219 protein-coding genes (1 of these 219 running past the window's edge) are annotated in these 229873 nt (G+C 62.6%); 86 read left to right on the forward strand and 133 right to left on the reverse strand.

Annotated features, from left to right (window positions below; translation table 11 throughout):
• The first annotated feature begins 12 nt into the window (after positions 1 to 12).
• The 6 genes from KCG44_RS01280 to KCG44_RS01305 all read left to right on the forward strand — a co-directional run bounded on the left by KCG44_RS01280 (position 13) and on the right by KCG44_RS01305 (position 5664).
• Positions 13 to 1542: an acyl-CoA carboxylase subunit beta gene (locus KCG44_RS01280; protein WP_218443713.1), complete on the forward strand. Its 1530-nt coding sequence runs from the start codon at positions 13 to 15 to the stop codon at positions 1540 to 1542.
• Between the two features lie 59 nt (positions 1543 to 1601).
• Positions 1602 to 1724 (forward strand): type II toxin-antitoxin system VapB family antitoxin, encoded by a 123-nt coding sequence (locus KCG44_RS14490; RefSeq protein WP_218443714.1) that lies wholly within the window; start codon positions 1602 to 1604, stop codon positions 1722 to 1724.
• Between the two features lie 237 nt (positions 1725 to 1961).
• The gene (locus KCG44_RS01290; protein ID WP_218443716.1) at positions 1962 to 2162 is read left to right on the forward strand and encodes a hypothetical protein; all 201 of its coding nucleotides are present in this window, start codon (positions 1962 to 1964) and stop codon (positions 2160 to 2162) included.
• A gap of 22 nt (positions 2163 to 2184) precedes the next feature.
• A complete protein-coding gene (locus KCG44_RS01295; RefSeq protein ID WP_218443717.1) occupies positions 2185 to 3123 on the forward strand; it encodes a DUF808 domain-containing protein in 939 nt (312 codons plus the stop codon).
• A 102-nt stretch (positions 3124 to 3225) separates the two neighbouring features.
• Positions 3226 to 4233, forward strand: a complete 1008-nt coding sequence (gene bioB, locus KCG44_RS01300; protein WP_218443718.1) for a biotin synthase BioB — start codon at positions 3226 to 3228, stop codon at positions 4231 to 4233.
• A gap of 45 nt (positions 4234 to 4278) precedes the next feature.
• The gene (locus tag KCG44_RS01305; RefSeq protein ID WP_218443720.1) at positions 4279 to 5664 is read left to right on the forward strand and encodes an MATE family efflux transporter; all 1386 of its coding nucleotides are present in this window, start codon (positions 4279 to 4281) and stop codon (positions 5662 to 5664) included.
• Between the two features lie 319 nt (positions 5665 to 5983).
• Here KCG44_RS01305 and KCG44_RS01310 read toward each other — a convergent pair whose 3' ends face one another.
• The 3 genes from KCG44_RS01310 to dnaK form a co-directional block, all read right to left on the reverse strand.
• Entirely contained in the window at positions 5984 to 6619 is a 636-nt protein-coding gene (locus KCG44_RS01310; protein ID WP_218443721.1) for a glutathione S-transferase family protein, read from the reverse strand.
• A gap of 37 nt (positions 6620 to 6656) precedes the next feature.
• Positions 6657 to 7805: a molecular chaperone DnaJ gene (dnaJ, locus tag KCG44_RS01315; protein WP_218444614.1), complete on the reverse strand. Its 1149-nt coding sequence runs from the start codon at positions 7803 to 7805 to the stop codon at positions 6657 to 6659.
• A gap of 183 nt (positions 7806 to 7988) precedes the next feature.
• On the reverse strand, positions 7989 to 9920 hold the full coding sequence (gene dnaK / locus KCG44_RS01320; RefSeq protein ID WP_218443722.1) for a molecular chaperone DnaK: 1932 nt from the start codon (positions 9918 to 9920) through the stop codon (positions 7989 to 7991).
• Positions 9921 to 10091: 171 nt separating this feature from the next.
• Between dnaK and KCG44_RS01325 the strand changes: the two genes are divergently transcribed.
• Together KCG44_RS01325 and KCG44_RS01330 are read left to right on the forward strand one after the other, a co-directional pair.
• A complete protein-coding gene (locus KCG44_RS01325; RefSeq protein WP_218443723.1) occupies positions 10092 to 10643 on the forward strand; it encodes a copper chaperone PCu(A)C in 552 nt (183 codons plus the stop codon).
• Positions 10612 to 11103 (forward strand): vgr related protein, encoded by a 492-nt coding sequence (locus tag KCG44_RS01330; RefSeq protein ID WP_255536251.1) that lies wholly within the window; start codon positions 10612 to 10614, stop codon positions 11101 to 11103. The genes KCG44_RS01325 and KCG44_RS01330 overlap by 32 nt, the downstream gene beginning before the upstream one ends.
• Positions 11104 to 11207: 104 nt before the next feature.
• Here KCG44_RS01330 and KCG44_RS01335 read toward each other — a convergent pair whose 3' ends face one another.
• From KCG44_RS01335 to hrcA, 3 genes are all read right to left on the reverse strand, one after another.
• Complete coding sequence (locus tag KCG44_RS01335) at positions 11208 to 11504, reverse strand: YMGG-like glycine zipper-containing protein (protein ID WP_218443725.1); 297 nt, start codon at positions 11502 to 11504, stop codon at positions 11208 to 11210.
• A 370-nt stretch (positions 11505 to 11874) separates the two neighbouring features.
• The gene (grpE, locus tag KCG44_RS01340) at positions 11875 to 12477 is read right to left on the reverse strand and encodes a nucleotide exchange factor GrpE (protein ID WP_218443726.1); all 603 of its coding nucleotides are present in this window, start codon (positions 12475 to 12477) and stop codon (positions 11875 to 11877) included.
• Positions 12474 to 13517 (reverse strand): heat-inducible transcriptional repressor HrcA, encoded by a 1044-nt coding sequence (gene hrcA / locus KCG44_RS01345; RefSeq protein ID WP_218443727.1) that lies wholly within the window; start codon positions 13515 to 13517, stop codon positions 12474 to 12476. Before hrcA ends, grpE begins: the two co-directional genes overlap by 4 nt.
• A 181-nt stretch (positions 13518 to 13698) precedes the next feature.
• On the opposite strand from hrcA, the gene rph reads away from it, so the two are divergent.
• From rph to KCG44_RS01375, 6 genes are all read left to right on the forward strand, one after another.
• Positions 13699 to 14412, forward strand: a complete 714-nt coding sequence (gene rph / locus KCG44_RS01350; protein ID WP_218443728.1) for a ribonuclease PH — start codon at positions 13699 to 13701, stop codon at positions 14410 to 14412.
• A 3-nt stretch (positions 14413 to 14415) separates the two neighbouring features.
• Positions 14416 to 15024, forward strand: coding sequence for an RdgB/HAM1 family non-canonical purine NTP pyrophosphatase (gene rdgB, locus KCG44_RS01355; RefSeq protein ID WP_218443730.1), 609 nt, complete (start codon positions 14416 to 14418; stop codon positions 15022 to 15024).
• Complete coding sequence (gene hemW, locus KCG44_RS01360; RefSeq protein ID WP_369411909.1) at positions 15021 to 16181, forward strand: radical SAM family heme chaperone HemW; 1161 nt, start codon at positions 15021 to 15023, stop codon at positions 16179 to 16181. The genes rdgB and hemW overlap by 4 nt, the downstream gene beginning before the upstream one ends.
• Before the next feature lie 108 nt (positions 16182 to 16289).
• Positions 16290 to 17846, forward strand: a complete 1557-nt coding sequence (locus KCG44_RS01365) for a toll/interleukin-1 receptor domain-containing protein (RefSeq protein WP_218443731.1) — start codon at positions 16290 to 16292, stop codon at positions 17844 to 17846.
• A gap of 144 nt (positions 17847 to 17990) precedes the next feature.
• A complete protein-coding gene (locus KCG44_RS01370; protein WP_218443732.1) occupies positions 17991 to 18467 on the forward strand; it encodes a nucleotide synthetase in 477 nt (158 codons plus the stop codon).
• A 57-nt stretch (positions 18468 to 18524) separates the two neighbouring features.
• A complete protein-coding gene (locus KCG44_RS01375) occupies positions 18525 to 20084 on the forward strand; it encodes a tetratricopeptide repeat-containing protein (protein WP_218443733.1) in 1560 nt (519 codons plus the stop codon).
• Between the two features lie 39 nt (positions 20085 to 20123).
• Here the strand turns inward: KCG44_RS01375 and der are convergent, their stop codons facing one another.
• From der to purT, 7 genes are all read right to left on the reverse strand, one after another.
• A complete protein-coding gene (gene der / locus KCG44_RS01380; protein WP_218443735.1) occupies positions 20124 to 21473 on the reverse strand; it encodes a ribosome biogenesis GTPase Der in 1350 nt (449 codons plus the stop codon).
• A complete protein-coding gene (locus tag KCG44_RS01385) occupies positions 21473 to 22792 on the reverse strand; it encodes an outer membrane protein assembly factor BamB family protein (protein ID WP_218443736.1) in 1320 nt (439 codons plus the stop codon). The genes der and KCG44_RS01385 overlap by 1 nt, the downstream gene beginning before the upstream one ends.
• On the reverse strand, positions 22789 to 23577 hold the full coding sequence (locus KCG44_RS01390; protein WP_218443737.1) for a tetratricopeptide repeat protein: 789 nt from the start codon (positions 23575 to 23577) through the stop codon (positions 22789 to 22791). Before KCG44_RS01390 ends, KCG44_RS01385 begins: the two co-directional genes overlap by 4 nt.
• Before the next feature lie 96 nt (positions 23578 to 23673).
• A complete protein-coding gene (gene panB / locus KCG44_RS01395) occupies positions 23674 to 24552 on the reverse strand; it encodes a 3-methyl-2-oxobutanoate hydroxymethyltransferase (protein ID WP_218443738.1) in 879 nt (292 codons plus the stop codon).
• 11 nt (positions 24553 to 24563) lie between these two features.
• Complete coding sequence (locus tag KCG44_RS14495; RefSeq protein ID WP_218443740.1) at positions 24564 to 25424, reverse strand: EamA family transporter; 861 nt, start codon at positions 25422 to 25424, stop codon at positions 24564 to 24566.
• A gap of 100 nt (positions 25425 to 25524) precedes the next feature.
• A complete protein-coding gene (locus KCG44_RS01405; RefSeq protein ID WP_218443741.1) occupies positions 25525 to 25875 on the reverse strand; it encodes an arsenate reductase in 351 nt (116 codons plus the stop codon).
• The gene (gene purT, locus KCG44_RS01410) at positions 25872 to 27047 is read right to left on the reverse strand and encodes a formate-dependent phosphoribosylglycinamide formyltransferase (RefSeq protein ID WP_218443742.1); all 1176 of its coding nucleotides are present in this window, start codon (positions 27045 to 27047) and stop codon (positions 25872 to 25874) included. Before purT ends, KCG44_RS01405 begins: the two co-directional genes overlap by 4 nt.
• A 59-nt stretch (positions 27048 to 27106) precedes the next feature.
• On the opposite strand from purT, the gene KCG44_RS01415 reads away from it, so the two are divergent.
• The gene (locus KCG44_RS01415; protein ID WP_218443743.1) at positions 27107 to 27472 is read left to right on the forward strand and encodes a 5-carboxymethyl-2-hydroxymuconate Delta-isomerase; all 366 of its coding nucleotides are present in this window, start codon (positions 27107 to 27109) and stop codon (positions 27470 to 27472) included.
• Here the strand turns inward: KCG44_RS01415 and KCG44_RS01420 are convergent.
• Positions 27469 to 28158, reverse strand: coding sequence for an endonuclease III domain-containing protein (locus KCG44_RS01420; RefSeq protein WP_218443745.1), 690 nt, complete (start codon positions 28156 to 28158; stop codon positions 27469 to 27471). The genes KCG44_RS01415 and KCG44_RS01420 overlap by 4 nt on opposite strands.
• Before the next feature lie 3 nt (positions 28159 to 28161).
• A complete protein-coding gene (locus KCG44_RS01425; RefSeq protein ID WP_218443746.1) occupies positions 28162 to 28887 on the reverse strand; it encodes an endonuclease III domain-containing protein in 726 nt (241 codons plus the stop codon).
• 260 nt (positions 28888 to 29147) lie between these two features.
• Here KCG44_RS01425 and bla point away from each other — a divergent pair, with 260 nt between their 5' ends.
• Positions 29148 to 30050 (forward strand): class A beta-lactamase, encoded by a 903-nt coding sequence (gene bla / locus KCG44_RS01430; RefSeq protein WP_218443747.1) that lies wholly within the window; start codon positions 29148 to 29150, stop codon positions 30048 to 30050.
• 6 nt (positions 30051 to 30056) lie between these two features.
• Here bla and guaA read toward each other — a convergent pair whose 3' ends face one another.
• From guaA to KCG44_RS01455, 5 genes are all read right to left on the reverse strand, one after another.
• Complete coding sequence (gene guaA, locus KCG44_RS01435; protein ID WP_218443749.1) at positions 30057 to 31616, reverse strand: glutamine-hydrolyzing GMP synthase; 1560 nt, start codon at positions 31614 to 31616, stop codon at positions 30057 to 30059.
• A 33-nt stretch (positions 31617 to 31649) separates the two neighbouring features.
• Entirely contained in the window at positions 31650 to 32183 is a 534-nt protein-coding gene (locus KCG44_RS01440; RefSeq protein ID WP_218443750.1) for a hypothetical protein, read from the reverse strand.
• A gap of 20 nt (positions 32184 to 32203) precedes the next feature.
• On the reverse strand, positions 32204 to 32779 hold the full coding sequence (locus KCG44_RS01445; RefSeq protein ID WP_218443751.1) for a hypothetical protein: 576 nt from the start codon (positions 32777 to 32779) through the stop codon (positions 32204 to 32206).
• Between the two features lie 68 nt (positions 32780 to 32847).
• A complete protein-coding gene (locus KCG44_RS01450) occupies positions 32848 to 33294 on the reverse strand; it encodes an acyl-CoA thioesterase (protein WP_218443753.1) in 447 nt (148 codons plus the stop codon).
• Positions 33291 to 34433: an iron-containing alcohol dehydrogenase gene (locus KCG44_RS01455; RefSeq protein WP_218443755.1), complete on the reverse strand. Its 1143-nt coding sequence runs from the start codon at positions 34431 to 34433 to the stop codon at positions 33291 to 33293. Before KCG44_RS01455 ends, KCG44_RS01450 begins: the two co-directional genes overlap by 4 nt.
• Positions 34434 to 34628: 195 nt before the next feature.
• On the opposite strand from KCG44_RS01455, the gene KCG44_RS01460 reads away from it, so the two are divergent.
• Positions 34629 to 35123: a hypothetical protein gene (locus KCG44_RS01460; protein WP_218443756.1), complete on the forward strand. Its 495-nt coding sequence runs from the start codon at positions 34629 to 34631 to the stop codon at positions 35121 to 35123.
• Between the two features lie 173 nt (positions 35124 to 35296).
• Here KCG44_RS01460 and rplQ read toward each other — a convergent pair whose 3' ends face one another.
• The 37 genes from rplQ to KCG44_RS01645 form a co-directional block, all read right to left on the reverse strand.
• Entirely contained in the window at positions 35297 to 35719 is a 423-nt protein-coding gene (gene rplQ, locus KCG44_RS01465) for a 50S ribosomal protein L17 (RefSeq protein ID WP_218443757.1), read from the reverse strand.
• Positions 35720 to 35831: 112 nt separating this feature from the next.
• Entirely contained in the window at positions 35832 to 36878 is a 1047-nt protein-coding gene (locus KCG44_RS01470; protein WP_218443759.1) for a DNA-directed RNA polymerase subunit alpha, read from the reverse strand.
• 100 nt (positions 36879 to 36978) lie between these two features.
• A complete protein-coding gene (rpsK, locus tag KCG44_RS01475) occupies positions 36979 to 37368 on the reverse strand; it encodes a 30S ribosomal protein S11 (protein WP_218443760.1) in 390 nt (129 codons plus the stop codon).
• A 12-nt stretch (positions 37369 to 37380) separates the two neighbouring features.
• Positions 37381 to 37749 carry a 30S ribosomal protein S13 gene (gene rpsM / locus KCG44_RS01480; RefSeq protein WP_218443761.1) on the reverse strand — a complete coding sequence of 123 codons (369 nt, stop codon included), beginning with the start codon at positions 37747 to 37749 and terminating at the stop codon, positions 37381 to 37383.
• Positions 37750 to 38056: 307 nt separating this feature from the next.
• Complete coding sequence (locus tag KCG44_RS01485; RefSeq protein ID WP_218443763.1) at positions 38057 to 38608, reverse strand: SRPBCC family protein; 552 nt, start codon at positions 38606 to 38608, stop codon at positions 38057 to 38059.
• Positions 38605 to 39390: a hypothetical protein gene (locus KCG44_RS01490; RefSeq protein ID WP_218443764.1), complete on the reverse strand. Its 786-nt coding sequence runs from the start codon at positions 39388 to 39390 to the stop codon at positions 38605 to 38607. Before KCG44_RS01490 ends, KCG44_RS01485 begins: the two co-directional genes overlap by 4 nt.
• Positions 39383 to 40030 (reverse strand): adenylate kinase, encoded by a 648-nt coding sequence (locus KCG44_RS01495; RefSeq protein WP_218443765.1) that lies wholly within the window; start codon positions 40028 to 40030, stop codon positions 39383 to 39385. Before KCG44_RS01495 ends, KCG44_RS01490 begins: the two co-directional genes overlap by 8 nt.
• 19 nt (positions 40031 to 40049) lie before the next feature.
• Positions 40050 to 41438, reverse strand: a complete 1389-nt coding sequence (secY, locus tag KCG44_RS01500) for a preprotein translocase subunit SecY (RefSeq protein ID WP_218443766.1) — start codon at positions 41436 to 41438, stop codon at positions 40050 to 40052.
• A gap of 198 nt (positions 41439 to 41636) precedes the next feature.
• Positions 41637 to 42128, reverse strand: coding sequence for a 50S ribosomal protein L15 (gene rplO, locus KCG44_RS01505; RefSeq protein ID WP_218443768.1), 492 nt, complete (start codon positions 42126 to 42128; stop codon positions 41637 to 41639).
• A gap of 82 nt (positions 42129 to 42210) precedes the next feature.
• Positions 42211 to 42399, reverse strand: a complete 189-nt coding sequence (gene rpmD, locus KCG44_RS01510) for a 50S ribosomal protein L30 (RefSeq protein WP_218443769.1) — start codon at positions 42397 to 42399, stop codon at positions 42211 to 42213.
• A 6-nt stretch (positions 42400 to 42405) separates the two neighbouring features.
• Positions 42406 to 43245 (reverse strand): 30S ribosomal protein S5, encoded by an 840-nt coding sequence (gene rpsE / locus KCG44_RS01515; RefSeq protein ID WP_255536252.1) that lies wholly within the window; start codon positions 43243 to 43245, stop codon positions 42406 to 42408.
• A 2-nt stretch (positions 43246 to 43247) separates the two neighbouring features.
• On the reverse strand, positions 43248 to 43604 hold the full coding sequence (rplR, locus tag KCG44_RS01520; protein WP_218443770.1) for a 50S ribosomal protein L18: 357 nt from the start codon (positions 43602 to 43604) through the stop codon (positions 43248 to 43250).
• 2 nt (positions 43605 to 43606) lie between these two features.
• The gene (gene rplF, locus KCG44_RS01525) at positions 43607 to 44134 is read right to left on the reverse strand and encodes a 50S ribosomal protein L6 (RefSeq protein WP_218443771.1); all 528 of its coding nucleotides are present in this window, start codon (positions 44132 to 44134) and stop codon (positions 43607 to 43609) included.
• A gap of 10 nt (positions 44135 to 44144) precedes the next feature.
• Positions 44145 to 44543: a 30S ribosomal protein S8 gene (rpsH, locus tag KCG44_RS01530; RefSeq protein ID WP_218443773.1), complete on the reverse strand. Its 399-nt coding sequence runs from the start codon at positions 44541 to 44543 to the stop codon at positions 44145 to 44147.
• 16 nt (positions 44544 to 44559) lie between these two features.
• A complete protein-coding gene (gene rpsN, locus KCG44_RS01535; RefSeq protein WP_218443774.1) occupies positions 44560 to 44865 on the reverse strand; it encodes a 30S ribosomal protein S14 in 306 nt (101 codons plus the stop codon).
• 32 nt (positions 44866 to 44897) lie between these two features.
• Positions 44898 to 45488: a 50S ribosomal protein L5 gene (rplE, locus tag KCG44_RS01540; RefSeq protein WP_218443775.1), complete on the reverse strand. Its 591-nt coding sequence runs from the start codon at positions 45486 to 45488 to the stop codon at positions 44898 to 44900.
• Complete coding sequence (gene rplX, locus KCG44_RS01545) at positions 45481 to 45801, reverse strand: 50S ribosomal protein L24 (RefSeq protein ID WP_218443776.1); 321 nt, start codon at positions 45799 to 45801, stop codon at positions 45481 to 45483. Before rplX ends, rplE begins: the two co-directional genes overlap by 8 nt.
• A gap of 1 nt (position 45802) precedes the next feature.
• Complete coding sequence (gene rplN, locus KCG44_RS01550; protein ID WP_218443778.1) at positions 45803 to 46171, reverse strand: 50S ribosomal protein L14; 369 nt, start codon at positions 46169 to 46171, stop codon at positions 45803 to 45805.
• 1 nt (position 46172) lies between these two features.
• The gene (rpsQ, locus tag KCG44_RS01555; protein ID WP_218443779.1) at positions 46173 to 46442 is read right to left on the reverse strand and encodes a 30S ribosomal protein S17; all 270 of its coding nucleotides are present in this window, start codon (positions 46440 to 46442) and stop codon (positions 46173 to 46175) included.
• A 4-nt stretch (positions 46443 to 46446) separates the two neighbouring features.
• On the reverse strand, positions 46447 to 46653 hold the full coding sequence (gene rpmC, locus KCG44_RS01560; protein WP_218443780.1) for a 50S ribosomal protein L29: 207 nt from the start codon (positions 46651 to 46653) through the stop codon (positions 46447 to 46449).
• Positions 46654 to 46655: 2 nt separating this feature from the next.
• On the reverse strand, positions 46656 to 47075 hold the full coding sequence (gene rplP / locus KCG44_RS01565; protein WP_218443781.1) for a 50S ribosomal protein L16: 420 nt from the start codon (positions 47073 to 47075) through the stop codon (positions 46656 to 46658).
• 68 nt (positions 47076 to 47143) lie between these two features.
• Positions 47144 to 47839 carry a 30S ribosomal protein S3 gene (rpsC, locus tag KCG44_RS01570; RefSeq protein ID WP_218443783.1) on the reverse strand — a complete coding sequence of 232 codons (696 nt, stop codon included), beginning with the start codon at positions 47837 to 47839 and terminating at the stop codon, positions 47144 to 47146.
• Positions 47839 to 48222, reverse strand: coding sequence for a 50S ribosomal protein L22 (gene rplV / locus KCG44_RS01575; protein WP_218443784.1), 384 nt, complete (start codon positions 48220 to 48222; stop codon positions 47839 to 47841). The genes rpsC and rplV overlap by 1 nt, the downstream gene beginning before the upstream one ends.
• Positions 48222 to 48497 (reverse strand): 30S ribosomal protein S19, encoded by a 276-nt coding sequence (gene rpsS / locus KCG44_RS01580; protein WP_218443785.1) that lies wholly within the window; start codon positions 48495 to 48497, stop codon positions 48222 to 48224. The genes rplV and rpsS overlap by 1 nt, the downstream gene beginning before the upstream one ends.
• Positions 48498 to 48499: 2 nt before the next feature.
• Positions 48500 to 49342, reverse strand: coding sequence for a 50S ribosomal protein L2 (gene rplB, locus KCG44_RS01585; protein ID WP_218443786.1), 843 nt, complete (start codon positions 49340 to 49342; stop codon positions 48500 to 48502).
• Positions 49342 to 49656, reverse strand: coding sequence for a 50S ribosomal protein L23 (locus tag KCG44_RS01590; RefSeq protein ID WP_218443787.1), 315 nt, complete (start codon positions 49654 to 49656; stop codon positions 49342 to 49344). The genes rplB and KCG44_RS01590 overlap by 1 nt, the downstream gene beginning before the upstream one ends.
• Complete coding sequence (gene rplD, locus KCG44_RS01595) at positions 49649 to 50281, reverse strand: 50S ribosomal protein L4 (RefSeq protein ID WP_218443788.1); 633 nt, start codon at positions 50279 to 50281, stop codon at positions 49649 to 49651. Before rplD ends, KCG44_RS01590 begins: the two co-directional genes overlap by 8 nt.
• Positions 50282 to 51028, reverse strand: coding sequence for a 50S ribosomal protein L3 (gene rplC / locus KCG44_RS01600; RefSeq protein ID WP_218443789.1), 747 nt, complete (start codon positions 51026 to 51028; stop codon positions 50282 to 50284).
• Positions 51029 to 51135: 107 nt separating this feature from the next.
• Positions 51136 to 51450 (reverse strand): 30S ribosomal protein S10, encoded by a 315-nt coding sequence (gene rpsJ / locus KCG44_RS01605; RefSeq protein ID WP_218443790.1) that lies wholly within the window; start codon positions 51448 to 51450, stop codon positions 51136 to 51138.
• Between the two features lie 82 nt (positions 51451 to 51532).
• Positions 51533 to 52723: an elongation factor Tu gene (gene tuf, locus KCG44_RS01610; RefSeq protein WP_218443791.1), complete on the reverse strand. Its 1191-nt coding sequence runs from the start codon at positions 52721 to 52723 to the stop codon at positions 51533 to 51535.
• 53 nt (positions 52724 to 52776) lie between these two features.
• On the reverse strand, positions 52777 to 54870 hold the full coding sequence (fusA, locus tag KCG44_RS01615) for an elongation factor G (RefSeq protein ID WP_218443792.1): 2094 nt from the start codon (positions 54868 to 54870) through the stop codon (positions 52777 to 52779).
• Between the two features lie 60 nt (positions 54871 to 54930).
• On the reverse strand, positions 54931 to 55401 hold the full coding sequence (rpsG, locus tag KCG44_RS01620) for a 30S ribosomal protein S7 (protein WP_218443793.1): 471 nt from the start codon (positions 55399 to 55401) through the stop codon (positions 54931 to 54933).
• 73 nt (positions 55402 to 55474) lie between these two features.
• A complete protein-coding gene (rpsL, locus tag KCG44_RS01625) occupies positions 55475 to 55846 on the reverse strand; it encodes a 30S ribosomal protein S12 (RefSeq protein ID WP_218443794.1) in 372 nt (123 codons plus the stop codon).
• Positions 55847 to 56121: 275 nt separating this feature from the next.
• Positions 56122 to 57339, reverse strand: a complete 1218-nt coding sequence (locus tag KCG44_RS01630; protein ID WP_305082482.1) for a Xaa-Pro dipeptidase — start codon at positions 57337 to 57339, stop codon at positions 56122 to 56124.
• Between the two features lie 58 nt (positions 57340 to 57397).
• Entirely contained in the window at positions 57398 to 57709 is a 312-nt protein-coding gene (locus KCG44_RS01635; protein ID WP_218443796.1) for a PilZ domain-containing protein, read from the reverse strand.
• A 102-nt stretch (positions 57710 to 57811) separates the two neighbouring features.
• Positions 57812 to 60502, reverse strand: coding sequence for a preprotein translocase subunit SecA (secA, locus tag KCG44_RS01640; RefSeq protein WP_218443797.1), 2691 nt, complete (start codon positions 60500 to 60502; stop codon positions 57812 to 57814).
• A 129-nt stretch (positions 60503 to 60631) separates the two neighbouring features.
• Complete coding sequence (locus KCG44_RS01645) at positions 60632 to 61522, reverse strand: diguanylate cyclase domain-containing protein (RefSeq protein ID WP_218443799.1); 891 nt, start codon at positions 61520 to 61522, stop codon at positions 60632 to 60634.
• A gap of 279 nt (positions 61523 to 61801) precedes the next feature.
• On the opposite strand from KCG44_RS01645, the gene argJ reads away from it, so the two are divergent.
• Positions 61802 to 63031, forward strand: a complete 1230-nt coding sequence (gene argJ / locus KCG44_RS01650) for a bifunctional glutamate N-acetyltransferase/amino-acid acetyltransferase ArgJ (protein ID WP_218443800.1) — start codon at positions 61802 to 61804, stop codon at positions 63029 to 63031.
• Between the two features lie 7 nt (positions 63032 to 63038).
• Positions 63039 to 63947: a glutathione S-transferase family protein gene (locus KCG44_RS01655; protein WP_218443802.1), complete on the forward strand. Its 909-nt coding sequence runs from the start codon at positions 63039 to 63041 to the stop codon at positions 63945 to 63947.
• Positions 63948 to 64016: 69 nt separating this feature from the next.
• On the opposite strand, the gene trxA is transcribed toward KCG44_RS01655, so the two are convergent.
• From trxA to KCG44_RS01695, 8 genes are all read right to left on the reverse strand, one after another.
• On the reverse strand, positions 64017 to 64337 hold the full coding sequence (trxA, locus tag KCG44_RS01660; protein WP_218443803.1) for a thioredoxin: 321 nt from the start codon (positions 64335 to 64337) through the stop codon (positions 64017 to 64019).
• A gap of 126 nt (positions 64338 to 64463) precedes the next feature.
• A complete protein-coding gene (gene addA, locus KCG44_RS01665; RefSeq protein ID WP_218443805.1) occupies positions 64464 to 67856 on the reverse strand; it encodes a double-strand break repair helicase AddA in 3393 nt (1130 codons plus the stop codon).
• Positions 67856 to 70765 (reverse strand): double-strand break repair protein AddB, encoded by a 2910-nt coding sequence (addB, locus tag KCG44_RS01670; RefSeq protein WP_218443806.1) that lies wholly within the window; start codon positions 70763 to 70765, stop codon positions 67856 to 67858. The genes addA and addB overlap by 1 nt, the downstream gene beginning before the upstream one ends.
• Before the next feature lie 12 nt (positions 70766 to 70777).
• The gene (locus KCG44_RS01675; RefSeq protein WP_218443807.1) at positions 70778 to 71536 is read right to left on the reverse strand and encodes a nucleotidyltransferase family protein; all 759 of its coding nucleotides are present in this window, start codon (positions 71534 to 71536) and stop codon (positions 70778 to 70780) included.
• The gene (locus KCG44_RS01680; protein ID WP_218443809.1) at positions 71533 to 72555 is read right to left on the reverse strand and encodes an aminoglycoside phosphotransferase family protein; all 1023 of its coding nucleotides are present in this window, start codon (positions 72553 to 72555) and stop codon (positions 71533 to 71535) included. Before KCG44_RS01680 ends, KCG44_RS01675 begins: the two co-directional genes overlap by 4 nt.
• Positions 72540 to 72983 carry a tRNA (adenosine(37)-N6)-threonylcarbamoyltransferase complex ATPase subunit type 1 TsaE gene (gene tsaE / locus KCG44_RS01685; RefSeq protein WP_218443811.1) on the reverse strand — a complete coding sequence of 148 codons (444 nt, stop codon included), beginning with the start codon at positions 72981 to 72983 and terminating at the stop codon, positions 72540 to 72542. Before tsaE ends, KCG44_RS01680 begins: the two co-directional genes overlap by 16 nt.
• The gene (locus KCG44_RS01690; RefSeq protein ID WP_218443813.1) at positions 72983 to 75490 is read right to left on the reverse strand and encodes a sensor histidine kinase; all 2508 of its coding nucleotides are present in this window, start codon (positions 75488 to 75490) and stop codon (positions 72983 to 72985) included. Before KCG44_RS01690 ends, tsaE begins: the two co-directional genes overlap by 1 nt.
• Positions 75491 to 75761: 271 nt before the next feature.
• Positions 75762 to 77333 (reverse strand): tetratricopeptide repeat-containing sulfotransferase family protein, encoded by a 1572-nt coding sequence (locus KCG44_RS01695; RefSeq protein WP_218443815.1) that lies wholly within the window; start codon positions 77331 to 77333, stop codon positions 75762 to 75764.
• 75 nt (positions 77334 to 77408) lie between these two features.
• On the opposite strand from KCG44_RS01695, the gene KCG44_RS01700 reads away from it, so the two are divergent.
• Positions 77409 to 79853 carry a TonB-dependent receptor gene (locus tag KCG44_RS01700; protein ID WP_218443817.1) on the forward strand — a complete coding sequence of 815 codons (2445 nt, stop codon included), beginning with the start codon at positions 77409 to 77411 and terminating at the stop codon, positions 79851 to 79853.
• 400 nt (positions 79854 to 80253) lie between these two features.
• Positions 80254 to 83112 (forward strand): TonB-dependent receptor plug domain-containing protein, encoded by a 2859-nt coding sequence (locus KCG44_RS01705; protein ID WP_218443818.1) that lies wholly within the window; start codon positions 80254 to 80256, stop codon positions 83110 to 83112.
• 185 nt (positions 83113 to 83297) lie between these two features.
• On the opposite strand, the gene ahcY is transcribed toward KCG44_RS01705, so the two are convergent.
• Positions 83298 to 84686: an adenosylhomocysteinase gene (ahcY, locus tag KCG44_RS01710; protein ID WP_218443820.1), complete on the reverse strand. Its 1389-nt coding sequence runs from the start codon at positions 84684 to 84686 to the stop codon at positions 83298 to 83300.
• A 107-nt stretch (positions 84687 to 84793) separates the two neighbouring features.
• Entirely contained in the window at positions 84794 to 85357 is a 564-nt protein-coding gene (locus KCG44_RS01715; protein WP_218443821.1) for a YqgE/AlgH family protein, read from the reverse strand.
• A 98-nt stretch (positions 85358 to 85455) separates the two neighbouring features.
• On the opposite strand from KCG44_RS01715, the gene KCG44_RS01720 reads away from it, so the two are divergent.
• Both KCG44_RS01720 and KCG44_RS01725 read left to right on the forward strand, forming a co-directional pair.
• Positions 85456 to 85938 (forward strand): peroxiredoxin, encoded by a 483-nt coding sequence (locus KCG44_RS01720; protein ID WP_218443822.1) that lies wholly within the window; start codon positions 85456 to 85458, stop codon positions 85936 to 85938.
• 3 nt (positions 85939 to 85941) lie between these two features.
• On the forward strand, positions 85942 to 87387 hold the full coding sequence (locus KCG44_RS01725; RefSeq protein WP_218443824.1) for an AMP nucleosidase: 1446 nt from the start codon (positions 85942 to 85944) through the stop codon (positions 87385 to 87387).
• A gap of 29 nt (positions 87388 to 87416) precedes the next feature.
• Here KCG44_RS01725 and KCG44_RS01730 read toward each other — a convergent pair whose 3' ends face one another.
• The 7 genes from KCG44_RS01730 to KCG44_RS01760 all read right to left on the reverse strand — a co-directional run bounded on the left by KCG44_RS01730 (position 87417) and on the right by KCG44_RS01760 (position 93480).
• A complete protein-coding gene (locus tag KCG44_RS01730; protein ID WP_218443826.1) occupies positions 87417 to 87818 on the reverse strand; it encodes a type II toxin-antitoxin system VapC family toxin in 402 nt (133 codons plus the stop codon).
• Positions 87815 to 88069, reverse strand: a complete 255-nt coding sequence (locus KCG44_RS01735; protein ID WP_218443827.1) for a type II toxin-antitoxin system VapB family antitoxin — start codon at positions 88067 to 88069, stop codon at positions 87815 to 87817. Before KCG44_RS01735 ends, KCG44_RS01730 begins: the two co-directional genes overlap by 4 nt.
• A gap of 70 nt (positions 88070 to 88139) precedes the next feature.
• Positions 88140 to 89978, reverse strand: coding sequence for a M2 family metallopeptidase (locus KCG44_RS01740; protein WP_218443828.1), 1839 nt, complete (start codon positions 89976 to 89978; stop codon positions 88140 to 88142).
• Between the two features lie 136 nt (positions 89979 to 90114).
• Positions 90115 to 90888, reverse strand: a complete 774-nt coding sequence (locus tag KCG44_RS01745) for an alpha/beta fold hydrolase (protein ID WP_218443830.1) — start codon at positions 90886 to 90888, stop codon at positions 90115 to 90117.
• Between the two features lie 181 nt (positions 90889 to 91069).
• A complete protein-coding gene (locus tag KCG44_RS01750; protein WP_218443831.1) occupies positions 91070 to 92251 on the reverse strand; it encodes a GGDEF domain-containing protein in 1182 nt (393 codons plus the stop codon).
• Between the two features lie 113 nt (positions 92252 to 92364).
• Positions 92365 to 92814 (reverse strand): GFA family protein, encoded by a 450-nt coding sequence (locus KCG44_RS01755; RefSeq protein ID WP_218443832.1) that lies wholly within the window; start codon positions 92812 to 92814, stop codon positions 92365 to 92367.
• Between the two features lie 9 nt (positions 92815 to 92823).
• Complete coding sequence (locus tag KCG44_RS01760) at positions 92824 to 93480, reverse strand: DsbA family protein (protein WP_218443834.1); 657 nt, start codon at positions 93478 to 93480, stop codon at positions 92824 to 92826.
• Positions 93481 to 93536: 56 nt separating this feature from the next.
• Here KCG44_RS01760 and KCG44_RS01765 point away from each other — a divergent pair, with 56 nt between their 5' ends.
• A complete protein-coding gene (locus KCG44_RS01765; RefSeq protein ID WP_218443836.1) occupies positions 93537 to 94460 on the forward strand; it encodes a glutaminase in 924 nt (307 codons plus the stop codon).
• Between the two features lie 122 nt (positions 94461 to 94582).
• Here KCG44_RS01765 and KCG44_RS01770 read toward each other — a convergent pair whose 3' ends face one another.
• Positions 94583 to 95788 (reverse strand): mechanosensitive ion channel, encoded by a 1206-nt coding sequence (locus tag KCG44_RS01770; protein WP_218444619.1) that lies wholly within the window; start codon positions 95786 to 95788, stop codon positions 94583 to 94585.
• Positions 95789 to 96115: 327 nt separating this feature from the next.
• On the opposite strand from KCG44_RS01770, the gene KCG44_RS01775 reads away from it, so the two are divergent.
• On the forward strand, positions 96116 to 96979 hold the full coding sequence (locus tag KCG44_RS01775; RefSeq protein WP_218443837.1) for a TauD/TfdA dioxygenase family protein: 864 nt from the start codon (positions 96116 to 96118) through the stop codon (positions 96977 to 96979).
• Positions 96980 to 97099: 120 nt separating this feature from the next.
• Here KCG44_RS01775 and KCG44_RS01780 read toward each other — a convergent pair whose 3' ends face one another.
• Positions 97100 to 98122 carry an aspartate-semialdehyde dehydrogenase gene (locus KCG44_RS01780; RefSeq protein ID WP_218443839.1) on the reverse strand — a complete coding sequence of 341 codons (1023 nt, stop codon included), beginning with the start codon at positions 98120 to 98122 and terminating at the stop codon, positions 97100 to 97102.
• A 134-nt stretch (positions 98123 to 98256) separates the two neighbouring features.
• Between KCG44_RS01780 and KCG44_RS01785 the strand changes: the two genes are divergently transcribed.
• The 3 genes from KCG44_RS01785 to leuC all read left to right on the forward strand — a co-directional run bounded on the left by KCG44_RS01785 (position 98257) and on the right by leuC (position 103396).
• Positions 98257 to 99525 carry a Glu/Leu/Phe/Val family dehydrogenase gene (locus KCG44_RS01785; protein ID WP_255536254.1) on the forward strand — a complete coding sequence of 423 codons (1269 nt, stop codon included), beginning with the start codon at positions 98257 to 98259 and terminating at the stop codon, positions 99523 to 99525.
• Between the two features lie 209 nt (positions 99526 to 99734).
• The gene (locus KCG44_RS01790; RefSeq protein WP_218443840.1) at positions 99735 to 101606 is read left to right on the forward strand and encodes a DUF4114 domain-containing protein; all 1872 of its coding nucleotides are present in this window, start codon (positions 99735 to 99737) and stop codon (positions 101604 to 101606) included.
• A gap of 374 nt (positions 101607 to 101980) precedes the next feature.
• Positions 101981 to 103396: a 3-isopropylmalate dehydratase large subunit gene (gene leuC, locus KCG44_RS01795; RefSeq protein WP_218443842.1), complete on the forward strand. Its 1416-nt coding sequence runs from the start codon at positions 101981 to 101983 to the stop codon at positions 103394 to 103396.
• Here leuC and KCG44_RS01800 read toward each other — a convergent pair.
• A complete protein-coding gene (locus KCG44_RS01800; RefSeq protein ID WP_218443843.1) occupies positions 103297 to 103698 on the reverse strand; it encodes a hypothetical protein in 402 nt (133 codons plus the stop codon). The two genes, leuC and KCG44_RS01800, sit on opposite strands and share 100 nt — an antisense overlap.
• A 74-nt stretch (positions 103699 to 103772) precedes the next feature.
• Here KCG44_RS01800 and leuD point away from each other — a divergent pair, with 74 nt between their 5' ends.
• Genes leuD through KCG44_RS01820 form a run of 4 tightly spaced genes read left to right on the forward strand, consistent with a single transcriptional unit; the run spans position 103773 to position 107003 of the window.
• Positions 103773 to 104378 (forward strand): 3-isopropylmalate dehydratase small subunit, encoded by a 606-nt coding sequence (leuD, locus tag KCG44_RS01805; protein WP_218443844.1) that lies wholly within the window; start codon positions 103773 to 103775, stop codon positions 104376 to 104378.
• Positions 104375 to 105217, forward strand: coding sequence for a metallophosphoesterase (locus KCG44_RS01810; protein ID WP_218443846.1), 843 nt, complete (start codon positions 104375 to 104377; stop codon positions 105215 to 105217). The genes leuD and KCG44_RS01810 overlap by 4 nt, the downstream gene beginning before the upstream one ends.
• A complete protein-coding gene (gene leuB, locus KCG44_RS01815) occupies positions 105214 to 106269 on the forward strand; it encodes a 3-isopropylmalate dehydrogenase (RefSeq protein WP_218443847.1) in 1056 nt (351 codons plus the stop codon). The genes KCG44_RS01810 and leuB overlap by 4 nt, the downstream gene beginning before the upstream one ends.
• 2 nt (positions 106270 to 106271) lie before the next feature.
• The gene (locus KCG44_RS01820; protein ID WP_218443848.1) at positions 106272 to 107003 is read left to right on the forward strand and encodes a DUF502 domain-containing protein; all 732 of its coding nucleotides are present in this window, start codon (positions 106272 to 106274) and stop codon (positions 107001 to 107003) included.
• Here the strand turns inward: KCG44_RS01820 and KCG44_RS01825 are convergent.
• Entirely contained in the window at positions 107000 to 107407 is a 408-nt protein-coding gene (locus KCG44_RS01825; RefSeq protein WP_218443850.1) for a hypothetical protein, read from the reverse strand. The two genes, KCG44_RS01820 and KCG44_RS01825, sit on opposite strands and share 4 nt — an antisense overlap.
• 198 nt (positions 107408 to 107605) lie before the next feature.
• On the opposite strand from KCG44_RS01825, the gene KCG44_RS01830 reads away from it, so the two are divergent.
• Together KCG44_RS01830 and KCG44_RS01835 are read left to right on the forward strand one after the other, a co-directional pair.
• Entirely contained in the window at positions 107606 to 109861 is a 2256-nt protein-coding gene (locus KCG44_RS01830; protein WP_218443851.1) for a TonB-dependent hemoglobin/transferrin/lactoferrin family receptor, read from the forward strand.
• Between the two features lie 17 nt (positions 109862 to 109878).
• A complete protein-coding gene (locus KCG44_RS01835) occupies positions 109879 to 110916 on the forward strand; it encodes a DUF6607 family protein (RefSeq protein ID WP_218443852.1) in 1038 nt (345 codons plus the stop codon).
• 4 nt (positions 110917 to 110920) lie between these two features.
• Here KCG44_RS01835 and KCG44_RS01840 read toward each other — a convergent pair whose 3' ends face one another.
• The gene (locus tag KCG44_RS01840) at positions 110921 to 111526 is read right to left on the reverse strand and encodes a DUF4136 domain-containing protein (RefSeq protein WP_218443853.1); all 606 of its coding nucleotides are present in this window, start codon (positions 111524 to 111526) and stop codon (positions 110921 to 110923) included.
• A gap of 109 nt (positions 111527 to 111635) precedes the next feature.
• On the opposite strand from KCG44_RS01840, the gene galE reads away from it, so the two are divergent.
• The gene (gene galE, locus KCG44_RS01845) at positions 111636 to 112637 is read left to right on the forward strand and encodes a UDP-glucose 4-epimerase GalE (protein WP_218443854.1); all 1002 of its coding nucleotides are present in this window, start codon (positions 111636 to 111638) and stop codon (positions 112635 to 112637) included.
• Between the two features lie 515 nt (positions 112638 to 113152).
• Here galE and KCG44_RS01850 read toward each other — a convergent pair.
• Positions 113153 to 113620, reverse strand: a complete 468-nt coding sequence (locus KCG44_RS01850) for a hypothetical protein (RefSeq protein ID WP_218443856.1) — start codon at positions 113618 to 113620, stop codon at positions 113153 to 113155.
• Positions 113617 to 113976 (reverse strand): beta-barrel domain-containing protein, encoded by a 360-nt coding sequence (locus KCG44_RS01855; protein WP_218443857.1) that lies wholly within the window; start codon positions 113974 to 113976, stop codon positions 113617 to 113619. The genes KCG44_RS01850 and KCG44_RS01855 overlap by 4 nt, the downstream gene beginning before the upstream one ends.
• A gap of 706 nt (positions 113977 to 114682) precedes the next feature.
• Between KCG44_RS01855 and KCG44_RS01860 the strand changes: the two genes are divergently transcribed.
• Positions 114683 to 115390 carry a hypothetical protein gene (locus KCG44_RS01860; RefSeq protein ID WP_218443858.1) on the forward strand — a complete coding sequence of 236 codons (708 nt, stop codon included), beginning with the start codon at positions 114683 to 114685 and terminating at the stop codon, positions 115388 to 115390.
• On the forward strand, positions 115387 to 115623 hold the full coding sequence (locus KCG44_RS01865) for a hypothetical protein (RefSeq protein WP_218443860.1): 237 nt from the start codon (positions 115387 to 115389) through the stop codon (positions 115621 to 115623). Before KCG44_RS01860 ends, KCG44_RS01865 begins: the two co-directional genes overlap by 4 nt.
• A gap of 391 nt (positions 115624 to 116014) precedes the next feature.
• Here the strand turns inward: KCG44_RS01865 and KCG44_RS01870 are convergent, their stop codons facing one another.
• The gene (locus tag KCG44_RS01870; protein WP_218443861.1) at positions 116015 to 116368 is read right to left on the reverse strand and encodes a hypothetical protein; all 354 of its coding nucleotides are present in this window, start codon (positions 116366 to 116368) and stop codon (positions 116015 to 116017) included.
• Between the two features lie 561 nt (positions 116369 to 116929).
• On the opposite strand from KCG44_RS01870, the gene KCG44_RS01875 reads away from it, so the two are divergent.
• Together KCG44_RS01875 and KCG44_RS01880 are read left to right on the forward strand one after the other, a co-directional pair.
• Positions 116930 to 118000 (forward strand): MBL fold metallo-hydrolase, encoded by a 1071-nt coding sequence (locus KCG44_RS01875; RefSeq protein WP_218443862.1) that lies wholly within the window; start codon positions 116930 to 116932, stop codon positions 117998 to 118000.
• A gap of 97 nt (positions 118001 to 118097) precedes the next feature.
• Positions 118098 to 119588: a replicative DNA helicase gene (locus tag KCG44_RS01880; protein ID WP_218443864.1), complete on the forward strand. Its 1491-nt coding sequence runs from the start codon at positions 118098 to 118100 to the stop codon at positions 119586 to 119588.
• Positions 119589 to 119956: 368 nt separating this feature from the next.
• On the opposite strand, the gene KCG44_RS01885 is transcribed toward KCG44_RS01880, so the two are convergent.
• The 6 genes from KCG44_RS01885 to KCG44_RS01910 all read right to left on the reverse strand — a co-directional run bounded on the left by KCG44_RS01885 (position 119957) and on the right by KCG44_RS01910 (position 125211).
• Complete coding sequence (locus tag KCG44_RS01885) at positions 119957 to 120763, reverse strand: DUF3298 and DUF4163 domain-containing protein (protein ID WP_218443866.1); 807 nt, start codon at positions 120761 to 120763, stop codon at positions 119957 to 119959.
• A 19-nt stretch (positions 120764 to 120782) separates the two neighbouring features.
• The gene (gene cysS, locus KCG44_RS01890) at positions 120783 to 122120 is read right to left on the reverse strand and encodes a cysteine--tRNA ligase (protein ID WP_218443867.1); all 1338 of its coding nucleotides are present in this window, start codon (positions 122118 to 122120) and stop codon (positions 120783 to 120785) included.
• Positions 122117 to 122707: a CvpA family protein gene (locus tag KCG44_RS01895; protein ID WP_218443869.1), complete on the reverse strand. Its 591-nt coding sequence runs from the start codon at positions 122705 to 122707 to the stop codon at positions 122117 to 122119. Before KCG44_RS01895 ends, cysS begins: the two co-directional genes overlap by 4 nt.
• A 249-nt stretch (positions 122708 to 122956) precedes the next feature.
• Entirely contained in the window at positions 122957 to 123697 is a 741-nt protein-coding gene (locus KCG44_RS01900) for an alpha/beta fold hydrolase (protein ID WP_218443870.1), read from the reverse strand.
• Positions 123698 to 123704: 7 nt separating this feature from the next.
• On the reverse strand, positions 123705 to 124571 hold the full coding sequence (gene galU, locus KCG44_RS01905; protein ID WP_255536255.1) for a UTP--glucose-1-phosphate uridylyltransferase GalU: 867 nt from the start codon (positions 124569 to 124571) through the stop codon (positions 123705 to 123707).
• A gap of 70 nt (positions 124572 to 124641) precedes the next feature.
• Positions 124642 to 125211, reverse strand: a complete 570-nt coding sequence (locus KCG44_RS01910; protein ID WP_218443872.1) for a TlpA family protein disulfide reductase — start codon at positions 125209 to 125211, stop codon at positions 124642 to 124644.
• Here KCG44_RS01910 and argH point away from each other — a divergent pair.
• From argH to KCG44_RS01960, 10 genes are all read left to right on the forward strand, one after another.
• The gene (gene argH, locus KCG44_RS01915) at positions 125210 to 126595 is read left to right on the forward strand and encodes an argininosuccinate lyase (protein WP_218443873.1); all 1386 of its coding nucleotides are present in this window, start codon (positions 125210 to 125212) and stop codon (positions 126593 to 126595) included. The two genes, KCG44_RS01910 and argH, sit on opposite strands and share 2 nt — an antisense overlap.
• A 20-nt stretch (positions 126596 to 126615) precedes the next feature.
• The gene (locus tag KCG44_RS01920; protein WP_218443875.1) at positions 126616 to 126861 is read left to right on the forward strand and encodes a hypothetical protein; all 246 of its coding nucleotides are present in this window, start codon (positions 126616 to 126618) and stop codon (positions 126859 to 126861) included.
• A gap of 12 nt (positions 126862 to 126873) precedes the next feature.
• On the forward strand, positions 126874 to 128160 hold the full coding sequence (gene lysA / locus KCG44_RS01925; RefSeq protein ID WP_218443876.1) for a diaminopimelate decarboxylase: 1287 nt from the start codon (positions 126874 to 126876) through the stop codon (positions 128158 to 128160).
• Between the two features lie 7 nt (positions 128161 to 128167).
• A complete protein-coding gene (locus KCG44_RS01930; RefSeq protein ID WP_218443877.1) occupies positions 128168 to 130543 on the forward strand; it encodes a DUF4175 family protein in 2376 nt (791 codons plus the stop codon).
• 479 nt (positions 130544 to 131022) lie between these two features.
• Positions 131023 to 132852 carry a ribonucleoside-diphosphate reductase subunit alpha gene (locus tag KCG44_RS01935; protein WP_255536325.1) on the forward strand — a complete coding sequence of 610 codons (1830 nt, stop codon included), beginning with the start codon at positions 131023 to 131025 and terminating at the stop codon, positions 132850 to 132852.
• Positions 132853 to 133209, forward strand: a complete 357-nt coding sequence (locus tag KCG44_RS01940; protein WP_218443880.1) for a hypothetical protein — start codon at positions 132853 to 132855, stop codon at positions 133207 to 133209.
• A 14-nt stretch (positions 133210 to 133223) separates the two neighbouring features.
• Entirely contained in the window at positions 133224 to 134261 is a 1038-nt protein-coding gene (locus KCG44_RS01945; RefSeq protein ID WP_218443881.1) for a ribonucleotide-diphosphate reductase subunit beta, read from the forward strand.
• 268 nt (positions 134262 to 134529) lie between these two features.
• Entirely contained in the window at positions 134530 to 135468 is a 939-nt protein-coding gene (locus tag KCG44_RS01950) for a toll/interleukin-1 receptor domain-containing protein (protein WP_218443882.1), read from the forward strand.
• Between the two features lie 371 nt (positions 135469 to 135839).
• Positions 135840 to 136202, forward strand: coding sequence for a DNA cytosine methyltransferase (locus KCG44_RS01955; protein WP_255536256.1), 363 nt, complete (start codon positions 135840 to 135842; stop codon positions 136200 to 136202).
• Between the two features lie 262 nt (positions 136203 to 136464).
• Positions 136465 to 138021 (forward strand): leucyl aminopeptidase family protein, encoded by a 1557-nt coding sequence (locus KCG44_RS01960; RefSeq protein WP_218443884.1) that lies wholly within the window; start codon positions 136465 to 136467, stop codon positions 138019 to 138021.
• A gap of 29 nt (positions 138022 to 138050) precedes the next feature.
• On the opposite strand, the gene KCG44_RS01965 is transcribed toward KCG44_RS01960, so the two are convergent.
• From KCG44_RS01965 to KCG44_RS01985, 5 genes are all read right to left on the reverse strand, one after another.
• Positions 138051 to 139382, reverse strand: coding sequence for a hypothetical protein (locus tag KCG44_RS01965; RefSeq protein WP_218443885.1), 1332 nt, complete (start codon positions 139380 to 139382; stop codon positions 138051 to 138053).
• Between the two features lie 221 nt (positions 139383 to 139603).
• Positions 139604 to 140284, reverse strand: a complete 681-nt coding sequence (locus tag KCG44_RS01970) for a PEP-CTERM sorting domain-containing protein (protein ID WP_218443886.1) — start codon at positions 140282 to 140284, stop codon at positions 139604 to 139606.
• A gap of 238 nt (positions 140285 to 140522) precedes the next feature.
• Positions 140523 to 141194 carry an HAD family hydrolase gene (locus KCG44_RS01975; RefSeq protein ID WP_218443887.1) on the reverse strand — a complete coding sequence of 224 codons (672 nt, stop codon included), beginning with the start codon at positions 141192 to 141194 and terminating at the stop codon, positions 140523 to 140525.
• A 15-nt stretch (positions 141195 to 141209) separates the two neighbouring features.
• Entirely contained in the window at positions 141210 to 142517 is a 1308-nt protein-coding gene (locus tag KCG44_RS01980) for a cystathionine gamma-synthase family protein (protein WP_218443889.1), read from the reverse strand.
• A gap of 105 nt (positions 142518 to 142622) precedes the next feature.
• Complete coding sequence (locus KCG44_RS01985) at positions 142623 to 145379, reverse strand: ribonuclease E/G (protein ID WP_255536257.1); 2757 nt, start codon at positions 145377 to 145379, stop codon at positions 142623 to 142625.
• 473 nt (positions 145380 to 145852) lie between these two features.
• Between KCG44_RS01985 and KCG44_RS01990 the strand changes: the two genes are divergently transcribed.
• The gene (locus tag KCG44_RS01990) at positions 145853 to 147193 is read left to right on the forward strand and encodes an N-acetylmuramoyl-L-alanine amidase (RefSeq protein ID WP_218443890.1); all 1341 of its coding nucleotides are present in this window, start codon (positions 145853 to 145855) and stop codon (positions 147191 to 147193) included.
• A gap of 70 nt (positions 147194 to 147263) precedes the next feature.
• Positions 147264 to 147557: a hypothetical protein gene (locus tag KCG44_RS01995; RefSeq protein WP_218443891.1), complete on the forward strand. Its 294-nt coding sequence runs from the start codon at positions 147264 to 147266 to the stop codon at positions 147555 to 147557.
• A gap of 172 nt (positions 147558 to 147729) precedes the next feature.
• On the opposite strand, the gene KCG44_RS02000 is transcribed toward KCG44_RS01995, so the two are convergent.
• The 3 genes from KCG44_RS02000 to KCG44_RS02010 form a co-directional block, all read right to left on the reverse strand.
• Positions 147730 to 149127, reverse strand: coding sequence for a protein adenylyltransferase SelO family protein (locus tag KCG44_RS02000; protein WP_255536258.1), 1398 nt, complete (start codon positions 149125 to 149127; stop codon positions 147730 to 147732).
• Entirely contained in the window at positions 149124 to 149798 is a 675-nt protein-coding gene (locus tag KCG44_RS02005) for a TetR/AcrR family transcriptional regulator (protein WP_218443893.1), read from the reverse strand. The genes KCG44_RS02000 and KCG44_RS02005 overlap by 4 nt, the downstream gene beginning before the upstream one ends.
• A gap of 112 nt (positions 149799 to 149910) precedes the next feature.
• Entirely contained in the window at positions 149911 to 151650 is a 1740-nt protein-coding gene (locus tag KCG44_RS02010; protein WP_218443894.1) for an adenine nucleotide alpha hydrolase family protein, read from the reverse strand.
• A 63-nt stretch (positions 151651 to 151713) separates the two neighbouring features.
• On the opposite strand from KCG44_RS02010, the gene KCG44_RS02015 reads away from it, so the two are divergent.
• From KCG44_RS02015 to KCG44_RS02025, 3 genes are read left to right on the forward strand one after another with little or no spacing between them, the layout of a single operon-like run.
• Positions 151714 to 152847, forward strand: coding sequence for a glycosyltransferase family 4 protein (locus KCG44_RS02015; protein ID WP_218443895.1), 1134 nt, complete (start codon positions 151714 to 151716; stop codon positions 152845 to 152847).
• Positions 152848 to 152872: 25 nt separating this feature from the next.
• A complete protein-coding gene (locus tag KCG44_RS02020) occupies positions 152873 to 153982 on the forward strand; it encodes a potassium channel family protein (RefSeq protein ID WP_255536259.1) in 1110 nt (369 codons plus the stop codon).
• 8 nt (positions 153983 to 153990) lie between these two features.
• Positions 153991 to 155280, forward strand: coding sequence for a DUF2254 domain-containing protein (locus KCG44_RS02025; RefSeq protein WP_218443896.1), 1290 nt, complete (start codon positions 153991 to 153993; stop codon positions 155278 to 155280).
• On the opposite strand, the gene KCG44_RS02030 is transcribed toward KCG44_RS02025, so the two are convergent.
• The 3 genes from KCG44_RS02030 to lgt are packed head-to-tail and all read right to left on the reverse strand — an operon-like array spanning position 155269 to position 157693.
• Positions 155269 to 155793, reverse strand: coding sequence for a GNAT family N-acetyltransferase (locus KCG44_RS02030; RefSeq protein ID WP_218443897.1), 525 nt, complete (start codon positions 155791 to 155793; stop codon positions 155269 to 155271). The two genes, KCG44_RS02025 and KCG44_RS02030, sit on opposite strands and share 12 nt — an antisense overlap.
• Complete coding sequence (locus KCG44_RS02035; protein WP_369411911.1) at positions 155790 to 156797, reverse strand: class I SAM-dependent methyltransferase; 1008 nt, start codon at positions 156795 to 156797, stop codon at positions 155790 to 155792. The genes KCG44_RS02030 and KCG44_RS02035 overlap by 4 nt, the downstream gene beginning before the upstream one ends.
• Positions 156794 to 157693 (reverse strand): prolipoprotein diacylglyceryl transferase, encoded by a 900-nt coding sequence (gene lgt / locus KCG44_RS02040; protein WP_218443899.1) that lies wholly within the window; start codon positions 157691 to 157693, stop codon positions 156794 to 156796. The genes KCG44_RS02035 and lgt overlap by 4 nt, the downstream gene beginning before the upstream one ends.
• Positions 157694 to 157785: 92 nt before the next feature.
• On the opposite strand from lgt, the gene KCG44_RS02045 reads away from it, so the two are divergent.
• Complete coding sequence (locus KCG44_RS02045; protein WP_218443900.1) at positions 157786 to 159495, forward strand: class I adenylate-forming enzyme family protein; 1710 nt, start codon at positions 157786 to 157788, stop codon at positions 159493 to 159495.
• A 146-nt stretch (positions 159496 to 159641) separates the two neighbouring features.
• Here the strand turns inward: KCG44_RS02045 and egtD are convergent, their stop codons facing one another.
• From egtD to gluQRS, 8 genes are all read right to left on the reverse strand, one after another.
• The gene (gene egtD / locus KCG44_RS02050) at positions 159642 to 160610 is read right to left on the reverse strand and encodes an L-histidine N(alpha)-methyltransferase (protein WP_369411912.1); all 969 of its coding nucleotides are present in this window, start codon (positions 160608 to 160610) and stop codon (positions 159642 to 159644) included.
• On the reverse strand, positions 160607 to 161782 hold the full coding sequence (gene egtB / locus KCG44_RS02055) for an ergothioneine biosynthesis protein EgtB (protein ID WP_218443901.1): 1176 nt from the start codon (positions 161780 to 161782) through the stop codon (positions 160607 to 160609). Before egtB ends, egtD begins: the two co-directional genes overlap by 4 nt.
• A gap of 4 nt (positions 161783 to 161786) precedes the next feature.
• Positions 161787 to 162347 carry a cob(I)yrinic acid a,c-diamide adenosyltransferase gene (locus tag KCG44_RS02060; RefSeq protein ID WP_218443903.1) on the reverse strand — a complete coding sequence of 187 codons (561 nt, stop codon included), beginning with the start codon at positions 162345 to 162347 and terminating at the stop codon, positions 161787 to 161789.
• On the reverse strand, positions 162340 to 162531 hold the full coding sequence (locus tag KCG44_RS02065; RefSeq protein WP_255536260.1) for an HIG1 domain-containing protein: 192 nt from the start codon (positions 162529 to 162531) through the stop codon (positions 162340 to 162342). The genes KCG44_RS02060 and KCG44_RS02065 overlap by 8 nt, the downstream gene beginning before the upstream one ends.
• A 287-nt stretch (positions 162532 to 162818) precedes the next feature.
• Positions 162819 to 163160, reverse strand: a complete 342-nt coding sequence (locus tag KCG44_RS02070) for a hypothetical protein (protein ID WP_218443905.1) — start codon at positions 163158 to 163160, stop codon at positions 162819 to 162821.
• Positions 163126 to 163566, reverse strand: a complete 441-nt coding sequence (locus KCG44_RS02075; protein WP_218443907.1) for a Panacea domain-containing protein — start codon at positions 163564 to 163566, stop codon at positions 163126 to 163128. Before KCG44_RS02075 ends, KCG44_RS02070 begins: the two co-directional genes overlap by 35 nt.
• 262 nt (positions 163567 to 163828) lie before the next feature.
• Positions 163829 to 164704 carry a DUF481 domain-containing protein gene (locus KCG44_RS02080; RefSeq protein ID WP_218443908.1) on the reverse strand — a complete coding sequence of 292 codons (876 nt, stop codon included), beginning with the start codon at positions 164702 to 164704 and terminating at the stop codon, positions 163829 to 163831.
• 63 nt (positions 164705 to 164767) lie between these two features.
• Positions 164768 to 165589 (reverse strand): tRNA glutamyl-Q(34) synthetase GluQRS, encoded by an 822-nt coding sequence (gluQRS, locus tag KCG44_RS02085; RefSeq protein WP_218444628.1) that lies wholly within the window; start codon positions 165587 to 165589, stop codon positions 164768 to 164770.
• A 222-nt stretch (positions 165590 to 165811) separates the two neighbouring features.
• Between gluQRS and KCG44_RS02090 the strand changes: the two genes are divergently transcribed.
• The 5 genes from KCG44_RS02090 to KCG44_RS02110 all read left to right on the forward strand — a co-directional run bounded on the left by KCG44_RS02090 (position 165812) and on the right by KCG44_RS02110 (position 169592).
• Positions 165812 to 166390, forward strand: a complete 579-nt coding sequence (locus tag KCG44_RS02090; protein WP_218443909.1) for an HNH endonuclease — start codon at positions 165812 to 165814, stop codon at positions 166388 to 166390.
• 110 nt (positions 166391 to 166500) lie between these two features.
• Entirely contained in the window at positions 166501 to 167568 is a 1068-nt protein-coding gene (locus KCG44_RS02095) for a type III polyketide synthase (protein ID WP_218443910.1), read from the forward strand.
• 5 nt (positions 167569 to 167573) lie between these two features.
• The gene (locus tag KCG44_RS02100; RefSeq protein ID WP_218443911.1) at positions 167574 to 168242 is read left to right on the forward strand and encodes a methyltransferase domain-containing protein; all 669 of its coding nucleotides are present in this window, start codon (positions 167574 to 167576) and stop codon (positions 168240 to 168242) included.
• Positions 168239 to 169333 (forward strand): NAD(P)/FAD-dependent oxidoreductase, encoded by a 1095-nt coding sequence (locus KCG44_RS02105; protein ID WP_218443912.1) that lies wholly within the window; start codon positions 168239 to 168241, stop codon positions 169331 to 169333. The genes KCG44_RS02100 and KCG44_RS02105 overlap by 4 nt, the downstream gene beginning before the upstream one ends.
• A 91-nt stretch (positions 169334 to 169424) precedes the next feature.
• Positions 169425 to 169592 carry a hypothetical protein gene (locus tag KCG44_RS02110; protein WP_218443914.1) on the forward strand — a complete coding sequence of 56 codons (168 nt, stop codon included), beginning with the start codon at positions 169425 to 169427 and terminating at the stop codon, positions 169590 to 169592.
• A gap of 1 nt (position 169593) precedes the next feature.
• Here the strand turns inward: KCG44_RS02110 and KCG44_RS02115 are convergent, their stop codons facing one another.
• Positions 169594 to 170115 (reverse strand): L,D-transpeptidase family protein, encoded by a 522-nt coding sequence (locus tag KCG44_RS02115; RefSeq protein ID WP_218443915.1) that lies wholly within the window; start codon positions 170113 to 170115, stop codon positions 169594 to 169596.
• Positions 170112 to 170675 (reverse strand): regulatory protein RecX, encoded by a 564-nt coding sequence (locus tag KCG44_RS02120; protein WP_218443916.1) that lies wholly within the window; start codon positions 170673 to 170675, stop codon positions 170112 to 170114. Before KCG44_RS02120 ends, KCG44_RS02115 begins: the two co-directional genes overlap by 4 nt.
• 188 nt (positions 170676 to 170863) lie before the next feature.
• Here KCG44_RS02120 and KCG44_RS02125 point away from each other — a divergent pair, with 188 nt between their 5' ends.
• The 4 genes from KCG44_RS02125 (at position 170864) to spt (ending at position 175194) form a co-directional block, all read left to right on the forward strand.
• Positions 170864 to 172624: a fatty acyl-AMP ligase gene (locus KCG44_RS02125; protein WP_218443917.1), complete on the forward strand. Its 1761-nt coding sequence runs from the start codon at positions 170864 to 170866 to the stop codon at positions 172622 to 172624.
• A gap of 137 nt (positions 172625 to 172761) precedes the next feature.
• Complete coding sequence (locus tag KCG44_RS02130) at positions 172762 to 173676, forward strand: NAD-dependent epimerase/dehydratase family protein (protein WP_218443919.1); 915 nt, start codon at positions 172762 to 172764, stop codon at positions 173674 to 173676.
• A gap of 74 nt (positions 173677 to 173750) precedes the next feature.
• Positions 173751 to 173996, forward strand: a complete 246-nt coding sequence (locus tag KCG44_RS02135) for an acyl carrier protein (protein ID WP_218443920.1) — start codon at positions 173751 to 173753, stop codon at positions 173994 to 173996.
• On the forward strand, positions 173989 to 175194 hold the full coding sequence (gene spt, locus KCG44_RS02140) for a serine palmitoyltransferase (RefSeq protein WP_218443921.1): 1206 nt from the start codon (positions 173989 to 173991) through the stop codon (positions 175192 to 175194). Before KCG44_RS02135 ends, spt begins: the two co-directional genes overlap by 8 nt.
• A 202-nt stretch (positions 175195 to 175396) precedes the next feature.
• On the opposite strand, the gene KCG44_RS02145 is transcribed toward spt, so the two are convergent.
• The 3 genes from KCG44_RS02145 to KCG44_RS02155 all read right to left on the reverse strand — a co-directional run bounded on the left by KCG44_RS02145 (position 175397) and on the right by KCG44_RS02155 (position 178143).
• Entirely contained in the window at positions 175397 to 176263 is an 867-nt protein-coding gene (locus KCG44_RS02145) for a universal stress protein (RefSeq protein WP_218443922.1), read from the reverse strand.
• Complete coding sequence (locus tag KCG44_RS02150; protein WP_218443924.1) at positions 176260 to 177744, reverse strand: SulP family inorganic anion transporter; 1485 nt, start codon at positions 177742 to 177744, stop codon at positions 176260 to 176262. Before KCG44_RS02150 ends, KCG44_RS02145 begins: the two co-directional genes overlap by 4 nt.
• A gap of 117 nt (positions 177745 to 177861) precedes the next feature.
• The gene (locus KCG44_RS02155) at positions 177862 to 178143 is read right to left on the reverse strand and encodes a 4a-hydroxytetrahydrobiopterin dehydratase (RefSeq protein ID WP_218443925.1); all 282 of its coding nucleotides are present in this window, start codon (positions 178141 to 178143) and stop codon (positions 177862 to 177864) included.
• Positions 178144 to 178182: 39 nt separating this feature from the next.
• Between KCG44_RS02155 and KCG44_RS02160 the strand changes: the two genes are divergently transcribed.
• A complete protein-coding gene (locus KCG44_RS02160) occupies positions 178183 to 178581 on the forward strand; it encodes a metallopeptidase family protein (protein ID WP_218443926.1) in 399 nt (132 codons plus the stop codon).
• 84 nt (positions 178582 to 178665) lie between these two features.
• Here the strand turns inward: KCG44_RS02160 and KCG44_RS02165 are convergent, their stop codons facing one another.
• Positions 178666 to 179991, reverse strand: coding sequence for a GntP family permease (locus KCG44_RS02165; RefSeq protein ID WP_255536261.1), 1326 nt, complete (start codon positions 179989 to 179991; stop codon positions 178666 to 178668).
• 164 nt (positions 179992 to 180155) lie between these two features.
• Between KCG44_RS02165 and mdh the strand changes: the two genes are divergently transcribed.
• Both mdh and KCG44_RS02175 read left to right on the forward strand, forming a co-directional pair.
• A complete protein-coding gene (mdh, locus tag KCG44_RS02170) occupies positions 180156 to 181118 on the forward strand; it encodes a malate dehydrogenase (RefSeq protein WP_218443927.1) in 963 nt (320 codons plus the stop codon).
• A 10-nt stretch (positions 181119 to 181128) separates the two neighbouring features.
• The gene (locus KCG44_RS02175) at positions 181129 to 181722 is read left to right on the forward strand and encodes a hypothetical protein (protein WP_218443928.1); all 594 of its coding nucleotides are present in this window, start codon (positions 181129 to 181131) and stop codon (positions 181720 to 181722) included.
• Positions 181723 to 182441: 719 nt separating this feature from the next.
• On the opposite strand, the gene purQ is transcribed toward KCG44_RS02175, so the two are convergent.
• Entirely contained in the window at positions 182442 to 183104 is a 663-nt protein-coding gene (gene purQ / locus KCG44_RS02180) for a phosphoribosylformylglycinamidine synthase subunit PurQ (RefSeq protein WP_218443929.1), read from the reverse strand.
• Between the two features lie 11 nt (positions 183105 to 183115).
• Positions 183116 to 183346 carry a phosphoribosylformylglycinamidine synthase subunit PurS gene (purS, locus tag KCG44_RS02185; RefSeq protein ID WP_218443930.1) on the reverse strand — a complete coding sequence of 77 codons (231 nt, stop codon included), beginning with the start codon at positions 183344 to 183346 and terminating at the stop codon, positions 183116 to 183118.
• Between the two features lie 109 nt (positions 183347 to 183455).
• On the opposite strand from purS, the gene KCG44_RS02190 reads away from it, so the two are divergent.
• From KCG44_RS02190 to KCG44_RS02200, 3 genes are all read left to right on the forward strand, one after another.
• Entirely contained in the window at positions 183456 to 183602 is a 147-nt protein-coding gene (locus tag KCG44_RS02190) for a hypothetical protein (protein WP_218443931.1), read from the forward strand.
• Positions 183603 to 183698: 96 nt separating this feature from the next.
• On the forward strand, positions 183699 to 184943 hold the full coding sequence (locus KCG44_RS02195; RefSeq protein WP_218443932.1) for an aspartate kinase: 1245 nt from the start codon (positions 183699 to 183701) through the stop codon (positions 184941 to 184943).
• Positions 184940 to 185941 carry an NAD(P)H-dependent flavin oxidoreductase gene (locus KCG44_RS02200; RefSeq protein ID WP_218443933.1) on the forward strand — a complete coding sequence of 334 codons (1002 nt, stop codon included), beginning with the start codon at positions 184940 to 184942 and terminating at the stop codon, positions 185939 to 185941. The genes KCG44_RS02195 and KCG44_RS02200 overlap by 4 nt, the downstream gene beginning before the upstream one ends.
• Here the strand turns inward: KCG44_RS02200 and KCG44_RS02205 are convergent.
• The 4 genes from KCG44_RS02205 to KCG44_RS02220 are packed head-to-tail and all read right to left on the reverse strand — an operon-like array spanning position 185927 to position 189901.
• Positions 185927 to 186907 carry an ATP-grasp domain-containing protein gene (locus tag KCG44_RS02205; RefSeq protein ID WP_218443934.1) on the reverse strand — a complete coding sequence of 327 codons (981 nt, stop codon included), beginning with the start codon at positions 186905 to 186907 and terminating at the stop codon, positions 185927 to 185929. The genes KCG44_RS02200 and KCG44_RS02205 overlap by 15 nt on opposite strands.
• On the reverse strand, positions 186904 to 187587 hold the full coding sequence (locus KCG44_RS02210) for a hypothetical protein (protein WP_218443935.1): 684 nt from the start codon (positions 187585 to 187587) through the stop codon (positions 186904 to 186906). Before KCG44_RS02210 ends, KCG44_RS02205 begins: the two co-directional genes overlap by 4 nt.
• A gap of 28 nt (positions 187588 to 187615) precedes the next feature.
• Positions 187616 to 189583, reverse strand: coding sequence for a S8 family peptidase (locus KCG44_RS02215; RefSeq protein WP_218443936.1), 1968 nt, complete (start codon positions 189581 to 189583; stop codon positions 187616 to 187618).
• 54 nt (positions 189584 to 189637) lie between these two features.
• A complete protein-coding gene (locus tag KCG44_RS02220) occupies positions 189638 to 189901 on the reverse strand; it encodes a hypothetical protein (protein WP_218443937.1) in 264 nt (87 codons plus the stop codon).
• Between the two features lie 309 nt (positions 189902 to 190210).
• On the opposite strand from KCG44_RS02220, the gene KCG44_RS02225 reads away from it, so the two are divergent.
• The 4 genes from KCG44_RS02225 to ptsP all read left to right on the forward strand — a co-directional run bounded on the left by KCG44_RS02225 (position 190211) and on the right by ptsP (position 197053).
• Positions 190211 to 191416, forward strand: a complete 1206-nt coding sequence (locus tag KCG44_RS02225; RefSeq protein ID WP_218443938.1) for a trypsin-like serine peptidase — start codon at positions 190211 to 190213, stop codon at positions 191414 to 191416.
• Between the two features lie 16 nt (positions 191417 to 191432).
• Positions 191433 to 193349 carry a di-heme-cytochrome C peroxidase gene (locus tag KCG44_RS02230; RefSeq protein ID WP_218443940.1) on the forward strand — a complete coding sequence of 639 codons (1917 nt, stop codon included), beginning with the start codon at positions 191433 to 191435 and terminating at the stop codon, positions 193347 to 193349.
• Between the two features lie 43 nt (positions 193350 to 193392).
• Positions 193393 to 194679: a patatin-like phospholipase family protein gene (locus tag KCG44_RS02235; RefSeq protein ID WP_218443941.1), complete on the forward strand. Its 1287-nt coding sequence runs from the start codon at positions 193393 to 193395 to the stop codon at positions 194677 to 194679.
• 97 nt (positions 194680 to 194776) lie between these two features.
• Entirely contained in the window at positions 194777 to 197053 is a 2277-nt protein-coding gene (gene ptsP, locus KCG44_RS02240; RefSeq protein ID WP_218443943.1) for a phosphoenolpyruvate--protein phosphotransferase, read from the forward strand.
• Between the two features lie 82 nt (positions 197054 to 197135).
• On the opposite strand, the gene KCG44_RS02245 is transcribed toward ptsP, so the two are convergent.
• Together KCG44_RS02245 and KCG44_RS02250 are read right to left on the reverse strand one after the other, a co-directional pair.
• Positions 197136 to 197903 (reverse strand): PEP-CTERM sorting domain-containing protein, encoded by a 768-nt coding sequence (locus tag KCG44_RS02245; protein WP_218443944.1) that lies wholly within the window; start codon positions 197901 to 197903, stop codon positions 197136 to 197138.
• A gap of 157 nt (positions 197904 to 198060) precedes the next feature.
• Positions 198061 to 199467: a cryptochrome/photolyase family protein gene (locus KCG44_RS02250; protein ID WP_218443945.1), complete on the reverse strand. Its 1407-nt coding sequence runs from the start codon at positions 199465 to 199467 to the stop codon at positions 198061 to 198063.
• Positions 199468 to 199513: 46 nt separating this feature from the next.
• Between KCG44_RS02250 and KCG44_RS02255 the strand changes: the two genes are divergently transcribed.
• The gene (locus KCG44_RS02255; RefSeq protein ID WP_218443946.1) at positions 199514 to 200383 is read left to right on the forward strand and encodes a D-amino-acid transaminase; all 870 of its coding nucleotides are present in this window, start codon (positions 199514 to 199516) and stop codon (positions 200381 to 200383) included.
• Between the two features lie 4 nt (positions 200384 to 200387).
• On the opposite strand, the gene KCG44_RS02260 is transcribed toward KCG44_RS02255, so the two are convergent.
• A complete protein-coding gene (locus tag KCG44_RS02260; RefSeq protein WP_218443947.1) occupies positions 200388 to 202568 on the reverse strand; it encodes a primosomal protein N' in 2181 nt (726 codons plus the stop codon).
• 299 nt (positions 202569 to 202867) lie between these two features.
• On the opposite strand from KCG44_RS02260, the gene fsa reads away from it, so the two are divergent.
• The 3 genes from fsa (at position 202868) to KCG44_RS02275 (ending at position 205082) form a co-directional block, all read left to right on the forward strand.
• On the forward strand, positions 202868 to 203521 hold the full coding sequence (gene fsa, locus KCG44_RS02265; RefSeq protein ID WP_218443949.1) for a fructose-6-phosphate aldolase: 654 nt from the start codon (positions 202868 to 202870) through the stop codon (positions 203519 to 203521).
• A gap of 86 nt (positions 203522 to 203607) precedes the next feature.
• Complete coding sequence (locus KCG44_RS02270) at positions 203608 to 204174, forward strand: GAF domain-containing protein (protein WP_218443950.1); 567 nt, start codon at positions 203608 to 203610, stop codon at positions 204172 to 204174.
• Positions 204153 to 205082: a tyrosine recombinase XerC gene (locus KCG44_RS02275; protein ID WP_218443951.1), complete on the forward strand. Its 930-nt coding sequence runs from the start codon at positions 204153 to 204155 to the stop codon at positions 205080 to 205082. Before KCG44_RS02270 ends, KCG44_RS02275 begins: the two co-directional genes overlap by 22 nt.
• A gap of 39 nt (positions 205083 to 205121) precedes the next feature.
• Here KCG44_RS02275 and KCG44_RS02280 read toward each other — a convergent pair whose 3' ends face one another.
• Positions 205122 to 205670: an SH3 domain-containing protein gene (locus KCG44_RS02280; protein WP_218443952.1), complete on the reverse strand. Its 549-nt coding sequence runs from the start codon at positions 205668 to 205670 to the stop codon at positions 205122 to 205124.
• Positions 205671 to 205758: 88 nt separating this feature from the next.
• On the opposite strand from KCG44_RS02280, the gene KCG44_RS02285 reads away from it, so the two are divergent.
• The 4 genes from KCG44_RS02285 (at position 205759) to KCG44_RS02300 (ending at position 209384) form a co-directional block, all read left to right on the forward strand.
• Positions 205759 to 206754, forward strand: coding sequence for a 2-hydroxyacid dehydrogenase (locus tag KCG44_RS02285; RefSeq protein ID WP_218443953.1), 996 nt, complete (start codon positions 205759 to 205761; stop codon positions 206752 to 206754).
• A gap of 35 nt (positions 206755 to 206789) precedes the next feature.
• Positions 206790 to 207647, forward strand: a complete 858-nt coding sequence (locus KCG44_RS02290) for a hypothetical protein (RefSeq protein WP_218443955.1) — start codon at positions 206790 to 206792, stop codon at positions 207645 to 207647.
• Between the two features lie 91 nt (positions 207648 to 207738).
• A complete protein-coding gene (locus tag KCG44_RS02295; protein WP_218443956.1) occupies positions 207739 to 208521 on the forward strand; it encodes an SDR family oxidoreductase in 783 nt (260 codons plus the stop codon).
• 56 nt (positions 208522 to 208577) lie between these two features.
• Entirely contained in the window at positions 208578 to 209384 is an 807-nt protein-coding gene (locus tag KCG44_RS02300) for an SDR family NAD(P)-dependent oxidoreductase (protein ID WP_218443957.1), read from the forward strand.
• Positions 209385 to 209419: 35 nt separating this feature from the next.
• Here the strand turns inward: KCG44_RS02300 and recJ are convergent, their stop codons facing one another.
• Entirely contained in the window at positions 209420 to 211195 is a 1776-nt protein-coding gene (gene recJ, locus KCG44_RS02305) for a single-stranded-DNA-specific exonuclease RecJ (RefSeq protein ID WP_218443958.1), read from the reverse strand.
• Between the two features lie 158 nt (positions 211196 to 211353).
• Positions 211354 to 212631 (reverse strand): N-succinylarginine dihydrolase, encoded by a 1278-nt coding sequence (locus KCG44_RS02310; protein WP_218443959.1) that lies wholly within the window; start codon positions 212629 to 212631, stop codon positions 211354 to 211356.
• A 155-nt stretch (positions 212632 to 212786) separates the two neighbouring features.
• Between KCG44_RS02310 and KCG44_RS02315 the strand changes: the two genes are divergently transcribed.
• Together KCG44_RS02315 and KCG44_RS02320 are read left to right on the forward strand one after the other, a co-directional pair.
• Positions 212787 to 214700 (forward strand): potassium transporter Kup, encoded by a 1914-nt coding sequence (locus KCG44_RS02315; protein ID WP_218443961.1) that lies wholly within the window; start codon positions 212787 to 212789, stop codon positions 214698 to 214700.
• A gap of 67 nt (positions 214701 to 214767) precedes the next feature.
• Entirely contained in the window at positions 214768 to 216015 is a 1248-nt protein-coding gene (locus KCG44_RS02320) for a dipeptidase (protein ID WP_218443962.1), read from the forward strand.
• Positions 216016 to 216029: 14 nt separating this feature from the next.
• On the opposite strand, the gene KCG44_RS02325 is transcribed toward KCG44_RS02320, so the two are convergent.
• The 5 genes from KCG44_RS02325 to KCG44_RS02345 all read right to left on the reverse strand — a co-directional run bounded on the left by KCG44_RS02325 (position 216030) and on the right by KCG44_RS02345 (position 222224).
• Positions 216030 to 217694 carry an ATP-binding protein gene (locus KCG44_RS02325; RefSeq protein WP_218443963.1) on the reverse strand — a complete coding sequence of 555 codons (1665 nt, stop codon included), beginning with the start codon at positions 217692 to 217694 and terminating at the stop codon, positions 216030 to 216032.
• Positions 217695 to 217793: 99 nt separating this feature from the next.
• Complete coding sequence (locus KCG44_RS02330; RefSeq protein ID WP_218443964.1) at positions 217794 to 218549, reverse strand: TIGR02186 family protein; 756 nt, start codon at positions 218547 to 218549, stop codon at positions 217794 to 217796.
• Positions 218546 to 219463 (reverse strand): sulfite exporter TauE/SafE family protein, encoded by a 918-nt coding sequence (locus KCG44_RS02335; protein ID WP_218443965.1) that lies wholly within the window; start codon positions 219461 to 219463, stop codon positions 218546 to 218548. The genes KCG44_RS02330 and KCG44_RS02335 overlap by 4 nt, the downstream gene beginning before the upstream one ends.
• Positions 219464 to 219531: 68 nt before the next feature.
• Positions 219532 to 220806: a hypothetical protein gene (locus tag KCG44_RS02340; RefSeq protein WP_218443967.1), complete on the reverse strand. Its 1275-nt coding sequence runs from the start codon at positions 220804 to 220806 to the stop codon at positions 219532 to 219534.
• Positions 220803 to 222224, reverse strand: a complete 1422-nt coding sequence (locus tag KCG44_RS02345) for a glycosyl transferase family protein (protein ID WP_218443968.1) — start codon at positions 222222 to 222224, stop codon at positions 220803 to 220805. Before KCG44_RS02345 ends, KCG44_RS02340 begins: the two co-directional genes overlap by 4 nt.
• Positions 222225 to 222428: 204 nt before the next feature.
• On the opposite strand from KCG44_RS02345, the gene KCG44_RS02350 reads away from it, so the two are divergent.
• Positions 222429 to 224333, forward strand: coding sequence for a sensor domain-containing diguanylate cyclase (locus tag KCG44_RS02350; protein ID WP_218443969.1), 1905 nt, complete (start codon positions 222429 to 222431; stop codon positions 224331 to 224333).
• On the opposite strand, the gene KCG44_RS02355 is transcribed toward KCG44_RS02350, so the two are convergent.
• The 3 genes from KCG44_RS02355 to KCG44_RS02365 are packed head-to-tail and all read right to left on the reverse strand — an operon-like array spanning position 224330 to position 229041.
• The gene (locus tag KCG44_RS02355; RefSeq protein ID WP_218443970.1) at positions 224330 to 227464 is read right to left on the reverse strand and encodes a TonB-dependent receptor domain-containing protein; all 3135 of its coding nucleotides are present in this window, start codon (positions 227462 to 227464) and stop codon (positions 224330 to 224332) included. The two genes, KCG44_RS02350 and KCG44_RS02355, sit on opposite strands and share 4 nt — an antisense overlap.
• Positions 227454 to 228449, reverse strand: coding sequence for a FecR family protein (locus tag KCG44_RS02360; RefSeq protein ID WP_218443972.1), 996 nt, complete (start codon positions 228447 to 228449; stop codon positions 227454 to 227456). The genes KCG44_RS02355 and KCG44_RS02360 overlap by 11 nt, the downstream gene beginning before the upstream one ends.
• Positions 228450 to 228480: 31 nt before the next feature.
• Positions 228481 to 229041 (reverse strand): RNA polymerase sigma factor, encoded by a 561-nt coding sequence (locus KCG44_RS02365; RefSeq protein WP_218443973.1) that lies wholly within the window; start codon positions 229039 to 229041, stop codon positions 228481 to 228483.
• Positions 229042 to 229531: 490 nt separating this feature from the next.
• On the opposite strand from KCG44_RS02365, the gene KCG44_RS02370 reads away from it, so the two are divergent.
• Positions 229532 to 229873, forward strand: partial view of a TonB-dependent receptor domain-containing protein gene (locus KCG44_RS02370; RefSeq protein WP_218443974.1) — the start only. Its footprint extends 2697 nt past the window's final position; only the first 342 of its 3039 coding nucleotides appear in the window; it begins with the start codon at positions 229532 to 229534; its stop codon lies beyond the right edge, outside the window.

Consider the following 229873-nt stretch of genomic DNA (forward strand, 5'->3'; position numbering starts at 1 on the left):
GTCGCCTCGATCATGCAGGAAGTTCTCAACCAGCTGGAAGAAAAGCGCGAGCAGGCCCGCCTTGGCGGCGGACAGCGCCGTATCGATGCGCAGCACGCCAAAGGCAAGCTGACAGCGCGGGAACGGCTCGACGTCCTTCTCGACCCCGGTTCATTCGAGGAAACCGGCATGTTCGTCGAGCATAATTGCATCGACTTCGGCATGGAGGACCAGATCATTCCAGGCGACGGCGTCGTCACGGGATCAGGCACGGTCAATGGCCGCCTCGTCTATGTATTCAGTCAGGATTTCACCGTCTTCGGCGGTGCGCTTTCGGAACGCCATGCCGAAAAGATCTGCAATGTGATGGACACCGCCATGAAAGTGGGCGCACCGGTCATCGGGCTGAACGATTCAGGCGGTGCCCGCATTCAGGAGGGCGTGGCGTCGCTCGGCGGTTATGCCGAGGTGTTCCAGCGCAATGTGCTGGCATCGGGCGTCGTGCCGCAGCTGAGCCTGATCATGGGGCCCTGCGCGGGCGGCGCCGTCTACTCGCCGGCAATGACCGACTTCATCATGATGGTGAAGGATTCCTCCTATATGTTCGTTACCGGCCCCGACGTCGTCAAAACGGTGACCAACGAAGTCGTGACGCAGGATGAGCTGGGCGGTGCGGTCACGCACACGACGAAATCAGGCGTTGCCGACCTGGCGCTGGAAAACGATATTGAGGCGCTGCTGCGGGCACGCGATCTGATTGATTTTCTGCCGCTGAGCAACCGCGAAGAGCCGCCGGTGATGCCGACCGTTGGCGATCTGGAGCCGGACGAAAGCCTGGACACGCTGATCCCCGACAGCGCCAACAAACCCTATGACATGCACGAGCTGATCCGAAAGATATGTGACGAACAGGACTTTTTCGAGCTGCAGCCCGCCCATGCCGCAAATATCATCATCGGTTTCGGCCGGGTCGAGGGTCACACGGTCGGCTTCGTCGCCAATCAGCCGATGGTGCAGGCCGGCGTGCTGGATATTAATTCCTCGAAAAAGGCGGGGCGCTTCGTGCGCTTCTGCGATGCCTTCAATATCCCGATCGTCACCTTCGTCGACGTGCCCGGCTTCCTGCCCGGCACGGCGCAGGAGCATAATGGCATCATCAAGCACGGCGCAAAGCTGCTATTCGCCTATGCCGAGGCGACCGTACCCAAAATCACCGTCATCACGCGCAAGGCCTATGGCGGCGCCTATGATGTCATGGCGTCGAAGCATCTGCGCGGTGACCTGAACTATGCCTGGCCCACCGCCGAAATCGCCGTCATGGGCGCGAAAGGCGCGGTGGAAATCATCTTTCGCAAGGATGCGGGCGATCCCGAAACGATCGCTGAAAAAACCAAGGAATATGAAGACCGCTTCGCCAACCCGTTCGTGGCGGCGGCGAAAGGCTTTATCGACGAAGTAATCATGCCGCATTCGACGCGCAGGCGAATTGCCATGGGTCTGCGCAGACTGCGCACGAAAGAACTGCAAAACCCATGGAAAAAGCACGATAACATACCGCTATAGGGCAATCGCATTAATTCCTGCATCAATGATGCGTATATTCGATGCACGGGGCTTGAGACATGCGCGCGACTGTTACGATTGACAATGACTTTATTGCCGATGCGAAAGAGTTGAGCGGCATCGAGACCACATCCGAGCTCTTACGTACGGCGCTGCGGGCACTGGTTGAGCGCCATGCTTAACGGCAACTTGCAAAGCTGGGGGGAGGCGCGTCCAATCTGAAAATGCCGGATCGCCGACCGACACCGGAATGATCCTTGCCGACATATCAGTCTGGGTGGATGATCTGAGAACAGGTGACGACCGACTGGAGAGAGCGCTTGAAGCGGAAAACGTCTATATGCACGTATTCGTACGCGGCGCACTTTCCATGGGGTCGTTGCCAAACCGGTCACACATGTTTGAAGATCACCCACAAGATGCCCCAGATAAAGGCGATATCGGACGAACACGTCGCCATGTTGATCGAAGAACGGCGGTTATTTTCACGCGGTGTGGACTATATCGATATTCATCTGCTTGCATCCTGCATGGCGGCATCCGATACACAGCCCTGGACCAGAGACCGGCACCTGGACATCATTGCGCGGGAACTTGGCGTCGGATCGCTCATTCACTGATACAGATATTGAAAGCTGAATCATGGCCACAGGATTAGTCGCTCTTCTTGATGACGTGGCCGCGATTGCGCGGGTTGCGGCGGCTTCGCTAGACGATGTCGCTGCGGCGGCGGGCAAGGCGGGCACGAAGGCGGCTGGTGTCGTGATCGACGATGCCGCGGTGGCACCGCAATATGTCACCGGTTTCACGCCAGACCGCGAACTGCCAATGATCGCGAAGATCGCCAAGGGATCGATCAAGAACAAGCTGATTTTCCTGCTGCCGGGTGCATTGCTGCTGGCGAGTTTCGCGCCGTGGCTGATCACGCCGATTCTAATGATGGGGGGCCTCTATCTCTGCTTCGAGGGGGCGGAGAAGGTTCTCGAAGTCTTCCACGTCGATGAAACAAATGTGCAGGAAGCGCCGGTCCTTCTTGATGCCACGGCGCGGGAGGATGAGATGGTGTCGGGCGCAATCCGCACCGACCTGATCCTCTCGGCGGAAATCATGGCGATCAGCCTGAACGAGGTCGCCGACCAGCCGCTATGGATGCAGGCCCTCGCCCTTATCCTGATCAGCTTCGTCATCACTGGCGGCGTTTACGGCGCGGTCGCGCTTATCGTGAAGATGGACGATGCCGGCCTCGCGCTGGCGAAGCGTCCCGGCGCGGCGATGCAGGCATTCGGCAGCTGGCTGGTGCGCGCGATGCCCGGGCTGCTGAAGGGCATTTCCATTATCGGCACGGCGGCGATGCTGTGGGTGGGCGGCCAGCTGATCCTGCATGGCCTCGCCGAATTCGGCTTCGACGCGCCCGAACATATTCTTCATGTCGGCGCCGCGGCGATTGGCGGCGTGCTCTCGGGTACGGCAGCGGCGATTGCCGAATGGATCGCCTTTGCCGTCGGGTCCGGCATTTTCGGACTTGTGCTGGGCGCGGTCATTGCGCTTGTCGTGCACAAGGTGAAAGGCCCGGCACACTAGGCCGCCTGCCTGCGCGCAGCAAAAGCATTTCCACCGGTTGACCTGATCGCGCCCGGGCCGCATGACGCGGCGACTTTACCATTTGCCGGGGCAGCGTACGCCATGAACATCCAGACGCCATTTCCATCGACAATCCGCACCGACTGGACACGCGAAGAGATCGCCGAGATTTACGAGCGCCCGCTGATGGACCTGCTATTGGAGGCACAGTCCGTACACCGCCGTCATTTCCGCGCCAATGCGGTACAGGCATGCCAGCTGCTGTCGATCAAGACGGGCGGCTGCCCGGAAGATTGCGGCTATTGCAGCCAGTCCGCCTTTGCCAAATCGGGCGTGAAGGCCGAGAAGCTGATGCGCGCGGATGCCGTCATCGAGGCGGCGAGGGCCGCGAAGGCAGGCGGTGCCAGCCGTTTCTGCATGGGCGCAGCCTGGCGCGATCTGAAGGACCGCGACACGGACGCCGTTTGCGAAATGGTCGCAGGCGTAAAGGCGCTTGGCCTCGAAACGTGCATGACGCTTGGCATGCTGTCGGGTGAACAGGCCGACAAGCTCGCCGGTGCAGGTCTCGATTATTATAATCACAACCTGGACACATCGCCCGAACATTATGCGGAGATCATCTCCACGCGCACCTATGACGACCGTTTGGAAACACTGGCGAAGGTGCGCGACGCGGGCATGCATGTCTGCTGCGGCGGCATTGTCGGCATGGGCGAGGAAAAGTCCGATCGCATCGGCCTGATCCACGCCCTTGCCACCCTGCCCGCGCATCCGAAAAGTGTCCCGGTAAACGCGCTCGTCCCCGTGACGGGCACGGTCCGCGGCGACGCGATGAAGGCGGGCGAATATGCCGAAATCGACGGCATCGAATTCGTGCGCGCGATTGCGACCTGCCGCCTGACCATGCCGGAATCCTATGTCCGCCTGTCCGCTGGCCGCGAAAGCATGTCGATCGAACTGCAGGCGCTCTGCTTCATGGGCGGCGCCAATTCGATTTTCACGGGCGACACGCTGCTGACCGCGCCGAATGCCGGCGAGGATAGCGATGCGTCAATGCTGCGAACGCTTGGCATGGAAGCGATGGAACCTGCGCTGGTCGAAGCCAGCTAAAGACCGCTCCCCGCGCGGGAGTGGTCACAATTTTCGGGTAAGATGATGACCACTCCTGCAATCACTGAGATTCCCACTGAACGGACCGGTCTGTCGGCGCTTCTGACGCTGGCTTGGCCCGTCATCCTGTCGCGCCTTGGCATCATGGCGATGGGCGTCACCGATGCCATCGTCGTGGGCCGCTATTCGGCCAAAGAGCTCGCATATCATTCGCTTGGCTGGGCACCGACGATGGTCGTCGTCACGACAGGCATTGGTTTGCTGCTGGGCGTACAGGTGCTGACCGCGCAGCTGATCGGCGAGGGTAAAGAGGGCGATGCCGGAGCCATCCTGCGGCGCGGCATAATATTTGCTCTCGGCGTCGGATTCATATCCGCGGCGGGCCTCTATGCGCTGTCCGATCCCTTAATGGCGGTCATGCAGCTGGAGGGGAAACTCGCCACCGAAAGCGCCGCGGCGATGCGGATATTCTCATTGTCCATGCCGACTTATCTGGTGGCTGTCGTCTGTCAGTTCTGGCTTGAGGCGCTGAAGCGGCCAATTCCCGCCATGTGGATCATGTGGGGCGCGAATGCGCTGAACATCTTTCTGGACGTCTGGATGGTCCCGGGATCATCACCCTTTGGCGTCGACGGCGCCGTTGCGGCAGGCTGGGCCACGGTCGGCTCACGCACAGCGCTGATGGCGGGCCTGATCATATATATTCTGGCATGGCCGGGATCGCGGCAATACGGTCTGTGGCTGAAGGTCGGGCAGCGCGAAGGTCGGCGCTACTGGCGCGAAATGGTGCGTATCGGCACGGCATCCGCAGGTTCGCTATTTGTGGAGACGGCGGGCTTTGCCGGTATGAATATCATGGCAGGGTGGATTGGCGGGCTGACTGTCGCCGGCTTTGCGATTCTTTTGAACGTGGCAGGCGTGGTCTTCATGATTCCGCTCGGCCTGGCCAGTGCCACGGCGGTGTTCGTCGGGAATGGCTTCGGCGCGCGCGATTTTAATAGGGTGCGCCGCTATGGCTGGCTGGGCATCGGCTTCACCGCCGCGGCCCTGTCAATCCTTGCCGTTTTCGTATGGTTCGGCGATGAGCTGGTCGTTTCCGCATATGCGAAGGAGGCGGACCTGATCGCCATCGCTGTTCCCGCCATTGCGCTGGCCGCATTGTTCTTCACCATGGACGGCATTCAGGTGGTGGCGGCAAATGCGCTGCGGGCGATGGACGATGTCTGGATCCCGACATTGACGCATACGATATCCTATGTCGGCGTCATGCTGCCGCTCGGCTGGTATCTGGCGATTCCGATGGAGATGGGCCTGCAGGGACTGGTGTGGGGCATTGTGATCGCGAGCATGCTTGCGGGCATGTTCCTGCTGGCCCGGTTCAAATGGTTGACACGGCCAGGCGCATCCCTTCGAGCGCGGCGCGCAGCTTAGCGGAAAGGGGCGCGCCGCCCGGCGCCGATTCGGCGCGGTTCACCATGACCGTTTCGGACAGGCCGATGCACGCCCCCGGCTGAAACAGCGCCTACCCAATGACATAGGACGAACCGCCAAGACGCACGACACCGCCCGCAATGGTCAGCGCGTCGGGCCAGCTCCCCCTCGGCAAGATAATTGATGTTGATGTTGGCCACGATCGGCCGGAGGCCAAGATCCATCTTGCCGGTCGCCCAGACGGGAAACGGCGTCTCAGTCATGTCGCAGAATTGGGGGCCCGGCCGGACATGCCAGACTGCGGATCAGAAGGGGACGCCTATGCCATCATCTTGCGTTCGGCGGCGATCATGTCTGCGTAGCTGGCGCGGGCATGGATGGACGCGATCCACGCCTTCGTGCGCGGATGTTCATCGCCAATGGCCGCGCCGGCATGCGCCAGATTCACGAACGGGCTGGCGACGGCGATATCGGCAAGCGTTATGGTTTCACCGATCAGAAAGGCATTCGCATCCGGCACGGCGCTTTCGAAAAAATCGAGGCGCGGCGCAATCTCTGCAAGCCCTTCGGCGATCACGGCCTCATCCGGGTCCTGCCGTAAAAATCTGGGTTTTATGATGCGATTGAAAAACACCTTCCCCGCCGCAGCGGTCAGGACGGTATCGGAAAACTTGTCCCAGAATATAGTCTGGCCGCGAGCCTCGGCTTCGTCGGGGATCAGACGGACCTCGGGGTATTTCGCGTCGAGATAGGTGCAGATCGCCGTCGAGTCGGCCAGCGTGAAATCGCCATCCCGAAAAGCCGGAACCTTCTTCAGCGGCGAGGCGGCAAGAAATTCCTGCGGCTGATCACCAATCGGAACGATCGGGTCATGATCGAAGGAAAGACCCTTTTCATTCAGGAAGGCGGCAACCTTGCGAACGAAGGGACTGAAGAGCGCTCCGTAAAGTTTCATGTTAAAGCTATCCTATCGTCATGGTGAGGGCGCACGCCTAGCTGGTAAGCTCGTCCCATTGCTCACGGATTTTCGAAAAGAAATTCGCCGACTTCGGGCTGGACCGGGTTTCGCCCTCCAGCTCGCGAAATTCCTGGAGCAATTCCTTCTGGCGTTTCGACATGCGTGTCGGGGTTTCCACTTCAATCTCAACGACCAGATCGCCGCGTCCGCCGCCATTGATACCGGGCATGCCGCGGCCACGTCGGCGCATCTCTCTGCCCGACTGCGTGCCCGCCGGAATCGCCAGCTCATCGCGTTCACCATCAATGGAGGGCACATCGATGGTCCCGCCAAGTGCCGCGTCCGTGAAGCACACGGGAACCGAAACGTGCAGATTTGTCCCCTGCCGCCGGAATACCTCGTGCGGGATCAGGTGGATGAAGATATACAGATCGCCCGCTGGGCCGCCGCGTGCACCGGCTTCGCCTTCCCCGGACAGGCGGATGCGCGTGCCGTCATCGACGCCTGCCGGAATTTTCACCTCCAGCGATTTTTCCTTGTCGAGACGGCCTGCACCTAGACAGTCGTCGCAGACCTTGGATGTGACCCGGCCAGCACCGTGGCACTGCGGACAGGCGCGTTCGATGACGAACATGCCCTGCTGCACCCTGACCTGGCCCATGCCCTGACAGGTGCCGCACGTCTCGACAACCGCGTCGGGCGCGGCACCGCTGCCGGAACAGCTGTCGCATGTCGCGGCGACGTCGATATCGATGTTCTTGGTGGTACCGGTAAAGGCCTCCTCCAGTGACAATTCCATGTCGAAACGCAAATCACCGCCACGTATGGCCTGGCTGCGCTGCTGACGGCCGCGTCCGCGCGGGCCGCCGCCCATGAATTCGGAAAAAATATTGTCGAATATATCGGAAAAATCGCCGCCACCGGCGCTGTTGAAGCCGCTGCGCCCGCCGCCACCATTTTCAAAGGCCGCTTTCCCGTGACGGTCATAGGCCGCGCGTTTTTGCGGATCCTTCAGGATTTCATAAGCTTCGGCGCACGCCTTGAACTTGCCCTCGGCAACAGCATCGCCCGGATTGCGATCCGGATGAAATTTCATCGCCTGCTTGCGATAGGCCGATTTCAGCGCGGACGCATCCACATCGCGCGAAACGCCGAGCAGCTGGTAATAATCGTCTTCGACCATGAGTTCAGAATATCCCACTCACTGTCATGCTGAACTTGTATCAGCATCCCTTCCTCTTCGGCACGCTTCCTTCTTGAAGCAATGAAGGGAATATGGCCCCTGAAACTGAATTCAGGGTGACGAAAAAGGGGCGGCTCAGTACGCGAAACGCGAAAGAACCGCCCCTGGATTTATGGGCCGGTCTTACGCGGCCTTGTTGCTCTCATCCTCATCATCGACTTCAGAGAATTCCGCGTCGACGACATCTTCGTCGGGCTTCGCGCCGGTTTCGGCGGTCGCCTCGGGATCAGGCGCATTGGCGGCCTGCTCAGCTTCGTAGATGGCCTTGCCAAGTTCCATCGCGGCTTCGGCAAGGGCGGTGGATTTCGCCGTCAGTGCGTCGGCTTCGGGTTCGTCCTTCGCCAATTCTGCCTTCAGTTCGCCAAGCTTGGCTTCGATCTCGGTTTTCACCGTTTCATCGACCTTGTCGCCATGTTCAGCGATCTGCTTTTCGGTCTGGTGAACAAGGCTGTCGGCCTGGTTGCGGGCCTCGGCCACGGCACGCCGCTTCTTATCATCGTCAGCGAACTTCTCCGCATCCTTGACCATCTGGTCGATCTCGCTGTCGCTGAGACCGCCGCTGGACTGGATACGGATCTGCTGCTCCTTACCCGTGCCCTTGTCCTTGGCAGACACGTTGACGATACCATTAGCGTCGATGTCGAAAGTGACCTCGATCTGCGGCACACCGCGCGGCGCAGGCGGGATGCCGACCAGATCGAACTGACCCAGCATCTTATTGTCGTTCGCCATCTCACGCTCACCCTGGAAGACGCGGATCGTGACGGCGTTCTGATTGTCGTCTGCCGTCGAGTAGGTCTGCGACTTCTTCGTCGGGATCGTCGTATTGCGGTCGATCATCTTGGTCATCACGCCGCCAAGTGTTTCGATCCCCAGCGACAAAGGCGTGACGTCGAGAAGGAGGACGTCCTTGACATCGCCCTGCAGAACGCCCGCCTGAATGGCCGCACCCATGGCGACCACTTCATCTGGATTCACGCCCGTGGAAGGCTCCTTGCCGAAGAACTTCTGAACCTTCTCACGCACCAGAGGCATACGCGTCATACCGCCGACAAGAAGAACCTCGTCGATCTCGTTCTTGGACACGCCCGCGTCCTGAATCGCCTTCTTGCACGGCTCCAGCGTTTTCTCGACGAGGTCGCCAACCAGTTTTTCAAGGTCGGCGCGCGACATGTTGAGCACAAGGTGCTTGGGACCGTTCTGATCGGCCGTGATGAACGGCAGGTTCACTTCGGTCGACTGCGCGGAACTGAGCTCGATCTTGGCCTTCTCGGCCGCTTCCTTCAGGCGCTGCAGCGCAAGGCGGTCCTTCGTCAGATCGATGCCCTCGTCCTTTTTGAACTTCTCGGCCAGATGCTCGACAATGCGGGCATCGAAATCTTCACCGCCAAGGAACGTGTCGCCGTTCGTCGACTTCACTTCGAATACGCCGTCGCCAAGCTCCAGCACGGATACGTCGAACGTTCCGCCGCCAAGGTCGTAGACCGCGATGGTCTTGTTCTCGTCCTTGTCGAGACCGTAAGCGAGGGCGGCGGCCGTCGGCTCGTTGATGATGCGCAGAACCTCAAGGCCGGCGATCTTGCCGGCGTCCTTCGTGGCCTGACGCTGGGCATCGTTGAAATAGGCGGGAACGGTAATGACGGCCTGTGTGACGGTTTCGCCCAGATAGCTCTCGGCGGTTTCCTTCATCTTTTGCAGAATGAAAGCGGAAACCTGCGATGGCGAATATTTTTCGCCGCCCGCTTCGACCCATGCGTCGCCATTATTGCCCTTGACGATGGCATAGGGGACGAGATCCTTGTCCTTCTGCGTCATCGGGTCCTCGAACTGACGGCCGATCAGACGCTTGATCGCAAACAGCGTGTTTTCCGGGTTCGTGACAGCCTGCCGCTTGGCGGGCTGGCCGACCAGGCGCTCGCCGTCCTTCGTGAATGCGACCTGAGAAGGCGTCGTGCGTGCGCCTTCGGAATTTTCGATGACCTTCGGCGTACTGCCGTCCATGACTGCGACGCAGCTGTTGGTGGTGCCGAGGTCGATACCGATAACCTTTGCCATGTGTTTCCTCTTTAACTTTCTCTAAGCAAAACAATGGGCCGGGAGGAAACGCGCTTCATTAAGCCACATGGCCCCCAGCAACGTTAGGCGATGTAGGTAGCGCGGTTTTGGCATACAAGGGCGCAGGCGCTAGATGAGGCGCGCGTTCAATCCACAGCGAAAGATGTTTCAATGCGCAGGAAAGCAATCGGATTCATGGGGCCAGCTGCCATCTTCACGGCAGTGACTCTGGCCATGACAGCGTGCGGGCAGCCCGCTGAAACCCCTGAATCGAATATAGAAGATGGCGTGCAGACGATTGCGGCCGTCACCGAGCCGGTGCTGTCGGAATTCACGCTGATCCTGCCCGCGGCAGAGGGGCGTCCCGCGGCGCTTTACGGCACCATTGGCGGCGGAACCACCGATGACAGCCTGACGGGGTTCGCGGTCGAAGGTGCGACGACCGAGCTGCATGAAACTGTCGATGAGGACGGCGTGATGCGCATGACGCAGCGGCCCGCCTTCGCCCTGCCCGCAGGCGGAAAGATCAGGCTGGAACAGGGCGGCAGGCACGGCATGATCTTCGGCCTGCCCGCCATGGATGCCGGCACTGAAGTTCCTGTCACCTTAAGCTTTGCGAAAGCCGGCGAGATCGTCGTGCTGGCGGCCACCCGCGCCCGTGGTACGATGGGCGATGTGAACGCAATGGATCATGGCGGGATGGACCATAGCCAGAGCCATTGAGCGCCGCGCACCCACGCCGGGTGAGCGCGACATGGCCGCGTCGGTCTTCGGCGCGGCCATCGACATGAACGCCATGCGCTTCTGTCACGGCAAATGGTGGTTCCTGCAGCCCGCCTGGATCACCATGGCGCCGGACGGCAATATCTGGCTGCATCCCAATAGCGGCCTGTGGCGCGACGATTATTCAACAGCGCCCTTATGGCTGCGCGGCCATATCATGCATGAACTGACCCATGTCTGGCAGCACCAGCAGGGGATTTTCCTGCCGCTGAAACGGCATCCCTTCTGCCGCTACGGCTATGACTATCAGCCAGGCCGGGAATTTGGCCGCTATGGCCTTGAGCAGCAGGCAGAAATCGTCCGCCACGCCTATATGCATCTTCAGGGGCATGAGACCGCGGGAAAACCTGACGCCCCCACCTATGCAGGCCTGCTGCCGTTCGGCGCCATGCGGGCCTGATCCCCATTCAGGAATTTACGGACCGTACAGACGGGCGGCCCATGGTGCCGGAAAGCGGGGAAGCGGGGGCGGACGCCGGTTTTGCATCCGCCCCGGCCGGATCGCTAGTTCGGACGGCGCCTCGGGTAACCGTCCCTACCATAGCAATCATCATCCAGACGGCCATTGTCGTAGCCGTCGCAGCGATCATTCTTATCGATAAAATATCCCGCCGCCGCACCGACAGCGGCACCGATTGCGGCGGCTGTGCCGGTATCGGTGTCGATAATGCCGACCTCGTCCGCCAGGACGCCCGCAGCGGCACCGGCGGCGGCACCTTCGACGGCGTAATTTTCCGCACAGGCCGTCGTCATTGAAAGTGCGCCTAGCGATGTGAGCACCGCGATCATGCGAATCTTCATGGTCAATCTCCTCGAGCTGCCCCTGTAGACATGTAAATTCCATGACACGCCTGTCGGTTCCCTGAATGCGGGGGCCGAAAGCGGTGAAGCGCGACGGACCGTTCATTCGATGCGTCGTAAATGGCGATTTCCATGCCGCGGATCTTCCCCGCCGCCGCTTTCTGGCACGTCACCATGTCAGGCGCCCTGCCATGCGCGGCAAGCGATCCCGCATTTTCCACCGTTCGGCGATGGATATGACGCCCGCCCCCGCATTCCCGACAGCCGTCCTCCTTACGCGGCGCGGCCATCATGCCGGCCATCGCGATATGGAAATCCACCGATGCGGCGTGATCAATAAATAACTGAGCTCCGCCGCTCCGGAGGCGTCCTATTTTGCAACAGATACCATTGCCGGACGCAGCAGACGGTCCTTGATGGTGTAACCCGGCTGCAGTTCCAGCACGATAGTGCCACTGGGCGTTTCCTCGGTCGCCTCGACCTCCATCATGGCCTGATGCAGATTCGGATCGAGCTTCTCACCCACGGAGGCCACACGGGCGATGCCGTGTTTCTCAAAGGTCTTCATGAGTTCCTTCTCGGTCATCTTCACGCCGGTGAGCAGGCCTTCATTCACCACTTCGTCCTTTCGCGCCGCTTCGAGGGCGCGGGCGAGATTGTCGGCGACCGAAAGCAGGTCACGGGAAAAACCGGTAATCGCATAATTCGCGCTGTCGCCGCGCTCACGCTCGCCGCGCTTGCGGACATTCTCCGTTTCCGCGATCTGCCGGTGCAGGCGGTCCTTCAGTTCCGCAATCTCCGTCATCAGCTGCTCGATCCGGGGATCGTCCTCGCCGTCATCGGCAAGCCCGAAGTCCTCGTCGGCCGATCGCGGCGCCTGCGCCGCGCGTTCCGCCGCAGCATCGTCCGCCGCCTGCTCTGCCGCAAAATCCGCGGCGGCCTGTTCTTCTGCCGATTTTTGTTCGTCGTTCATCTCATCAACCTCGAAAGCGTTTTGGCGGTATAATCAACCATGGGAATGATGCGGGCATAATTCAGGCGCGTCGGTCCGATGACGCCAACGACACCCAAGAGCTTCCCGTCGCCCGACTGATATGGGGATGCAATTAGACTCGATCCAGACAGGGAATAGAGCTTGTTTTCGCTGCCGATGAAAATTTTCATCGCGCGCGCCTGCCGCGCCATGTCCAGCACACCCAGCAGCTGCTCCTTTTCATCGATATCTTCCAGCAATTGCCGCACGCGCTCCAGGTCGATGGCGGCGACATCGTCGATCAGATGGGCCTGTCCGCGCACGATCAGCACCGCCCGCCCGCGTTCGTCCGTCGACCAGCTGGCAAGACCGCGCGAAATGACATCCCGCGCCGCACTGTCGAGCGCACTATTGCCGCCCTCGACCTCCGTCTTCAGCCGTGCCACGGCATCCGACAGCGACAGACCCGACAGATGCGCGTTCATGTAATTGGCGGCCTCTGTCAGCCGGGCGGTGTCGAGCGGCGCGGCCGCCTCGATCACGCGGTTCTCGACAGTGCCGTCACTGCCGATCAGGATCGCCAGCGCGCGCGTGTCAGAAAGCATGGAGAAGGCGACTTCCTTCACCGTCATCTCGCCTGTCGGCACCATGACGAGCGCGGCGCACGACGCCAGACCTGAAAGCGCGCCGGTCATACGCTCCATGGCGACTGCGCTCGCCGTGTCGACATCCCGCACCTGTGCCTCGATCGCGGCGCGTTCTTCCGCATCGGGGGCGGACCATTCGATCATGCCGTCGACAAATAGCCGCAAACCCGAATCGGTCGGCATGCGTCCCGCGCTGGTATGCGGGCTCGCCAGCAACCCGGCAGCCTCCAGCTCCGCCAGAACGGACCGGATGGATGCGGGACTGAGGCCAAGGCCGCCCGGCAGCTGTGCCAGATATTTCGAACCGACCGGCACGCCGCTATCGAGATACTCGTCCACCACCTGCTGAAAGACGGTGCGGGCGCGCTCGGAAAGATCGGCAAGACTTGGCATTTCGAGGGGGGATGTAAGGACTGCGGCGCGAGATGCCAATCGCTGGACCCAAAGTCCCGTCGGCGCCAGCCAAGACCGGGTCGGCCCGCGCCGATTACAAGCAAGTGCGTCCCTCGACTTCGCACGGGATGATCGGGTAAAGGCGTCCTACACTCACCTCGCCCACAATAAGGACCAGCCCATGCGCCCATCAGGACGCGCGCCCGACGAAATGCGCGCCATCGAAATCGTTCCGAACTTCACCCGCCATGCGGAGGGGTCGGTGCTCATCAAATTCGGTGATACGCACGTCCTGTGCACGGCCAGCGTCGAAGACCGCGTGCCGCCATGGATGCGCGGCAAGGGTGAAGGCTGGGTCACCGGCGAATATGGCATGCTGCCCCGTGCCACGCATACGCGCGGCAGCCGGGAAGCGGCGCGCGGCAAACAGTCTGGCCGGACACAGGAAATCCAGCGTCTGATCGGCCGTTCGCTGCGCGGTGTTGTCGATCTGAAAAAGCTGGGCGAACGCCAGATCACGCTCGATTGCGATGTGCTTCAGGCCGATGGCGGCACGCGCACGGCCTCGATTTCGGGTGCCTGGATCGCGCTGCGCATGGCGGTGAATGGCATCATGGCGGCAAATCCCGGAATGGAGGATCCCATTATCGGCCAGGTCGCGGCAATCAGCTGCGGGGTCTATCAGGGCGCGGCCGTCGCCGATCTTGACTATGATGAAGATTCCAACGCCGATACCGACGCGAACTTCGTCATGACGCCGGGCGGGGGCATCGTCGAAGTGCAGGGCACAGCCGAGAAAGCGCCCTTTGACGAGGAGATGCTGCTGCGGCTGCTGCGGCTGGCGCGCATGGGGTGCGACGAGATTTTCGCCGCTCAGCTAAAGGCGGTCTCCTGAACGATGGCGCATCGCAAGCTTGAACCCGGCCCGCTTGTCATCGCCAGTCACAATCCTGGTAAGGTCCGCGAAATCGCCGCCCTGCTTGGTCCGTTCGGGGTCGAGCCCGTATCGGCGGGCGAACTCGGCCTGCCGGAGCCCGAGGAGACCGAGGACAGCTTCATCGGCAATGCCGAGTTGAAAGCCGTCGCGGCGGCAAAAGCGAGCGGTAAACCCGCGCTGGCCGATGATAGCGGATTGTGCGTCGATGCGCTTGACGGCGCTCCGGGCATTTATTCTGCGCGCTGGGGCGGGGAGGACAAGGATTTCGGTCTCGCCATGACGACGGTGCACAAGAAGATGCGGGAAAGCGGCAAGGACACAAGTGCGGCGCATTTCACGTGCGCGCTGACACTGGCATGGCCGGATGGGCATGTGGAATCGTTCGAGGGCAAGGTGCACGGCGACATCGTATGGCCAATACGCGGTGCGCACGGCTTTGGTTATGATCCCATTTTCCAGCGCACCGGCGATCTCATCACATTCGGCGAGATGGACCCGGATGCGAAACACGGCCTCAGCCACCGCGCGGACGCCTTTCGACAGCTGGTCCGCGCCTGCCTGAAACCGTGACCGGCGGCGCGCACGAGCCGCTGGCGCTATATGTGCACTGGCCGTTTTGTGTGTCGAAATGCCCCTATTGTGATTTTAACAGCCATGTTCGGACGAAAGTCCCCGAAGACGCATGGCTGTCCGCCCTGCTGTCCGAGCTGGAAAGCGAAGCGGCACTGACGCCGGGCCGGCCGCTTGGCAGCATCTTTTTCGGCGGCGGTACGCCGTCGTTGATGCAGCCGCAAAGCGTTGAAGCCATTATTGGCCGTGCGCTTCACCTATGGCCCGCCGCGGCCGACATTGAAATCACGCTGGAGGCAAATCCCAACAGCGTCGAGGCGGCGCGTTTCGAAGGCTTTGCGAAGGCAGGCGTGAACCGGGTATCGCTTGGCCTGCAGGCATTGAACGATGCCGACCTGAAAGCGCTTGGCCGACAGCACAGCGCCGCTGAGGGACTGGCGGCGCTCGACATCGCACAGGCGCATTTCGAGCGCGTCAGCTTCGACCTGATCTATACGCGCGAACGGCAGACCGAAGCGATGTGGCGGACGGAACTAACACGGGCGCTGGCCTTTGGCACCGAACATCTGTCGCTGTACCAGCTGACCGTGGAACCCGGCACGCACTTCGCGGCCCGCCACGCGCGCGGCGACCTGATCCTGCCGGATGAAGATCCGGCGGCCGACATGTTCCTGATGACGCAGGAGATGACCGCGGCGGCGGGCCTGCCGGCCTATGAAACATCCAATCACGCACGGCCCGGGGCGGAAAGCCGCCACAATCTGACCTATTGGCGCTACGGCGATTATGTCGGTGTCGGGCCAGGCGCGCATGGACGGCGCGACGGCGTGGCAACCGTGCGCGAAAGGCTGCCCGAACGCTGGCTGAGATCGATGACGGATAAAGGCGATGCGCTGACTGAAACACGCGCGCTCCCACGGCCCGAACGCGCCGAGGAAGCGATGATGATGGGCCTGCGGCTGGCGGAGGGCATATCGTCTGAAGATTTCGCGCGGCGCACGGGACAGCCATTGTTCGACACGATCTGTGAAGCGGCGGCGCACCGTCTCGGTGATGCGGGTCTCATCGAGATGTCGGCGGAGCATTTCAGGCTGACGCCGCGCGGCCGGCCGCTGCTCGATGCGGTCCTGCGGGAGCTGATGATTCAGCGGGCCTGACCGCAGGTGACAAAAAGCTGAAGGCGCGCCATAGACACGCGAGGCAGGCGGGCCGCTATTTCCGTCGGCCAGGTTTGGGGGTGTGGGCGTATAATGACGAAGGGGGCCATGACAGACGGGACTGATCAGGCCGAATATCTGGCGTTCATCAGCTATAGCCATCGTGAGGAACGGATCGCGAGCTGGCTGCACCGGAAGCTGGAAACCTATCGCATTCCCCCGCGCCTGGTTGGACGGCCAGGATCGCATGGGCCCGTGCCTGCCCGGCTGACACCGCTCTTCCGTGACCGGCTGGAATTATCCGCTTCAGGCAATTTGTCGGCGCAGGTACAGACCGCGCTGGCCGCCTCGTCGCACATGGTCCTGCTTTGCTCCCCCGCCGCCGCGAAGTCGGAATGGGTGAACCGGGAAATCGAGCTGTTTCGGGAGCTGCATCCGGAAGGCCAGATCATCCCCGCCATCGTGGAGGGGACACATGACAATGCGTTCCCGCCCGCTTTGCTCGCAACGGGCGAAGAACCGATCGCCGCCGACTTCCATGAACAGAAGGACGGCAAGCGTCTCGCCATGCTGAAAGTCGCGGCGGGCCTGGCCGGTGTCGGCCTGGACCAGCTGATCCAGCGCGATGCGCAAAGAAAAGTCCGGCGCGTGATGTTCGTCACGGCGCTCGCCGTTACGGCCATGATAGCATTCGCATTCCTGTCATGGTTCGCGATTACCGCGCGCAATGACGCCGAGCAGCAACGTGTGGAAGCGGAAGGGCTTGTCGAATTCATGCTAACCGACCTGAGAGACCGCCTGCGCGGCGTCGGCCGCCTCGACGTGCTGACCGCCGTCAACGAGCGCGCGCTCGGCTATTATGAGGGCCAGCCGCTCGAGGGACTGCCCTCCGACAGCCTGGACCGCAGAGCGCGAATTCTTCAGGCCATGGGCGAGGATGATCTTGGTAGGGAAGATTTTCAGGCGGCAAAAAACAAGTTTGCCGAGGCGCGACGCGTAACCGCAGCGCTGGTCGCAGAAGACCCTGAAAATCCCGAACGACTATACGCGCATGCGCAGAGCGAGTTCTGGGTGGGTGTTCTGGCGTCCAATATGGGCCGGTACGACATCTTGCGGGAGACGGCGGAGAGCTACAAGGATTTGGCGGATCAAATGGTCGCGATCGAGCCTCATAGTCCGCGCTATCGGGATGAATTGCGGTTTGCGCTAAATGGGCTTTGTTCAATGGAGGTGCAGGCCAAAGCGTCTCCGGATGACGCTGAAGCCCGATGCGCCGACGCGCTCGCCAATGCACAGCAAAATTATGCCGAACGACCGGATGAGGAGCGCAAGCTCAGCCTGTCGATCAGTCACGCATGGTATGCCGATGCGCTGGTTGCCGCGGGCAAGCTGGAGGAGGCTTCGCGGCAGCGCGAGATGCAGCTTGCCCTCAGTGAGGACCTCGTTGCTGCCCAGCCAAATAACAAACGCTACCAGTCGGCACTTGCACGCGCGTTCTTGAAATCTGCCGAGCTGGCTTTCGATCGCGGTGAAATTGAACAGGGAAGAGAAATTGGTGAGCAGGGCATAGCCGCCCTCGAGACTCTGGTCACAACGGATCCGGACAATGCCGCATGGCAGAATCTTCTCGATCGGCTGAAAACACAAATGCAGGAGGAAAATTGAGAAATGACAAATAGCTGCGAATCAGAGACTGGCGAACGTCTTATTGAACAGCGTGCGCTTGGCACCGAACGCCCCAGGCGAACCAAGCCGGAAAAATCCATTTATTACAAGCTTATTCCTCACACAACGAAGACGAGCTTCGCGATGAGGCTTCATGTTGACAGGCATTCGATCACGACAAGCGATTGTGGCGGCGATATCGAAATCTGCGGCAAGCTCGACCCTAAGCCGGAAGGTCAAGGCGGCGAGCCCTGCGACATCTTCATCTATGAAGATTCCTTTATCTACATTGAGCTCGACGAGACTTTTGAATGGCGCTGGTCCGCGCAATTCGCCGCAATCTCGACGAAGTCGGAGCCTTATGACGATTTATATGGCGAACTGAGATATGCGGAAAGGCTGACGGGCCCCTATCTGCATAAAGCGGAATTCTCTTCCGATGCAAAACTCCGCTTTATTCGATATGTAGCCCGCTACAATGGCCCTCCGAAGGACAAGAAGGGAAAGGCACAGCCATATTGCCTCAACTTGGATTTCAGGATGAAGGAAACGAAGTCTGGCTGGCTTCCCCTGACGCTGGACCCGGACCAATGGAACCCGCCGAGAAATGGCGGCGGCTGAGCAGCGTCTGGGTTTCGTTCCGAAGGCGGAGTGTGTAGCGAAATGAGTATGAGTGGTATGAACACAGCGAGTCTGCTGGCGCTGATTCGCGCGGGTGCCACGGCGCGCGCCTGGGACGAGTTCACGCGACTCGGGCTCGACCAGGTCCGCGACGAGCCCTCCGTGCTGACTTTGCATGGCCGCCTTTTGAAGGAGCGCGCGCGTGAACATGAGGGCGATGCGAAACGGCGCGGTTTCCTATCGTCGGCGGAAATGTACGCCAATGCGGCGGAACTTGAGAATACGACCTATCCGCTGATCAACGCCGCATCACTGTCCCTGCTGGGCGGCGACGAGCGCCGGGCCAAGGTGTTGGCGGAACTGACGCTGGAGCGACTGGATGATCCATCCACGGATTCGGACACGCCCTATTATGTCGCCGCCACGCGCGCTGAAGCCTATCTGTTGCTGGGCCATCAGGGCCGTGCGCGCGATGAACTGATGGCCGCCATTGAACGCGCGCCAAAGGCTTTTGAGGACCATGCGACGACGTTGCGGCAGTTCACATTGCTGCTTGAGCATATGGAATTGCCGACCGACTGGCTGGACGAAATGCGGCCGCCGCCCAGCATGACCTTTGCCGGTCACATGTCGATTTCAGAGGAGGATGAAGACGCCGTCGCGAATGTGCGCAGGGCCGTGCAGCGGAGCGGTGCGAAATTCGGTTACGGCGCGCTCGCCGCTGGCGCGGATATTCTTGTCGCGGAGGCCTTGCTGGCGGAAAATGCCGCGCTGACGGTGATCCTGCCAGGCGAGATCGACGCCTTTCGTGCGGCGTCCGTTACATCGCGCGGGGATGCATGGGGCAAACGCTTCGACAGGCTCATTCGCGATGCGGAAGATGTCGTCATCATTCCGAATGTGGACGGCGTCAATGACGATCTGGCGATCCGGCTGGCCGGCGAGGTCGCCATGGGCATGGCCGCACGGCACGCCGCGCTCATCGAAGCGAATTGCTGCCAGCTGCTGGTTCTGCGCGAGGACGAGCTGGAGGGCGGCGGTATGTCCGGTGTGCTTGGCCGCATGTGGCGCGACAGCGGCCGCGAGCAGCACATCGTGGAAAGCCCCGGCAAGGCAACACGCTATTCCCTGCCATCAGGCGATGCCCATGCGCCGCGACTGGCCGCGGCAGTCGAGATTGACCTTGGCGGCACCGGGGTCAATATGGATTTGTTGAGCGACGGCGCACTCGCCAAGGCTTTGGCGGGGCTACCAGGTCTTATCGGCACGCCATCCTGGCGAGGCGCTCAGCTTTCCTTCGCCTATCAGGATCCGGTCACGGCGCTCGCCGCCGCCAAATTGCTGATCTCCACATCGCGCAGTGATGAAACCCGCGCGGCGTTCGACTATGGCATCGCACGCTGTGTTGACGAACCGCTGGGCGGTACAAGTCTGCTCGCAGGAAGCGCTGTCCACACCGCATCGGAAATCCTGGCGACCGTTCCCGCCGGCGCCAGCTATGCTAGCGGCGCATTTTTCTATGCTCTCGTCGCGCGCACTGATTCCGTGCGCGGCGAATTGATGGGCGAATTCGAAACCGAACTACAGTCGGTAGAACTATACGCGTTGCTGGGCTGAGACACACGGCCGTTCAGGGCTGTTCAGTGCCGCTCGGGCTTAGGAAGCGTACGGATTTGCCTTCGAACGCATCGTCAGGCGCAGCGGCACCCCTTCAAGGTCGAACGCTCCCCGCAGGGAATTCAGCAGATATCGCTCATAGCTGCCTGGCAACATGTCGAGCCTGCTGCCGAACACGACAAAGCTTGGCGGGCGTGTCTTGGCCTGCGTGACGTAGCGTAATTTGATGCGTTTGCCCTTCGGCGCGGGCGGCGGATTCTTTTCCAGTGCGCCTTCGAACCAGCGGTTCAGCTCGCCGGTGGTCACGCGGCGGCTCCATGAGTCGCGCTGCGTAAACGCCACTTCGATCAGCGTGTCGATGCCCTTTCCGGTCAGGCCGCTGACCGTCAGTAGCGGTACGCCGGAAATCTGGCTAAGGCCGTCGGCAAGCGCGGCCTTCACGCCGTTGAACAAGGCCGACTGGTCTTTCGCACTGTCCCATTTCGACAGGCAGATGATGAGCGCCCGGCCCTCCTGCAGCACCTGGTCGGCGATTTTCAAATCCTGCGCCTCAAGACCAAGCGTCGCATCGAGGAGCAGCACGACGACTTCGGCAAAATCGATGGCGCGGCGGGTGTCGGCTACCGACAGCTTCTCAAGCTTTTCCTGCACTTTCGCGCGCTTGCGTACACCCGCCGTATCGATCAGGCGGACATCCCTGCCCTGCCATTGCCATTCGATCTCGATGGAATCGCGGGTAATGCCGGCCTCTGGCCCGGTGACAAGGCGTTCTTCCATCAGAATGCGGTTAATGAGCGTGGATTTGCCTGCGTTCGGACGGCCGACGATGGCGAGGCGCAGCGGGCCGCCGTCATCCTCATCCTCGTCGGCGAGCATATCTTCTTCGAACGCGTCGATATGCGGGGCGAGCGCCTCGAACAGATCGCCCATGCCTTCACCATGTTCCGCCGAAATAGCGACCGGATCGCCAAGACCAAGTTCGTAGGCCTCGTAAAGCGATGTCTCGGCCGCATTGCTCTCCGCCTTGTTGGCGACGAGAATAACGGGCACCTGAGTCGTCCGGAGCCATGCCGCGAAGTGACGGTCGGCGGGCGTGAGCCCAACGCGTGCATCAATCACCAGGAGCGCCGCGGATGCATCGTCGAGGGCAGCTTCTGTCTGTAGGCGCATGCGTCCGGCCAGCGTTTCCGGCCCTTCATTTTCGAGGCCAGCGGTGTCGACCGCCGTGAAACTGAGATCCGACAGCTCCGCATGGCCTTCACGCCGGTCGCGCGTCACGCCGGGCTTGTCATCGACAATGGCGACGCGTTTCCCGACCAGACGGTTGAACAGCGTCGATTTTCCGACGTTCGGCCGCCCGATAATGACGACCTTCGGAAGGCGCGCCATCAGCGGAAGGCGCTGAGGCGCCCATCCTCGCTCAGGGTATAGAGCACGCCGTTCGCCACGACCGGCGGCAGGTACAGCGTCTCGGCGATTTCCTGAGTTGACTGCACGCTGCCATCATAAGGCGATACGGCGATCAGGCCGCCCTCGGAACTCGTCAGCCACAAACGGTCACCGGCAAGAACAGGGCCGCGATAATAGATCGGCCCCTTCTTTTTCTCCACATTGCGCCATGCCGGAAGCTGCGAGACCCAGCGGATGCGCCCGTCGGCGCGCTGAACGGCGACAACCTGCCCCTTGATGGTGACGGCGAAGACCCAGTCACCGGCGACGACAGGGCTGGTCACGCCGGCAAGGCTCTGTTCCCAAATGCGCTGGCCCGTCGCCAGTTCCAGCGCGACCATGCGGCCGCCATGGCCGATGGCAAAGACCTGACCATTGTCGATGACGGGCGGCGCATCAATATCGCCGAGCGCGGCAAGCGCGGTCGAGCGGCCCGTGCGGGCGAGCGCGTCCTGCCAGACCGTACGGCCATTTTCCATGCGCACCGCCGTCAGTTCACCAGAGGAAAACCCGACGATCGCCGTCCCCTGGGCCACTGCGGGCGCCGCGGCACCGAGAAGCCCAGCCGGTTCAATCGTACCGATCACATCCCATTCGCGTTCGCCATCGGTGGTATCGAGTGCAACAAGCTGGTTATCCTGCGTCATGACGAGCATGCGCCCATCGGCAATGGTCGGCGATCCGCGCAGCGGTGTCCCGACATCCTGCCGCCAGATTTCAGTACCGGTATTTGCATCATAGGCCGCCGCGATGCCGTAGCCGGACGCTGCATAGATGCGGCCGCCAAAGGCGCTGACGCCGCCGCCGAACGCAGAGCGGTCCTTCTCGCCGACTTTTGTCAGTTCCGCCGTCCATACCGGCGCTCCGGTCGCGGCATCGAACGCGCGAATGGTCGACAGGATGTCCATGGTATAGATGCGGCCAGCCTCGATGACCGGTGTCGACGTCAAATAGGCTGCGCCGTCGGAACCTGCGCCGATCGACGCCGTCCACGCGCGCTGCGGCGACGCGGCAAGCTGCAAATGGCCAGCGGCCTTCGCGGGGCTTCCACCCGGCTGTCCCCAGTCAACATTGCGCGCCATGGCAGGAAACGAGACGGCGACCGACGCAAGTTCGGCATCAGCCTCAATGCCGGTTTCTCCGGGCAGAACCGCGACACGGTTGCCGACGACGGGCGTCCCGCCATCCTTGTCACCGCCAAACAGGCCGCAGGCGCCAAGCGTCAGCAGGACGGGAAGGATCAGAATGCGGCGGATCATTCGCCGGTCTCCTCAATATCGGCTGTGTCGGCGGCGGCATTGGCCTCCGGTGCCGTGGGTTCATCGAGCGCGAGCTCGTCTGCAATATCTTCAGGTACGGCGCCGCCCAGCATGGCGGCCAGCTGACTTGCCCGGCCGCGCAATGTTGGCGGGATCGTCTCCGACCCGGCCATGGCGGCGTAAACCGTCCGTGCCGCCTCTTCATTCCCCGACTTCAAATGCGCCGCACCAAGCATTTCGCCCGCAACGCCAAACCAGGGACTGTCCGCTTTTGCGAGCGGCGACAGTTCCGCCACGACGTTCTCGGGTTCCGCATCATCGAAAGTCAGGCGCACGGCCTGGATGAGCGCAAGGTCGCGGATCGGCTGCGGCACGGCGGAATCATCGGCAATCGCGCGGTAGCCGGCGGCGGCACCGGCGACATCGCCGTCATTGGCCGAAAGGCGCGCCTGCAGCATCTTCGCCAGCACATTATAGCCATCGATATCGGACGCCGCGAAGCGCTCGATCTCCGCGCGCGATTCGGAGCTGCCGAGGTCCAGCCCCTTGACGGCCTTGTCAAACGCTTCCGCCTGCAGGCCGCGTTCGGCCACCCGCTCCTGCTGCATCCACAAAATGCCGGCCAGCGCGATCAGGAACACGCCCACCGCGATCAGTATCCAGCGGCCATAACGCTGCCAGAAACCGCTCAACCGATCCGTGCGATAGGCGTCATCGACTTCGCGCAGGAATGCGTCGGATTCAGGATTCTCGTTCGAATCGGGAATGGATGGCGCCTTCGCCAATTTAACTCTCCGTAAAAGTCGGGATTTTCGCGCGGACCATAGCGGCACTTCCCCCGAGTGGAAAGACGCCCCGCCAATGCATACGGGGGCGGGCGATCAGCTCCCCCGCTTCACACCATATAGCTGCTCGTCAGCCGGGAAGCTACGCTCCCGCACCGCGCTGGCATAACGCTCCGCCGCCGCGGATATCCGGCCCGCCATATCATCGAAGCGCTTCACGAAGCGCGGCACGCGCTCAAACATGCCCAGCATATCCTCGGCGACAAGCACCTGGCCATCGCAGGCGGGCGATGCGCCAATGCCGATCGTGGGGATCGCGACGCTCCGGGTAATCTCCCGCGCGATGGGTTCCATGACACCCTCAATTACGATCGCGAACGCGCCCGCATCGGTAACTGCCTTCGAATCGGCGAGAATCTTGTCGCGCTCGGCGTCGTCCCGGCCCCGCGCACGGTAACCGCCCAGCGCGTTCACCGCCTGCGGCGTCAGGCCGACATGGGCGCAAACCGGAATACCGCGCGCGGACAGGAACTCAATCGTCCCGGCCATCACCTCGCCGCCCTCCAGCTTCACGGCCGCACAGCCGGTTTCCTTCATGATGCGCGCCGCACTTTCAAACGCCTGCTGCGGCGATGCCTCATAACTGCCGAACGGCATGTCGACGACGACGACGGATTGATAGGAACCGCGGCGGACGGCTGCGCCATGCGCGCACATCATTTCAAGACTGACAGGAACGGTCGAATCGAGACCGTAGATCACCTGCCCCAGCGAATCCCCCACCAGCAGCATGTCGCAATGCGTATCCAGCAGCTGTGCCATCCGTGCCGTATAGGCGGTCAGCATAACGATCGGCTCGGCAGTCGCGCCGTCAACCTTGCGGCCTTGGATAGCGGGCACCGTCAGGCGGCGCACAGGCTCCGGCACCGGGTGCGCGCGAGAGGTCGAGGTGTCGAGTGTGAAGGTCGTGGACATGGGCGCAGGCTTTAGCGTGTGAATTGCAGCAAGGCGAGGCCGGCGGCCAGGATGAACGCAGCGGCAATACGGCGCGCGCCAAGCCCCTCTTTCAGGATAAGCGCCCCGAACAACGCGGCGAAGACAACCGATGTCTCTCGAATTGCCGAGACCCGCGCCGCTTCGATCAGCGAAAACGCATATAGCGCCGCGCCGTAGCTGAGGATGGACAGCGCCCCACCCGCAACGCCGTAACGCCATTTCTCCTTCAATAGCGGCAAATACTGTTCCCGCCTGCGCCAGATGGCGAGCGGCGTGATGCCGACACAGTCAAAGACGAACAGCCAGACGATGAAGGTAAAGGGTGAAGGCGCGATCCGCACGCCCGCTGCGTCCGTGACATTATAGGCGGCGATCCCGGCCGCAGTCAGCAGGGCAAAGAACAGCGCCTTTCCGTCAGGGTGCGCGTCGATGCGCATACCGTCCGCGGGCAGAGCGAACCAGATCACCGCTATGGTCGCGATGATCAGGCCGCCAATGGCAAGCGCTGGCAGGGTTTCACCAAGAACGAACCATGCGAGTATACCTGTCAGCAGCGGCGCGCCGCCCCGCATGATCGGGAACACCAGCGACAGGTCGCCATGTTTCAGCGCGCTGATCAGCGCCAATTGATAGGCGAAGTGCATTGGCACCGCGATGGCGAGCGCGCGCCACGTCGCCTCGTCCGGGAAGGGCACGATGAAGATCGCCGGCAGCGTCAAAAGTGATGCGCTCAGTTGCAGAATGGAACGCGAGACGAGGATATCCCCGCCCATCTTCACACTCAAATTCGCCAGGGCGAGCGTGATCGCCGAGAAAAGCCCAAGCGCCAGTGCGAGAAGCGTCGGGGTCACGCCCGCCAGCGCCTGTCACCGATGCGAACGAAGGCGCGGCGCACCTTTGCATGAACGGCGGGCGGAACGGCCGCATGGGTGAAAATCGTCGGCACGCGCGCTACAGCAGCCCGTTCGCCGTCCATTCCGCCTCGTTGAAGCCAACCAGCACCTTCTCGCCATGTTCGATGACCGGACGTTTGATCAGCGACGGGTTTTCCGCCATCAGCGCGGCGGCACCGGCGAGATCTTCGGCCCGTGCCTGCTCGGCCTCGTCCAGTTTCCGCCAGGTCGTGCCGCGCTTGTTCAGCAGGCGGTCCATGCCGACCGTCCTGGCCCAGCCCTCAATCCGGGCCGCATCGGCCCCGGCCTTCTTATAGTCGTGAAATACATAGGCGGTGCCCGCCGCATCCAGCGCCTTCTTGGCCGTTCGTACCGTGTCGCAATTGGGTATGCCGTACATCTTGGTCATGTCTTGTCTCCGTAAACTATGCGCACGCATCCGGCGGCGTTGATGGCGGCGGCGCGTGCCGATTCAGCATCCGCCGCGCGGGCGAGCGCAACGCCCATGCGGCGGTAGGGGCGGGTGACGGGCTTGCCGAAAATGCGGACGTCCACATGATCGGCGGGCACTGCCAGGGCTTCGGCGATTCCCGATACCGAGAAATCCTCCGCATCGCGATCGGCAAGGATCACGGCGCTCGCTGCGGGTCCGAACTGCGTCATCCCGGGAATCGGCAGGCCGAGAATCGCGCGGGCATGCAGATCGAACTGCGTCAGGGCCTGGCTGGTCAGCGTGACCATACCGGTATCATGCGGGCGCGGGCTGAGTTCGGAAAAGATCACCGCATCGCCCTTCACGAAAAACTCAACGCCGAAAATGCCGTGCCCGCCAAGGGCATCGACCACGCGCCGGGCCATATCCTGCGCGGCGGCGAGCGCGGCACCTGTCATTGCCGCCGGTTGCCAGCTTTCGCGGTAATCGCCGCGTTCCTGACGGTGTCCAATGGGCGCGCAGAAATGGACGCCGTCCTGCGCACGGATTGTCAGCAATGTAATCTCATAGTCGAAATCAACGAACCCCTCCGCGATCACCCGCACCCGGTCGCCGCGCATACCGGCGGCGGCATAGTCCCATGCGGCGTCAAGATCGGCGAGATCGCGCACGGTACTTTGTCCCTTGCCGCTGGAGGACATGACGGGTTTCACCACCAGAGGCACACCAATGGCGGCCGCCGCGGTGCGCAATTCCTCTGCGCTTTCGGCATAGCGGTAGGGCGACGTCGTCAAGCCAAGCGCGCGCGCCGCCAGATCGCGGATCGCATCGCGGTTCATGGTCAGCTGCGCGGCGCGGGCGGAGGGAACGACGGTGAAACCCTTCGCCTCATAGTCCGCCAGCACCTCGGTCCGGATCGCCTCGATCTCGGGCACGATAAAGTCCGGTTGGTGGCGCGCGATCACCCGCCCCAGCGCATCGCCGTCCAGCATCGAGAAGACCTCCGCCTCGTCCGCGACCTGCATCGCGGGCGCGGCGGGATAGGAATCGCAGGCGATGACGTGGCAGCCCAGCCGTTTCGCCGAAATGACGAACTCGCGGCCCAGCTCGCCGGAGCCCAGAAGGAGGATTTTCGCTGTCGGTGTCATCGCAAATCTCTTTCCCGGCTGTTCGTCCCTGGCTGAGGCTCTAAACGGATCGTCAGGCAATGACAGCCTTGGAAATGAACATGCCGCATCTGATCGCCGAACATTCGAAGGACGTCGAAACGCGAAACGCCATTCCTGCGCTGTTCACCGCCCTGATGAAGGCATGCGACATCAATCCCAGCATTGACGCGGCAAACGTCAAACTGCGGGCGCAGGGATTCCACAGCTATCTGGTCGCGGGCGAGATCCGCGCCTTCCTGCATCTGTCACTGGCCATGATGGGCGGCCGCAGCGATGATGAGAAGGCGGCATTGTCGGACGCGCTGATGACGGCGGCCATATCGGCCATGCCTGTCAGTACCGAGATCACTGTTGAGATCCGCGATACGCACCGCGCGTCCTACCGGAAACGCGCTGGCGCCTAGCGAGCCTTATTCTCCCACAGACATAGATCGCGCAGGAAGCAGTCGCTGCATTTGGGCGCGCGGCTGGTGCAGATTTTCTTGCCAAACTGGATCAGCCAGAAATGCCCCTCGGCCTTTGCCCATTCGGGTGCGCGTTTGTCCAGGCGTTCGGCGACCTTCGCTTCGGTCTTGCCGGGCGCAAGGCCGGTGCGATTGCAGACGCGGCCGACATGCGTGTCGACCGCGATCACATTCGCGCCGAATGTGAAACTCATGACGATGTCAGCACATTTGCGGCCAATGCCGGGCATCTCCATCAGACCCGCGCGGCTTTCCGGTACGGTGCCGCCTCTTTCCATCAGGGCAGCGCAGAACTTCCGAATGGACTTCGCCTTGTTGTTGTAAAGGCCGGCCGGGCGGATGGCATCGATCAGCGTATCGTCGTCCAGCGCCAGCATCGCTTCGGGCGTCTTCGCGATGGCGAACAGTTGTTCCGCGGCCTTCGCCGTGTTGGTATCGAGCGACTGTGCGGACAGCATGCAAGCGACGCAGGCGCGAAAGGCGTCGGGCTGGCCCTTGGGGCCTTTGGCGCCGCCATGATCATCGCGCCAATTGCCGGGCATGGCATCCGACAGGCGCCGGAACATGGTTTCGACATCCAGCGAGGCGAGCTCTCGGGGCTGAAGCGTCTTTTTCGCTTTGGCCATGCCCTAGTGAACGCTGATCCCGCCAGCCGGTTCTACGCCCACTTTGCCGCATATGCCGGCAAGCGGGCAGCGCGCGCAATCCGGGGATTTCGGGCGGCAGTAGGTCTGGCCCAGCCGCTTCATCAGCATGTGATGCTCGTCCATATCCATCGCCGACCAGTCGTCCGGCTGGGCCGGGACAATGGCATCATAGGCACGCCGCGTATCGGCGCTGCGCGAAACAAGACCAAGCCGCTGCAAAACGCGTCGGTGGTGCGAATCGATGACCATGGCGGGCCGGTTCATGGTACTCGCATTCATGACACCGGCGCTGATCTTGCGGGCAATGCCGGGCAGCGTTTCCAGCCAGGCCATGGCATCCGCAACGCTCATATCCCGAAGATGCGACAGATCCACATCGCCGCGCTGATCGACGATCGCGGTCAGCGCAGCCTTCAGCCGGGTCGCGGCGATGTCGGGAAAGGTGGCGGTTTCCAGAAACCCTTTCAGCTCAGTCAGCGGCGCACGGGACACGGCCAGCCAGCTGCCATAATGCGCCAGCATCGCGCGGGTGGAGCGGTTGGACACCGCCGTTTTCGTGCGCGCGCCAATCACGCCCTGCACCAGCTGCGCCTCAGGATCGAAACGTGTACCCAGAGGCCGCGCATGACGCCCGAACCGCGCGATCAGGCGCGCATGAATGTCGCGAAGCTTCGCGGCATTATCGTCAAGTCCAAGGCCAAGCTGCATCGCGCCGCAGGATGCACGAGTTCATCGAACGTATCAAGAACACCGCCTTGTGAAAAATTCTGGTGGTTCGCATGGCAAACATATTTCGCCTCAGCTACCGCGCCGTGGCAGACGGTTCCTATCGGGTCAGCCGACAGACCGCATCGAACGGCAGCTTATGTGCGCGGGACCCTTGCGCGGAAAATAGTTGGACTCTGGGTTGTTCTCATCGCGCCTATTTCGCTAACCGCTGGTACCTCCTTATCAGCGGGAAATTCGCTATGGCTGTCCATCTACCAACACGGCGCCACATCGCAGGCGCCATTGCCCTTTTTCCTTTCGTCGCGGCATGCGCGGTGCAAACGGGTAGCGCGACCGGGACCGCCGATGATCCTGCACGCCGCTTCGTCGATCTGGAGGCGCGCGCCGGCGGACGCATCGGCGTGGCGGCACTCGATCTGGAGGGAAGCGCCACAATTGCGCATCGCGGCGCGGAGCGGTTTGCGATGTGTTCCACTTTCAAATGGCTGCTCGGCGCCTTCGTCCTGCAACGGGTCGAGCACGGCGCCGAAGCGCTCGACCGGGTGATTATGGTCGAGGCGGATGATCTGGTTTTTCATTCCCCGGTGACGAAACCGCGCGCGGGACAGGGGATGCGCGTTGACGAACTGGTCAGCGCCACCATTCAAACGAGCGACAACACCGCCGCGAACCTGCTTCTGAAAGATCTCGGCGGACCCGCCGGATTTACCGCCATGGCCCGGGACGCGGGCGACGCCATCACCCGGCTCGACCGGCTGGAGCCGGCCTTGAACGAAAATGTGCCGGGCGATCCAAGGGACACGTCGACCCCGGACGCCATGGTGAAGATCATGGCGCACATGCTGTTCGGCGGCGGGCTTGGCGCGCCGTCTCAGGCCATCCTGCAGGACTGGATGGTGGGCGCGAAAACCGGCCTGAACCGGCTTCGGGCGGGCCTTCCCCCGACGTGGATTTCAGGGGACAAAACCGGCACCAGTGACCGCAACCAGTCGAACGATGTGGCCTTTGCGATACCCCCCGCGGGATCAACGCGCGGGCCAGTCCTTCTTGTCAGCTATCTGAATGTACCGAACCCCATGGGCGTTGACGACGTGCACGCCGACATCGCGGCCATTGTCACCGACCATTTCGGCATGGCCTGACGACCGCTATTCCCACTCTATCGTGCCGGGCGGTTTCGACGTGTAGTCATAGACCACGCGGTTGATGCCCTTCACTTCATTGACGATACGCGTGGCCACGTTCGACAGGAATTCGGCGCTGAACGGGTATACGTCCGCCGTCATGCCATCGGTGGAGGTGACCGCGCGCAGACCGCAAACACGGTCATAGGTCCGGTGATCGCCCATGACGCCCACAGTACGCACGGGCAGCAGCACGGCGAAGGCCTGCCAGATCGCATCGTACAAACCCGCCTTGCGTATCTCGTCGAGATAGATGGCGTCGGCCTTGCGCAGCGTATCGCAGGCTTCTTTCGTCACCTCGCCCGGAATGCGGATCGCAAGACCGGGACCGGGGAAAGGATGCCTGCCCACAAATGGTTCCGGCAGGCCAAGCTCGCGGCCAAGCGCGCGGACCTCGTCCTTGAACAGTTCGCGCAGCGGCTCGACCAGGTCCATCTTCATGCGTTCCGGCAGGCCGCCGACATTGTGGTGCGACTTGATCGTCACGCTGGGGCCGCCGGTGAAGGACACCGATTCGATCACGTCGGGATAAAGGGTGCCCTGCGCCAGAAAATCCGCGCCGCCGATCCTTTCGGCCTCTTCGTCGAACACATCGATGAAGGTCGCGCCGATGAACTTGCGTTTTTTCTCCGGGTCGGTGACTCCGGCAAGCCCCGCCAGAAAGCGCTCTTCGGCTTCGACGTGGACGAGCGGCATGTCATAATGCCCGCGAAACAGGCTGACGACCTGCTCCGCCTCGCCCGCCCTGAGGAGCCCGTGATCGACAAAAACACAGGTCAGCTGTTCGCCAATCGCTTCGTGGATCAGGACGGCCGCGACGGACGAATCGACGCCGCCCGATAGGCCGCAGATCACTTTTCTGCCGCCGACCTGTTCGCGGATCTCGGCGATTTTCTGCGCACGGAATTCCGCCATCGTCCATTCTTCCTGAATGGCGCAGATGTGCCGCGCGAAATTCGCAATCAGCTTTCCGCCGTCGGGCGTGTGCACCACCTCCGGGTGAAACTGGACGCCGTAGAATTTGCGTTTTTCGTCGGCGACGGCCGCAAAGGGCGCATTGTCGGAATGGGCAACGACTTCGAAGCCGTCCGGCAGGTGATCGACCTTGTCGCCATGGCTCATCCAGACCTGATGCCGCTCGCCCGTCTGCCACAGGCCATGGAACAGCGCGCAGTCCTTCTTCACTTCAATGAACGCACGGCCAAATTCGCCCATATCGGCATTCTCGACCTTGCCGCCCAGCTGGTCCGCCATGACCTGCTGGCCATAGCAGATACCGAAAACCGGAATGCCCGCGGTCAGAAAGGACTGCGGGATACCGGGCGCGTCCGCATTGGTGACGCTGTCGGGGCCGCCGGACAGGATGATGCCCTTCGGCTGCAGTCGTTCAAAGGCCTCCTCGGCCTTCGAATAGGGTGCGATTTCGGAATAGACGCCGGCCTCGCGCACGCGGCGCGCAATCAGCTGTGTGACCTGACTGCCAAAATCGACGACGAGGATGGTTTCGGTGGGTGTGACGCTCATGCAGGGGCGGTTACGCCCGGGGAAGGATTCTGTCTAGCGCGGCGCGAGGGCGAAGCGCGTGATCCTGCCCGACGGCTTCACATCGCACTGGAAATCCGTTTCGCCGAAGGGCGCCAATGCGCGGCCCGTCACGCGGTGCAATATACCCTGAGGCTCGACAGCGCTAACAGACACAATACGCGCATCGAGCACGTCGTAATTGACAACATCCTCGGCACAAGCCCGGGCAAGACTAAGCTTTTCGGGATCGGGCGGACCGATTTCGTCCGAATCAACCTCCCAGGAGAAGGACGGGATCAAGTCCTGCGAAACCTGCGCGCGCCGCACTTCCTTCGTCGCGCGCTTGCGCGCCAGCGTGTTATCATCAATGCCCAGCGCCTCTGCAACGACGTGCGCTGCGCCGTAGATCGCGGCATCTACGCCCGCCTCGACCGCATCGGGCTCCGCCCAGCGGCTGCCTTCGCTTGGCGCTTCGTAGGTGTTGCTCAGTTCCGGATCGATTATCTGCGCCATTGCAGGTGCAGCGCAGGAAAGAAGAGCGCCCGCTGCGATTGATTTCATCATCATGTCGGTCCCTTTCCGGCAAATTAGCTGTAGCGGAAACCGGTGATCCGGCTACCGTCGGCAAAACAGGTGAAACTGTCAAATGGCACGCGCTCTTCGCTGGCGATGTCGGTCTCCATTCGGCCGGTGACCCGATATTCGCTGCCCTCTGGCGAGACACCGCCAATATAGGACACGCGGGCATCCGCGCCGTACCGGCGGCCGAGGGCTTCGGCCTCGCGGGCGCAGGCATTGATCGCGGCGCGTTCGGACGGGAAGCGACTGGCATATTCAGGGTCGGCCCGCGACCACTCGCCGTCGTCGTTCCAGCCCGCATCGCGGTCATCCACGCGGTCACCTGGATAAGCGTCACCCGGATAGCGATCATCGGGGTAGGGTGCGGGCGGCAGCGGCTCGCCCCGGCGCTCATCGCGGTTACGGTTCTTGCTGCCGTTCAGGATGCCAACGACCGCGCCAAGAACAACCGCACCGATGATCGCATCGCCGACGTCGAAGCGGTCATGATTGTGCCGGTGATGGCGGCGATGCGCATCCGCCGCCGTCGCATAGCTGGACGCGAGCAGAGCGGCGATGATGCCGAGTCGGATGCTGGTAAACATGCTTGGGGTGCCCTCCCGTAATCTGGCGAATCGCTATGCCCTGGCTTGGCTGTACCGGTCCTGAACCATCATTCCGCCAGAGCGGAAAGCGCGGCGCGCCAATCGTCAGGCACATTTACCGGGCGCCGGGTTTCACGGTCGACATAAACGTGGACAAAGAAACCTTCCGCTGCGGGTTCCTGTTCACCCTCAGCGAAAATACCGACTTCGTAGCGCACGCTCGAGTTGCCCAGTCTTGCCACCCTGATGCCAGCCTCAACCGTCTGCGGGAACGCCAGCGCCGCCGCATATTGGCAGCCGGTTTCCACGACCAGCCCGATGACGGTGCCGTGTTCGATATCAAGCAGGCCCGCTTCGATCAGATGCGCGTTCACCGCCGTATCGAACCAGCCATAATAGACGACATTGTTCACATGGCCGTAGACGTCATTGTCGGACCAGCGTGTCACAATCGGTCGGAACACCCGATAGGCACTGCGCGGCTTCAATGGCGATCTGTCGGTTCTGGCGCTCATAGGGCGGCTTCGTAAAGTCGTCGCGCGTCGTTGCGGTCAATGGCGACGGGATTGTTGATCAGCAGACGCTCCTGTTTCATCGCCTCATCGGCGAGCAGGTCGATATCATCCGCTGACACGCCAACATCGCGAAGGCGTGGGCTGAGGCCGGTGTCGGCCGCAATGGCGACAAGCGCCTCGACAAGGCCCTGCGCCCGCGCCTGCGCACCCAGGCCGGCGAGAGATGGATCCACATCCACAGCGAGGTCGGCGTACAAAACGCGCGCGGCCGGCATGTTATGGCCAAGGACATGCGGCAGCATCAGCGCATTCGACAGTCCGTGCGGCACGTGGAAACGGCCGCCAAGCGGATAGGCCAGCGCATGGACGCCTGCGACCGGCGCATTGGAAAAAGCCACACCAGCCAGATGCGCGCCGAGCAGCATCTGGCCCCGCGCTTCGCGGTCGTCCGGCGTGACGCAGGCCGTGCGTATATTGGCCGCCAGGACACGCAGGGCCTCACGGGCGAGCGCGTCGGACACGGGATTTTTCAGCCGCTTCGAGGTGAACGCTTCAATGGCATGCACCATGGCATCGATGCCCGTCGCCGCGGTCACAAGGCGCGGCAGGCCAAGCGTCAGATCGGCATCCAGAATGGCGTGGTCGGCATAGAGTGCGGGCGACACGATGCCCTTCTTTTCCCCGTCGCCGACGGTGAGGATAGAGATCGGTGTCGCCTCCGACCCGGTACCGGCAGTGGTTGGCACCAGAACCAAGGGGAGGCGCGTGCCTGTCGCCATCCCGACGCCGTAAATATCGCCGAGCGCATCGCCGGATCCAAGGAGATATGCAACGGCCTTGGCGACATCCATGGGGCTGCCGCCTCCAAAGCCCACGACGGACGCTGCGCCGACAGCGCGGCCCGCAGCAACGCACGACTCCACCGTCGCGGCGCTCGGATCCGCCTCGACGGCATCGAAAATCTCGACATCCTGCGATCCCAGAGCGGCGAGCGCGACATCTGCGATACCAAGCTCCCGGATGGTCGCGTCGGTGACGAATAAAACCGGACCATCCGGCAATAGGGCGGCAAGCCTTGCGCTGCTTCCGGAACCCGAGAGAATCCTGGGGCCATATTCGAACTGAAATGCTAGGGTCATGATCAAAAGTCTGCGCGATCGCCCTCTTCAAAGCAAGCAGGGGCTCGGCTGATCGCACGCACGAACCGGTCGCCCGAATCCTGAGTGATTCGCAGTCAACTAAAACTTAATGTAACCTTGTTAGCATAGCTTAGTGGGCGATTCGCGCGTCCGATTCGCTGTGGTGGCGAGTATTCGCGTTCAGGGGAGGGTGTCATGCTTGGTAACTCGCAGTTGCAACTGCTGGATACCCTTGAAAACGAATGCACTGACGCGCCCTCGATCCTGATAGACAAGCATCGCCTGCACGAAGGCCGCCATAATGACGGGCAATGCCTCGCACTGATACGGTCGCTCGCCGGAGATATGCCGCTGCGTCTGGCTGCCATGTTCCCGAATGACCGGCCGAGCGTTAATGGTGCGACCATGCGGATGAACAGCTTCACGCGCTTTTATCCGTCTTTCGCAGGCGTCGCGCTTTTCGACATGGCGGGGAACATGATCACGAGCAATGATTCCCGCCACGGTCTGGCGCTGGACGGTACGACACTGTTCGCGCAGGATGTCCCGCGTCCATCGCTGGGCATCACCGAGGACGACCGGCTCGCGTCGATGGTGAGTCACGTCGGCGGAAGAGCGCTGGTACACGCGGATGTGAAATGCCCGCGCGGGACGGATACCTGCGGACTGATTGTCGCGCGCCTGCACTAAACGCCGGACAAGAAGAAACATAAGCGATATGTGCAGGAGCGGCTCATATCGCCCCCACTTACCCTCATATCAAACACAAGCAGGGCCGACCCGGCATCTTACCGGGTCGGCCCTGTTTCTATTGGGTACGCATGGATACGGGGCAGTCGAAAGAAAACCCCGGGCAGACGGGCTTAGCCCTCGCTCTCGAGTTCTTCCTCGTTCATGGCCGGACCGGAATCCTGCCCGCGCGCGGCGGTATCACGATCGACGAACTCGATGATCGCCATCGGGGCGGCATCTGAACGACGCATGCCAAGCTTCAGAACGCGCGTATAACCGCCCGGCCGGTCAGCGTAGCGATCAGCCATGACGTCGAAAAGCTTCTTCAGCTGATCCTCATCCATCAGGCGGGACATAGCCAGACGGCGATTGGAAAGGCCGCCCTTCTTGGCGAGTGTCACCAGCTTCTCGACATAGGGGCGCAGCGCCTTTGCCTTGGGAACCGTGGTCTTGATCTGCTCATGCTTGATGAGCGCAGCGGCCATGTTGCGCAGCAGCGCCGTCCGGTGGCTGGAGGTGCGCTGAAGTTTCGCTTGTCCGTGACGATGACGCATCGGTCATTCCTTTTCGTTCGTAAGGGGGCCGTATCAGGTACCCCAGTGCTGGCAGGGAATTCTGCCGGATCTTGTAATCCTCCCCTCCCCCTTGGGAGAGAAGAGAATCGACTTAGCCAAGCAGATCCTGTTCCATCTTCTTGGCCATTTCCTCAATGTTCTCCGGCGGCCAGCCTGGCAGTTCCATGCCGAGACGCAGGCCCATGGAGGAGAGGACTTCCTTGATCTCATTGAGCGACTTGCGGCCGAAGTTCGGCGTGCGGAGCATCTCCGCCTCCGTTTTCTGCACCAGGTCGCCAATATAAATAATATTGTCGTTTTTCAGGCAGTTCGCCGAACGGACGCTGAGTTCCAGCTCGTCGACCTTCTTCAGAAGGAAGCGATTGACCTGATCGTCATCATCTTCTTCCTGGCCCTGCGCGGTGGACGGCGCAGCCTGGATCGCGCTCGGCTCTTCGAAGTTGATGAAGAGCGCCAGCTGGTCCTGAAGAATGCGTGCCGCATAGGCAATCGCGTCTTCAGGCGACACGGTACCATCGGATTCCACGGTCAGCAGCAGGCGGTCATAATCCAGTTCCTGACCGACGCGGGCGTTCTCGACCTTGTAGCTGACGGTTTTGATCGGCGCATAAAGCGAATCGACGGGGATCAGGCCGATCGGCGCGTCGGCAGCGCGGTTCGCGGCGGCCGTTGCGTAGCCCTTGCCGGTATTCGCCGTCAGCTCGAGATTGAGCGTCGCGCCATCATCCAGATGACAGATGACCAGATCCGGGTTCATGATTTCCATGTCGGAAGACACGGCGATCTGCCCGGCCTTCACTTCGCCCGGGCCCGTTGCGGAAAGCTGCAGGCGCTTCTGCTCGGTGCCTTCCATTTTCAGCGCGATCTGCTTCACGTTGAGGACAATGTCGGTGACATCCTCACGCACGCCCGGAAGCGAGGAGAATTCGTGCAGCGCGCCATCCAGCTTGATCGACGTGATCGCCGCACCCTGCAGCGATGAGAGCAGTACGCGGCGCAGCGCGTTACCGAGCGTCAGGCCGAAGCCGCGCTCGAGGGGTTCCGCGACGAAAGTTGCACGGCGACCCGAGACCGTTCCTTTGGTTTCCAGGACGGTCGGTTTCGTGAGTTCCTGCCAGTTCTTCGCGTTGACGGCCATCTAGTGAGTTCCCTTCGGGAGTTTAGCGGTACGCCGGGTGCTGTTGAGCATCCAGCGTGATGCGAGAGGGGCACAGGACGTGGCCCCTTCTCGCGGTAGATCAGACGCGGCGGCGCTTTGGCGCGCGAACGCCGTTGTGCGGGATCGGCGTCACGTCACGGATGGCCGTGATCGTAAATCCGATTGCACTCAGTGCGCGCAGCGCCGATTCACGGCCTGAACCCGGCCCACGCACCTCGACCTCGAGCGTGCGCATTCCATGTTCCTGTGCCTTGCGGCCCGCATCTTCGGCGGCGACCTGAGCGGCGTAAGGCGTCGATTTACGACTGCCCTTGAAACCCATCATACCGGCGGAGGACCAGCTGATCGCGTTGCCCTGTGCGTCGGTGATCGTCACCATGGTGTTGTTGAAAGTGGCATTCACATGAGCGACGCCGGATGTAATATTTTTACGTTCGCGCCGCCGGATGCGGCCTGGTTCTTTTGCCATGACTCGCGCCCTCTACTTTTTCTTGCCGGCGATCGGCTTCGCCTTGCCCTTGCGGGTACGGGCGTTGGTGTGCGTACGCTGTCCGCGAACGGGCAGGCCGCGACGATGACGAAGGCCGCGATAACTCGCGAGATCCATCAGGCGCTTGATGTTCATCGAAACTTCGCGGCGAAGATCACCTTCGACCTGGTGGTCGGCGTCGATCATCTCGCGAATGCTGATGACTTCCTGCTCCGTCAGGTCCTGGACCCGGCGTTCACGCGGAATTTTCAGCTTGTTGACGATATCGAGAGCGGACGTGCGTCCAATCCCGTGAATATAGGTAAGAGCGATCTCGACCCGTTTATTGGTCGGGATATTAACGCCCGCAATGCGTGCCACGAAAAGTTTCTCCTCAGCTCCACGGGCATTACCGGTCTGAATGACCTGCCCATCTCATAGCGTTTGTTGCAATGCACCGCACCGGCAGGGGCGAACGCCCGGCCGGTAACCATACATGCAGAAGTCTCGGTATTGCGCCGAAGCGCGTCAGATAGGAGGCGACTCGGTAAGTGTCAAGCCGCACATGGTTCAAAAAGGCGGCGCTCACGCCCCATCCTGTAATTGGCTCATCCGTATCGTCCGCCGACCCGCCTGCGGCCGTGAGCAACCTGCGAAAGAAGTGACCCCGGCACGAACTGGCAGCGCATCATTCCGCGTTCGCGCGGCGATCGGCTGAAATGGCAAGCCTGTCGAGCTGCTCCTGCAACACCCTTTCGACCGCCACAGCGATCTGTTCGACCGGAAAGCGCATATGACCGCCAACGACATAGGTCTGACTGATATCTGTCCCGCCATTGGCGCGCGGCCTCAGGGTCCAGGTCAGCGTGCCCACAAGTCCCTCGGCCTGCAGCGGTCCCAGCGCACCGGAAAGCCTGAGCGTATTGTGCGGCACGGCCATGACGACGCGCATATGTTCGGCGGAGCCGGCATCCGGAAGCGCTTCGCAAAAGCACCCTCCAGCGATGGGCTCCAGCGAGAAATTTTCTGCGGCACCGGAATAACCATGCTCCGGATCCCAGAAAGCGGACGGTTCGATCAGGACGGCCCAGACCTGTTCCGGCGGGGCAGCCGCGACGACGCTATTCGCAACGACGAAGCCGTGATCGGACACTTCACTTGCCGCCCATGCGGGGGAGGCGGCCGAAAGCAACATGGCCATGCCAGCATGAATGCGGCGCCCGCCGGTTTGTCGCCTCATGGCTTCGTCTCCTCTTTTTCCTGCCCAGCGATCGCGGCATCGGGCCGCTGCGGCACGCTCTGTCTGGCCGCCTCACGCGCATGAATATCGCGGCAACGCTCATTCGTGGCCGCCGCGCAGAAGATGATTTCGCCAAGGTCGGCGAGCGCATCCGTTACGCTGCTCGTCATCAGCGCGTCGTCAGCCGGAAAGCGCCGCATGCGCAGGACCGCCGAGCCGCCGCGGTCCGTCTGGACGAAGGCCACAATCGTAGCTTCTGCCCGCGTCACGTCGCTGGTGAGACTGGCACAGCCGGTACGCGCGACAAACGCCTCGGTGCCCTCGCCGATCACGCGCATGCCGGTTTCCGACCAAAGGACCTCACCGGCGCAGGTCGGTGGTTTGAAAGCCGTTTCGGCAATGTCGGCAATTGTTTTGCGGGGATGAAGAGCCAGTCCTCGGCTCGACTGGATGACAAGGGCCTCCGTCCAGTTTGGGAAGACCTCCTCTTGCGGAATGAAGAACATGATAAAATCGCTGCTGTTCCGCAACTGCATGGCCGGTACCCAATCGCGCGGCACCGCGAATTCCATCAATCCGCCATGCAATGGCACGGTGATGCGCGCAACTGGCTGGTTGCTCATTTCCCAGGTGCGGCGAAACATCTCCGCCATTGAATCGACAGGCACAACCGTCATCTGCGCGCGGCTGGCGGGCGCAGACGCTGCCATGGACTGTGCGTGGGCAATGGCGGCCGCGAAAAGCGCGCCGGAAGCGGTAAGCGCAAGCGCCGCTTTACGCATCCAATATGCGCGCGATACTGCTGCGCACGTCATCCATCGAGGCCATGCCATCGATCCGGCTGACCATGCCCCGCTCTTCATAAATGGGAAGGATCGGGGCCGTCTTTGCGCGATACTCGTTCAGGCGCGCATGAACGGTTTCAGCATTGTCGTCCGCGCGCCGTTTAAACTCGTGGGCACCGCAGATATCGCAGGTATTTTCAACCTTCGGCTGCTTGTGACGGTCATGATAGCCCTCACCGCAGGCCTTGCACGTAAAGCGCCCTTCGACACGATCGACCAGCGCCGCCTCGTCGACGGATAATTCAATCACGTGGTGCAGCGTCTTGTTTCGGGCGGCAAGCAATTCGTCCAGAATGGATGCCTGGGCAACCGTGCGCGGAAACCCGTCGAAGATCAGACCGACACCGGGTTCCAGATTGTCCATATACTGGCCGACGATTTCGCCCATCAGATCATCGGGGAACAGCTTGCCCGCTTTCATGATCTCATCGGCCATCTGACCCGTGGGCGTGCCCGCTTTCACGGCGGCACGCAGCATGTCCCCGGTCGACAGCTGCACCATGCCGCGATCGCGTTCCAGCAGGGAGGCCTGCGTCCCCTTGCCTGCCCCCGGCGGGCCAAGAAGTATGATGTTCACGCCGCAGCTATCCCCGTTTTTAACGCCGCTTGCCTCGCAGCTTGGCCTTCTTGATAAGGCCTTCATACTGATGCGCAAGCAGGTGTGACTGGATTTGTGCGACCGTATCCATCGTCACATTGACGACGATGAGCAGGCTGGTACCGCCAAACAGCAGAGCGAGACCGTAAGCCCCCATAACCCATTCCGGCAGCAGGCAGATGACCACCAGATAAGCCGCGCCCACCGTCGTAATCCGCGACAGAACATGGTCCAGATAATCCGCCGTGCGCTTACCGGGACGAATGCCGGGAATGAAGCCGCCCTGGCGCTTTAGATTGTCCGCCGTCTCTTCGGGGTTGAAGACGATGGCCGTGTAGAAAAAACAGAAGAACGCGATGCCGATGCCGTAAAGCGCCATGTATAGCGGCGTTCCGTGTTGCAGCGCGGTCGTCAGCTGGATCATGATATCCCCCAGCATGCTGCCATCGGATTCAGCGGGCGCCGCGCCGCCAGGACCCGCACCGCCGCCGGAAAACTGTGCCACGGTCAGCGGCATCAGCAAAAGCGAGGACGCAAAAATCGGCGGGATCACGCCCGCGGTGTTCAGCTTCAGCGGCAGGTGCGACGTCTCGGCCTGCGCCGGACGCCCCCGCGCGGTCTGACGCTTGGGATATTGCACAAGAACACGGCGCTGGGCACGCTCCATGAAGCAGATACCGGCGATGACACCGATCGCACCGACAACGATCATGACGACCGCGAAGTCGCCGATCGAACCGGTGCGGTTCTGCTCGAAAATGCCGACAAAGGCACCCGGCAGCGTGGCGACGATACCGGCCATGATGATCAGCGAAATGCCGTTACCGATGCCGCGTGCGGTGATCTGCTCGCCCAGCCACATCAGGAACATCGTACCGCCAAGCAGCGTGATCATCGTCGTTATGCGGAAAAACCAGCCCGGATCGATCACGGCGGAGGCTTCGCCGCCCCAGCCCTCCAGACCGACAGCGATGCCATAGCCCTGGAACAGGGTCAGGACGACGGTACCCATGCGGGTATATTGATTGATTTTCTTCCGGCCGCTTTCGCCCTCTTTCTTCAGGGCCGCCATGGTGGGCGAGAGAGAGGTCATCAGCTGTACGATGATTGAGGCCGTAATATACGGCATGATGTTAAGCGCGACGATCGACATACGCTCAAGCGCGCCGCCTGAGAACATGTTCACGAAATCGAGAACGCCGCCGCGTGTGCGGTCGAACAGGGATTCCAGTTGCTGCGGATCGATACCCGGAAGCGGGACGAAGGAACACAGCCGGAAGACGACAAGCGCACCCAGCGTAAAGAGGATGCGCTTCTTTAGGTCGGATGCCTTCGAAAAGGACGACCAGCTAAGACCTGCTGCGAGCTGTTCAGCTGCTGATGCCATTGAATTTCGGTTCCCGCTTTACTGACTGCGTTGGAACATAGGGGCTCGGCCGGAGAGTTACCATATGCCGAAGCCCCGCCTGCTGAAGCGTCACCCCGGCAAAGGCCGGAGCCCATCCCGAATGCCTGCGACCTCATTTTCCGTCGCAGCAGATGATTTCCGACCTGCGCCGAAATGACGGAAACAGGCAAGTGAGGGCTAGGCGCCCCGCTTCTCTTTCTTGAACACTTTTGGGCCAACGGTCTGGGTAACACTGCCACCGGCTTTTTCGACCGCCTCGACAGCACCCTTGGACGCACGCGCGACTGTGATCTCGATCTTCGATTTCAGTTCGCCCTTCGCAAGCAGGCTGACACCGTGCTTGCCGCCGCGAATGATACCGGCCTCACGAAGACCGTCCTCGTCCAGCGTTCCGGCTTTCACTTTCTTCGCGTCGATGGCCTTTTGCAGCATGCCAAGGTTCAGCTCTGCATAATCCTTGCCGAAAGGATTGTTGAAGCCACGCTTCGGGATCCGCATGTGAAGGGGCATCTGGCCGCCTTCGAAGCCTTTGATGGCAACGCCCGAACGGCTCTTCTGGCCCTTCATGCCGCGACCGGCGGTCTTGCCCTTGCCGCTGCCTTCGCCGCGGCCGACACGCATGCGGGATTTCCGCGCGCCGTCATTATCCTTGAGGTCGGAAATTTTCATAATGTGCACTCGCTTTCGCTTTTGTTCGCGCTGAATGGGATCAGAAATGGCCTTGCCCCGATAGTGGGCAAGGTGAGGGGATTTAGTCCTCGACGACCTGCACAAGGTGAGGAATGGAATTGACCATGCCGCGCGTCGCGGGCGTGTCCTCCAGTTCGACGACCCTGTGCATTTTGCCGAGACCCAGGCCAGCCAGCGTCCTGCGCTGCTTTTCCGGGCGGCGGATCGGCGAACCGATCTGCTTGACCTTCATCATCTGCTTCTTTGCCATGGGGACTTACTCCGCAGTTGCTTCGGCAGGAGCTTCCGCTTCTGCCTCGACTGCCTCAGCAGCAGGTTGAACATCTTCGCGGCGTCCGACCAGTTCACTGATTTTCTTACCGCGACGCTGCGCCACCGTCTTCGGACTGGACTGGTCGCCCAGGGCCTCGAACGTGGCACGGATCATGTTATAGGGGTTCGACGTACCGACCGACTTGGTCACCACATCGGCAACGCCAAGGCTTTCAAAGACGGCGCGCATCGGACCACCGGCGATGATGCCGGTACCCTGCGGCGCGCTGCGCACATGCACCTTACCGGCACCGAACCGGCCATAGCCGTCATGGTGCAGCGTACGGCCATCACGCAGTGGTACACGGACCATTGCCTTCTTTGCCGCGGCCGTGGCCTTGTTGATCGCCTCTGGCACTTCGCGTGCCTTGCCGTGACCGAAACCGGCGCGGCCCTTGCCATCGCCGACAACGACGAGTGCAGCAAAACCAAAGCGCTTACCGCCCTTCACCGTCTTGGAGACGCGGTTAATGTGGACCAGCTTCTCGATCAGCTCTTCGCCGGTATCGTCACCGCCGCGACCACCGCGGCCACCGCGATTGTCACGACCACGGCCGCCGCCGGGACCGCCGCGACCACGGCCGCCGCCAGGACCACCAGGGCCGCCGCGACCGCCACCAGGGCCGCCACGTCCACGTCCGCCACCGGGACCGCCAGGACCACGGCCGCCGCCCGGGCCGCCGCGCTCGTTGGACGGCGCACCCTGCGGATTGGTCGCGGCAGGCGGTGCCTCGCCGGGCGTGGGATCATTAGCGACCGAAGGAATCGTTTTCTCGTCAGCCATCATTAAAACTCCAGTCCGCCTTCGCGTGCGGCATCGGCCAGCGCCTTGACGCGGCCATGAAAAATAAAGCCGCCACGATCAAAGACGACGCGGGCAACTCCGGCCTGCTTGGCACGTTCAGCGACGCGCTTGCCGACTTCGGACGCCGCAGAAACGGTGGAACCGCCCTTTGCCTTCTCGTCCGCTTCGAGCGAGGATGCAGCGGCAACCGTCACACCCTGTTCGTCATCGATGACCTGCGCATAGATATGCTTCGAGGTGCGGTGGATGGAAAGGCGCGGCTTCAGGCCGCCCTTGGCGCGAAGCGCCGTGCGAACGCGCCGACGACGCCGCGCGAATGGGGTAAGTTTCTGCGCCATGATTACTTCTTCTTACCTTCCTTGCGGAATACATATTCGCCGCGATATTTGATGCCCTTGCCCTTATAAGGCTCCGGCTTGCGCCAGCGGCGGATTTCAGCAGCGACCTGACCGACCTTCTGCTTGTCCATGCCACTGATCTCGACAGTGGTCTGATCGGGCGTCTTGATGTCGATACCCTCGGGGATCGCATAGTCGACGTCATGCGAATAACCGAGCTGCAGCTTCAGGATCTTGCCCTGCATATTGGCACGGTAACCAACGCCGGAAATCTCCAACACCTTGGTGAAGCCCTCGGTCACACCCGTGACGAGGTTCTGCACCAGCGTGCGCTGCATGCCCCAGAAGGGGCGACCAGACTTCTTGACCGGCATGACCTTCACCACGCCGTCTTCGATCTTATACTCGATCTCGTCGCGGGTCGCCATCGACAGTTCGCCCTTGGGTCCTTTGATGGACAGGGTTTCACCGGCGAGGTTCGCCGAGACACCGTCGGGCAGTGCGACCGGCACTTTTCCAATTCGTGACATCAGCTTTCCCCTAGAAGACCTGGCAGAGCAGTTCGCCGCCGACATTCTGCTCACGCGCTTCCGCGTCGGACAGAACGCCCCTTGGCGTCGAAACGATGGTGATACCGAGGCCGGAACGCACCCTTGGGAGGTCGTTCGCGCCGGAATAAACCCGGCGACCCGGCCTGGACACGCGCTGCAAATATTGAATCGCGGGCGAGCCTTCGAAATATTTCAGCTCGATACGCGTGAAGGTCTTGTTGCCCGGCTGTTCCTCGTCGGAATGCCCGCGGATATAGCCTTCGCGCTCCAGCACGTTCAGTACGTTGCGGCGCAGCTTCGAGGACGGAGTCACGATGGAATCCTTCTTCGCCTGCTGGCCATTGCGAATGCGGGTGAGAAGGTCCGCAAGCGGATCTGTCATTGTCATATGCCTGCTCCCTTCCTTACCAGCTGGATTTCGTGAGGCCCGGGATGAGCCCCTTATTGCCAAGTTCGCGGATCATGATGCGCGACAGGCCGAACTTCCGGTAATAACCGCGTGAACGGCCCGTCAGCTCACAACGGTTGCGGACCCTTGTGGGATTCGCATTGCGCGGCAGCTCCGCCATTTTCAGGCGCGCCATCAGACGCTCGTCATCATCGACGCTGGCATCCTCTGCAATCGCCTTCAGCCGGGCATATTTGCCGGCATATTTCTTAACGAGCTTCTTGCGACGCTCGTTTTTGTTAACCGAACTCAGTTTCGCCATGACTTAAGTTCTCTTTCCTTGCCTGGGCTGGCTCACGCCGCCTTTTTCTCTTCGTCATCGTCACTGCCGATAAATGGCATGCCGAGACCCTTAAGGAGCGCACGCCCCTCATCGTCGGTATTCGCCGTCGTCGTCACGATCACATCCATGCCGCGGGTCTCGTCGACCTCGTCATAGTTGATCTCGGTGAAAACGATCTGCTCCTTGATGCCCATGGCGTAATTGCCACGGCCGTCAAAACTGTTCGGGTTCGTACCGCGAAAGTCGCGAACGCGCGGAAGCGCGATGTTCACGAGGCGGTCCAGAAATTCCCACATGCGGGCACCGCGCAGCGTGACTTTCACACCGATCGGATTGCCCTCACGCAGCTTGAACGTCGCGATCGACTTTTTCGCCTTTGTGATGACAGGCTTCTGGCCAGCGATCTTCGTCATTTCTGCGAAGGCGTTGTTCAAATGCTTCTTGTCATCGACGGCTTTGCCGACGCCCATGTTCAGGACGATCTTTTCAATCCGCGGAATCTGCAGGTCGTTCTTATATCCGAACTGTTCCTTCAGGGCGGCGCGAACCTTCTCCTGATAGATGCCCTGCAGGCGCGGCGTGTATTTCTTATCCTCAGCCATTGATCACCTCGCCAGATTTCTTCGCGATGCGAACCTTCTTGCCATCGCGAACTTCGAAACCGACGCGCGTGGGCTTGCCGGTCTTCGGGTCTTCGATGGCGACCTTGGATGCGGACATCGGCGCTTCGAAACGATCGAGACCGCCCTGCGGGTTCGCCTGGCTCGGCTTGCGGTGCCGGGTGGCGATATTCACACCCGAAACCACGACCTTGCCTTCCTTTGGCATGACCTGGGTCACGTCGCCGTGCTTGCCCTTGTCCTTGCCCGACAGGACGACGACGCGGTCGCCCTTCTTGATTTTCGCGGCTGCCATTTTACAGCACCTCCGGCGCCAGGCTGACGATCTTCATCAGGCCCTTGGCACGCAGTTCGCGTGTCACCGGACCAAAGATACGCGTACCAAGCGGTTCCTTGTTGGTATTGATAAGAACAGCGGCATTGCTGTCGAAACGGATAACCGTTCCATCATCGCGGCGGATGTCCTTGGCCGTGCGAACGACGACGGCGCGGTGCACATCGCCCTTCTTCACGCGGCCGCGCGGCTGGGCTTCCTTGACGCTGACGACGATCGTATCGCCAACACCGGCAAAGCGCCGCTTCGAGCCACCAAGAACCTTGATGCACTGCACACGCTTCGCGCCGGAATTATCCGCAACTTCCAGGTTTGACTGCATCTGGATCATGTCAGTTCGCCCCCTCGGCTACGGCGGCGCCTTTGGCGCCGACCTTGTCAATCACTTCCCACGTCTTCGTCTTGGAAATCGGCTTGCACTCCTGAATGCGAACGGTGTCGCCGGTGGAGCAGCTGTTTTCCGCGTCGTGCGCGTGGTATTTCTTCGAGCGGCGGATGATCTTGCCGTAAAGCGGATGCTTCACGCGGCGTTCGATCAGGACCGTCACGGTCTTGTCTGTCTTATCGGACACGACCTGGCCCGTCATAATGCGCTTCGGCATGGGCTTATCCTTCTGCCGACGCGCTGGCGCGCTCGGTCTTCAAAGTCTTGATCTGCGCGATGGTGCGGCGCACCTCTTTCACGCGGCTCGGCTTTTCCAGCTGACCGGTCGCCGACTGAAAGCGCAGATTGAACTGCTCCTTCTTCAGCTGCGCCAGCTCATCGTTAAGCTGGTCGTCGGTCTTCGTTTTCAAGTCTGCGATCTTTGCCATGATCAGACCTCCTCACCCAGACGGTGGACGAACTTGGTGCGGATCGGCAGCTTCGCGGCGGCGCGCTCGAATGCGAGGCGTGCGACCTGGGCGCTGACGCCATCCAGTTCAAACATGATACGGCCGGGCTTGACGCGCGCGGCCCAATATTCCGGCGACCCCTTACCCTTGCCCATGCGGACTTCCGCAGGCTTGGAAGAGACGGGCACGTCCGGAAAAATACGGATCCACAGGCGGCCCTGCCGCTTCATGGCGCGGGTGATCGAACGGCGGGCCGCCTCGATCTGGCGCGCCGTGATACGCTCGGGCTGCATGGCCTTCAGGCCATAGGCGCCAAAGTTCAGCTCGGTACCGCCCTTGGCATTGCCATGGATGCGGCCCTTGTGCGCCTTCCTGTATTTTGTGCGTTTTGGTTGCAGCATTTCTTCTAGCCTTCTGACAGGAAAAGAGGTCCTCGATCAGGCCGTTCGCCGCGGTATGTTCTTTCGAACTACCGCGCCGGCCGGACCCCAGATGTCTGTGCGTCCATCATGGCCTTTTCCTGGCCAAGCGGGTCATGCTCCAGGATTTCACCCTTGAAGATCCAGACCTTGACGCCGCAGATGCCGTAGGCGGTCTTCGCCTTTGCTTCTGCGTAATCGATATTCGCGCGCAGCGTATGCAAAGGCACGCGGCCTTCACGGTACCATTCGACGCGCGCGATTTCCGCGCCGCCCAAACGGCCACCACAAGTAATCTTGATGCCTTCCGCGCCCAGACGCAGCGCGGACTGCACGGCGCGCTTCATGGCGCGGCGGAATGCGATGCGGCGCTCCAACTGGTCGGCCACACCCTGGGCGACCAGCATTGCGTCCACCTCGGGCTTGCGGATTTCGACGATATTCAGCGACACTTCGCTGTTCGTCATCGCACCGATGGCCTTGCGCAGCTTGTCAATGTCCGCGCCCTTCTTACCGATGATGACACCGGGACGGGCAGCATAAACGCTCACGCGGCACAGCTTGGCAGGACGCTCGATCACGACCTTGGAAATCGCGGCCTGAGGCACCGTTTTCAGGATATACTCGCGGATCTTGAGATCCTCGACGAGCTGACGCGCATAGGTTTCGCCGTCAGCGAACCAGCGGCTGTCCCATGTGCGGTTGACCTGCAGGCGCAGGCCGATGGGATTCGACTTGTGACCCATTAGTTCTGCTCCTCTTCGTCCTGTTCGCGGACAACGATACGGATACGGCTGAACGGCTTCACGATCGCAGCTGAACGGCCACGGGCACGTGCCTTGAACCGCTTCATCGTCAGCGACTTGCCAACACTCGCCTCGGCGACGACCAGCGAGTCGACGTCCAGATTGTGATTGTTTTCCGCGTTCGCGATGGCCGAAGCGAGTGCCTTTTGCACCGGCTCGGCAAAGCCCTTGTTGGAAAACTTCAGAAGGTTCAGCGCCTCCTCGGCTTTCTTGCCGCGGATCAGGCCCGCGACGAGATTCAGCTTATAGGGGCTGCCACGCAGCGTATTCGCCACGGCGAGCGCCTCGCGCTCACCGACACGACGGGGATTTGTCTTAGCCATTAGCGCTTCGCTTTCTTGTCAGCCAGATGACCGACATAGGTGCGCGTCGGGGCGAACTCGCCCAGCTTCATGCCCACCATGTCTTCGTTGACAGCGACAGGAATGAATTTGCGCCCGTTATAGACGTTAAAGGTCAGGCCGACGAACTGCGGCAGGATTGTCGAACGGCGCGACCAGGTCTTGATCGGCGCCTTCTTCGCGGCTTCCTGCGCTGCATCTGCCTTCTTCAGAAGGTGGAGGTCAACGAACGGACCTTTTTTCAGGGAACGTGCCATGACTACCTCTTCTTCTTCCGCGCGTGACGCGAACGGATGATCATCTTGTTTGAAGCCTTCTTCCGATCACGGGTCTTCGCGCCCTTTGTCGGCTTGCCCCACGGCGTCACCGGATGGCGACCACCAGAGGTCCGGCCTTCACCACCACCATGGGGGTGATCGACAGGGTTCTTGGCGACACCGCGCGTCAGCGGACGAATGCCGCGCCAGCGATTGCGGCCAGCCTTGGCAAGCGTCTGGTTCGAATTGTCGGGGTTTGAAACCGCGCCAACCGTCGCCATGCAATTGCCCGGGATATAACGGGTCTCGCCCGATCCCAAACGGATGATCGTCAGGCCGCGATCCTTGCCGACCACCTGTGCATAGGTGCCCGCGGACCGTGCCATCTGACCGCCCTTGCCGGGCTTCAGCTCGACATTGTGGACGATCGTGCCGACCGGCATCTGACCCGTTTCCATGGCGTTGCCCGGCTTTACGTCGGTCTTCTTGCCGGCGATGATCTTGTCGCCCGGGCCGACGCGCTGCGGCGCCAGAATGTAGGTCTTTTCACCGTCGGGATAAACGATAAGCGCGATGAACGCCGAACGGTTCGGGTCATATTCAAGCCGTTCGATCGTGCCCTCTACGTCCCATTTGCGACGTTTGAAGTCCATGATCCGATATTTGCGCTTATGACCGCCGCCAATACCGCGCGACGTGATATGACCCTTATTGTTCCGGCCACCCGTCTTCGGCAGACCTTCGGTAAGCGCCTTTTCCGGACCGCCCTTGTGCAGGTGCGACCGGTCGACAAGCACCAGACCGCGACGGGCCGGGCTGGTCGGGCGATATTGCTTGAGTGCCATTAGTTCACTCCGCTCGTAATATCGATCATGTCACCCTCGGCGAGCGTGATGATCGCTTTTTTCACATCGGCGCGTTTGTAGGGACGACCCTTGGCGCGCTTCACCTTGCCCTTGGCGATCATGGTGTTCACGCCGGTGACTTTCACGCCGTAAAGCGCTTCGATCGCCGCCTTGATCTGGGGCTTCGTGGCGCTGTTCGCGACCTTGAAGGCAACCTGATTATGCTCCGAAACCATCGTCGATTTCTCGGTGATGATCGGCGCACGGACCACGTCATAGTGCGCCAGTTCGATCACGGTCTCTGCTTTAGCCATTGAACCGCGCCTCCAGCGTCTCGACAGCGGCCTTCGTCAGGACCAGCGTATCGTGGTTGAGGATATCATAGACGTTCGCACCGGCGGTCGGCATCACGTTCATGCGCGGCAAATTGCGAACGGCTTTCGTGAAAGCCTCCGCCTTACCGGCATCCATGAACAGGGCGCCGGTCACGCCGAGCTTGTCCAGCGAGACCTTCATCGCGGATGTTTTCGCATCCTTGATGTCGAAGTCCTTCAGGACAATGATCTTGCCTTCCGCGGCTTTCACGCTCAGCGCGGTCTTCAGACCCAGTGCGCGAACTTTCTTGTTGAGCGACTGGCTGAACAAGCGGGCGCGCGGGCCATGGGCCTTGCCGCCACCGACAAAGATCGGCGCGCGGCGGTTGCCATGACGTGCCGTGCCGCCGCCTTTCTGCTTGCCGAACTTCTTACCGGTCCGGGCGACGTCGCTGCGCTCACGCGCGGCACGGGCCATCGCGCGGCGATTGGCGAGCTGCCAGGTGACGACGCGGTGGAGAATGTCCGGACGGGCTTCAAGGCCGAAAATCTCGTCCTTCAGCTCGATATCGGCGTCTTTTCCCGTGACCGCCTTGCCGTCGAGGCTCTGAACCTTGACTTTCATTTACGCCTCCGCGGTTTCGCTTGCGGCATCATCAGCCGTCTCGGTGCCCGTATCGGCGGGCGCCTCATTATTATTATCGCCCTTGACCTTGCCGGGATAAGGCAGGTCCGCGTGCGGGCGCTTGACAGCGTCGGAAACGAGCAGCCAGCCACCTTTTGAGCCAGGGACAGAGCCCTTGACGAAAAGAAGGCCGCGCTCCGCGTCCGTCTCGACGATCTCGAGATTCTGCTGAGTCCGGAAACGGTTGCCCATCTGGCCAGCCATTTTCTTGCCCTTGAACACCTTGCCAGGGTCCTGACGCTGACCGGTGGAACCGTGCGAACGATGCGAAAGCGAAACACCGTGCGTAGCGCGAAGACCGCCAAAGCCCCAGCGTTTCATGGCACCGGCAAAACCCTTACCCTGGGTACGCCCCTGGATATCGACCATTTGGCCGGACGCGAAATGGTCGGCGGAAATTTCCGCGCCCACGTCAAGCAAGGCATCTTCGGCGACACGGAATTCCGCAAGACGGGCCTTCGGCTCGACTTCCGCTTTGCCATAGAAACCGCGCTGCGGCTTCGCCACGTTCTTGGCCTTCGCCGAGCCAGCGCCCAGCTGCAGGGCGGTATAGCCATCGACATCGTCCTTGCGATGTCCGACGACCTGACAGCCTTCCAGGCTGAGTACGGTCACGGGCACGTGCCGACCGTCCTCCTGGAACAGGCGCGTCATGCCCATCTTTTTCGCGATCACGCCAGTGCGCATGATCCATCCTTTCTCTCAGAGGCCCGCCCGGCGAACCGGGAGGGCTTGGTTTCAAACTCTTGCGTCAACCGGACCTCGCGCCCGGCTGCGATAACTTACCTGAACGCCTACGCGCCCAGCTTGATCTCAACATCCACACCTGCGGACAGGTCCAGCTTCATCAGCGCGTCGACGGTCTGCGGCGTCGGCTGAACGATATCCAGAAGACGCTTGTGCGTCCGGACCTCAAACTGCTCGCGGCTCTTCTTGTCGATATGCGGACCGCGGTTGACGGTGAACTTCTCGATGCGGGTGGGCATCGGGATCGGGCCGCGAATCAGCGCCCCCGTCCGCTTCGCCGTGTCCGCGATCTCACCCGTCGCCTGGTCGAGCACACGGTGATCAAAGGCCTTCAGGCGGATTCTGATATTCTGCGTTTCCATCGGACGTCGACCTTAAACCTTCAAAACAAAAGAGAACCGGTCCGACAATTACTGCCGGACCGGCCCGTTAGGCATGTGCCTTTTACTTCGTAATATCGCCCACAACACCGGCGCCGACGGTACGACCGCCCTCACGGATTGCGAAACGAAGACCCTTGTCCATGGCGATCGGTGCGATCAGCTTCACGGCAAGGCTCACATTATCGCCCGGCATAACCATTTCCGTGCCCTCTGGCAACACAACTTCGCCGGTGACGTCGGTCGTGCGGAAATAGAATTGCGGACGGTAGTTCGCGAAGAACGGCGTGTGACGGCCACCCTCGTCCTTGGAAAGGACATAGACCTCTGCCGAAAAGTCGGTGTGCGGCGTGATCGAACCGGGCTTGGCCAGAACCTGGCCGCGCTCGACGTCTTCACGCTTCGTACCGCGCAGCAGTGCGCCGACATTGTCGCCAGCCTCGCCGCGGTCGAGCAGCTTGCGGAACATCTCGACGCCGGTGACGGTCGTCTTGACGGTGTCCTTGATGCCGACGATTTCGATTTCCTCGCCGACATTGACGACGCCCTGCTCGATACGGCCGGTTACAACCGTACCGCGACCGGAAATCGAGAACACGTCCTCGATCGGCATCAGGAAGGGCTGGTCCAGCGGACGCTCGGGCTGCGGGATATAGTCGTCAACCGCCTTCATCAGCTCAAGGATCTTCTCCTTGCCGATATTGTCGTCGCGGCCTTCGAGGGCTGCGAGCGCGGAACCGGCAATGATGGGAATGTCGTCGCCCGGGAATTCGTAGCTGGAGAGCAGCTCACGGATTTCGAGTTCGACAAGCTCAAGCAGCTCCTCATCGTCGACCTGATCGACCTTGTTCATGAAGACGACCATGGCGGGCACACCCACCTGGCGAGCGAGCAGGATGTGCTCTTTCGTCTGCGGCATCGGGCCGTCGGCGGCGTTCACGACCAGGATCGCGCCGTCCATCTGGGCGGCACCGGTGATCATGTTCTTCACATAGTCGGCATGACCCGGGCAATCGACGTGCGCGTAATGACGGTCGGACGTCTCATATTCGACATGTGCCGTCGAGATCGTGATGCCGCGCTCACGCTCTTCGGGTGCCTTGTCGATATTGGCGAAGTCAACGGCCGCGCCGCCATGCGTCTCTGCCATCACCTTGGTGATCGCCGCTGTCAGCGTGGTCTTGCCGTGGTCAACATGGCCAATCGTGCCAATGTTGCAATGCGGCTTGTTACGCTCGAATTTTGCCTTACCCATAATATCTAACCCTCTTGCTTTCCTAGGTTAATCTTCAAAGTGCGGAACGGCGATCAGCCGGCGAGCTTCGCCTTGACCTCGTCCGCGACGTTCTGCGGTACTTCGTCATAGTGGCTGAACTGCATCGTGTACTGGGCGCGGCCCTGAGTCATCGAACGCAGCTGGTTCACATAGCCGAACATATTGGCAAGCGGCACCATGGCTTCAACCACCTGCGCCACGCCGCGGGCTTCCGTGCCCTGGATCTGGCCACGACGGGAATTCAGATCGCCGATAACGTCGCCCATGAAGTCCTCAGGCGTCACCACCTCAACCTCCATCATCGGCTCCAGCAGCTTGATACCCGCCTTGTCGGCGGCATCGCGCATGGCACCGCGACCGGTGATTTCGAACGCCATCGCCGAGGAATCGACGTCATGATAGGCGCCGTCCGTCAGCTCGACATTGAAGTCGATGATCGGGAAGCCGATCAGCGCGCCGGATTCGGCAACCTCGCGAATGCCCTTTTCGACCGAAGGGATATATTCGCGCGGAATATTGCCGCCCTTGACGCTGTCGACAAATGTGACGCCCGATCCGCGCTCACCAGGAGACACGGTCATCTTCACGCGGCCGAACTGGCCGGAACCGCCCGACTGTTTCTTGTGCGTATAGTCGATATCGACCGTGCGCTTCAGCGATTCGCGATAGGCCACCTGCGGCGCGCCGACATTGGCCTCGACCTTGAACTCGCGCTTCATGCGGTCGACCAGAATGTCGAGATGCAGTTCGCCCATGCCCTTGATGATCGTCTGACCGGATTCCTCGTCCGACTGCACGCGGAAGGACGGATCCTCCTGCGCCAGGCGATTGAGCGCGATGCCCATCTTTTCCTGGTCGGCCTTGGTTTTCGGTTCGACAGCGACGGAAATCACCGGGTCCGGGAATTCCATCCGCTCCAGGATGATCGGCTTCGACGGCGCGCACAGCGTGTCGCCGGTGGTCACATCCTTCAGACCGACCAGGGCGACGATGTCGCCCGCGAACGCTTCCTTGATGTCTTCACGGTCGTTCGCATGCATCAGCAGCATGCGGCCGATCTTTTCCTTCTTGTCCTTGACGCTGTTCAGCACCTGCGAGGATGCTTCCAGCTTGCCCGAATAAATGCGCGCGAAGGTCAGCGTTCCCACGAAAGGATCGGTCATGATCTTGAACGCCAGCGCCGAGAAGGGCGCCTCGTCGGACGACGGACGCGAATCGGTCGTCGGCTCTTCGTCGTCGCGCGCGCCGGGCAGGATACCCTTAATGGCGGGAACGTCGGTCGGCGCCGGCATATAATCGACGACGGCGTCGAGGAGCGGCTGGACGCCCTTATTCTTGAACGCGGAACCACACAGCACGGGAACGAAATCCTGCGCCAGCGTCCCCTTGCGGATCAGGCGCTTCAGCGTGTCCATGTCGGGCTCGGTGCCCTCAAGATACGCCTCCATGACATCATCGTCCTGCTCGACAGCCATCTCGATCAGCTCGGAACGCGCCGCCGCAGCGGCATCGACCATGTCTTCGGGGATATCGACAATGTGGAACTCGGCACCCAGATTTTCATCTTCCCAGATGATCGCCTTGTTCTGCACCAGATCGACGATGCCCTTCAGATCGGCCTCAAGGCCGACCGGCAGCGCCAGAATCATCGGACGCGCGCCAAGGCGGTCCTTGATCATATCGATGCACATGTTGAAATTCGCACCTGTACGGTCGAGCTTGTTGACGAAGCACATGCGCGGAACCTTGTACTTGTCCGCCTGACGCCACACCGTCTCGGACTGCGGCTCCACACCGGCAACACCATCGAATACGGCGACCGCGCCATCAAGCACGCGCAGCGAACGCTCGACCTCAATCGTGAAGTCGACATGGCCCGGCGTGTCGATGATGTTAACGCGGTGATCTTTCCAGAACGTCGTCGTCGCAGCTGACGTAATCGTGATGCCGCGCTCCTGCTCCTGCTCCATCCAGTCCATGGTCGCGGCGCCGTCATGCACCTCGCCAATCTTGTAGGATTTTCCGGTATAATAGAGAATGCGCTCGGTCGTCGTCGTTTTACCGGCGTCGATATGCGCCATGATACCGATATTGCGGTATTTCTCGATCGGATGTTCGCGGGCCATGAGGACGGGTTCCTGAGTAAAAGTGTGGTTCGATCACCGGAGGCGGTAATCTTGCACCGCTTACCAGCGGTAGTGTGAGAAGGCGCGGTTGGCTTCGGCCATGCGATGCGCTTCTTCGCGCTTCTTCACGGCGTTGCCACGGTTCTGCGAAGCGTCCATCAGTTCGGACGACAAACGCTGCGCCATGGTGTTTTCAGGGCGGCCGCGCGCGGCGCCGATAAGCCAGCGGATGGCGAGGGCCTGCGAACGCTCGGGGCGAACCTCGACGGGCACCTGATAGGTGGCACCACCGACGCGGCGGCTGCGCACCTCGACCTGCGGCTTCACATTGTTCAGCGCCTCGTGAAAGACATTGAGCGGATCGGTCTTCATCTTGCCCTCGATCGAATCGAGCGCGCCATATACGATGGATTCCGCAACGGATTTCTTGCCCTGATACATGACGAGATTCATGAATTTCGTCAGAATGGTGTCCCCGAAACGGGGATCAGGCAGAATTTCCCGCTTGGCGGGGCGGCGACGACGTGCCATTTTAAAATTTCCTTTTCGATCTTCAGCTTACCCGGAACATGTCCGGCGCTTACTCCAGCTTGTGAACCGGGGCTTATTTCGGCTTCTTGGTACCATATTTCGAACGGCTCTGCTTGCGGTCACCGACACCCTGCGTGTCGAGAACACCGCGCAGCACGTGATAGCGCACACCGGGAAGATCCTTCACACGGCCGCCGCGGATCAGAACCACCGAGTGTTCCTGAAGGTTGTGCCCCTCACCGGGGATATAGCCAATGACTTCAAACCCGTTGGTCAGGCGAATCTTGGCAACCTTACGAAGCGCCGAGTTCGGTTTCTTCGGCGTCGTCGTGTAGACACGCGTGCAGACGCCGCGCTTCTGCGGGTTCGCTTCAAGCGCAGGGACTTTGTTGCGTGCCTTCTGCGGGACGCGACCCTTCCTCACCAGCTGATTGATCGTTGGCATGTATTGACCTTCACTCGTGCGTTCAAAATCGACTCGTTCAGCGCACGAAGCGCACGCGAACGAAAAAAGACAGACCTGGTGAAACCAAATTCAGTTCACACCGGGACCTGTCTGTAACTATTGCAACCTAAACGGGAAACCAGTCCCCGTCTCGCCATCGGACTGCGTTTAGGGGGTTCCCCTACGAGCCAGTCCGCGAGCTGTTGTGGACCGGCATATAGGAATGACTCCCTGTACGGTCAACGGGATTCGCATCGCGGCGATCGCGCCGCGTCCTAGCGGACCCGCTCCCCGCCCTTGATGACCGCACTTGGGTTTTCGAGCAGCGTGACATCGGACAGCGGGTCCCCGGTAACGGCGACCATATCACCCCAGGCACCGACCTTGATCGCGCCGACATCGGCTTCGCGGCCCAGCGCATCCGCCGCGTTGATGGTCGCCGCCTGGATCGCCTGCAGCGGCGTCATGCCGAACCGGACCATGACGGCAAACTGCCGCGCATTGAGGCCGTGCGGAAAGATCGCCGCGTCAGAGCCGAAGACCATCTTCGCCCCGCCTTTGACCGCGCGGCGGAAACTCTCGCGCTGGACGGTACCCACCTGCCGTTCCTTGGCAAGCGATTCAGGCAGAACACCATTCTTCTCGCCCTCGGCAAGCGTATATTCGGTGTTGTAGATGTCCATGGAGAACGCCGCGCCATATTCCTTGGCGAGCCGGATCGCCTCGTCATCCAGGAAAGAGGCGTGTTCCACCGTATCGACACCGCCGCGAATGGCTGCCTTGATCCCGGCATTGCCATGGGCATGAGCCGCCACTTTCAGGCCCAGAAGGTGCGCGGCCTCCACCGCAGCACGGATTTCATCTTCCGTCAGCTGCTGCTCGCCAACCGTCGTTCCCTTTGAGAACACGCCTCCCGTTGCGCAGATCTTGATGACCTCGGCGCCGTATTTGCGCATCTGTTTCACCCTGGCAGCCATCTCGCCAGGACCGTCGGCGGTACTATTCGATGGCAATTCATAGCTAGGCGGAAGGAAATTATCGTCGCAATGGCCGCCTGTCGCCCCGATGGCATAACCTGCGGCCACGATGCGCGGTCCTTCGATCCGGCCGGCGTCGATGGCCTGGCGCAATGCGACGTCGGCATAATTCGCCGATCCCACATTCCGTACGGTCGTAAACCCGGCTTTCAGCGTCGCTTCGGCGTTCGGGACGCCCATCACCGACCAGAAACTGTCAGTATATTGCAGTCCGCGATAACCGCCGATATCCGCGACGCCATTCAGATGGACATGCATGTCGATCAGGCCGGGAACAAGCGTCTGCCCCTTCAGGTCGATGCGCTCCGCGTCAGCGGGGGCACCGCTGCCATCCAGCGAAACGATTCGGCCATCGACCACCACGATCTGAGGATTTTGGACATAAAGCCCGCGCTCGACATCAAGGACGCGGTCGGCCGTAATGAGGGCGGATTGTGCGACGGCGGGCGCTGCCATGAGCACCGCTAGAGGAGCAAGATATTTCATGCATTACGGCCTAGCCGCTATCTGGAAATCAGTCGAGCGCGCTCGTCAGCGCCGACAGGACGGGCTCATCCAGCGGCGTCAGAAACGCACATCCGCAATGGCCGTCAACCTGGCGTATGACGACGGCGTCGAAGCCTTTCATACCGTGGACCCCTAGGTTCACACGTGTCCCTGATGGCATGTCGATGCCCGTGTCGAACCGGAAACCGCTTCTGGAAATATCCGAGATGACGCCGGGTATGCGTACGGTGCCGGGGCAGCGCATTTCGGCATGCAGGCGGACGCGGTGGCGCTCCGCATCGCGCATCTCCGCCTCGATAAACACCGCGGAGGAATTCATGATCCTCTTCCCGACATCACAGCAGCCTAGGGCCGGATCGTTAAAGAACCGCCAACCGCCATCATTTCAGCGGCATTCGCCTGTCGAAGCCGATCCGTCCTGTCAGGCAGCGCCGTGACAATGCTTGTATTTTCGCCCGGAACCGCATGGGCAGGGTGCGTTGCGACTCACACGTCCGGTGCCTTCAGGCAGCGGTGGGAGCGCACGCTGGGCCGGACCTGGCGTGTCCGTTTTTGGGAAACTGTCATCCTCGCCCGTGAACGGGTCGATATGGGTGGTGACAAACTCGCTCGGTTCCGGCACCGGCCGCGGTTCGGCCAGGCGGGCATTGGCGAGCATACGCGTCACATCCTCACGGATCGTACCGAGCATCCGCTCGAACAGCTCAAACGCTTCCTGCTTATACTCGTTGATGGGCTGTTTCTGCGCGTAGGCGCGCAGATGAATCGAGCCGCGCAGCGCGTCCAGTGTCGCCAGATGCTCCTTCCAGCGCGTGTCGATCGCCTGCAGCATGAAGCTTTTCTCGACATCGAACCACTGCCCCTCAGGCAGATTGGCAACCTTGCTCTCAAGTATCTTCGCGGCTTCGCCGGCGATACGCTCGGCGAAAATCTCCTGGTCGATCGCGTCTTCGCGCATCCAGTCGTGGAACGGCAGGTCGAGCGCCATGATGCGCTGCGTCTCTTCCTTCAGCCCGTCGACATCCCACTGCTCGGGATATGAAGAGGGCGGGCAGTGGGCGTGGACAATGTCCATCACGGTTTCGGACCGCATTTCCTCGACGACATCGTCGACGCGTTCCGAGTCCATAACCTCCGCGCGCTGCTCGTAAATGACCTTGCGCTGATCATTCATGACATCGTCATATTGCAGCAGGTTCTTGCGGACATCATAGTTCCGCGCCTCGACCTTCTTCTGCGCCGTCTCGATGGCTTTTGAAATCCACGGATGTTCGATGGCCTCGCCATCTTCCAGCCCGGATTTCATCATGCGGTTCAAAAGGTTCGCCTGTCCGAAGATGCGCAGCAAATCATCGTCCAGCGACAGGAAGAAACGGCTGACGCCGGGGTCGCCCTGACGGCCCGAACGGCCGCGCAGCTGGTTATCGATGCGGCGGCTTTCATGGCGCTCGGTGCCCAGCACGAACAGCCCGCCAGCGGCCAGAACCGCCTCGCGCTCCGCCGCGATTTCTTCCTTGATGCGTGCGACTTCACGGGCCTTGGCGTCATTATCTTCCATGGCGGACAGCTCGTCATTGACGCGGAAGTCGAGATTGCCGCCAAGCTGGATGTCCGTACCGCGGCCAGCCATGTTGGTCGCGATCGTGACGGCACCCAGGCGGCCCGCCTGCGCGACGATGTGCGCTTCCTGCTCGTGAAAGCGCGCATTGAGAACGCTGTGCTCAACCCCCTCCTTGTTCAGGAATTCAGACAGCATCTCCGATTTTTCGATGCTGGTTGTGCCGACCAGGACCGGCTGGCCCTTCAGGCTCGCATCGCGGATCGCCTCCACGATGGCGGCAAATTTGTCGTCGGCGTTCTTAAAGAACTGATCGTCGAAATCTTCCCGTGCGACCGGCACATTGGTCGGAATTTCGACCGTGTTCAGCTTGTAGATTTCGTAAAATTCGGCGGCTTCGGTCGCGGCCGTGCCGGTCATGCCCGACAGTTTCGGGTACATGCGGAAATAGTTCTGGAACGTGACGGTGGCGAGCGTCTGGTTCTCGGGCTTGATGTCGACGCCCTCTTTCGCCTCGACGGCCTGGTGCAGGCCATCGGACCAGCGGCGGCCGTCCATCATGCGGCCGGTAAACTCGTCGATGATGACGATCTTGCCGTCCTTGACGATGTAGTCCTTGTCCTTCTTGAACAACTTGATGGCGCGCAGCGCCTGGTTGGTATGGTGCACGACCTGCGTATTCTCGATGTCGTAAAGATTCTCGCCTTCCAGCAGGTCGGCATCCTCCAGCAGGCGTTCCACGCGCTCGGTGCCGTCTTCGGTCAGGATGATCGACTTCTGCTTTTCGTCGATTTCGAAATCGTCTTCCTCAAGCTGGCGAACGATCCTGTCGACGGCCACGTAAAGCTCGGACTTGTCTTCCGTCGGTCCTGAAATGATGAGCGGGGTGCGCGCTTCATCCACCAGTACCGAGTCGACCTCGTCGATGACCGCGAAATTGAACGGGCGCTGTACCATCGCGGCGCGCGAATATTTCATATTGTCGCGCAGATAGTCGAAGCCGAATTCGTTGTTCGTGCCATAGGTGATGTCGCACGCATAGGCGCGGCGGCGCTCATCCTCGGGCAGGTCGGGGATAATCACGCCCACGGACAGACCGAGAAACTCGTAAACCTGCGACATCCATGCGGCGTCACGGCTGGCCAGATAGTCGTTCACGGTGACGACGTGGACGCCCTTGCCCTCCAGCGCGTTCAGATAGACCGCGAGCGTCGCGACGAGTGTCTTGCCCTCGCCCGTGCGCATCTCGGCAATCTCACCGCGGTGCAGCACGATACCGCCGACCATCTGCACGTCGAAATGGCGCATGCCCATGCGGCGCTTGGCGGCCTCCCGGACGGTGGCGAACGCTTCGGGCAGAAGCTTGTCGAGTGTTTCGCCATTCTTCAGGCGTTCCCGATATTCGTGCGTTTTGGCGGCAAGCGCATCGTCCGACAACGTCTCGAACTCCGCTTCCATCGCATTGATTTTCGCGACCAGCGGATTCAGTGAGCGCACATAGCGATCATTGGAAGAGCCAAACAGACGCTTCGCGAGTGCATTCATCCCGAGCATGGGTAATCCTCAATAGACCAGCATAAGCGCGCCAAGGAGTGGCAGCGCGAAATCATGTTGCCGCGCGACATAGGAACGCGGCGGCAGACGGTCAATGAACGGCGACGGCGCAATGATACCCGGACGACGCTAATCCTCGAAGATGATCGCGACCCCGCGTCCGGCGGATTTGGCGCGATAAAGGGCAGCGTCCGCCGCCCGCCGCAAGGCACGGGCCGTCTTGGCATGATGCGGATAAAGCGCCGCCCCCACGCTAACGGGGACACCGCCAGTGTCCGAAGGGAGAATCGCCCTTTCCGCCAGCTTCATCAATGACTCCGGTTCGATATCGGGCAGCACGACACCGAACTCATCGCCGCCGATCCGCGCCACGGTCGCCGGGGATTCGAACAGCCCGCGAAGGCGGTCCGCCAGCATGCACAGCGCGCGGTCGCCTGCGTCATGGCCGTCACGGTCATTGATCCGCTTGAAATTATCGATGTCGATAAACAGCAGGCCAGCCGCTCCGCCATCCTCATCGCATCTCAGAATGGCTGCATTCAACATGTCATCGAAAAGCCCGCGATTGGGCAGGCTCGTCAGTGGGTCATGGACGGCGAGCCAGCGCATGCGCTCCTCGCTCTTGCGTCTTGCGGTCATGTCGGCGCGCGTGCCGATCATCCGAATGGCGCGGCCATCGGCATCGCGTTCCACAACGCGCGCCCATTCCATGACCCATACCCATTTGCCGTTCTTGTGGCGCATGCGATGCTCGTCAGAGATGAGATCCAGTTCACCTTTGAGGCATCTGATGATCTGCCGTTTCCACCGCACATAATCATCTGCGTGGGCGTATGATTCGACGCCGAGCGCAGTCGTGTGAAGTTCGCCCCGTGCAAATCCCTGTACGGCCAGCGCGCTGTCGGACATCCAGACGTCGCCGGATACCATGTCCCAGTCCCAGACGCCGATTGAGGTGCTGTCCAGCGCGAGCGAAAGGCGCGCTTCCGCGGTCGACAGGCGCGCAAGTGATGAACGCAACGAGGCATTCTCCGCGCTCAGCCGCGAAATCTCGTTCCGTAAGTTGTTCGTCTGTGCCGACATTTGCGCCGAGTCGGCACGTCCGCAAGCGCGGTCCGCCATTTCCATCCCCGAAGACTGGATCCTAACACTTACGCTACCGATATGAAACTCGCCGCTAGCATAATGGCCATTGCTGGCAATTGATCCAGATTAAGTTAAGGGCGCCCTCTCTTTACCCCCGAAGCACCCACTGCCAAATGATATATATTCTCAATCTCCTTTCAGGATAGTGACATAATGCCCGAAAGATCGCCTCTGGCACCCGCCAGCTTTCCATCGCTGTCCGATATTGAGGGTGTGCGCCTGGCCGTCGGTCATGCCGGATATCATTATGCCGATACGCGGATGGACCTGTTGCTGGCGGAGTTTGTGCCCGGCACGGTCGCTGTCGGCGTCACCACGCAATCGGCCTGCGCGTCGCCAGAGGTGGAATGGTGCCGGGAACGGCTGCCATCGCACAATGCGCGCGGCCTCGTCGTGTCGTCCGGGAACAGCAACGCCTTTACGGGCAAACGCGGTAAGGCGGCGGCGGAGATGATTGGCGCCGAAGCCGCCAGACTGCTGGGCTGCGACCTGGAGAAGATCCTTCTCTCCGCGACCGGCGTGATCGGCGTGCCGCTGCCGGCGGCACGGGCGCTCAATGTGATGGAGACGGTGACAGCGCAACTCGGCACGGCATCGTTTGAAGATGCCGCGCGCGCCATTTCGACCACCGACACATTTCCCAAGGGAGCAGGCGCGGCAGCCATTATCGGCGGTGCCAGGGTCAGCATTGCGGGGATTGCCAAGGGTTCGGGCATGATCGCGCCCGACATGGCCACCATGCTCGGCTATATCTTCACCGATGCCCGCGTCGCGCCCGCGCTGCTGCACGACATGCTGGTCCGCGCGAATGCACGGAGCTTCAACAGCATCACCGTCGATGGCGACACGTCGACCAGCGACACAGTCCTGCTGTTCGCGACGGGACAGACGGGCCCGCTCCTTGAGAAAATGACGGATCCCGGCGCCCACGCTTTTTACGGGGCCCTGTGCGAAATCTGCGAGGATCTGGCGCAGCAAATCGTGCGCGACGGCGAAGGGGCCTCGAAGTTCATCACCATCCGTGTGAGCGGCGCGGTCTCCGACAGCAGCGCGCGCAAGATCGGTATGTCGATCGCCAATTCGCCCTTGGTGAAGACGGCGATCGCGGGGAGCGACGCCAATTGGGGACGGGTCGTCATGGCGGTTGGGAAAGCTGGCGAACCTGCGGATCGAGATAGGCTGTCAATTCGATTCGGCAGCGTAACTGTCGCACAGCAGGGGGAAGTGGTCGCAGGCTATGACGAGGCGCCGGTCGCGAAACATCTACAGGGGGACGAGATCGATATCGGTGTCTCCCTTGGGCTCGGCGACGGTGCGGCACGCATATGGACCTGCGATTTGACCCATGGATATATCATCATAAACGCCGATTACAGGAGCTGAGCGCGTCATGTCCGAAACGCCGGAGATTGTCCTTCATCATTATGCGCCCTCGCCCTTTGCAGAGGTCATTCGCCTTTCCCTTGGCCTGAAGGGGCTCAGCTGGAAATCGGTCGAGGCACCGAATGTGTCGCCAAAGCCTGGCCTCACGGCGCTGACCGGTGGCTATGAACATATCCCCGTGCTCCAGATCGGCGCGGACATCTATTGCGATACCGCCGTCATCATCGACGCGCTGGAGGCGCACAGGCCCGCACCGTCACTATATCCGGCACCGCTTGGCTTTGCCGGACGCATGATCGCGCTGTGGTCGGGCGGCATGTGGTTCATGCCAAGCGTGGCGACGGCGCTGGGGCCAGTTCACGAGAGCCTTCCGCAGGAATTCTGGGAAGATCGCAAAAAGCGTTTCGGCATGGACCCGGCGACCTTCCTGCCTGCTGTGCCGCATATGCAGACACAGTTTGCGGGCGGCGCGAACCTGCTGCGCGAAGCGTTGTCGGACGGACGCGCGTTCATCGTCGGCGATCAGGCGGGTCACGCCGACTTCGCCCTCTACATGAATATCCGTTTCGTTGGCTTCGCCGGCAGAAAGCCATCCGATTTCGGTACGGAAATAGCCGCATGGTACGACCGCGTGACCGCGATAGGCCATGGTGAGCGCCAGGACTGGACGGCGGAACAGGCCATCGAACATGCCGCCGGTATCACACCATGCGCAGACAGTGCCGTCGCACCGGACGGCGGGTACGCGGCGGGCGATCAGGTCTCGATCCGCACCGCATCGCCCGACCCCGCCGCGGTCACCGGTACCCTCATTGGCTGCGACGACCGCCGCATCTCCATCGCCCGCGACGATGCGCAGGCAGGCCGCGTGCACGTCCATTTCCCGCGTCTGGGGCAGGTGATGACGCGGGCATAGGGCCGATATGAAAGCGCCCCGTCCGCATCACCGAGACGGGGACTTCCGCCCGCCGGGAATGGGGCCGGTTTAGCCGATTTCGCTTTCTATCCAGGACCTGATGCTGGACTTGGGCTGCGCACCGACCTTGGTCGCCGCGGGCTTGCCGTCCTTGAACAGGATCATCGTCGGAATACCGCGAATGCCGAATTCAGCGGCAAGATCGGGATGATCGTCCGTGTTCAGCTTCGCAATCGTAACGCCGTCCATTTCGTCAGAAAGCTCCTCCAGCGCAGGTGCGATCTGCCTGCAGGGGCCGCACCATGGCGCCCAGAAATCGACGAGCACAGGGGCGGTGGCGTTCTTCACCGTGGTTTCAAAATTGTCCGGCGTGATGGCGGTTGTGGTCATAATGATATTCTCCTGATTACCTTGATATGAAACATGGCGGCACGCCGCACGAAGGGCAAGCCAAGGGTTTCTATCCAGCACTCAACATATTTACGAGGCGGCGGTCCGTCACCATGCAATCGTCCGTCATGGCCGCGCGATGTCATCGGCCAGCCAGTGCAGTACCGGCCCGGCCGTGTAGAGCAGCCCCGCCTCGATCTTGCGGCCAGGGAATATACGTTCAAGGGCAGCGGCATAGCGCGCCATCTGCGCCGCATGACGACGAGGAATGTCGGCCGGCTCACGCGGTACCCTGCGGTCGGTCTTGAAGTCCACCACACGCACCCGGTCCGGCTCGACGAGCAGCGTATCGATCGTGCCCGAGATCACCCGCTCATCGACAATCGCGGAAATGGGGGCTTCCCGCAATGCGCCTTCGGTAAACAGCTGCGCATGCGCCGGGTTCTCCAGCACGGCCATCACTTCTGCGGCGAGCCGCTCCTGGTCGAGGCCATGTTCGGCAAGCATGCTGCCCCGGCGCGCCAGCCATTGCCGCGCGGCCTCCGCCCGGTCCATCCCGGGAAGCGCGGGGAGCCTTTCGAACAGGCTGTGCATCAGCCGCCCGCGCAGGCTGGCCGCCTCCAGTTGCGGCCCCGGTGGCGGCAGACCACTATCGTCTTCCGGTGCCGAGGGCGCGAGCGGGCGCGGCGGCTTCGCCTCTGGCGGTGCGGGACGCCGTGCCCAGTCGGGCAGCGCCGGGCGCGGCGATGGCACGGCGTCTGCGGCATCCCGCATCCGTGCGCGCGCACCGCTTTTATGGCGCAGTGCCGGAGCCGCCCAGATATCGCTCGCCACCTCCTCGGTCTCCAGCGACAGCATCGCCTGGTGCATGACGTCGTACCAGGTCTGCACAGCGCTGCGCGCAGCCGGAAGCCCGCCTGCGTAAAGATAATCCTCCGCCCGTGTCATCGCCACGTAGAGCAGCCGTAGATTCTCCTGCGAATCTTCCTCTTCCCGCTTCTCGTAAAGCGGCTGTAACAGTTCCGGCAATGTCGATTTGGAGACGCCATATAGCGGGAGCCTTGGGTCGCCCGCGGAGACTCCTTCCAGCATCAGATGATCCAGCCTGTGCGTGCCCGCATGTGCCCTCGCCGCGTCCGCCATGATGACGATCGGCGCCTGCAGGCCCTTCGCGCCGTGCACCGTCATGATCCGGACCGCATCGGACGGTGCATCTGGGTCGCGCTTGATATCGATGTCGTCCGCCGCCGACATCCATTCGAGAAACCCCTGCAGCGAGGGCACCTCGATACGCTCATAGGCAAGCGCCTGACTGAGCAGTTCTTCCAGAGGATCGCGCGCTTCGGGGCCCAGCCGCGCCAGCAGTCGCGCCCGCCCCCGGTGTTCCGGTCCCGACATCACCTCCTCTAGAAACGCATAGGGCGTCGAGAAATCCGCCATGGCGAGCACCTGCTCCAGCCAGCGCACGGCACCGACCGCGCGCTCATCCTGACGATCCCGCAGCGCCGACCATAGCGATACGGCCTGTCCCCGCTTGTGCGCGACATCGTAAAGCTGATCCTGCGTCCAGCCCAGGAAGGGTGACACGAGCAACTCAGCCAATGACAGATCATCGTCCGGCTGCAGCGCGAACTTCACCAGTGACAGACAGTCCTGCACCACCAGCGGCTGCGTCAGCCGCAGCCGGTCCGCGCCCGCCACGTTCACATTCGCGGCATGCAGCGCGGCCACCAGTTCCGGCACCAGATCGCCGCGGTTCCTGACCAGTATCAATATGTCCTGCGCCCGCGCGGAACGATCCTTGGACGGCAGCCATAGCGGCGCGCCATCAATGCCGCCGGTCAGCCAGCCTTTCACCTCCCGCGCGATCCGCTGCGCCAGTGCCCGCTCCGGATAATCGGCATATTCATCCGGTATATTTCCGTCCGCATCCGTCAGACGCGGCCATAATGTAACGGCCCCGGCAGCGCCGCGGAACGCCTCATGCGGGCGCGGCAGTTCGTTCAGTCCGATGGCCTCGGGGCCAAGCGTTTCCAGCACCTTGTCCACAACCGTCAGTACGGCCTGCACCGACCGGAAACTGGTGGCGAGTTCGACATTTACGAAGCTTTGCCCCGCATCCTCGACCTGCGCCTCCGTGCGCGTCCGCGCCGCCAGAAATTCTTCCGGATTGGTTCCCTGAAAGCCGAAAATGGCCTGCTTATAGTCTCCGACCGCAAATTTGGTGCGCGGCCCCTCATCGTCCGGGTCGCGCGTGCCGACGCCGGAAAAGAACTCCTCGGTCAGCGCATCGACGATCTTCCACTGGTCGGCATTCGTATCCTGCCCCTCATCGACCAGAACATGGTCGATGCGCTGATCCAGCTTGTAGAGCACCCAGCTGGTTTCAATTCCCGACAACAGCGCCGCGGCCCGCGCGATCAGATCGTCGAAATCAAGCGCTCCCAAATGCCCCTTTGCGGCTTCATAGCGGCGCGCGATGCGCTGGCCGACGGACAGGTGGAATTCGGCGATGTCCGCAAGTTCGATAAGCCGCTCAACATCACGAAGCCGGATCGCAAGGTCGGCCATCCGCTCATCGGTGCCCGCCAGTTTCGCGACCGGCTTGAACGCAGCGCCCGCGCCGCCGCCGGTCAGGCAGGACCCATAAAGCTGCGCGAGTGCCTCGTGCCGCGCGTCGGCATTCGCCAGCAGGAACGCGCTCAGCAGGTCCAGCCGCTTGCGGCCCGTCGGCGTATCCCATGAATTCAGCGCGGCAGCGTAATCTTCCGCGGCCGTCATCAGACCGGGCATTTTCGCCATCTCCGCGCGCAGCAGGTCCGCCGCCGCGCCGGTCGCCGGCAGGTCCAGCCGCCGCCGCACTTCCTGTTGCAACGTCTCGGCGGGCAGCTGCATCAGGTCCCTGCGCACGCGCAGCAGGTCAGCCACGATGCTGGCCGCACCGGCGTCGCCATAGCGCACGGCAAGCGTGGCGAGATCGCCGAGGAAAGCCTCGTCATGGCGGTCCTCGGCGTCGGCCGCGACGTCCTCCAGGACGTCCGCGCGCAGCTGCGCGCCCGAGCGGTCCTCCAGCGTCGCGAATCCGGGAACCACGCCGGCTTCGATGGGAAACGCAGCCAGAAGCGACGCCGCAAAGGCGTGCAGCGTCTGCACGCGAAAGCCCCCTTTCACCTCCAGCGCCCCGGCGAACAGCGTCCGCGCCCGCGATAGCGTGTCGGCGTCATCACGCGCGCCGATCGCCCGCAGATCGTTGGACAGCGCTGCGTCATCCGCGCGCACCCAGCGCGCAAGCACGTCCAGAATACGCGATTGCATCTCCGCCGCAGCGGCCTTTGTGAAGGTCAGCGCCATGATCCCGTCCGGCGTCGCCCCCTCCACCAGCAGACGCAGTACCCGCGCGGTGAGCACCTGCGTCTTGCCCGTGCCCGCCGATGCCGACACCCACGCATGTACCCACGGATCGACCGCACGCATCTGTTCATCGCGCAGGGGATGCAGGGCTTGCGTCCGGGCGGACATCAGCGCCCCTCCCATTCCTGTACGCGGGCAAGCTGCGCATAGTCGTTGAACGGCGCGAATTCAGGCTTCAGACGGGCGGTGAACGGCGCGTCGCCGGTCAGGTACATCGCGGCCGTCTCGCGGAAGCGGGCTTCGGCGTCATCGAACCACATCTCAAGCTCTTTCCAGACCTTGCGGTAGCTTGTCTCGCTCGATGTGATCGTGCCTTCGGTGCGTCCGCCCGACAGCCGCCAATAGGCCACCATGGCGACGGGCAGGCTTTCAGTGCCCAGCCTGCCCGACCGCGCCAGCCAGCTCAGCAAGGCCAGCTGGTCGGCATAACCCTCGGCAATGCGGTTCTGCTGCGGCGGCGCGCCGGTCTTATAGTCGACGACCGCCAGTGTCGCACCCTTCTGGAAGATGACGTCCGCCTTGCCGGTCAGCTTCACGCCGTCCACATCCAGATGACCTTTCCGCTCAACGGACGCGACGTGCCAGCCGCCAAGTTCATATTCGGCGACCTGCGCGGCGGCCCAGTCGAGCATGCGCATGACGCGCGGCTTCCACAGGACACGCAGCAGAATGTGATCGGAGTAACCCGACAGGGCTGCGTCAATGGCCGCTTCGCGCGCGGCGACGTCCTGCAGCGTCCCTTCCCTGTGCAGCTTCTCCATCAAATCATGCACGATCACACCGCGCTCGCTGGCCTCGGGCGATGCGCCCAGCGGATCGAGCCGCGACAGGCGCAGCATGTAACGGGCGTAGAACTGATAAGGATCGGCACGCAAGGTTTCGACCTGTGTCACGCTGATCGCCCGGCGGCGGTCGGCGTGCGGCGGAGCTGGCGCGGGCCGCCGGATCTCGGCGCGCGGCTCCTCCCCATCCATATCCGCCGCCAGCGCTGCCAGGACATCGTCGTGCGGCAGGTCCGCACCCAGAAACGCCTGTAGTCGCAACCAGTAGCGCGATGCGACGGTCGGCGCGCTGGCATCCCGCGCGGCGCGCGTTAGCAGCACTTCGGGCGCCCCGCTCGCCGCCACGAAATCATGCGCGGACAAGGCCAGCGTGCGATCCGTTGGCGGCAGGCCAAGAGCGCGCCGCACACCCGGTGGCAGCCACGGATCGAAATGATCGGCTGGCGGCCAGACACCTTCGTTCAGACCGCCCAGGATCATCAGGTCCGCGCGCTGTAACCGGGCCTCCAGCAGGCCGTAGATCGCCAGTCGCGGATGGCGGCCGTAAAGCGGACGCACGGGCACCGATCCCGCCAGCGCGCTCATCAGCGCAGGCAGGTCGGCGGTGGGCATGCGGTCGGTCACCCCGCCATATCGTTCCAGTTCCGACAGCAATTCGCTCGCCGCCCGTCCGGAGGGGCCATCCCAGAAACGCTCGTCCGAAAGCGCCGCGATGACCTCGCGCAGCTTTCCCGCGACAGCGGCCAGGTCACCGGTGACACGCTGCCGGAAAATTTCCGCCAGGGGCCGCAGCGCCGCCGCCGCCGCCTTCCACCACCCGGTGACGCCGTCCACGTCCGCGGTGCCGGGCAATTCCCGCCGCAGACGGTTTCCCACGGCCTGCAATCCGCGCGCAGGCCGGACGCCGCGCAGCGCCAGGTCGAGGTGGCGCACATTGCGCAGCCACCTCGCGCGGTCCTCGCCCGGCCCCACCAGCGGATGCTTCAGCACGGCGAGCAGCGGGACCGGCGCAAAGCCGCTCTTCGCCGCCTCCAGCAGCAGGCCCAGCAGCGCGCCGGGCGGCGTCAGCGACAGGGGCGTACCGGCACTGTCATCGACCTCGACACCCCAGCGCCGCATCTGCGCCGCCACGCGCCGGGCGAGATCACGATCAGGCGTCACCAGCGCCGCCGTCCGCCCTGGCACCTCGAGCGCTTCGCGCATCGCCAGCGCAATCGCCCGCGCCTCCTCCGCAGGGGAACGTACAGCAACCGCGCGCATGCCCTGGGCGCCCTGCGCCGGCGGCGGCGTGTCACGCCAATGTGCGGTTTCTCTTGGAGCGGCAAGGGCATGTGCGAGCATATCGGTCCGCGCCTGACCGCCGGCGGCGGCGGCATCCCCGGGCCATGGGCGCACGTCTGCGCGTGACGCGGACATGTCCCTTAGCAAGGCCGCTAAAGGAGCCTGCGGGTGCGTCGAGGCGGCGGACAGCGCGTCCCATGCCGCTTCATCCATGTCCTGATCGAGGCCCGGCAGGACGACCGCGCCGCGTGGCATCTGCGCGATCGTGCCAAGCAGCGCCGCCGCCACGGGATCGGCATTGGCGATACCGGCAGCGATCACGGGATGGGGCGGCGGCGCATCGCGCCAGCGCACCGCGAGCCGCATCAGCAAGGCCTGCCGCTCGGCAACCCGGTCGGACTTGCCAAGCGTTTTCAATACTTCCGGCCATGCCTCGCGCACGATATTCAGGAATGTCGCCGTCGAGCGCCAGTGCACGGCCATGTCCGCCTCCACGGCCTCCGTCAGCCGGTCGGTGCCGACTTCATATAATTGCATCAGGTCGAGCGTTCGCCCCAGCGCCTCGGCATAGCGCAGCGTCTCGACCTTGGCGCGCGTCTGCCCCGTTTTCCGCTGCCATGCCTCGACCAGCGGCATCAGCCGCAAGGTCCGTTCCAGCTCACCAATCTGCGGCGGGCCCGCCAGCGCGTCCGCGCCCGCGGGCAGCCCCGGCATCAGCTCATCATCAAGGTCGCCCAGAACCGCGAGCCGCGGCAGCAGCAGCGCCCCTTCCGACGCCCGCACGAACGCGTCCTGCACCGCCCGCGCCGAGCGCCTGTTGGGCAGCAGCACGAGCGTTCTCGCCAGCGACAGCTCATCGCCGCGCGCGAACGGATATCCGCTTAGCAAAGTGGCCGCCAGCCGATCCGCGAAGGCCTGATGCGGCGCGATCGTGTAGAGGCGGCGGGTCGCCATCTTCAGGCGCCGCTATTCACTGGCAAGCAGGGTTTCCGTCGCCGTGATCGCGGCGGGCGTGCCCACATGATACCACCCGCCAAGATGCGCCATGCCATATAGCCGTCCGCTCTCGATCAACCGGTCCCAGATCAGGTTGAAACTGAACGGCCCGTCCGGCGTGTCCTCGAACAGCTCGCGCTTCACGATCTGCGTGCCTGAATAGATGAACGGCGCCAATCTGGTGCCGGACTGCCGCAGCAGCGCGCCGGTGCCGCTCATGCGGAAATCGCCATTGCCGGAATAGCCGGTCGCGCGCGCCAATGGCACCAGAAGCAGAAGCGCGTCCATAATGCCGGGATCCCAGCGCTCCGCCAGCAGGCGCAGCGTATCCATCGGACCGTCGACGACGATATTGTCGCTGTTCATAACATAGAATGTGTCGGCGCCGATCAACGGCAGCGCCTTTTTGCAGCCGCCGCCGGTTTCCAGCAGCTCCGCCCGTTCATCGGACAGGCTGATATCTAGCCCGTGATCCCGCCGCTTCACATGCGCCTCGACCTGATCCGCCAGATAATGCGTATTGACCACCGCGCGCTTCACCCCGGCGCGCGCCAGATTCTCCAGCGCATAGTCGATCAGAGCCCGCCCGCGTACGGTGATCAGCGGCTTTGGCCGGGTCGCCGTCAGGGGCCGCATGCGCCGCCCCATGCCCGCGGCAAGGACCATGGCCGCCTCCGGCACATCCGCTTTCACGCCTGGCCTTAGCGATAGGGGTTTACTCAGCGTCATTTGTGATCCTTAAAGGTTCGCCGCACACTGGCGGGAAGGTGATTTCCAAACCAGTCCGCCAGCGGCTCAAGTCCCGCTTGCGAAAGATTTTGGTCCAACTGCCCCCAGAGTCGCGGCAGATGGTTCAGATAGCCCGGTTTCGCATCGCGCCGCCAGAGCCGCACGAATACGCCCAGAATGCGGGCGGCCCGCTGCGCGCCCATGACGGCATAGCTTGTCCGGAACGCCGCTTCGTCGACGTCGCGGCCAGCGAGGTATCGCGCCAGCATCTCCATCTGCACATCCTGCGGGACGTCCCGGCGCGCATCCTGCAATAGCGACACCAGATCGTACGCGGAAGGCCCGCGCATGGCGTCCTGAAAATCCAGAATGCCGACGCGCCGGGGGCCCTCCCGCTCCGGCAGCCACATCAGGTTGGGCGCGTGATAGTCGAGCTGGACCATGCGATCCGCGTCATACAGACCGGCGGGCAGGACGGCCTGCCATACAGCCCGGTAGGACGACCGCACATCGTCGCTGGCAGACCCCTCCATCAGTTCTGGCCAGTGCCAGTCGAGCAGCAGCTCCGCCTCCTTGATCATACGTTCGGTACCATAATCGTCGATGATGACGTCCCCGAGACGGGCGGGCATGGGATCGGCGTGGAGCGCGACCAGTACGTCCGTCGCCATAAGATATAGTTCGCGCTCCGCCGCTTGTGACGCCGTCTTCAGATATTGGAAATACTGATGCGTTCCAAGGTCTTCCAGCAGAATGAGACCCACGCTGAGGTCATAGGCATGAATGGCGGGTCCGCTCATCCCGCGCCGGCGGATTTCCAGCGCCAGTTCGACGAACCATTCAGAACGCTCCGATGGATCGGGCGCATGCATCAGGATCGCCGACCTATCGCCCTTGCGCAGGCGGAAATAGCGCCGGAACGCCGCGTCGGCACTGAATTCGGAAATGTCCGCGCCCTCCCAGCCCTCTGCGGCGAGAAAGCGCGGTGCGGCGTCCGGCAGATTTACAGTCTGGCCCATCGGCGCTCCCAACTCTCGGGCACCTGCGCTGTCAATATGCGAACCGCATCCCCGGTACCGTCCAGCGTCAGTTTCAGGGCGGGCCCGGGCAGCAAGGTGCCGCCGCGTTCCGGCCATTCGACAATCAGTGCGCCGTCCTCAAGCACATCATCAAGCGCGAGCGGCAGTATCTCCTCCGCGTCACCCAGGCGGTATAGATCGCTGTGCCACACGGGCAAACGCATTCCCGGCCCCTCATAGGGCTGCACCAGCGTGAATGTCGGGCTGGGCACTTCGCCCGCATGGCCGGCACCGCGCAGCATACCGCGCGCCAGCACCGTTTTCCCCGCGCCCAGGGGGCCTGACAGCGCGACGATGTCGCCCGCCTGCAGACACGCGCCCAGGCGTACGCCGAACGCCTGCTGCGCGCCCTCGTCCGCGAATTGCATTACAGGTCCAGCATCCGCGGACCATCATCAAGCTGGCTGACTGGCCGCCGCGGCAGGCACATGCGCACCGCCGTGCCCTCACCCGGCGCAGAATCGAGCTCCAGCGTACCGTTATGCAGGTCGACGATCTCGCGAACCAGCGACAGACCAAGCCCTACACCCTGGCTGGCCCCGGCATTGGCCGCCTTGTAAAACCGCTCGAAAACCGCATCCTGTTCCTCTTTGGGAATGCCGATCCCGTTATCCACGACAGCGATCGTGATCCATTCGAGGTCGCCCGACGCCGTCACCGCGACACGGCCGCCCTCCGGTGTGAAGCGGACCGCGTTCGATACGAGATTATACAGCGCCTGCTTCAGCCGAACGGCATCGCCCGGCACGGTGCCAAGATCAGCGTCAATGTCGATGGTGAACGCCAGACCCCGGTCCTTCGCGCTTCCCTTCGACATGTCGGCGACACTTTCAATAAGCGCCTGAACGTCGACATCCTCACTGTCCAGCGAAAGCCCGTCGGCGTCGCTGACGGCAAGATCTATGATGCCGTTGATCATCACGCGCAGGCGGTCGGCACTGGTGCGGATCGATCCGACATAATCGGCCTGCTTCCCGTTCAGTGGTCCGGCGATGCCCAATTCAAGCATTTCGCCAAATCCGGCAATCGCGGTGAGCGGCGTGCGCAATTCGTAGGACATGTTCTCGACGAACCGGCTTTTCGCCATGTCGGCGGCTTCCAGCGCCTCGTTACGGTCTCGCAGTGCCGTTTCGATGCGTTCGGCGTCGGTAACGTCGATAAAGGTGAACAGCGCATTGCCATCGGGCAGGGGCACGGCGGAAAATCTCAGGAAGCGATCATTGTCGAGCAGCAGCCGCCCTTCGCGCTCGGACCGGCCGTCGGTCGAAGCGTTGATCAGCGACCGCATGATGTCGACGACATCGTTGCCCCGGATACCGACACGGGCTGTCGTGAACAGCGCGTCGACAGCCGGATTGCCTTCCAGCCCTGCCAGCGGAATGTCCCACAGTTCACGAAATGCCCGGTTATGAAATTGCAGGCGTCCCGACACGCCGAAAACCGCGACAGCCTCCTGCAGATTCTGCAGCGTGGCATCCTGCACCCTCACCAGCTGTTCACGCGACGATGCCAGACGCAGGCGTTCCGACTGATCCTCGAAAATCAGCATCAGACCGCCATCGGGCGTCGGCTGCGCCAGCACGCGAAGGACCATATTGTCGGGCAAGACCCAGGTTTCCTCAATGCCGGGATCGGTCGACAGGAACCAGCCTCGCCGTGCCGCCATCCATGCCGGAAAATCACGCTGTTCCGGCAGGCGGCGTGCCTCGCGCATATGCTCGAGCACGCGTCCGAATTCCGGCTGCTGCGCCAGCATTTCCTCACTCACCTGGAACAGCCGCTGAAACGCCTGATTGACACTTTCCAGGTTCCGCTCGGCATTGAACCGCGCCACACCGGCGGACAGCCGGGCCACGGTATCGGACTGCGCCTTGGCATAACGGTCACGCTCATCGCGCGCTTCATCACGATCGGAAATATCAAGCGCAAACCCGGCCACTTCGCCCGAAGGCAGCGGTATCTCTATGACCCGCAGACGTCTGCGCGCGCCCCCGATGACCGTGGTTTCCTCGCGGACCTGCAACTCGCCCGCCGCCAGTGCGGCCCGCGCGCCGGCACGCGGGGCCATGGTCAGGCTTCCCGTCAACAGCTCGGCCTGCGCCGCGACGGCCGCCGCCGGGCTTTCCGCCTCCACCGCTTTTGCATAATATTCATTGACCTCGATCAGCGACAGGTCGGTGCCGCGGCGCCAGACCGGCACCGGCGCCGCGGCGATCATGCGCCTTGCGGCCTCGGAGCGGGCAATCTCGTCCGCGCGGCGCGTCTCTATCCTGGCCTGCTCATGCCGGATGTCGGTCATATCGACAAACCAGACGACAACGCCGCGATCACCGGCAACCTCCGGCGGCGCCGCGCTGCCGCTGGCACTCAGATGACGGCGGCCATCGTTCGTCATCACGTCGATGCGGAAGGGCACGCCCGATACCGCAGCGGCCGCAACCGCCGTTTCAAGATTGGTGAAGCCCTCACCATTCAGTCCCACATCACCATCAGGAGCAAGCTCGGACAGCGTGACGGCGCGGTGGTCCAGACCCAGCCACGCCCTGAGCGCGTCCGACATGGTGACACGGCCCTCATCGCCAACGATCAGATAGGCGCCGGGCACGGTTTCCAGCAGCCCGCGCAGCCTGAGACCCCACGCCTGCGCGGTTTCCGCCTGCGCCCGCACCCGCACCGAACGAATGACCGCCCATACCGCCAGAAGCAGCCATGCCGCCGCTACGATCAGAGCCGCGGTCGTGGGCAGCAAAACCGGTCCCGATTCCTGCGCGCGCGCAGCGGATGGCAGACCAAGGCTTAGCGCGAACAGGACCAGAAATGTGCGCCGCGCCGGGGACTGCATCACGATAAGCCGAAGGAGAATAAACCCGAACACGCCGCGGACCTTAGCGCCTGCCCCGCGCCATGTGAATCCGCCATCGTCCAGACCGGGCCAAATGAATCCGCCAGCCCCCTTCGCGCTTCGCCGTTCATTCGCCAGGGCCCCCGCATCAGATACCGGCCCAAAGAAACATGACGACGTCATGACCACCGCCAGCTCCTCCGGTGACATCTTGCCTCCGCCGGCGACCGCCCATCCTGCAGGGCGCAGGCATCTTGGCCAATCACAGATCAGGTGAAGTCCCCGCCCAGACCATTTGGTGGTTTCAGTTGCATGTCTCATGCCGCGCCAGCGCCGCTTCGACGTCAGCGCCGACGGCTTGATAGTCCTTCCAGCGTCCCACCGATCGTGTGTGAATGGGCGAGCGCACCTGCACGGAACTCGCGGTCGATACCGGCGCACTGTTCCGATGAAAATTAAGCACCTCCGGATCCCAGTTTTTTCCGGCAAATTCAATCAGCTTCCGACTTTCCGCCTCCTGATCGCTGACCAGGTCCTCATATTTGACCTCTTGATAGCGCGGTCCAGCGAACAGCCCGCGATACGCATCCGCCAGATCGTTGAACCTGGATACGAAATGTGCCGTCCAGTCCACATCGTACGAATAGTCATAATAGCCGAACTCAGTCGCGAAGAGCTGGCGGTAGTTCGCGATGACCACGTCGCGTGGATCGCGGCGCACCATGATGATGCGCGCTTCCGGCAGGGCGGCCAGAATGTGCGGGACGTAGAAGAAGTTCAGCGGCATCTTATCGACGACAAGATCGTTGCCCTTGTCGGCGGCGAAATCCATGACGACGCGCCGATATCCGGCTGCCATCGCCGCGGCGTCGACTTCGGCCGCGAGGCTTTCGGGCGTCAGCGCATAAGCGCCCGGAAGGCCGGACAGGCGTTTCGCGATGAGGGCGACATCGCTCAGTTCCCCGGCAGACATGATGCTGTCATGACTGGACAGGATCCTGTCGGTCAGCGTGGTGCCCGAACGCGGCATGCCGACGACGAACAGCGGAGCGGGATTTATGTCCGCCACACGCTGGCGGGCAATCCCGTCCTGCATCCGGTGCGCGCGTGCCAGACTCGCGGCGAACAGGCGGTCGACCCAGGCCGCATCATAGCTGGTGACGGATCGCTTTTCCGCTTTGGCCGATATCAGCCACGAATAAGCCTGCTCTATATCGCCCAGTCGCTCCGCCACATTCGCCGCCGCATGCCCGATCAGCAATTTTGCGTCCGCGCCTCTGGTTTCTGAAAACCGGGCCTCAAGCGATACAAGTTTGTCGGCAGACGGCGATTCCAGTTGGACAAGCGCAAGACGAGCGCGATGGAAGTCGGGATGACGCGCCAGCAGATCGGTAAAGACAATGCGCGCCTCCGTCAGCGCGCCCGCAAATTGCAGGCCGGTCGCCAGATTATAGACGAACTGCGCATTCCCCGGCTCTGCGTTCACGGCGCGCCTGAAGTAGGGAAGGGCGCGATCTGTGCGGCCTGTCCGGACAAACAGCACGCCGACCGTGTCGAGGTCCAGCGGGTCTTCCAAAGACAATTCAGAAAGCCGCTCGGCCACCTGCCGCGCCTCTCTCCGCTCGCCGACAGATAGCAGGGCACGCCCCCTCCCCATCAGTGTGCGCGGATCTTGATCACCAAGTTCCAGCGCTTTGGCCGATAGCTCAACGGCCTTCGCCGCATTGCCGCCTTCCAGCGCCACAAGCGCCATAACGCCCCAGGCACCGCCATCCTGCCGGTCATGCGCAAGTTGTTGCAGCGCACCGTCATATGCCGCCTTGAGCTGCCCGGCGGACAGTTGCGCTTTTGCAACAGCAAGTGGCGATTGTGTCATAACGAAGTCGTTTTCTTTTGCCTTTTATAACGGATGCGGCACTTTTGGCGCGTTAAATTACATAGGAGTGAGAGCATGTCCTGTACCGGTCTGGCATCCAAGGCGACTTTCCTGCTCGCCGCAAGCGCAATTGCTTTTTCCGCTCACGCACAGGATGTAGGCGAAGCTGGGCAGGAGGCCACCGACAGCGACGTGATCGTCGTGACGGCGACCCGCCGCGCCAGTACGGTTCAGGACGTCCCCATCAACATATCGGCGATTGGCGGGGTTCAGCTGGAAGAGCGCCGCCTTGATAATCTGCGCGAAGTCGCACGCGCCATTCCCGGCGTCTACGTGGTTGATCAGGGCAGCCGCTCTGGCACGCCGATCGTCTTTCGCGGCCTGAACGCGACCGGTCTCGGTTCGTTCGACGGCAATAATGACGGCGGCGGCACGGTCGCCACTTATGTCGGCGAGATCCCGCTCTACATAGACCTTCGTATCAATGATATTGAACGTGTGGAATTCCTGATCGGCCCGCAGGGTACGCTTTACGGTGCAGGCACACTTGGCGGCGCGATCCGGTATATTCCAGCGCGTCCGGACTTCGATGGCGTTTCGGGTGAAGTGCGCGGCGATGCCTATGATTACGCTTCGGGCGGCGGCATCAGTTTTGACGTCGGGGGGACGGTTAACGTACCTCTTACCGACAATCTCGCCCTTCGCGCCTCGGTTGACTATCTCGAAGATCAGGGATTCATCGATTATCCCTTCGCGGTGCAGGAAGTCGGCGTTTCGAATCCCGACGCCAACCCTGCGGATGCGGCGGCCTTCGGCGCAAATCTCCGTCCCCTCAGTGACGTGAATTTCGAAAAGGTCATCAGCGGCAGGGTGGCGCTGCGCCTGAACCCCGTGGATGCGCTTGACGCCACGCTCACCTATCACTTCCAGAAGGACGAGACGGGTGGCCGTCAATTCTCGCAGCGGCGCCTGTCAAATTACCCGGTTGAGATCGGCAAATATGAGTCCGCCCTTCGCGTTCCGGAACCCAATGAGCGAACGACACAGCTCGTTTCGCTGGAGCTTGAGCTGGACCTTGGCTTCGCAAACCTTGTGTCCGCCACCGGTTACAGCACGTTCGATGATGACGGCAATCGCGACCAGACCGATCTTCTGATCGGGCTTGAATACAGCTATGAGCAGTTCCCCGAATTCACGGCATTCACCCGTGAAGTGAGCGAGGAAGAGACACTGACGCAGGAACTGCGTCTGGTGTCGGCGTTCGACGGTCCGTTCTCCTTCATCGTCGGCGGCTTTTTCAACGAGCGCAAGCAGGACAATGTCAGCACCGAATTCACGCCGGGCTACGACCAGTTTGCCGTGGATGAGTTCGGCGGTGTACAATTGCGTCCCGACTCGATCGAATATATCGCGCCATTCCGCTCACGCCTGACGGAACTCGCGGCCTTTGGTGAGTTTTCCTACCAGCTGACCGATGCCTGGCAGGTGACCGTCGGTGGGCGTTACTACGACTATAGCCTGACGACCGCTGCCGCCGTCGATCTGCCGGTCTTCGAAACGGTGTTCAACGGGCGCGACCCGGAATCCATCGTCTTCGACTTTGAGCCCGGCGGCCAGAAAGACAATGGCTTCCTGTTCAAGTTCAACACGTCCTATGAAATCAATCCGGACGTGCTGATCTATGCGACTGTCAGTCAGGGTTACCGGATCGGCAATTCGAACGGCACGGCCGCGTGCCCGAACCCCTTGCCCGACAATCAGATCATCTGCGCGTTACCGAATGAAATCGCGTTCGGGCCGGACGAGACGCTTAACTATGAGCTTGGTTTCAAAACGCAGTTCTTCGACCGTCGCCTGACCCTGAACGGGGCGATCTATTATATAGACTGGTCTGACCCGCAGATTGCATCGGCAACGTTAAACGGCCAGTCGCCGATCACGATCAACGGCAATGGCGCCGAAACCAGGGGCGCCGAGCTGTCGGCTGTGCTGGAACTCGTTGAGGGCCTGTCGATCCGCGGCACCTATTCCTACACGGATCCGAAACTGACCGAGGATTCGCCGAACATCATTCCCGTGCTGACGGGCAATACTCCGTTTGACAACGGCTTTTCCGATGGCTTTGCAGGCGACCGTCTGCCGGGTAGCCCCAAGCATCAGGGCAGCCTTTTTGTCGACTATAAATTCCCCGTTGGCGACAATCTGAACGCGACACTCAGCTACGGCGTCTACGCACAGTCAGACGTTGCGACACGGACCGGTGAACGCGGCGCCTCCCTGACGCTGCCTGGTTTCGACCAGCACCAGGCGTCGCTTGGCTTAAAGATGGCGAACGGCCTGTCCGTATCTGCCTATGTCGATAATCTATTCAACGAGTATATCGAAACAGGCGTTCGCGGGACGCCAGCTTTCGACAAGTCGGTGAGCGATATCAACGGCGACCCGGTCTATGTGCGGACCTACGGCACATTCGTCGCACCGCCGCGCCGGATCGGCGTACGGACGTCGTTTAAATTCTAAAAGCCGGACATCATCCGGCGAAATCATGGGGCAATCTGTAATATGCAAATTGCCCCATAAGCTTGCCACGAGGCTGACGCGCTGACGTGAATGAATGCATCCAGCTTCATGGCATGATGCGATCATAAAGACGAGAGTAAGCCGCACGGATATTGTTTCGCATACGCAAACGAAACAACTTCTGGCCTGCCGAATTTCGTGACTTTTTTATCACGAGTTCAGCTCAAAACACACATATTCGTGCTGACTTCTTTACACGCCTGGCAGGTAATTCTACAGCTTTGCATCTGACGTGAACGCTGAGGACAAGTGCCTCCAGCCGACGCATGTCATTTGGCCTGGTCGCGCCGGGGTGCCGCTTTTGCTCGGCGACCCTGAACGACCATCAAAGGCTAAGATAATGACAAAATTGCAGTTCCGTCACCTCCACACCTCCACGGCAATCATTGCGGCGCTTGGCTTGGCGCTCCCCGCCTTCGCACAGGACAGCGCGGAAACCGCCGCTGCGCAGTCTGCCAGCACTCCCAATGATGACGTCATCATTGTCACCGGATCGCGTATCCAGCGTAACGATCTGGAGCTGTCGAGCCCTGTTACCGTGGTCTCCAACGAGGCCATCAAGCTGTCCGGCGCTGTCGGTGTCGAGGAATATCTGCGCGACATTCCGCAGGCCGTCACGGCGATCGGCAGCAATACGAACAATGGCAATGAAGGCGCGGCGACCGTCGACCTTCGCAATCTTGGCGAGGAGCGGACGCTTGTGCTTGTCGATGGCAAGCGCTTCGTGCCCTATGACGGCGACGGTATCGTCGATCTGAACATGATCCCGCCTGCCCTTGTCGAGCGCGTCGAGGTCGTCACCGGCGGTGCGTCGGCGGTGTATGGCTCCGACGCCATTTCCGGCGTCGTCAACTTCATCCTGCGCGACGATTTCGAGGGGCTGGAAGCCGAAGGCCTGATGAGCATCAGTGAGAAGGGCGATTCCCAATCCTACACGCTGTCCTTGACCGGCGGCCTGAATTTCGCGGGCGGGCGCGGCAACATCACTGTCAACGGCGGCTATGCGAAGCAGGAGGCCCTGTTTCAGGGTGACCGTGAATTCTCGCTGTTCGCGCTGGCGGCGGAGGATTTCGGGCCCGGCGGCAGCGCCACCACACCAAACGGCTTTGTCGATCTTGGCGATGGCTTCCAGTTCAATGCGAATGGCGACCTCATCGCCGACGCGGTCGACCCGGCGCGCTTCAACTTCAACCCGTTCAACCTGCTGCAGGCGCCGCATGAAAAATACACCGCGACCGCCGTCGCCAAGTACGAATTCTCCGACTCGCTGGAGGCATTCGGCCGGTTTTCCTATGCGGAGAGCGAGGTCCGAACGATCATCGCGCCGACGGGGACATTCTTTTTCCCGTTCGAGCTCAATTACGAGACAAATCCGTTCATCAGCGATCAGGCGCGCAGCATCTTCGCGGCGCAGGATACGACGCCCGGCGATGACTCGATCACGTTTGGCTATGGCCGCCGTCTGACCGAACTCGGCACGCGCGATTCAGTATATTCCAACGCCGCATGGCAGGGTGTCGGCGGCCTGCGCGGCAAATTTGGCAGCAACCTCAAATGGGAGGTCTTCGCGCAATATGCCGAAACCGACCGCTCTCAGCAGTTTCTGAATGACGTTTCCTTCAACGAGGCGCAGCAGGCTATCCTCGTTGTCGACGATGGCGGCGGCCCCGTTTGCCGTGATGCCTCCAATAGCTGTGTGCCCGCCAATATTTTCGGCCCCGGCAACCTGTCGGCGGCGGCGGGCGATTTCATCCGCCTTGATCTGCGGGAAGACAATAAGACCTCGCAATTCGTGGTCGGCGGCTTCCTTTCCGGCGACCTCCCCTTCGCGATCTCCGAGACGCCGGGTGCGTTCGTGGTCGGTGCGGAGTATCGCAAGGAAGATTATGAGGCGATCCCTGACGACAATCTCGCTCAGGGCAACAGCATCGGCTTCGGCTCCTCGACACCCGTCAATGCGAATTACGACGTCAAGGAAGTCTACGGCGAGATCAACATTCCCATTCTGGAAGACCGCCCGTTCTTCGAAAGCCTGTCGATCGAAGGCGGCGTCCGCTACTCCGACTATCAGAATGAGGTGACAACGCTGGGCGTCAGCAACAGCTTTTCCAACTGGTCCTACAAAATTGGCGCGGAATGGAGCCCCGTTTCAGATCTGCGGTTCCGGGCCGCGTTCCAGCGGGCCGTGCGCGCGCCGAACCTGAACGAGATCGGCGAACCGCGGACACCGTCGACCGGCGATGCCAATTTCGACCCCTGTCAGGGTAGCAATCCCATCGGCAATGCGACGTTGACCGCGCTCTGCCTGGCAACCGGTGTACCGGCGGAAAATCTCGGTTCGGTTGGCGGGCCGATATCTGGCCAGATCAACAATTTCGTTGGCGGCACCGCCAATATCGTTCCTGAAAAGTCGAATACCTGGACAGTTGGTGTCGTGCTGACACCCACATTCCTGCCGGACTTCACGGCGACGGTCGATTATTTCGACATCACGGTGAACGATGCGATCCTGCAGGTGCCGGAGCAGTCGGTGCTCGATGCGTGCTACCTGATCGAGCAGGATGCGAGCGGTGCTTTCTGTAGCCTGATTGACCGCAACCCGCTGAACGGCCGCCTGATCGGCGGGACAGAGACCGGCGTTGACGTTCGTGTCCGCAACATCGGTTTCCTGCGTTCGCGCGGTATCGATGTCTCGGCCCGATATGGCATCGATATCGGCGATGTCGGCACGATCGACCTTGGCGTGAATCTGACACGGCAGCTGCGTACGGATCTGCAATTCGCGGACCTGCTGCCGGTCAATGAATGCGAGGGCCTGGTCGGCACGACCTGCCTGCGCCCGGACCCGAAATGGCGCTGGACGCAGACAACCGCCTTCACGACCGGCGACTTCACCGTTCAGCTGCGCTGGCAGCACATTGGCAGCCTCACCAATGATAATGTTGCGTTCGGCGTTGCGGATGCCAGCGACTTCGTCGTACCAAAGATCGGATCGTTCGATTATTTCGACCTGACCTCGCGCTTCCGCGTGGCGGACCAGATCGAATTCCGCGCAGGCGTTAATAATTTGTTCGACAAGTCACCGCCCGTTGTCGGCAATGACTATGGCGGCACGGCGGAAAATAGCGGCAACACCTATCCGGGTACCTATGACCCGATCGGTCGCAGCTTCTTCATCGGCGCCACGCTGACCTACTGATCGGAGAGCGACAAAAAGGGGCGGTGCGCATCGACACGCACCGCCCCTTTTTTTATCACAGGCGAGACTTAAGCCTCGTTCATCTCGCACCCGCCAAAGGACCAATCACGGCTTTTGCAGCAGCCAGATTGTGCCCTTCGGCAATTTTCGCCGTGAACGGGGGCCAGCAAGTTCCGCAGGCGCGGCTAGTAGCGATACTCGTCCGCCTTGAACGGCCCCTCAAGCGGGACGCCGATATAGCTGGCCTGTTCCTCGGTCAGCGTGCTCAGCTTCACGTTCAGCTTTTCAAGGTGCAGGCGCGCGACCTTCTCATCCAGATGCTTCGGCAGCACGTAGACCTGGTTCTTATATTCGTCGGACTTCGTCCAGAGCTCGATCTGCGCCAGCACCTGATTGGTGAAGCTCGCCGACATCACGAAGCTTGGATGACCCGTCGCGTTGCCCAGGTTCAGCAGGCGGCCCTGTGAAAGCAGCAATATGCGGTGGCCATCGGGGAACGTATACATGTCGACCTGCGGCTTCACCTCGATCGTCTCCAGATTCTTCAGCGCGCCGACCTGAATCTCATTGTCGAAGTGACCGATATTCCCAACGATCGCCATATCCTTCATCGCGCGCATATGCTCGATGGTGATGACGTCCTTATTGCCCGTCGTCGTGACGAAGATGTCGGCGACGGGAGCGGCTTCCTCCATCGTCGTTACGGCAAAGCCGTCCATGGCGGCCTGCAGCGCGCAGATCGGGTCGATTTCAGTGACCATCACGCGCGCACCGGCACCGCGCAGCGATGCTGCCGAGCCCTTGCCGACGTCGCCGTAACCCGCGACGACGGCCAGCTTGCCGGCCATCATCACGTCCGTGCCGCGGCGAATGCCATCGACCAGCGATTCCTTGCAGCCATATTTATTGTCGAACTTCGACTTGGTGACGCTGTCATTCACGTTGATCGCGGGAAAGGGCAGCTTGCCTTCTTTCGCCAGACCGTAAAGGCGCAGCACGCCCGTTGTCGTCTCTTCGGACACACCCTTGATATTGTCGCGCAGCCTGGTGAAGAATCCGGGCGATGCGGCCAGGCGCTTCTTCAGCACCTTCTGCATTTCCTCCTCTTCTTCATTCGTCGGCGCGGGCATGTCTTCGCCAGCTTCGATGCGGGCACCCCAGATGACATACATCGTCGCGTCGCCGCCATCATCCAGGATCAGGTTGCAGGGCTCGCCCTCCCACTGGAAAATATGGTCGACATATTCCCAATATTCCGCCAGCGTTTCGCCTTTCTTGGCAAAGACCGGCACGCCCGTCGCAGCGATGGCGGCGGCGGCATGATCCTGTGTCGAATAGATATTGCACGATGCCCAGCGCACTTCGGCGCCCAGCGCCGTCAGCGTCTCGATCAGCGCCGCCGTCTGGATCGTCATGTGCAGGCAGCCCGCAATGCGCGCGCCCTTCAGCGGCTTTGCCGCGCCATATTCTTCACGCGTGGCCATCAGGCCCGGCATTTCGGTTTCGGCGATGTCGAGCTCGCGGCGGCCATATTCAGCGAGCGAAATGTCAGCAATAATCGAATCATTAGCCACGTCGGGGCTCCTTCATGTGGGGGGTTTTCTACACTCGCCACATAAGGATCATCACGGCCAAGGGCAAATATAAAGACTGCTTTATATGACCGCGTGGCAGCTGCGGATCAGGCGCGCCCGCTGGTGGCGGACAGCAGCGATACGTCGATACCCGCAACCTCAAAGGCTCTGGGCCAGCGCGTCTCGACCGGCGTATCGAAGATAATCTCCTGCTCACCCGGCACATTCATCCAGCCGTGGCGGGTCAGCTCCCCTTCCAGCTGCCCCTCGCCCCAGCCGGTATAGCCCAGCGCGATCAGCCAGTGTTTCGGACCCTTGCCCGCGCCGATGTCGCGCAGGATATCCAGCGTCGCGGTCAGTGACCAGCGGTTCGCGACATTCAATGTGCCCTGGCCCTCATAGTCCGTGGAATGCACCACGAAGCCGCGTGCAGGCTCCACAGGTCCGCCCGAATAGACGGGCGCGTCGTCCATTTCGGAATGGTCGATATCGAGCTGGTCCATCAGCCCGCGGGCGTCCACATCGCCGCGAATATGGTTCACGACAATGCCGAGCGCGGATTCGTCATCATGCGCGCACATGGCGATGACGGCACGATCGAAACGATCATCGCCCATGCCGGGCATGGACAGAAGCAGCTGGCCGGAGAGGAAAGGAGGTTGATCGGTCATTTGGTCAACATAAGCACTGATCTGCGCTCGCCAAGGTGAAACGGTGCCGCTAGCAGGGAAACAGGACCCACCGATCAGACAAGCAGGAGATCATCATCATGGCCGTATCCGTAGGCGACAAGGTTCCCAGTGCACAGCTGACGCAGATGACCGCTGACGGCCCGCGTCCCGTCGCCACAGACGAATATTTCAAGGACCGCACGGTGGCATTCTTCGCCGTTCCCGGTGCCTTCACACCGACGTGCAGTGCCAAGCATCTGCCCGGTTTCATTGAAAAATCGGATGATATGAAGGCCAAGGGCGTCGACGAGATCGCCTGCATGTCCGTCAATGACACATTCGTCATGGATGCATGGGGGAAAAGCGCGGATGCGGACGGTAAGGTCACGATGCTAGCTGATGGCAATGGCGATTTCACCAAGGCGCTCGGCCTGACGCTCGATGCTTCCGGCTTCGGCATGGGGCAGCGTTCGCAGCGCTTTTCGATGATCGTCAGGGATGGCACTGTCGCCGAACTCAACGTCGAAGCGCCGGGCGATTTTCGCGTCTCGAGCGCTGAGCACATGCTCGGGCAGCTTTAACCCTTGGGCGTCACGGCTGCGGAGATCGTCAACCAGCTGGAGGACGCATATCGCGCCAGCACCGAACGGCTTCGCAGTGCCCTGCGGGAATTTATCCGTACCGGAGCGCGGCCCGATCCGGTGCTGCGCGCCGATGGCGGCTTTGCCTATCCGGAAATCCGCATCGAATATAATGGTGCGGAGCCGCAGGCCACGAGCGCGCTCCGTTCCTTCGGGCGCCTATCGAGCGCAGGCCTGTTCGCGTCCACGGTCACCCGCCCCGCGCTCTTCCGCAAATATCTTGAGGCGCAGCTGTCCATTCTGATGGAAAAATACGGTGTTACGCCCACCGCCGCGTTGAGTCGGCAGGAAATTCCGTTTCCCTACGTCATCGATGGCAGCGATCTGGATGCGGGCAGCGTCACGACCGCCGATATCGCGCGCTGGTTTCCAACCACGGAACTTGCGCATATCGGCGATGAAGTGGCGGACGGCACATGGGATGCGCAGCGCAGCGGCCACAGTCCGCTGGCATTGTTCGACGCGCTGCGCACCGATTTCAGTCTGGCCCGGCTCCAGCATTACACCGGTACGCCGGTCGAACATGTGCAGCGCTATCTGCTGTTCACCAATTATCAGAGATATGTCGAGGAATTCGTCCGCTGGGGCGCGGGCCAGCTGAAGGCGGGCGGGCGCTATTCCCTGCTGTCCGGACCCGGCGGCATGCGGCTGACACCCGAAACCGCGGACCCGGCCAATCTGCCCGACATGACCGCGGCGCGAAAATCGCAAATGCCCGCCTATCATCTTGTGGCGGAGAACGGCACGGGAATCAGCATCGTCAATATCGGCGTCGGCCCTTCCAATGCGAAAACCATCACCGACCATCTGGCGGTGCTGAGGCCAGAGGCATGGCTGATGATCGGCCATTGCGGCGGGCTGCGCGATAGTCAGCGCATCGGCGATTATGTTCTGGCCCATGCCTATCTGCGCGACGACCATGTGCTGGACCCGGTGCTGCCGCCCGAGATCCCCATCCCGCCCATCGCCGAGGTGCAGCAGGCCTTCTGGAGCGCCGCCGAACAGATCAGCGGTGAGGAGCCGGAGGCGCTGAAACGGCGCATGCGCACCGGAACGATCGTCACCACCGACGACCGAAACTGGGAATTGCGCTATTCGGAATCCGCACTGCGTTTCTCGCAATCAAGAGCCGTCGGCATCGACATGGAATCGGCGACCATCGCCGCGCAGGGTTACCGCTACCGCGTCCCCTACGGCACGCTCCTGTGCGTCAGCGACAAGCCGCTGCATGGTGAACTCAAACTTCCCGGTCAGGCCAACCGCTTTTACGAACGCGCCGTCCGCGAACATATCGACATCGGCATCGCCGCCGTCGATGCGCTGCGCGATTTCGGTCCAAAGCTGCACAGCCGCAAGCTGAGGGCCTTCGACGAACCGGCGTTTCGGTAAAGCTCACATAGAAGCAGAGCCAACTGCGGTCAGGTTCTGACCATCGCAGATCGAATATCAGTCTGCGAGAAATCGTCGCCCACAAACAGCAGTGGTGCATTTAATTCACGCGCAAGCGCGTAGGAAAAGCAATCACCAAAGTTCAGTTTCGCCGGATGACGCGTCCGGCCAAAACGGTCGAAGGCAGCCTTCGCCAATTCGAGCTGTTCCGACGTGAACGGAACGCTCATTGCACCAATCCGCTCTAGAAACGCTTGAAGACGCTCTACACCCGCCTCAATGCCCTTGCGAGTGACGACGACATGCAGTTCAAGTTCCGTTGCCGTTGAAATCGCGACCTCCGATGCTGTGGAAATCCGGTCGATAATGTTCTCGTAATCAGGTTCCTTCAGCAGGATCGCGATCAAAACCGAACTATCGAGAATAATCAACGCGGAAGGCCATATTCGTCATACATTTCCGCGTCGATTTGTTCCCTGGTGAGACCCTTCGGCGGATCAGGCCAAGACAACACCATAGCCAATAGGTCGCGGCGCTTGTTCGTCGCATCCTCGCTATTTTTCACACGGTTCAATCGCTCGGTAGCCGCCCGCTTCATGGCAAGGCTGATCGATTCACCGGTATGCGCCGCAAGTTCGCGGATCAACGCTTCGGTCTCTCGGTTTTTAATGTTCAGTGCCATGCGGAAACCCGGCTATAAAGACGTTTTGCAAATGTCTTTATAGCCGGGTTTCTTCACGAACGCAATCCAGCTACCACCCGCATGACTTGCCTTTGTTCTGCTCTTCCAGCCAGCCCTTCAGCGGTTCGAAATAGGCGACCAGCGCTTCGCCGTTCATGTCGCGGGTACCGGTGAAGGCTTCGAGCGCATCGGGCCAGGGGCGGCTCGATCCCATTTCCAGCATGGCGTTCAGCTGCGCGCCGACCTCGGCATTGTCATAGATCGAGCAGCGATGCAGCGGGCCTTGCCAGCCTGCCTGTTCGCACGCGGCCTGATGGAACTGGAACTGCAGCAGGCGCGCCATGAAATAGCGCGTGTAGGGCGTGTTGCCGGGGACATGATATTTCGCGCCGGGATCGAAACTGTCGGCGGGGCGCGGACCGCCGGGCGGAACGATGCCCTGATATTCCCGGCGCAGGTCGGTCCAGCTCTTCGTGTAATTCTCTGGCGTCGTCTCGCCGGAAAAGACCTGCCAGCGCCATTTGTCGATCATCAGGCCAAAGGGCAGGAACGCGACCTTGTCCATCGCCTGCCGCAGCAGCAGGCCGATATCCTTGTCGGCGGCAGGAATATTCGCTTCGTCCAGCAGGTCGATCTGCGTCAGATAGTCCGGCGTGACGCTGAGCGCGATCATGTCGCCAATGGCCTCGTGAAAGCCGTCATTGGCGCTGTTCTTGTAGAGGAAGGGCTGGCCCTTATAGGCGCGCTGGTAATAATTGTGCCCCAGCTCGTGATGCACGGTGACGAAGTCGTCGGCATTCACCTTAGTGCACATCTTGATGCGGACATCATCCTCATTGTCGAGATTCCAGGCGGACGCGTGGCAGACGACTTCACGGTCGCGCGGCGCGGTAATCTGGCTGCGTTCCCAGAAGGTTCCGGGCAGCGGTGCGAAGCCGAGCGACGAGAAGAAGGTCTCGCCCGTTTCCACGATCCGCTTCGGCGTATAGTCCGCCTTCACCAAGAGGTCGGTCAGGTCATAGCCAAGATCACCGGCACCCTCCGGTGCCACGATGTCATAGATATTTCCCCATTCCTGCGCCCACATATTGCCGAGAAGATCGGCGCGGATCGGGCCATTTTCCGGCTGGACATCGTCGCCATAGGCCTCGTTCAGCTTGCTGCGCGTGTAGCAGTGCAGCTGGTCGTAAAGCGGCTTCACCTCCTGCCAATTGGCATCCAGCATCGCGGCATAGGCATCGGGGTCCATGTCATAACCCGAACGCCACATCGCGCCGGTATCGGCATAGCCGAGCGAGCGCGCGCCTTCGTTGGAAAGCTCGACGAAGCGGGCATAATCCTCGCGCATCGGCGTGCCGACCCTGTGCCAGCTGGTCCACATCTCCTGCAGCACGGCGGGGTCGCGCTCAGTGCCCATCAGCGCTTCCAGATCATTGCCGCGCGTCTCGGTGCCTTTGTACATGCCCTTGCCCTTGCCATAGGCAGAGTTGAGGCCTGTCAGCAGTGTCGCGAGTTCATCCGCCGCGCCCGGAACATTCGGCGCAGGCGCCGTCAGCGACTGCCGCAGCATGTTGAGCTTTCGCGACGTATCGTAGCTGAGCCCGTCAATCGCGGCATATTTCGCGGCCTCATTGGCAAGCTCCACCGCCGCCTTGGTATATTCCGCGCTGGCGCGCGCCGCCAGGAAATCGGTATCGATGGTGATGTTCGTGGCATTCGCCCATGCCGCCTTGCCGACATAGATGCTGAGGTCCGCAAGGCGCTGCTCCGCGCGCTCGACAAAGGCATCGGCGTCAGCGGCGGTGGGGGCGGCGGCCGCCATCTCACCCTCTTCATGGTGCGCAGCAAAAACGGCACCTCCGGCCATCAGGCCCACAGCGATCGCGGCAACTGAAATCTGCTTCAACATTATCTGATGCTCCCAGGGAATTTTTCTATGCGGCGGTTTTGACGGTGAAGGACCATCGCGGTCAAGCGCGCACATGCAGTAAGGATGTTGTGCACAGGAGAGCGTGCCTGGCGCACAGCGCGGGTTGCACGGCGCATCAACTTCCCGCCGTCAGGAATGCGGTCAGTTCCTCGCCCAGTTCCGGCTTCGAGACGCAGGACATGTGCGTGCCCGGCATGGTCGCGAACCGGGCATTCGGCATCAGCGCCGCAAGCTTTTTCGCATCCATGAAAAACCGGTCCTCCGCCGCGCACAGGACAAGGGTCGGTATGTCGATGGCGGCGATGTCGCCCTCGTCCCCATCGACTTGCGCGCGCAGCAAATGCAGCGCCGCGTGCGGGTTCACCCCGTTGGTCTTCATGAACTGGACAGCGAAATATTCGTCCGTGCCCCTGGCATGGTCGTCACGGTTTTCGACCGCATTGATGAACCAGTCGGTGCCGCTTTGCTGCGCGGCAATCCCATCAAGCCCCATGCCGCAAATCGCCAGACGGCGCGGTGTCAGGCCGCCGATCACGCCCAGCACCGACGTTCGCGCGCCCAGCGAAAATCCGGCAAGATCATAATCCCCGACACCCAGATGCCGCACCCAGTCCGCCGCATCGCGGGCCAGAATATTGGGCGGCCATTTCGCCAGGTCCGATGGCGCCTCGCTTTGTCCATGACCGCGCAGGTCGAGCATGTGACAGTGAAACCCCGCCGCCGCCAGGGCCGCCGCCGTGCCGAACCTGACCCAGTTCACATGCGCCGTCGAAAACAGGCCGTGGATCAATAGCAAAGGCCGTCCGGTCCCCGCCAGGGGCGCGACCTCATGCCAGGCCAGGCGTGTGCCATCGGACGTTTCGAAGATGTGCGGAATGGTGGTCGTCATTTTCGTAACTTCACACCTGCTTCACACTATGTCGATCGCGGCGCACGGCGCGGGAACTGAGGGGAAAGGGAAAGGTGGGATCGGGCCGGAACGTCATGCCCGCAAGGATCGCCGATCACCGGCGAATAGGAAAGCGAATTCGTATCGCGTGGTTCCCGGTCAAAAAGGTGCAGGCATGCCGTCAGGCGGCCGCGGCTGTTCCGTCACCCCGGTCCCTGGCCGCTTTTTCGGCATAGAGGGCCCGATCCGCCCCCCGCAGCAGCTGACTGAGGTCCGACCCTGTCGCCATGCCAATGGCCGCGCCGATCACGATTTCATTGTCCTCGAACGGGATGGGCCGGGCGATGGCCGCGCGCAGCGCTCCCATGCGCGCGTTGAGTGCCTTCGTCGTCATCCGCGCAAGCAGCACGGCAAATTCGTCGCCGCCCAGGCGCGCAACGCAGATGGCGTCTTCGCACAGCTTGCGAATCCGGTCCGCCGTCTGCTGCAGGACGACATCGCCAGCGGCGTGACCATGGCGGTCATTCGCAGCCTTGAAGGCGTTCAGGTCGATCATCAGGAGGGAATAGGCGGCCTTCCCCTTTCGCTGCGCATGATCGGCATCGAAGCGCGAGCGCAGCGCGCGGCGATTGCTGAGCCTGGTGAGCGCATCCGTCTCGGCGAGTTCGCGAAGTTCGGCGCGGAGTTCAATGGACGCGACCATGGTCGCGAAATGATGGGAAATCATGCCCGCCAGTAAAATCGCGATCACCAGCGTCCCGAATCCCACGGCCTTGAGCGCGACATCGTCTGAAAACGCCATGGCGACGCAGGAGGGCGCAAGCGCGACGACGGTCATGCCGATGGCGGTCCGTGGCAACGAGTTCAGGCAGATGGCACCGGACAGGGCGATCAATGTCACGAAAATCGGGGCAAGCACACGGCGCGCCTCGACGGTGTCATAAAAAGCGTTGAGGGTCCACACGCCGCCGATCGCGGCGACGATCAACGCGACCAGGCCGGTTTCGCGGAGGCGTTTCCGCATCTTTGCAATCCGCACCTTCTCACGCCGTCGGCGATACCAGACGCCTCCACGCCAGATGCCGACCAGAATAAAAAGGACAGGCAGGAAGATATGGTGTTGCCACTGAAATTCGCCCCCGGAACCATAGGCCGCAAGAATGGCCATGGCCGCGACAGCGCCATAGAGCAACGGGACGCACGCCATGACACGGCCATATTGCGCCGCGATGACCTCATCGTGCAGATTGCGGTCCGCGCTGTCGGACCAGACCTGCCGCAACTGCGCCAGCCAGCTCAGCCCGCCCGTCGGCGAAGCATCGTCCAGCGAATATCCGCGGCGATTTTGGATCGGCTGCTTCATAACCGCCATAATTTAGCGGAAGATCGTAAAGTCTGAATTAATCCAGCAATATAAATTGTCAGCCCGGCAGCGAATCGAGCTCAGGGACTTTCTGGAAGACGAGTCGGCAAGGGTCATACGAGACCAACGAACGCCGCCCAATCTTCGGTCTTGCGAGGCTGACCGTCCATTTGCCTCGCGCCGGCGGGCAGGGCGATCCAGGGCTGCTTCGAGCGCACCCAGATGTGGGCGGCCGGAACAATCTCAGCGCTACGATCAAGCGTACCGCAGCGGATCGAGATAAATCCTGGGCGCGTATCGTTCTGGGCATAAATGCGCGCCATGCACACCGCGCAGCCAACGATCTTCGACTGCGCGCCGGAAGGCTGTGTCGCACGGCCCGTGTTCACATCACCGGACAGTTCCAGATCGGCCTCCGCAACCAGCATATGCTCGCTGAAGGCCGAGCCGGTCCGCGTCTGGCAATCGGTGCAGTGGCACGCATAAGGGGCCAGTCTGACACCGTCTTTTAGCGTATAACGCACGGCGCCGCACAGGCAGCCGCCTTTCAAAATGCCCTTCATAATGAATCCCTAGCTCAATCTCCTGGAAAGTCCCGCTTGCTTCATGCGCCACAGGGCGACGTCGATGCGATCCTGGCCGAAAAACGGCTCGCCGTTGAACAGCAGGGTCGGCACGCCCCAATGGCCGCCCGCCTCCAGCGCCGCCTGATTGGCGGCGATCTCCGCGTCGAGGGCATCGGCTTCGCGCGCGGCTTCTTGATCCAGCGCGGCAAGGTCGAGGCCCGCGCGGGCCGCCGCCGCGGCAAGGTGGTCGCCCTCATTCCAGGACACTTTACCTTCCCAGATCAGGCGCGAAGCTTCGTCGGCGAAGGCCAGGCCCCTGCCCGCCCGTGCCGCCGCCTGCCCCAGCCGCGTCAGGCGAAAGATGTGCGGCTGATCGCTGGAAATTTTCCGCGTGGCGATATCCTGCACGATGGGGTCAGGCGTCGGCCGCCCGATTTCGATCTGAAGATATTGCGACAGCCGCATGACATCGCGCATCACATAGCCGAGCCAGTTGGGATGGTTGCGCTCAAAGAAATCCGGCTCCCGGATCGCGAGCGGGTAGACCGGGCGAAACACGATCTCCAGATCATATTCCCGCACCAGCGCACGATAGCGCCGCGTCGCAAGGAAACTGTACGGCGAGCGAAAGGACCAGAAAAGGTCGGCGGTCAGGGTCGTCATGCTCTCGGCGTTAACATGCGGTGGCCCGCCGCGACACTCTCTGTCAGAAGGGGGTCATGAACCTTCAGCACATCATCGACGAGACCTTCGCCGAACTGGAACCACGGCGCGGGTGCGGTGCGGTGGCCGACTATATTCCGGCACTGGCCAATGTCGATCCCGGCAAATTCGGCGTCGCCCTCGCCACAAAGGACGGCGCAACCTATTGCGCGGGCGACGCGGGTGAGGCGTTCTCGATCCAGAGCATTTCCAAAGTGTTCGTCCTGGCTCTCGCGCTCGACCGGCACGGCCCCAGATTATGGGACCGGGTCGGCCGCGAACCGTCCGGCGATCCGTTCAATTCCATCGTCCAGCTGGAGCGGGAAAAGGGCATTCCGCGCAATCCCTTCATCAATGCCGGTGCCATTGTGACGACCGATCATCTGGTCGACGACAGGAGCCATGATGTCGCCATCGATGAACTTGTGGCGCTCCTCAGGAAAATGGCGCGGGATGACGCCGTCCATGTCGACCCGGAGGTCGCCAGATCGGAATCGAAGGCGGGCGCGCGCAACCGCAGCCTGGCCTATTTCATGGAAAGCTTCGACCGGCTGAGAAACCCTGTCGAGACGGTGCTGGCGGCCTATTTCCGGCAATGCGCCCTGGCGCTCAGCTGCAAACAGCTGGCCGAGGCGGCGCTGTTCCTGGCGTTCGACGGGACCGACCCCGTTACCAGGGAGGTGGTCACCTCCACCGCCCGCTGCCGCCGTATCAACGCACTGATGCTGACCTGCGGACATTATGACAATTCGGGCGAGTTCGCGTTCGAGGTCGGTTTCTGCGGGAAGTCCGGCGTCGGCGGCGGCATCCTGGCCGTCGTGCCCAACAAGGCGACCATTGCGGTCTGGTCGCCGGGGCTGAACGAGGCAGGCACATCGGAGCTTGGCGCGCTGGCCTTGCGGAAAATCGCCGAGAAGACCGGCTGGTCAATCTTCGGCTAGGCGGAAATCCCGGCGCCGTGCGGGGACAGGCTCTCGTCCAAGCGGCATGTTGTCGGTTCCGGCACAAAAGCGGCCGCGGTGAGGATTACCCCGCCGCGGCCGCGAATTGCGCTTGACGGGCGCTAGCCAAGCTTGGGCGAGTCCCCCGCCGGAGCAGGCTTGGGTGCCTTCGGAGCCTTGGGAGCGGCCGACGTTTTGGCACGGGCCTCCGACTCGTCGACCAGACGATCGAGAACGCGGCGCGCCGGTTCGCGGCCGCCAAGCCCGAAGGCGATGGCGGCGGCAATGGCGGCCGAGCCGAGGATGAGCGCGAATGCGAGGTTCACGATGTCATTCGCCAGCCCCATGAACCTGAGGCCCATGGCGACCGCCAGTGCGATGGTCGCATATTTGACGATCGACGGCGCGAAGTTCGTCTCCCCCGTCGAACGCACGACCGCGTTTGCCAGCACGTTCGCCAGCATGACACCCACCAGGATGATCGCGCTGCCGAACAGGACCTGTCCGCCAAGCTCGAGCAGCTGCGTCAGCAGCGTCGTGATCGCCACGAAGCCGAGGGCCTGTGTCGCCATGATCGCGCCGAACAGCGTGATGGCCGTCGTCACGATGACACCGGCGGCGTTGCTGGTCTTCATCGTCTCGGGAAACGCGCCCATGCTGGCGACGGCCCGGTCGACACCGGTTGCGCCCAGCAGCGTGGAGGCGAGCTGTCCGGCCCAGCGACCGATGAAATATGCGATGGCGAGAATGATGCCAGCGGCGATGACGCGCGGAATGGCAAGCAGGATGACATCCAGCATGCGCGTTGCCGGCTCCGTGATCGCGGCGATCTGCAGCACGTCGAAGGCCATGATCGAAATCGGAATGATGATCAGGACGAACGCGATCGTGCCCAGCACTTTTCCAAGGTTCAGATCGCTCGCGGCGACGTCGGTCACCCCGGCGCGTGCGGCCCATTTGTCGGCCTTGAACGTCTCCATGCCGGTCGTGATGATGCGCTGAACGATGCGCGCCACGACCAGGCCGATAAAGAAGATGATGGCGGCGCCAATCAGGCGCGGCAGGAAGCGGAAGACTTCCGTCGTCAGTTCATTGACGGGCGCAACGACCTGGCTGAGCCCGAGCGGCTGAAGAGCGGCGACGATACCGACAAGAAGGACAATCCAGTAGGCGAGCGTACCGAGCTGTTCGCCCAGCGTCGTCGAACTGCCCACAGCGTCCTGATGTTTCTTCAGCGTGGAAATCCGGTCGACAAGCTTCGCCAGACCCCATTTCGCCGCCTTTGCGAAGAAATAGGCAACGAGAAGGATCAGCAGGGCCGCCGCGATGCGCGGACCCCATTAGCTGATCAGATACGTAATCCGGTCCATCGCGCCGGGATAATAATTTTCCATGTGAGGCCCCCCTGTTCAGTCAGACCTGTCCATTCAGATCTTCCGCACCTGAACGCACATGAACCCCAATCAGTTGCATCCGGCCGTGCCTGACGCCGGAATTGCGGGGCGATCGCGATCGTTTGCGGCCAATGGCATGAGGGCATGTCCGGGCCCCGGCCCGCATGCGCGCCTTCTTTGCTAGCCTTCCAGACAGTTTCCCCAGCCCGCGCGCCGCGATTAGAACCGGTCCATGGGATGGGTTCGACGGGAACGACTGCCATGACGCTTCATATCGAGAAAAGCGGCCAGGTCTGCGGGGCGCGGGTCACGGGGATCGATCTGTCGCAGCCGGTCCCGGACGTGCTGGCGCGGGATATCCGCGCCGCCTGGCTTCAGCATCATGTGCTCGCCTTTCCGGGCCAGAGACTAAGCGATGACGATCTGGAGCGGTTTACGCTTGGCTTCGGCGGTTTTGGCGACGACCCGTTCATTTCCCCTATTGCCGGGCGCCGTCACATTATCGCGGTGAAGCGGGACGCCGACGAGACCGCGCCGCTATTCGCCGAGAATTGGCATACCGACTGGAGCTTTCAGCAGCGCCCACCGGCGGGCACATGCCTGTATGGCAAGACGATCCCGCCCGCAGGCGGCGACACGCTGTTCGCCGACCAGCATGCCGCGCTGGACGCGATGCCGGACCGTCTCCGCCAGCGGATCGAGGGCAGGATCGCCATTCATTCCGCCGCGCTCGCTTATGCTCCCGACGGCACCTATGGCGAGGCGGACAAGGTCAGGGGCCGCTCGATGAACATCCGTCCGTCGGACGAGGCGCGCGCGGTGCAGCATCACCCGCTGATCCGCCGCCATCCCGAAACCGGCCGCGAGGGCATATTCGGCACGCTCGGCTATATTTGCGGGATCGTCGGCATGACGGACGCCGAGGCGCTGCCTTTGCTTCTCGAACTACAGGCCTGGCAGGCGCGCGACGAGTTCGTCTACCGCCACCAGTGGGAGCCGGACATGCTGGTCATGTGGGACAATAGAAGCGTTCTGCACCGCGCGACCGGCGGCTATGAAGGCCATGCCCGCCTGCTGCACAGGACGACCATTGCGGCCTGGGATGGCGAGGAGAAGGGCTGCTAGCAGGCGGCTGGCCAGCTTAGATCGTTTCTTCGAGATCGTCATACCGGCGTCCGCGGGGAGTGGCGGGTTCATTTTTGCGGGTATCACATATACCGGTATCAAAGTCCTGAAAGAGCAGGTCTACCCCTTCTGCAGCTGTTTCCGGCCGAGCAGTTCCGCGATCTGGATCGCGTTCAGCGCGGCGCCCTTGCGCAGATTATCGGACACGCACCACAGGTTCAGGCCGTGCTTCACCGTCGGGTCCTTGCGCACGCGGCTGATATAGGTGGCATATTCGCCGACGCATTCGACGGGCGTGACATATCCCCCATCCTCCTGCTTATCGACGACCATGATGCCGGGCGCTTTTCGAAGGACGTCACGGGCATCCTTGGCGCTCAGTTCGTCCTCGAACTCGATATTGATGCTTTCGGAATGGCCCACGAACACGGGAACGCGGACGCAGGTCGCCGTCAGTTCGATATCGGGCGACAGGATCTTGTGCGTTTCCTGCACCATCTTGCGCTCTTCCCTGGTGGAACCGTCAGCCAGGAAATCATCGATATGCGGAATGCAGTTGAAGGCGATCTGTTTCGTGAAGACGTTGTTTTCCTTTGGATCGCCCACGAAAATCGCGCGGGTCTGGGTGAACAGTTCGTCCATCGCGTCCTTGCCCGCGCCCGATACGGACTGGTAGGTCGATACGACAACGCGCCTGATCTTCGCGGCGTCGTGCAGCGGCTTCAGGGCCACGACCATCTGCGCGGTCGAACAGTTCGGATTGGCGATGATGTTGCGCTTCATCCCGGAAATCGCATCGGGGTTCACTTCCGGCACGATCAGCGGCACGTCCGGCTCCATGCGATAGAGAGAGGAATTGTCGATGACGACACAGCCCGCCGCCGCCGCGCGCGGCGCATGCAGCTTTGTCGGTCCGCTGCCTGCCGCGAACAGGGCGATATCATAGCCCGTGAAATCGAAATGCTCGATCGACTCGACCTTCAGTTCCTTGCCGGAATCGCCGAAATCGATCATGCGGCCCTGACTGGCGGGACTTGCGACCGCCGTCAGCTCTGCGAGCGGGAATTCCCGCTCGGCCAATATATTCAGCATTTCGCGCCCGACATTGCCGGTCGCGCCGACGACGGCGACGCGGTATCCCATGAATCTATTTCCTACTGCAATCGATGTTTCCCGGCCGCTTATGTAATCGCGCGTGCTGCAATGCAACATTTGCCGCAGGTGTCCGGCTGCAACTTCAGCCGCCGCAGCGCGTAATCTTCCAAAGCAGGAGATTTATGATGGGCGAGATGCTGAGCGCGGCGCGGACGCGCATGCACCGGGCGGCGGAACATGCGGACGTCGCGGACGAGCTGGTCGCGCGGCTGGATTATCCCTCCGAAACATTGTCCGCGTCGATCCCGCTAAGGCGGGACGATGGCACGCTGCTGCAGCTGAAGGCGTGGCGATGCCGTTACGATTCGACGCTGGGTCCGACAAAGGGCGGCATTCGCTTCCACCCGGATGTGGACGCGGACGAGGTGCAGACCCTCGCATTTCTGATGAGCATGAAATGCGCATTGATGGCCCTGCCCTTTGGCGGCGGCAAGGGCGGCGTGCAGGTCGATGCGCATGATCTGTCACTTATGGAAAAGGAAAGGCTGGCGCGCGGCTGGGTCCGCCATTTCGCCCGCATTCTCGGGCCGGACCGCGATGTCCCCGCGCCGGACGTCGCCACCGGCGAGCGCGAAATGGCGTGGATGGTCGATGAATATGCCGCGATGGCCGGATCGATCCAGCCGGGTGCCTTTACCGGAAAGCCCGTTTCACTTGGCGGGATCGCAGGCCGCACGCCGGCAACCGGACGCGGCGCGATGATCGCGCTCGAAGCGGTGCGGCACAAACTGGACCTGCCGCCGGGCGATCTTCGCATCGCCATTCAGGGATTCGGCAATGCGGGCAGCTGGTTCGCGCGTGCCGCGAGCGATGCCGGGCACCGGATCGTCGCCGTTTCCGATTCGTCGGGCATGATTTCGCATGATGACGGCCTTGCCATCGATGCCCTGCTAAAGGCCAAGGCCGCGGACGGATCGGTCACCGACCTCGACCAGAAGGGAGCGAAAAGCCGGAAATCGGGCGCGCATATCCTGTCCCATGACTGCGATGTGCTGGCCTTTGCGGCGCTTGGCGGGGTGGTCACCGCGGACAATGCCAGCGACCTGAAAGCGAAGGCGATCCTTGAAATCGCCAACGGCCCGATCGGCCCCCCCGCCGACGCGCCGCTCAGAAAGGCGGGGATCGAGGTGGTGCCGGACATTCTTGCCAATGCCGGCGGCGTCACGATCAGCCATGCCGAGTGGGTGCAGAATCGCGGCGGTCTTGCCTGGGACGAAGACCGCGTGAACGATTATCTGCGTGATCAGATGGAGGCCGCGGCCCGGCGCGTGACCCAGATGATGGACACGCACGCTCTCGACATGCGCACGGCGGCCTATGCGGCGGCGATGGTGCCCCTTTGCAGGGCCGTCTCCGCACGCGGGACCTGCAGCGACTTTGGCGGCGGATAATGCGCCTCCCGGTCCGCCCGGCACATTATCGCCGCAAAAAACTGTAATCGAAGAAGAATGACGGCGTCACAGTTGCGCAACCCGCGCCGTGATGGCATGTTTCCAGTCGCTAATGGTGCGTTCATACAGAAAATGTGAAGGCACCGCATGCGCCGGGGGGCGTTGATTTAATTGGCCGATGCGCCTGCACCATAAAGGGATGCCCTGAGATGCTGATTCTGAGTACCGACGGTGAAACTTTCGAGAACAACACGCTGCGCGACAGTCCGAATACCGGCACGTCCGCGGTTAACATCACCGCTGACAACGTCACTTTCATCAACGGCGTCGGCGGTATCGTTCAGGCGGACCAGGATGAGGGCTTCACGGTATCCGGGGCGAATACCACGATCCGCAACCTTGTCGGCGGTATCGTGCGCACGACCGTGCGCGAACCACTGCTGGACGCAATTGGCACATCAGGCGCCATCCTGTTCGAGAATTTCGGCGAGCGTACCGGCCGCCTGCTGTTCAGCCCGGAGGCTGACACGCTGCTGGAAGCCGGGACGGTCAATATCGTCCTGGAGGCGAACGGCGCCGTAGATGCGGGCGCCGTCAGCATCGGCATGAACGGCGGCGACGACATGGCCACTTTCGACTTTGCCACATTGACGGTGAATTACGTCAATGAAGCCAGGGCTGCGCAGGCCCCGGACGCCGCCCTGACCCGCGCCCTGATCGGCGGCGGTGCCGGCAATGACACCTTCACCATCGACAATCTCGATGGCTCCTTTGACTTTTTCCGGGTCGACGGCGTCGAGGATCTTGTACTGGCGGCAAGTGACGGTGCGATCGTCGATACGGTGATTGATGGCAACACATCGGATTTTCAGGCGTCGGCAAGGCTCGCCATCGGCCTGAATGTCAATGCGACGATCCAGAATGTCGATTTCGATAATATCACCGTGCAGTCGCTGACGTCTGCCTTTGTCAATGTCGGTATTGGCACGCTGACGGCGGATAGCGGCGACAACGCCATCACCCTTTCAGGCTCGACCACGGTCAGCGGTGCGGTCAATCTGGGGGATGGCAATGACAGCGTCATCATCCAGACCGGTGCCGCGATCGGGGCGGCTGTCAATGGCGGCGACGGCGCCGATACGCTCACGGGTGGCGATTTTGCCGACATTCTGATCGGCGGCGCCGGCAATGACATCATCACGGGCGGCGGCGGTGCGGACACGCTGACCGGTGGTCTGGGTGATGACACGTTCATCGGCACGCTGGCGCAGCTGGCGCAAGACACGATTACCGATTTCTCTGATGGCGACGTTCTGCAGATCAGCGACGCCTTCACGGTCGTGGAAACGACGGGCGAGGAGAGCCTGACGGCAACGATTTCGGGCGGGGCGCAATTCGTTCTGAACGTGGCGGGCGACTATGCAGGTTCCGGCTTCATCGCCTCTGGACAGGCGAGCGGCACAACGCGGATTCAGGAGCTCGCCGACCTGATCGCCCTGTCGGAAGGCAATGCCGTCGCCGGAGGCGGCATTACCGCTCAGGGCGCTGTGGTTGACAATTTCCTCTCCAGCACAACCTCCGCCGATTTTCAGGTCACGGTGCAGCCCGCCGACGCAAACGCCGGGTTCGACAACAGCCTCGGCGTATACGAGATTCGCGGCGACGGATCGCTCGGCGACGTGCGTATTCTGGTTGGCAATGTCAAAGACGGTGGCAGCTTCGCCGTCGAGGATCTCGATGCGGGGAGCCGACTGGGCTTCTTCATCGTGCAGGACGGCGCGAACAGCCTGACGCCGGGGCAGACATCGTCCACCGCGCTCGGCCTCGACATCGTCGGCGGCACCGCCATTCTTACGGATGGCGGCACGGCGATTGCCGGGGCGACGATCTTCCTCAGCCATGATAGCGACCTGAACATCGACAATCAGCAGCACGCCCTTACCGGCGCGGAGAATGACGGTAGCGGGCGGGTCAATTTCGCCTTCGAGGATCTGCTGCGCTCCGGGGCCAGCGACGATGATTTCCAGGACGTCGTCTTCGTGGTCGAGCCGATCATTGCGGGCATTCCCGTCATCGGCTGATTTCCAGACCTTCCGACATGATATGGGGGGCGGGCCGGCCGGTTCGCCCCCCTCTTCTTTTGCGTACGCCCGGTCATATCGTCCCCGGCCATGGCCCGCTTCGCGGCATGGCCGACGTGCGTGAGGTTGCGGATGATCTGCGCGTCATCAAGGGCGGGGGGCGCGCGTTTCGACGCGGGCATGACGCCGGAGGAGGCCGCGCGCGATATCGGCAGCGGGGGGCACCCTTGGCCGCTATGCGGGCTGGCGCTGTTCGGGCGGATGGCCGCGATCCGTTATAATGCGCGCTGAGCGCGGGAGACGCGGCTTCACCTGGCGAACATCGGTGCCGCCCCCGCTTGATTTCACCGCGCCCCGACGCCACTAGGTCCGGCATGGCTACGAAACCCCGCACCCTCTTCGAGAAGATCTGGCACGCGCACACTGTCGAGCGCCGCGAAGATGGCACGACGCTCCTTTATATCGACCGGCACCTGATCCATGAAGTGACGACCCCGCAGGCGTTCGAGAGCCTGCGCCTTGCGGGCCGCCCGGTGCGCCGCCCCGATCTGACGCTGGCCGTGCCGGATCACAATGTCCCCACCACGGACCGTCACAGGCCGATCGCTGATCCCGCCAGCGCGCTCCAGGTCGATCTACTGAAGGAAAACTGCGCCGCCTTCGGCATCGAACATATCGAGATGACCGCACGCGATCAGGGTATCGTCCACATCATCGGCCCGGAACAGGGCTTCACCCTGCCCGGCGTCACGCTTGTCTGCGGCGACAGTCACACGGCGACGCACGGCGCGTTCGGCGCGCTCGCCTTTGGGATCGGTGCCAGCGAAGTCGAGCATGTCCTCGCCACGCAGACGCTGCTCCTGCGTCAGCCCAAGGCGATGAGCGTCACCGTTGAAGGCGAACTCGGCTTCGGCGTCACGGCAAAGGACGTCACCCTTGCCATCATCGGCAAGACCGGCACCGCGGGCGGCACCGGCCATGTCATCGAATATCGCGGCAGCGCCATTCGCGCGCTGTCGATTGAGGGCCGCATGACACTGTGCAATATGGCCATCGAAGGCGGCGCCCGCGCGGGCATGGTCGCGCCTGATGAAAAGACCTACGCCTATGTAAAGGGCCGCGACCGCGCGCCGTCCGGCACCGACTGGGAGCGCGCGCTGGCGTACTGGAAGACGCTGCCGACCGACGAGGGGGCGACCTTCGACCGCGAAGTCGTGCTCGACGCCGCCGACATCGCGCCGCAGGTCACCTGGGGCACCAGCCCCGAAGACGTGCTGCCCGTGACCGGCAGCATTCCCGATCCGGCCAGCTTCGCCGATGCCTCAAAACAGGCCGCCGCCGCCAAATCGCTCGACTATCTCGGTCTGACGCCGGGCACCGCGCTCCGCGACATCGAGGTCAGCTACGTTTTCGTCGGCAGCTGTACCAATGCCCGGATCGAGGACATGCGCGCCGCCGCCGCCGTCGCAAAAGGCCGTCACCGTGCCGAGGGCGTCAAGCAGGTCATGATCGTGCCCGGCTCAGGCCGTGTGAAGGCCGAGGCAGAAGCCGAGGGCCTCGACAGGATCTTCATCGATGCCGGTTTTGAATGGCGTGAGCCCGGCTGCTCCGCCTGCCTGGGCATGAACCCGGACAAGGTTCCTCCGGGCGAACGCTGCGCCTCCACCTCCAATCGCAATTTCGTGGGCCGTCAGGGGCCAGGTGCCCGCACGCACCTGATGTCCCCTGCCATGGCCGCCGCCGCCGCCATTACCGGAAAGATCACCGACGTAAGGGAGTTGATGAAATGACAGGTGCCAGAGTAGCCGGGGCGACTGCTGAAAACATCCTCGCCATCATGATAAAATATTGGAAGGATGCGGAAAAACTGGCCGTGTTGTTTTGCGTCGGGACCGGCGTGGCGAACTTTTTCCAGGCGGCAATGTCCCCAGCCGTCATATTCGCCAATATCCTTATATTTCTGATCTTCGCGCATTTGCGATATGGCCTCGATCGGCGCATTCGCGAATTCAGCAGGGAAAATTCGCTTGAGCGCGTCGATCTGCATGCTGTTTGCCGGCGCCATGCCACTTTCAGCCATGCCTTCGAACATGCACCTGTTTTTCTATACGCGCTCCTTTTCCATGCCGCGTCGCTCCTAGTTCATGCCGTGCCGAACTTCAGCATATGAAAGCCTTCACCACACTCACCGGTATCGCCGTCCCGTTCGGCCAGAAGAATGTCGATACGGACGTCATCATTCCGGCGGAATATCTCAAAAACCCGACCCGCAACGGGCTTGCGATGGGCGCGTTCGAATCGATTCGGAAAGGCAATCCGGACAACATCTTCGACCAGCCGCGCCATGCGCAGGCCCCGATCCTGATCGCGGGCGACAATTTCGGCTGCGGGTCCAGCCGGGAGCAGGCCCCGTGGGCGCTGGGCGATATGGGTTTTCGCGTTGTCATCGCGCCCAGCTTTGCCGACATATTTTCCGGCAACAGCTTCAAGAACGGCATCCTTCTCGTCGCGCTGCCGCAGGACGAGGTCGACCGCCTGATGGTGGTCGCCGAAACAGACGAGATTACCGTCGATCTCGATTCGCAGACCGTGACGACACCGTTTCAGGACCGCTTCACCTTCGATATCGATCCCTTCCGCAAAAACTGCCTGATCAACGGTCTGGACGAGATCGGCCTGACCGAACAGATGACACCCGCCATCGGCAGCTTTGAGGCGCGCATGGCAGACGATTATCCCTGGATCGGGGGCGCTGCGCGTCAGGCGGTGTGATTGGGAAGCGAATCAAGGCCATCTTCATCGCTTTGTTGTTAACGGGCCTCGCCGTCATCGCGTACATGTACACCGTTGCCATCCGCATGCCGGTCGTGCGAACGGCGAATGTCGCAGCCCTGCCGCCGGGAGCGGCGCCCCTCAGCATCCTTCTGATCGCCGACACACAGGTCGCAGGCCCCGACATGCCGCCCGAACGGCTGGCGCGGATCGTCGAACAGGCCAACGCCCTTGCACCCGATATCATTCTGATCGCGGGCGACTTCGTCAGCGACAGGCGCGTGTCGTCACGGCTGTACAGCGCCCGCGATGCGGTGGCGCCGCTGTTCGAACTGCGCGCGACACACGGCGTCTACGCCGTCGCGGGCAATCACGACCATTGGCGCGGGATCGGCGATTTCCGTATGGCATTCGCCGACTCACCCGTCACTTACATGGCCAATGAGTCAACGAATGCAGGCCCCATCCGCATTGTCGGCATTGATGACCCGCACACCCGTCATGACGATGTTGCGGCGTCCTTCGCGGGCATATCGGCGGCGGACCAGCGCCCGCTCATCGTCCTAACCCACAGCCCCGACGTCGTTCCGCACCTCCCCGCAGCCGCAAATCTTGTCTTCGCGGGCCATACCCACGGCGGCCAGATTCGCCTGCCCGTCTTTGGTGCGATCGCGCACGCGTCGGCCTATGGCAATCGCTTCCTCGACGGCCATATTGTCGAAGGCGGGCGCAACATCTTCGTGACCGCAGGTATCGGCACCAGCATTCTGCCCTTGCGGCTGGGCGCGGTGCCGGACATGTGGCTGGTTGAACTGACGCCAAGGACCGACACACCATGACCCACTCCCTGCTCCTCCTGCCCGGCGACGGCATCGGCCCGGAAGTGATCGCCGAAGCCGAGACCGTCCTCAACGCCGCGGCGCTCGATATCGCCGTGCACCGGGCCCCGTTCGGCGGCGCCAGCATCGACCGGCACGGAGCCGCGATCACCGACGAAACCCTGGCGCGCGCGCTGGCCAGCGACGCCGTCCTGACGGGCGCGGTCGGCGGGCCGCAATGGTCGTCGCAGCCTTATGACAACCGTCCCGAATCCGGCCTTCTGAAACTCCGCGAGGCCATGCAGGTCTTCGCCAATCTGCGCCCGGCCCGCTGCTTCGCCGCCCTCGCCGATGCGTCCAGCCTGAAGCGTCACCTGGTCGAAGGTCTGGACATCATGTTCGTGCGCGAACTGGTCGGCGGCGTCTATTTCGGCCAGCCGCGCGGCATCGAGGATCTGGGGAATGGCCAGCGGCGGGGCGTCAACACGCAGGTTTATACGACGGCGGAAATCCACCGCGTCGCACGCACCGCGTTCGAACTCGCGCGCGGCCGCCGAAACCGTGTCTGCTCCGTCGAGAAATCGAATGTCATGGAGGCGGGGCTGCTGTGGAAGGAGGAGGTCACCGCCCTTCACGCGGCGGAATATGCCGATGTCGAGCTTAGCCACATGCTTGCCGACAATTGCGCGATGCAGCTGGTGAAGGCGCCCAAACAGTTCGATGTCATCCTGACCGACAATCTGTTTGGCGATATGCTGAGTGACGAGGCGGCGATGCTGACGGGCTCCCTCGGCCTGCTGCCCTCCGCCGCGCTCGGAGAGGCGGGGAAACCGGGCCTTTACGAACCCATTCACGGCAGCGCGCCCGACATTGCCGGGCAGGGCCTCGCCAATCCCTGCGCCGCGATTCTCAGCCTCGCCATGGCCATCCGCCATTCGTTCGGGGATGCGGCGAACGCCGCGCGCATTGAACGGGCGGTCGAGGCCGCCATCGACACGGGCACCCGCACCCGCGACATTGGCGGCACGGCCAGCACGGCACAAATGGGCGCGGCCATCGTTCAGCATCTGTGAGCGTGAACAATCCTTTTCCCGATCCGCCGCCGGGCGGCGCGCGCGATGGCGAGTCGCAGCGGCAAAAACCGGTCTGGCGAAAAAGCGCGGACAGCGCCGTCGGGACGTTCCTGACCGGCCTCCTTTTCCTGCTGCCCTTCATCCTGACGTTGATCATTCTGGACTGGCTCATCCGTCAGATCGCGGCGTTTTTCGGCGAGGATTCCATTTTCGCCTCTGCGCTCACCGGCAGCTCATCATTGATATTCGGCGAAAGCAGCTTTGGCATCTGGGTGCTTCTCGCGCTCGTGATCGCCGTTATCTGGGGCATTGGCCGCCTGTTCCAGACACGCGCGAAGAAAACCATGCAGGAACGTATCGACAGCTGGGTCGATAAGATCCCCATCATCGGCGGCATCTACCGGCCGATCAGCCGGGTGACACGCATGATCGGCCTGCGCGACGAGAATGAACTCGCCGCCATGCGCCCCGTGGCCGTGCGCTTCGGCGGCCCGGACGGCGCGGACGTTCTTGCCCTCCTGCCCGTCGCCGATACGCTGATTGTCGGCGGCGAGGAGCGCCTGCTCGTCTACATGCCGTCCGCGCCGATCCCCATGACCGGCTTTCTGACCTTCGTGCCAAAGGAAAATGTCATCGAGGTGGAGGGTCTGGCCGTGGACGACCTGCTGAAATTCTACATTTCCGTGGGGACGGTGCTGCCCGAAGAACTGCTTCCCAAAAAACAGCCCTATTAGGCGCCCATCATGACCGTCATCAGGCGCTGCGCGCAGCGGTAGACACTATTGCGGGCGCCCATGGACAGCATGTCGCACGTCATGCCATCGAAATGCGCCCGCTCCCCGCGCGCCGCCGCCGTGGTGATGTCGAGGAGCAGCATTTCGTCATAACTCAGCCGCGGCTGGCACGGCGGATTGATGCTGAACGGCTCTGGCCAGGCGTCGCCAATCTCGGCGACCAGGGTTCGAAACGCCGCCACCGCATGCGCGCTGCCCAGTTCCTGTTTCATCACACAGCAGGAATTCCGCCCACGTTTCGTGGCGACCACACCCATGCGCATCGCGCTGATCAACCGTCGCTGCGTCCCCTGCAACGTCCGGATATCGGGTGTACTCGCCAGCATTTCGAGAACGTCATTCATTCGTAAATCCCTCATTTCCGGATAAAAAATAGGGCGGTGCGACAGTGGCATTCATATCGCACCGCCCCGAAACATACGCCGACCCACCAATCGAAGGGAGGGAAGGTAAGCCGCCGCAGCAACACAGGTTGACAAGAACCGTTGACCTGCCTCATTAGCGCTAATGCGAGTTATTCGCATGTGCAAGAGGATTTTATAATGAGATTGATTTTGGCGACGCTGCTGGCGGGTGCCGCGCTTTGCAGCCCTGTCGCGGTCGCGGCGGGTTCGGATGTAGCCGCCGCGGCAGGTGCAGATATGGCGGCCGGCACGGCGGGTTCGGACATGGACGCGTCATCGATGGCCGCACTTGACGACGTGATCACGGTGACCGCGACCCGCCTGCCAAAGGCGGTCGAAGATGTGCCGAGAACGGTGAGCGTCATTGATAGCGAGCGGATTGCCGATGAACTGGCGACGGACATCAAGGAACTGATTCGCTTCGAGCCCGGCGTCAGCGTGCGGCAGCCCCCGGCCCGCTTCGGTGCCGCGCTTGGCGGGACCGGACGCGCGGGCGCGGAAGGGTTCACCATTCGCGGCATCGGCGGCAATCGCGTGCTCATCCAGGTCGATGGCGTCCGTGTACCGGACGGGTTCAGCTTCGGCGCGCAGGCGGCCGGACGCGGTGACTATGTCGACCTCGGCCTCGTCAAATCCGTCGAAATCCTGCGCGGCCCCGCCTCGGCGCTTTATGGCAGTGACGGCCTTGCGGGCGCCGTCAGCTTCACCCTGTCCGACCCCGAAGACCTCCTGACGGACGGCCGCGATGTCGGCGTGCGCCTGCGCGGCACCTATGAAACGGCGGATCGGGAATTTTCCGAAACCGCCATCCTGTCCGCGCGCAGCGGGGCGGTATCGGGCCTGATCGCCTATACCCGCCGCGACGGGAAAGAGCTGGAAACACAGGGCGATGTCGGCGGTGACGGCCCCGACCGCACAAAGGCGAACCCGCAGGACACCGCGTCCGACGCGCTGCTGGGCCGCATCGTCTGGAAACCCAGCGAGGATGATCGCATCCGGCTGACCGGTGATTATCAGAAGGGCCGCGTGACCTCCGATGTGCTGTCCAGCCGGGGCGGCAACAGGTTCACACCAGCGGTGGTCACCGACCTCGACACCCGCGATACGACGAAACGCGTCCGCGCCGCGCTCGATTGGACCCGCGCCCTCTCCGGCATCGCTGACGACATGCAGCTGAGCGTCTATTGGCAGGACAGCGAAAACCGGCAGGTCTCCGACGAGCGGCGCACCGGCGCGCCAAGCCGGACACGGATCAACACATTCGAAACCCGCGTCTACGGCGCGGCAGCCCAGTTCCGCAGCGATTTCAGGACCGGCACCCTGTCACACCGCCTCGTCTACGGCGCGGATGCCAGCATGACCCGGCAGCGCGGCCTGCGCGACGGCACGGTCGCCCCCATTGGCGAACCCTTTCCGACGCGCGCGTTTCCGGAAACCGATTTCCTGCTCGCGGGGGCCTTCATCGCGGACGAGATCACATTTGCGGATGGTGTCGTTACCCTTTTCCCTGCCCTGCGCTTCGACCATTTCAACCTGAAACCGAAAGCGGATCCGTTGCTGCCCGATTTCGAGGGGGCACGTCAGGACGGCGCGAAACTCTCGCCCAAATTCGGCGCCGTCGTGGATCTGGGCGGCGGGATCAGCCTGTTCGGCAATTATACCCGCGGCTTCCGCGCGCCCACGCCGAACCAGGTGAACAGCTTCTTCGAGAATCTGATCTTCGGCTACACATCGCTGCCCAATCCCAGGCTGAAACCGGAAACCAGCCAGAGTTTCGAGGCGGGCGTGCGGGTGAACACCGGCGGTATCTCCGGCTCATTCGCCGCCTTCACCAGCGACTATGATGATTTCATCAGCCAGGAAGTCGTCGGCGGCACTTTCCGCCCCGGCGACCCCGGGGTGTTTCAGTTCGTCAATCTCGACGACGTCACCATCAAGGGCTTCGAAACCCGCCTTGGCTACCGGGCCGATAGCGGCTTCACCGCCGATCTTGCATTCTCCTACAGCGACGGGACAGAAACAAGCAGCGGAAAGAAAGCACCGCTTGGCACCGTCGATCCGCTGAAGCTGGTCGCGGGCCTCGGCTGGTCGGACCCCCGCGGACGCTTTGGCGGGCGCATCATCGCCACGCATTCGGCGCGAAAATCCCTGGAGGACAGCATTGGCGTCTGCACCGGGGCGTGTTTCCGCCCGGACGGCTTCACCATTTTCGACGCCACCGCCTTCGTGCGCGTCGCCGATAATTTCACCGTCCGCGCGGGCCTCTTCAACATCACTGACGAGACCTATGCCTGGTGGGGCGACGTGCGCGGGGTCACTGCCAAGGACCGTGCCACTGACGCCTATACCAGGCCCGGCCGCAATCTCAGCATCTCGCTCAGCGCGAATTTCTAACATCGGGGAAACCAGTCATGACCATCACAGCCTATCATATCGCGAGGGCGGGTATTGCGCTTGCCGTCGCGCTGCTCTTTTCCGCCATCGCGCTCGCGCAGCCCGCGCCGCAATCGGCCGCCTCGAAATTCGAGCAGGACCGCGCCGCGATCCTCGCCATGGCAGGCAATTTCAAGGTCGATTTCGACTTTCGCGAAACCGTCGCCTTCACACCGGGATATGAACCCAGGGCACCCTATCATTCCGGCGGACACGAGATCGTACGCGTCATCGAGGATCGCGGCGACTTCATCAGCTTGCAGCACATATTGGTCGTCGGCGGTGAACAGAAATTCCCGGTCAAACACTGGCGTCAGGACTGGCAGTATCAGCCTGAACGCGTCCTCGTCTTCATCGGCGGCAATGCGTGGCGGCAGCGCCCCGTTGCCGCCGACGATCGCACAGGCAGCTGGTCGCAGACCGTCTATCAGGTCGACGACGCCCCGCGTTATGGTGCGGTCGGCACATGGTCGCACGCCAATGGCGTGTCCGAATGGGTGCCGCCGTCCGAATGGCGCCCGCTCCCGCGCCGCGACATGACCAAGCGCGAGGATTATCACGTCATGGCCGCCATGAACCGCCACGCCATCACGCCTGCGGGCTGGGTGCACGAGCAGGACAATGTGAAGCTGGCTTTGGGCGGCGAGCCGCATGTGCTGGTCCGCGAAATCGGCGTGAACACCTATGTCCGCAGCGAGGATTTCCCGGTCGAAATCGGCGATGACTATTGGCGGAAGACCGCGGATTTCTGGGCGGGTGTTCGCGGCATCTGGGGCGCGATGGAAGCGCGCGGCGCACCCTTCGCCCTGACCCAGAAGGGCGAGCCAGAGCGGCTGTACACCGACCTGCTCGGCCTTGCCGGCGACGTCGCCGACGGGAAAACCAGCGCCGCCGACGCCCTCGCCCGCGCAAAGGGCGTGATCGCACGGGAGACCACGACCGATCTGCCGCCGCTCGCCAGGCGCCTGCGGACCAGCACCGGAGATGGCGGGGACGGCGAGGCCCGGGCCTATTAGGCGGCTAGTTCGCCTTGTAGGTCACGGTCTCTCCAGACGGGCCGGGAAAGTCGCGCAGCAGGTCCGCCGCCAGCGCGGGGATCGCCGCCGACAGCGATGCGGCCTCGGAGCCTTCCTTCGCTTCGGTAACGGCGCGGCCCTCCCATATGGGCTGGCCGTCCGAGGCGCGGGACAGGCGCAGTTCCAGCATGGAGACCTTCACGTCCTTCGGCTTGCCGCCCAGGCCAAGGGACGTGCCCAGGCTGATGCCGCTGCGGCGTCCGAACGTGCCGCCGCCGACACCGATGGAGACCGGCGAGCGCCCGCCGATCGCCTCCCGCGTATTCTGCGCATAATCGATCGCGCCGATCAGGTCCGCGCCGTCACGATCACGAACCGGCGTGAATCCCGCCGCCGACAGTTCCGCCGCGACGGCACCGGCATATTGCCGGAACTGCAGCGTGTCCGCCCAGTCCGCCACCACGGGCTCAAGATAGACAGTTCCGCGCGATTGCGGCGCATCGCTGTGAAATCTGGTGACGTCGGTGCCGCCCGGCACCGCTGTGCATGCGCCCAATAATGCCAGCGCTGCGACGGGCAGCATGGCATTTGCGATGAAATTCCGTGTCATGGGAAACTCCTCTTTCATACTCGGCGCATATTTATAGACAGGCATAGCGATTGCATGATGAACGCCGCCCGAACCGATCGGGTTGCCCGATCCAGAAAGGAACTGAAGCATGTCCGATACACCGCGCGTTCTCGTAACCGGCGGCGCGGGCTATATTGGCAGTCATGCCGTGCTCGCTTTGCTCGATGCGGGCTACCGGGTTTCGGTCGCCGACAATCTCGTCACCGGCTTCCGCTGGGCCGTCCCCGATGCCGCCGCGTTCCATGAGGTGGACATTGGCGATACCGAGGCGATGGTGGACATCCTGCAGCAGGACGATATCGGCGCCATCATGCATTTTGCCGGTTCCGTCGTCGTCCCGGAATCCGTCGAAAACCCGCTGAAATATTATGGCAATAACACCGCCGCGACGCGCAGCCTGATCGAGGCCGCGGTGACCGCGAAGGTCCCGCACTTCATCTTCTCCTCCACCGCCGCCACCTATGGCATCCCGAAGGAATCGCCGGTCCGCGAGGACACGCCGCAAATCCCCATCAACCCCTATGGCATGTCGAAACTGATGTCGGAGGCGATGCTGCACGACACCGCCGCGGCGCATGATTTCGCCTTTGTGGCGCTGCGCTATTTCAACGTCGCGGGCGCCGATCCAGACGGCCGCGCCGGACAGGCCACCAAGGGCGCAACACATCTGATCAAGGTCGCCAGCGAGGCCGCCACCGGCAAGCGCAGCCATGTCGACGTCTACGGCACCGACTATGACACGCCCGACGGGACCGGCATTCGCGACTATATCCACGTCACCGACCTGGCCGCCGCACATGTCCTCGCGCTCGACTGGCTGCGCGAGAATAAGGGCGAGTCCACCATCATGAACGCCGGTTACAAGCGCGGTTTTTCCGTGCTCGAAGTCCTCGATTCCGTGGAGCGCGTCTCAGGTAACAGGATCGTTCGCAACATGGCCCCGCGCCGCGCGGGCGATCCCGACGCCCTCATCAGCGACAACACCAAGATCCTCGCTACGCTTGGCTGGCAGCCGCAGCACGCCGACCTCGACAAAATCGTCAAACACGCGCTGGACTGGGAAGCCCAGCTGCACATGCGTCAGAATTGAAGGCCCAGAACTGACGGATGAAGCCTGCCAGGGCAGATCTGGCGGCATTCCCGGGTGATGCCCCACAGGGCCTATTCACGCCGCCCGGGTGAAGGCCGGGGCCATGTCTTGAGTCCTCACCAGCTGTTCAGTCCCGGCATTTTCTGGTGCATTCACAGGATCGTTCCCGACCTAGGCGCAGGTCTTCGTCACCGTGCCCGCACTGTTCGACCGCGCCATCAGGCCCACGCGCATCGGCGTGCAGGAACCGCCGGTCGCCAGTGCCAGCACCCCCGTATCAGACAAGTGGTTCGTCCGTCCTGGGATCATGCATATCACGCGCCGTCAGCATTTCCGACTCAGAATTTAGTATAGTGTTCCTGTAATTTCTCCCTGTAATTTATCCCTTTGGAATCGAAGATTCCAATTTATCCATTAGTGTATTGCCACTATCACCTACAGAAAGAGGCGGCGCTGCATATGCGGCCGAAAGCACCTTGATCGTTGGCAGGCAATCAGCAACAGTATCCATTTATTCATCCTCCTATATAGGTAAATTGAACGCGCTCGCTTACCTGGTGATAGTTCAGACAACTATCTATCGGTGTTCTTGGTGCAGGATACCATGTCTTATCGGGAAATAGATATATAGATTCAAGATAGGCAATATCCCGACCATAAAAAGCAATACTATCTTTCCATATACCAAATTTTTTGACAGAAAATTGGTTTTTTGGGCCAGTTTTAATATAAGAGTAGCCTATACTCTCCATATACTTTCTGCTATCCAATTTCAGTGGCCCATGCCCATTTATTTCATTAACCTTTAACTTAAATTCGTTCCATTTTTTATCGTTCAATACTTTAAATATCTGCCTAGACTGACAAAATTCTCTGAACTCTTTCACTGACTTTTGTTCTAAATTATTGCTGCAGGCAGATAGCTCAAACAATAAAGAGAGCCCGACCATACAAAAATTGCATGCTGTCTTAAAATCGGTCACCTTTCCCTCCCCGCTTCGCTTGCTGCTTTCGATATCGGCGACACGAGATAATCGATAATCCGCCGCTGATCGGTCTTGATCTCGGCCGTTGCGCTCATGCCCGCGCCGATGGATCTGCACAGGGCCGCCGTCTGCCGGTCCCGCTGCGTGTCGCTACCTCTGGCCGTGCAATTGAGCGCAACACGGGCGGCGTAAACCAGGCCGATATCGTCTTCGTCAATGGCTTCGCGGCTGATCCAGCTGAGCGTGCCGGGGATCAGGCCGTGGTCGGTGAACGGAAACGCCTCCAGCTTGACCGCCACCTCCTGCCCCTCCGACACCAGCCCGATATCCTTATTCAGGATCATGAGCCGCATGACAAGCGCACCGCCTGACCTGCGCACCGCCTTGGAACGCCGCCAGCGCGGAACGCGATGGCGCCCGGCGTGACGCCGCCGAAATCCGTATCGGTGTATTTGAAAATTACATGGGCACTATACTCATTTCCGAAGTCAGGGCCGCTATGTACATGGCCCCGGGACGGACGAGCCCCTTGTGTGGTATGAGGGCTCTGGCACCAACGACCGGCGGTTTCTGCACGCCGATGCGCGCGGTTCGGTGATGGCGCAGTCGGACAGTGCGGGCACGATGCCGGGGATACTTCGTCGTCACAATCGCAAGCGCCCCATCCAGTATGACGAATGCCGCGACAAGAACCCTTGGCGCGTCAAGGCCATGTTCTGCCGCCTCAAGGATTTCCGCCGCATCTCCACACGTTACGACCAACCCGCCAGAAACTCCCTCCCAGCCGTAAGCCGCGCCGCTGCCATCGCATTCTGGGTGGGATTAAGCTACCACCCTAAAGGTGGCAAAGGCTACCAGACCCGTATCGACGCCGTTTTGAGAAAAGCGGTTTGGAGAGCGCGGCTTGGATTAGGTATAGTGCCCCCCGTAATCCCCCGGTGTCGGTGATGCACCGGGCCAGGTGCTGAGCGTTGACCGGGGAGCAACACGTATCGGACTGGCAGAGGCACGGAAGCGATTGGAAGGCACAACGTATCGCTGCGAATTGGAGTACAATGAATGACAAAGACGCCGCGAACCCATTGGTTAGTTAAAGTTCTTATGCGCCTGAAAATTAGCGTTGCTCTTTTCGCTTTAACGGCATGCGATTTTGTAGATACGGCCCTGAATAATCAAAAAATACTAGATGAACCCTACTTCGAGTTTCCTTACTGTTTGATTTATAGTGATAAAATAGGGAGCAGGTTGGATAAATACTTGTCTGAAGAGTACGATAAACTTGCAAATATATCAAGATTTATAAACGATAAACAAAAAGAATGTGAAACGAGATATTATTTTTTTGAATATATTTCATCAGATGTACTTGAACGCAGGCCAGACAAATATGTGCCCTCGTCTGCTCTTGTCATACCATCCACGTTGATACCTCTGCAGCCGATGATGCTGGACGGAGGCGACCCCGCTCCGCTGATAGCAAGAATTATCAGTCAAAAAGGCGATCTTTTTCGCCTTTTGTACGATGATGGAAAACTGCCGAAGCAATGTGGGAAGTTCGGTTATGCTATCCCGTATAGAGGCGGTGGACTTAGAGAAAATCTTATTTGCGGATACTCTTATCTTGGCTATGATGAACCAGTCGCGATTTGTTTTATTGACGTAGCTCCAATGCTTGATACGTGGGTCGGGTGGCAAGTAGAAAACTGTTTACGATCTTTTATAAGTCTACGAGACGTTGAAGAATTGATTGGAGGGTATTCAGAATGACAAATTGGTCGGACGTTTTTGAAATAATAGATACTGACGCCGCAGGCGGCCCAATTTCGTTCAGGCCTCTTCACAGAAATTATCTTGAAGGCATGCTGTCTGCTATTGAAGCAGCGCCATTCGGATCAGAAGTTCTCAGCGATATTAAAAACAGAAGTATCGGAATTGCGGGGACACTATACTTAATTTATGCTGCCATTAATGCGGCGCGACGCGGCGCGGCGATTATCTAGGTGCGGCTTGCTCTATGTCATATGATTGTTACGCAGATGAAGCTAAGCATGTTTCATATTGGATTCGCGGGGCAATCGATGAGCATGGAAGCTGGGGCATGTCCGTCGCCCCCCCCTGATCGCCATACCCTCGGCGCGCGATATTCGACCAGCAGCGGTGCGGCGGAATAGGAGGCCGTCGACGCGAATTCCGCTGGCATCTATACCGCCCGCCTGGCTCTGGACTGGAAGTTCCGGGGAGGAAGTTCCGGGGGAAGTTCCGGGGACACTATACTTAATTCATTATTTATATTGTCTTTGTAATCCCTCCTGTAGTTCCCTGTAATTAAAAACACTTCTATTTCTGAAACGAAATCGCTCTCAATTTTTTGTTAAAATTGTCTAATAGATATCACTCAGCATTATATTTTCCCTTCAGAATTAACCCACTGCACAGCGCAATTGCGGCCCTATTTTCATAGAGGATGCGGCGCGCGCCAACGTTGATTTGATCTGGATCGACAGCGCCATAGATATTGGCACCGTCGTTGATTTGTACGCACCATTCCGGGCGATTTTCGGATTTCGAAAGGTCGGGAACGCGGTCCAGATGTTTCTGACGATTGCCGTATTGCTCCCACGGCAACATACAACCCGGTCTACACGCTTTCGGAGTACCATCGCTTCCAGATGCGCCAAGAGAGTCTGCTTTGATCGCAATACAGGAAAAAGAGGTCGGGCTCTTGGTTTCTGTGTTGTCGAGCACTCCAGACTCTCCAGAAGCTCCATCGACGCAATTTGTGCCGTCCCTATTGCCGTCCTTGCTACAAAAACGAGTTGGTGTTGGAATCCAAGCGGCACACCAAGCTGGAGCGACAGGGTCTGAGGAGACCGCGGTTTCGCTCTCAAAAGTGCATCCGGGCAGGCACCACATTGATCTAGACGTACCGTCAAGAGCCTCGGTTGACTGAGTTTCAATGTCCTTTGGTTGCTGAGCGATGGCTGCGCTGTAATTCAGCGTAAGGATAGCCAGTCCGCCAACGAAAGCTGACGAGATTTTAATAGGCCTGCGCATGGGAACCCCTGTGTTTCGGACCTGCGAATATCTCGCAGTTCATTCGTTAATGAAAGGTTGCAAGATTTCGTCAAGCTACGTTTCGATAAGAAAACAATATACCTGGGATGTATGGAGGTCTTTTATTATGGGGACATTACATTTAATTTCAGACAGCACATAAGGTCCGGCTGTTTCGATAGCTCCGGCACACCCCCCAATATAAAAACAGATAGGCCGCGAAGCGCGCTGTTCCGCCCTACACGCATATCCATGTCCGATCAGTCCCTCACCCAGCCGCCGGCGCCCGAACGACGCCGCGGCCTGACCTATCCGCTTGGCCGCTGGTCGCCGGAACCGGGGGAGCTGCACGAAATCGCGGCCGGCGTGCGCTGGCTGCGCATGCCGATGCCGTTCAGCCTGGATCACATCAATCTCTGGGTGCTCGACGGCGGCGATCATCATGTCATCGTCGACACGGCCATACCCGCGCCCGGTTGTAAGGACGTCTGGCGCCGCGTCCTTGACGGGATCACGCGGGAAAAGCCCGTCGGCAAGGTGCTCTGCACGCACTATCACCCCGACCATATCGGCAATGCGGGCTGGCTGATCAAAAAGACCGGTGCGACGCTCGTCATGGCGCAGACCGAATATCTGATGGCGCGTATGCTGCTCGGCGATATCCGCGACGAACCACCCGAAGAAGCGGTGCGTTTCTATGAAAAGGCCGGCTGGCCGGACGCGCAGCTGCGCGACTTCCGCGCAGCAGGCTGGGGCCGCTTCGCGCGCGCGGTCAGCAGCTTTCCCGTCACCTATGAGCGCATTCGCGATGGCCAGCTTTACACGATCGGCGATCGCACCTGGCGCATCGTCACCGGCTCCGGCCATACGCCCGAACATGCCTGCCTGGTCGATGACGAGGGCGGCCTGATGATCGCGGGTGACCAGGTCCTGCCGCGCATCACCTCCAACGTTTCCGTGCATGTCACCGAACCGATGGCGGACCCCCTGGGCGACTGGCTTGCCAGCATCGACAGGTTTCGAAGCCTGTCCGGCGATCTGCACGTCCTGCCCGCCCATGGCTTTCCCTTCCATGGCCTGCACGCCCGCCTCGACCAGCTGGCGGAGGATCATTACCAGAAACTGACGGCGCTGGAGCGGTTCCTCGCAAGGCCGCGAACGGCGCTCGCCTGTTTCGAGGTGCTGTTTCACCGCGCCATCGACGTGAAGGAATATGGCATCGCGACCGGCGAAGCGATCGCACATCTTCGCTGGCTTGAACAGCGCGGGCGTGCCGTCCGCGAAACCCATGAAGGCAGAGCGGATATCTGGCGATCGATTTAGGATTTCACGGCGTTACGCACCGGTTTTCCACAGGCTTATCCCGATCTGTTTTCCGCAAGGCCGACATGGCGGCCCGGTTTATGATATACGCATCGCCATGGCCTCGAATCCCAATGTCACACCCATCGCGCCCGGCATCGCCGCGGCGACCGAACTGCCGCGCAATACCGATGCGGAGACCGCGCTGCTGGGCGCGCTGATGATCGACAATAATCTGGCCGGCGACATCCAGATGAAGCTGAAGCCCGAGCATTTTTACGAGCCGCTGCACGCGCGCCTGTACGAGAAGATCATGCAGGTCGTGGACGAGGGCCGCCTTGCCAACCCCGTCACGCTGCGGCCGCTGTTCACTGGCGATCCCGCGCTCGAGGAACTGGGCGGTCCCGCCTACCTCGTCCAGATGACCGAGGGCACGGCCGGGCTGATCGCGGCGCAGGACTTCGCCAGACAGATTTATGACCTCGCGCTGCTGCGTGCGCTCGTGACCGTGGGCCGCGATCTCGTCGAGAGCGCGACCGACACCAGCGAGAATGTCGATCCGCAGGCCAAGATCGGCGAAGCGGAAATGGCGCTCTACAAGGTCGCGGAAGAGGGCGAGGTATCGGGCGCCGCGCGCAGCTTTGCGCAGGCCGCGACGCTCGCCGTCAAAATGGCCGACAGCGCCATGAAAAGCGGCGGCAATCTGAGCGGCCTGACGACGGGCCTGCACGGCATCAACGCGAAAACCGGCGGCATGCACCGTTCCGACCTCGTCATCCTCGCGGGACGTCCCGCGATGGGCAAGACCGCGCTTGCGACTAACATCGCCTTTGCCTGCGCGCAGCAGTTCATGCTCGACAAGCGCGAGAATCCCGATGGCGAATCCTCCGGCGCGGGCGTCGGTTTTTTCAGCCTCGAGATGTCGTCGGACCAGCTGGCGACGCGTATCCTTGCCGAGCAGGCAAAGATCAATTCCGAGGATCTGCGCATGGGCCGCATCGGCCAGAGCCAGTTTCGCGCGCTGACCCGCGTGTCCGGCGAGCTTTCCGACTTGCCGCTGCACATCGACGATACGCCCGGCCTGACCATCGCCGCGCTGCGTTCCCGCGCCCGCCGCATGAAGCGGCAGAAGGGCGTCGGCATGTTCGTCATCGACTATCTGCAATTGCTGCAGGGCAGCAGCCGCAAATCCGCCGAGAACCGCGTGCAGGAAATTTCCGAGATCACCCGCGGCCTGAAAACGCTGGCGAAGGAACTCAATGTCCCGGTGCTCGCGCTGTCGCAGCTGTCGCGGCAGGTCGAGCAGCGCGAAGACAAGCGCCCGCAGCTTTCAGACCTTCGCGAATCCGGCACCATCGAGCAGGACGCCGACATCGTCATGTTCGTCTACCGCGAGGAATATTACCACGCCTCCAAGAAACCCGAGGATGGCAGCGAGAAATTCGCGCAGTGGATGGAGAAGGCCGAGGCCCTGCGCGGCCAGGCTGAATGCATCGTCGCCAAACAGCGTCACGGCGCCACCGGCATCGTCGAACTGCAATTCGAAGCGCAATATACCCGCTTTTTCGACCGCGACGATGGCGGTTATGAGGCGCGGGGCGGGCGGTAGGCGGGCGCGGGGCCATGACGCGCAGCACCCCGTCCAACAATGCGCGCCCTTTCACCCTCCATCACCCTCGCAAACGCGTGATTCCGGGGTAAAGTTGGCTGGTCATGTCGGCAGTTTTTTTGAGACCCGTCACCCCGGCGCAGGCCGGGGTACATCTTTTGAGTCTGCGCCCTGGTTCTGTCGCACGAGATGGATACGGGCCTGCGCCGGTATGACGTGTGTTGATTTGGGTGCAATCCCCCAAACCCGATCATCCTGAGCGCAGTCGAAGGACGCACTGATGGTTTTGCGGCAGCCTGCATGCGTCCCTCGACGACGCTCGGGATGATGAATTTGGTAGCGTTGCAGCCGGGCGCTGAGCCCGCCTACTATCCCTGAAACCGCGCCTTCAACGCAGCGCGCACGGCATCGTCGAAGTCCACCTCAACTTCATACGCGCCCTCGGCGTAAGGCCCCGCCGCATAAGGCGAGAACAGCACGGTGATACCTTCGGGCGCCATACCGCGCGGGCCGCGCAGGGCGATGTGCTGCGCGGCAAGGTCGGGGCACGTGCCAAATTCACCGTCAAGCGCCGCGCCGCCGCGCCGCTCGGCGCGCATGTCATCAAGTTTCGCGCAATATGCCGCCGACAGCGCATCGCGCACTTCGGGCCAGTTGACGAACAGGTCAGGCAGGGACACCTGCCGATCGTCCCGCCGGTCCCAGATGATGCTTTCCAGCGTATGATTGGGGTGCGCACCGCCGGTATCGCTGAAGATTTCGGTCCTTATGTTCAGCAGCGCCCGGTTTTCAAAAACCGTCTCGAACATCTGATCGTGCGCGACCGGTATCGCCTCCAGCCCCGCCTCGGTACGGGCCTGCGCGGTCTCGCGCGCGGTGGTTTCAAGCGCCGCCTTATCGCGCAGCGCCGCCGCGCGCAGCCGCGCGAACAGCGTCGGATATTCCGCCGCTTCGGGCACCAGCCGCCAGCGGAATTCCAGCGTCGGTGTCTGCTCCGCGATGATCAGGTCAGAGGCAAGCACGGGGGCGTCGCCCACCGTTTCGACTTCGGCGATCGCCGTGCCGGTCTCGTCCGCCGCCGGGTCCGCATTCTGTCCGCACGCCGCCAGCAGGAACATCGCGCCGAGCGCTGGTCCAAGCAGCGCCGCCGCGCCTGTCAGGTTTCCTATACGCATGCTTCTTCCGAACCGCCCCTTATGCCCGCCGCCAGATCGTGCCCTGCGGCCCGTCCTCCAATATAATGCCCTCGGCGGCAAGCTCGTCGCGGATACGGTCCGCCGCCGCCCAGTCCTTCGCCGCTTTTGCCGCATTGCGCTGCGCCACCCGGGCGTCGATATCGCCGCGATCACCTTCGCCCGCACGCCACGCCGCCGGATCGTCCTGTAACAGGCCAAGAAGACCCGCACTTGCCCGCAGCCCCGCGATATCGCCCGCGCTCGCCAGTTCAGACAGGCGCGCCATCGCGGCGGGCGTGCCAAGGTCATTGGCGATCGCGTCGACAACGCCCTCATCCACCGCGTCGCCGTCGACATCACCCGCTGCCCCCTCGATCACGCGGTACCAGCGGTCCAGCGTCGATTTCGCCTGTTTGAGGAGGTCGTCATTCCATTCGAGCGGCTGGCGGTAATGCGCGGTCAGCATGGCCATGCGCACCGTTTCGCCGCGATGCCCCGCCGCCAGCAGCGCATCGACGGTCACGATATTGCCCTCACTTTTCGACATCTTGTCCTTGCCGAATGACAGGAAACCGTTGTGCATCCAGTACCTTGCCAGCGGCGCCCCCTTGTGCGCGCAGCGGCTTTGCGCGGCCTCATTCTCGTGGTGCGGAAAGATCAGGTCCTGTCCGCCGCCGTGAATATCGATGGTCTCGCCCAGATGTTTCGCGATCATCGCGGAGCATTCCAGATGCCAGCCAGGGCGGCCCCGGCCCCATGGCGACGCCCAGCCCGGCTGATGATCGGCGCTCGGCTTCCACATGACGAAATCATGCGCGTTTTTCTTATAGGGCGCGACTTCAACGCGGCTGCCCGCGATCATCTGCTCCAGGTCCCGGTGCGATATCGCGCCATAATCCGTGTCCGCCGCCACATCGAACAGCACATGCCCCTCGGCGGCATAGGCATGGCCGCCCGCAATCAGCGTCTCCATCATCGCGATCATCTCGGCGATGGTTTCCGTCGCGCGCGGGGCAAAGGTCGGCAGCGCGCAGCCCAGCGCCCGCGCATCCGCCTCATACCAGCCTTCCGATTGTGCGGTCACCTGTTCGATCGTGCGGCCCTCGGCATCGGCGCGGGCCATGATCTTGTCATCAATATCGGTATAGTTCCGCGCGGACACCACGACGCCCTTGCCGTAAACGTGCGTCAGCAGACGGCGCAGCACGTCGAACGTCACCTCCGGGCGGAAATTACCGATATGGGCGCGCGAATAGACCGTCGGTCCGCACACATATATGGTGATGCGCCGAGGATCCGCGGGCGTGAACACCCGCTTTTCCTTCATCGCCGTGTCATACACGCTGATCCTGGTCATTCCGTCAGTTCCAGCAGCGCTTCCAGAGCGCCGCGCTCTTCGTCCGTATATCCTTCAGGCGCGGCGTTCCGCGCCGCGTCCTCTTCCGCGCGCATCTCGCGGCGGTCCTCGACGAAGTCCTGCACCTCATGGGACAGCACACCCAGCAGCGGACCCGACCGCGAATCGGCGAACCATTCGGGCCGATCCGCTGGCACCACATCGTAAAGCAGTTGCAGTAGCATCCATGTCAGCGTCGTCAGCAGCAGGCCTTTCACCGCGCCAAACCCGAACCCCAGCACGCGGTCCAGCGGTCCGACAATGCTGTTCTTCACGCGGCCGCCCAGCGCTTTTGCCAGCAGCTTGCCCAGAATGAACACGCCGCCAAACAGCACGGCCACCGACAGCACGGCTGCCGTCGTCTCGCTGTCAACATAGTCCAGAGCCTTTTCGCGCCCCTGATCGAAGAACATGTTGACCGCGATGATTCCCGCGACCCAGGCCAGGATCGACAGGATCTCGCTCACAAAGCCGCGCATGAAGCCCAGGATCGCGAGCAGGCCGATGGCCGCGAAGAAGTAAATGTCGAAGGCGGTGAGGTCTGACATGGTTTCGCTGAGCCAGATAGCGGGATGAAGGGCGAACGCCTAGGGGCAGATGAGGGAAATCAGGCCCCGGACGCGCCTTCCGCCAAAAAGTGGTGGGTATGGGCGATCATATCCGGCCCTGATAACCGGTCTTCAGGACAGGCGGACATCTGGAAGGTGAGCATGTGCGGGACCGTATTGCCGGGCGCGGAAATGAACCATGCCGGCGATTGGATTGCCGCAACGAACTGGCGGCCGCGGCGCGCCTGTTTACCCTGAATAGGGTGCCCAGCTTCCCGCGGGCTGTGCCAGCCGGTTCGCCGTTACGGCCAGCACTTCGTGGCTCCATGCGAGGCCAACATGGCTGGAATCGACGCGCACGGATTCATGCATGTCGCCATTGCCGATCTTCGTGCATTCCGGCGCGACAATGCCGTCGCCGTCCGAATAGATGCTGGTCAGCGGCACGGGCGGCAGGGTTTCAAGGTCGGTTGGCAGCGGCGGACTGTTGACCCAGTGATCGTTCAGCCGCTCGTAAAGCTTCCATGCATTATTGCCGCGCATATCACCGACGCACGGCGTACCCGCCGTCACGACCAGCCGCACATGGTCGGGCTCCAGCTTGGCGACCTCACGCGCGTATAATCCGCCCAGCGACCAGCCGATCATGCTGACCCTGCCGCCGCTTTTGGCCGCGACCGCCTTCAGATGCCGCCGCATTTCAGGCAGCATTCCCGCGCGCAGCCCCAGATTCTGTCCCTGACCCCAGCCATAGACATCGTAATTCAGCTTCGCGAGCCGCCGTCTGAGCAGGAACGTCGTCGTGTCCGCCGCCATGAAGCCGGGATAGACGATCACACCGTGGCCGTCGCCGCGCGGCAGTTCATGCGTTCGGTCGCTCATCAGAAAACGCGCGAATTCGCCGACCGCGCGCACCTCCATCAGATACTGGCTGAGCGGCGGCGGTTCGACCTTTCGGCGTTCGGTGCGAGGGGAGAGGGTGACTGTCATAAGACCGTCATAACGCGAACTTCCTGATAAATGCATGAACGGCGGGCGCGATGTCCGCGCGCTGCAGCGCAAGGTCGATGGTCGCGTTGACGAAGCCCGCTTTGTCGCCGCAATCGTGCCGTGTCCCCTCGAAGGTAAAGGCATGGAATGGCTGCCTGCCGATCATCGCCGCCATCGCATCGGTCAGCTGGATTTCCCCGCCCGCGCCCACGCCCTGCGTCGCCAGCAATGTCATGACTTCCGGTTGCAGGATATAGCGCCCGGGCAGCATCAGGCTGGACGGCGCATCCTTGGGGTCCGGTTTTTCGACCAGGCCCTTCACTTCGGTCAGCGCCCCCCTGGTCTCGCCCGGGTCGACGATACCGTATTTCCGGGTCTCCTCGCGCGCGACCTCCAGTGCGCAGACGACATTGCCGCCGACCTCTTCATAGGCGGCCATCATCTGCTTCAGGCAGCCCGGCTCGCCGACCAGCAGTTCGTCGGGCAGCAGCACGGCGAACGGCTCGCTGCCCACCACGCTGCGCGCGCACCAGACGGCATGGCCCAGGCCCAGCGGCTCCTGCTGCCGCACGTAAGCGATCCGCCCCGGTCCCAGGCGCGAACCGGACAGCGCCGACTTGTCCTTGCCGCGCGCGTCCATCGTCGCCTCCAGCTCATAGGCGATGTCGAAATGATCCTCGATGGAGGATTTGCCGCGCCCGGTGACGAACACGATCTGCTCGATCCCCGCCTCCAGCGCTTCATCAACGGCATATTGGATGAGCGGCCGGTCAACGACGGGCAGCATCTCCTTGGGGATCGCCTTGGTCGCGGGCAGAAAGCGGGTGCCGAGCCCGGCAACGGGAAATACGGCGGTGCGCACGGGGCGGGGCATAATTCGGTCTCTCCAGAACGGCTCGCAAAGGCCCCTCATAGCCGCGAATATGCGGCGAAAATACGCCTAACTATCCCGCGCCGGGCGTATCGTCCGGCAGCCCGCCCGGCTCGTCCCATTCGCGCGGGCCGCTGACACGCCACAATTCCCGGCCGCCTTCATCATACATGATCGTCAGCGGCAGGCCGACCGCGCCATATGCCCGCGACAGCGCCGCATCCTCATCGGTCAGAACGGTCAGCCGGTCCATTTCGGTCCGCGCGACAAAGCCGCTGATCTTTTCCCAGCCGCCAATGTCCTGGCTGACCGCGACGACGTTCAGCGCATAGCCCTTCTGCGCCGCCAGCCGGTTCAGCGCGGGCAGTTCGGCAACGCACGGCGCGCACCACGTCGCCCACAGGTTCACCAATGTCGGCGTGCCCACAAAACTGGTCAGCGCGGCGGGCCCGCCGCTTTTCCTGAGGAGGGTCGCATCGGGCGCCGTCTCCCCCGCCCGCGAATAGTCGGGCTCGCCGGCCGGCACACCCGGCCTGTCCGTCACGGCTTGCGGCGCCCCGGCCGGGGCACTATCCGCGATGGGAGCGTCACAGGCCGCCATGCTGACCAGCCCGGCCAGAATCAGGAAAGTCGTCCGTGTCATGTCCGATACCTCCAACAAGATGTGGGGCGGCCGGTTCGCCGCCGGTCCGTCCGCCGTCATGCAGGAGATTAATGCCTCAATCGGCGTGGACAAGCGCATGTGGCAAGAAGACATCATGGGCAGCCGCGCGCACGCCGCCATGCTGGCCGCGACAGGCATCCTGTCCGCGGACGACGTCGCCGCCATCGACGCCGGCCTTGCCGAGATCGCCGGGGAGTGGTCCGCCGGCCCGATCGAGGAGGACCTCGCGCTCGAGGACATCCACATGCATGTCGAGGCCCGCCTGAGGGAAAAAATCGGCGAGGCGGCTGGCCGCCTGCACACCGCGCGGTCCCGCAACGATCAGGTCGCCACCGACCTGCGCCTGTGGGTCAGGGGCGCCATTGACCGTCTGGATCAGGGCCTTGCCGCGTTCCAGCGCGCGCTTCTGGTCCGCGCCGAGGAACATGCGGCCAGCGTCATGCCCGGCTTCACGCATTTGCAGTCGGCGCAGCCCGTCACGCTCGGCCATCATCTGATGGCCTATGTCGAAATGGCGCAGCGCGACCGCGGGCGTCTGGCGGACGCGCGCAAGCGCCTCAACAAAAGCCCGCTCGGCGCCGCCGCGCTGGCGGGCACCGGCTTCCCCATCGACCGCGACATGACGGCAAGGGCGCTCGGGTTCGACGCGCCCTGCGCCAACAGTCTCGATGCCGTCAGCGACCGGGACTTCGCCCTCGAATTCCTGACTTCCTGCATGCAGGCGGGCCTGCATCTTTCCCGTCTGGCCGAGGAAGTCGTCATCTGGGCATCGCAGCCCTGGGGGTTCGTCAAGCTGCCGGACGCCTATTCCACCGGCAGTTCGATCATGCCGCAAAAACGCAACCCCGATGCCGCCGAGCTTGTCCGCGCGAAATCCGGCCTGTTCCTCGGCGCGCTCACCCGCCTCGCCACCGTGATGAAGGGGCTTCCGCTCGCTTATTCAAAGGATATGCAGGAGGACAAGACGCCCGTGTTCGATGCCTATGACACGCTCGCGCTTTCCCTTGCCGCGATGACGGGCATGATCGAGGGGCTTGGCTTTCACACCGATCGCATGAAGGCGGCGGCGGCAGGCGGGCACTCGACCGCCACGGACCTTGCCGACTGGCTGGTCCGCGAAGCGGGCGTCCCGTTCCGCGACGCGCATCACATCACCGGCCGCGCCGTCGCCCTGGCGGAGACGCGCGGATGCCTGCTCGCCGACCTTGCCATTGACGACCTGACGGCCATCGATGCGCGCATTGGTCCTGGTGTTTTCGACGTCCTGACGGTGGACGCATCGGTCGCCAGCCGTAAGAGTTTCGGCGGCACGGCGCCGGATCAGGTCCGCGCGCGCATCGCGGCCATGAGGGCAGAGATATGACAGGCGGGGATCGGTACATAATGATAAATCCGGCACGAACAGCGGCGGTCGCCGCTGCCCTTGCGCTGGCCGCATGCGGTTCCGCAGGCCCGCTGAAATGGCCGGAAGGCGGCCCGCCGCCGCCAAAGACCGGTACGGAAACGGCCGCGACGCCCACAGAGATGCTCGATCCGCCGCCGCAGGCCGCGCCCGTGCGCGTCGATGATCCGGTGCGGAGCGGCAAGCCGCGGTCGGAAGACCCCTTTGATTTGCCGCCCGGCGGCTGAGGACACACCCATATGGACCATTTTCAATATCGTGACGGCGTTCTTCACGCCGAGGATGTCAGCCTGGAAGCGCTGGCAGCCGAGGTCGGCACGCCGTTCTACTGCTATTCCACCGCCACGCTCGAGCGCCATTTCGATGTCTTTCAAAAGGCGGTCTCACCCCCCATAGCGGGCGGGACCGCACCGCTGATCGCCTATGCGGTGAAGGCCAATCCCAACCAGGCCGTGATCGCCACACTCGCCCGGAAAGGCGCGGGCGCGGATGTCGTCTCCGTCGGCGAGCTGAAGCGCGCCCTGGCCGCCGGTATCCCCGCCAGCCGCATCGTCTTTTCCGGCGTCGGCAAGACCCGCGAAGAAATGCAGGCGGCCCTTGCCGAGGACATTTTCCAGTTCAATGTGGAATCGCATGCGGAGGCGGAGCTGCTTTCCGAAACCGCCGCCGCCATGGGAAAGGTCGCCAAGGTCGCGTTCCGCGTGAATCCGGACGTGGACGCGGGCACGCACGCCAAAATCTCCACGGGCCGGGCAGAGAACAAATTCGGCATTGCCATCGACACCGCCCCTGCCGCCTTCGCCCGCGCGAAGACGCTGCCGGGTATCGAGGCGGTCGGCGTCGCCGTCCATATCGGCAGCCAGCTGACCGACCTCGCCCCGCTTGAGCGGGCCTTCACCCGCGTCGGCGAGCTGATCGCGAACCTGCGCGCGGGCGGCCACGCCATCTCGCGCGCCGACCTTGGCGGCGGCCTTGGCGTCCCCTATCTCTCCGATCAGCCCGACCCGCCCAGCCCGGCATCATATGGCGAAATGATGGCGCGCGTCACGAAAGACTGGGACGTGTGCCTGACCTTCGAGCCTGGGCGGCTGATCACCGGCAATGCCGGTATCCTCGTCAGCCGCGTGGTCCGGCTGAAAGAGGGCAAGGAACGCTGCTTCGTGATCATCGATGCCGCCATGAACGACCTGATACGGCCCAGCCTCTATGACGCCTGGCATGACATTCAGGCGGTGCGGCCGCGCGGGAATGAACAGATGCGGGCCGATGTCGTCGGCCCGGTATGCGAAACCGGCGATACCTTCGCGGAACAGCGCGACATGGCGCGGCTCGAAGCCGGCGATCTGATGGTGTTCCGCACCGCGGGCGCCTACAGTGCCACCATGGCCAACAGCTATAATAGCCGCCTGCTGACGCCCGAAGTCATGGTATCCGGCGATCGCTGGGCGCAGATCCGGGCACGGCCGACATATGAGCAGCTGATCGCGCAGGACACTGTGCCCGACTGGCTGAATCAGGAGGAATAGACGAACCATGACCGCCCAGCCGCAGCATGGCGGTTTGACATTGGCGGCCATCAACCGGCTGCCGCTGGCGGGCGCGCTCATCTGGCTGGAACGCGGGCTGGCCGCCGAGCTTGGCTGGGTGCTCACGGCATGGACCGCATTTTTCGCCTTCAGCCTGATGGGCATGGCGGATATTCTGCCCGGCCAGATACGCCTTGCCATCTATGCGTGTCTGATCGTCGGCAGCATCGCCGCCCTGATCCGCTACACTGTGCGTGCGCCGCTGCCGCGCCGCGGTCAGATCCTCGCCCGGCTGGAAACAGGCGGGGCGCTGCCGCGCGGCACGATCAGTTTCACCGACTCCCGGCCCGCCGCGCTTGACGGCGATGTGGCGGAGGCGCTGTGGCGACGCGCACGCGCCGACGCGCTGGCGAAAAAGCCGCGTATCGGCCTGCCGCGACTCGCGCTTCCGCCCGCTTTGCTCATCGCCCTCATCAGCGCCGCGGTGCTGCTTTTCGCGGGCATCGCGGTGGCGGGCCGGGACGCCCCCGAACGCCTCGCCGCCGGTTTGTCGCCTTATGCCGTCCCTGCGGGGGATTTCACGTTCCAGCTTGAGATCACGCCGCCCGATCACGCCGTCATCCCGCCGCGCGCGGTGACCATCGCCGGCGATACGCGCACCGCATTCGATATGCTGGCGGGGGGACGCATGGACCTCGTGACCGCCCATGACGTGTCTCTCGTGAGCCCGCGCGGGCGGCGTCACGGCAAGAGCGTCCGGCCCGCGCGCGGCGGCATCTGGCGTATCGAGGCGCAGGGCCGCGCGCTTGCCGAGATCGACATCTCCCTTGCCGCCGACGGCATCCCGGAAATCCGCTTCGAGGGCAGCCCGGTGCAGACATCCACAGGCGCGCTCAGGCTGGGTTACCGCCTTACCGATGATCATGGTGCGTCCAGCCTGTTCCTGCGCGTCGAAGGCGGCGGGGCACCGGTGCGGCTGGTCGATCTTGAAACGCTGGTCCCGGCGGGCAGCGGCCAGCTGTTCGCGGACCTGACGTCCGACGTGCGCGCGGGCGCAGAGGCGCGGTTGACGCTGATCGCGCGCGATGGTGCGGGCAATGAGGGGCGTTCCCGGCCCCTTCTCGTGACGCTCCCCCTTCGCGCCTTCACCAATGATGTCGCGGCGCAGATCATCGCGATCCGCAAGGCGCTGCTGGAGGGCGCGGATCGCAATGGCGTGGTCGAAGACCTTGCCGTCATCGCCGCCAGCCCGGACCGGTTCGATGACCGGTTCGACACCTTTGCGGGCCTGCGCGCGGCATCGTGGCGCCTGCTGCGCGGGCGTGAGGCGCAGCGCCGCGCCGAAGCCGCACGGATCCTCTGGGATACGGCGCTCGACCTTGAAGACGGCGGGGCCAGCCGCGCGATGGATGACCTGCGCGCCGTCCTCGACCGGTTGATGCGGGAAGCCGGGTCCGCCGATGATTCATCCCTCGCCGCCCTGATGGCACAGCTGGAAAGCGCCATGGGGGACTATATCCAGCGCCAGATCGAGGCCGCGCTCGCCAATGGCGAACTTCCGTCCGCCGAGGCGCTGCGGGACATGTCCGGGCAGATGACAGGCGCGGACATGAATATGGACGTGGACATGAATTTCCTCGGTGCCATGATGGCCGACCTGAAGGACCGGCTCGCCGCGGGCGATACCGAGGGCGCGATGCAGGCGCTTGCCAATGTGCGCAGCCTGATGGAATCGCTTCAGTTCGGCCCGGCCGCGCCCGACCCCGAAGCGCAGAGGCGCGCCGAACAGGCCCGCGCGCTGGCGAATGACATGCAGGCGCTGCGTGACGCACAGGCCGACCTTCGCGACGAAACCCTGGCGGAGGCGGTGCGCCAGCAGCTCCGCGGCGGCGACGCGCCGCTTGACGATCTCGCGCGCGGGCAGGACGCCATTGGCGGCCGGCTGGACGAACTGCGTGCGCAGCTGGGCGATCTCGGCGCGGCTGTCCCGGCCGAACTCGATGAAACCCTGGATGAGGCGCGCGCGGCCATGCGCGCGGCGGCCGATGCGCTCGCACGCGGCGGAAATCCCATCGCGGCTGCGCAGGCGCAGACCCTCGCGCTTGAAAAATTATCGCAGGCCGGTCAGCAGGCCGATGCCGCCGCGCAGGCCATGGCGCAGGCGGCGGCGGGCGGCCAGATGCAGCCGGGCGGTTCGGGCAGCGGGCTGGACCCGCTCGGCAGGCCCGGCCGCGGTTTCGGCCAGGGCGAAGTCACGCTGCCCGACGAAAATGAACTACGCCGCGTGCAGGAACTGCGCGCGCTGATCGAGGAACGTGCCGCCGACCCGGCACGCAGCGCTGCCGAACGGGCCTATTATCTGCGCCTGCTGAAGCGCTTCTGACGGCCCTCACATAGGGCGGCGACAGCGCCCGCGCGGGCAAGCGGCCCGCATGGAATTATCGCCGCGCCATGTGCGGGATCGCCGCATCTTTTTTGGAAAAAAGCGCTTGCAGCGACGCGAACGCGTCTACTAGGGATAGGTGCTGGGATGTGGACGTGCTACTAGGGATGGTGTGATTTCCGGCCTGCGGGCGGATGACGCTCTATCTGTCTCCATGGCAAATTCCGCCCGGATATGGGCTTCTGGCCTGTGAAGAATGGGGATTGTGGGGATAACTTCCGAAACCCTCTCGCACAGGCCCGAAGTGGTGGTTAGCGTGGTCCGTTCCGGCCGTGTTTTTTTGCTTGTCGCGACTCGGTCGCGGGGCGCATGACGGACGGGAACATAAGCGGAACATTTTTAAAGATTTTAGAGGCGGGAGCGTGGCAGTCATGGATTTCAGTAATGTCGATTCGGAACTTTCGGATGCAAATGCGGACATGGTCAGCGAATCGAAACGTGTCCATGAACCCCGCTTTCCCATCAGGATCGACAAGTCGCGCGATGCGAAGCTGACCGTCTTTGGCAGGGAAACGCTGGAGGACCGCTATCTGCTGCCCGGCGAAGGCCCGCAGGACCTGTTCGCCCGCGTTGCCGCCGCCTATGCCGACGATGCGGGCCATGCCCAGCGGCTGTACGATGCGATCTCGAACCTGTGGTTCATGCCCGCCACGCCCGTCCTGTCGAACGGCGGCACCGGCCGCGGCCTGCCCATCTCCTGCTACCTCAACAGCGTTTCGGACAGTCTGAACGGCATTGTCGACACCTGGAACGAGAATGTCTGGCTGGCGTCGAAGGGCGGCGGCATCGGCACCTATTGGGGCAATGTGCGCGGCATCGGCGAGAGCGTCGGCCTCAACGGCAAGACCTCGGGCATCGTCCCCTTCGTGCGTGTCATGGATTCGCTCACGCTCGCGATCAGCCAGGGCAGCCTGCGCCGCGGTTCCGCCGCCTGCTATCTCGACGTCTGCCATCCGGAGATCGAGGAATTCCTCGAGATCCGCAAGCCGTCGGGCGACTTCAACCGCAAGGCGCTGAACCTGCACCACGGCGTCAACCTGACCGACGCCTTCATGGAGGCGGTGCGCGACGGCGATGATTTCGACCTCTTGTCGCCCAAGACCGGGGAAGTCCGCGCGACCGTCAATGCCCGCGCGCTGTTCCAGAAGATCGTCGAGACGCGTCTGGCGACCGGCGAACCCTATATGCTGTTCATCGACCGCGTGAACGAGCAGATGCCGAAGCACCAGCGCGATGCCGGCCTGAAGGTTTCCACATCCAATCTATGTTCGGAAATCACGCTCCCAACCGGCGTCGATCAATATGGCGAGGACCGCACGGCCGTCTGCTGCCTGTCGTCACTCAATCTCGACATGTGGGACGCCTGGTCGAAGGAGGACGGCTTTATCGAGGATGTCATGCGCTTCCTCGATAATGTCCTGTCCGACTATATCGAACGCGCGCCCGACGAAATGGCCCGCGCGAAATACAGCGCCGAGCGTGAGCGTTCGGTGGGCCTTGGCGTCATGGGCTATCACAGCTTCCTGCAGGAACGCTCGATCCCCTTTGAATCCGCGCTGGCCAAGTCCTGGAACCTGAAGATCTTCAAGCATATCCGCGCGCAGGCCGACACCGCATCCATGATGCTGGCAAAGGAGCGCGGCGCCTGCCCCGACGCCGCCGACATGGGCACCATGGAACGGTTCAGCTGCAAGATGGCGATCGCGCCCACCGCGTCGATCAGCATCATCTGCGGCGGCACCTCCGCCTGCATCGAGCCCATCCCGGCGAACATCTATACGCACAAGACGCTGTCCGGATCGTTCACAGTGAAGAACCCGCATCTTGAGGCGCTGCTCACCGAAAAGAGCATGAACGCCGAGAAAATCTGGAATTCCATCCTCGAGCGCGGCGGCAGTGTCCAGCATCTCGACTTCCTGTCGGATGATGAGAAGGCGACCTTCAAGACCGCCTTCGAAATCGACCAGCGCTGGCTCCTCGAGCTGGCCGGCGACCGCACGCCCTATATCGACCAGTCGCAGTCCCTCAACCTCTACATCCCCGCCGATGTGGAAAAATGGGACCTCCTCATGCTGCATTACCGCGCCTGGGAACTCGGCATCAAATCGCTCTATTATCTAAGGTCGAAATCGGTGCAGCGCGCCGGCTTCGTCGGCGGCGTGGAGGCGGACAACACCGCCGACGCGAAAACCATCGACCTGACCATGCCGGAAACCACGGATTATGACGAATGTCTGGCGTGTCAGTAAATGTTTGCGATTTTTCTGACGGGTGCAGCAGTCTGTTTTGCGCTCATATACAAGGTTGCGGTTCGGAAAGCTGACATCGCAATTCTTGGCGGCACAGGCATAATTCTTGGACTGACTGGAATTGGTACACTCATCCAGACTGTTTTCGGCTACGATACGCTATTGCGAGATTTGGTTTGGGCATTCACATTTAGCGCTACGGACGTCTATCCTCTGGCGCTGATCTGCCTGATCCGCTCATTTTTTCGCGGCATTGGTCACAAGCTGCGCATCGCTTACATCATCGGGTTTCTACTTATGGCTAGCCCGTTCATTCTTTTGACGATTTTCGGCGTCGCAATGACGCTCAACAGCTAGGCAGGAGACTCGCTATGTCACTTTTGGAATCCCGCAAGACCTACAAGCCGTTCCAATACCCCTGGGCCTACGACTTCTGGAAGCGTCAGCAGCAGATCCACTGGATGCCCGAGGAAGTGCCGCTGGGCGAGGATTGCCGCGACTGGGCGCAGAAGCTGTCGGAGCATGAGCGCAGCCTGCTGACGCAGATTTTCCGCTTCTTCACTCAGGCGGATGTCGAGGTGCAGGATTGCTATCACGACAAATATGGCCGCGTCTTCAAACCCACCGAGGTGAAGATGATGCTGACGGCGTTTTCCAACATGGAAACCGTCCACATCGCCGCTTATTCGCACCTCCTCGACACCATCGGCATGCCGGAATCCGAATATTCCGCGTTCATGGAATATGAGGCGATGGCCGACAAGCATAATTACATGCAGAAGTTCAGCGTCGATACGGACGAGGATATCGCCCGCACGCTCGCCATGTTCGGCGGCTTTACCGAGGGGCTGCAGCTGTTCGCCAGTTTCGCGATGCTGATGAACTTCCCGCGTTTCAACAAGATGAAGGGCATGGGCCAGATCGTCAGCTGGTCGGTCCGCGACGAGACCCTGCACTGCGAGGGCATCATCCGCCTGTTCCACGCTTTCTGCGAGGAGCGCCAGTGCCTGACCAAGGCGGTCAAATCCGACATTCGCGACATCTGCCACCACACGGTCGACCTGGAGGACGCCTTCATCGACCTCGCCTTTGAAATGGGCCCAGTGAACGGCATGACCGCGGGCGAGATCAAGAAATATATCCGCTACATCGCCGACTGGCGCCTCGGCCAGCTCGGCCTCAAACCCATCTACATGATCACCGAACACCCGCTCCCCTGGCTCACGGAGATCCTGAACGGCGTCGAACACGCCAATTTCTTCGAAGCCCGCGCAACCGAATATTCCAAGGCCGCCACAAAGGGCGACTGGGGCGACGTCTGGTCAAGCTTCGACAAGCGCAAGGGCGTGAAGCCGGTCGCCGCGAACGAAGAGGATGAGCCGGGGTTCTTGGAAACGGCGGCGGAATGATGGGTCTATTACTTTTCAACGAATGCGAACGTTGTGAAAGCACGGGCACTTGGACGCCGCCTATGGAAAAGCGGGGAAATTCAATGACTATGCACAGTCCACGAACTTGCCCTGATTGCGATGGTCTTGGAGCATTAACTACTGACGATGGTAAGCATGTTGTCGACTTAATGCGACGGGTGAGACGTTCTGGGCGATAATAACGTTTGGAACAGAATGGAACATATGGTAATCATAACAGAAACAAATTGACTGGAAATTTCCTCATATGGCTCAGAAAGTATTCATATCGTACGCTCATGCTGATGGGAGTTTTCTAGAGAAGCTACATAAGCATTTAGCTCAACTGGTCCGTGAAGGCACAATATCCGAATGGCAAGATAAAGAAATTTCAGCTGGAGATAAGTTCGACGATGAGATTTCGGATAACTTAGAGAAAGCAGATATCTTTCTTGCTTGCGCTAGCCCGGATTGGATCGCTTCTGAATATGTTTACGAAAAAGAATTAAAAGTTGCGCTGAATTTAGAATCGGAAGGAAATATCATTATCATTCCGGTAATTTTTCGTCCTTGTGACTGGCAATCAACATCGTTGCGTAAGTTTAAGGCGATACCGAAAGACGGAAAGCCGGTTACAGAATTTATAAACGAAGACGTTGCCTTTTTAGACATTGTTGCAGAAATTAGAAAGCTAGTAAATTCAAATACTACACCTATTGAAACTAAATCGGCTGTGAGCTCCGACCAAACATCATCTTCAGGCCAGCCGTCAAGGTATAGGGTTAGGCGTGAATTTGATGAAATCCACAAACGAGATTTTGTAGAAAACGCATATTTGGAAATATATCGATTTTTTGAATCATCGGCAGCAGAGATAGCCACTGTGGACGATATTGAAGTCCGACTTTCGCCAGTTGAAGGAAATTCGTTTTCTTGCACGATCGTAAATCGTGGCATTCGCCGTGGTTTTGAGACGATAAACGTTCGCAAGGGCGGAATGTTTGGTGCTATAGATTTGATATTTGGAGAGAACCCCTCTCTTGGTAGTTCAAATGGTGGATTCGTCGTAGAGGCAGACGAATATCAACTGGGGCTAAAATCGATTATGTTTAACATGACCGGTGACGCACAAGTAGTGAATTCGCGTGAAGCAGCAAAAATGATGTGGGATGAGCTTCTATCAAAAGTCGGAATTGATTATGCCTGAGCCTGCAGGATTTCGATGTGAGGACTGCGGCAAAGGTTTTATGGAGAAAATCCTGACACAGGCTGAAAGAGATGAGTTGCGTAAGCGAAATCTTCAAGGGAGCGCAATTTTGTGTCCAAACTGTGGAAGCATCAGAGTGAACCGGGTTAACCCATGAACTCCATCGAATTCTGTGCCGGGGGGAATTCCGGGGGGAATTCCGGGAATTCCGGGGACACTATACCTAATTTCGGGAATTCCGGGGACACTATACCTAATTTCGATGCGCCAGCCGGTTCACCGTATCTCCGCAGTCGCGAAGCGCTTGCCGCATGGTCTGCGCGCTGCTACGGTCCCCATATATTCTCATCCTGCGCATTATGGATCCCACTATGAACTCCATCGAATTCTGCGCGGGCGGGCAGGCGCTGGGGCTGGAGCAGGCCGGGTTTCGTCATGAAGCGCTGGTTGAGATCGAGCCAGACTTCGCCAGGACCCTGACGCTGAACCGCCCGCACTGGGACGTGCGCGCCGCCGATATGGCGACTTTCGACGGCCGCCCGTTCAAGGGCACGGAGCTGTTCACCGCCGGCCTGCCCTGTCCGCCCTTCTCCGTCGCCGGCAAACAGCTGGGCGAAAATGACGAGCGCAACCTGTTCCCCGCTGCCCTGCGCCTGATGGGCGAAATCCAGCCAAAGGCCGTGATGATCGAAAATGTGTGCGCCACGCTCCGTGCCGCAGGCCACATAAATTAAAAGGCTTCTGCAGGTCAGGGCGCATCCGGTGCGCCCCGCCCCTCCCTTCTCCCCCAATCCCGGACCGCGCCCTGCCAACCCCGCCCATTGCGTCGCCGCGCCCGTGCGCGCGATGACACGCCCCTCCCTTCGACAGGCGGGGAAAACGCCCTGTTGGGGACGCCAGGGCGGGCGAAAATGGACAGGAAATTCCTTTTCTCTGGACTTTTGCACGCCGGCATTCTTTGTCCGTCGCCATGTTTATTCCAGGACCGGAGATCACATGACTCGCTTCCTCGCCAATGCCGCCATCACGATAGTGGCCGTCACCGCGCTTGCCGCCACGCCGGCTGCGGCGGTGGACATTGATTTCTCGGCGGCCGCACTGCCCGGCGCGGGGAAAGTCGTCATGGCCGTCGGCGAGGACGGCGTGCTGTCCGGCGCGGCGGCGTCCGCGGACCGGCAGATGGGCGGCGCGCTCGGCCGGGCCGTTGCCGCCGCCGATTTCGATGGCGAGGCGGGGTCGTCGCTGCCGCTTTACGGCCTGGCGCCCTACGACGCCGTCCTGCTGGTCGGCGTGGGCAAGGGCTTGGCGTCGGGCGCGGATGTACAGGATTTCGGCGGCACGGTCGCGGGCCAGACGGCGGCGTGGCGCGGCGATGTCGCGGTCGCCGTCCCGGATGTCGAGGGGCTCGATGACGAGGCTGCGCACGCCGCCCTAGGCGCCCGTCTTGGCAGCTATGATTTCGGCAAATGGGGCGCGGCAAAGACAGCGGGCGGGGGTGCGAAGGGCGCGGACGCCGCACCGAAGCTGATCTTCCACGGCCCGGGCGAAGCGGCCTTTGCGGGCGACCGCAGGGCCATTGCCGACGGCGTCGCCTTCGCGCGCGATCTTGTCTCCACACCGTCCAATATCAAGACGCCGGAATGGTTTGCCGGACAGGTCGAAAGCGTCTTTGCGGACGTACCGCGGACGAGCGTGCGCGTGCTCGACGTGCCAGAGATGCAGCGGCTGGGCATGGGCGCGCTTGTCGGTGTGGGCCAGGGCTCCGCCCGCCCGCCGCGCCTGGTGGCCGTGCGCTATGACAGCCCGGATTATGATGGCCCGCCGCTCGCCTTTGTGGGCAAGGGGATCACGTTCGACACCGGCGGCATTTCGCTGAAGGGCGGGCGCGGCATGTGGGCGATGCGCGGCGACATGACCGGCGCGGCCACGGCGATGGGCGCGGTGATGGCGCTGGCCAATCGCGGCGCGGCGGTCGACGTCATCGCCGTCGCCGCCCTGGCTGAGAATATGCCCGGCGGCGCGGCGCAGCGCCCCGGCGATGTCGTCACCACCATGAGCGGCAAGACCATCGAAGTGCTGAACACGGATGCGGAGGGCCGCCTGGTGCTGACCGACGGCGTCTGGTGGACACAGCAGACCTACGATCCGCGCCTCGTCGTGTCCGTCGCCACCCTGACCGGCGCCGTCATCAGCGCGCTTGGCGACGATTATGCCGGCGTGTTCACAAAGGATGACGACCTTGCCGCACTGTTCATCGACGCGGGCGAGGTCAGCGGCGAAACCCTGTGGCGGCTGCCCGTGCACGACAACGTGTTCGAGGACATCAAGAGCGATGTCGCCGATGTGAAGAACGTGGTCGAGGGCGGCACTCCCAGCGCGTCGATCGGTGCGGCCTTCATTATGTCATGGGCGCGCGAGGATCAGCCGTTCGTTCACCTCGACATCGCGGGCCAGGATTACACGGACACACCCCGCCCCACCGAACCGAAAGGCTGGACCGCCTTCGGCGTCCGCCTCCTCGACGAAGTCGCCCGGCGTTACGAAACAAAATGACAACAGCGGGTAAAACCCGCGCCTGCATGTCACATATCCCTGTCGTCTTCGGACAGTGCCGAGGGGCTCACCGAATCCGGCTCAGCGCGACTTTGTTCCAGTTTGGGAGCGGGCTTGGCCCATGCCTTCAGATGCTGTCCGACATGTTCGTAAAATGCGGGGACGGCCATTTCGAGTTCATCGATAAATGTACGCCGCTGCGCAAACCTTCCGCCTAGGTCGCATATATGCAGTATTTCGAAACCGGTCAGGGTCATCTTCTCCTTACCCTCGGCAATCAGGTCCGGCTCGTTAAAAAGCGCCACGAGCGATTGTTGCGTTGGCGGCGATGATCCCGGCCATTGCGCGCGCACATAAAGAGACGCGATGTCGTCACTCGGCATTTGTCGCAGCAGCCAGTTCATCCGTGCTCTGTTAGATTTTTTGTCGCCAGGCGCAGTCAGCGACATAGATACTTGAATTGTGCGACGCCTAAGGTCCGCGCATATATTCACGGGACTGGCGGCATCCGGCACTTCCAGTGTCACTTTTAGCCTGTGATCATTGCAGAGTTCTACCCCATCGTTTTTTACTCTGATCTCGGGGTTTTTGATTTCTGCGCGTGTCAGTTTCTGATTCACTGGTGTGCCAAGCTGGCGAGAGAGAATTAGACTAAGATCGCGGCATTCCTGTTGCCAAGCCTCGACGACGTCCGTGACGACATCGCCGCGCTGCATCGCCGCACCTGCCTGTACCGCGTTACAGATATCCGACCACGCTGCCGGCATTTGCGTATAGCTCTGCACACCAGCGCTATCGTGGGAAATAAAGCGAATAAACTCGCGTAATACATATAATTGATCAGCATCATCAACAGCTTCGTTCATAACCAGAAGCTGCGCTTCAGTCAGGATATGCATCCACGAGAAATGGAACAGCTCAACGCCTTTCGGCGCGTTCACTGAGACGGGATGATGATGAGGCACAGCGGAGAACTGATTCGAGATCGTTATTACTGCGTCAATCTTATTAGCCTTGGCAACCGCCAGATAGCGCCCAAGCTGATCGTCATTAAGCTCGTTTTTCCTGACCTTTGCTTCAACCAGCGCAGTCCAGCGGCGTTTCCCAACATCAATTACAATCAGCCCATCGGGACGATCTCTCGATTCGCCCTTTTCGACCTTGAAACTGACTTCAGTATAAGCGCGCAGCCGCGCCGTCGTTCCAATGCGCTGCCCCAGAGGCGCGAGCAGCGCGGCAGCCAAGGGTCTCACATGTGTCAATGTCGACAGAAACACCGACAGGGTCCGGCCCTCGATCGATTTCTCCGACAGGATTGGAAACAAACGCGCGCGTTCTGAGCGGGTTATCGTTTCCGGCATATTTGACATCATCGCCCCCCAGCATCATTCGGTCGCAGCGTCGCGCAGGTCCTGGATTATTGCAACCCGCCCGCGGACTTATCGTGACCATTTCGGCTGCACCAAGCCGTCCGGCATTGCGGACGTTCACCCTCTTTGACAAAGGCCAGCCGGCCGTGCAGCAGACACGTCCTGCACGCTTCTCCTCGCCAAATTCATACCCCTCTCCAACTGACAGGGATTTAACGCCGCCCGCGCCGCCGCGCGGCGAGGCTGAGGATGCCGAGGCCGAGGAGGCCGAGCGCGCCGGGGGCGGGCACGTCACGGGCGACATCGCGAATCAGCCAGCTGTGATAGGCATCGCCAACGCCCTGCGTCCGCGACAGGGTCAGGCCGGTGATGGCGTAATAGCGGTCAAAGACGTCGATCTGGCCATTATACACGGCGGACAGCACGGCGGCGGCCCACTCTCCGCCCGCATTGCCGGGGTCGGCGATATAGCCGCTGACGAAATCGAAGGAACCGCCGCCGTCGGTGCTGAGGCCGATCATCAGTGCCAGTTCTTCTGCCGCCTGTGCGATCACCTGATCAGTGACATAGGTGCGGTCGCCCGTGCTGCTGGTCCGCGCTATGCCCGCATTGGCCCAGAAGCCGGTGACGTCATCCGCGGTCGCAAGGCGCCAGCCATCCAGCGTGCCGCCCGGTGCCAGGTCCAGCAGCAGCTGATCGACATCGTTGGTGCCCGCGAACCGAAAGGTCAGCCAGTCGAGCGACGTGTCGGTATCGCGCACGACACTGTCCATGCCGAACTCGCTATCCGCCATGATGATCGCGGCGTTGGCGGGGATCAGTGCGATCAGGGTCAGGGATGCGCCGACGGCAGCGGCGGTCATCAGGCGAATCTGGGTCTGGGAAATCGTCATGGGGCGTCCTCTCTGGCTGGTGCGTCGCCGCGGCGGCGCGAAGGTCAGGCAGCGGATCGGAACGCAACGGGGCCCGCTCATGGCCGGATATCCTGTTTCAGCGGCCAAGCAGGCTTTGTGCCAATTCGGCAAAAACGCGGCCGCGCGAGGGTTGTTACACTTTCGGAACAAGGGGGAGTGTAAAATATTCCGACAGGTTGAGCGTCCGGAGCGCCGCGGAGGAACATTGTGAACGCGTTCAGCGCCAGTGCAAATGCCGCCAGCCGCGCGCCCTGGCCATGCGCGCCATTTTCCGGTCGCCATTGACCGCAAAGGCTTCGTCGGCCCAGTCCATGATCGGCGCGTCGCTGTGATGGTCGGAAAACATGCGGACATGTATGTCCGCGCGGTCGATACCATCGTCGGCGAGATATTGTTCGACCATGGCAAGCTTTTCCGCGTCATAGCAGTTTCGCCCGCGGATCTTCGCGCGGATATCGCCATTCTGTTCCCGCACGACGCGGGTGCCGACGACTTCGGCTATGCCGACCAGCGCGGCGATTTCGCGGGCGTAAAAGGCATAGCTGGCGGTGGCGAGAATGACCCGCCTGCCCTCCGCCTGCTCCGCCTTCACGCGCGCAATGGCCTCTTCGAAGCAGCCCGCGGGCACGAGGCCCCGCGCGAACGCTCTGGCTTCGCTGGCTGCCGCATCGGCATTCGTCCGCCCGCCCATTAACAGACGGTGGTTGATCTCCTTCAGCCGTGACCGGCTGACCAGGCGCAGAATATAGCCCGCGCCCGCCAGCGCGGACAGCGGCAGCAGCATGTACCGCCATTTGGCGCGCGCCTGCGTCCAGTGCCGCAGCCACGCACTATATGTACCGGTCCGCGTAATGGTCCGGTCCATGTCGAAGATGCTGATCTGCTGCACGGATTTGCGTGGCCGCTAGACCGCCTTCAGCGCCTGTTCGAAGTCGGCGACCAGATCATCCTCATGCTCGACACCGATGCTGACGCGGACAAGATTATCGCCAATGCCGAGTTCCGCGCGGCGCGCCTCGGGGACGCTCAGATGGGTCATTGCCGCGGGATGGCTGGCAAGGCTTTCCGTGCCGCCCAGGCTTACCGCCAGCTTCACCGTCTTGAGGTTGTCGAGCAGGCGGAAGCTCTCCGCCTCCCCGCCCCTGACGATCACGGAGAAGGTCGAGCCTGCGCCCGAACAGTGCCGCCGGTAGATGTCGCCCTGCGTCGAAGCCGGATCGAGAAAGCCGAGCCAGGACACGCGCTCGACCTTTGGATGATCGCGCAGGAACGTGCCGACCGCGCGTGCATTGGCTTGCGCCTTTTCCATGCGCAGCTGCACCGTCTCCAGCGAGCGGAGCAGCATCCATGCCGTATTTGGGTCCGTGATCGTGCCGAGCGTGTTGCGCAGCGCCAGAATCGGCGCAAGCGCCTCGCGGCTGCCCACGGCCGCACCCGCGACGAGATCGGAATGCCCGCCGACATATTTCGTCAGGGAATAGAGCGAGATATCCGCACCATTTTGTGTCGGTGCCTGAAAGCAGGGCCCCAGAAACGTGTTGTCGCACATGATGACGGGGCGGTGTTCGGCGTCCGCGAACATGTCATCACGCAGTTTCGCCACCGCCTCGATATCGACAAGGTCATTGGTCGGATTTGCCGGACTTTCGAGATAGATGACGGCGACGCGGCCGATTTCGCCAGCGCGGTCGATGGTCTTCGCGATCTCCTCCGGGCTCGCGCCTGCGGGAAAATCCACCCATTTGACGCCGAACTTGCCGAGCATGGCGTCGATCATTTTTTCCGTCGCGGCATAAAGCGGCGCGGAATGGACGATGACATCGCCGGGTTCGACATGCGCCATCAGCGATGTGCCGATGGCGGACATGCCACTGGAAAAGCTGAGCGCGGTGTCGGCCTTTTCCCACTGGGCGAGGCGGCCCTCCAGAATTTCCTGATTGGGACCATTGAAGCGGCCATAGACCAGCCCCTCCGACCCGCCCGGACGCTTGCCGGTAATGCCTTCGAAGAAGCGCTTGCCATCGGCGGCGCTTTCAAAGGCGTAGGTGGAGGTCAGGAAGATGGGCGGCTTCAGCGAACCTTCCGACAGGCGCGGCTCATAGCCATAGCCCATCATCAATGTGGAGGGGTGCATGTCACGGTCACCGATTTTCGTGACCTGCGGCGGTGTGGGCTGGCGCGAAGGCCGACCTTCATCGAATTCGTCAGTCATCGCGCCCGTCTAGCACAGAAACGAAGAGGGCGCGACGTTTATGAGGTCTCTCATAAACGCCGCGCCGCCCTTGATGTTCATCGGGGGTCTGGCCCCGCCAGCGCGCTAGCCGAACGTGCGCTGCCACCAGCCCTTACGCTTGGGCCCGCTGTCAGCGGCCTGTTCATCCGCAGGCGCGCCGGCCGTTTCGGCCGCTGCCTTGGGTGCGGGCTTCGCCGTGGATCTGGCGGTTGGCTTGCCCGCCGCCGTCTTGGCCGCCGTCGTCTTGCCCCCTGTCGTCTTGGCCGCCGACCTGGCAGATGACCTGGCCGCGGGTTTTGCCCGGGCGGGTGCAGCAGGTTTCGCCTCCTCCGCATCGTCGGCGGATTTTGCCGCTGCGCGCGGCTTGCGCGTGCGCTTCGGCTTCTCGTCTTTCGGCGCATCCGCAGCCTTTGCGGCATCCACACCGGCCTCGGTCTCCGCGTCTGCGGACGCCTCTGCCTTCACCTCTGCGGAGGCGTCAGCCGTTTTCGCAGCCCGGCGGCGGCGCGGCCTGGGCTTCTCGTCAGCCCGCTCCTCGCCGCTTTCGCTCTCAGCCTGCTCGGACGCATCGACCGTCTTCGCGGCCCGGCGGCGACGCGGCTTTGGCTTTTCTTCGGCGGCATCGTCATTTGCGGCCTGGTGGCTGGAGGATTCGTCGTCCGACGTCGCCACCGGCTTTTCAGCCTGCCTGCGGGCATCGGAGACATCGTCTCCGCGATCGCGATTGTCGCTGCCGTCTTCATTGCCGCTATCATCGCCAGCCTCATTACCGGCACGTCCGCGACGACCCCGGCCGCCACGGCGCCCACGGCGGCGGCGCTTCGGCGCCTCGTCATCGCCGTCTCCGCCTGAAGAGGCGGCAGCGGACGGATCGGCATTGGCTTCGGACTCGCCGGACACCTCATCCTCCGCATCGGCCTTTGCATGATCGTCATCGCCAGCGGGGCGGCGACCACGACCGCGGCGATTGCGTCCGCCCCGGCTGCGACGTCCGCGGCCACGGCCACGGCCACCATCATCTTCGCCGTCACGATGATTTTCATCACGGCTATTTTCCTCGGAGTCATCCTCGCCCTGATCGTCCTCGTCCTCGATATCGTCATCCTCGTCGTCGTTCGAGGAGGAGAGATCGGGTTTCGAGATATCGACGGTCGGCTTTGGCGCACCGCCGCGCGCTTCCAGGTCGATATCGCCCGAATGCATGTCGATTTCCGGACAGACAGTCAGCGAAATGCCATAGCGTGCCTCAAGATTGGCAAGCGACTGCCGCTTCTCGTTGAGCAGATAAATCGCCGTATCGGTCGGCAGATGAAGGGTGAATTCGCTGTTCTTGCCCTTCAGCGCCTCCGCCTCGACAAGACGCATGGCGCCAAGACCGGCGGATTCCGTGGTCCGGGTGATGCCGGCACCGTTGCAGACCGGGCAGGTGTGCGTGGACGCCTCCAATACCCCGGTGCGCAGGCGCTGGCGGCTCATTTCCATCAGGCCGAACTGCGAAATGCGGCCGACCTGAATGCGCGCGCGGTCATCCTTCAGCGCCTCTTTCAGCGCCTTTTCGACCTTACGGACATTGCTGGAATGATCCATGTCGATGAAGTCGATGACGATCAGCCCCGACATATCGCGCAGCTTAAGCTGGCGCGCGATTTCCTGCGCCGCTTCCTTGTTCGTCTTGTACGCGGTTTCCTCGATGGAATGTTCGCGGGTCGACTTGCCGGAGTTGATGTCGATCGAGACCAGCGCCTCGGTCGGATTGATCACAAGATACCCGCCCGATTTCAGCTGCACCGTCGGGTGGTACATTTCCGCCAGCTGCTCCTCGATCCGGTAGCGCTGGAACAGCGGCACCGGGTCTTCATAGGCCTTCACCTTTTTCGCGTGGCTCGGCATCAGCAGCTTCATGAAGCCGCGCGCATCCTTGTAACCCTCGGCGCCGTCCACCAGAACTTCGTCGATCTCACGTGAATAGAGGTCGCGGATCGCGCGCTTGATCAGGTCGGAATCCTCATGGATCAGCGCGGGTGCGGCACTGGCGAGGGTGGTCTGGCGAATGCCGTCCCACAGGCGCGTCAGATAATCGAAGTCGCGCTTCACCTCGGTCTTGGTGCGCTTTGCACCGGCGGTACGGACAATGACGCCCATGCCCGATGGCAGGTTCATCTCATTGACGATGCTTTTCAGCCGCTTGCGGTCCGCGGCACTGGCGATCTTGCGCGAAATGCCGCCGCCATGCGACGTGTTCGGCATCAGGACCGAATAGCGTCCGGCCAGCGACAGATATGTCGTCATCGCCGCGCCCTTATTGCCGCGCTCTTCCTTGACGACCTGGACCAGCAGCACCTGGCGGCGCTTGATGACCTCCTGGATCTTGTATTTTTTACGCAGGCTCTGGCGTTTTTTCCTCAGCGCATCGCTGGCGCGATTGTCGACATGGTCATCGTCGCCGCCGGCCTCGCTGTGCGTTTCGCCGTCATCGTCGTCATGATCCTCATCGTCACCGACAGACCCTTCATGCGGAGAATCCTCGTCGAGGTCGTCGGCATGTTCCTGCGCCGCGGCGCGCTCCTCCGCCAGCAGCGCTTCGCGGTCCGCCTTCGGAATCTGGTAATAATCAGGGTGAATTTCGGAAAAGGCCAGAAAACCGTGACGGTTGCCGCCATAGTCGATGAACGCCGCCTGTAGCGACGGCTCGACCCGTGTTACCTTGGCAAGATAGATATTGCCCTTGATCTGGGCGCGAGCAGCCGACTCAAAGTCGAACTCCTCAATCCGTGTTCCATTCGCGACTGCAACCCGGGTTTCTTCCGGGTGGCGCGCGTCGATCAGCATGCGCGTTGCCATTATTATGTCTCCGTGGTCCGACGCATAGCGCTCTTGCTGCTCTCACCATGGAAAGCGCGGGTCGGATATATGATGGGGCGCGCGCCGGTATTTCGGCGCGGCCAGTGGATGAAAAAGCGGATGCCAGAAACATGGGTGAAGCGCACGTTGCGAGGCCGGTGAACCGGAAACCCGCTATGTGGTGCTGCATCATCATGCCGTCTGGCCAAAACCTTCAAATTTGCCCCCGGCCGGAAATCGGCGGGGTGCCACGGCGGGCCGAATTGAGGCCGGAAACCGTTGTACAGAAAGAGCGATATCGCCCGTCTATCTGGCGATGGCTAGCACCAAAGCGCGCGCTGAACAACACGTCTTGACCGGCAGGCGCCGCGCGGTGGTTGCGATTCTGCCGTGCGGCGCGTAGGATTCCAGGAACTTCCTTGAATAAACTGCTAACAAGTCACTGGAAAAGAAGGCCGTTCCCGGAGCGAAACATGTCAGAAAAACCGTGGACAACTCTGTGGATAGCTTTTGTCGGCCTGATGATGCTGGCGATACCGGCGGGAGGGCGCGCCGAAACGCTGACGGGCGCGAATGTCACCGCCGATGCGAATGCCGTGACACTGACCCTGACCTTCGATGGCGCCTTTGACGCGCCGAGCAGTTTTGCGCTGACATCGCCTGACCGGCTGGTGATCGATGTGCCGGGTGCCGAGGCGGGACAGGCGACCTATCCAGGCGCGGGCGCCGTCCAGCAGGTGAGGACGGCGCAATTCGACGCGGCGACGGCCCGCATCGTGCTCGACCTGGCCGAACCTGCGCAAATCACCGGAAGCGCGGCGAACGGACGAACGCTGACAGTGACACTTGCCGCGGGCCCCGCGGTTGATTTCGCGCGCCTTGCGGCGCGGGGCCGGACGAAACTGGACGGTCCGAAGGCCGCGCCCCTGGCGGCCAAATCCGCGCCAGCGCCGGAAACCGCTGTGATTGCGGCAGCACCGCCGCCGCCGCCAGCGCCAGCGCCAAAACCGAAACCGGCGCCGGCGCCGGACCGGAACGCGCAGACCGCAGCCGCCGCGCCCGCCGCGGCGACGGTACCGCGCGGCGAGCGGCGGGCACCGCAGCGGCGGGTGCAGACAGGCCTGCCGGTCGTCGTGATCGACCCGGGGCATGGTGGCCGCGATCCGGGCTCCCCCAGCGTCAATGGCAAGCAGGAAAAGGATGCGGTGCTGGCCATCGCCAAGGCCATCAAGCGCGAGCTGGACGCGTCGGGGCGCGTGCGAACCATTCTGACGCGTAATGACGACCGTTACATCCCGCACCGGCAGCGCACGAATGTCGCGCGCCGCAACAATGCGCAGCTGTTCATCAGCGTGCACGCCGACAGCTTCCCGCAGAAACCCGAAGTGTCGGGGGCCACCATCTACACGCTGTCCGAGACCGCATCGGATCAGGAGGCTGCGCGCCTGGCCCAGCGCGAAAACCGTGCGGGCCTGATTTCAGGTGTCGATCTGGAAACCGAAAATGACGATGTAACGTCGATCCTGATCGATCTGGCGCAGCGGGAAACCATGAATAACAGCGCGGAATTCGCGGCCATCCTGCAGCGTGAGATGGTGGCGACGGGTGTCCCCTTTCGCAGTCATTTTCACCGGTTCGCGGGGTTTCTGGTATTGAAAGCGCCGGATGTTCCGGCCGTCCTGCTGGAAACCGGCTATATGTCTAACGAGAAGGACAGCAAGTACCTGTTTTCCGAAAAAGGCCAGCGTGAAATCGCGCAAGGGGTGCGCCGCGCGGTGGAGGCACATTTCCTGAAGAAGCTCGCCCAGCGCTGATCTCAACCCGCCGGCCGTGTCGCGGTCCCTTCATGCTGCGGTCATCGGCCCAACCTCAAAGGCACTGCCCATGCGTATCCTGCTTGCCCTCATCCTGCCCGCCGCCCTGTCCGGCTGCCTCGCAAAGGCCGTGGTCGACACCGCGGTCGATGTCGCCACCCTGCCTGTGAAGGCGGGGTCGAAGGCGGTCGACCTGGCGACGACCAGCGCTTCTGAAAAGGATGAGAAGTTCATCCGCAGGATGCGCAAGGACTGCGAGCGGTGGGAAAAGGACCGCGAGAAGGCCGAGCGAAAAGCGCGCGCGTCCGGCGACTGGTCCGACATCCCCGAACCGCCCAACCAGAATTGCGGCTATACGCGCTGAGGGCGTGGCGTCGGCCGCCGCCCGAAGGTGCACCGATACAGTTCACCTAATTCCGATCATCCTGAGCCTGTCGAAGGACGTACCATGGTTTTGCGGCGAGTTGGGTGCGTCCTTCGACTACGCTCAGGATGATCGGTTTTTGATATGGCCTCAGTTTAGGTCCTGCCGGGCGTCATCGCTGGTCGTCCGGCACCCGCAACCCTTCGTGCGCTTCGCCCATGCGGCGGATCACGTCGATCTTGCTTTCCAGCGGTGCCCAGTCGTCATCCTCGGCAATGGGCGCCCATAGCGCCTCCATCTCCTCGATCAGCATTGAGCAGGGCGCGTCGTTCGACCAATATTCATGGTCCGTCGCGCCGGGTACAGCGCTGTAGTCCGTCGCAAGCGCCGCAAACGCGTGAAATGCCGGTGTCTCATAGGCCGCGTGATCGCGCCGCCGCGTGCCGCCGCGCCAGTCGAAAAAGGCCCGGTCGGGTTCGATCTCGCTCGCGGCAAGCGCCGCCTCCCAGGCGCGCGCAAGCCGGGTGTCATTCTCCTGATCCTGCGCCTGAATGCCAAGGCGCGTCAGCAGCGCCGCCGCAAGCGCCGCCTCGTACCGGTCCGGGAAGGATTTGAGCGCGGGGATCAGGCTGTCGGCCTCCGCGACGGTACGCAGGGCGAGGGCAAGCTGGTGCACGTTCCATTGCAGCGCCTCCGCCTGCCGGCCGAAACTGTAAAGGCCGAACTGATCGAAATAGGCCGCCGTGAAGCCGTCATCCCAGCGCGGGGCGAACCGCCAGGGACCGTAATCGAAACTTTCGCCGGTGATGTTGATATTGTCGGTGTTGAGGACGCCGTGCACGAACCCCGCCGCGCGGTAGGACGCGGCCAGCCGCGCCGCGCCGGAAACGGCATAATCCATCAACGCCGCATACCGGTCGGGGACATCGGACATACCGGCCAAATGCGCCAGGCAATAATCCGTCAGACGCTCCATCGTCACGGCATCCTTCCGATAGGCGAGCCGCTGGAAGCTGCCATAGCGGATATGGCTGTGACTAAGGCGGACCATCGCGGCGCTGCGCGTCGGGCTGGGTTCGTCGCCGCGGGTGAGCGCTTCGCCGGTTTCGATGATGCTGAACGTACGGCTGGTCTCAACGCCAAGCGCTTCCAGCATTTCCGTCGCCAGAATTTCCCGGACACCGCCCTTCAGGGTCAGCCTGCCATCACCGGTGCGGCTAAACGGCGTACGGCCGGTGCCTTTGGTGCCAAGGTCCATCAGCCTGCCATCGCCGTCCCTCAGCTGCGCGAACAGAAACCCGCGGCCATCGCCGATATCGGGGTTGTAGCTGCGGAACTGGTGGCCGTGATACGCCAGCGCCAGCGGCACCCGGAGATTGTCCGGCAGCGCCTCGAAGCGCCCGAAATGCCGCGCCCACTCAACGTCGTTCAGATGATCGAGGCCGACCTCCGCAGCGGCGCGGTCATTCCGAAATCTGATGACCGTTTCCGGAAAGGCCGCAGGCGTGACGGCGGCGAACATGTCCTCGCCCAGCGACAGGATCGCCGGGTCGGCCCGGTAGGCGGTCAAGCGCCCTTCTGGGAGCAGCTGTCGATGCAGTGATCCATGCCGCAGGCCGCGGAAATGAAGCGCACGGTCTCGTCTTCGACTTCCTTGCGCACCTCGTCGCTGATCTCCGGCCCGAAGGCAAGGTCCAGCGCATCTCCGACGACGCCGCACGTCAGCGCCGCGGCAATCGGCACATTCAGATGCTTGAGGTCGTGCTGGGCCTTCATGGCTTCATACTGCTGCTCCACCCAGTCGACGATGACCTGACGGGATGCCCGGTAGAAGGGCTCCGCATCGGGATTGTTGCTCATCCCCGCCTTCGTGCCATCGGCGCTGTTCGCGTGCACCAGCTCTTCCCAGGTCGAATGCGTCTCGCAATAGGTGAAGCAGCGGCGAATGGACATTGCCGGGGTGATGTCCCCCAGCGCGTCATCGCGCTGCATGGCGAGGCACATGCGTTCGCCATAGGCGCGGCCAAGCTCCTCAAGAAGGGCGCGCTTCGACCCGAAATGATAAAAGATGGAGCCCTCGGAAACGTCCGCCGCGCGCGCGATGTCAGCCGTGCCCGTCTTTGCAAACCCCTGTTTTGAAAACAGTTCATTTGCAGCCTCAAGCACGCGCTGGCGCGTCTCGGCGGGATCATAACGGCGGGCGCGGGCTTCGCCCGCACCTGTGTCGGCACGCGTGGCCATTTCGACTCAAACTCCCCAGAACGAACTTTCTTGATATGGCGAGATATGAGTGAAAGTCAAATCGGCTCATTTCGTTCCCGATCCGGCAGCGGCGCGGCCGAAACGCGAAAAATCAGGCGAGCCGGTCCTCCAGATGCTGCGCCAGATATTCGAGCGCGGCCACCCGGCGGTAGAGGCCCGTATCGGCGATGTTCTCGACGCGGAAAAACCGGCTCATATGCGGGAAATGCAGGTCGAGGACACGGCCGAGAAAGGCGGGCGTCAGGAGCCCGCCATGCTCGTCCTCGATCGCGCCGAGGCGGCGGCGCAGCGCATAGGACCGCTTGCGCATCCAGGGCGGCCGGACCCGCGTGCCCAACTCGGACATGCGGTGCTCCACCGTCGGCTTCTGGTTGAAGGCATAGCCATAGGATGAGGGGTAGGCCGCCAGTGCCGGGTCGATATGGGCGAGCAGCTCGGCTTCGAACACGCCCGCATTCTTCAGGCCGATGGGAAGGGTCAGCGCGTCGGACACGACCCGGTGGTCGAAAAACGGCATCAGATAGCCACCCTGACGGCCGACAAGGCTGATCTCGCGGCCAAAAAAGGCGCGGCAGCGCATGCGCGGATAGAGCTGTTCGATGACCGGGCGCGGCAGGCGCGTCCCGGCATATTCCTCGCCAACGGCGCGAATGGCCTTCGCCTCCAGATTGCCGAGGAACTTTTCCGGCTTGAACTCCGGGACGACGTCGGCGGACGTATAGCGGGCGAAGAAGGCGCCGACCACATCGCGCGCCGTCATGCGGCGGTCGGGCAGGTAGAAGAAGTTGCGGAACACCTCGCCGCAGCCACCCGAAACCGCCAGCTGACCGCCCCGCTGGCGCGCATGGCGCGCGGCGGCATTGCCGCCATTGTCGAACAGGCCGCCATCGGTGACGAGGGCATCCGTCTCCTGGAAATTCCGCGCCACCATCTCTTCGAACTCATCGGGCGTCACGGCATGGTGCTTCGCCTTCTCGAAGACCTCGAGCTCAAACCCCTCACCCTTCGCGATGTTGCGCGCGATCTCGACATCGCCGTCGCCCGGCGCGCCGTAGACATAGACGTGCGGCCTGACGCCGGCATCGCGCAGCAGCGCCAGCGCCAGACGGGAATCGAGGCCGCCGGACAGCGGACACTGGACCTTGTCGCCATAATGGTCGGCATAGGGCGCGACGAGACTGCGCAAATGCCCGGCCGTCACCGCAATGCGCTCTTCCACCGGTGTGCGGGTGGCGGCGGCGGGCAGCGGCTTTTCGACCGCCGCACGCGTGACGACATCGCCAAGCTCGACCTGATGCCGGGGCCCGGTGCGGCCGATTTCCCGCAAAATACTGTCATTGCCGGTTGGAAAGACGTTGAACGCGAACTCGTAAACGCTTTGCGCGTCGAACCTGACCTTGTCGAGCGACTGCGCCGTCGCGAGGAAACTGGTGGAAAAGACCCGGTCGTCGGCATCATGAAACAGCTGGAAGGCCGCGAAATAATCGGTGATCAGAAACGCGCGGCCCGCTTTCTTCACCAGTAGCACGAACTGACCGCGGATGCGGGTCCAGTCGGTGAACGGAAAGCTGAAGTCCGCCAGCAGGGCCGATAGCGCCTTCGTCCCCAGCTTGCCGTCATAGCTCATCGTGCCGGCGACGGCGATCAGATCGTCGCCGCTGATGAACAGCGATTCGGGGCCGCCATGGAAAGGCGGTGTGTGGAACCCGGCAAAGCCCGGCACGCAGATATCCGTGAAATTCCGGAAGCCGTGGCGTTCGAACTGCGCGCGCGCGCCCGCGACGGCGTCAGCCGCGCGAACATCGTCTTTGATAAGGTACAGACCGCCCATTCGGCGCGCCTTAGATCAGTATGGGTTTATAGGCTACTACCGTCGGTCTATAGGCGCTTAAATATGCCCGCGCGCCGAATCCTGCACCTGCACTCGACCTTTGACCTTGGCGGCAAGGAGGCGCGCGCCGTCCGCCTGATGAACGCATTCGGTTCGGATTTCGCGCATGACATCGTAACGGCGGTACCCGGCGCGGCGGCCGCCATGGATGCGGTGGAACCCGGTATCGATGCCCGCCTGCTGACGGACTTTCCCGCTCTTGCCGGAAAGCCCGCGCCTGCGCGCCTGAAGCGGCTGGCGCGGGCCATTGACGGCGGCGGCTATGACCTCGCGCTCAGCTATAATTTCGGCGCCATGGACGCCGTGCTGGCGCGCCGCCTGTTCGGACGCACGCCGCTCATCCACCATGAAGACGGTTTCAACGAGGATGAGCGCGACAGGCAGAAGCCCGCCCGCGTGCTGTATCGCCGCCTTGCCTTGCCGGCGGTGGAAAAGCTCGTCGTGCCGTCGCAGGTGCTGGAGGGACTCGCGCTTGGCCAGTGGCGGCAGCCGCGTGCGCGCGTGCAGCGGATTTCGAACGGCATCGACACGTCGCGTTTCGCCGCGCCGCCAGCCGCCAGTGCCATTCCCGGCCACACGCCCAGGGCCGGAGAGGTCGTGGTCGGCACGCTGGCCGGTCTTCGCAAGATCAAGAACCTGCCGCGACTGGTTGACGCCTTCGCCGTCGCCGCGCGGCTGGTCGACGTGCCCGCGCGGCTGATCATCGTGGGCGAGGGGCCGGAAAAAGCGGCGATCATGACGCGCGCCGAGACCGCGGGCGTCGCCGACCGCCTGATCATGCCCGGCTTTCTGGCCGATCCCTCGCGCTATGTCGGCCTGTTCGATATCTTCGCGCTGTCCAGCGACAGTGAACAATTTCCGATCAGCCTTGTCGAGGCGATGGCGGCGGGTCTGCCCGCCGCCTCCACGCGCGTCGGGGATATCGAGGCGATTGTCGCGAAGGAAAACCGCCCGCTGCTCGCGCGCACGGCGGATGCCGAGGCGCTGGGCCGCAATCTCGCCCGCCTGATCGGCGACGCGGCGCTCAGGCGGGCGGTCGGCGCGGCCAATCTGGCGAAGGTCAAGGCGGAATATGATGAAGGCGTGATGATCTCCGCCTATCGCCAGCTTTACGAAGCCGCCATGGCAAGGCAGTGAGGCTTGTGGAGGTATCACCCGCATAATGTCCGAAAGAATGCCGCCGCAGATGCCGGGCATGTTTTCCATGAAGGTGGAACGTGACCGCACGCTGCGCCTCAGAAAACCCGACCGGCTAAGTCCCTGGGGCAATCTGGTATTTCGCGGCGGGCTCGTCGCGATGCTGCTGGGTGTCGCCCTTGCCGGGCACTGGTTCGGACGCGACGCGCTGGTCGATACCGTCGATGGCGACATCAGTTTCATCGATGTGATCTACTTCACCATGGTGACGATCACCACGGTCGGCTATGGCGACATTGCGCCGATCACCGAAGAAGCGCGGCTGTTCGAGGCGATTGTCGTCACGCCGATCCGCCTGTTCATCTGGCTGCTGTTCATTGGCACAGCCTATAATTTCGTCGTCCGTCGCAGCTGGGAGCAATGGCGCATGAGAAGCGTACAAAAAGAGCTGAAGGACCATTTCATCATCGCGGGTTTTGGCACGACCGGCGGCGCCGCGGTGCACGAGCTGATGGAAAATGGCATCGAACCGGGCAAGATCCTGGTGATCGACCCCAGCGAGGAGGTCCTCGAACGGGCGCTGAGCGTCGGCTGTATCACGCTGATGGGCGATGCCACCCGCAACGCCACGCTGCAGATGGCGAATATCGAACATGCGCGCAGCTTTGTCGCCGCGGGCGGGCGCGATGACACTTCCGCACTGATCGTCATGTCCGCGCGCCAGATGAACGAGACTGTCAAGATCAGCGCGATCATCAAGTCGGAAGAAAACGAGTTCCTGGTCAAGAAGGCGGGCGCTGACACGGTGATCAACCCGGTTGCCCTGGGCGGTCACCTGCTGGCGCGGGCAGCGACGGGAAGCCATGTGGTCGACTATATCACCGACCTGGTCGTCGCATCGGGCCGGGTGCAGCTGATCGAACGCCGCGTCGAGATCGGCGAAGTCGGCGGACCGCTGACGTCGTGCAAGGGCGGCCTTGCCGTGCGCATCGTGCGCGGCGGCAAATATTATGGCTTCTGGGAACCCGAAGCGCAGTCGGTCGAGGAGCATGACATCGTGGTCGAGATCGTGCCGACCGGCAATGCCGGCGCGAACATGTCCGTCGGCGACGCCGTTCCCCCGGCAACGGGCTAGCCAGGAATATGGGCGGATCGACGGGCGACTATCTGGTCGGGAAATGGCGCTGGCTCTTCCGTCAGTTCGGCCAGCGCATGTGGGTCCGCGCGACCATGTTCAGCGTGGCGGCCGTGGCGACCGCCCTCATTGCCGTCATCATCGGCCCCTATCTTCCGACGACGTGGGAACTGAAGCTCGCCGCCGGATCGGTCGGCAACATTCTGAACATCCTCGCATCGTCCATGCTCGCGGTCACCACCTTTTCCCTGTCCATCATGGTATCGGCCTATGGCAGCGCCACCAGCAACGTCACGCCGCGCGCCACCAAGTTGCTGATTACCGACAGCGTCGCCACCAACACGCTGGCGACGTTCATCGGTACCTTCCTGTTCTCCATCGTCGGCATTGTCGGTCTGGCGGCGAATATCTACGGCAATAATGGCCGTATCATCCTGTTCTTCGCGACGCTGGTGGTGATCTTCATCGTGGTCGCCGCCCTGCTCCGCTGGATTCAGGAACTGAACTATTTCGGACGTGTCGGCGATACCACGGCGCGGGTGGAGAAGCGGGCGGTCGCGGCTGCACGGAACTGGGCGCAGCGCCCGCGCCTGGGCGCCAATGCCGCCGTGCCGATCCCCGAAGGGGCGGCGCCCATCTACGCGCATTCGGCGGGATATATTCAGCATGTCGACATGGGCACCCTGCGGGAAGCCTGCGACGACTGCGACGCCGACATCCACCTTGTCAGGTTACCCGGCCGGTTCGTGACCCCGGACGTTCCCGTCGCCTACGCCGTTCCCGAACTGGACAGCGGCCCGCGCGACAAGGTCATGGCTGCATTCACGATCGGGAATGAACGCAATTACGACCAGGACCCGCGATACGGATTTGTCGTTCTGTCGGAAGTCGCCAGCCGTGCGCTCAGCCCGGCGGTGAACGACCCCGGCACGGCGATCGACGTGCTGGCCAGCGGCACGCGCGTGTTTCTGGCCTATTCCGACGGCTCGCAGGAAGAGCAGACCGAGCTTTTCGAGCGGATTTACGCACCGGACGTGCAGATCGAGGATCTGATGCACGACTTCTATAATGCCATCGCAAGGGACGGCGCCGGTGTCGTCGAGGTCCAGATCCGCTTGCAGCGCCAGCTTGAACTGATCGCAAGGGCGGATCACGCCCTGTTCGGGGAACAGGCGAAAGTGCAGGCGCAGGCCGCGTTCGAACACACGTCCGCGGCGCAGCTTACGACCCCGGAAATGGCAATGCTTCGCAAGGCGGCGGACTGGCAGCCGCCAAATCGCGACCGATCAGTCGCTTAGCGCCAGACGCCACAGGCGTTCATCATCCGCCGTGCGGCCGACCATGAAGTGGAACCGGCCCACCTCTTCGAAACCGTAGCGGCGATAAAAGGCCTGCGCGCGCGGATTGTCACTGTAGACGCTGAGATAGCAATCGTCGCGGCCCGAACGCCGCGCGCGGTCAAGCGCCCAGTCCATCAGCGCTGCCGCGACGCCGGTGCCGTGAAATGCCGGTGACACATAAAGCTGGCGCAGCTCGATCCTGCTGCGGCCGTCGTCGGGGACGGGCAATGAGGGCGGCCCGAGTTTCACATAGCCAATCAGGCGGCCATCCGCCTCGGCCACGCGGAACTGATATTCCGGATCGGAAAATTCGGCCGACATGCCCGCCGGCCCGAACGCTTCCCGCAGAAACGCGTTCAGATCCTCGGCGGGATAGAGGTGCCCGAACGTGCCGGAAAATATGTCGCTGGCAAGCTGGCAAAGCTCTTCGAGGTCCGCGCCGGTCGGTGTCCGGTAGGTGATCCTGGTCATACGGCAAATCCGGCAGGCGGCGGCCATTCGGGGTGAACGAGCGCCATCACCTTGAAAAGCGCGCCCATCTGATCGGGCGCGGTCAGCCGGTGAACGGCACTGGCGATGATCTTCCGGCCCGCATCATCCGCCCGGCGCATCAGCGCCTCGGCGCGAACACCGATGCCAAGGGCCGACAGGAATGCGGCCTGTGTCACGGGACCATAGGCCCGGACATCGGTCCCCGCCGCGTTCACCAGTGCCTGAAAATCGACATGGGCGGTCAGGTCCGCCGTGCCGGGGCTGGCAAATGGGTCGATTTTCCGGTGCGCCTTCACGGCCTGGAGCGTATCGCCCGCTTCCCCGCCGGAATAGCCATAGTCGATCACCAGCATCGCGCCGCCCTGCCGAAGGATGCGCGCGCCGGCCATCGCCGCGATCGCTTCTCCTGCCGGACACGCCTCTCGCACATGTTCAGGCGCCGGTTCGCGTGCCAGCCGCCCGTCCTTCGCCGCCACGGTCAGTTCGCGCCAGCCCCCGGCGCCGCGCCCATATTGCCGGACCGGCAGCGCGTCGAAAAACTCGTTCGCGATCACGATCAGCGGCATGTCGTCCGGGATATCGGCCAGTGACCGGGCGTGATCCGCGCCGGGAACGATCCCGGCCTGTGCCGCCCTCAGAACCGGGCTCGTCTCGACAAAGGTGACCAGCGCGGCGTCCTGAAATCCGGGCACATGCCGACTGGCGCGCAGGGCGTCGGCCATCAGCGTGCCGCGCCCCGGGCCAAGCTCGATCAGCCGGAAACGCGCGGGCGCGCCGACCCGCTGCCACAGATCGGCAATCCAGGCACCGACCAGCTCGCCGAAAATCTGGCTGATTTCCGGCGCGGTCGTGAAATCGCCCGCCGCGCCCAGCGGATCGCGCGCGGCGTAATAGGCCGTGTTCGACCGCTCCATATAATCATGGACCGTCAGCGGGCCGTTCGCGGCAATCTGCGCGACAAGAACGTCGTTAAGATCACTCACTGCTGCGCATGCGCGCCCGAAATCGGCTCGATACGCTGGCGGCGGCCATTGGCGGTGAAGATCAGGTAGGCGCCGAGCAGGATCATCGGCACGCAGAGCCACTGCCCCATGGTCATGCCGAAGGTGAGGAAACCGAGATTGTCGTCAGGCATGCGGAAGAATTCCACAAAGAACCGGAACACGCCATATCCGCCGACAAATGTCCCCGCGAGCAGGCCCGGCTTGTACCGCGCATCGGTTTTCCAGAACAGCAGCCACAGGATGACGAACAGGGCGATCCCCTCCAGACCGGCCTCGTACAGCTGGCTTGGATGGCGCGGCTCCGCACCGCCGCCGGGGAAGACCATGGCCCAGGGCACATCCGCCGGGCGGCCATAAAGCTCTCCATTCACGAAATTCGCCAGCCGCCCGAAGAACAGGCCGAACGGCACGGTGCAGGCCACATAATCCCACAGGCGCAGCCAGTTCAGCTTTTCCTTCCGGGCGTAAAGGAACATGGCAATCGCGACGCCCACCGCCCCGCCGTGAAAGGACATGCCGCCCTCCCATAATTTCAGCATGTTGAGCAAACTGCCGTCGGGACCGAAATACCGCTCCGGACTGTAGAACAGGATCGAGCCGACGCGCCCGCCGAGAATCACGCCCAGTGTCAGCCAGGTCACAAGATCGTCCGCGTGCCGCCGGGCGATGGGCGCGCCGGGGCGCTGGATCAGGCGCAGCATATACCACCAGGCAAGCAGGATCCCGGCGATGTAACTCAGGCTGTACCAGCGGATCGGCAGGTCGAAATCGACAAAGGGCAGCGGGATCGTGAACCAGACGGGGTCGATGTTCGGATAGTCGATCACCGCCTGAAAGACGGTGCCGATCGCGGCATGAAACGCGGCATCGAACATAGCGGTTCCCACTCGAATTAGGCAGCATTGCCCTTGCAGTACCGGCGAACCATAGTGCCAGAAACAACAGACGCAATTCCCTGGGAGGAAACATGCTCACCGAACTCGACAAGGCACAGGATGCCGCCATTGCCGCCCTCACCGCGGAGGGCACGCAAATGGCCGTGACGACCGCGAATATTCGCGGTGCCACCGTGCCGGTTTTCCAGAACGCACCTCCGTCGATGCGGGAATATTTCGATTTCTTCTTCGCCGTTAACGGCGACAAGGAATTCACCGTCTACGAGGGCGAGCGGAAGACATTTGCCGACATTTTCGCGGAAGCGAAACACCTTGCCGCCGCGCTGCAACATGAATTTGGCATTGCCAAGGGCGACCGCGTCGCCATCGCCATGCGCAACTTTCCCGAATGGATCAGTGCCTTTGTGGGCGGTCTCTATCTCGGCGCTATCGTCGTGCCGCTCAATGCCTGGTGGACGCCGGAGGAACTGGCATATGGCCTCAGCCATTCCGGAACCAGGCTGGTCATCGCGGACGAGGCACGGCTGAAACGCATACGGGCCGCGGTGGGACCGGACACGCCGGTCATCAGCGTGCGCACGTCGAGCTCCGCGACGAAGGAACACGGCGCCCGCGCATGGAAGGATGTGCTCGCCGCAAATCCGAAGGACATGTGGTACGTCCCCGTGATCGGACCGGAGGACGACGCGACGCTGATGTACACGTCAGGCTCCACGGGCCATCCCAAGGGTGCGGTGTCCACGCACCGGGCACTGGTTCACGGCGCGCTCAACTACATCGTGCAGGGCCTCGCCATGCTGCAACTGGCCGAGGCGGCGGGCACCGAGTTGCCGGAGCAGCAGATCATGCTGCTGAATGTACCGCTGTTCCACATCACCGGCTCCGTGCCCGTCCTTCTGGTGTCCATCGCCATCGGGCGAAAGCTGGTCATCATGTACAAATGGGACGCGGGCGAAGCGCTGAAGCAGGTCGAGGAGGAGCGCGTCACCTATTTCGTCGGCGTGCCGACGATGAGCCTGGAAATGCTGCAGCATCCGGACCGCGACAAATACGACCTGTCGACGCTGGTCGACATCGCGGCGGGCGGCGCCCCGCGCCCTGCCGAACATGTGAAGCGCATCATGAAGGAAATGGGCAAGACCCCGGCCATCGGCTACGGCCTGACGGAGACAAATGGCGTGGGCGCGGGCAATATCCGCGACAATTATCTCGCCAAGCCGAATTCCACGGGACGCGCCTCGAAGCCCATTGTGGAAATCGCCATTCGCGACGACGATCTCAATATTCTGCCTGCGGGCGAGCGCGGCGAAGTCTGCATCAGAACCGCGGCCAATGTGCGCGGCTATTGGCGCAACCCACAGGCCACGGCGGAAGCGTTCCCGGGCGATGGCTGGTTCCACACGGGCGACATCGGCTATCTGGACGAGGACGACTATCTGTACATCGTCGACCGCAAGAAGGACATCATCATCCGCGGCGGCGAGAATATCGCCGCGCAGGAGGTCGAAGCGGCGATTTACGGCCACCCGGCCGTGGCGGAATGCAGCGTCTTCGGCCTGCCCGACGAGCGTATGGGCGAGATCGTCGGCGCGGTCGCCTTTCTGAAACCCGGCGAGGAACTCGACCCCGAGGTGCTGATCGATTCAACGCGCGACGAGCTGGCGGGATTCAAGGTGCCCGCCAGACTGTGGATCGTGCGCGAGCCGCTGCCGAAACTGGGTTCGGGCAAGATCGACAAGCTGACGCTGCGCAGGGAATATCAGGCGAAGCACGCGGGATAGGTCTGGCACTCGCGCCGTCATCCCGGCGCAGGCCGGTATGACGTGCAATATTGGGGGCGATATTCCAAAAACCCATCATCCCGGGCGCAGGCGAAGGATGATGGGGTCCGGGATTTTTGCGCCCCCTCAGGCCTGGGTTTCCCGCGCTACCAGCTCAGATCTTCTGGCAGCATCCGCCATAATTGCAGGCTGAACAGCGCATCCGGATCGGTCCAGCATTTCACCTGCTGGAAACCGCTGGCGCGCGCCAGTATCGCGGACTCTTCCACGCTGTATTTGTGGCTGTTGGAAATATGCAGCGTTTCCCCCGCCGCGATCGTCCAGCGATCCTCGCCCAGCGCAATGCTGGTATCGACATCGGCGCGGACGTGCATTTCGATGCGGCCCCTGTCCGCATTCCAGAAGCTGCGATAGCTCCAGTCCTCGCGCCGCAGGTCTGCGCCCAGATCATCCCGCAGGCGGCGCAGGATGCCGGTGATGAATTCCGCGGTGACGCCCCGGCTGTCATCATAAGCGGGTTCGAGAATGTCGGCGGATTTCTTCAGGTCAATGCCGATGACGAGGGGAGCGTTCTTTCCCAGCGTCTCGCGAAAGGCGCGCAAAAGGTCGACGGCCTCGGCCGCGGTCATGTTGCCGATCGTCGAGCCCGGGAAAAACCCCAGCTTCGGCGTGTCCGCGACATCCGCGGGCAGGGTGAGCGCCTTTGTGAAATCACCGGCGAGCGGATGCACGGACAGGCCGGGGACGGCCGCGCGGACATCGGCGGCGGCCTGCGTCAGGAAGCCCGCGCTGATATCGATGGGAACATAGGCCGCCGCACCGATCGCGCGCAGAAAGGGCGGCGTTTTCGCGCTGGAGCCCGAGCCGAATTCGACGAGGGTCAGCCCGCGCCCGACATGCCCGCCAATCTCCGCGCCATGAGCCTCGATCAGGCCGATTTCCGTGCGGGTCAGATAATATTCGTCAAGGCCGGTAATCTGTTCGAACAATTCGCTGCCGCGCTGGTCATAGAGGAAACGCGCCGGGATTTCCTTTTGCGCGCGCGCCATGCCCTGCCGTACCGCATCGGCGAAATCCGCAAGGACGGCCCTGTGCGCCGCGTCGATATCGGTCACAGGCTTTTGGCCAGTCTGACACCGGCGAACTGCCAGCGCTGGTGCGGATAGAAGAAGTTGCGATAGCTGTCGCGCGCATGGCCCGCAGGCGTCGCGCAGCTTGATCCGCGCAGCACGAACTGCCCGGACATGAACTTGCCATTATATTCGCCGACCGCACCGGCCGCGGCGCGGAAGCGCGGATAGGGCAGATAGGCGCTGCCGGTCCACTGCCAGCACTGGCCATGCGCGTCGGCCAGCGACGGCGCGCGCGTCTCCCACTCCGCCTCGGTGGGCAGACGCAGCCCCGCCCATGTCGCGAAGGCATCCGCCTCATAATAGGAAATATGCGTCACCGGCGCGGCGGGGTCCAGCCGCCGACGCCCGCGCAGGGAAAACTGGCTCGGCCGGTTGTCCTGTTCCGCGCGCCAGTAGAGCGGGCCGGTGATGCCCTTCCCGTTCACCCACGCCCAGCCATCGGACAGCCACAGCGCCGCGGTCTGATAGCCGCCATCATCGATGAACTCATCCCATTCGGCATTGGTGACGAGACGGCTGGCAAGCGCGAACGGCTCCAGATGCACCTTGTGCCGCGGGCCTTCGCAATCGAAGGCGAAGCCGTCATCTTCATGGCCGATTTCGACGAGGCCGCCCGCGTGATCGTGCCAGGACAGCCCGTCCTCGATCGCCTCGGCACGCACGCCGTCCGCCGCGTAAACCGGCTCCAGCGGGTTCTGCGCGAACAGATGCAGGATATCGGTCAGCATCAGTTCCTGATGCTGCTCCTCATGGTGCAGGCCAAGCGTGATCAGCGCCCGCGCCTCTTCGCCAAGATCCGGCATCGCGCGCGCCACCGCGTCATCGACATGGGCTCGATAGGCGCGCACCCGGTCCAGCGCCGGGCGCGTGATCAGGCCGCGTGCGGACCGCTGGTGGCGCGGGCCCGCCGCCTCGTAATAGCTGTTGAACAGATATGCGAAATCCGCGTCGAACGCCTCATATTCCGGCACATATGCCGAAAGGATGAACTGCTCGAAGAACCAGCTGGTATGGGCCAGATGCCATTTCGCCGGGCTCGCATCCGCCATGGACTGCGGCGTCGCGTCCGCATCCGACAGGGGTGCGGCGCGGCTCTCCGTCTCCTGCCGCACGCTCCGATAGCGTGAGAGGAGGGTTTCCACCCGGACTGTCATGCGATCACTCCTCCCGATTGGCTCCGGGTACCCAAAGCACATCACCGCCGTGCCGCGCATTAACATAGCGCGACATCACGAAAAGATGATCGGAAAGCCGGTTCAGATACATCAGCGCCGGGGCACCGATCTGTTCCGACTGGGCGGCAAGCTCGCTATCCCGCTCCGCGCGGCGCGCGATCGCCCGCGCAAGGTGCAGCGCGGCGGCAAGCGGCGTACCGGCGGGCAGGACGAAGCTGGTCAGCGGCGCAAGCTTTGCGTTCATCGCATCGATCTCCGCCTCCAGCCGCGTCACCTGCGACGGTTCGATGCGCAGCGCGCCCTCCACCTCGCCGGGTGTCGCAAGGTCCGCGCCCAGATCGAACAGGTCATTCTGGATACGGGCAAGCATCTCGTCATCGCCGCTCTCGGCATGGCAGCGGGCAAGGCCGATGGCGGCGTTCGTCTCATCGACCGTGCCATAGGCGGAAACACGTGAATCGGATTTTGGCCGACGGGAACCGTCGACGAGGCCGGTGGTGCCGTCGTCGCCCGTCTTTGTGTAGATCTTGTTGAGCTTAACCAATGGCCCCGGCCATCAGCGCGCCGATCACGATGACGAGAACGACACCCGCCTGCAGATAGACACGGGTGAACATCAGCTTGTTGGACTTGCGCCCCTCAATGTCCTTCCCCGATGCCATGACGATGATGCCGCGCACAAGCACGGCCGCCGTCGCAAGCGCGCCGACGATAATGAGCGTGATCATAAAAGCGTTCATGCCGGGCAATCTGCGCATTGCGCGCGGAAATGTCGAGGGCGGGGCGCATTTGTCGCGGTTTCACAGACGATCCGGCCGAACCGGCCCCGCGCACCACCCCACTTTTCCTTGCCCAGCTACCCATAAGTGTAATCTAATATTAGGCAGCTATTACAACAGGAACGCGCGAAGACCACCGCCATCGTTAAAACTGCGAACGGGCTATATTGGTAGCGGGCGCTGCGATGGCTGCAGTGGTGTCACGCCGGTGGACGGGGCCACTGGCAGCAGGCTGCTTAACTGCCCCCGAAAGTCTTATCCGTTAGTGTATTAATCATGCCGCGAAACAAGCCCGCAAATTCTTCCACACCAAGGCGATTTGCCACGACTGCCAGCGCCGCAATCTGAATCAGGCCAATAATAAGAGGCCCGCCTAAATTGTCTGCCTTCAGTAAAACCATGCAGTCAAAAATAATTGTTGCAGCTACTATCCAAGCCAGACGTTCTTCCCGCCTGCGATCTTTCAGTTCGGTAATCTCATCTTGAGCATCAGCAAGCGCGGTTAGAGCTTTGTCGTAGTCGTCGTGTTCAGTCTTCAGAAGATCAAATTTTGACGGTTTGTCGGGTGCGGTACTCATTCAGAATATCTTCCTTTGGTATCCGCCGTCCAAACTCGCCATCACGGTAATGTTTTGCCCATGCACCCTTATCCCAGTGGGTGATAGCGACTAGCTTAAACGCTGGAGTTTGCCCAAGTTCGTTATAAACCTCTAGTGCTGTATCACGCGCCGTTCCTTCAGGAAGCGCAGACTTGTGAAAAAGTGATTTGACAGGACGACTACCATATACTTTTGCAGGTCCATAAACAGCGGGTAAGACTGGCCCAAGTTTCCACGCCTGAAAGTCTTCATTAAAAGCAGGAAGGCCACCATGTTCGCCAAGATGGAACATTTGGGTGATATATAGCAGCTTTTGGAGCTGGAGATTAGTTAGGGTCCAGCCACTCGCATCGGCGAGCGTGACCGCTGCATCGAGTGCTCTCATTGTGGTCCTTTCGCACGAGCGAAAGCTACATAAACGCGCCCGCCCGACAACGCTCACATAAGAACAGTGTTAGAACATGTCAATATGCTGTAATTATTGAGCAAATTTGATTCTGTTTTCAATGCCTTACTGATTCGGGATCAAATTTAGCTGAAAGTGTCTGGTCAGCACACTCTTCCAAACCACTATTTTGTCCAGTCTAGGTGGATGGTTTGGCCAGATAGCGGGGCGGTAATGGGCGCGATGCGGCAGGGCCCGTGGATCAGAATCCGTACACCAGGCTCGCGCGCGTGATCGTATCGGTTTTCTCGCGGCCCGCCGGGGGATCGGTTTCGTGCAGGATATCGTAGCTGAGGCGGGCGGAGAGGTCGCCCATGACCTTTGCCGTGAGGGCCGTCTTGGCATAGAGGCTGCTATTGCCGCCCGACGCAAGAAAGCCTGCGCTCTCGGTCAGGCGCAGCGTGTCGCTGATCTTCCAGTCCACATCGGTCTTGCCGAGAAGGTCGATGCGGTTCGCCGTGGTGCCGTCCGAGAATTTCGTCTGGCGGGCGGCGGGACCGCCTTCGACGGTCCACTGAAAGCTGTCGCTGTCCGCAAGCCGGTAGCCCATGCCGAGCGACTCGGTGAACCGGTAGTCGATGCCGCCGAACCGGTCGCGCTCGAAACTGAGGAGGCCGAACGCGAAGAATGCCTTGCCGGAAAGGTCGCGCCGACCGGTATAGCCCGCATGGAAACGCTCGCGGCGCGGGTCGCCATTGGTTTCCAGATAATCGGCGGAAAGCTGGAAATCATGCTCCCAGTCGAGCCCGCGCTTGTTGAGGCCGATGGAGGCGGACAGGCCGGTCTCCTCGGTATTGCCGGTGGAAAAGGTGCCGCCGAGCGCGCCTTCGCCGGTCCAGCCGTCCCAGAAGCCCTGATCGGCCAGCGCGGCCTGCTCGGCCTCCGCCTCAGCGGCCGTCAGGCTGGCGACCAGCGCATCGATTTCCGCGCCGCTGTCCGCCGCCGCGCGCTTGGCGACCTTGGCCACGGTCGCGCGCTCACCAGGCTTGGCGGAGCGGATCATCGTTTCAATGGGGGCCGGTATCGGTGCGGCGAAAGCGGGGGCGGCGATGGCGAGCACGCAGAGCAGGCGAACCATGGGAATCTGTCCTTCGGATGATGTGAATGCGGCGCGCTCATATAGAGACCAGCCCCCATCCTGTCAGGAGGAAAGGGCGAACCGCGCCCTTATGTCGGCGGCTGTGACCCCGTCATCGCGCAGCGCGGCCAGCGGCCGCGCGCCATTGCGCTTCGCCAGACGCTCGCCATCATCGCCGGCGACAAGGCCGTGATGATGATAGCGCGGCGCGTCGAGGCCGAGCAGGGCCTGCAGGACGCGGTGCACATGGGTGGACGCGAGAAGATCGGTGCCGCGCACGACATCGGTCACACCGCAGGCGGCATCATCGATGGTCGCCGCGAGGTGATAGCTGCTGCCCGCATCCTTGCGCGCGATCACCACATCGCCGTTCAGCAGCGGGTCCACGGCTATGGATCTGCCATGATCCTCGAAAGTCAGCGGCCCGGCAAGCCTTGCCGCCGCATCCATATCGAGCCGCCAGGCATGGGCGTCGGTCGCCATGCGTGCGCGGCGCACGGCGGGCGGCAGAAGCCTGCACGTGCCGGGATAGAGCGGGCCGTCGGGGCCCTGCGGCGCATCGGCGGCCTGGGCGATATCCCTGCGCGTGCAGAAGCAGGGATAGGCGGCATCCAGTGCGATCAGCCGATCGAGCGCGTCCCGGTAAACCTCTCCGCGCCGCGACTGCCGTAGCGGCGCTTCATCCCAAGTCAGGCCAAGCCAGGTCAGGTCTTCGAAGATCGCCTCGACATATTCCCCGCGCGCGCGCCCTTGGTCCAGATCCTCGATACGCAGCAGGAAGCGTCCGCCCGCGCGGCGCGCCATGTCATGCGCCAGAATGGCGGAATAGGCATGGCCCAGGTGCAGCAGACCCGTCGGCGACGGCGCGAACCGGCTGGTCATCATCGTCGCACCGGACGGCTCCCGCTTGTCGGGGGACGTTTCGCTGTTGACGCGCGAATCGGCATTTGGTGTCATAGGGGCGTCATAAGCGGGCTGTAGCGGGCATGCGAGACGTTGAGGGCAGGCACAAGTTCTGGTGCATGCCTTCCTTGGGGGACTACCGTCCCTTGTGAGACGGGAAGGAACGCATCTGGACCCTGCCGACAGGTGGAGGAGAAAAAGCGCGTGTTTCATCCGGAGCGGATCGAGGAACGTCAGGAACCGCTGGAGCGCTGCCCGGCGCTGGTCCTGAACGCCGATTATACACCGCTGAGCTATTACCCGCTGAGCCTGTGGAACTGGCAGACGGCGATCAAGTCCGTCTTTCTGGACCGGGTTGCGGTGGTCGCGGAATATGACCGGCTCATTTCATCCCCGACGATGGAGATGAAGCTGCCCTCCGTCATCGCCTTGAGGGACTATGTGAAGCCGACGACCTATCCGGCCTTCACGCGCTTCAACCTGTTCCTGCGCGACCGGTTCGAATGCCAATATTGCGGGTCGAAGGAGGATTTGACGTTCGATCATGTCATTCCGCGCCGATATGGCGGGCGCACCACGTGGGAGAATGTCTGCGCGGCCTGCTCGCCGTGCAACCTCGCCAAGGGCGGGCGCACGCCGCAGGAGGCGCATATGACGCTGTCACCGCTGCCGCGCAAACCGACGACGCATGAGCTGCAGGCGAACGGACGGGCCTTCCCGCATCGCCACTGCCATGAAAGCTGGCGCGACTTCCTCTATTGGGACGTGACGCTGGAACGGTAGCGCGCGCCGCGGGCGGGGAAACGCACACCGGACGAAATGCAGCATGGCGCAGGCGGCACGATTACGCCTATGCTCCGGAATTGTTGTTTTTCATCAGGAGTTCACCACCGATGGCCATTGCCCATATCAACGCCATCGGGACGGCAAATCCGCCGAATGACATTCACGGTGCCTATGTCGATCTGGTGGCGAACCGTCTCGACAGGCGCAATGCGCGCCTGTTTCGGCGGATGGCGGGCCGCGCGGGCATCTCGCACCGCTATTCCGTATTCACGCCGGGCGAGGCCAATGGCGAAAGCGCCGATGCGGAGGGGTTCTTCCGTCACGGCGACTATCCCGGCACGCGGGCGCGCATGGACAGGTACGAAGCCGAGGCGCCCGCACTGGCGCTGGCCGCGATCGCGAAACTCGCGCCCGACCCTGCCAAGATCACGCATCTGATCGTGTGTTCCTGCACCGGGTTCACCGCGCCCGGCCTTGACCAGCATATCGCGACCGCCATGGGCCTGTCGGCGGATGTCGAGCGCACCGTGGTGGGCTTCATGGGCTGCTACGCGGCGGTGAACAGCCTGCGCCTTGCCAATCATATCATTCGGTCCACGCCAGAGGCCCGCGTGCTGGTCGTGAATGTCGAGCTGTGCTCGCTGCACTTTCAGGATACGTCCGACCTTGAGAAGACGCTGTCCTCCATGCTGTTCGCGGACGGCGCGACGGCGGCGCTGGTGACGGCGGACCAAACCGGTTTCGCGCTGGAGGATTTCCGCGCCGCCGCCATCGCGCAGAGCGCGGAGGCCATCACCTGGCGCATCGGCGACAGCGGCTTCGACATGCATTTGTCGGGCGAGGTGCCGCGCCATATCGAAACCGCCCTGAAGGCCGGCCGCGACGCCGCCGATGGCGGCCTGCTGCGCGGCGAAGCTCCGGAACGCTATGACGCATGGGCGGTCCATGCCGGCGGACGCACCATTCTCGACGCGGTCGAGCGCGGTTTCGACCTGCCGGACGACGCCCTGTCGCCGTCACGCGCCGTGCTCGACACGTTCGGCAACATGTCGAGCGCGACGCTGATGTTCGTCCTGTCGTCCATGCTTGCGGAGGGCCGCAGGGTGACGCGCGGCATGGCAATGGCGTTCGGTCCCGGTCTGGCAGCGGAGAGTTTCCGCTTCCGCAGCGCCTGAACGGCATGCGGTCGCGCTCAGCCCAGCAGGAACTGATTGACGATCCCGACCTGCCGGAAGCGGATTTCGCGGCGGCGATCGATGATCTGGCCAAAGTGAACTGGTGGCTGCGCGGGCACGATCCGACGCTGTCCTTCCTGTCGCGGCACGCGGCGGCGCTGGATGAATTCAGCCTGCTCGACGTGGGCGCAGGCCAGGGCGACCTCCTCCGCAGCATCGCACGCTGGGCGGACAGGCGCGGTATCCCTGCCCGGCTGACGGGTATCGACCTCGCATCGGGCGGTGCCCTCGCCAGCGGACGTGCGGGAACCACCGCGAGCTATCTCGTCGGCAATGTCTTCGATCATGACAATCGCTATGATTTCATCACCAGCGCGCTGTTCACGCATCATCTGCCGGACGCCGACATCGTCCGCTTCATGCGCTGGATGGAGGCGCATGCCCGGCGCGGCTGGCACATTAACGACCTGCACCGTCATCCGCTGGCCCTGTGGAGCTTTGGCGCCCTGAGCACGGTCATGCGCTGGCATCCCATCGTGCGGCACGATGGCCGCATCTCCGTGCGCCGGGCCTTCACACGCAGCGACTGGGAACGGCTGCTGGCAGAGGCTGGCGTCGACGCGGACATCCGCTGGCACCCGATGTTCCGCTGGGGCGTATCGCGTACAAAATGAGCCTGGACCAGCTTGTCATCGGCGGCGGTCCGGCAGGGGCGATGCTGGCCGCGGGACTGGCGCAGCAGGGAAAGTCCGTCACCCTGCTGGAAGGCACAGGCGGCGCCCATCACAAGGTCTGCGGCGAGTTCCTGTCATGGGAAGCCTGCGCGGCGCTGCGCGGCGAAGGGGTCGATATTGACGGTCTGGACGGCGCCCCCATCGACCGCCTGCGCATGATCCACGGTGACAGGGCGGCGGAGACACATTTGCCCGGAACCGCGCTCGGCATCAGCCGCTACCGGCTGGACGAAGCCCTGCTTTCCCATGCCGCGGCGCGCGGTGCCCGCGTCAGGCGGGGCACCATGGTCCGCGCCTTCGAAGGGGGCCAGGCGCGGCTGTCCGATGGTGACGTGCTGGCGGCGGCGCGGACCTGGCTGGCCACCGGCAAGCGTGAGCTGCGCGGTACGGCGCGCGCGATCGGTGCGCAGGCGGTGACCGACGGGCTGACGGGTTTCAAGCTGCATGTGCGGCTCGCACCAGCGGATCGGGACGCGATCGCCCGTACGATAGAATTGCACCGGTTCGGCGGCGGCTATGCCGGGCTGCAGCCGATCGAGGACGGCAAGGCCAATCTGTGCCTGCTGGCGAAGGAAGAGATCGCGCGCGGCGGGTGGGACGGTGTTCGCGCGCATCTGGCGCTGAGCGCACCGCGGCTGTTCGCGCGGCTGGACCGCGCCGAGGCGCTGTTCGAAAAGCCGCTGGCGATTGCGCGCGTGCCTTACGGCTTTGTGTCAAACGCGGCGCAGGCCCCGGTACGCATTGGCGATCAGCTGGCGGTCATTCACAGCTTCACCGGCGACGGCATGGCCATCGCGATCACCAGCGGCATCGCCGCCGCCCGCCTGTCCGGTCATGACGACGCGCACCTGATGCGACAGCTGGCGCGCCGGACGCGCGGCCCGGTCGCGCGCGCCGCGTGGATATATGCCCATTTGTCGGAAGGCGGGTTTGCCCTGCGCACGGTACAAGCATTCCCCTGGCTCGCGCGGCAGGCCGCCCGCTTCACGCGCGTGGAATTATTAAAGAAATCTAAAGGGAAGCCGCTGTAATAGGGAACAAACCCCGTCGCTCGATGTTTGAGTCAGGTGAATGAAATCGAAGCAAACGGCCAAAGGCAAACGGCCAGATGGATAGACGTAGATGGCCAGCAAGGACAATGAGATGACGGTCAGGACGGAACGAGAGCGCAACGAACTTCGTGATCTGCTCGAGTCGCTCGACCGTCCGTGCGATCAGGCGGTCATCCGCAGCGGCTATAGCCGTCTGTCGGCAAGTCTTCAGGCGCAGGCGGCGAGCAACGGATCGTAGCCTAGGACGCGCCGATCACGATCCACGTCTCGGCGGACAGCTTCGGCAATAGCGACCACAGAATATCCCGCTCGATGGCGACACATCCTTCGGTGTGGTCACGTCCATCGACGGTACAGTGAAAAAAAATGGCGCTCCCCCTGCCTGCGACCGGCGGCGTGTTATGACTCGTCGTGACGATCAGATCGTACAGGCCGTCCTCCCGCCACAGCCGTTCGGCGGACGCGAAACGGGGATGACGAACAGAGCGATTATAGGCCGGATCGCCCACCGCATCGGACCAGCCATCAGACTGTGACAGCCAGCGCCAGGGCAATGCCGTCCGCGGCCGTTGCAGCCGGTCCGGGCGCACCAGGAGCGTCATCAGGCGGTAGCGCCCCAGCGGCGTCGCGCCGTCGCCCTCGCGCTTCTCCGCATCCGGCACCGCGCCGGCCTTGCCGATTCTGCAGGGCACCGCGACCGGTCCCGCGGTCAGGATTCCGGTCGTCGTATCGACCTGAATTTCACATATCCCGTCACTCATGGCGCGTCGTCATCCTGCCATTCCGCCTCCAGCTCCGCGCCCGAAGCCGCCTGCATCAGCCTGCGGACATCATCGAAGCCGTGCCCGGCGCGCATCATCGCCGCCATCTGCTTCTGTACGGTCCTTTCATCGGGCTCCGTCCGGGAATAGGGGCCGAAGCGCCGCCGCTTTGCAAAGGACAGCAGGGCCTGCCGCGGGTTCAGTGTCTCGCTGATATTGGCGCGCAGGCCGTCCGCGACCCCGGCCTGCCGCAGCGCACCCTCGACCCGGCGGGCGCCATAGCCGCGCGCCGACAGGCTGCGCGCCTTCGCCTCGCCGTAGATCCGGTCATCGACATAGCCGAGCGCAACGAAGCGCGCGCAGAGCGCCTCAGGGTCCGGCGGGCTCTCGCTCTGCCATTCCCGCTCGCGCAGTTTGCGCGCCAGATAGGTCCTCAGCTTCGCTTCCGTCGTGGCGTAGCGCTCGACATATCGCAGCGCCAATGCCCGCAATTTCTCCTCGTCAAGCGGACGCGGCACGCGGGGTTTGCGCTCATATGAGGTCGGTTTCGGGCGAGGCACGCCCAAATCCTGCCATAGTAGCGTCGGATTTTGAACGCCGATAATTGACAAATAAGATGATGACCGCCTGCATCATGTATCTTTGGCAGGCACGTCACTTTTGTGTAACAGACGTCCAAAGTGAGGCCGACCCCGTGAGGATTGTGAGTGACGAAAGCCGATCGCAGGATGCCCAGGATATTGATTTCATGGGCACAGATCAGGTGAGCGAAGTTCGTGAACCAACACCTACGGCGAGCGGCATCGTACGCCGTCTCGCTGATTTCGACACGCTGGGCGACGCGCTCGACTATGCGGCGGACGGTGCCTGCGGCCTGAATTTTTTCGATGCGCGCGCCGCAAATCCCCGGGTTCAATCCTATAAGGCACTGCAATCCGACGCCCGTGCGCATGCGCTGCGCCTGATCGCCATGGGGGCGAAACCGGGCGATCGCGTGGCTCTGATCGCGGAAACCGGGCCTGAATTCGTCGCCACCTTCTTCGGCTGCATCTATGCGGGCGTCCTCCCCGTACCACTGCCCCTGCCGACCAGTTTCGGCGGGCGCGAAAGCTATGTCAGCCAGATCAGCAACCAGCTGAATTCCTGCGATCCGATGCTGGCCATCGCGCCGCCCGCGCTGACGGAATTCGTCGCGCAGGCGACCGCGCATATGGACGGCGTCGACGTCCTGGGCTGGGATAGTTTCGAGGCGCTGCCCGCCCCTGCCGCGGATCTGCCCCGGCCTTCGCCCGACGATATCGCCTATCTGCAATATTCCAGCGGTTCGACGCGGTTCCCGCACGGCGTGGAAGTCACGCACCGCGCCCTGCTGGCGAATCTGAACGGGCATGCCGTCGGTGTCGGCCTGGCCGATGAGGACCGCGTCATTTCGTGGCTGCCTTATTATCACGATATGGGCCTTGTCGGCTGCCTGCTGTCACCGATCGCGAACCAGGTCAGCGCCGATTATCTGGCAACGGAGGATTTCGCGCGCCGGCCGCTCAGCTGGCTCAGCCTGATCAGCCGCCATGACGGCACCACGCTCAGCTATTCGCCCACGTTCGGCTATGACATCTGCACAAGGCGCATTTCCAGCCAGACCCGCGCGGGCGACAGGTTCGACCTGTCGCGCTGGCGTGTGGCCGGGAACGGCGCCGACATGATCCGTCCTTCCGTGATGGAGCAATTCGCCAGGACCTTCGCGCCTGCCGGGTTCAACCCGGGTGCCTTCATGCCCAGCTACGGCCTGGCCGAGGCCACGCTGGCCGTCACCATGTCGCGCCCCGGCGATGGCATAGAGGTCGATGAGGTCGATGAGACGCGCCTTGGCGGACAGGGCGCATCGGCGGACGGCGCAGAGGCCGGTGCGGGCCGCACCCGCCGTCTGGTCAATTGCGGCTATGCCCTGCCCGGCATGGAAATCGAAATCCGCGACCATGACGATATCGTTCTTTCCGAAGGGGAAATCGGCCGCGTCCTGACGCGCGGGCCAAGTATCATGACCGGCTATTTCCGCGATCCGGAGGCGACCGCGGCCTGTCTGCGGGACGGCTGGCTGGACACGGGCGACATGGGCTATCTGAAGGGCGGCGCGATCTACATTGTCGGCCGCGCCAAGGACATGATCATCATCAACGGCAAGAATCACTGGCCGCAGGATATTGAGTGGGGCGTCGAACAGCTGCCGCACTTCAAGGCGGGCGACATTGCCGCATTCGCGATCACGACATCCGACGGCGAGGAAAGACCGGCCGTTCTGGTTCAGTGCCGCACGTCGGACCTTGCCGAGCGCGCACGGCTGATCGCCACCATCAGGGACAGGATCAAGACGATGACCGGCATGAGCTGCGTCGTTGAACTGGTCCCGGCCCGCAGCCTGCCTTTGACAAGTTCCGGCAAGCTAAGCCGGTCGAAGGCGCGCAAAATGTATCTGTCCGGCGACATCCAGCCTCTGGATATCGCGGCTTAACATACCCCCGTCATACCGCCGAAAGCCGGTATCCATCTCTTGCGACGGCATCCGGGTTTCAACCCAAGAGATGGACTTTGGCTTTCGCCGGAATGACGTGCTGTATAAATCCACGGAAACCCGGTAGAATCAGCGCCATGAAACTCGCAATCACCGGCGGCACAGGGTTCGTCGGCCAGCACCTTATCGAGCGCGCCGTGGCGGCGGGGCACGGCGTCACCGCCCTGACCCGGCGCGGTCAACCCTCCCGCTCCGGCGTGACATGGACGCCGGGTGACCTTTCGGACGACGCCGCGCTCATGGAACTCTGCACCGGCGCGGATGCGGTCATCCATGTCGCGGGCGTGGTCAATGCGAAGGACGAGGCCGGGTTTCGCGCGGGCAATGTGGAAGGAACGCGCACCATGCTGCGCGCCGCCGCCGCGGCGGGTGTGAAGCGGTTCATCCATGTCTCGTCCCTATCGGCGCGCGAACCGGGCCTGTCGCTTTACGGCGCGTCAAAGGCAAAGGCGGACCGGCTGGTGGAGGCGTCCGGTCTTGACTGGACCATCGTGCGCCCGCCCGCCGTCTACGGGCCGGGCGAGACGGAAATGCTCGACCTCTACCGCCTCGCCGCGAAAGGCTGGGGCGTGGTGCCGGGCAAGGGGCGCTTCTCGCTGATCTACGTCACCGATCTGGCGGACGCACTCATCGCGCTGGCCGCTTCTGGCGCAGGCATGCACGGTATTTTCGAAATCGAGGATGGCTCGGGCGGGCTGGATCATCGGGACATGGCAAAATTGATCGGGGATGCCGTCGGCACCAGGCCGCGCGCCCTCCGCCTGCCGCTTGCCGCACTCAACATCGGCGCCGCCGCCGACACGCTGCGCGCGAAGCTGGCGGGGGGGCGGCCCAAACTCAGTTTCGACCGGGCGCGTTATATCGCGCATCCGGACTGGACCGCCGACGTTGGTCCCCTGCGCGCGCTCGGCATCTGGCAGCCGCATGTTCCGCCTCATGACGGCGTGAAGCGGACGGCGGACTGGTACCGCCAGAACGGCATGCTGCGCTGAAATGCGCCCATCTCGTGCCGCGCCCCCGCCATAATCCCTTGGCAGGCGCGGGCCGATTTACATAAGGACAGGATATGCTGACCAAAGACACGGTGCTGCCGCGCCTCATCGAAATCATCACGCCGTTCAACAGGGCGGGCACCGACCTGAACGCGAAAACCACCTTCGCGACGGATCTGGAGCTCGACAGCCTGACGGTCATGGACCTGACGGCGGAGATCGAGGACGAATATGACATGCTTATCCCCGTCAACATGCTGCCTGACCTTGAAACCATCGGTGATGTCGCCGATGCCGTCGTGAAGATCAAAAATGCCTGACCTGTTCGACAAGTTTCAGCCGCTGATCGATCAATATGAGGGTCTGATGGCGTCGGGCCTGCGCGACCCGTTTCACCTGCAGATGGACGAGATCCTGTCACCGACCCGCGCGGTGGTGAACGGCAGGGAGATCATCCTGGTCGGCACCTATAATTACATGGGCATGACCTTCGATCCCGACGTGATCGAGGCGGGCCAGAAGGCGCTGGCGGAATTCGGCGCGGGCACGACCGGCAGCCGCGTCCTGAATGGCACCTTTCAGGGCCATGCGGAGTGCGAAGCGGCGCTGCGCGATTTCTACGACATGGAACACGCGATGGTGTTCTCCACCGGCTATCAGGCCAATCTGGGCCTGATGTCGGCAATTGCGGGGCGCGGCGATTATATCGTGCTCGACGCCGACAGCCATGCGTCCATCTATGATGGCTGCGCGATGGGCAATGCCGACATCGTCCGTTTCAAGCACAATGATGTCGCCGACCTGGAAAAGCGTCTGAAGCGCATCCCGGACGGCGCGGGCGTGCTCGTCGTGCTGGAGGGGGTTTATTCCATGGTCGGCGACATCGCGCCGCTGAAGGAAATGGTCGCCGTCGCGAAGGCCGCGGGCGCCATGATCGCCGTCGATGAAGCGCATGCGATGGGCTTCTTCGGCGAACATGGCCGCGGCGTGTTCGAACAGGCGGGCGTCGAGGACGATGTCGATTTCGTCGTCGGCACTTTCTCAAAGTCGGTCGGCACCGTCGGCGGCTTCATCGTTTCCAATCATCCGAAGTTCGAGGTTCTGCGGTTCGTCGCACGGCCCTATGTCTACACGGCCAGCCTGCCGCCCGCCGTCGTCGCCTGTTCCGCCGCCAGCATCCGCAAGCTGAAATATGCGCACAACAAGCGCGCGCATCTGTGGGAGGCGTCGCGCCATCTCCACAAAAGCCTGCGCGAAGCGGGCTTCACACTGGGTACCGAGACGGCGGAAAGCGCCATCATCGCGGTAAAAATGCCGGATCAGGAAACCAGCGCGAAGATGTGGACCGCCCTCATCGAGGAAGGCGTCTATGTGAACATGGTCCCGCCGCAGGCCACACCGGGCCTGCACCTGCTGCGCTGTTCGCTATGCGCCGATCATACGTCGGCGCAGGTCGAGGAAATCATCGCCCGCTTCAAGCGCGCAGCGGCAACGGCCGGGTTACCGCTGAAGGCTTAGGACGGGAATACCTCCAAGAGGAGTCACCCCGGCGAGAGCCAGTAAGACGTGTGTCGAAATGCAATGCTCAAAACCCCGATCATCCTGAGCTTGTCGAAGGACGCACCCAGGCTGCTGCAATACCATCGTGCGGCCCTCGACTACGCTCGGGATGATGGAATTCAGGTGATTGCGGACATGCTTAGCAGGCCCAGCCCAGCTCCTACCGGAACAGCAGCACCGGCACCTTGCAGGTCCGCATCATGGTCGACGTCGTCGACCCGACCAGCAATGTCCGCAGCGGCGCATGGCTATAGGCGCCCATCAGAACCAGATCCGCGGCAAAGTCCTCCACGGCCTGTGCGATGACGGTTTCGGTCTTCCCGGCCTGCAACCTGATCTTCACCTCGCGCTTGTCAAAGCGGGCAGCGGCGGCGTCCAGCATGGCGCGGTTTTCATCGGTCGAGCGGCCGCACATCACAAGATAGATGGCGCACCCCTCGGTCAGCGGCGACGTCGCCGCCAGCTCCGCAGCCCGTGCGGCCATCTCTCCCCCGTCATAGGCGATGACGATGCGGCGAATACCGCGATAGGTCTTGCTGACGACGAACACGGGCTTTTCGCTTGCGCGGACGATGCGTTCGACCTTGCTGCCGATATGTCCGTGCGCGAAGTCCGCCGAAGCGCCGCGTTTGCCCATCACGACGATGCGGGCGTCCGCCTCGCGCTCGATGATGGTCTCGATGATGCCGCCATGGCGATGGGTCAGCGTCACATCGGTAATGCCCTGTTCCGTCAGCCGCAGTTTCGCGTCCGCCAGCATCAGTTCGCCGCGCCGCCGGGCCAGCTTCGCCTCCGCAGCCTCCAGCTCGGTCAGTTCGCTCATCAGCGCGCTTTTCGCGCCAAGGCCGACGGCGCCGGACAGGTCGCGGCGGCGCGCAACGGCATCGGCGCGCTGGATCACGTGCAGGACCTCGACACCAACGCCCAGCCGCTCGGCGGCATAAGCGGCATTGTCGATCACGCTGGTCGCATATTCCGACGCATCGATACAGGCGAGGATGTGTCCGCCCTGCCGCTGTTCAGTCATGCTGTGCCTCCCGTAACGGCCATCCGGTCTGCGCCCGATGTTTCCGTGAATTTACCGACCATGGCCGCGCTGGCTTCGTTCAGGCCGATGACTTCGACCTCCGCACCCTCGCGGCGGAATTTCAGAACCACCTTATCAAGTGCGGCGGTCGCAGAGATATCCCAAAAATGCGCATTCGACACATCGATACGCACCCGCTCCACCACCTCGCGGAAGTCAAAGGCCGCCAGGAAGCGCTCGACGGAGGCGAAGAAAACCTCTCCGCGCACATTATAGACGCGCACGCCCGGTTCCGGCTGGCTGGAATCCACACCGAACAGGCGGCGGACCTTGTTGGCGAAGAAGATACCCGACAGCAGCACACCGGCACCCACGCCCTGCGCCAGATCGTGGGTCCAGACGGTCACGACCACCGTGACGAGCATGACCGCGCTTGAATGTTTCGGATTGACGCGCAGGTTCATGATGCTGGACCAGCTGAACGTCCCGATCGACACCATGATCATCACCGCGACAAGTGCGGGCATTGGGATCTGCGCCACAAAGCTGCCGAGCGCGACGATCAGGATCAGGAGCGTGACGCCCGCGACCATCGTCGACAGGCGCGTATGACCGCCCGACTTCACATTGATGACCGACTGGCCGATCATCGCGCAGCCGCCCATGCCGCCAAAGAAGCCGGTGATGAAATTGGCGATGCCCTGGCCGCGCACTTCCTGCGCCTTGTCGCTCGGCGTGTCCGTCAGATCATCGACGATCTGCGCCGTCAGCAGCGATTCCAGCAGGCCGACCGCCGCCATGGTCAGCGAATAGGGCAGGATGATCCAGAACGTTTCCATGGTGAACGGCACCTCGGGCAGCGCCAGGACGGGCAGCGTATCGGGCAGCGCGCCCATGTCGCCCACGGTATTCACCGGCAGGCCGAAATAGATGCTCACCCCGCTCAGCAGCAGGATCGCCACCAGCGGGCTGGGGACGGCCTTTGTCAGCAGCGGAAACAGGTAGATGATGCCCAGCCCAATCGCCACCATCGCATAGGTTTCCCAGCTGACACCGGTCAGCTGCGGCAGCTGCGCGATGAAGATCAAGATGGCGAGCGCATTGACGAAACCCGTCACCACGCTGCGCGAGACGAACTGCATCAGCAGGTCGATTTTCAGGAACCCGCCGATCAGCTGGATGACGCCCATCAGAACGGTGGCCGCAAACAGATAGCCAACGCCGTGTTCCGCGACGAGCGGCACGACGAGGACGGCGACCGCCGCCGTCGCCGCCGAGATCATGCCCGGACGGCCGCCCACCAGCGCGATGATGACGGCGATGGTGAAACTGGCATAGAGGCCAACGCGCGGATCGACACCGGCGATGATCGAAAAGCCGATCGCCTCTGGAATCAGCGCGAGCGCAACGACGATGCCGGCAAGGACATCGGCACGGACATTGGAAAACCAGTCGCGCCGAAACGCGGCAAGATCGAACATGAGCGGGTCGCCTATCGGGAATGCGCGCCCGATTCACGCGCGGGAAAGGCGGGGCCTTATCCCTGAGGCGTTAAAAATTCAACCCGGCATGCTGCACCGCAACATGGCGCGCGCCTGTCAGATCGCGTCGATCTTCTGCGCCAGTTCCACGTCGCGCATCGACAGTCCGTCCGCGTCATGGGTGGTCAGCGTGATGTCCACCTTGTTGTAAACATTCGACCATTCAGGATGGTGGTCGGCTTTTTCCGCCAGCAGCGCCACGCGCGCCATGAACCCGAATGCACCGACGAAATCGTCAAACTCATAGACCTTCCGGATCGCCGCGCCGTCACGGGCAAGGTCCCAGCCCTCAAGCTGCGGCAGATGTTCCGCGCGTTCCGCCTCTGTCAGTCTATCCATGTCTTTTCTCCATCAATGCAAATGCCTACATCACAGCGCATGACCGCTCCACATGGTTTCGCGCCGACGATCGACGACATTGACCGCATCGCCCGCGCCGCGATGACAGGCCTGCCGCCGGTGTTCCAGCGGCATCTACCCGGTATCGTCCTGCGCATCGAGGATTTCCCGTCAAAGGCCGTGATGCAGGACATGGAGCTGGAAAGCCCGTTCGATATATTGGGCCTTTATCATGGCCATGAGGTCGGCCGCTCGGTGGAGGTATCCGGCGCCCTCCCCGACACGGTCTACCTCTACCGCCGCCCGCTGATCGATTATTGGGCGGAACATGAGGAAACGCTTGAACACCTCGTCAGCCACGTCCTGATCCACGAAATCGGCCACCATTTCGGCCTGAGCGACGATGACATGCACGGGCTGGAGGATGAGGTGGAGTGAAACACCTCCTAGACGCAAAACACCAAATCCGATCATCCTGAGCGCAGCCGAAGGACGCACCCAGGCCGCGGCAAAACCGCCACCTCAGAACAATGTGAACAGGATCAGCGCGATCACCAGCCCCACGATCGGCACCACCACCGTCGTCGCGCCCACCGCGCCATAGGCATCCTTGTGCGTCTCCCCGCACACCGCGCGGATCGTCGTTACGACATAGCCATTATGCGGCAGGCTATCGAGCGCGCCGGATGCAATCGCCACCGTCCTGTGCAGCTCCTCGGGATTCGCCCCCTCACCCAGATAATGCGGCGCGATCAGCGGCAGGGCGATGGTCTGGCCGCCCGACGCGCTGCCGGTCAGGCCTGCGATCACCGTGACCGCGATGGCCGCGCCGATCAGCGGACTGCCGGGCAGGGTCTGCACGGCGGCCAGCGCCTCTGAAAAGGCGGGCGTCAGCTTCGCGACCGCGCCGAACCCGACCACGGCGCATGTATTGGTGATCGCCACCACCGCGCCCGTCGCGCCGCGCGAAAAGGCGGACGGCATCGCCGCCATTGCCCTGCGCCCCACCAGAACCGCCGCGATCAGACCGCCGCCCAGCGCCGCGATCAGCGCCCATTTGCCAAGATCCTGCGTCACCAGAAACAGGCCCAGCACAGCCGCCAGCGGCAACAGCGCCAGCGCGGGTTTCGACAGGCTGGCGGGGTCAGCGGGCGCATCGTCGCCGTCGCGCGCGGCGAACCGCTCCCCTGCCGCCACGGCCCGCCGGACCATGCGTGCGATCCACGCATAGCCAAGAACAGCCATGATGAGCGCAACAACCAGACTGACCTCCCACGCGGCATAGGCATCGGTGCCCAGATATGGCATCGGGATCAGATTCTGGATTTCCGGGCTACCGGCAGTGGTCATGGTGAAGGTCACCGACCCGAACGCCAGCGCGCCGGGGATAAACCGCCGCGGCAGGTCGGCTTCCCGAAACAGGGCGACCGCCAGACCGTAGACGCTGAACGCGACGATGAAGACCGACACGCCGCCATAGGTCAGCACCGCGCAGGCCAATATGGTCGCCGCCAGCGCATATTTCGCGCCCAGCTTCGCGGTGATGGCATGCGCGACCGACGCCGCCGCGCCCGATGCCGCCATGACCTCGCCAAAGATCGCCCCCAGCAGGAACATGAAGAACCAGTCGGCGAAAAACCCGGTGAACCCGGCCATGTAGCTCGACGCAAAATCCGCCGCGGCAACGCCGTCCGCGCCGATGTCGGCCAGCGGCGGCAATAGCGGCAGACCAGCTGTGACCGCCACGACAAGCGCCGCCACCGGCCCCGCGATCAGGATGTTCACGCCCCTGACCGTCATCCAGATGAGCAGCGCAAGTCCGCCGACAAGTCCGATCCAGCTCAGCATGCGTAACCTCTCCCTCGCGCTGCGACAGACCGTGTCGTTCAAAAAAATGCAATGGCTGTTTTCCGGGTCAACGCATGCAGGTCGCCTGACGCTTGCGGGAAAGCGGGTCGCCCGGTAACGACCGCTTCACATCAGTTTCAAATTCCAGAAGGACACCCCCCGCCATGGCACGCAACAAGATCGCTCTCATCGGTTCCGGCATGATCGGCGGAACGCTGGCTCACCTCGTCGGCCTGAAGGAACTGGGCGATGCGGTCCTGTTCGACATTGCCGAGGGCATGCCCAAGGGCAAGGCGCTCGACCTGGCGCAATCGGGCACGGTCGAGGGTTTCGACGCCGTCCTGAAGGGCACGAGCGATTATGCGGACATTGCGGGCGCCGACGTCTGCATCGTCACCGCCGGTGTCCCGCGCAAGCCGGGCATGAGCCGCGATGACCTCCTCGGCATCAACCTGAAGGTCATGAAGGCCGTCGGCGAGGGCATCAAACAGCACGCGCCGGACGCGTTCGTGATCTGCATCACCAACCCGCTCGATGCGATGGTCTGGGCGCTGCAGCAATTCTCCGGCCTGCCAAAGAACAAGGTCGTCGGCATGGCGGGCGTGCTGGATAGCGCGCGTTTCCGCCTGTTCCTGGCGGAGGAATTCGATGTTTCAGTGGAGGATGTCACCGCCTTCGTGCTGGGCGGCCACGGCGACACGATGGTTCCCGTCCCCGCCTATTCCACGGTCGCGGGCATTCCCATTCCCGACCTCATCAGGATGGGCTGGTCCACGCAGGAAAAGATCGACGCCATCGTAGACCGCACCAGGAAGGGCGGCGGCGAAATCGTCGGGCTGCTTGGCAATGGCTCGGCCTATTACGCGCCGGCGTCGAGCGCGATTGCCATGGCCGACAGCTATTTGAAGGACAAACGCCGCCTCCTCCCCTGCGCGGCGTGGCTGGACGGTCAATATGGCTGCGACGGCATGTATGTCGGCGTGCCCGTGATCATCGGCGAAGGCGGCGTCGAGAAAGTCGTCGAAATCGAGCTTGGCGACGAGGCGAAGGCCGGGTTCCAGGTCTCCGTGGACGCCGTGAAGGAACTGATGACGGCATGCAAGGCGCTGGACGGCTCGCTGGGGTAAGGAAGAACCGTTGGGTCTTTATGTAAGCTCATTAAAAAGCCTCCCCTACGCCGGGAGGTCTTTGTACGTCTATCTACTAGATTACGGCTGGCCCGACGACGACTATGCAGCACTCTTTAAACGACATTTTTTGGGTCTCGCTAATCGCGCATCGGAGACTGAGGCCATTGTAGTGGCAAGCGAGCGAGGAATTCATTTTGCTAATGAAGTTTTTGATTGGCACTCTATAGTGGGATTGGACGCGAACCAGGTTCTTCCTGCGATAATGATCTCGACGGTGCACCCGCACTATTTTGAGCGTGGAAGTTTCAGGGAGGATACTGGAGAGGCTCATGATCTGGTACTAATCCCCTTGCGGGAAGCATGCACATCTCCAGACGAGTTTCTTCAACTCGTTGGGTCAATTTTTGATGATCTGGAACGGGGGCTAACCCTACGACAGTTTGCGATTGCAAAGAAAGATCGAGGACCTTTCGGTCTGGTGGACGGAGAACTAGGCCTAGTTAAAAGGAGCTGGGCAGCGACAATACTACAACCTAATTTCATGGGTGTCGGGGTGGATCTGAAAAAACTGTTTTCTAAAGATCATGGCAAGGCTCGATAACGAACAGAAATGCGCAGTAAGTTAATAGAATTTGGGAGAATTCAGAAGAATTCAGGGACACTATACCTCAGAAGAATTCAGAGAATTCAGGGACATCAGAGAATTCAGGGACACTATACCTAGAATTCAGGGACACTATACCTAATTCACGCCATCTCCACCGACCTCTTCATCCCGAGCGAAGTCGAGGGACGCACAATCTCGCCGCCGCCAGCCAAACCGCCAACATCACCGCACCTGAAGTCAGCATCGCGCGGACACCCCGGCAACTTCTACGGAATTCGGGGACACTATACCTAATTCACACCGTCTCCACCGACCTCTTCATCCCGAGCGAAGTCGAGGGACGCACAATCTCGCCGCCGCCAGCCAAACCGCCAACATCACCGCACCTGAAGTCAGCATCGCGCGGACACCCCGGCAACTTCTACGCCATGTCGTGGCAACTTCCGCCTATCCCGGAACGGCACACAGCGATTCGCTCACCCCCGCCGATTCCGCGCGGAATGCCAGAGCCTTACGAAAATCGCTGTCCTACACCCGCATCCATAGGCGACACTCGCGGCGAACGGCCATGTGCCGCCCGCTCCTTCTCATCGGAATCAAAACCAAAGCGGAGGTATATCCGCAAATGCGAACAACCTTCGCCACCTTCACCCAAGGATACCGGCGCCCGCTGCCGCGTCATTCTTGGAGGCGGGAAGGGTATCCGCGCAGGATCAGCCGAGCGCCTTTGCCAGCGCCGTGAACAGGCCGCGTCCGTCGGTGCCGCCCTGATCCCTGTCCACCAGCCGTTCCGGATGTGGCATCATGCCGAGCACGTTGCCGCGGCGGTTGCGGATACCGGCGATGTCGCGTGCGGAACCGTTGACGGGCTCGGCATAGCGAAACGCGATGCGGCCCTCGCCTTCCAGCTCGTCAAGCGTGCCCTCGTCGGCGAAGTAATTGCCGTCATGGTGCGCGACGGGAATGCGGATGGTGCCGCCCGCTTCATAATCGCCGCAAAAGGCACCATCGGCGGCCTCGACGGTCAGAGGCACGTCGCGGCAGACATAGTCGAGGCCCGCATTCCTCAGTAGTGCGCCGGGCAGGATGCCGGTCTCGGTCAGCATCTGAAACCCGTTGCAGACGCCCAGAACGTGGCGGCCCTGCGCGGCGGCCTTCACCACCGCGGCCATGACGGGCGATTTCGCGGCGATCGCGCCCGTGCGCAGATAATCGCCATAGGAAAATCCGCCGGGCAGCGCGATCAGGTCGACATCGGGCAAGTCGGCCTCGCCGTGCCAGACCATCTGCACATCGGCCTTCGCGACATCGCGCAGGGCAACGGCCATGTCGCGGTCGCAGTTGGAACCCGGGAAAACGATGACGGCGGCTTTCATGACGTCGCCTTTCAATCGGTTTCGATACGGAAATTCTCGATCACCGTATTGGCGAGCAGCTTCGTGCACATCTCCTCGATGCGCGATTCGGGCGTGCCGTCGGCCAGTTCCAGCTCGATATACTTGCCCTGCCGGACATCTTCGGCCTCCTCGAAACCAAGCGCGCCGAGCGCATGGTGCACGGCCTTTCCCTGCGGGTCGAGGACGCCGTTTTTCAGCGTGATGTAAATGCGTGCTTTCATGACCCGGCCCCTTAGACGAGTTCGCTAACCGGAGCGAAAGGTTTTTGTGACATCGTTACGGCTCTGATACTCTAAAAAGGCGGGCGCACCCGCCGGGGTCGTTATTGTCATGGGTGCTCTTGCACTTGCCTTGTTCGTGATGCTGTTCGGGTTCGGACAGGAATTTATCGGTGGTATGAGCGGGCCGAATTTAAAGCTGGCACTGTTCGCTTCCTTTATTTTCGGTATCATCTGCGGCTGGAAAACGAACAACTGACCCCGCTCCGGGCGGCACGCCGAACGGCACCTGCTTTACCCGGAATTCGCGTCGCCCGGCTTCACAAAACGGCCATGGCCCCGTACAGCGCCCGGCATGGCACGCATTGTAATGAAATTTGGCGGCACATCGATGGCCGGGCTGGAGCGTATTCGCGCATCGGCCGCGCGCGTGAAACGCGAGGTCGACGCCGGCAATCAGGTTGCCGTGGTGGTCTCTGCCATGGCGGGCGAAACCGACCGGCTGGTCAATTTCTGCCGCGAGGCCTCCCCCCTGCATGATAATAGCGAATATGACGTCGTCGTTTCCTCGGGCGAGCAGGTGACGGCAGGACTTCTCGCCATCGTGTTGCAGTCGATGGGGGTGGCGGCGCGGTCGTGGCTGGGATGGCAATTGCCGCTGCATACCTCGGCCACCCATTCAGCGGCGCGCATTCGCGGCATGGACACGGATGGCATCGCGGAGACGCTGGACAGCGGCGTGGTCGCCACCATTCCGGGGTTTCAGGGTCTGACCGAGGGCGGACGCATCACAACATTGGGCCGGGGGGGTTCCGATACCAGCGCCGTCGCCGTCGCCGCGGCGCTGAAAGCCGATCGCTGCGACATCTACACCGATGTCGACGGTGTCTACACGACCGACCCGCGCATCGTGCCGCGGGCGCGCAAACTGGAAAAGATCACTTTCGAAGAGATGCTGGAACTGGCATCCGTCGGCGCGAAGGTTCTGCAGACACGCTCTGTCGAACTCGCCATGAAGCAACACGTAAAACTGCGCGTCCTGTCGAGTTTCCGGGATGTGCCCGGCACGGACATCGTTGCAGAAGAAGAAATCGGGGAACACTTCGTGGAAGACCAGCTCATCACCGGCATCGCCTATAATCGCGCGGAGGCCGAGGTCACGCTGACCCGCGTCGCCGACAAGCCGGGATCCGTCGCCGCCATCTTCAAACCGCTCGCGGCAAACGAAGTGAATGTCGACATGATCATCCAGAACATCGCCGATGCCGACGGCCGCACCGATGTGACGTTCACCGTGCCGCGTACCGAGGTGCCGCGGGTGATGGACATGCTGGCGGCCGTTCAGGACGAAATCGGCTATGAAAGTGCAAGCTATAATGACCGTGTCGCCAAGCTGAGCGTGGTCGGCGTGGGCATGAAAAGCCATACCGGCGTTGCGGCGACGATGTTCACCGCCCTTGGCGAGCGCGGCATCAATATCGATTCCATCACGACGTCGGAAATCAAGATCAGCGTACTGATCGCCGAGGAATATGTGGAGCTCGCCGTGCGCGTGCTGCACTCCGCCTACGGCCTGGATGACGAAGAGGCCGCCGCATGACGCACACCCATCTTGCCGCCGCGATGCAGCGCGGTACGGAATTCCTTGGGTCCAGATACGCCATCATGGGCGGCGCCATGTCGTGGGTATCGGAGCGCAATCTGGTTTCAGCCATCTCCAACGCGGGCGGCTTTGGCATGATCGCGTGCGGCGCGATGGAGCCGCACATGCTGGAAGAGGAGATCGCCGAGACCGCCAAGCGGACCGACCGGCCTTTCGGTGTCAATCTGATTACCATGCACCCCGCGCTGACCGAGCTGATCGACGTGTGCGCCAAGGCGAATGTCAGCCACATCGCCCTGGCGGGCGGCCTGCCGCCCAAGGGCAGTATCGACGCCATCAAGGGCAAGGGCGCGAAACTGATCTGCTTCGCCCCGGCACTCTCGCTTGCAAAAAAGCTGGTGCGCTCGGGCGTCGATGCGCTTGTCGTCGAAGGCATGGAGGCGGGCGGGCATATCGGGCCTGTATCCACCACCGTGCTCGCGCAGGAAATTCTGCCGGAAATTACCGACGTCCCGATCTTTGTCGCAGGCGGTATCGGCCGCGGTAGGGCGATTGCCGCGTTCCTGGAAATGGGCGCTGCGGGTGTGCAACTCGGTACCAGGTTCGTCTGCGCGCATGAAAGCATTGCGCATGAGAAGTTCAAAAAAGCCTTTATTCGCGCCTCGGCACGCGACGCGGTCACCAGCGTGCAGCTGGACAGCCGCCTGCCCGTGATCCCCGTCCGCGCGCTGAAAAACAAGGCGTCGGAAGAGTTCGCGGCAAAGCAGCGCGATGTTGCCAATCAGCTGGATACAGGATCCGTCGAGATGATGGAAGCGCAGTTGCAGATCGAACATTACTGGGCGGGCGCGTTGCGCCGCGCCGTCATCGACGGCGATGTCGAATCGGGCAGCGTCATGGCGGGACAGTCCGTGGGCATGGTGAAGGGTGAAGCGCCGCTTGCCGATATCATGGCCGAATTGTGCGACGAGGCGGAGACTTCACTCGCCCCCTGAGCTGGGCACGGCGGTCGCCGCGGCGGGGAGCGCGGCCGGTTCCTTCGTGTAAGCGCATCTTGGCAGCGCGCCATCCCTGCGAAGCCATGCGATCAGGGCGTCGGCAATGGGTAGTCCCGTCTCATCCTCGAAAAAACTATAGGCCGGACTGGGGTTCGCCTCGAAACAGAACCATTCGTCATTTGCGGTCACGCAAAGGTCGATGCCGGTAAAGGGCAGGTCGAGCGCACGCGAAACGGCAAGGCAGCGATCGGCGATATCGTCAGGTAGCGTGAACGGCGTCAATTCGGCGCGGGCGTCGACCTGCTGCCTGGCATAGCGATAATCCGTCGCTTCGCTTTCGATGCGCGCCGCGAACAGCTTCTCTCCGATGACATGCACCCGCACATCAGTACCGCGTACGCGGCGCTGGAACTGGACCGGACAGGCGGCGAGCCGGTCCAGGTCCTGCATGCGCGTGGGCGTCAGCACCTCGACGATGGAGCGCACGCCGCTGATGGATTTATAGATCAGTTCGTCACCGTCATTCGCGCAGCGCTCCGCGAAGGCGCGCACCGCCCCGGGGTCGTTGGTGATGAGCGTCTCGGGCGTGTCCAGCCCCTGCTGCTGGATCAGCCGCGCCTGATAGGGCTTTGACTGGTTGGTCATCATCGCGCCGGGTCTATTGGCGACACGGCATGGGGCCAGTTCGAACATCTCGTACAATCTGGCGTGAAGCGGAGCGGCCTTGCCTTCCAGACCGTCCAGCGCGCGCGCGTAAATGCCGGTCAGATCCTCAATGGCCACATCCAGATCTGGTGTGCGGAAGACACCGCTGAGGTCGCCCTTCGCGTCCAGTCTCAGGTCGAGTTCCAGATCCGCCGCCTGCCCCTGATCGAACAGTAGATAATCGGCACCGGCCCGCTCCGCCGCATCGAGGGCGCGGGCCATTGGCGGCTCGGCTGGATTGCCGCACAGCAGGATCATGCCGCATCCCTTCGCGCATCAGACATCAGCGCGTCCCGCACGTGCCGCACCAGCGCATCGCCGCCAATCCGATAGTCCACATAAGGCGTCGCGCCCAAGAGGCCGTCCGCAGCCATATCGACCTGCACGGCCCGCCCACCATAACCACGCGCAAAGGCATCCACCGCACGGCGCAGATCCGTATCCGGCAGACGCGGAAATATCTTCCCCTCCAGCCAGACGAAGTGCGCAGCAGGCGCGCCGTGCCCCATGGGAAGGTTAGCGCGCGCGGCAAGCTGACATGTCGCAAGATCCGTGTGCCAGGCCCCGCCAAGGCAGCCCGGTGTTGGCATATTCAGAACCGGGCAGGGCAGGGCGGCCAGCCAGCCGAGCAGGCAGGCATTCAGCTCAGACTCGGCATACTCCCGGTCCGCCTCGCCGATTTCCGTCAGCAGCGGCAGCGGCACAGCGCCCACCCGGTTGATGACACCGGTCAGCGCCGCGCCGTCAAACGCCCTGCCATTGCTCAACGCTACGGAAGTGTCGGCCTCAGCGCCCGCAATGTGGAAGCGGAAGCTGGATCCGGCAAACAGCTGTGCCGGGTTGACGCGACGCACCGGAACGGGCGCGGCGGGCCGGGATAACCGGCGCTGCAACCACAGCGCCGGGGCATCCGTCCTCTCGGCAATGATCAGGATCACGCCGGGATCACTCCAGCGTCACGGACGGCTATTCGTCATAGCCTTCGGGACCGCCATCATCCGCCCAATCCTCATCATAGATGTCATCGTCATGGCCATCATCATGCCCGCCGCCCAGGTCCGGGCGCAGATCGCCGCCGATGAAGTGCATCAGCTCGCCCATCGCCGCCTCCATGGCGCTCATGCGGGCGTCCAGATTGTCGTCATGGCCGCCGCCCTGACCGTCCTGACCGTCATATTCGGCATCGTAGCCATGATCTTCCGGTCGGCGGACGTTCAGGCGGCCGCGATGAATGCCTTCGCGTACCTTGTTCTCGAACCGTTTGTTTTCAAAGATATCCTTATCCTTGTCCTTCTCTTTGATATCTTTGCCCAGGTCCTTCCCCACGTCTTTGCCGCGCTCTTTGAAGTCCTTGTCCTTGATGATATCCTTGCCGCGCTCCTTGAAGTCTTTCTCCTTCACGTCCTTGCGGCCATCTTTCAGATCCTTGACGATGTTCTTGCCGCCGCCGCCGACAACACCGAACAGGCAATTATAGAGGGCCCGGATGTCCGGACGGCGGCCGATACGCTGGCTGCGCGGACGACCGGGCGCGTCGTTCTGTACCGACCCTGTTCGCCGCAGGCAGCTGCGCATCCGCGCCGGCGTGACAGGGGTCCGCCCCCGGGCCCGCACCATGCCCTGGATCGAGGCGCACGCACCGACGACGATCGGAGACGCGCTCGACGTGCCGCTGAAAATGTCGGTATACCACAGATCCTCGTTGCTCCCGCCCTGCCGGTCGCCATAGCCGCAGGTGGTGACCTCCCGGCCCCAGCCCTGCGCATCCACCAGTCGGCCGTAATTGGAAAAATCGAGCCGTGAACGATCGGGGCCATGATTGCGCCCATGGGTTCCGGGGGGCGGTGCACCGGCACCGACAACGATCGCTCCCGAATCCCGGTTGGATCGGCGGAAACTGTTGCTCCAGCTGGCGGGAAACCCGGTCGCCGCAGTCTGATAAATCGAATCGTCCAGATTCTCCGCGCCATTCCCGGCGGCTTCGACCACCAATATGCCGCGATTGACGGCGTTGCGGATCGCCGTGAAATCGTCCGGCCACCATTCAATGGCGATATAGCCCTTCTGATCGTTTCGATTCTGGAAATTATGGCGCGGGCCGGGCCGATGTAGTTCCAGCAGCATGATATCCCCGCGGCGCAGGCGGCTGGCAGCGATGTTGATCGCGCCCGCTGAGCCCGGGCCGCCAAAAATGGAGACCGCGCTTGCCCGCGCATCGGGGACGATGCCGGTCACCCCGAACCCATTGCGGTCGCCGCTATAGACGCCCAGTACAGCGGTGCCATGGTTACGCCACCGGATGTCGGTGGACTGTGTCCCGCCAACGACACCGCCCTGATTGCCGCGCAGGTCCTCATGCGTGAAACGCCACGCACCCTCGATATCGATGATGCGCACGTTGCGGCCGCGTCCGCCGGGCCGACCCCAGGCCCAGGGCGTGTTGATCCCCGCCGATGGCGCGTTCAGGTAGATCTGCCGTGACGTGAAATTGGGGCTGGCGGGCGGTGCCTCATCAGGCGCGGCGATCATCTCGTTGATCCCTTCGGGGGCTTCCGGCGGCTCGGATGGCGGCTTTATATAGGCCGCCTCCACCAGTTCATGACCCATCAGGTCTTCCTGCAGCGCCTCCATCTTACCCTCGGGGGCAGCGACCTTGTAGAAATGCGAACCGTCGAGCATCTCGGTCTCGTTCGCCTCGGCACTTTCCATCATTTCGGTCTGCACGCGTTCTTCGGTCGGCCCGAACAGCGGATGCATCTCCGCGCCATGCTTCTTCAGCGCCTTCTCGATATCATTGATATTGTCACCGGCCAGCGATTCGAAACGACCGGCGGAGGCACGAAAATCGGTCTCCTCCCGCATCATGACGATCAGTTCGGCTTCGCCTTCAAAGGCAGGCGTGTCGGCTTTCTTTTGACTCGGTTTCTTCGCCATCTGGCATCTCCTCGGCTGGCGCCAGGATGCCTGTCAATGGCACCGGGACGCGGGTTAGGGAAGAGCGTCCGGCGGTTTCGTGTAGGCGGCGGAAATCCCGGGGATTTGCGCGACCGCGCTGCGAAACTCGTCCATCTGCTCTGGCTTGATCCCGCGCACAGAGAAGTCGTCGCCCTCGTCCGGCCCAGACATCGCCCGGGGAACGAGTTCACCACCATAACTATGCACAAGTTCAAGAACGCGAACTGCCTCTTCCAGCGAGTCACTGCGCAAGACGCGGGAAAGACCGGAAGAAGCCACTACTTCTACACTACCCATGAAAACGTCCCTATCATATTATCAAGGCCGGAGTCCGCATTATTACACTTCTTAAACATCTCTTGCATTCATATGGCTCATGCTGCCAGTGTCATCAGGGGCGAGAGGCCAGAATCCTGACCCCGCGCCTGCCGCCGGTCAAGCCGCCATGGTCGGCTGATTGACGTGTTTCCAGATGCCGCGTAACTTTGCGGCGTGTTGCGTAGCGTATTGTCCGGGCCGAGAGCCGACGGGGCGCAGGTATCGCCGCAAACCGTTTCGTTCCCGACCTGAAAATCATGCCGCTTTGCGGCCGCAAGGGGGCGACACGTGACCACAATCGAAACGCAATGGAAACTCGCGGGCAAGCGCTGGACTGAAAACGAGGCCGAGCGTGACGCCCGCATGAAGGAACTCGACAAGCTCAGCGGCGACAGCAAGGACGGCGAACGCGCCATTGTCGACTGGGAGAAAATCGACAGCAAGGCGCGCATCCAGAACCGGATGAATGGCCTTGGCATGCACGACAAGGCCGAGCAGTTCGCCAATGACGAGATCATCGCGCCCGATGTGTTCGAACGCATCCTCAATGAGAATGAGCTGACGGAGATCGTGTTTTTCGAACGCGGCATGGTCGCCGCGCGTTCGGTGGGCCGCGTCGTCATCCTGGCCTCGCCGTCGCGCCGCCTTGGCCATGGCTCCGGCGTCATGGTCTCTCCGCGCCTGTTCCTGACCAACAATCACGTCCTGACCAGCGAGGCGCATGCCGAACATTCCCTGATCGAATTCGGCTATCTGACGTCCATTGGCGGTCTGCGCGAAGCCTATCCGTTTCGCCTTGCCCCGGATGAATTCTTTGTCACCGACGAGGAGCTCGATTTCACTCTGGTTGCCGTGCAACCGATGAATGACGCCAGTGCCGCGCTGCAGTCGCGCGGGCACTGCCCGATGATCCCGGCAACCGGCAAGGCTGTCGCCGGGCAGCGCGTCAACATCATCCAGCATCCGCGCGGAGAACGCATGCAGGTCAGCATGCGCGGCAATCGCATCGTCGATATACCGGGCAATTTCCTGCACTATGAAACGGATACCGAACCCGGGTCATCGGGCAGCCCGGTCTTCAACGATCAGTGGGAAATGGCCGCGCTGCATCACGCCGGTGTCCCGGCGCGGGATGGCAATGGCAAAATCAAACTGAAATCGGGCGGCACGTGGCGCAGCCGCCGCGACAATGACGATATCGAATGGGTCGCCAATGAAGGCGTCCGCATCAGCCGCATCGTTGAACATCTGAAGGGCCTCGATCTCGCATCACCGCAGCGGCGCCTGTTCGAACAGACGCAGCGTCCGCCCGAACCCATGGACCTGTGGGACCTGATCGAAGGGCGGTCATCGCCGCTCTCCAATGGCGGCATGCAGATGGAGGCGGGCGGCATCGCATCCAATCTCGGTGCGGGCATATCGGGGCCACATATCGGGCCTGATGGCAGCCCGTCCTGGCTGTTCCGCCTGAATTTCGGCCCCGTCAGCAAATAAAGAAGGAGAGCGACCGATGCGTACGCTTGATACCGGCCTCATTTTTGGGGCGTCCACGATCGTGGTGGCACTGCTCTCTGCCTGTCAGACGGGCGACAAGGGCCAGATCACCGCCTGCAAACCGACGGATACCGTCCTCACCGGCAATGTCGCCGCCAATGGCCTCGACGATGCCGGCCTGCTCGACTGGGCGCAGCAGTCGCAGGGTTCGCGATTGATGCCGGCCAGCTGGTTCGGCGCGCTGGAACGGCCGGACGGATCGGGCGACATCGCCGATACCGACTTCCTCGCCGGGCTCGGCTTTGCGACCGACGACGCACTGACCTATCCCGTGGGTCTGGCGCTTGATTGTCAGGATGAAAGCGAGCTTCCCCATACAAAACTCGCCTGGTATTCCGGTCAGGTGCATCAGGATCCGGAGCGGGTCGAGGGCTGGGTCGGACTGAACTGCGCGGCCTGTCATTCGGGTACGGTCACTGCCGGGAATGTCACGAAGCTGGTTCCCGGCGCGCCTTCGCGCCTTGACTACCAGTCTTTCGTTGAGGCGGTCGACGCGGCGCTGCAACAGACGCATCCAGACGTCAATCCGGACAGGTTCGATCGCTTCGCGCGCCGCGTGTTCGCGGCCAGCGCACAGGATGACAATGATGAGAACCGCGCGCTGCTGACGGCGGCGCTCGCCGATCTTATCGCGTGGCAGCGCAAAACCGAATTGCGCAACTTCCCCGAAGGCGAGGACCGCCCGCGCTACGGCCTGTCCCGCGTCGATGCGTTCGGCCATATCTACAACAAGATCACATTGTTCGCAGGCGCGCAAGACGTCCGCAACCCGTCCAATGCACCCGTCAGCTACCCGTTCCTATGGGGCATTCAGGACCAGAAAACCGTGCAGTGGAACGGCAGCGTCGCCAATGCGCGCCTCAACAATCCGCTAAAGATCGGCAATCGCGAGCTGATCGACTATGGCGCGTTCGGCCGCAATAGCGGCGAGGTGCTGGGCGTGTTCGGCGATCTGAAGATCACGGAACGTCCCGGCGAGCGCCCCAGCTACAAGTCCAGTGTCCGCGCCAACAATCTGATGCGCCTTGAAGAGCTCGTCGGGAAATTGCGACCGCCGAAACTGTCCGAGTTCATGCCGCTGAAACCCGATGCCATGACGGACGCGGATTACGCGTCGCTGGTCAGCGCTGGCCAGGACCTGTTCGGGCGTCATTGCAGCGGCTGCCATCTCGGTGCGGGCGAAACCAATGACGATGGCGGGACAGAGGTGAATGTCAATTTCGCCGCCATGCAGGCCGGCGGCAACCTGACCGACATCGGCATGGCCTGCAACGCCATGCTGTATGAAAGCGAAACCGTCCGCATGCAGGGCGTGAAGACCGAACTGATCGGCGGCGGCGAACTGCCGGACGTCGCACCGGTCGGCCAGATGCTGGAGGTGTCCGTCAAGGGCGTGGTTGCCGATAATGTCGGCACGCTGGTGCGCGAAGTGCTGGCGAACCTCTGGGGCGTCGAACCCGCGTTCGATGAGCCGGTGCTGACTGAAATGACGCCCGAAGACCTTTGCATGTCGCTGATCGATACCGAGCAGGGCCGCAAGGCGCTGCAGTATAAAGCACGTCCGTTGGACGGCATCTGGGCGACGGGTCCGTATCTGCATAATGGTTCCGTGCGCACGCTGGAGCAGCTGCTTATGCGCCCGGAATTCCGCGAAACCGAATTCTGGGTCGGCAGCACCGAGTTCGATGCTGACGGCATTGGCTTCACGTCGCAGGCGTCCACCGATGGCAGTACCTTTCGTTTTGACACATCGCTTCCGGGCAATAGCAATCAGGGCCATGTCTACGGCGCCGAGATATTCAGCGGCGGGGGCGATGACACCGAACAGGCGGACGCCCGCCGCGCGATCCTGGCCTATATGAAAACGCTCTAGCGCCGCCGGTGGGCCCCGCCCCGCGCGAAGAAAGGAAACGGTGATGACCATCCGCCTGTTGCTGACCGTGCTTCTGGGGTTCGGGCTGGCCGCCTGCCAGCACACGCCGCCGGAAACGGTGGCGGGACAGTTCTGCGACATCCAGCGCTTCTCGCTGGAACAGCCGCTTCCGGGCGAGCCGCGCTTCATGGACATGATGAAAGCCGCCGACGGTGACATGCTCTTCCTGTCGGGCGGCAGCGAAAATGGCGCTTTTGGCGCGGGTTTCTTCAGCGGCTGGAAGGTGAATGGCAGGCCGCCGGAATTCTCGCTCGTGACGGGCATCAGCACGGGCGGGCTGCAGGCAACGGGCGCATTCATCCAGCGCCCCGACATCACCGCCATGGGTTACATGATCGACAGCGAAGCGGACCTGCTGGAAACCTACGTGTCCGGATCGGACGTGCGCGGCGGCCTGTCCACCAGCGCCGCGATCACCGCCCTGCGCCGCGGGGCCATCGCGGACCTTGTTCCGCTCCGCGCACGTTTGCACACCCTTTTCACACCGGACGTGCTTGAAGAGGTCGCGCGGCGTTATGACGAGTCGCCGCCGGACGACAGAAAACGGCTGCTTGTCGGGGCCACGGATGTCGATTTGGGCCGCGCCGTTGCCTTTGATATGACAGAGCTCGCCAGCCGTTATGCCGCCAAGGCGCCCGCCAGCGCGGAACGGGCGCGGTTGAAGAATTGCTATGTTGAGGCCCTGGTGGCGTCCTCCATCGTCCCGCCCGGTGCGCGGCCCGTTTTTATCGACAATCGCATGTATATCGATGGCGGCGTTCGCTACGCCGTCTTTGACGATCGCATCGGTGAACTGCTGGCAAATACTGGCCCCGCCGCCCTCGAATCGACAGGCATGCCCCGCATTTACATCATCCTGAACGGTGACGGGGAAACCCGTGCCGAGTGCGGCAAGGTCGACGCCGCGAATTGCGACCCGCCCTCCTCGACCGCCGGAAAGCACAAGGACTGGGACCTGCTCAGCCTGGGGTTCCGTTCGCTCAGCCTGCTGACCGATCAGGTGCGCCGACTTTCCATTGCGCGTGCCGCAAGCCGGTCCGCGGACCGCGATGCTGAAATCCGCTTTGCGCGCATCCGCGCCGAGGACCTTGACGATCCGGCACAGCGGGTCGAGCTTCCCGGTTTTTCCGGCGCACGCACCTGTGCCGAATGGCGCGGCGTCGACATGGAGCTTGATGATCCCGTCGAATTCCACGCCCGCTATATGCGCTGCCTGATCATTTATGGCCGCATGCGCGGTGCCGCGCTGGACTGGGACCAGAGTGGATAATTTTCGCGTTGCGATCGCCACCTGACGCGACGTTGCGGGAAGGGAAGCCGGTGAACGACGATGGTGGCGGCGCGCAGCCTCTGTTAAAGAGGGACGCATGAACGCCCCCGTCCAGATCTCCGCCGGGTCCGCCGCCCGTGATATTCTCCGCCGCCTGCATGAAGTCATGGCAAGCCGCGCCAATGCGCAGGAGAAGCTGAACCGCGTCGTCAAGATCATCGCGAAGTCGCTTAGCAGCGAAGTCTGCTCCATCTACTTGCTGCGCGAAGGCGTGCTGGAACTGTTCGCAACGGAAGGTCTGGCGCAGTCCGCCGTGCACGTCACGCGGCTCGCCATTGGCGAAGGCCTTGTCGGACAGATCGCCGCGAACAAGGAGCCGTTGAATCTTGCCGAGGCCGCGGAGCACCCGGACTTCGCCTATAAGCCTGAAACCGGTGAGGACATGTTTCACAGCTTCGCCGGTGTACCGGTCATCCGGCAGGAATCGGCTGTCGGCGTGGTTGCCGTGCAGCATGTCGAACCGCGCATTTACGAGGACATCGAAATCGAGGCGCTGCAGACCGTCGCGATGGTGCTGTCGGAGCTGATTTCGTCGGCGGGCCTGATCGACGCCTCGACGATGACGTCGATCCGCGCGCATACCGGCGCATTGCGGCTGGAGGGACTGCGCCTCGTCAAGGGTGTCGGGCAGGGCCGCGCCGTCTTTCACCAGCCGCGCGTCGTGATCGAGCATACCGTTGCCGACGATGTCGAGGTGGAAAAGCAGCGCATCGCCGAGGCGTTTCTGTCCATGCGCGAGCAGATCGACGCGATGATGGGAAAGGCCGAATTCGCAGCCCCCGGCGATCATGACGACATCCTCGAGACCTACAAGATGTTCGCCTATGATGAGGGCTGGATCCGCCGCATCACCGAGGCGATCGATTCGGGGCTGACGGCGGAGGCCGGCATCGAACGCGTGGCGCAGAAAACACGCGCGCGTCTGCGAAAGGCGAAGGATCCCTTCTTCGCGGAGCGCCTGCATGACCTTGACGATCTGTCGAACCGGCTGCTGAGGATTGTTTCGGGGCAGGTCGGCACCGCCGCGGAAATGGGCATTGGCCGCGACACGATCCTGCTGGCCCGCAATCTGGGGCCCGCCGAACTGCTGGAATATGACCGGCGGTTCCTGAAAGGCGTGGTTCTGGAAGAGGGCAGCCTGACCGCGCACGTCATCATCATCGCGCGCGCCATGGGGATTCCCGTGCTGGGACAGGTAAAGGATATCCGCGCGCAGATCGCGGAAGGCGACCCGCTGCTGCTCGATGTGCATCGCGGGGTCGTTTTCGTGCGTCCGCCGGACGCGGTCATCGAGCAGTTTGACGAGCAGGTTGCGCTGCGCACCAAGCGGCAGGCGGAATATGACCGGCTGCGGGACAAGCCCGCGATCACGCTGGATGGCACCGACGTCACCCTGCTGATGAATGCAGGCCTGCGCGCCGACCTGCCGAGCCTCGATGAGTCCGGCGCGGACGGCATCGGACTGTTTCGCACGGAATTCCAGTTCCTCGTCTCCGCGACCCTGCCCCGCCGCGAACGGCAGACATCGCTATACAAGAACGTCATCGAAGTGGCCGGCGACAGACCCGTGATCTTCCGCACCGTCGATATTGGCGGCGACAAGGCCGTGCCCTATGTCGATAGCGCGGCGCGCGAGGAAAATCCCGCGATGGGCTACCGCGCCCTGCGGCTGGCGCTGGGGCGCAAGGGGCTGCTGAAGGTGCAGGCGCGCGCATTGCTGGAGGCGTCGGAGGGCAAGACGCTCAGGATCATGTTCCCGATGGTCTCCGAACCCTGGGAATTCGCCGAAGCGAAGGCGCTCGTGCTGGAGCAGCTGGCGGCGCAAATGGCACGCGGCGGCGCGATGCCGAAGGAACTGAAGTTCGGCGCCATGCTGGAGGTTCCGGCACTTGCCGAGATGCTCGACCTGTTCCTGCCGCAGGTGGATTTCCTGTCCGTAGGGACGAATGACCTAGTCCAGTTCCTGTTCGCCGCCGACCGGTCGAACCCCTTGCTGGCCGAACGCTATGACTGGCTGAGCCCCGCTGTGCTGCGTTTCCTGAAGCGCGTCATCGATGCCGCCGATGATGCGGGGAAACCCATCAGTGTCTGCGGTGAAATGGGCGGCCGTCCGATCGCGGCCATGGCCCTGCTGGCGCTGGGCTTTCGCCGCCTGTCGATCACGCCCGCAGGCATCGGGCCGGTGAAGGCCATGATCCGGACCCTGGAACTGGCGCCGCTGTCAAAGGCGATGGAGGGCTGGCTGAGAAGCGGCGCGAATGTCCGCGACAAGCTGGAAGACTGGGCCGACAAGCATACAGTCAGGCTGCGCTAGACGATCTTGAAATAACAAAAAGGAGCCGCAGCCATGTCGCCGCGACCCCTTTTTCGTTGGCTTCAGTCTTGATCCAGACGCGTCAGGCCGTCTTGCGGCGGCGCAGGCCGAGACCCGCCAGGCCGAGACCGAACAGCGCAATCGCTGCGGGTGCAGGGACTGCAACGGCGTCGCTTACAAAGGCAAGACCGCCGCCGTTGGAGATGCCGGTGTCGCCAATTTCCGTGATGGACGCCGTCAGGGCGTCGATCAGATACAGGAAGCTATCCTGATCACCCTTTGCATAAAGATTGCCGGTCGCCATGTCGTAAGCGAGGCCAGCCTGATCGAAATTGACCCCCGTATTGCCGATCGGCGACCAGATATCCGCAAAGATGTCGTAACGCAGCAGGTCGCCGCCATCGGCAAGCCCGAAAACGCCTCCCGCGCCGTCATAGGCCAGTCCTTCGACATCCTGTCCCGGGCTGGCGAGAGAGGATTTGGTGTCGAAATTGCCCGTGTCGATCGTGAAGAAGCTGCCGTTGATCGCGCCCCAAAGCGTATTGGTTACGGGATCGTAGGCCATGCCCTCGGCGGAGGCGTCGCCCACGACAGTCGAACCCGATCCATCGGCGTTGATATCGGCGGTATCCGCCCAGATCGTACCGAAGAGAGAATCATTATCCGCGCCCGGCGCAAGACCGACGGTGGAACCTGTCACGCCGGATGTTCCGACGTTGGTCGCGGCACCCGTGTCCGTGTCGAGAACATAAAGGCCTTCGGAATTTCCATCCTCGCTGAAATACAGCGTCGCACTAACAGGCGCGGCCAGGAAAGCCATCGCAGCGATTGTGGTGGTGGTCAGACGCATGAATCTATATCCTCAAGAATTTCGAGTAGGTTACGAATTATGTAAAGCAAAAACCGGGCCATATAAATTTTCCCCTGTTTTTACATCTAGATAATTGGTGAGGACTATTTTTACCGGCATAAAAGTGTAAAATATACCGACATAATGGCCGCCGCTTTCAGGATTTCGCGCGGCGATATGCGGCAAGAGCGCGTTCCCGTGCCGCCCCGTGGTTCACGACGGGCTCGGGGTAAGTATCGCCAAGCGTGACGCCCGCCGCCGCGAGCGCCTCGTCATCCGCTTCCCAGGGGATGTGGATGTTCTCATCGGATAGCCCGGAAAGTTCCGGCACCCATTCACGGATATAGCCCGCCGATTCCCATTTCGGGCTTTGCGACTTGGGATTCATCATGCGGTGGAACGGGTGCGAATCGATACCACTGCCCGCGCTCCACTGCCAATTCTGCGCGTTCGAGCCGTAATCGGCGTCAACCAGGCAATCCCAGAACCAGCGCTCCCCCTCCTGCCAGCGGATCAGCAGGTGTTTGATGAGGAACTGCGCCGCGATCATGCGCACGCGGTTGTGCATCCAGCCCGTCGCCCATAGCTGGCGCATACCGGCATCAACGATGGGATACCCCGTCCGGCCGGTCTGCCACGCCTTCAGATGCGCCTTGCCCTCCGATGTGCGCAGGTCGGTCCAGTCGAGTTTCCGAAACTGGTCGCGGCCGGGCGTGTCGCCATAATTCGGAAAGGTGAGGATCGTCTGCGCGCAGAAATCGCGCCATGCGAGTTCGGACAGGAAGGTCTCAACCGTCTGCCACTGGCGGTTCTTCGCGACGACGTGCCAAACCTTCGCAGGACTGATTTCGCCCATGTGCAGATGCGGGCTGAGGCGGCTGGTCAGATCTTCCGATGGCAGGTTTCGCCCGTCCGCATAGTCCGCCACGCGGTCCGCGAAATCATGCAGCCGCGCGGACGCGCCCGCCTCACCCGGTGTCCATTCGTCAAAACCGGTTGACCAGTCGGGATCGGTGGGCAGCAGGTCCCAGTCATCAAGGTCATCGCTGCCGGGCCATGTATCGGGTGCGTCCATCCGGGCGGGGCGGCGCTGCGGTTCCGGCGGCGGCAGCACCTCCTGCAGCGCGCGCCAGAACGGCGTGAAGATCTTGTAAAGACTGCCGGCCTTTGTCGTCACCGTGCCGGGTTCCGCCAGCAGGCGGCCGGGATGCAGTTGCAGGTCCAGCCGTTCCGCCAGCATCTCCTGCTGGTCCTTCCACCATGGTTCGTGATGATCGATGGCATGGACCGTCTCGATACCGAGTTTATCCGCCAGGGCGCCGATTTTCACGGATGCCTCGCCCCGCAGCAGGATGAGCTTCAGGCCCTTTTCCCGCAGGTCGGCGGACAGGCTTCTCAGGCTGTGATGCAGCCACCAGCGCTGCGCCCCGCCCATTTTCCAGTCGCCTGCGGACTGGTCGTCCAGAACATAGACCGGGATCACCGGACCTGCGCTGGCGGCGGCGCGGACAGCGGCCTGATCCGATAGCCGCAGATCTTCACGAAACCAGATGATAGACGTCATATTTTCCTCTAGGCTTTCGTCAAAGAACTCGTCTCTGGAGCAAGGGTTGCCCCGCATCGCCTATACCAATGGTCGCATCCGGCCCATGCCCGCCGCGTCCGTCAGCATCAATGACCGCGCCTATCTATTCGGCGACGGCGTCTACGAAGTCGCGGCGATTTACAATCGCAGGCTGTTCGACTGGCAACTGAACCTCGACAGGCTGGCGCGTAGCCTTGAGGAGCTGCGGCTAGGCGCGCCGATGAGCGATGCCGCGCTGACCATCTCCGCCCGGCGCCTGATCGCGAAATCCAGAGTGCGCGACGGCCTGCTCTACATACAGGTCACCAGGGGCGCGGCCCCGCGGGATCATGCCTTTCCCGAAAGGGCCACGCCCGGCCTGACGATGGTCGCCAAACCCTATGATTTCGCGGCGAAGGCGGCGCTGCAGAAAACAGGCGTGGCCGCGGTCACCGTGCCGGACGAACGCTGGGCCCGGCGCGATATCAAATCGGTGGCCCTGCTGGCGAATGTACTGGCGAAACAGGCCGCCAAAGAAGCGGGCGCGTTCGAGGCGATCATGATTGCCCCGGACGGCACGGTGACAGAGGGCAGTTCGACGACGCTCTGGATGGTCGCGAGGGACGGCAGGCTGATGACCCGCCCCTTGACCAATGATGTCCTGCCCGGGTCGCGGCGGCGGCGGCTGGCGGCACTTCTGTCGGACGAGGCCGTGGGTTTCGAGGAAGATGTCTATAGTCTGGATGACGCCAGGGCCGCCCGCGAGCTGTTCCTGACCTCGACCAGCGGGCCGGTCATGCCCGTTACATCACTTGACGGGGCGCCCGTCGGCGACGGAAAACCGGGCCCTGTCGCCATGAAGGCCTGCGCGCTGATGTGGCAGGAAATCGAGCGCCAGACGGGATGGCGTACCTAGCGCCCTAAACGAAACTATAGGGATCGATGTCCACCGTCAGACGGACCGCGCGCGGAATGTCCACCTTGGCCAGCCATTCGCCCAGCACGGCATCAAGGTCGACGCGGCGGGCAGCGTGGGCAAGCAGCCGGTGGCGATACCGGCCGCGCAACAGCGCCAGCGGCGCGGGCGCGGGGCCAAGAACAAGGAAATCCTCCAGATCGCGCGGCGCGGCGCGGCCAAGCGCCTGCGCGGTGCGGGCGACTTCCTGTTCGTCCGGGCCTGACACGATGAGCGCGGCGAGGCGGCCAAAAGGCGGCATGGCGGCATCACGGCGCGCCTCGATCTCCGCTTCGTAGAAGCCAGCGGCGTCGGCACGGACGAGGGCGTCGATAACGGTTGCTTCGGGCTGGTGCGTCTGAATGAGGACCTGGCCCGGTTTCGAGCCGCGCCCGGCGCGCCCGGCAACCTGTACGATCTGCTGGAAACTGCGCTCGCCCGCGCGGAGGTCGCCGCCCTTCAGCGCAAGATCGGCGTCGACCACCCCCACCAGCGTCAGGTCGGGGAAATGATATCCCTTCGTCACGAGCTGCGTGCCGATCAATATATCGATCTCCCGCGCCTCGACGGCGTCGACCAGCGCCCGCGCCTTTGCCGGGGAGCCAATCGTGTCCGACGTCGCAAGAAGCGTGCGTGCCTCGGGAAACAGCGCGGAGACTTCCTCGGCGATACGCTCCACACCGGGGCCGCACGGCACCAGCGTGTCGGGCTCGCCGCACTCCGGGCACAGGGTGGGTGTTGGCTCTGTCAGGCCGCAATGATGGCACATCAGCCGCTGGGTCAGGCGGTGCTCGACCAGCCATGCCGAGCAGTTCGGACACTCGATGCGCGTTCCGCAATGGCGGCAGAGCGTCAGCGGCGCATAGCCGCGGCGGTTAAGGAACAACAGCGACTGTTCGCCGCGTTCCAGCGTTTCGGCCATCGCTTTCACCAGCGGCGGCGCGAGCCAGTGCTGCCGCGGCGGCTGGTTGACGCGCAGGTCGATGACGGAAATATCGGGCATCGTCGCGCCGCCGTAGCGGGACGGCAGGATAAGCTCCCGGTAGGTACCGCGCTCCGCCTGCACCTGGGTTTCCAGGGGCGGGGTGGCTGTCGCAAGCACCACCGGAATTTTCTCCAGCTTGCCGCGCATGACGGCCACGTCGCGGGCATGGTAGAGGACGCCCTCTTCCTGCTTGAAACTCTGCTCGTGCGCCTCGTCGACGACGATCAGGCGCAGATTCGGATAGGGCAGGAACAGCGCCGAGCGCGCGCCGACGGTCAGCCGCGCCTCGCCCCTGGCAATGGCGCGCCACGCCGCGCGGCGTTCCGACATTCTGAGGTCGCTGTGCCAGCCGACCGGGCGCACGCCGAAGCGCGCCTCGACACGGCGCATCAGCGGTTCGGTAAGCGCAATTTCCGGCAGCAGGATGAGTGCCTGCCCGCCCATTTCGAGAGCTTTGGCGACGGCCTCCAAATAGGTTTCCGTTTTCCCCGATCCCGTCACGCCGTGCAGCAGGAACGGCGCGAACTGGCGGGCGGCGACCGCATCGATCATCTCGCCCGCCGCCGCCGCCTGTTCCGGCGCCAGCGTCGCGGGCGCAAAGGCGGGGTCAGGCAAGGGGGGCGGCCGGTCCGCAGGCAGGGTGACAGGCGCGATAAACCCCGCATTCACGAGGCCGCGAATGACGCCGTCCGATACGTCCGCCCATGCCGCCAGTTCCCGCACGGCACCCTGCCTGCCGGGAAGCCTATCGAACACCTGCCGCCGCTGCGGCGTCAGGCGCACAGGCATTTCGCCGGTCAGGCGGTACTCCGTCATCGTGCGCGCGCCGTCCAGCGCGGATGGCATGGGCATCGCCATGCGCAGCACGGCAGACGGCGATGCGTAATAATAGCGCGCGGTCCACTCGATCAGGCGGCGCAGGCGCTCGGGTATGGGCGGTGCGTCCCAAGCGCCATTGATGGGGCGCAGCTTCGCCGCGTCGACCTCCTGCGCCGGGAGACGCTCCGTCTCCCACACCACGCCATTAATTTCGCGCGGACCGAGCGGCAGGCGCACGATGGTGCCCGGGTCTGCGGAACATCCGTCTCTTGGCCTGTAGTCCAAGACGGGCAGGGCGGCGTTCAAGGTGAGAACGCGCAGTCGGGAGGGCCGTCTGGACATCGCCGCAGATATAGGACCCCGCGCGGCCCACCGCCATCGCCAAACCCGCCCTGGACCACGACCCGGCATATGAATACCGCCGCGCACAGGCCGCTCGCGGCGCAGCCGGAGCGAAACCACCGGCCGGGAGGCAGCCGCGATACGCGTGGACCCGCAATCGGCGAAGGGTCCCGCCCTCATCAGCGCGCCGACGCTGCCGGGCGAACGCTCTACCCTTGCCCCCGAGACGCTGGACGCTGCGGGGGCGGACCCGCTAAGGCACGGGTAAATCTACGCTCCATCAGGAAAGACCCGCTGCCATGAAATTCTTCGTCGATACCGCTGAAATCGCTGACATCGCGGAAATGGCCGATCTCGGCCTGTGCGACGGGGTCACCACGAACCCCAGCCTGATCCACAAATCCGGCCGCGACTTTCTGGAAGTGATCGCGGAAATCGCCGGAATGGTCGAGGGGCCTGTATCCGCGGAGGTGGTCGCGGAGGATCATGCCGCGCAGATGCGCGAGGCCGACAAGCTGCTGACGCTTGGCGACAATATCGCGATTAAATGCCCGCTGACGCTGGACGGGCTCAAGACGACGAAAGCGCTCGCCGGGAACGGCGTGGCGGTGAATGTCACGCTGTGCTTTTCGGCGAATCAGGCCCTTCTGGCGGCGAAGGCGGGCGCGGCGTTCATCTCGCCCTTCGTCGGTCGCCATGACGATATCGGCTATGACGGTATGAACCTGATCAACGATATCCGCATCATCTATGACAATTACGGTTTCGAGACGGAAATTCTGGTCGCCAGCGTGCGGCATCCCATCCACATATTGGAGTCCGCCAAGATTGCCGCCGACATTGTCACGGCCCCGGCAAAAGTCCTGAAAGCGCTGGCGAGCCATCCGCTGACGGACAAGGGCCTGGCGGCATTTACGGCGGACTGGGCGAAGACCGGCCAGAGCATCGTCTGACGGCACACGCGTCCGGCATGCCTTTAACCCCTCGCTAAGCCTGTTCGATGGCACCGCCTTAATGCGGAACGGGCATATTCCGGCGCATGAACGTCATCGATTTCGATTCGGGCGCAAAGCGCATTCTGGATGAACGATCCGCCGCACTGGCGGGCCGTCAGGAAGCGTTATCGCATTATGCGGCAGGGGCCTCGGCGGCCAGCGAAGCCGTGCAGGACGCCGTGCTTTCCCTGATGGCGGCGAATGGTCTGCCGGAAATCATCCGTACGGTGACGTTTGAATGGCCCGTAGAACTTGGCGTCGATATGGTCGCGCTTGCGCTTGCGGCGCATGATGAGGGCTTCCGGGCAGGCCCGGGCGGAATTCAGCGCCTGCCCGCCCGCCGTGTGCGCGCCTGGTATGAGGGCAGCGGCGGCGCTACCGTGATCCGCAGTGTCCAGGACGGAACCTCCATGTTCGGCGATGCCGGAGAGGGCGTGAAGACCATCGGGCTGGCACCGCTGACGCTGGTCGCACCGCTGGGTTACGGTGTCCTTGCGCTCGGCGCGAGAACGCATTGCGCGCCAGAGGCGATGGAGGGAACGCAGTTTCTGGACTTTCTCGCCGCGGCGCTTTCGCGCAAGATCGGCACATGCCTGATGCGCCGCCCCTAGCCCCCAGCGAAAAGATCGCGACCGCCCTCGCGCGGGACTGGTACGCGGCGCTTGAACATAATGAGCGACGATCGCCGCACACGCTGCGCGCCTATCAGGCGACGATCGCACGGTTTTTCGTGTTCCTGCAGATGCATTTCGGCGCAGAGATCAGTGCGAACATGCTGGGCGCGCTGCGCGTCACGGACTTTCGCGCCTACCTTGCGCACCGCCGCGCCGAAGCGCTGTCGAACCGCAGCATGGCACGGGAAGTGGCGGCGCTGCGGTCGTTTTTCCGCTGGGCCAAGCGCGCACGCGGACTGGACTGTCCGGCGATCAGGACGTTGACGGCGCCAAGGATACAGCGGCGGATGCCGCGCCCGCTCGCGCCGACAGAGGCGATGGGCGTCGCGGAGGTCGCGGAGGATGCACGCTGGCAGGATCTGCGCGATGCGGCGGTCCTGCTGCTGCTGTACGGCGCGGGCCTGCGCATATCGGAGGCCCTGACCCTGACCCCGGGCGCGCTGTCGCAGGAGACACTGCGCGTCACGGGCAAGGGCGGGAAAGTGCGGCAGGTGCCGCTGCTGCCGCGGGTTCTGCACGCCATCAACGCCTATCGCGAGACCTGCCCACATGATTTGACGACCGATGCACCGCTGTTTCGCGGCGCGCGCGGCGGTCCGCTATCGGCGGGAATTGTCCGCAAGACCATGCGCCGCGCGCGCGTTGCGCTTGGCCTACCCGCCAGTGCCACGCCGCATACCCTGCGGCACAGTTTCGCCACCCACCTGCTGGCGCGCGGTGCGGATCTGCGCGCGATCCAGGAACTGCTCGGTCACGCCAGCCTGTCGTCGACGCAAATCTATACCGAAGTGGACGCGGCACAACTGCTCGATATCTATCGCAATGCGCATCCACGGGCGGAATGAGCCTTGGCGCCGCGCGGCGCCACCGCCCACACCGCCGAGCTAATTGATCACTTCATCCTTGTAGACGCCCCACAGGTCCAGGCTTTTGACGAAGCCCGCGCGGCCGTCGGTCTGAATGCGGCACCAGCCGGCTTCGCAAAGCTGTACACGCGAGACGACACCCGGCTCCGCGCGCCAGACGGCGGGTGCGGTGTCTTCCGGCCGGGCGCGGACGGTCGTGACCTTGCCAACGATCATGCCGGTGCGCGCGCCGGACAGCATGGCCTTGTCCATCCAGCCCTCCTCACCATCGGGATCGCGGACCTTGCGATGAATGCCCCACTCGTCGATCACTTCGAGCGGCAACCCCTTGCGCACATAAAGCCACTTCGCCGGATATTCCCGGCCCGGCCCCGCGCGCATGCGGGCCTTGTTCGTTCCAAGGGAGACGAATCGCGGCATCGGCAGACCGGAACGTCCGCGCTCCGCCTCGGCGCTCTGCGCTGCGGCGGGCGCCGTGCCAAGCGGCGGGGCAATGCCGACAAGGCCAAGGACGAGGCCAAGAGAACCAATCGCGATGGCGAGGCTGGAGAAAAAGCGAATCATCATGCCATTGTTTTGAATCCAGACGTGCCCGCCCGCAAGACCAAAGCGGCTCGCTTGACCGCATCCCGGCGGGGCCGTAGCGCTAATTGGCATGTCAGAAGCGCGTCCCGCCCGTCCAAAGGTTTTCGTCACCCGCCGCCTGCCGGATGTCACCGAAACGCGCATGCGAGAATTGTTCGACGTCGATCTGCGTGACGCGGACAGGGCGCTGTCCCGGGCGGAAATGTCCGCCGGGATCGCCGACTGCGATGTTTTCGTGCCCACCGTCTCCGACGAGATCGACGCGGATGTGATCGCATCGGCAGGCAACCGGCTGAAACTCATCGCAAATTTCGGTGTCGGCGTCGATCATATCGATCTGCGGGCCGCGCATGAGCGGAGCATTCCCGTGACCAACACGCCCGGTGTGCTGACCGACGACACGGCCGATATGACCATGGCCCTGCTGCTGGCGACGGTCCGCCGCATGCGTGCAGGTGAAACCAGTCTGCGCGAGGGCAGCTGGGATGGCTGGTCGCCGACATCGCTGCGCGGAACACGCATTGGCGGCAAGGCGCTGGGTATTGTCGGCATGGGCCGCATTGGCCGCGCGGTCGCCGCCCGCGCGCGCGCCTTCGGGATGGATGTGCACTATCACAATCGCCGCCGGCTCCCTGACGGCGTGGAAAGTGCCTATGGCGCGACATGGTGGGACGATCTCGATTCCATGTTGCCGGAGGTCGATGTGCTGTCGATCCACTGCCCCCTGACGCCGGACACCGACGGCCTGTTCGATGCGAAGCGCCTGTCGAAACTGGGCAGCCATGTCTATCTGATCAACACCGCCCGCGGCGAGATCATCGACGAGGCCGCATTGGCCGAGGCGCTTGCCGCGGGGAGACTGGCGGGCGCGGGCCTGGATGTATTCGCGGACGAACCGCGCGTGCCGGAGGCACTGAAGTCGCTCGATAATGTTACCCTGCTGCCGCACATGGGCTCAGCCACATTCGAGGGGCGGCGGCAGATGGGCGACAAGGTCATCACCAACATTCGCGCCTGGTCCGATGGCCACCGTCCGCCCGATCAGGTATTGGAGGGCTGGGCATAGCTGCCGCCCCGTCCCGCAATTGGAAAGGCACGCCAATGTTGAAATATCTTCCGCTCGTCTTTCTTTGTGCCGCCTGCGCGTCTGAAGCCGAAAATCCGGACGAGGCCGGTCCGTCACAAACACCGTCTTATGCGACCCAGAAAAGCGCGCCGTCGCCTGACTATCGCGCCTTGCTTGACGAGCCTGCGCGTTCGGCGGGAGGCTGGCAGGTGCGTGAGGCCAGCGTGCCTGCGCCGCCCGATGCCAAGGCGATCGGCGAGACCTGGATCGACAGGCTTGAGGCGCGTGAAGCGCTGCTTGGCTATGGGCTTGCCGGGAAAGGGCCCGACGGCCCGGTCAACCTTATCGATACCGGCCTTACCGAAGCGGAGTTCACGCGCTGGACGGCAGAGAATGGCTGGCAGGTGCCGGATCATATCCGCTGGAGCTTCGTACCGGAAATGAACCTGCCGCGCGTCAGCGAAGCGGCAAAGGCCGCCATCCGGGTCTGGCCTGCGTCGACCAGCCGAACCGGCGCGCAGCATGAGGCGCTGTTCGATGGCCGTGTCGAAATGCGTGACGGCTGCTTTTTTGTCGGCGAGTCCGGCAAGCCGGTCGACAGGCTCGCATGGTTTCATGCCGAAATCGGCCTTGATGTCGACGGGGAGGGATTCCTCATCCTGCGTAACCGGGTCAGCGGCCAGACGCTCGCGCGGATCGGCGAAGACATGAACTGGGGCGGCCCCGCGACGGCGCAGATCGACCCCGCGGCGAAGCGCGCGCTTCTGGATGCCTGCGGTCCTGGCGAAATCTATGTCGCCGGGTCCCCCGAGGCGAGCGAGCGTTTTTTGATGCAATATCCGCATCTAAGAGAGGATCAGGTCCCTCCGGCGGCGCCATCGCCGCAGCAATGACGCGATTGCCCTATCCAATCGCGGAGAGGCGGCGCCGCACATCACGGCCTAGTCCCATCTGCATATCCATTCATGAACAGGAGACACGATAATGAAACTTGAAGGTATGTCCGCCGTCGTGACCGGCGGTGCGTCCGGTCTTGGCTTCGCAACCGCGAAGCTGCTTGCCGATCACGGCGTCAATGTCGCCATTTTCGACATGAACGAGGAAAAGGGCAATGCCGCCGCCGCCGATCATGGCTTCACCTTCTGCAACGTCAATGTGACAAGTGACGAGAGCGTCGATGCGGGGTTTGCCAAGGCCCGCGAAGCCAATGGCCAGGAGCGCATCCTGATCAACTGCGCCGGGACGGGCAATGCCTTCAAGACCGCCAGCCGCTCGAAATCCGATGGCAGCATCAAGCACTTCCCCATCGAGGCATTCGACATGATCATTCAGATCAATCTGGTCGGCACGTTCCGCTGCATCGCGAAATCCGCGGCGGGCATGCTGACGCTGGACGCCATGGGCGAACATAATGAGCGCGGCGCCATCGTGAACACGGCATCTGTCGCTGCCGAGGATGGCCAGATGGGCCAGGCGGCCTATTCGGCATCCAAGGGCGGCGTCGTCGGCATGACCCTACCGATCGCACGCGACCTGATGTCGGAGGGCATTCGCGTGAACACCATTCTGCCCGGCATTTTCGATACGCCGCTGATGCAGGGTGCGCCGCCGCAGGTGAAAGACGCGCTCGCCGCCTCCGTCCCCTTCCCCAAGCGCCTGGGCAACCCGGAAGAATATGCGTCGCTGGCCATCGAAATGTGCCGCAACAGCTACTTTAACGGCGAGGATGTGCGCATCGACGGTGCCATTCGTATGGCGCCGCGTTGATCTGACGAGAAGCCCCCCGCCTTCCGGGGAGGGGAGCGGCGAAGGAGCGCCATCACATGCCCAATCCGCAATTTTCGCCCGAAGGCCGGGTCGCCATCGTCACGGGCGGCGCGAACGGCATCGGACTGGCGCTGGCCCGCGAATTGAAGGCGCGCGGCGCCAGGCATGTCGCTCTCGCCGATATGGACGAAGCCGCGCTGCAGGTGGCGGCTGACGAAATCGGCGGGCTCGCCTTCGCCATTGATATTTCGGACGAGAATGCCGTGAAGGCGATGGTGGCGGACGTCGAGGCGGCCGCCGGTGCCATCGGTCTTTACTGCGCAAATGCCGGTATTGGCGGCGGCGCGGACCCCGATCCCGATGACCCATCGTCAGCATCGCTGGAAACCTTCGAGCGGGCGCTGTCCGTCAATGCCATCGCGCATATCGTGGCGGCAAAGGCGATGATGCCGCTGTTCCGGGCCCGTCGATCGGGCTGGTTTCTGAATACGATCAGCGCGGCGGGCCTGCTCAGCCAGATCGGCAGCGCACCCTATTCGGTTTCAAAACATGCCGCGATCGGCTTTGCGGAATCGCTCGCCTACACGGTACGTGATCAGGGCATTGGCGTTTCCATCCTGTGTCCGCAGGCGGTGCGGACGGCGATGATCGGCGAAAATCCCGATGAGGAACTGAAAGGCGGCGCAAATGTGGACGGAATCATGGAGCCCGAGGACGTGGCGGCGCTGACTCTCGAAGCCATGCAGCGCGGCGATTTCCTGATCACGCCGCATGCGCAGGTGCGGGGCTACATGCAGGCAAAGGCAGCAAATTATGAACGCTGGATCGGCGGTATGGCAAAGCTGCGGCGGCGGGTGACCTGAGCGGGGGCTGGCGTGATGCCAGAGGTTTTTAGCGCCTACCCATCCAGGAACGCGGCATCCTCGACATGCAGTTCGGCGCGCGGTGTCGCGTTCCAGTCGTCCCGCTTCACCCGCCCGGCGACCACCATCCGGCGACCTTTCGCACCCAGCAGCGCCGCGCCGAGCGGCGTATCCTCGCTACGAAAGGCGATGCCCTTCACCCGTTTGCCATCCGCGCCTGCAAAAACCGCGCGGACGTGGCCGGTGCCGACCACCGACACATCGACGATCGTCACCGGCCCGGCAGCGACACGCGGTGCGGGCCAGCCCATGCCGTAAGGCCCCGCACTTTCCAGCAGCTCGGCAAGATCCGGCGTCAGACCGCCGGGGGCCAGCGCCAGGTCGAGCTCCAGACTGCGCTCCGTCTGTGCGGCGGTGACCTGCCCCTCCAGCCGCGCGCACAAAAATTCCGCCAGCCGGGGGACGTCCGGTCCCGCCACGGTCAGACCTGCGGCCATCGCATGACCGCCGCCCGCCGAAATCAGGCCCGCATCCTTTGCCGCCAGAATGGCCGCGCCCAGATCAACGCCGGGAATCGATCGTCCGGAGCCCTTACCGACGCCGTCCGCGTCAATCCCGATCACGATGGCGGGCGTGCCGGTACGGTCCTTCACCCGGCTGGCGGCGATGCCGATAACGCCGGGATGCCAGCCATCGCCCGCAACGACGGCGACGGGCATGTTCCTTGCGCGTTCTGCGGCGGCGACCGCCTGCTCGGTCACATCCGCCTCGATCGCGCGGCGTTCCTGGTTCAGGCGGTTGAGCTCCTCCGCAATGCCTTCGCAGGCATCATCGTCCATGCCCGACAGCAACCGCACGCCAAGATCGGCCTGGCCCACGCGCCCCCCCGCATTGATGCGCGGGCCAAGCGCGAAGCCAAGATCGCTCGCAATGGGCGCCCGCTCCAGACCCGCCGCCGCCGTCAGCGCCGCAAGGCCGCGATTGCCGCGACGCGCCATCACCTTCAGGCCCTGCGAAACAAAGGCGCGGTTGAGACCGGTGAGCGGCACGACATCGGCGACCGTGCCCAGCGCAACGAGATCCAGCAGCGCGAGCGGGTTGGGTTCTTTGCTGCCGGCGAACGCGCCGCGCGTTCTCAGTTCGCGTTGCACCGCGACGGCCAGTAGAAACGCCATCCCGACCGCGGCAAGATGACCGTAGCTCTTCGCCTCATGCCCCTCATCCATGCGGTTCGGATTGACGAGCGCGATAGCAGGCGGGAGCGATGTCGACGCCTTGTGATGATCGACGATGATGACATCCAGCCCGGCGTCTTTCGCGGCCTCCAGCGCCTCGAACCCCTGCGTGCCGCAGTCGACACAAATGACAAGGTCCGCGCCGCCTTCTTTCAGTTTTACCAGAGCATCGGCGCTCGGTCCGTACCCCTCCAGCAGACGGTCGGGAATATAATGGCCGGGCGCGCCGCCGCATGCCGTCAGATGCCGGATCAGGACGGCGGCGCTGGTCGCGCCATCAACATCATAGTCGCCAAAAATGACGATCCGCTCGCCCCGCTGGATCGCGTCCGCCGTCCGTGCGGCGGCGGCGTCCATATCGACGAAAATGCTGGGATCCGGCAGCATGTCGCGCATTGTCGGCGCGCGCAGCAGTTCAATGTCTTCAGGCGCGGCCCCGCGCGCCAGAAAGAGCTTCCGCACCAGTTCATCATTGCCCAGCGCCTGCGCGCCCGTCGCCTCTGCGGAGGTGCCGCCGCGCCAATGCCAGGCGCGGCCCATGACGGATTTTGTGATGCCAAAAACGGGAGTTATCATGCGGGCAGTCTTAGGCGCGTTCGGGCGCGAAGGGAATCTGCGTTCGCGCCTCTGCCCACAAGAAGCTTCGCGTGCCGGACTATGGTGATGCGATGACAGGAATCCGATCATCCTGAGCGATTTTGATCGGTTGCGTAGAATTTTTGGGGAATAGGGAGCTACCCCAGCCCCAATTCCGCCTTCAGCGCCGCACGCGCGGCCCACGCGGCCTGCCACAGATCCGGGCTCGCAAGATCGGCGGGCGCGATTTCCTCTGGCCAATGCGTTTCGACAAGCCGCTCCAGCCGATCCGCCTTGGCCTCATCCAGCAGGAAACGGTCATCAATGGCCGCACAGGCGGCCTCCGACACGGCAACGCGCAGGCGCAGGCAGGCCGGGCCACCGCCATTGCGCATGGATTCGCGCACATCGATGAAATGCGCCTGATGAATGGGGCCATTGCCGCCCACATTCGCGTCCAGCCACGATTTCACACGTGGATTTTCTTCGCACTCCGTTGGCAGGATCAGGCTCATCTGGCCGTGCGGCAGCGTGACCAGCTGCGAATTAAAGAGATAGGAGGATATCGCATCCTCCAGGCTGACCTGATTTGCCGGAACCTCGACGATGGCGACACCGTCAACCCGGCGCTCGACCTCCTCATACAGCCATTTGCGGTCATCGAACGCCTGTTCATGGGCAAAGAGCACCGTTTCATTGGCGACGGCGACGACGTCATTGTGAAATGCCCCCGCCTCGATGGCGACGGTTGATTGCGCGGTAAAGATCGCGTCCGCGACGCCGTGCTTGCGCATGACCGCCTCCGATGCGCGGCGCGACTGACGCGCCGGGAAGCGGCCGCCGCGATCCTCGCCGTACACCTGGATTTCGACACCTGCCTCGCCATGGGAGGGGGCAAGGCGCATGAAGTTCGCCGCACCCTCATCGCCGAAATGCGGCGGGACAGGATCGTGCACCGCAAAGTGCGTCCTGTCCGCAAATATCACCGCCAGCTGATTCGCGGTTTCCCGCCATTCAAGCGTGCGGTGCGTCATCGCCGACAGGTTTGCCGGCGTCACATGCACGCGGCCATCCGCCGTATCCGCAGCGGCCGACACGGTGGCCGCATTGGCCGTCCACATCGCCGAGGCGCTGAGCGCGTTGCGGAACAGCGCCGGATCCTCCGCATGCGCCGCGGCGCAGACCTCTGCATCGCCGCCCGTGAAGCCCATACCGCGCAACCAGTCGACATTGGGACGCTGATGCGGCAGGAAAAATCCCTGTTTCAGGCCCAGCGATGTCAGCAAGCGCATTTTCCGCAGCCCCTGTAGCGCCGCCGCACGCGGGCGCGCGGTGTTTCCGGCGTTGGTCGCGCTGGCCAGATTGCCAAGACTGAGACCGGCATAATTATGGGTAGGCCCGATCAGGCCGTCGAAGTTGATCTCGTGGATGGTCATACGGCGACCTCTACCCGAGCGTCGGCCAAGGTTCCAGTACCAGGCAGGCAGTATGACCGCGCGATTTGCTACGCCGCGCGCTAGGTGCTAGGCGCGCCCGCCTTCATACTGCATCTGCGTAACGAGTGGCCGATCGCGGCCGGAAACGTGAGTTCATGTCACCACCCGCAGTTCCCATGACAGGCGACCAGCGCCATTGGGCCACCGCGAAAATGGCGCTGGGAGCCATCGGCATCGTCTTTGGCGATATCGGCACTTCGCCGCTTTACGCCTTTCGCGAAACCTTTGTCGGGCCGCACCCGCTCGCGCTCGATCCGCTGCATGTTTACGGTGTTATCAGTCTGATTTTCTGGTCCATGACGCTGGTCGTGACCGTACAATATGTCAGCATCCTGATGCGCGCGGACAATAAGGGGCAGGGCGGCTCGCTCGCCCTTCTGGCACTGATCTCGCGCAGCACCGAACGCGCCCGCTGGGGCAAGGTGATCGTCATTCTGGGGGTGTTCGCCACCGCGCTTTTCTACGGCGATTCGATGATTACGCCGGCCATTTCCGTCCTGTCGGCGGTGGAGGGGCTCACCGTTGTGAATCCGGCGCTGGAGCCGCTGGTGATTCCCATCGCCATCGGGCTTCTCGTCTTTCTGTTCTTCATACAGTCGCGCGGAACGACGAAGGTGGGGGCGATCTTCGGGCCCGTCATGCTGGTCTACTTCTTCACGATCTCGGTCCTTGGCCTGATCCAGATCGTGCAGCATCCGGAAATCCTGCTGGCGACGCTGAATCCGCTGAACGCGCTGCGCTTTTTCTATACCGATGGCTGGCTCGCCTTCCTTGCCCTGGGCTCGGTGGTGCTGGCCGTCACCGGCGCCGAGGCGCTGTATTCCGACATGGGCCATTTCGGGCGCAAGCCGCTGTCCATCAGCTGGCTGTGGTTTGTCATGCCCGCGCTGCTCCTCAACTATATGGGACAGGCCGCACTCATCATGAATTCGGATGCGGCGACGGCGGCGGAGGCGATCAAGTCGCCGTTCTTCATGCTCGCGCCTGAGGCGCTGCGCCTGCCCCTCGTGCTGCTCGCCACCGTTGCGACCTTCATCGCCAGCCAGGCGGTGATTTCAGGCGCATTCTCGGTGACGCATCAGGCAATCCAGCTGGGCTTCGTCCCGCGCCTGTCGACGGTGCACACGTCGGAGCAGGAGGCGAATCAGATCTATATCCCGGTGATCAACTGGGCGCTGATGATCGCGGTGCTGATCCTTGTCCTGACGTTCCGCAACTCGTCGAACCTCGCCAGTGCGTACGGCATCGCGGTGACGGGCGCGATGCTGATAGACACGGCCATGCTCGCGGTGCTGCTGTTTAGCGTCTGGAAGTGGAAGCCGTGGCTCTCCATCCCGCTGCTCGCGATTTTCTTCATCGTCGACGGGGCGTATTTCGCAGCGAACCTTACCAAGGTGCCCGATGGCGGCTGGTTTCCGCTGCTTGTCGGCGTCATCGCCTTCACCCTGCTGACGACATGGGCGCGCGGACGGCTGCTGATGCGCAGACGCATGTCGGAAGCCGGAATGCCGATGGAGATATTTGTGAAGTCGGCGGCCGGCAGCGCCACGCGCGTCCCCGGCACCGCCATCTTCATGGCGAGCCAGTCGGCGGGCGTCCCGCACGCCCTGCTGCACAATATGAAGCATAATAAGGTGCTGCACGAACGCGTTGTCATTCTGACCGTGCTGATCGAGGAAGTGCCCTATATCGACCTTGCCGAGCGATGCAGCGTCATCGACCTTGGCGAAGGTTTCTTCCGCATCATATTGCGCTATGGCTTCCTGCAGGAAACCAATATTCCCAAGGCACTCGATGAGATCGAGGGCGTTTGCGGGCCGAAATTCGATATGATGTCCACCAGCTTCTTCCTGTCGCGCCAGACGCTGATCGCGGCGGAGAAACCCGGCATGATGCTGTGGCGTGAAAAGCTGTTCGCGTGGATGCTGCGAAACAGCGCGACGGCGATGGAATTCTTCCGTCTTCCGACAAACCGCGTGGTGGAGCTGGGGAGCCAGGTCGAAATATAGGGCAAATATCAGGGTGACCGGCAGCGTCCAGGCTGGTTAGGAACCCTTTGAAAAAGGAGACTGTCCGATGATCCGTTCCCTCGTTCTTGCCGCCCTGATCGCCGCACCGACCCTCGCGCAGGACAGCGTTGAGGATGCGCGCGCGATTCTGGCCGACCAGCCGATTTTCGATGGGCATAACGACCTGCCCTACGCCATCCGCAGCATGAACGGATCGCGCATATCCGATTTTCCCTATGGCGCACTGGATGCGCGTTTCGCGGAAAGGATGGCGACGGACGGCGCGAAGATGCAGGCCGGCGGTGTCGGCGCGCAATTCTGGTCGGTTTATGTGCCCGCCTCGCTACCCGAAGCGGAGGCCGTCGTGCAGGTGCTGGAGCAGATCGACCTGACCGACCGCCTGATCGCTGCCAATTCCGACATGATGGAAAAGGCGAGCACCGCCGCTGATGTGCGCCGCATCATGAAGACCGGCAAGGTCGCAGGCATGTACGGGATCGAGGGCGGCCACGGCATCGCCAATTCGCTCGGCACGCTGCGCCAGATGTATGATCGCGGTGTCCGCTACATGACGCTGACCCACTCCGCCTCGATTGCATGGGCGGACAGCGCGACGGACGATCCGCGCGCGGACGGACTGAGCGCGTTCGGCAAAGAAGTGGTGCGGGAGATGAACCGGCTCGGCATGCTGGTGGACCTTAGCCACGTCAGCCAGAAGACCATGGCCGATGCGCTGGATGTTACCGAAGCTCCGGTCATCTTCTCCCATTCGAGCGCGCGCGCGATTACCGGGCATTTGCGCAATGTCCCGGACGAGATCCTGACGCGCGTGAAGGACAATGGCGGCGTCGTCATGGTGACGTTCGTCGAGAGCTTCCTGTCCGAGAAGGTCCGCATGCGGGGCGCAGCCTATGCCGCCGAGCAGGGACGATTGGGGGCGCTCTATTCTGGACGCACGGCCCTGGTCGAAGCCGGCCTGGAAGAATGGGCCGCCGCGAATCCGCAGCCAAAGGCCACGGTGCAGGACGCCGCGGATCATATCGATCATATTCGCAAGATTGCCGGCATCGATCATATCGGCATTGGCGGCGATTTCGATGGCATCCCGACCTATCCGACCGGGCTGGAAGACGTTTCCGCCTACCCCAATCTATTCGCCGAATTGCTGAAACGCGGCTATTCCGCCGAAGACCTCAAGAAAATCAGCAGCGGCAATGTCCTGCGGGCACTGGAAGCGGCGGAAACCGTGGCCGCGCGCCTGCAAAGCGAACGCGGGCCAAGCGAAATGCTATTCGCCGCCGAAAAAAGCGAATAGGCGCGGCACGACCTTCAGCGGCCCTGCCCGCGCCAGCGATGGATGGTGCGTTCGAGGATTTCCTCCTCACCGCCGGTTTCCTTCCACAGCTCGCTGAACATCGGATCGTCGGAAGCGGGGCGCAACTGGGCCTCGAGGTCATCGAGACGCACGCGGATCGGAATGTTCACGCCTTCGCCGCAAATGATACACTCACGGTTCCTGAGCGCCGGAATCGCATCCATGAAGCCCCGCGCGCCTTCGGGCATCGCATTCTTCACGTGATTCTGGTCGCGCTCATTGTTCAGGCGCATGGAAATAATCGTGCCGCATTGTGACAGAACGCCCTCCGCAAGGTCCGAGGGGCGCTGGGTGATCAGGCCGAGCGAGACGCCATATTTACGGCCTTCCTTCGCGATCGATTCCAGCACTTTGCGGACGGAACTGGGGGCGGTCGAGCGATCGGAGGGGACATAGCGGTGCGCCTCCTCGCAAATCAGGAGGATCGGACGCTGCGCTTCGCGGCGGGCCCAGATGGCATAGTCGAATGTCAGGCGCGACAGTACGGCGACCACGACCGTCACGATATCGGTCGGCACACCTGAAAGATCGATGATGGAAATGGGTTTGCCCTCGGCGGGCAGACGAAAAATCTTCGCCATGAACGGCGCGAGCGAGTCCGAAACCAAGAGGCCATTGAACATGAAGCCGTAGCGCGGATCGCCTTTCAATTCCTCCACCTTGGATTTCAGGCGCATGAACGGCGCGGCGCTGGTCGCCTTGTCGAGCTTTCCCATGCCGGCGGAGATCGCGCCAAGAAGATCGGACAGCAAATAGGGAACGGGCGAATCCACCGTCAGCTTGCCAAGCGACTGCGCGACACGGCTTTTCGACCGGGCCTCCAATATGCATTTCGCGAGGATGTCCATATCGGTTTCACGCTCAGCACCCTCGGTGGTGATGAAGACCTCGCAATGCTCCTCGAAATTCATCAGCCAGTAGGGCAGCGCAAGATTGTCGACGTTGAAAATCTGCCCGTTCGAGGTGAACGCCGCCGCATATTCGCCGTGCGGGTCGAGCATGACGATGTGGCCCTCGGGATGCTGTTCGATGATTCGGTGCAAGATGAGCGCCGCACTTGTCGACTTACCCGTACCGGTGGAGCCGAGCAGCGCGAAATGCTTGCCGAGCATGGGATCGATGTAAAGCGCCCCGCGCACGTCGTTCGTCGGATAAACCGTACCGATCTCGATATGCGCACGTCCATCGGCCTTGAAGACAGCACCAAGATCGGGACGGCTCACCGTATGGATCTTCGCGCCGGGCATTGGATAACGTGTGACACCGCGGCGAAACCCCGTCAGCGTCCCGTCGGCCGTTTCGTCGCCCTCCCCCAGAAAATCAACGGCCGCAATGACTGCATCCTCTTTCGCCGGATCGAGTTTCAAATTTCGCACATTGCCAAGGAGCCAAAGTTTCCCGACCTTCACCTTTAGCTGAGAGCCAACCTGGCCGGACGTCGCGATCGTCTGGTCAGGATCGCCGCCAAGCGCTGCCAGCGCCGACAGGTCGAGGCGGCAAAGCGCGCTGCCGCCGTCGATTTCCCGCACCTGCCCGATTACGGTGCCGTGTCCGGCACGGCCGCCGCGCGCACGATCGCTGCCGGGCGCGACAGGGGCAGGTGCAAAACTCTGGTCCATGGGAAACGCTGCTCCGACTGTGGTTCAGCATCTCTATTGTCGGATCAGGGATAAGAAACCGTTAGCAAATCCTGGCATATGCCGCCGGTCGGCACCGCGCTAGCGTTTCAGGATCACGCCCGCCAACCATCCGAGGAGGAGCGCGATGGAGACGGCGAAAACACCATATGCGGCGCCTTTGTTCTGGGCCATCATGAAGACGGCCCGTTCAAAACCGGACTTCTCGACGCTGATGGTCTGGGTCGCGGAGGATACCACGTCGCCGTCCTGGATAAGATGGATTTCCACCGAATAGGTGCCGACGGGCACCTTGCTGGGCAGGTCGATGCGGGCGCGATAAAGGACATCTTCGACGATATCGACGCCCACAGGGTCGGCACCGTAAAGGTCTTCGCTGCCCCATGTCCCCAGCAGGCCCGCTTCAAACGCTGTCACCGTCGCGGCGTCGGCGCCGCCACCGGGGGACAGCTGTAGATATTCCGGACTCAGTTCAAAGATCGCCGCCGTCCGCTCGTCCACAATATCCAGGATTGGCCGTGTCGACGCGGCATGGAAGAAAGCGGGTGCGGTTTCAAACCGGACAGCGTCGGTATTCACCCAGACGCCAAGCACGCGTTCCTTGCGGCGCACGGTGATCGATTCTGGTGGGCCGCGCACGATGATGGCCATATCCGGACGCTCGTCGGGCATCTTGCCGTCAGGATACTGGATCGCGCCAAAGACCAGCAGCTCCGCCCCGGCAAAGGTGTAAACGATATCGATCCGGCTTTGCGACAGGTCGGCGATCAGGCGCGGCGCAACCTGCGCACCGGCGGGCGCGGCGATCAGCGCGGCAAGAAGCAGCAGGATCCTCATATACCGCCCAACTGCACGGAAAACAGATTGTCCGGTGCCACGGTCAGCCCGAACAACAGTCTGCCCGCGACGATGAGGACGAGTATGGCAAGCGCGAGGCGAAGCTTTTCCGGTGGCAGGCCAATGGCGATCCGCGCGCCCAGCTGCGCGCCGATCACGCCGCCAAGCAGCAGCAGCACGGCAAGAACGATATCGACCGTCTTCGACTGCACCGCATGCAGCATGGTGATGGCCGCGGTCGTGAACACGATCTGGAACAGGCTGGTCCCGACGACCACGCTGACCGACATGCCGAGCACGTAGATCAGGATCGGGACCATGATCAGGCCGCCGCCAATGCCCATGACGAAGGTCAGAACGCCGACCAATATGCCAATGAGGAACGGCGCGAGCGGTGAAATATAAAGACCCGCCGCCCGAAACCGCATGCGCCCGGGAAGCGCAGCGATGAACGCGTTATGGCGCTTCGTTCGCTTGGGCCGGATGCCTTTGGCCTGCCGCCTGAGGGTGCGCACCGTCTCCGTCAGCATCGAAAAGCCGACGATGGACAGGAACACCACGTAAATCAGCGATATGGTGAGATCGATCTGGCCGATGGTCTGGAGCAGGCTGAACAGCAGGGAACCCAGCAGCGCACCCACGATGCCGCCCGCGACCAGCACGGCACCCATTTTCAGATCGACACCGCCCCGCCGCCAGTGCGCCATGGCACCCGAAACGCTGGAACCGGTGACCTGCGTCGCGCTGGAGGCCACGGCGACGGCAGGTGGAATGCCATAAAACATCAGCAGCGGCGTCATCAGGAATCCGCCGCCCACGCCGAACAGGCCGGATGTGATACCGACGATCAGGCCAAGGCCGATGATCACGGCGGCGTTCACGCTCAGTTCCGCAATCGGCAGGTAAATGTCCATGTCCGCGGCCTTAGCGCGGCCCGGCGCGGATCACCATGGCGATCCGAAGGCCCGCGGCGTTTTCTGGGCTAGTAGCGAATGGCAACCGTGACCGTCGGCCCGCCGCCCGAACGGGCATTGCCGCCGACCTCAAACCGGTAGCTTCCGCGCAGGTCAAGAACAACATCGCCGATCGGAATTTCGGCTCGGGCAGCGGGGCCTGCTTCCAGCAGGCTAACCGTGTCGCCATCATGCTGCACACCGCCCCAGGCGCCGGCGCCGATACTGACGCGCGGTTCATCGACATCGCCCCAGCGGCGGCCGACAAAGGCCTGCCCGCCCGCAAACAGGTCAGCGCTGTTCATCCCGACGATCCCGGCATCCGCATAGGCAGAAAGATCGAAGCTGCTGCGCTGATCGCTGTTCGCGCCGCCGGAAAGGCGCAGTTGCATCGCGCTGCGCCCCGGCTCCCTGAGTTCGAAGCGGCGTTCCACCGCAACTTCCGGGCCCCGCCGCCCAAAGGGGCGCCAGCCGATCCCCGCAACGGCCTCATCCGGTCCGCCGCCCGTCGTGCCCGTCAGCCGCCCGTTGATCGCAACCGGCGCGTCAGCGAGCGGGTTGAGCGTATAGGCCAGAGACGCGCCGTACTGGCGGCCGCCGAAAACCGGCACCGTCGGACTAAGGTTGGCGGACACGCCTTCCCGTTCGAAAATATAGGCCTCGGCGGTCCAGCGCCTGGTCAGCAGCCGCAGTTCATCCTGCCAGATCCCGGCCGATTCATGGTCCGGTTGCGCGCGCAGCGCCGCCGCGAAATTCTCCGCCGCGCCGCGCCTGTCAAGACCGTCCAGCCGCTCATAAGCGAGCGCGGCCAGATCGAACGCGGCCTGGCGTTTCTTCGCCAACTCACGTGCCGCGATATCGACGGGCCGCTCGGCACCCGGTGCGCGCTGCGCGGTCGTCTTGGCAAATGGAGGCGCGGCGGCCGGTGCGAGAGGCGGCGGCGCTGGCAGGCGTCTGGCGGAAGCCGGGCCTGCGGCGACAGCACCTCGCCCGGGATCATCCGCGATTCCGGGCGTAAAGGTCTGCGGTCTCCGCAAAGACGGTGCCGCGCGGGTACTGGCAGGTCGGCGCGGGAACTGCGCCTCGGCGACGACAAGCGGCTGCGCGTCTTCCGTTGGCGCAGGGACGGGCATGGCGGGGGCTGGAGGCGGGATATCCTCCGTGCCCGGCACATCGGGAATGGCCGCGCCGCTGCCGATGGCAAGCATGATCTCCTCGACCTGCCGGTCGGCCAGGCTGTAGCGCCACCCCGCCCACAGCAGCAGGAAAAGGGCAATGAAGGCGAGGTTGACGAGCGGCTTCACCCATGTCTCGCTTTTTCATCGGGAAACCGGTGCGCCGTCTTCTCCCAGGCCAGCGCTTTCCCCGTGAACACCAGCGCGGCGTAGCGCCATAGTGCGCGCCGCGCGGCCAGCATGCCGACGACATTGGCGATGATCACCCGCGGGATGGAAAGCAGGCCATCGACCAGGCCATAGACGCTAGTCGTGAACCAGAAGCGCATGAACAGTCGCCAAAGTACCGATATGGTGGCGAGCAGAATGAGAAACGCGATAAATGACCCTTCCGGAATGACTGACGGCAGCCGTGCCGCGACAGGATCGAGCCAGCGGGCGACGATGGTCACTGCGAACAGGATGGAAGCGATATAGGCGATGAAGATAATGATCGCATTCATCATCGGCTTCCGGTCGCGCAGCATCATATATTTATCCGCCAGGGTACCTTTCCAGCCGAGCCGGTCCCAGCTTTGGAAGGCGATCCCCAGCAGCCAGCGGGTCTTCTGGCGCAGCGCCGATTCAAGATCTGCGGGGAAATGCTCGCGCGTGGCGACAGCGCCGCTGCCGTCCTTTTCCGGCAGACGCACGAAAATCCCGCGGCGACGGCGCGAAAGCGCCATGCCGAGCTCGTAATCCTCGGTCAGCGAGTCCGCATCGAATGGCCCCGCGCCGCTTTCGGCGGCAAGTTCGCCCAGAACCTCACGGTCGAAAGCGCAGGCGACACCCGCGGAAGGAATTGCCGCACCCAGCGTCTCACGCACCACAAGCGTTTTCCCGTGATGCTCGGCAAATTCATCCTGATAATGTCCGCTGATCCAGCGGGAATTATTGTCGCGCAGGGGGATCACGGGCAACTGAACCATGGCGAAACGCGGCATCAGATAGTCGAAGATACGCATTTCCGCGGCATGCACGACGTCTTCCGCATCATGCAGCACAATGCCCTTATAGGTGAACCCGCCCGCCTGCTCCTGCGCGGACATGACTTCCCAGATCCGGTTCAGACAGTCCGCTTTCGTCGTCGGTCCATCACGGTCGTTCATGACGATGCGGATGCGGGCGTTGCCTACCGCCGTCACGGCCGCGAGCGTGTCGGGGTCATTGGGATAAACGCCGATAAAAACGTCATAATTACCATGATCCATAATGCTGGTCAGACGCCGCAGCATTGGCGCGATCACTTCGCTTTCGTCCCACGCGGGAATAAATATCGCGAAGCGGCCTTCAGGCTGCTGCACGGGAATATTTGACACCGTCCAGCGCGCATGCCGCCTGTAGGTGACGAGTTTTTTCTTCAAGGACGTTCCCAGATAGATGAGATCGACGATAATCTCATCAATACCGAAGACAACGATGCCGATGGCCGCGATGAACAGAAATTCGCGCGTTACCACCCAGAAATATGCCCAGAACAGGGCTGCATCGAGCGTCGAACCATCCATCAAGGCCGGTTAATTCAAAAGTGATGATCGTACCAGCGGGTAGTTCGACATGGGCGAGAACGAGGGACATATCGGAAATGCGGGCGTGGTACCGGGACAAAACGCCGCGCACGGTCATCTGCCTGCGAAGACCGGAGCAGATAGCGGTCCGATAGATGCCCCTTGGTTTAACCACTGTTAATATAAAAAAAGTAGGTGGCGGCCATGTTCGTCACGCGTCTTCTTCGTTCCTATGCCGCCATTGGGCCGATTGCCCTGTGCGCTGGATATTGCGTGGTCGCATCCCTGTCGCTGGAACTCACACGCGGGAGCGCGGGCATTGCCGCCATGTGGCCCGCAAGCGGTCTTGTCATCGCCGCCTTGACGATGACGCGAAAAAGCGCGCGCCTGCATTATCTGGCCGCCGCCGGTGTTGGCAGCTTGGTCATCAATGCGCTCGGCGGCATGACCGCCACGAATACCATCGCCTTTACCGTCGCCAATGTCGTCGAACCCTGGGTCGCAATCTTGTTGATCGAGCGTATGGGAAGTCAGAAGATCAGATTTGACATGCTGCCCGATGTGGGGCGGTTCTTCCTTGCCGCCGCGGGTGCCAGCGCGACGGGTGCCGTCCTGTCTACCGCCCTTTCCCAGAGCGACGCCGCATTCATGGCGTCCTGGTTCGTCACGGTGGTGCTGGGCATCATGATCGTAACGCCCATCTGCGTGTCGATCGCCGATCTGCTCAAGACGGGCTGGAACGGGGACCCAGGCTATCCATCAGTGATTGAAGCCGGAATCTGGCTGCTGATTATCACCGCGGTGACGAGCGGCGTCTTCTTCCAATCCAGCTATCCTCTCCTGTTCGTGCCGTCGGCCATCGTCGTTGCCGCCACCTACCGCCTTGGCAATCTGGGCGCCGGAATGGGTGTTCTCATTGTCGCCATCGTCGGGACGGTATCCACGGGACTTTCCTACGGCCCGACGTCATTCGCATCGACCGATCTGGAGGTCGCCATCGCATTCCTGCAATTCTATCTGGTGGTGCAATTGGTCACCGTCCTGCCGCTCTCGGCGGCGCTGACGGCGCGGCAGCATCTGGCCGAGCAATTGGGGGAGAGCGTCCGGCTTCTGAAACAGGCCGAATCCGCAGCCGGCGTCGGTCATTGGCGCATCGATCTTGGCACGGACATGATGTTCTGGTCAGACCAGGTCTATTCAATCCATGGTTTGGAAATTCAGCCCTTTTCCGCTGGTGACGATGGTCTGGCAGTCTATCGCACGGCGGACCGCGCGAACATCAGGCATATCATTCAGGAAGCCAGCAAGACCGGGGAAGATTTCGAATATCGCGCGAGCATCAAACGCCCCGACGGCCAGGTGCGGCACATCATGTCCAAGGGGTCTGTGGAAGTTGGTGACGACGGACAGGCGACGGCGCTGTTCGGCATGTTGCAGGATATCACCTGGCACGTTGAATCGGCCAAGGCGGTTCAGGAGGCCAGACAGGCAGCGGAGGCGGCGGCGCAGAGCGCGGTACTACTTGCCAATACCGATGAACTGACCGGCCTTCCCAACCGCCGACGGACCATGGAGGCGCTCAACGAAGCGATCCAGACAGCCGAGGCGATGAGCGAGGATTTGTCGGTCGCCATTTTCGATATCGATCACTTCAAGCGGATAAATGACCGCTTTGGCCATGCCGAAGGCGACAAGATCATTCGCGCGGTTGCCAGGAGCGCGGATGCCGCCGGCCGCGCGGACGATTTCGTCGGCCGTATCGGCGGCGAGGAGTTTGCCATGCTTTTGCCAAGTGCGGACGAACATTTTGGCCTTGCCGCCGCCGAACGCGTTCGTGCGCGGGTAGAAACGGAAACGAAGGAAGTCAGCGCGCATTCGGGCGTGACGGTCAGCATCGGAGTCGCCACGTACACAGCCGGAATGAGCCCTGAGGAGCTGCTGGATATGGCCGACAAGGCCCTTTACGCGGCGAAAGAGAGCGGCCGCAATGTCGTCAGGCTGTTTACCCGCCTGCAGCAGGACGACGATGCCAGTGGCGACAGTCCGAAAGACAGGATCGACCGGTCAGGCGCAAATGACCGCAGGAAAGCGGCGAAAGGCAGACGCTAGAACCGCGTGCGCAGGCCAATAAAAGCGCGCCGTCCGAGTACATCGTAATATTCGGGATAGATATTACCCGCACTTCCGTCGAGAACGGGCGGTGCGGACACGTCCGAAAGATTGCGAATGCCGCCATAAACGGTCATTGACGGGCGCGGCCTATATTCCACGCCGATATCGACGAACAGGCGATCATCGAGATCGAACCCGGGAACTCGTTCCTGCAGAACGCGGGATTTACCGCGGTATTCGCCGCTGATCGTCGTGGTCCATTCGCCGAGTTCGAGAGCGAGGTGCGCAAAGGCGCGGTGGCGGGGATGACTGACCCGTCCGGCACGCTCCGTCCGCGCGCCGCCGTCCGAAAAGACGATACCGGCACGGTCGACATAATTGTAAAGAAAGGCACCGCGCAGATTGCCGATTTCCGCTTCCAGGCGGGCGTTGATCCCGCGAAGGTCCTCGCTGCCGCCATTGACGAGAACAAGATCGACGGCCTCCAGCGTCCCCGTATCCGCATTGCGTTGGATGATGGGCTGGCCGGTCGCGGGATTGAGACCGCAATAGAAATCGTCGCCGCCTGAACTCGCATAGCAACTTTGCAGGGCATCGGCGGCGGCGGCGGCGGTGATCGTGTTCTGAAGCCGGTAATCGAACCATTCCAGTGAAACCCGCACATTGCCAAGGGCGGCGTCTACGCCGATATGCCAGCTTTGGACGTCCTCCTCCCGCAGGTCCGGATTCCCCAGAAACCGGTTCGCGACGAAGTTCCGGTTCTGCTGCGGGCCGGGATTGACGCCCGCCGCCGCACAGTTCGCGGCAATGGTGGCGTTCACAGGCGCCTCGCAGGGGTCCAGCAGAGGTATGAAACGAAACGGACTGACCGCGAACAGTTCAATCCCGGTGGGCGCGCGCGCTCCACGGCGATAGCCGACCCGAAAATCAAGACCATTCACCGGCGCCCAGCCAAGGTCGATGCTGCCATTGAGCACGCTGCCCGCACGGCTGTGCTCCGTCCAGCGGGCGCCAATGTCGATGTTCAGCGCATCGAAACCAGGCTCGCCGCGGAGCAATGTTGCCGAGACATTGCCGTGGACATCGAGAATATCCACGTTCCCATGTGCGTTTCCATAGGCAAGATCGCCGACCGGCCCGGCGCCAGGCTCACTGCCCGTCGAGGTCTCGATCCCTTCATGCCGGTATTCGACGCCGGCACGCGCATTCCAATTGTCGCCGGGACGTTCGGCAAGCAGTGCCAATATATACTGGTCGCTGGTAAGACGGCGGCGGAGCGGGGCGGCGGAAATGAAATCGGCCTGAGCGGGCGTAATCGCGCCCGGAGTGAACAAATCGATGGGTGTGCAGGTCACAGTGGCCGCGCACCTGTCTTCGTCTAGCGCGACATCCAGACGGTCGCGATCCAGAAAACCACTGCTCAGTTCGCGGACACGGCTGTGGCCATATTGATAATAGGCTTCATATTCCCAATCGGAAAGGAATGGCCCATCGGCCGCAATCCTGATCTGACGCGTATCACGATCGATGTCGCGCGTACGCGGGCCGAATTCGATGAACCGGCGCTCGATCACCAGCGATTTCGCATTTGCGTCGCGCAGAAGAACGGCGTCCCGAACAGTTTCGGGAACGAACGAATTGTCGATGGGAACGACGACGGCATCCCCGGCCGGCGATCGCCGGGATCCCACTTGCGATGACAGTGGCACCGACCCCAGAGAAGCTTCACTGCCGGTTCGGGAAAACTGCGCCTCCGCGCTGAGCGTGTGCGCGCCGAAGTCGAACGCGCCGGTCGCAGTGACAAGCGTCCGGTCGACCGGGACAAGCACGGTGAAATCCCGCGTCCAGTTATAGTCCTGCTCGGGCTTCCCAAGATATCTGACGGGCTCGCCGGTTTCCGCATCAAATGTCACTTGCTGGAGAAGCGGGAACCGGACGAGATTGCCATTGCCATCGAGGAAGCCGGCGACCCTGCCGCGCGGCGTGATCGAGCTCCCTCCGAAGCCCCGCGTAAGAACGCCGCCTGCCGTGCTTGTGGCAGGCTGGCCATCAAGGGCGAGCCCCCAGGGCTCCGATGTGACGTAACGCGCTGACGAAGGCAGGTGCGGGTCGTGTTCGTGTGCGGCACTGATGAACATGTTGCCGCGCCCATCGGCAAAGTCAGTCCCCGCCGCCGCGGAAACGGTGTAGTGATGGGCATCGCCCCGTTCCGTCAGGCCCGTTTCCGCCGCCACCTTCAGCCCCTCGAAGCGCTCGTCGAGTACGAAATTGACCACGCCCGCAACCGCAGCGTCGCCAAAGGCCGCCCCTGCGCCGCGCTCGATGACTTCGACGCGTTGCAGCAGCGCGGTCGGAATGCCGTTCAAATCGGTGCCCGATATCGTGCCGTTGCCGCCGCGCGTTATGACGCGCCGCTTGCCGTTCACCAGTACCAGCGTACGCTCCGGGTTCAGCCCCATCAGGTCTGCAAGCGCGATGCCGGCGGGCGTCCCGAGCAGGTTCGTATTGCCCCTTGTGTAACTCGCCCTGAAGACCGGCAACCGGTTGAGCGTATCGGCCAGACCTGGCGCGCCGTCGAACGCGATCAGGCTTTCGTTCAGCGTCAGCGCGGAATCGCTGTCCAGCAGGCGCTGCTGCGAGAGCATGGCGACGACAACGATGGTTTCAGCGGGCGGTCCGGACGGGATCACCTCAGCTGGCGAAGGCGCCGATGCAGCGGTGGCCCGGGTCTGCGCCGGGGCCGCTATTGCGGCAGGCACGCGGGGCGAAGGCCTGATGACGAGCGTGTTGGTCGTCACCCGCTCGAACGTCAGGCCGCTATTGCCAAGAAGCCGTTCGAGTGCGCGGATCGGATCTGGCATGGCGGGCAGTGCCGGGGCCGCCTTGCCGCGCAGGAGGCGACTGTCGGAGATGATGGAGAGGCCCGTCCTGCGGCTCAGCTCACCGATCGCCTCCGCAAGAGACTGCCCGGGCATCGACAGGTCGAGCTTGGCGACCTGCTGACGTCCTGCGGCACGCTTCGATGGCGGTTCCGGGCGCGAAACTCCATCGGCAGCCACCGCAGGCGCGGCGCATAACAGCGCAGCGGCCAGCGCCAAGGCCAGAAAGGACGGCGCGTCAGTCCGCATTGCCTGTGAGGACGAGACGGCCATCGGCCTGCGGCTCAGCCGTCAATTGAAGCGCGGATTCCAGGGCGCTGACAGACGCGTCCTGGGCGTCGAGTGAAAATGTCCCCGTGACCGGTACGTCTCCCAAGGCCGCGCTTTCCAAGGCCAATGGCTGCGAAAAATGCAGATTCAGTTCGGCGATGACGTCCCTGAGCGGGGTTTCCGCAAAGCGGGCTCTGCCCTCACGCCAGTCGGTGACAAAAGCGGCATCGAACGTTTCCTTCGGCAAGGCCTTGCCCGCATGCGTCATGGCCAGCCGTTCCCCGGCGAGCAGCATGGCGGCCGCGAATGTTTCCCGTGCGGCGCTGACCCGCACGACGCCGGACAGCACCGATACGGTGAGCGCTTCATCGCGGCCCGTCGCGCTTGCGAGCGCGACATTGAACTGCGTGCCGACAACGTGGATCACGCCCGGGCCGCCTTCGACCACGAAGGGCCGCCCGGCATCGCGCGTGACGTCAAACAATGCCTCGCCGGACAATAGCCGGACGCGGCGTTCGTCCCCGGCAAAGGCCACTTCCAGCCGTGAACCGGAATTGAGGGCCGCCACGCTGCCATCCGCCAGGGTCACTTCCCGCCGCTCGCCATGGGCGGTTTCGTAGCTGAGTGGCTTTGCGCCGTCCGTCATCACGGATATGGCGATAACGGCCGCGCCCATTGCCGCGACTGCGCCAACCGCCGGCACCAGCCAGCGCCGCTGCGGCTTTGCGTTCACCTCCGCATTGGCAAGCGTTTCCAGTTCCCTTTCGAACCGCAATGCCGTCGCGGCATTCAGATGTTCATCGAGCAGCTCATAGCGTGACCATGCTTCGGCATGCGCGGGGTGGGCAGCGAGCCAGCGCGCGAATTCGTCCGCATCCGCCTGGCTGAACCGTCCGGAATCCCGGCGCGCCATCCACTGGGCGGCCGCGCGGTCTGCCGCGTCACGTCTGTTCTCTATTTCCATAATCGTTCACACACTTCCGATTATCATCAGTTTAGACGCGCGCACCCGCCGCAGAAAAGGGGAGGATCTTCGCACCCTCGCCCGGCCGCAGACGTGCCCGTAATATACGGAGCGCCTCAATAATGTATTTTTCCACGCTGCTTTCGGAGACGCCGAGAAGACCGGCAATTTCAGCATAGGTTTTTCCTTCCAGGCGGCTGAGCTCGAAAGCGCGCCGAACCTTGGGCTTCAGATTGCCGATCTCCGCAAGCGCCCGCTGGATATCCTCACGCAGCAGGCTCTGTTCCTCCGGCGTGGGGCCGACCGCACGCACCGCTTCCACCTCATCCGCCTCCGCATTCGAGGTCCGCAAATAGCGGCGGCGACGGCTGACAAGCTCATTGGTCGCCAGATTCGTCGCCGTCTTGAAGATGAGCGCGCGGGGGTGCTCGATCTCGTTCGTCTCGGCATAGGTCCAGATACGCAGGTAAACGGATTGCAGCACATCGTCGGCGTCGGTCACGTCACCAAGCCGTCCGATCAGCCATTTGCGCAGGATTGTGCGATTCTCGCGAAACGCCGCCTCCAGCCGCTGGCCTTGATCGCTGCCCATTTCCCCTTGCATCCTTCTGCCTCCACACCGCCCTTCGCACATCCCGCAAGGGGCAGCGGCAGGCGGCAATTCAGGCCGCAGGAGGTTCCCCGATAAAAGGGGCGCGCACAAGCGACCGGTCACGCTCGATCACCAGCCGCATCGTACATCGCCTTTCCCAACAATCCTCGAAAAAAGATTGAGGGGTTTGGCGAGGTCGGTTGTCCAATGACCGAAACGCGGAAGTCACGTCCCGTGTTTCACACACCTCAATGAGAGCCGGGGCTGGCTGCAACCGTCCCCGGCTCTTTTCTGTAATAGCGGCTCTATCGTGGGCCGCAAGTCAGCGACTGTGACCAATCCGCCACAGGTCGCCCACGTTCGCTGTCAGGCCTTTGAGGGGTCGCGTGACCACAGTGTCTCCCCGAATGCGACGCCGTTTGGGCATGCGCTCTTTTTCGTTTGGGAGCGCCCGCCTGGCGAGCACGGAAACCACCAGAGGGGACACTACGTGACACCTAAATCTTCCTATACCTTACGCGCGGCATTGCTGACTTCGGCAACGCTGACGTGCCTTTCACTTCCTTCCATGGCCGCCGCGCAGAACGCCGCGGACGCTGTCGAAGAGCAAACCGCCGCGAATGCCGCCGAAGAGCGGGACACCGAGGCCGTAATCGTTGTCACCGGTTCGCGCATTGCGCAGCCGACCGTCGATTCCGCAGCGCCTGTACAGGTGCTTTCCAATGTTCAGATCGAGCAGGCCGGTGTTACCAATATTCAGGACCTGCTGCTGGAAAACCCGATTTTCGGCACCCCGGGGTTAAGCCGAACGAACTCGGCCTTCCTGACCGCC

Origin of the sequence: Pacificimonas pallii, from assembly GCF_019204005.1 — a bacterium.
Lineage (GTDB): Bacteria > Pseudomonadota > Alphaproteobacteria > Sphingomonadales > Sphingomonadaceae > Pacificimonas > Pacificimonas pallii.

Bases quoted from the DNA above. Each gene is read 5' to 3' on its own strand.
- KCG44_RS01885 (WP_218443866.1), bottom strand. From the start codon at position 120,763: ATGCGTATAGGAAACCTGACAGGCGCGGCGGCGCTGCTTGGACCAGCG.
- KCG44_RS01310 (WP_218443721.1), bottom strand. From the start codon at position 6,619: ATGAAACTTTACGGAGCGCTCTTCAGTCCCTTCGTTCGCAAGGTTGCC.
- KCG44_RS02145 (WP_218443922.1), bottom strand. From the start codon at position 176,263: ATGACTGAACAGCGGCAGGGCGGACACATCCTCGCCTGTATCGATGCG.
- KCG44_RS01290 (WP_218443716.1), top strand. From the start codon at position 1,962: ATGCCCCAGATAAAGGCGATATCGGACGAACACGTCGCCATGTTGATC.
- rpsE (WP_255536252.1), bottom strand. From the start codon at position 43,245: ATGGCTGACGAGAAAACGATTCCTTCGGTCGCTAATGATCCCACGCCC.
- KCG44_RS01705 (WP_218443818.1), top strand. From the start codon at position 80,254: ATGACAAAATTGCAGTTCCGTCACCTCCACACCTCCACGGCAATCATT.
- KCG44_RS01935 (WP_255536325.1), top strand. From the start codon at position 131,023: ATGGTCAGCGAATCGAAACGTGTCCATGAACCCCGCTTTCCCATCAGG.
- rpsJ (WP_218443790.1), bottom strand. From the start codon at position 51,450: ATGGAAACGCAGAATATCAGAATCCGCCTGAAGGCCTTTGATCACCGT.
- spt (WP_218443921.1), top strand. From the start codon at position 173,989: ATGCCTGACCTGTTCGACAAGTTTCAGCCGCTGATCGATCAATATGAG.
- KCG44_RS02365 (WP_218443973.1), bottom strand. From the start codon at position 229,041: ATGGGCAGCGATCAAGGCCAGCGGCTGGAGGCGGCGTTTCGCGAGAAT.
- KCG44_RS01855 (WP_218443857.1), bottom strand. From the start codon at position 113,976: ATGCGGCTCATGATCCTGAATAAGGATATCGGGCTGGTGTCGGAGGGG.
- rplP (WP_218443781.1), bottom strand. From the start codon at position 47,075: ATGCTGCAACCAAAACGCACAAAATACAGGAAGGCGCACAAGGGCCGC.
- KCG44_RS01460 (WP_218443756.1), top strand. From the start codon at position 34,629: ATGCTTGGTAACTCGCAGTTGCAACTGCTGGATACCCTTGAAAACGAA.
- KCG44_RS01440 (WP_218443750.1), bottom strand. From the start codon at position 32,183: ATGATGATGAAATCAATCGCAGCGGGCGCTCTTCTTTCCTGCGCTGCA.
- rplR (WP_218443770.1), bottom strand. From the start codon at position 43,604: ATGGCGCAGAAACTTACCCCATTCGCGCGGCGTCGTCGGCGCGTTCGC.
- KCG44_RS02205 (WP_218443934.1), bottom strand. From the start codon at position 186,907: ATGATCCTGCTGTGCGGCAATCCAGCCGAGCCGCCAATGGCCCGCGCC.
- KCG44_RS02075 (WP_218443907.1), bottom strand. From the start codon at position 163,566: ATGAGAGCACTCGATGCAGCGGTCACGCTCGCCGATGCGAGTGGCTGG.
- KCG44_RS01790 (WP_218443840.1), top strand. From the start codon at position 99,735: ATGCTGATTCTGAGTACCGACGGTGAAACTTTCGAGAACAACACGCTG.
- rplX (WP_218443776.1), bottom strand. From the start codon at position 45,801: ATGGCAGCCGCGAAAATCAAGAAGGGCGACCGCGTCGTCGTCCTGTCG.
- rplE (WP_218443775.1), bottom strand. From the start codon at position 45,488: ATGGCTGAGGATAAGAAATACACGCCGCGCCTGCAGGGCATCTATCAG.
- KCG44_RS01860 (WP_218443858.1), top strand. From the start codon at position 114,683: ATGACAAAGACGCCGCGAACCCATTGGTTAGTTAAAGTTCTTATGCGC.
- KCG44_RS01960 (WP_218443884.1), top strand. From the start codon at position 136,465: ATGACTCGCTTCCTCGCCAATGCCGCCATCACGATAGTGGCCGTCACC.
- KCG44_RS01755 (WP_218443832.1), bottom strand. From the start codon at position 92,814: ATGAAGGGCATTTTGAAAGGCGGCTGCCTGTGCGGCGCCGTGCGTTAT.
- rph (WP_218443728.1), top strand. From the start codon at position 13,699: ATGCGCCCATCAGGACGCGCGCCCGACGAAATGCGCGCCATCGAAATC.
- KCG44_RS02300 (WP_218443957.1), top strand. From the start codon at position 208,578: ATGCCCAATCCGCAATTTTCGCCCGAAGGCCGGGTCGCCATCGTCACG.
- hrcA (WP_218443727.1), bottom strand. From the start codon at position 13,517: ATGCCAAGTCTTGCCGATCTTTCCGAGCGCGCCCGCACCGTCTTTCAG.
- KCG44_RS01330 (WP_255536251.1), top strand. From the start codon at position 10,612: ATGGCGGGATGGACCATAGCCAGAGCCATTGAGCGCCGCGCACCCACG.
- fsa (WP_218443949.1), top strand. From the start codon at position 202,868: ATGAAATTCTTCGTCGATACCGCTGAAATCGCTGACATCGCGGAAATG.
- KCG44_RS01590 (WP_218443787.1), bottom strand. From the start codon at position 49,656: ATGGCTAAAGCAGAGACCGTGATCGAACTGGCGCACTATGACGTGGTC.
- grpE (WP_218443726.1), bottom strand. From the start codon at position 12,477: ATGAACGACGAACAAAAATCGGCAGAAGAACAGGCCGCCGCGGATTTT.
- rplF (WP_218443771.1), bottom strand. From the start codon at position 44,134: ATGTCACGAATTGGAAAAGTGCCGGTCGCACTGCCCGACGGTGTCTCG.
- KCG44_RS02350 (WP_218443969.1), top strand. From the start codon at position 222,429: ATGTTCGTCACGCGTCTTCTTCGTTCCTATGCCGCCATTGGGCCGATT.
- KCG44_RS01835 (WP_218443852.1), top strand. From the start codon at position 109,879: ATGACCATCACAGCCTATCATATCGCGAGGGCGGGTATTGCGCTTGCC.
- secA (WP_218443797.1), bottom strand. From the start codon at position 60,502: ATGCTCGGGATGAATGCACTCGCGAAGCGTCTGTTTGGCTCTTCCAAT.
- KCG44_RS02250 (WP_218443945.1), bottom strand. From the start codon at position 199,467: ATGACGTCTATCATCTGGTTTCGTGAAGATCTGCGGCTATCGGATCAG.
- KCG44_RS01655 (WP_218443802.1), top strand. From the start codon at position 63,039: ATGTCCGAAACGCCGGAGATTGTCCTTCATCATTATGCGCCCTCGCCC.
- argJ (WP_218443800.1), top strand. From the start codon at position 61,802: ATGCCCGAAAGATCGCCTCTGGCACCCGCCAGCTTTCCATCGCTGTCC.
- KCG44_RS01455 (WP_218443755.1), bottom strand. From the start codon at position 34,433: ATGACCCTAGCATTTCAGTTCGAATATGGCCCCAGGATTCTCTCGGGT.
- rpsL (WP_218443794.1), bottom strand. From the start codon at position 55,846: ATGCCAACGATCAATCAGCTGGTGAGGAAGGGTCGCGTCCCGCAGAAG.
- KCG44_RS01910 (WP_218443872.1), bottom strand. From the start codon at position 125,211: ATGACACGGACGACTTTCCTGATTCTGGCCGGGCTGGTCAGCATGGCG.
- KCG44_RS02270 (WP_218443950.1), top strand. From the start codon at position 203,608: ATGAACGTCATCGATTTCGATTCGGGCGCAAAGCGCATTCTGGATGAA.
- KCG44_RS02005 (WP_218443893.1), bottom strand. From the start codon at position 149,798: ATGGCCACGCGTGCCGACACAGGTGCGGGCGAAGCCCGCGCCCGCCGT.
- rplC (WP_218443789.1), bottom strand. From the start codon at position 51,028: ATGCGCACTGGCGTGATCGCGAAAAAGATGGGCATGACGCGCCTGTTC.
- purT (WP_218443742.1), bottom strand. From the start codon at position 27,047: ATGACACCGACAGCGAAAATCCTCCTTCTGGGCTCCGGCGAGCTGGGC.
- KCG44_RS02110 (WP_218443914.1), top strand. From the start codon at position 169,425: ATGGCCAGCAAGGACAATGAGATGACGGTCAGGACGGAACGAGAGCGC.
- KCG44_RS02275 (WP_218443951.1), top strand. From the start codon at position 204,153: ATGCCTGATGCGCCGCCCCTAGCCCCCAGCGAAAAGATCGCGACCGCC.
- KCG44_RS02310 (WP_218443959.1), bottom strand. From the start codon at position 212,631: ATGACCATCCACGAGATCAACTTCGACGGCCTGATCGGGCCTACCCAT.
- ptsP (WP_218443943.1), top strand. From the start codon at position 194,777: ATGAACGCCCCCGTCCAGATCTCCGCCGGGTCCGCCGCCCGTGATATT.
- KCG44_RS02070 (WP_218443905.1), bottom strand. From the start codon at position 163,160: ATGAGTACCGCACCCGACAAACCGTCAAAATTTGATCTTCTGAAGACT.
- KCG44_RS01405 (WP_218443741.1), bottom strand. From the start codon at position 25,875: ATGACCAAGATGTACGGCATACCCAATTGCGACACGGTACGAACGGCC.
- KCG44_RS01750 (WP_218443831.1), bottom strand. From the start codon at position 92,251: ATGAAGCAGCCGATCCAAAATCGCCGCGGATATTCGCTGGACGATGCT.
- KCG44_RS01295 (WP_218443717.1), top strand. From the start codon at position 2,185: ATGGCCACAGGATTAGTCGCTCTTCTTGATGACGTGGCCGCGATTGCG.
- KCG44_RS02325 (WP_218443963.1), bottom strand. From the start codon at position 217,694: ATGGACCAGAGTTTTGCACCTGCCCCTGTCGCGCCCGGCAGCGATCGT.
- KCG44_RS02355 (WP_218443970.1), bottom strand. From the start codon at position 227,464: ATGCGGACTGACGCGCCGTCCTTTCTGGCCTTGGCGCTGGCCGCTGCG.
- KCG44_RS02010 (WP_218443894.1), bottom strand. From the start codon at position 151,650: ATGGGCGGTCTGTACCTTATCAAAGACGATGTTCGCGCGGCTGACGCC.
- KCG44_RS02295 (WP_218443956.1), top strand. From the start codon at position 207,739: ATGAAACTTGAAGGTATGTCCGCCGTCGTGACCGGCGGTGCGTCCGGT.
- KCG44_RS02320 (WP_218443962.1), top strand. From the start codon at position 214,768: ATGATCCGTTCCCTCGTTCTTGCCGCCCTGATCGCCGCACCGACCCTC.
- KCG44_RS02285 (WP_218443953.1), top strand. From the start codon at position 205,759: ATGTCAGAAGCGCGTCCCGCCCGTCCAAAGGTTTTCGTCACCCGCCGC.
- rpsQ (WP_218443779.1), bottom strand. From the start codon at position 46,442: ATGCCGAAGCGCATTATGACGGGCCAGGTCGTGTCCGATAAGACAGAC.
- KCG44_RS01680 (WP_218443809.1), bottom strand. From the start codon at position 72,555: ATGGGCCAGACTGTAAATCTGCCGGACGCCGCACCGCGCTTTCTCGCC.
- KCG44_RS01825 (WP_218443850.1), bottom strand. From the start codon at position 107,407: ATGAATGACGTTCTCGAAATGCTGGCGAGTACACCCGATATCCGGACG.
- KCG44_RS02330 (WP_218443964.1), bottom strand. From the start codon at position 218,549: ATGAGGATCCTGCTGCTTCTTGCCGCGCTGATCGCCGCGCCCGCCGGT.
- dnaK (WP_218443722.1), bottom strand. From the start codon at position 9,920: ATGGCAAAGGTTATCGGTATCGACCTCGGCACCACCAACAGCTGCGTC.
- secY (WP_218443766.1), bottom strand. From the start codon at position 41,438: ATGGCATCAGCAGCTGAACAGCTCGCAGCAGGTCTTAGCTGGTCGTCC.
- rplB (WP_218443786.1), bottom strand. From the start codon at position 49,342: ATGGCACTCAAGCAATATCGCCCGACCAGCCCGGCCCGTCGCGGTCTG.
- KCG44_RS02345 (WP_218443968.1), bottom strand. From the start codon at position 222,224: ATGGATGGTTCGACGCTCGATGCAGCCCTGTTCTGGGCATATTTCTGG.
- KCG44_RS02190 (WP_218443931.1), top strand. From the start codon at position 183,456: ATGGGTGCTCTTGCACTTGCCTTGTTCGTGATGCTGTTCGGGTTCGGA.
- rplV (WP_218443784.1), bottom strand. From the start codon at position 48,222: ATGGCTAAGACAAATCCCCGTCGTGTCGGTGAGCGCGAGGCGCTCGCC.
- galU (WP_255536255.1), bottom strand. From the start codon at position 124,571: ATGCCCCGCCCCGTGCGCACCGCCGTATTTCCCGTTGCCGGGCTCGGC.
- purS (WP_218443930.1), bottom strand. From the start codon at position 183,346: ATGAAAGCACGCATTTACATCACGCTGAAAAACGGCGTCCTCGACCCG.
- argH (WP_218443873.1), top strand. From the start codon at position 125,210: ATGTCCGATACCTCCAACAAGATGTGGGGCGGCCGGTTCGCCGCCGGT.
- KCG44_RS01990 (WP_218443890.1), top strand. From the start codon at position 145,853: ATGTCAGAAAAACCGTGGACAACTCTGTGGATAGCTTTTGTCGGCCTG.
- KCG44_RS02335 (WP_218443965.1), bottom strand. From the start codon at position 219,463: ATGGACATTTACCTGCCGATTGCGGAACTGAGCGTGAACGCCGCCGTG.
- KCG44_RS02200 (WP_218443933.1), top strand. From the start codon at position 184,940: ATGACGCACACCCATCTTGCCGCCGCGATGCAGCGCGGTACGGAATTC.
- KCG44_RS01425 (WP_218443746.1), bottom strand. From the start codon at position 28,887: ATGCAGCTTGGCCTTGGACTTGACGATAATGCCGCGAAGCTTCGCGAC.
- rpsG (WP_218443793.1), bottom strand. From the start codon at position 55,401: ATGGCACGTCGTCGCCGCCCCGCCAAGCGGGAAATTCTGCCTGATCCC.
- panB (WP_218443738.1), bottom strand. From the start codon at position 24,552: ATGTCCACGACCTTCACACTCGACACCTCGACCTCTCGCGCGCACCCG.
- KCG44_RS01635 (WP_218443796.1), bottom strand. From the start codon at position 57,709: ATGAATTCCTCCGCGGTGTTTATCGAGGCGGAGATGCGCGATGCGGAG.
- KCG44_RS02215 (WP_218443936.1), bottom strand. From the start codon at position 189,583: ATGGCGAAGAAACCGAGTCAAAAGAAAGCCGACACGCCTGCCTTTGAA.
- KCG44_RS01715 (WP_218443821.1), bottom strand. From the start codon at position 85,357: ATGACCGATCAACCTCCTTTCCTCTCCGGCCAGCTGCTTCTGTCCATG.
- KCG44_RS02100 (WP_218443911.1), top strand. From the start codon at position 167,574: ATGCGGTCGCGCTCAGCCCAGCAGGAACTGATTGACGATCCCGACCTG.
- tuf (WP_218443791.1), bottom strand. From the start codon at position 52,723: ATGGGTAAGGCAAAATTCGAGCGTAACAAGCCGCATTGCAACATTGGC.
- leuC (WP_218443842.1), top strand. From the start codon at position 101,981: ATGGCTACGAAACCCCGCACCCTCTTCGAGAAGATCTGGCACGCGCAC.
- addA (WP_218443805.1), bottom strand. From the start codon at position 67,856: ATGTCCGCCCGGACGCAAGCCCTGCATCCCCTGCGCGATGAACAGATG.
- KCG44_RS02315 (WP_218443961.1), top strand. From the start codon at position 212,787: ATGTCACCACCCGCAGTTCCCATGACAGGCGACCAGCGCCATTGGGCC.
- KCG44_RS02030 (WP_218443897.1), bottom strand. From the start codon at position 155,793: ATGACCAGGATCACCTACCGGACACCGACCGGCGCGGACCTCGAAGAG.
- mdh (WP_218443927.1), top strand. From the start codon at position 180,156: ATGGCACGCAACAAGATCGCTCTCATCGGTTCCGGCATGATCGGCGGA.
- lysA (WP_218443876.1), top strand. From the start codon at position 126,874: ATGGACCATTTTCAATATCGTGACGGCGTTCTTCACGCCGAGGATGTC.
- addB (WP_218443806.1), bottom strand. From the start codon at position 70,765: ATGGCGACCCGCCGCCTCTACACGATCGCGCCGCATCAGGCCTTCGCG.
- trxA (WP_218443803.1), bottom strand. From the start codon at position 64,337: ATGACCACAACCGCCATCACGCCGGACAATTTTGAAACCACGGTGAAG.
- rdgB (WP_218443730.1), top strand. From the start codon at position 14,416: ATGGCGCATCGCAAGCTTGAACCCGGCCCGCTTGTCATCGCCAGTCAC.
- KCG44_RS01365 (WP_218443731.1), top strand. From the start codon at position 16,290: ATGACAGACGGGACTGATCAGGCCGAATATCTGGCGTTCATCAGCTAT.
- KCG44_RS01760 (WP_218443834.1), bottom strand. From the start codon at position 93,480: ATGACGACCCTGACCGCCGACCTTTTCTGGTCCTTTCGCTCGCCGTAC.
- KCG44_RS02360 (WP_218443972.1), bottom strand. From the start codon at position 228,449: ATGGAAATAGAGAACAGACGTGACGCGGCAGACCGCGCGGCCGCCCAG.
- rplD (WP_218443788.1), bottom strand. From the start codon at position 50,281: ATGAAAGTCAAGGTTCAGAGCCTCGACGGCAAGGCGGTCACGGGAAAA.
- KCG44_RS01980 (WP_218443889.1), bottom strand. From the start codon at position 142,517: ATGACTGACGAATTCGATGAAGGTCGGCCTTCGCGCCAGCCCACACCG.
- KCG44_RS01700 (WP_218443817.1), top strand. From the start codon at position 77,409: ATGTCCTGTACCGGTCTGGCATCCAAGGCGACTTTCCTGCTCGCCGCA.
- KCG44_RS01955 (WP_255536256.1), top strand. From the start codon at position 135,840: ATGAACTCCATCGAATTCTGCGCGGGCGGGCAGGCGCTGGGGCTGGAG.
- KCG44_RS01865 (WP_218443860.1), top strand. From the start codon at position 115,387: ATGACAAATTGGTCGGACGTTTTTGAAATAATAGATACTGACGCCGCA.
- KCG44_RS01950 (WP_218443882.1), top strand. From the start codon at position 134,530: ATGGCTCAGAAAGTATTCATATCGTACGCTCATGCTGATGGGAGTTTT.
- KCG44_RS01900 (WP_218443870.1), bottom strand. From the start codon at position 123,697: ATGACAGTCACCCTCTCCCCTCGCACCGAACGCCGAAAGGTCGAACCG.
- guaA (WP_218443749.1), bottom strand. From the start codon at position 31,616: ATGAGCGTCACACCCACCGAAACCATCCTCGTCGTCGATTTTGGCAGT.
- tsaE (WP_218443811.1), bottom strand. From the start codon at position 72,983: ATGCAATTCGCGGACGAGGGCGCGCAGCAGGCGTTCGGCGTACGCCTG.
- KCG44_RS02280 (WP_218443952.1), bottom strand. From the start codon at position 205,670: ATGATGATTCGCTTTTTCTCCAGCCTCGCCATCGCGATTGGTTCTCTT.
- KCG44_RS02020 (WP_255536259.1), top strand. From the start codon at position 152,873: ATGTCCGAAAGAATGCCGCCGCAGATGCCGGGCATGTTTTCCATGAAG.
- KCG44_RS01385 (WP_218443736.1), bottom strand. From the start codon at position 22,792: ATGATCCGCCGCATTCTGATCCTTCCCGTCCTGCTGACGCTTGGCGCC.
- bla (WP_218443747.1), top strand. From the start codon at position 29,148: ATGGCTGTCCATCTACCAACACGGCGCCACATCGCAGGCGCCATTGCC.
- KCG44_RS01490 (WP_218443764.1), bottom strand. From the start codon at position 39,390: ATGCGTAAAGCGGCGCTTGCGCTTACCGCTTCCGGCGCGCTTTTCGCG.
- KCG44_RS02195 (WP_218443932.1), top strand. From the start codon at position 183,699: ATGGCACGCATTGTAATGAAATTTGGCGGCACATCGATGGCCGGGCTG.
- rplO (WP_218443768.1), bottom strand. From the start codon at position 42,128: ATGAAAATTTCCGACCTCAAGGATAATGACGGCGCGCGGAAATCCCGC.
- KCG44_RS01875 (WP_218443862.1), top strand. From the start codon at position 116,930: ATGTCCGATCAGTCCCTCACCCAGCCGCCGGCGCCCGAACGACGCCGC.
- fusA (WP_218443792.1), bottom strand. From the start codon at position 54,870: ATGGCCCGCGAACATCCGATCGAGAAATACCGCAATATCGGTATCATG.
- KCG44_RS01840 (WP_218443853.1), bottom strand. From the start codon at position 111,526: ATGACACGGAATTTCATCGCAAATGCCATGCTGCCCGTCGCAGCGCTG.
- KCG44_RS01880 (WP_218443864.1), top strand. From the start codon at position 118,098: ATGGCCTCGAATCCCAATGTCACACCCATCGCGCCCGGCATCGCCGCG.
- rpsH (WP_218443773.1), bottom strand. From the start codon at position 44,543: ATGACAATGACAGATCCGCTTGCGGACCTTCTCACCCGCATTCGCAAT.
- KCG44_RS01470 (WP_218443759.1), bottom strand. From the start codon at position 36,878: ATGGCCGTCAACGCGAAGAACTGGCAGGAACTCACGAAACCGACCGTC.
- KCG44_RS01830 (WP_218443851.1), top strand. From the start codon at position 107,606: ATGAGATTGATTTTGGCGACGCTGCTGGCGGGTGCCGCGCTTTGCAGC.
- KCG44_RS01740 (WP_218443828.1), bottom strand. From the start codon at position 89,978: ATGTTGAAGCAGATTTCAGTTGCCGCGATCGCTGTGGGCCTGATGGCC.
- KCG44_RS02220 (WP_218443937.1), bottom strand. From the start codon at position 189,901: ATGGGTAGTGTAGAAGTAGTGGCTTCTTCCGGTCTTTCCCGCGTCTTG.
- bioB (WP_218443718.1), top strand. From the start codon at position 3,226: ATGAACATCCAGACGCCATTTCCATCGACAATCCGCACCGACTGGACA.
- KCG44_RS02025 (WP_218443896.1), top strand. From the start codon at position 153,991: ATGGGCGGATCGACGGGCGACTATCTGGTCGGGAAATGGCGCTGGCTC.
- KCG44_RS01445 (WP_218443751.1), bottom strand. From the start codon at position 32,779: ATGTTTACCAGCATCCGACTCGGCATCATCGCCGCTCTGCTCGCGTCC.
- KCG44_RS01920 (WP_218443875.1), top strand. From the start codon at position 126,616: ATGATAAATCCGGCACGAACAGCGGCGGTCGCCGCTGCCCTTGCGCTG.
- KCG44_RS01895 (WP_218443869.1), bottom strand. From the start codon at position 122,707: ATGTCAGACCTCACCGCCTTCGACATTTACTTCTTCGCGGCCATCGGC.
- cysS (WP_218443867.1), bottom strand. From the start codon at position 122,120: ATGACCAGGATCAGCGTGTATGACACGGCGATGAAGGAAAAGCGGGTG.
- KCG44_RS02130 (WP_218443919.1), top strand. From the start codon at position 172,762: ATGAAACTCGCAATCACCGGCGGCACAGGGTTCGTCGGCCAGCACCTT.
- KCG44_RS01675 (WP_218443807.1), bottom strand. From the start codon at position 71,536: ATGACGCTGAGTAAACCCCTATCGCTAAGGCCAGGCGTGAAAGCGGAT.
- KCG44_RS01945 (WP_218443881.1), top strand. From the start codon at position 133,224: ATGTCACTTTTGGAATCCCGCAAGACCTACAAGCCGTTCCAATACCCC.
- KCG44_RS01785 (WP_255536254.1), top strand. From the start codon at position 98,257: ATGATGGGCGAGATGCTGAGCGCGGCGCGGACGCGCATGCACCGGGCG.
- rplN (WP_218443778.1), bottom strand. From the start codon at position 46,171: ATGATCCAGATGCAGTCAAACCTGGAAGTTGCGGATAATTCCGGCGCG.
- KCG44_RS02105 (WP_218443912.1), top strand. From the start codon at position 168,239: ATGAGCCTGGACCAGCTTGTCATCGGCGGCGGTCCGGCAGGGGCGATG.
- leuB (WP_218443847.1), top strand. From the start codon at position 105,214: ATGACCCACTCCCTGCTCCTCCTGCCCGGCGACGGCATCGGCCCGGAA.
- KCG44_RS02045 (WP_218443900.1), top strand. From the start codon at position 157,786: ATGCTCACCGAACTCGACAAGGCACAGGATGCCGCCATTGCCGCCCTC.
- KCG44_RS01630 (WP_305082482.1), bottom strand. From the start codon at position 57,339: ATGGCAGCGCCCGCCGTCGCACAATCCGCCCTCATTACGGCCGACCGC.
- KCG44_RS02290 (WP_218443955.1), top strand. From the start codon at position 206,790: ATGTTGAAATATCTTCCGCTCGTCTTTCTTTGTGCCGCCTGCGCGTCT.
- KCG44_RS02230 (WP_218443940.1), top strand. From the start codon at position 191,433: ATGCGTACGCTTGATACCGGCCTCATTTTTGGGGCGTCCACGATCGTG.
- KCG44_RS01325 (WP_218443723.1), top strand. From the start codon at position 10,092: ATGCGCAGGAAAGCAATCGGATTCATGGGGCCAGCTGCCATCTTCACG.
- KCG44_RS02155 (WP_218443925.1), bottom strand. From the start codon at position 178,143: ATGGATAGACTGACAGAGGCGGAACGCGCGGAACATCTGCCGCAGCTT.
- rpmD (WP_218443769.1), bottom strand. From the start codon at position 42,399: ATGGCAAAGAAGCAGATGATGAAGGTCAAGCAGATCGGTTCGCCGATC.
- rpsK (WP_218443760.1), bottom strand. From the start codon at position 37,368: ATGGCAAAAGAACCAGGCCGCATCCGGCGGCGCGAACGTAAAAATATT.
- KCG44_RS01940 (WP_218443880.1), top strand. From the start codon at position 132,853: ATGTTTGCGATTTTTCTGACGGGTGCAGCAGTCTGTTTTGCGCTCATA.
- KCG44_RS02235 (WP_218443941.1), top strand. From the start codon at position 193,393: ATGACCATCCGCCTGTTGCTGACCGTGCTTCTGGGGTTCGGGCTGGCC.
- KCG44_RS01485 (WP_218443763.1), bottom strand. From the start codon at position 38,608: ATGAGGCGACAAACCGGCGGGCGCCGCATTCATGCTGGCATGGCCATG.
- egtB (WP_218443901.1), bottom strand. From the start codon at position 161,782: ATGACAGTCCGGGTGGAAACCCTCCTCTCACGCTATCGGAGCGTGCGG.
- KCG44_RS01335 (WP_218443725.1), bottom strand. From the start codon at position 11,504: ATGAAGATTCGCATGATCGCGGTGCTCACATCGCTAGGCGCACTTTCA.
- KCG44_RS01375 (WP_218443733.1), top strand. From the start codon at position 18,525: ATGAACACAGCGAGTCTGCTGGCGCTGATTCGCGCGGGTGCCACGGCG.
- rpsC (WP_218443783.1), bottom strand. From the start codon at position 47,839: ATGGGTCACAAGTCGAATCCCATCGGCCTGCGCCTGCAGGTCAACCGC.
- KCG44_RS02165 (WP_255536261.1), bottom strand. From the start codon at position 179,991: ATGCTGAGCTGGATCGGACTTGTCGGCGGACTTGCGCTGCTCATCTGG.
- KCG44_RS01415 (WP_218443743.1), top strand. From the start codon at position 27,107: ATGACAGCCTTGGAAATGAACATGCCGCATCTGATCGCCGAACATTCG.
- KCG44_RS01970 (WP_218443886.1), bottom strand. From the start codon at position 140,284: ATGACGATTTCCCAGACCCAGATTCGCCTGATGACCGCCGCTGCCGTC.
- KCG44_RS01995 (WP_218443891.1), top strand. From the start codon at position 147,264: ATGCGTATCCTGCTTGCCCTCATCCTGCCCGCCGCCCTGTCCGGCTGC.
- rplQ (WP_218443757.1), bottom strand. From the start codon at position 35,719: ATGCGTCATCGTCACGGACAAGCGAAACTTCAGCGCACCTCCAGCCAC.
- KCG44_RS01735 (WP_218443827.1), bottom strand. From the start codon at position 88,069: ATGGCACTGAACATTAAAAACCGAGAGACCGAAGCGTTGATCCGCGAA.
- der (WP_218443735.1), bottom strand. From the start codon at position 21,473: ATGGCGCGCCTTCCGAAGGTCGTCATTATCGGGCGGCCGAACGTCGGA.
- KCG44_RS02015 (WP_218443895.1), top strand. From the start codon at position 151,714: ATGCCCGCGCGCCGAATCCTGCACCTGCACTCGACCTTTGACCTTGGC.
- KCG44_RS02160 (WP_218443926.1), top strand. From the start codon at position 178,183: ATGACCGCTCCACATGGTTTCGCGCCGACGATCGACGACATTGACCGC.
- KCG44_RS01450 (WP_218443753.1), bottom strand. From the start codon at position 33,294: ATGAGCGCCAGAACCGACAGATCGCCATTGAAGCCGCGCAGTGCCTAT.
- purQ (WP_218443929.1), bottom strand. From the start codon at position 183,104: ATGAAAGCCGCCGTCATCGTTTTCCCGGGTTCCAACTGCGACCGCGAC.
- leuD (WP_218443844.1), top strand. From the start codon at position 103,773: ATGAAAGCCTTCACCACACTCACCGGTATCGCCGTCCCGTTCGGCCAG.
- rpsS (WP_218443785.1), bottom strand. From the start codon at position 48,497: ATGGCACGTTCCCTGAAAAAAGGTCCGTTCGTTGACCTCCACCTTCTG.
- recJ (WP_218443958.1), bottom strand. From the start codon at position 211,195: ATGATAACTCCCGTTTTTGGCATCACAAAATCCGTCATGGGCCGCGCC.
- KCG44_RS01765 (WP_218443836.1), top strand. From the start codon at position 93,537: ATGAACCTTCAGCACATCATCGACGAGACCTTCGCCGAACTGGAACCA.
- KCG44_RS02260 (WP_218443947.1), bottom strand. From the start codon at position 202,568: ATGTCCAGACGGCCCTCCCGACTGCGCGTTCTCACCTTGAACGCCGCC.
- KCG44_RS01305 (WP_218443720.1), top strand. From the start codon at position 4,279: ATGACCACTCCTGCAATCACTGAGATTCCCACTGAACGGACCGGTCTG.
- rpsN (WP_218443774.1), bottom strand. From the start codon at position 44,865: ATGGCGAAACTGAGTTCGGTTAACAAAAACGAGCGTCGCAAGAAGCTC.
- KCG44_RS01420 (WP_218443745.1), bottom strand. From the start codon at position 28,158: ATGGCCAAAGCGAAAAAGACGCTTCAGCCCCGAGAGCTCGCCTCGCTG.
- KCG44_RS02095 (WP_218443910.1), top strand. From the start codon at position 166,501: ATGGCCATTGCCCATATCAACGCCATCGGGACGGCAAATCCGCCGAAT.
- galE (WP_218443854.1), top strand. From the start codon at position 111,636: ATGTCCGATACACCGCGCGTTCTCGTAACCGGCGGCGCGGGCTATATT.
- KCG44_RS01280 (WP_218443713.1), top strand. From the start codon at position 13: ATGCAGGAAGTTCTCAACCAGCTGGAAGAAAAGCGCGAGCAGGCCCGC.
- lgt (WP_218443899.1), bottom strand. From the start codon at position 157,693: ATGTTCGATGCCGCGTTTCATGCCGCGATCGGCACCGTCTTTCAGGCG.
- KCG44_RS01370 (WP_218443732.1), top strand. From the start codon at position 17,991: ATGAGGCTTCATGTTGACAGGCATTCGATCACGACAAGCGATTGTGGC.
- KCG44_RS01720 (WP_218443822.1), top strand. From the start codon at position 85,456: ATGGCCGTATCCGTAGGCGACAAGGTTCCCAGTGCACAGCTGACGCAG.
- KCG44_RS02065 (WP_255536260.1), bottom strand. From the start codon at position 162,531: ATGATCACGCTCATTATCGTCGGCGCGCTTGCGACGGCGGCCGTGCTT.
- KCG44_RS01930 (WP_218443877.1), top strand. From the start codon at position 128,168: ATGACCGCCCAGCCGCAGCATGGCGGTTTGACATTGGCGGCCATCAAC.
- rpmC (WP_218443780.1), bottom strand. From the start codon at position 46,653: ATGGCAAAGATCGCAGACTTGAAAACGAAGACCGACGACCAGCTTAAC.
- KCG44_RS02150 (WP_218443924.1), bottom strand. From the start codon at position 177,744: ATGTTCGATCTTGCCGCGTTTCGGCGCGACTGGTTTTCCAATGTCCGT.
- KCG44_RS01780 (WP_218443839.1), bottom strand. From the start codon at position 98,122: ATGGGATACCGCGTCGCCGTCGTCGGCGCGACCGGCAATGTCGGGCGC.
- KCG44_RS01775 (WP_218443837.1), top strand. From the start codon at position 96,116: ATGACGCTTCATATCGAGAAAAGCGGCCAGGTCTGCGGGGCGCGGGTC.
- KCG44_RS02125 (WP_218443917.1), top strand. From the start codon at position 170,864: ATGGGCACAGATCAGGTGAGCGAAGTTCGTGAACCAACACCTACGGCG.
- KCG44_RS01695 (WP_218443815.1), bottom strand. From the start codon at position 77,333: ATGACACAATCGCCACTTGCTGTTGCAAAAGCGCAACTGTCCGCCGGG.
- KCG44_RS14490 (WP_218443714.1), top strand. From the start codon at position 1,602: ATGCGCGCGACTGTTACGATTGACAATGACTTTATTGCCGATGCGAAA.
- KCG44_RS01965 (WP_218443885.1), bottom strand. From the start codon at position 139,382: ATGCCGGAAACGATAACCCGCTCAGAACGCGCGCGTTTGTTTCCAATC.
- KCG44_RS02245 (WP_218443944.1), bottom strand. From the start codon at position 197,903: ATGCGTCTGACCACCACCACAATCGCTGCGATGGCTTTCCTGGCCGCG.
- KCG44_RS01800 (WP_218443843.1), bottom strand. From the start codon at position 103,698: ATGTTCGAAGGCATGGCTGAAAGTGGCATGGCGCCGGCAAACAGCATG.
- KCG44_RS02135 (WP_218443920.1), top strand. From the start codon at position 173,751: ATGCTGACCAAAGACACGGTGCTGCCGCGCCTCATCGAAATCATCACG.
- KCG44_RS01745 (WP_218443830.1), bottom strand. From the start codon at position 90,888: ATGACGACCACCATTCCGCACATCTTCGAAACGTCCGATGGCACACGC.
- KCG44_RS02115 (WP_218443915.1), bottom strand. From the start codon at position 170,115: ATGAGTGACGGGATATGTGAAATTCAGGTCGATACGACGACCGGAATC.
- gluQRS (WP_218444628.1), bottom strand. From the start codon at position 165,589: ATGATGACCAGCCGGTTCGCGCCGTCGCCGACGGGTCTGCTGCACCTG.
- dnaJ (WP_218444614.1), bottom strand. From the start codon at position 7,805: ATGGTCGAAGACGATTATTACCAGCTGCTCGGCGTTTCGCGCGATGTG.
- KCG44_RS01985 (WP_255536257.1), bottom strand. From the start codon at position 145,379: ATGGCAACGCGCATGCTGATCGACGCGCGCCACCCGGAAGAAACCCGG.
- KCG44_RS02080 (WP_218443908.1), bottom strand. From the start codon at position 164,704: ATGGTTCGCCTGCTCTGCGTGCTCGCCATCGCCGCCCCCGCTTTCGCC.